At 60.2% G+C, this 230,686-nt stretch carries 187 protein-coding genes and 1 tRNA gene (2 of these 188 running past the window's edge); 111 read left to right on the forward strand and 77 right to left on the reverse strand.

Annotation, left to right across the window (positions count from 1 at the left end):
• From AC1DON_RS03050 to AC1DON_RS03085, 8 genes are all read left to right on the forward strand, one after another.
• Positions 1-807: the final stretch of a BPTD_3080 family restriction endonuclease gene (locus AC1DON_RS03050; protein WP_476933252.1), read on the forward strand. It extends 2,247 nt beyond the left edge of the window; 807 of the gene's 3,054 nt are visible here — the last part of the coding sequence; its start codon lies beyond the left edge, outside the window; its stop codon occupies positions 805-807.
• 3 nt (positions 808-810) lie between these two features.
• Complete coding sequence (locus AC1DON_RS03055; RefSeq protein ID WP_476933253.1) at positions 811-3,732, forward strand: site-specific DNA-methyltransferase; 2,922 nt, start codon at positions 811-813, stop codon at positions 3,730-3,732.
• Positions 3,733-3,736: 4 nt separating this feature from the next.
• The gene (locus tag AC1DON_RS03060) at positions 3,737-4,138 is read left to right on the forward strand and encodes a hypothetical protein (protein ID WP_476933254.1); all 402 of its coding nucleotides are present in this window, start codon (positions 3,737-3,739) and stop codon (positions 4,136-4,138) included.
• Between the two features lie 50 nt (positions 4,139-4,188).
• On the forward strand, positions 4,189-4,578 hold the full coding sequence (locus tag AC1DON_RS03065; RefSeq protein ID WP_476933255.1) for a hypothetical protein: 390 nt from the start codon (positions 4,189-4,191) through the stop codon (positions 4,576-4,578).
• Between the two features lie 182 nt (positions 4,579-4,760).
• Complete coding sequence (locus AC1DON_RS03070; protein WP_476933256.1) at positions 4,761-6,875, forward strand: 3'-5' exonuclease; 2,115 nt, start codon at positions 4,761-4,763, stop codon at positions 6,873-6,875.
• A gap of 75 nt (positions 6,876-6,950) precedes the next feature.
• Positions 6,951-8,018 carry a hypothetical protein gene (locus AC1DON_RS03075; RefSeq protein WP_476933257.1) on the forward strand — a complete coding sequence of 356 codons (1,068 nt, stop codon included), beginning with the start codon at positions 6,951-6,953 and terminating at the stop codon, positions 8,016-8,018.
• Between the two features lie 351 nt (positions 8,019-8,369).
• Positions 8,370-9,938, forward strand: a complete 1,569-nt coding sequence (locus tag AC1DON_RS03080; RefSeq protein WP_476933258.1) for a hypothetical protein — start codon at positions 8,370-8,372, stop codon at positions 9,936-9,938.
• Positions 9,935-12,385 carry a hypothetical protein gene (locus AC1DON_RS03085; RefSeq protein ID WP_476933259.1) on the forward strand — a complete coding sequence of 817 codons (2,451 nt, stop codon included), beginning with the start codon at positions 9,935-9,937 and terminating at the stop codon, positions 12,383-12,385. Before AC1DON_RS03080 ends, AC1DON_RS03085 begins: the two co-directional genes overlap by 4 nt.
• A gap of 187 nt (positions 12,386-12,572) precedes the next feature.
• On the opposite strand, the gene AC1DON_RS03090 is transcribed toward AC1DON_RS03085, so the two are convergent.
• From AC1DON_RS03090 to AC1DON_RS03100, 3 genes are read right to left on the reverse strand one after another with little or no spacing between them, the layout of a single operon-like run.
• Positions 12,573-12,821, reverse strand: a complete 249-nt coding sequence (locus tag AC1DON_RS03090; RefSeq protein WP_476933260.1) for a hypothetical protein — start codon at positions 12,819-12,821, stop codon at positions 12,573-12,575.
• Positions 12,822-12,873: 52 nt separating this feature from the next.
• A complete protein-coding gene (locus AC1DON_RS03095; RefSeq protein WP_476933261.1) occupies positions 12,874-13,155 on the reverse strand; it encodes a hypothetical protein in 282 nt (93 codons plus the stop codon).
• 10 nt (positions 13,156-13,165) lie between these two features.
• Complete coding sequence (locus AC1DON_RS03100) at positions 13,166-13,396, reverse strand: hypothetical protein (protein WP_476933262.1); 231 nt, start codon at positions 13,394-13,396, stop codon at positions 13,166-13,168.
• 440 nt (positions 13,397-13,836) lie between these two features.
• On the opposite strand from AC1DON_RS03100, the gene AC1DON_RS03105 reads away from it, so the two are divergent.
• Positions 13,837-14,214, forward strand: coding sequence for a hypothetical protein (locus AC1DON_RS03105; protein ID WP_476933263.1), 378 nt, complete (start codon positions 13,837-13,839; stop codon positions 14,212-14,214).
• Positions 14,215-14,368: 154 nt separating this feature from the next.
• On the forward strand, positions 14,369-14,752 hold the full coding sequence (locus AC1DON_RS03110; RefSeq protein WP_476933264.1) for a hypothetical protein: 384 nt from the start codon (positions 14,369-14,371) through the stop codon (positions 14,750-14,752).
• A gap of 515 nt (positions 14,753-15,267) precedes the next feature.
• On the opposite strand, the gene AC1DON_RS03115 is transcribed toward AC1DON_RS03110, so the two are convergent.
• The 5 genes from AC1DON_RS03115 to AC1DON_RS03135 form a co-directional block, all read right to left on the reverse strand.
• Entirely contained in the window at positions 15,268-16,239 is a 972-nt protein-coding gene (locus AC1DON_RS03115; protein ID WP_476933265.1) for an AAA family ATPase, read from the reverse strand.
• On the reverse strand, positions 16,239-17,138 hold the full coding sequence (locus AC1DON_RS03120; RefSeq protein WP_476933266.1) for a bifunctional DNA primase/polymerase: 900 nt from the start codon (positions 17,136-17,138) through the stop codon (positions 16,239-16,241). The genes AC1DON_RS03115 and AC1DON_RS03120 overlap by 1 nt, the downstream gene beginning before the upstream one ends.
• Positions 17,135-17,410 (reverse strand): helix-turn-helix transcriptional regulator, encoded by a 276-nt coding sequence (locus AC1DON_RS03125; protein WP_476933267.1) that lies wholly within the window; start codon positions 17,408-17,410, stop codon positions 17,135-17,137. The genes AC1DON_RS03120 and AC1DON_RS03125 overlap by 4 nt, the downstream gene beginning before the upstream one ends.
• 106 nt (positions 17,411-17,516) lie before the next feature.
• Positions 17,517-18,098, reverse strand: coding sequence for a hypothetical protein (locus AC1DON_RS03130; RefSeq protein WP_476933268.1), 582 nt, complete (start codon positions 18,096-18,098; stop codon positions 17,517-17,519).
• Positions 18,052-19,269 (reverse strand): tyrosine-type recombinase/integrase, encoded by a 1,218-nt coding sequence (locus tag AC1DON_RS03135; protein ID WP_476933269.1) that lies wholly within the window; start codon positions 19,267-19,269, stop codon positions 18,052-18,054. Before AC1DON_RS03135 ends, AC1DON_RS03130 begins: the two co-directional genes overlap by 47 nt.
• An 874-nt stretch (positions 19,270-20,143) precedes the next feature.
• Between AC1DON_RS03135 and AC1DON_RS03140 the strand changes: the two genes are divergently transcribed.
• From AC1DON_RS03140 to AC1DON_RS03185, 10 genes are all read left to right on the forward strand, one after another.
• Positions 20,144-21,988, forward strand: a complete 1,845-nt coding sequence (locus AC1DON_RS03140) for a TonB-dependent receptor plug domain-containing protein (RefSeq protein ID WP_476933270.1) — start codon at positions 20,144-20,146, stop codon at positions 21,986-21,988.
• Positions 21,989-22,057: 69 nt separating this feature from the next.
• Positions 22,058-24,484, forward strand: coding sequence for a ThuA domain-containing protein (locus AC1DON_RS03145; RefSeq protein ID WP_476933271.1), 2,427 nt, complete (start codon positions 22,058-22,060; stop codon positions 24,482-24,484).
• Between the two features lie 932 nt (positions 24,485-25,416).
• Positions 25,417-28,764, forward strand: a complete 3,348-nt coding sequence (locus AC1DON_RS03150) for a TonB-dependent receptor (RefSeq protein WP_476933272.1) — start codon at positions 25,417-25,419, stop codon at positions 28,762-28,764.
• 212 nt (positions 28,765-28,976) lie between these two features.
• A complete protein-coding gene (locus AC1DON_RS03155) occupies positions 28,977-29,594 on the forward strand; it encodes a CC0125/CC1285 family lipoprotein (protein WP_476933273.1) in 618 nt (205 codons plus the stop codon).
• A 384-nt stretch (positions 29,595-29,978) separates the two neighbouring features.
• The gene (locus tag AC1DON_RS03160; protein ID WP_476933274.1) at positions 29,979-30,668 is read left to right on the forward strand and encodes a DUF6445 family protein; all 690 of its coding nucleotides are present in this window, start codon (positions 29,979-29,981) and stop codon (positions 30,666-30,668) included.
• A gap of 84 nt (positions 30,669-30,752) precedes the next feature.
• On the forward strand, positions 30,753-32,294 hold the full coding sequence (locus AC1DON_RS03165) for a tryptophan halogenase family protein (protein ID WP_476933478.1): 1,542 nt from the start codon (positions 30,753-30,755) through the stop codon (positions 32,292-32,294).
• A gap of 4 nt (positions 32,295-32,298) precedes the next feature.
• On the forward strand, positions 32,299-33,789 hold the full coding sequence (locus AC1DON_RS03170; protein ID WP_476933275.1) for a tryptophan 7-halogenase: 1,491 nt from the start codon (positions 32,299-32,301) through the stop codon (positions 33,787-33,789).
• Positions 33,786-35,294 carry a tryptophan halogenase family protein gene (locus AC1DON_RS03175; RefSeq protein ID WP_476933276.1) on the forward strand — a complete coding sequence of 503 codons (1,509 nt, stop codon included), beginning with the start codon at positions 33,786-33,788 and terminating at the stop codon, positions 35,292-35,294. Before AC1DON_RS03170 ends, AC1DON_RS03175 begins: the two co-directional genes overlap by 4 nt.
• A gap of 20 nt (positions 35,295-35,314) precedes the next feature.
• On the forward strand, positions 35,315-36,829 hold the full coding sequence (locus AC1DON_RS03180; RefSeq protein ID WP_476933277.1) for a tryptophan halogenase family protein: 1,515 nt from the start codon (positions 35,315-35,317) through the stop codon (positions 36,827-36,829).
• Positions 36,830-37,084: 255 nt separating this feature from the next.
• Positions 37,085-38,344, forward strand: coding sequence for an ROK family transcriptional regulator (locus tag AC1DON_RS03185; RefSeq protein WP_476933278.1), 1,260 nt, complete (start codon positions 37,085-37,087; stop codon positions 38,342-38,344).
• Positions 38,345-38,438: 94 nt separating this feature from the next.
• Here the strand turns inward: AC1DON_RS03185 and AC1DON_RS03190 are convergent, their stop codons facing one another.
• Positions 38,439-40,691, reverse strand: coding sequence for an alpha/beta hydrolase family protein (locus AC1DON_RS03190; RefSeq protein ID WP_476933279.1), 2,253 nt, complete (start codon positions 40,689-40,691; stop codon positions 38,439-38,441).
• Between the two features lie 237 nt (positions 40,692-40,928).
• Here AC1DON_RS03190 and AC1DON_RS03195 point away from each other — a divergent pair, with 237 nt between their 5' ends.
• Positions 40,929-41,876 (forward strand): LysR family transcriptional regulator, encoded by a 948-nt coding sequence (locus AC1DON_RS03195; protein WP_476933479.1) that lies wholly within the window; start codon positions 40,929-40,931, stop codon positions 41,874-41,876.
• On the opposite strand, the gene AC1DON_RS03200 is transcribed toward AC1DON_RS03195, so the two are convergent.
• The 7 genes from AC1DON_RS03200 to AC1DON_RS03230 form a co-directional block, all read right to left on the reverse strand.
• Positions 41,856-43,370, reverse strand: a complete 1,515-nt coding sequence (locus AC1DON_RS03200) for a tannase/feruloyl esterase family alpha/beta hydrolase (protein ID WP_476933280.1) — start codon at positions 43,368-43,370, stop codon at positions 41,856-41,858. The genes AC1DON_RS03195 and AC1DON_RS03200 overlap by 21 nt on opposite strands.
• A complete protein-coding gene (locus tag AC1DON_RS03205; protein ID WP_476933281.1) occupies positions 43,367-45,388 on the reverse strand; it encodes an alpha/beta hydrolase domain-containing protein in 2,022 nt (673 codons plus the stop codon). The genes AC1DON_RS03200 and AC1DON_RS03205 overlap by 4 nt, the downstream gene beginning before the upstream one ends.
• Positions 45,389-45,392: 4 nt before the next feature.
• Positions 45,393-45,704 carry an AtuA-related protein gene (locus AC1DON_RS03210; RefSeq protein ID WP_476933282.1) on the reverse strand — a complete coding sequence of 104 codons (312 nt, stop codon included), beginning with the start codon at positions 45,702-45,704 and terminating at the stop codon, positions 45,393-45,395.
• Between the two features lies 1 nt (position 45,705).
• Positions 45,706-47,034, reverse strand: coding sequence for an acyclic terpene utilization AtuA family protein (locus AC1DON_RS03215; RefSeq protein ID WP_476933283.1), 1,329 nt, complete (start codon positions 47,032-47,034; stop codon positions 45,706-45,708).
• Complete coding sequence (locus AC1DON_RS03220) at positions 47,031-48,326, reverse strand: CitMHS family transporter (RefSeq protein WP_476933284.1); 1,296 nt, start codon at positions 48,324-48,326, stop codon at positions 47,031-47,033. Before AC1DON_RS03220 ends, AC1DON_RS03215 begins: the two co-directional genes overlap by 4 nt.
• A gap of 162 nt (positions 48,327-48,488) precedes the next feature.
• The gene (locus AC1DON_RS03225) at positions 48,489-49,508 is read right to left on the reverse strand and encodes a LacI family DNA-binding transcriptional regulator (protein ID WP_476933285.1); all 1,020 of its coding nucleotides are present in this window, start codon (positions 49,506-49,508) and stop codon (positions 48,489-48,491) included.
• Between the two features lie 175 nt (positions 49,509-49,683).
• Positions 49,684-51,903: a beta-glucosidase gene (locus tag AC1DON_RS03230; RefSeq protein ID WP_476933286.1), complete on the reverse strand. Its 2,220-nt coding sequence runs from the start codon at positions 51,901-51,903 to the stop codon at positions 49,684-49,686.
• A gap of 967 nt (positions 51,904-52,870) precedes the next feature.
• On the opposite strand from AC1DON_RS03230, the gene AC1DON_RS03235 reads away from it, so the two are divergent.
• Both AC1DON_RS03235 and AC1DON_RS03240 read left to right on the forward strand, forming a co-directional pair.
• A complete protein-coding gene (locus AC1DON_RS03235; RefSeq protein ID WP_476933287.1) occupies positions 52,871-54,733 on the forward strand; it encodes a carboxylesterase/lipase family protein in 1,863 nt (620 codons plus the stop codon).
• 204 nt (positions 54,734-54,937) lie between these two features.
• Complete coding sequence (locus AC1DON_RS03240) at positions 54,938-57,238, forward strand: glycoside hydrolase family 3 C-terminal domain-containing protein (protein ID WP_476933288.1); 2,301 nt, start codon at positions 54,938-54,940, stop codon at positions 57,236-57,238.
• Positions 57,239-57,419: 181 nt separating this feature from the next.
• Here the strand turns inward: AC1DON_RS03240 and AC1DON_RS03245 are convergent, their stop codons facing one another.
• Positions 57,420-60,176 carry a family 78 glycoside hydrolase catalytic domain gene (locus AC1DON_RS03245; RefSeq protein WP_476933289.1) on the reverse strand — a complete coding sequence of 919 codons (2,757 nt, stop codon included), beginning with the start codon at positions 60,174-60,176 and terminating at the stop codon, positions 57,420-57,422.
• 210 nt (positions 60,177-60,386) lie between these two features.
• On the opposite strand from AC1DON_RS03245, the gene AC1DON_RS03250 reads away from it, so the two are divergent.
• The gene (locus AC1DON_RS03250) at positions 60,387-61,724 is read left to right on the forward strand and encodes an alpha-L-fucosidase (RefSeq protein WP_476933290.1); all 1,338 of its coding nucleotides are present in this window, start codon (positions 60,387-60,389) and stop codon (positions 61,722-61,724) included.
• Positions 61,725-61,816: 92 nt separating this feature from the next.
• On the opposite strand, the gene AC1DON_RS03255 is transcribed toward AC1DON_RS03250, so the two are convergent.
• The 4 genes from AC1DON_RS03255 to AC1DON_RS03270 all read right to left on the reverse strand — a co-directional run bounded on the left by AC1DON_RS03255 (position 61,817) and on the right by AC1DON_RS03270 (position 68,134).
• Entirely contained in the window at positions 61,817-64,081 is a 2,265-nt protein-coding gene (locus AC1DON_RS03255; protein ID WP_476933291.1) for a beta-glucosidase, read from the reverse strand.
• Between the two features lie 33 nt (positions 64,082-64,114).
• Positions 64,115-66,490 carry an ABC transporter permease gene (locus AC1DON_RS03260; RefSeq protein WP_476933292.1) on the reverse strand — a complete coding sequence of 792 codons (2,376 nt, stop codon included), beginning with the start codon at positions 66,488-66,490 and terminating at the stop codon, positions 64,115-64,117.
• Positions 66,487-67,173, reverse strand: a complete 687-nt coding sequence (locus AC1DON_RS03265; RefSeq protein ID WP_476933293.1) for an ABC transporter ATP-binding protein — start codon at positions 67,171-67,173, stop codon at positions 66,487-66,489. The genes AC1DON_RS03260 and AC1DON_RS03265 overlap by 4 nt, the downstream gene beginning before the upstream one ends.
• A 133-nt stretch (positions 67,174-67,306) precedes the next feature.
• A complete protein-coding gene (locus tag AC1DON_RS03270) occupies positions 67,307-68,134 on the reverse strand; it encodes an IclR family transcriptional regulator (RefSeq protein ID WP_476933294.1) in 828 nt (275 codons plus the stop codon).
• 131 nt (positions 68,135-68,265) lie between these two features.
• On the opposite strand from AC1DON_RS03270, the gene AC1DON_RS03275 reads away from it, so the two are divergent.
• The gene (locus AC1DON_RS03275; protein ID WP_476933295.1) at positions 68,266-69,489 is read left to right on the forward strand and encodes a sigma-54-dependent transcriptional regulator; all 1,224 of its coding nucleotides are present in this window, start codon (positions 68,266-68,268) and stop codon (positions 69,487-69,489) included.
• On the forward strand, positions 69,479-70,687 hold the full coding sequence (locus AC1DON_RS03280; RefSeq protein ID WP_476933296.1) for a sensor histidine kinase: 1,209 nt from the start codon (positions 69,479-69,481) through the stop codon (positions 70,685-70,687). The genes AC1DON_RS03275 and AC1DON_RS03280 overlap by 11 nt, the downstream gene beginning before the upstream one ends.
• Here the strand turns inward: AC1DON_RS03280 and AC1DON_RS03285 are convergent.
• Positions 70,664-71,479 (reverse strand): IclR family transcriptional regulator, encoded by an 816-nt coding sequence (locus AC1DON_RS03285; RefSeq protein WP_476933297.1) that lies wholly within the window; start codon positions 71,477-71,479, stop codon positions 70,664-70,666. The genes AC1DON_RS03280 and AC1DON_RS03285 overlap by 24 nt on opposite strands.
• A gap of 792 nt (positions 71,480-72,271) precedes the next feature.
• Here AC1DON_RS03285 and AC1DON_RS03290 point away from each other — a divergent pair.
• From AC1DON_RS03290 to AC1DON_RS03355, 14 genes are all read left to right on the forward strand, one after another.
• A complete protein-coding gene (locus tag AC1DON_RS03290; RefSeq protein WP_476933298.1) occupies positions 72,272-75,727 on the forward strand; it encodes a TonB-dependent receptor in 3,456 nt (1,151 codons plus the stop codon).
• 286 nt (positions 75,728-76,013) lie between these two features.
• Entirely contained in the window at positions 76,014-77,504 is a 1,491-nt protein-coding gene (locus AC1DON_RS03295; protein ID WP_476933299.1) for a tryptophan halogenase family protein, read from the forward strand.
• 181 nt (positions 77,505-77,685) lie between these two features.
• Positions 77,686-79,914, forward strand: a complete 2,229-nt coding sequence (locus AC1DON_RS03300) for an exo-alpha-sialidase (RefSeq protein WP_476933300.1) — start codon at positions 77,686-77,688, stop codon at positions 79,912-79,914.
• Between the two features lie 14 nt (positions 79,915-79,928).
• Entirely contained in the window at positions 79,929-82,382 is a 2,454-nt protein-coding gene (locus AC1DON_RS03305; RefSeq protein ID WP_476933301.1) for a glycoside hydrolase family 2 TIM barrel-domain containing protein, read from the forward strand.
• A gap of 27 nt (positions 82,383-82,409) precedes the next feature.
• On the forward strand, positions 82,410-84,386 hold the full coding sequence (locus AC1DON_RS03310) for a sialate O-acetylesterase (RefSeq protein WP_476933302.1): 1,977 nt from the start codon (positions 82,410-82,412) through the stop codon (positions 84,384-84,386).
• 73 nt (positions 84,387-84,459) lie between these two features.
• Positions 84,460-86,382, forward strand: coding sequence for an NPCBM/NEW2 domain-containing protein (locus tag AC1DON_RS03315; protein ID WP_476933303.1), 1,923 nt, complete (start codon positions 84,460-84,462; stop codon positions 86,380-86,382).
• Between the two features lie 500 nt (positions 86,383-86,882).
• Positions 86,883-87,926 carry a glycoside hydrolase family 5 protein gene (locus AC1DON_RS03320; RefSeq protein WP_476933304.1) on the forward strand — a complete coding sequence of 348 codons (1,044 nt, stop codon included), beginning with the start codon at positions 86,883-86,885 and terminating at the stop codon, positions 87,924-87,926.
• Positions 87,927-88,215: 289 nt separating this feature from the next.
• On the forward strand, positions 88,216-90,264 hold the full coding sequence (locus AC1DON_RS03325; protein ID WP_476933305.1) for a glycoside hydrolase family 9 protein: 2,049 nt from the start codon (positions 88,216-88,218) through the stop codon (positions 90,262-90,264).
• Positions 90,265-90,386: 122 nt separating this feature from the next.
• Entirely contained in the window at positions 90,387-91,964 is a 1,578-nt protein-coding gene (locus tag AC1DON_RS03330; RefSeq protein WP_476933306.1) for an alpha-L-fucosidase, read from the forward strand.
• A 66-nt stretch (positions 91,965-92,030) separates the two neighbouring features.
• Positions 92,031-92,921, forward strand: coding sequence for a polysaccharide deacetylase family protein (locus AC1DON_RS03335; RefSeq protein WP_476933307.1), 891 nt, complete (start codon positions 92,031-92,033; stop codon positions 92,919-92,921).
• A 154-nt stretch (positions 92,922-93,075) separates the two neighbouring features.
• Positions 93,076-94,653 (forward strand): alpha-L-fucosidase, encoded by a 1,578-nt coding sequence (locus tag AC1DON_RS03340; protein ID WP_476933308.1) that lies wholly within the window; start codon positions 93,076-93,078, stop codon positions 94,651-94,653.
• Positions 94,654-94,658: 5 nt separating this feature from the next.
• Entirely contained in the window at positions 94,659-96,707 is a 2,049-nt protein-coding gene (locus tag AC1DON_RS03345; protein WP_476933309.1) for a beta-galactosidase, read from the forward strand.
• Between the two features lie 63 nt (positions 96,708-96,770).
• Positions 96,771-98,660, forward strand: a complete 1,890-nt coding sequence (locus tag AC1DON_RS03350) for a glycoside hydrolase family 97 protein (RefSeq protein ID WP_476933310.1) — start codon at positions 96,771-96,773, stop codon at positions 98,658-98,660.
• Positions 98,661-98,673: 13 nt separating this feature from the next.
• The gene (locus AC1DON_RS03355) at positions 98,674-99,726 is read left to right on the forward strand and encodes a glycoside hydrolase family 62 protein (RefSeq protein ID WP_476933311.1); all 1,053 of its coding nucleotides are present in this window, start codon (positions 98,674-98,676) and stop codon (positions 99,724-99,726) included.
• A gap of 35 nt (positions 99,727-99,761) precedes the next feature.
• On the opposite strand, the gene AC1DON_RS03360 is transcribed toward AC1DON_RS03355, so the two are convergent.
• The 4 genes from AC1DON_RS03360 to AC1DON_RS03375 are packed head-to-tail and all read right to left on the reverse strand — an operon-like array spanning position 99,762 to position 106,101.
• A complete protein-coding gene (locus AC1DON_RS03360; protein WP_476933312.1) occupies positions 99,762-100,571 on the reverse strand; it encodes an oxidoreductase in 810 nt (269 codons plus the stop codon).
• Between the two features lie 37 nt (positions 100,572-100,608).
• Positions 100,609-101,949 carry a TolC family protein gene (locus tag AC1DON_RS03365; RefSeq protein ID WP_476933313.1) on the reverse strand — a complete coding sequence of 447 codons (1,341 nt, stop codon included), beginning with the start codon at positions 101,947-101,949 and terminating at the stop codon, positions 100,609-100,611.
• Entirely contained in the window at positions 101,942-105,010 is a 3,069-nt protein-coding gene (locus AC1DON_RS03370) for an efflux RND transporter permease subunit (protein WP_476933314.1), read from the reverse strand. Before AC1DON_RS03370 ends, AC1DON_RS03365 begins: the two co-directional genes overlap by 8 nt.
• Positions 105,007-106,101 carry an efflux RND transporter periplasmic adaptor subunit gene (locus tag AC1DON_RS03375; RefSeq protein WP_476933315.1) on the reverse strand — a complete coding sequence of 365 codons (1,095 nt, stop codon included), beginning with the start codon at positions 106,099-106,101 and terminating at the stop codon, positions 105,007-105,009. Before AC1DON_RS03375 ends, AC1DON_RS03370 begins: the two co-directional genes overlap by 4 nt.
• Positions 106,102-106,190: 89 nt before the next feature.
• Here AC1DON_RS03375 and AC1DON_RS03380 point away from each other — a divergent pair, with 89 nt between their 5' ends.
• Positions 106,191-106,835, forward strand: a complete 645-nt coding sequence (locus AC1DON_RS03380) for a TetR/AcrR family transcriptional regulator (protein WP_476933316.1) — start codon at positions 106,191-106,193, stop codon at positions 106,833-106,835.
• A gap of 45 nt (positions 106,836-106,880) precedes the next feature.
• Here the strand turns inward: AC1DON_RS03380 and AC1DON_RS03385 are convergent, their stop codons facing one another.
• From AC1DON_RS03385 to AC1DON_RS03415, 7 genes are read right to left on the reverse strand one after another with little or no spacing between them, the layout of a single operon-like run.
• Entirely contained in the window at positions 106,881-107,882 is a 1,002-nt protein-coding gene (locus AC1DON_RS03385; RefSeq protein WP_476933317.1) for a Rieske 2Fe-2S domain-containing protein, read from the reverse strand.
• Positions 107,879-108,874: a GNAT family protein gene (locus tag AC1DON_RS03390; protein WP_476933318.1), complete on the reverse strand. Its 996-nt coding sequence runs from the start codon at positions 108,872-108,874 to the stop codon at positions 107,879-107,881. Before AC1DON_RS03390 ends, AC1DON_RS03385 begins: the two co-directional genes overlap by 4 nt.
• A complete protein-coding gene (locus AC1DON_RS03395) occupies positions 108,865-109,968 on the reverse strand; it encodes an ATP-grasp domain-containing protein (protein ID WP_476933319.1) in 1,104 nt (367 codons plus the stop codon). The genes AC1DON_RS03390 and AC1DON_RS03395 overlap by 10 nt, the downstream gene beginning before the upstream one ends.
• Positions 109,965-111,149, reverse strand: a complete 1,185-nt coding sequence (locus AC1DON_RS03400; protein WP_476933320.1) for a cell division protein FtsA — start codon at positions 111,147-111,149, stop codon at positions 109,965-109,967. The genes AC1DON_RS03395 and AC1DON_RS03400 overlap by 4 nt, the downstream gene beginning before the upstream one ends.
• Complete coding sequence (locus AC1DON_RS03405) at positions 111,139-111,960, reverse strand: MBL fold metallo-hydrolase (protein WP_476933321.1); 822 nt, start codon at positions 111,958-111,960, stop codon at positions 111,139-111,141. The genes AC1DON_RS03400 and AC1DON_RS03405 overlap by 11 nt, the downstream gene beginning before the upstream one ends.
• The gene (locus AC1DON_RS03410) at positions 111,957-112,934 is read right to left on the reverse strand and encodes an NAD-dependent epimerase/dehydratase family protein (RefSeq protein WP_476933322.1); all 978 of its coding nucleotides are present in this window, start codon (positions 112,932-112,934) and stop codon (positions 111,957-111,959) included. The genes AC1DON_RS03405 and AC1DON_RS03410 overlap by 4 nt, the downstream gene beginning before the upstream one ends.
• Complete coding sequence (locus AC1DON_RS03415) at positions 112,931-113,929, reverse strand: 3-oxoacyl-[acyl-carrier-protein] synthase III C-terminal domain-containing protein (protein WP_476933323.1); 999 nt, start codon at positions 113,927-113,929, stop codon at positions 112,931-112,933. The genes AC1DON_RS03410 and AC1DON_RS03415 overlap by 4 nt, the downstream gene beginning before the upstream one ends.
• A gap of 243 nt (positions 113,930-114,172) precedes the next feature.
• On the opposite strand from AC1DON_RS03415, the gene AC1DON_RS03420 reads away from it, so the two are divergent.
• The gene (locus AC1DON_RS03420) at positions 114,173-114,361 is read left to right on the forward strand and encodes a hypothetical protein (protein WP_476933324.1); all 189 of its coding nucleotides are present in this window, start codon (positions 114,173-114,175) and stop codon (positions 114,359-114,361) included.
• A 55-nt stretch (positions 114,362-114,416) separates the two neighbouring features.
• On the opposite strand, the gene AC1DON_RS03425 is transcribed toward AC1DON_RS03420, so the two are convergent.
• From AC1DON_RS03425 to AC1DON_RS03445, 5 genes are all read right to left on the reverse strand, one after another.
• Positions 114,417-114,854, reverse strand: coding sequence for a helix-turn-helix domain-containing protein (locus AC1DON_RS03425; RefSeq protein WP_476933325.1), 438 nt, complete (start codon positions 114,852-114,854; stop codon positions 114,417-114,419).
• Between the two features lie 134 nt (positions 114,855-114,988).
• Positions 114,989-115,339 (reverse strand): hypothetical protein, encoded by a 351-nt coding sequence (locus AC1DON_RS03430; RefSeq protein ID WP_476933326.1) that lies wholly within the window; start codon positions 115,337-115,339, stop codon positions 114,989-114,991.
• A 43-nt stretch (positions 115,340-115,382) separates the two neighbouring features.
• The gene (fixJ, locus tag AC1DON_RS03435) at positions 115,383-115,997 is read right to left on the reverse strand and encodes a response regulator FixJ (RefSeq protein WP_476933327.1); all 615 of its coding nucleotides are present in this window, start codon (positions 115,995-115,997) and stop codon (positions 115,383-115,385) included.
• Positions 115,994-117,505, reverse strand: a complete 1,512-nt coding sequence (locus tag AC1DON_RS03440; RefSeq protein ID WP_476933328.1) for a PAS domain S-box protein — start codon at positions 117,503-117,505, stop codon at positions 115,994-115,996. Before AC1DON_RS03440 ends, fixJ begins: the two co-directional genes overlap by 4 nt.
• Positions 117,506-117,594: 89 nt before the next feature.
• Positions 117,595-120,666, reverse strand: a complete 3,072-nt coding sequence (locus AC1DON_RS03445) for a glycoside hydrolase family 2 protein (RefSeq protein WP_476933329.1) — start codon at positions 120,664-120,666, stop codon at positions 117,595-117,597.
• 178 nt (positions 120,667-120,844) lie between these two features.
• Here AC1DON_RS03445 and AC1DON_RS03450 point away from each other — a divergent pair, with 178 nt between their 5' ends.
• The 8 genes from AC1DON_RS03450 to AC1DON_RS03485 all read left to right on the forward strand — a co-directional run bounded on the left by AC1DON_RS03450 (position 120,845) and on the right by AC1DON_RS03485 (position 132,314).
• Positions 120,845-121,900 (forward strand): LacI family DNA-binding transcriptional regulator, encoded by a 1,056-nt coding sequence (locus tag AC1DON_RS03450; protein ID WP_476933330.1) that lies wholly within the window; start codon positions 120,845-120,847, stop codon positions 121,898-121,900.
• A gap of 641 nt (positions 121,901-122,541) precedes the next feature.
• Entirely contained in the window at positions 122,542-123,636 is a 1,095-nt protein-coding gene (locus tag AC1DON_RS03455; protein ID WP_476933331.1) for an ABC transporter ATP-binding protein, read from the forward strand.
• Positions 123,636-124,508: a carbohydrate ABC transporter permease gene (locus tag AC1DON_RS03460; protein ID WP_476933332.1), complete on the forward strand. Its 873-nt coding sequence runs from the start codon at positions 123,636-123,638 to the stop codon at positions 124,506-124,508. Before AC1DON_RS03455 ends, AC1DON_RS03460 begins: the two co-directional genes overlap by 1 nt.
• Complete coding sequence (locus AC1DON_RS03465) at positions 124,508-125,356, forward strand: carbohydrate ABC transporter permease (protein WP_476933333.1); 849 nt, start codon at positions 124,508-124,510, stop codon at positions 125,354-125,356. Before AC1DON_RS03460 ends, AC1DON_RS03465 begins: the two co-directional genes overlap by 1 nt.
• Positions 125,353-126,660, forward strand: a complete 1,308-nt coding sequence (locus AC1DON_RS03470) for an ABC transporter substrate-binding protein (RefSeq protein WP_476933334.1) — start codon at positions 125,353-125,355, stop codon at positions 126,658-126,660. Before AC1DON_RS03465 ends, AC1DON_RS03470 begins: the two co-directional genes overlap by 4 nt.
• A 12-nt stretch (positions 126,661-126,672) precedes the next feature.
• A complete protein-coding gene (gene arfA / locus AC1DON_RS03475) occupies positions 126,673-128,181 on the forward strand; it encodes an arabinosylfuranosidase ArfA (RefSeq protein WP_476933335.1) in 1,509 nt (502 codons plus the stop codon).
• Positions 128,182-128,504: 323 nt separating this feature from the next.
• Positions 128,505-131,228 (forward strand): TonB-dependent receptor, encoded by a 2,724-nt coding sequence (locus AC1DON_RS03480; RefSeq protein ID WP_476933336.1) that lies wholly within the window; start codon positions 128,505-128,507, stop codon positions 131,226-131,228.
• An 81-nt stretch (positions 131,229-131,309) separates the two neighbouring features.
• Positions 131,310-132,314 (forward strand): arabinan endo-1,5-alpha-L-arabinosidase, encoded by a 1,005-nt coding sequence (locus tag AC1DON_RS03485; protein WP_476933337.1) that lies wholly within the window; start codon positions 131,310-131,312, stop codon positions 132,312-132,314.
• A 112-nt stretch (positions 132,315-132,426) separates the two neighbouring features.
• Here AC1DON_RS03485 and AC1DON_RS03490 read toward each other — a convergent pair whose 3' ends face one another.
• Positions 132,427-134,013, reverse strand: a complete 1,587-nt coding sequence (locus tag AC1DON_RS03490; protein WP_476933338.1) for an alpha-N-arabinofuranosidase — start codon at positions 134,011-134,013, stop codon at positions 132,427-132,429.
• Positions 134,014-134,352: 339 nt separating this feature from the next.
• On the opposite strand from AC1DON_RS03490, the gene AC1DON_RS03495 reads away from it, so the two are divergent.
• Both AC1DON_RS03495 and AC1DON_RS03500 read left to right on the forward strand, forming a co-directional pair.
• The gene (locus AC1DON_RS03495; protein ID WP_476933480.1) at positions 134,353-135,051 is read left to right on the forward strand and encodes a FadR/GntR family transcriptional regulator; all 699 of its coding nucleotides are present in this window, start codon (positions 134,353-134,355) and stop codon (positions 135,049-135,051) included.
• A 140-nt stretch (positions 135,052-135,191) separates the two neighbouring features.
• Positions 135,192-135,641, forward strand: a complete 450-nt coding sequence (locus AC1DON_RS03500) for an NUDIX domain-containing protein (protein WP_476933339.1) — start codon at positions 135,192-135,194, stop codon at positions 135,639-135,641.
• Here the strand turns inward: AC1DON_RS03500 and AC1DON_RS03505 are convergent.
• The 7 genes from AC1DON_RS03505 to AC1DON_RS03535 form a co-directional block, all read right to left on the reverse strand.
• On the reverse strand, positions 135,638-136,162 hold the full coding sequence (locus tag AC1DON_RS03505) for a GNAT family N-acetyltransferase (protein WP_476933340.1): 525 nt from the start codon (positions 136,160-136,162) through the stop codon (positions 135,638-135,640). The two genes, AC1DON_RS03500 and AC1DON_RS03505, sit on opposite strands and share 4 nt — an antisense overlap.
• Positions 136,159-136,644: a hypothetical protein gene (locus AC1DON_RS03510; RefSeq protein ID WP_476933341.1), complete on the reverse strand. Its 486-nt coding sequence runs from the start codon at positions 136,642-136,644 to the stop codon at positions 136,159-136,161. Before AC1DON_RS03510 ends, AC1DON_RS03505 begins: the two co-directional genes overlap by 4 nt.
• The gene (locus AC1DON_RS03515; protein ID WP_476933342.1) at positions 136,641-138,635 is read right to left on the reverse strand and encodes a hypothetical protein; all 1,995 of its coding nucleotides are present in this window, start codon (positions 138,633-138,635) and stop codon (positions 136,641-136,643) included. Before AC1DON_RS03515 ends, AC1DON_RS03510 begins: the two co-directional genes overlap by 4 nt.
• A 2-nt stretch (positions 138,636-138,637) precedes the next feature.
• Positions 138,638-139,015: a hypothetical protein gene (locus tag AC1DON_RS03520; protein ID WP_476933343.1), complete on the reverse strand. Its 378-nt coding sequence runs from the start codon at positions 139,013-139,015 to the stop codon at positions 138,638-138,640.
• A 70-nt stretch (positions 139,016-139,085) separates the two neighbouring features.
• On the reverse strand, positions 139,086-139,727 hold the full coding sequence (locus AC1DON_RS03525) for a 2-dehydro-3-deoxy-6-phosphogalactonate aldolase (RefSeq protein ID WP_476933344.1): 642 nt from the start codon (positions 139,725-139,727) through the stop codon (positions 139,086-139,088).
• The gene (locus tag AC1DON_RS03530) at positions 139,727-140,638 is read right to left on the reverse strand and encodes a 2-dehydro-3-deoxygalactonokinase (RefSeq protein WP_476933345.1); all 912 of its coding nucleotides are present in this window, start codon (positions 140,636-140,638) and stop codon (positions 139,727-139,729) included. The genes AC1DON_RS03525 and AC1DON_RS03530 overlap by 1 nt, the downstream gene beginning before the upstream one ends.
• Positions 140,639-140,676: 38 nt before the next feature.
• Positions 140,677-141,540 carry an SMP-30/gluconolactonase/LRE family protein gene (locus AC1DON_RS03535; RefSeq protein WP_476933346.1) on the reverse strand — a complete coding sequence of 288 codons (864 nt, stop codon included), beginning with the start codon at positions 141,538-141,540 and terminating at the stop codon, positions 140,677-140,679.
• A gap of 287 nt (positions 141,541-141,827) precedes the next feature.
• On the opposite strand from AC1DON_RS03535, the gene AC1DON_RS03540 reads away from it, so the two are divergent.
• From AC1DON_RS03540 to metC, 4 genes are all read left to right on the forward strand, one after another.
• On the forward strand, positions 141,828-143,045 hold the full coding sequence (locus AC1DON_RS03540) for an acetyl-CoA C-acetyltransferase (protein WP_476933347.1): 1,218 nt from the start codon (positions 141,828-141,830) through the stop codon (positions 143,043-143,045).
• A 16-nt stretch (positions 143,046-143,061) separates the two neighbouring features.
• Complete coding sequence (locus AC1DON_RS03545; protein ID WP_476933348.1) at positions 143,062-145,284, forward strand: 3-hydroxyacyl-CoA dehydrogenase NAD-binding domain-containing protein; 2,223 nt, start codon at positions 143,062-143,064, stop codon at positions 145,282-145,284.
• 68 nt (positions 145,285-145,352) lie between these two features.
• On the forward strand, positions 145,353-146,366 hold the full coding sequence (locus AC1DON_RS03550) for an alpha/beta hydrolase (protein ID WP_476933349.1): 1,014 nt from the start codon (positions 145,353-145,355) through the stop codon (positions 146,364-146,366).
• A 74-nt stretch (positions 146,367-146,440) separates the two neighbouring features.
• The gene (gene metC / locus AC1DON_RS03555) at positions 146,441-147,604 is read left to right on the forward strand and encodes a cystathionine beta-lyase (protein ID WP_476933350.1); all 1,164 of its coding nucleotides are present in this window, start codon (positions 146,441-146,443) and stop codon (positions 147,602-147,604) included.
• On the opposite strand, the gene AC1DON_RS03560 is transcribed toward metC, so the two are convergent.
• Positions 147,601-148,554, reverse strand: coding sequence for an NAD(P)H-dependent flavin oxidoreductase (locus AC1DON_RS03560; RefSeq protein ID WP_476933351.1), 954 nt, complete (start codon positions 148,552-148,554; stop codon positions 147,601-147,603). The genes metC and AC1DON_RS03560 overlap by 4 nt on opposite strands.
• A gap of 331 nt (positions 148,555-148,885) precedes the next feature.
• Between AC1DON_RS03560 and queF the strand changes: the two genes are divergently transcribed.
• On the forward strand, positions 148,886-149,347 hold the full coding sequence (gene queF / locus AC1DON_RS03565) for a preQ(1) synthase (protein ID WP_476933352.1): 462 nt from the start codon (positions 148,886-148,888) through the stop codon (positions 149,345-149,347).
• On the opposite strand, the gene AC1DON_RS03570 is transcribed toward queF, so the two are convergent.
• The gene (locus AC1DON_RS03570; RefSeq protein WP_476933353.1) at positions 149,344-149,973 is read right to left on the reverse strand and encodes a nitroreductase family protein; all 630 of its coding nucleotides are present in this window, start codon (positions 149,971-149,973) and stop codon (positions 149,344-149,346) included. The two genes, queF and AC1DON_RS03570, sit on opposite strands and share 4 nt — an antisense overlap.
• Positions 149,974-150,029: 56 nt before the next feature.
• Here AC1DON_RS03570 and AC1DON_RS03575 point away from each other — a divergent pair, with 56 nt between their 5' ends.
• The 3 genes from AC1DON_RS03575 (at position 150,030) to AC1DON_RS03585 (ending at position 151,918) form a co-directional block, all read left to right on the forward strand.
• Positions 150,030-150,659, forward strand: coding sequence for an NUDIX domain-containing protein (locus tag AC1DON_RS03575; RefSeq protein WP_476933354.1), 630 nt, complete (start codon positions 150,030-150,032; stop codon positions 150,657-150,659).
• A 59-nt stretch (positions 150,660-150,718) separates the two neighbouring features.
• The gene (cysE, locus tag AC1DON_RS03580; RefSeq protein WP_476933355.1) at positions 150,719-151,546 is read left to right on the forward strand and encodes a serine O-acetyltransferase; all 828 of its coding nucleotides are present in this window, start codon (positions 150,719-150,721) and stop codon (positions 151,544-151,546) included.
• Between the two features lie 171 nt (positions 151,547-151,717).
• Positions 151,718-151,918, forward strand: a complete 201-nt coding sequence (locus AC1DON_RS03585; protein WP_476933356.1) for a DUF3126 family protein — start codon at positions 151,718-151,720, stop codon at positions 151,916-151,918.
• A 41-nt stretch (positions 151,919-151,959) separates the two neighbouring features.
• Here the strand turns inward: AC1DON_RS03585 and AC1DON_RS03590 are convergent, their stop codons facing one another.
• Positions 151,960-152,514 (reverse strand): hypothetical protein, encoded by a 555-nt coding sequence (locus tag AC1DON_RS03590; RefSeq protein WP_476933357.1) that lies wholly within the window; start codon positions 152,512-152,514, stop codon positions 151,960-151,962.
• 119 nt (positions 152,515-152,633) lie between these two features.
• On the opposite strand from AC1DON_RS03590, the gene AC1DON_RS03595 reads away from it, so the two are divergent.
• Positions 152,634-152,909, forward strand: coding sequence for a hypothetical protein (locus tag AC1DON_RS03595; protein WP_476933358.1), 276 nt, complete (start codon positions 152,634-152,636; stop codon positions 152,907-152,909).
• A 26-nt stretch (positions 152,910-152,935) separates the two neighbouring features.
• Here AC1DON_RS03595 and aptA read toward each other — a convergent pair whose 3' ends face one another.
• Entirely contained in the window at positions 152,936-154,270 is a 1,335-nt protein-coding gene (gene aptA, locus AC1DON_RS03600) for an omega-aminotransferase AptA (protein WP_476933359.1), read from the reverse strand.
• A gap of 115 nt (positions 154,271-154,385) precedes the next feature.
• Here aptA and AC1DON_RS03605 point away from each other — a divergent pair, with 115 nt between their 5' ends.
• The 14 genes from AC1DON_RS03605 to AC1DON_RS03670 all read left to right on the forward strand — a co-directional run bounded on the left by AC1DON_RS03605 (position 154,386) and on the right by AC1DON_RS03670 (position 169,800).
• Positions 154,386-155,096, forward strand: coding sequence for a GntR family transcriptional regulator (locus tag AC1DON_RS03605; RefSeq protein WP_476933360.1), 711 nt, complete (start codon positions 154,386-154,388; stop codon positions 155,094-155,096).
• A gap of 84 nt (positions 155,097-155,180) precedes the next feature.
• The gene (locus AC1DON_RS03610) at positions 155,181-156,701 is read left to right on the forward strand and encodes an aldehyde dehydrogenase (protein ID WP_476933361.1); all 1,521 of its coding nucleotides are present in this window, start codon (positions 155,181-155,183) and stop codon (positions 156,699-156,701) included.
• 1 nt (position 156,702) lies between these two features.
• Complete coding sequence (locus AC1DON_RS03615) at positions 156,703-158,145, forward strand: NAD-dependent succinate-semialdehyde dehydrogenase (RefSeq protein ID WP_476933362.1); 1,443 nt, start codon at positions 156,703-156,705, stop codon at positions 158,143-158,145.
• 2 nt (positions 158,146-158,147) lie between these two features.
• Complete coding sequence (locus tag AC1DON_RS03620) at positions 158,148-158,564, forward strand: hypothetical protein (protein ID WP_476933363.1); 417 nt, start codon at positions 158,148-158,150, stop codon at positions 158,562-158,564.
• Complete coding sequence (locus tag AC1DON_RS03625) at positions 158,561-159,901, forward strand: aspartate aminotransferase family protein (protein WP_476933364.1); 1,341 nt, start codon at positions 158,561-158,563, stop codon at positions 159,899-159,901. Before AC1DON_RS03620 ends, AC1DON_RS03625 begins: the two co-directional genes overlap by 4 nt.
• Positions 159,902-159,918: 17 nt before the next feature.
• Positions 159,919-161,292 (forward strand): glutamine synthetase family protein, encoded by a 1,374-nt coding sequence (locus tag AC1DON_RS03630; protein ID WP_476933481.1) that lies wholly within the window; start codon positions 159,919-159,921, stop codon positions 161,290-161,292.
• Between the two features lie 28 nt (positions 161,293-161,320).
• Positions 161,321-162,358 carry an ABC transporter substrate-binding protein gene (locus AC1DON_RS03635; protein ID WP_476933365.1) on the forward strand — a complete coding sequence of 346 codons (1,038 nt, stop codon included), beginning with the start codon at positions 161,321-161,323 and terminating at the stop codon, positions 162,356-162,358.
• Between the two features lie 164 nt (positions 162,359-162,522).
• Entirely contained in the window at positions 162,523-163,602 is a 1,080-nt protein-coding gene (locus tag AC1DON_RS03640) for an ABC transporter substrate-binding protein (protein ID WP_476933366.1), read from the forward strand.
• 174 nt (positions 163,603-163,776) lie between these two features.
• Positions 163,777-164,673 carry an ABC transporter permease gene (locus tag AC1DON_RS03645; RefSeq protein WP_476933367.1) on the forward strand — a complete coding sequence of 299 codons (897 nt, stop codon included), beginning with the start codon at positions 163,777-163,779 and terminating at the stop codon, positions 164,671-164,673.
• Positions 164,670-165,548, forward strand: coding sequence for an ABC transporter permease (locus AC1DON_RS03650; RefSeq protein WP_476933368.1), 879 nt, complete (start codon positions 164,670-164,672; stop codon positions 165,546-165,548). The genes AC1DON_RS03645 and AC1DON_RS03650 overlap by 4 nt, the downstream gene beginning before the upstream one ends.
• Complete coding sequence (locus AC1DON_RS03655; RefSeq protein WP_476933369.1) at positions 165,545-166,657, forward strand: ABC transporter ATP-binding protein; 1,113 nt, start codon at positions 165,545-165,547, stop codon at positions 166,655-166,657. The genes AC1DON_RS03650 and AC1DON_RS03655 overlap by 4 nt, the downstream gene beginning before the upstream one ends.
• 89 nt (positions 166,658-166,746) lie before the next feature.
• Entirely contained in the window at positions 166,747-167,520 is a 774-nt protein-coding gene (locus AC1DON_RS03660; protein WP_476933370.1) for a gamma-glutamyl-gamma-aminobutyrate hydrolase family protein, read from the forward strand.
• Positions 167,521-167,628: 108 nt separating this feature from the next.
• Positions 167,629-169,029 carry an aspartate aminotransferase family protein gene (locus AC1DON_RS03665; protein ID WP_476933371.1) on the forward strand — a complete coding sequence of 467 codons (1,401 nt, stop codon included), beginning with the start codon at positions 167,629-167,631 and terminating at the stop codon, positions 169,027-169,029.
• Between the two features lie 30 nt (positions 169,030-169,059).
• Positions 169,060-169,800: a site-2 protease family protein gene (locus tag AC1DON_RS03670; protein WP_476933372.1), complete on the forward strand. Its 741-nt coding sequence runs from the start codon at positions 169,060-169,062 to the stop codon at positions 169,798-169,800.
• A 53-nt stretch (positions 169,801-169,853) separates the two neighbouring features.
• Here AC1DON_RS03670 and AC1DON_RS03675 read toward each other — a convergent pair whose 3' ends face one another.
• From AC1DON_RS03675 to AC1DON_RS03685, 3 genes are all read right to left on the reverse strand, one after another.
• Positions 169,854-170,873, reverse strand: coding sequence for a methyl-accepting chemotaxis protein (locus AC1DON_RS03675; RefSeq protein WP_476933373.1), 1,020 nt, complete (start codon positions 170,871-170,873; stop codon positions 169,854-169,856).
• Between the two features lie 152 nt (positions 170,874-171,025).
• Positions 171,026-172,300: an NAD(P)/FAD-dependent oxidoreductase gene (locus AC1DON_RS03680; protein WP_476933374.1), complete on the reverse strand. Its 1,275-nt coding sequence runs from the start codon at positions 172,298-172,300 to the stop codon at positions 171,026-171,028.
• A 54-nt stretch (positions 172,301-172,354) separates the two neighbouring features.
• Complete coding sequence (locus AC1DON_RS03685; RefSeq protein WP_476933482.1) at positions 172,355-173,755, reverse strand: glutamine synthetase family protein; 1,401 nt, start codon at positions 173,753-173,755, stop codon at positions 172,355-172,357.
• Positions 173,756-174,015: 260 nt separating this feature from the next.
• On the opposite strand from AC1DON_RS03685, the gene AC1DON_RS03690 reads away from it, so the two are divergent.
• The 4 genes from AC1DON_RS03690 (at position 174,016) to AC1DON_RS03705 (ending at position 176,336) form a co-directional block, all read left to right on the forward strand.
• Positions 174,016-175,089 (forward strand): mechanosensitive ion channel family protein, encoded by a 1,074-nt coding sequence (locus AC1DON_RS03690; protein ID WP_476933375.1) that lies wholly within the window; start codon positions 174,016-174,018, stop codon positions 175,087-175,089.
• Positions 175,073-175,843, forward strand: coding sequence for a TrmH family RNA methyltransferase (locus AC1DON_RS03695; protein ID WP_476933376.1), 771 nt, complete (start codon positions 175,073-175,075; stop codon positions 175,841-175,843). Before AC1DON_RS03690 ends, AC1DON_RS03695 begins: the two co-directional genes overlap by 17 nt.
• An 80-nt stretch (positions 175,844-175,923) precedes the next feature.
• Entirely contained in the window at positions 175,924-176,103 is a 180-nt protein-coding gene (locus AC1DON_RS03700; protein WP_476933377.1) for a hypothetical protein, read from the forward strand.
• Between the two features lie 2 nt (positions 176,104-176,105).
• Entirely contained in the window at positions 176,106-176,336 is a 231-nt protein-coding gene (locus AC1DON_RS03705) for a hypothetical protein (RefSeq protein WP_476933378.1), read from the forward strand.
• Positions 176,337-176,467: 131 nt separating this feature from the next.
• Here AC1DON_RS03705 and AC1DON_RS03710 read toward each other — a convergent pair whose 3' ends face one another.
• A complete protein-coding gene (locus AC1DON_RS03710; protein WP_476933379.1) occupies positions 176,468-177,970 on the reverse strand; it encodes a phosphomannomutase/phosphoglucomutase in 1,503 nt (500 codons plus the stop codon).
• A gap of 9 nt (positions 177,971-177,979) precedes the next feature.
• Complete coding sequence (locus tag AC1DON_RS03715) at positions 177,980-178,858, reverse strand: UTP--glucose-1-phosphate uridylyltransferase (RefSeq protein ID WP_476933380.1); 879 nt, start codon at positions 178,856-178,858, stop codon at positions 177,980-177,982.
• A gap of 287 nt (positions 178,859-179,145) precedes the next feature.
• Here AC1DON_RS03715 and AC1DON_RS03720 point away from each other — a divergent pair, with 287 nt between their 5' ends.
• Positions 179,146-180,354: a glycoside hydrolase family 27 protein gene (locus tag AC1DON_RS03720; RefSeq protein ID WP_476933381.1), complete on the forward strand. Its 1,209-nt coding sequence runs from the start codon at positions 179,146-179,148 to the stop codon at positions 180,352-180,354.
• Positions 180,355-180,425: 71 nt separating this feature from the next.
• Here the strand turns inward: AC1DON_RS03720 and AC1DON_RS03725 are convergent, their stop codons facing one another.
• Entirely contained in the window at positions 180,426-181,136 is a 711-nt protein-coding gene (locus tag AC1DON_RS03725) for a FadR/GntR family transcriptional regulator (RefSeq protein ID WP_476933382.1), read from the reverse strand.
• Positions 181,137-181,326: 190 nt separating this feature from the next.
• On the opposite strand from AC1DON_RS03725, the gene AC1DON_RS03730 reads away from it, so the two are divergent.
• From AC1DON_RS03730 to AC1DON_RS03765, 8 genes are all read left to right on the forward strand, one after another.
• Positions 181,327-183,006 (forward strand): DUF5597 domain-containing protein, encoded by a 1,680-nt coding sequence (locus AC1DON_RS03730; protein WP_476933383.1) that lies wholly within the window; start codon positions 181,327-181,329, stop codon positions 183,004-183,006.
• A 58-nt stretch (positions 183,007-183,064) separates the two neighbouring features.
• Complete coding sequence (locus tag AC1DON_RS03735; protein ID WP_476933384.1) at positions 183,065-185,944, forward strand: glycoside hydrolase family 31 protein; 2,880 nt, start codon at positions 183,065-183,067, stop codon at positions 185,942-185,944.
• 212 nt (positions 185,945-186,156) lie between these two features.
• On the forward strand, positions 186,157-187,398 hold the full coding sequence (locus AC1DON_RS03740; RefSeq protein WP_476933385.1) for a class I SAM-dependent methyltransferase: 1,242 nt from the start codon (positions 186,157-186,159) through the stop codon (positions 187,396-187,398).
• Between the two features lie 141 nt (positions 187,399-187,539).
• Positions 187,540-188,175: a histidine phosphatase family protein gene (locus AC1DON_RS03745; RefSeq protein WP_476933386.1), complete on the forward strand. Its 636-nt coding sequence runs from the start codon at positions 187,540-187,542 to the stop codon at positions 188,173-188,175.
• Positions 188,176-188,412 carry an exodeoxyribonuclease VII small subunit gene (locus tag AC1DON_RS03750; protein WP_192621222.1) on the forward strand — a complete coding sequence of 79 codons (237 nt, stop codon included), beginning with the start codon at positions 188,176-188,178 and terminating at the stop codon, positions 188,410-188,412.
• A gap of 2 nt (positions 188,413-188,414) precedes the next feature.
• On the forward strand, positions 188,415-189,326 hold the full coding sequence (locus AC1DON_RS03755) for a polyprenyl synthetase family protein (protein WP_476933483.1): 912 nt from the start codon (positions 188,415-188,417) through the stop codon (positions 189,324-189,326).
• A 54-nt stretch (positions 189,327-189,380) separates the two neighbouring features.
• Positions 189,381-191,309 (forward strand): 1-deoxy-D-xylulose-5-phosphate synthase, encoded by a 1,929-nt coding sequence (dxs, locus tag AC1DON_RS03760; RefSeq protein WP_476933387.1) that lies wholly within the window; start codon positions 189,381-189,383, stop codon positions 191,307-191,309.
• A gap of 158 nt (positions 191,310-191,467) precedes the next feature.
• The gene (locus tag AC1DON_RS03765; RefSeq protein WP_476933388.1) at positions 191,468-193,087 is read left to right on the forward strand and encodes an AbgT family transporter; all 1,620 of its coding nucleotides are present in this window, start codon (positions 191,468-191,470) and stop codon (positions 193,085-193,087) included.
• 35 nt (positions 193,088-193,122) lie between these two features.
• Here AC1DON_RS03765 and AC1DON_RS03770 read toward each other — a convergent pair whose 3' ends face one another.
• The 3 genes from AC1DON_RS03770 to AC1DON_RS03780 all read right to left on the reverse strand — a co-directional run bounded on the left by AC1DON_RS03770 (position 193,123) and on the right by AC1DON_RS03780 (position 195,285).
• The gene (locus AC1DON_RS03770; protein ID WP_476933389.1) at positions 193,123-193,578 is read right to left on the reverse strand and encodes an RcnB family protein; all 456 of its coding nucleotides are present in this window, start codon (positions 193,576-193,578) and stop codon (positions 193,123-193,125) included.
• Between the two features lie 94 nt (positions 193,579-193,672).
• The gene (locus AC1DON_RS03775; protein WP_476933390.1) at positions 193,673-194,200 is read right to left on the reverse strand and encodes a DUF1285 domain-containing protein; all 528 of its coding nucleotides are present in this window, start codon (positions 194,198-194,200) and stop codon (positions 193,673-193,675) included.
• Complete coding sequence (locus AC1DON_RS03780; RefSeq protein WP_476933391.1) at positions 194,197-195,285, reverse strand: alpha/beta hydrolase fold domain-containing protein; 1,089 nt, start codon at positions 195,283-195,285, stop codon at positions 194,197-194,199. Before AC1DON_RS03780 ends, AC1DON_RS03775 begins: the two co-directional genes overlap by 4 nt.
• A gap of 451 nt (positions 195,286-195,736) precedes the next feature.
• On the opposite strand from AC1DON_RS03780, the gene AC1DON_RS03785 reads away from it, so the two are divergent.
• Entirely contained in the window at positions 195,737-195,940 is a 204-nt protein-coding gene (locus AC1DON_RS03785; protein WP_476933392.1) for a cold-shock protein, read from the forward strand.
• A 50-nt stretch (positions 195,941-195,990) separates the two neighbouring features.
• Here AC1DON_RS03785 and gluQRS read toward each other — a convergent pair whose 3' ends face one another.
• A complete protein-coding gene (gene gluQRS / locus AC1DON_RS03790; protein WP_476933393.1) occupies positions 195,991-196,803 on the reverse strand; it encodes a tRNA glutamyl-Q(34) synthetase GluQRS in 813 nt (270 codons plus the stop codon).
• A 144-nt stretch (positions 196,804-196,947) separates the two neighbouring features.
• Here gluQRS and AC1DON_RS03795 point away from each other — a divergent pair, with 144 nt between their 5' ends.
• Positions 196,948-197,508, forward strand: coding sequence for an HNH endonuclease (locus tag AC1DON_RS03795; RefSeq protein ID WP_476933394.1), 561 nt, complete (start codon positions 196,948-196,950; stop codon positions 197,506-197,508).
• A gap of 137 nt (positions 197,509-197,645) precedes the next feature.
• Positions 197,646-197,960 carry a hypothetical protein gene (locus tag AC1DON_RS03800; RefSeq protein WP_476933395.1) on the forward strand — a complete coding sequence of 105 codons (315 nt, stop codon included), beginning with the start codon at positions 197,646-197,648 and terminating at the stop codon, positions 197,958-197,960.
• Positions 197,961-198,058: 98 nt separating this feature from the next.
• On the opposite strand, the gene AC1DON_RS03805 is transcribed toward AC1DON_RS03800, so the two are convergent.
• The 4 genes from AC1DON_RS03805 to AC1DON_RS03820 are packed head-to-tail and all read right to left on the reverse strand — an operon-like array spanning position 198,059 to position 200,202.
• Positions 198,059-198,496 (reverse strand): DUF1003 domain-containing protein, encoded by a 438-nt coding sequence (locus tag AC1DON_RS03805; protein WP_476933396.1) that lies wholly within the window; start codon positions 198,494-198,496, stop codon positions 198,059-198,061.
• Positions 198,496-199,056: a demethoxyubiquinone hydroxylase family protein gene (locus tag AC1DON_RS03810; protein ID WP_476933397.1), complete on the reverse strand. Its 561-nt coding sequence runs from the start codon at positions 199,054-199,056 to the stop codon at positions 198,496-198,498. Before AC1DON_RS03810 ends, AC1DON_RS03805 begins: the two co-directional genes overlap by 1 nt.
• Before the next feature lie 3 nt (positions 199,057-199,059).
• A complete protein-coding gene (locus AC1DON_RS03815) occupies positions 199,060-199,620 on the reverse strand; it encodes a disulfide bond formation protein B (protein WP_476933398.1) in 561 nt (186 codons plus the stop codon).
• A gap of 24 nt (positions 199,621-199,644) precedes the next feature.
• Positions 199,645-200,202: a YqaA family protein gene (locus AC1DON_RS03820; RefSeq protein WP_476933484.1), complete on the reverse strand. Its 558-nt coding sequence runs from the start codon at positions 200,200-200,202 to the stop codon at positions 199,645-199,647.
• A 335-nt stretch (positions 200,203-200,537) separates the two neighbouring features.
• On the opposite strand from AC1DON_RS03820, the gene AC1DON_RS03825 reads away from it, so the two are divergent.
• The 3 genes from AC1DON_RS03825 (at position 200,538) to AC1DON_RS03835 (ending at position 202,686) form a co-directional block, all read left to right on the forward strand.
• Positions 200,538-200,993 carry a MarR family winged helix-turn-helix transcriptional regulator gene (locus AC1DON_RS03825; RefSeq protein ID WP_476933399.1) on the forward strand — a complete coding sequence of 152 codons (456 nt, stop codon included), beginning with the start codon at positions 200,538-200,540 and terminating at the stop codon, positions 200,991-200,993.
• 209 nt (positions 200,994-201,202) lie between these two features.
• On the forward strand, positions 201,203-201,883 hold the full coding sequence (locus AC1DON_RS03830) for a hypothetical protein (RefSeq protein WP_476933400.1): 681 nt from the start codon (positions 201,203-201,205) through the stop codon (positions 201,881-201,883).
• Positions 201,884-201,885: 2 nt separating this feature from the next.
• A complete protein-coding gene (locus AC1DON_RS03835) occupies positions 201,886-202,686 on the forward strand; it encodes a hypothetical protein (RefSeq protein ID WP_476933401.1) in 801 nt (266 codons plus the stop codon).
• A 126-nt stretch (positions 202,687-202,812) separates the two neighbouring features.
• On the opposite strand, the gene AC1DON_RS03840 is transcribed toward AC1DON_RS03835, so the two are convergent.
• From AC1DON_RS03840 to AC1DON_RS03850, 3 genes are all read right to left on the reverse strand, one after another.
• Positions 202,813-202,897: transfer RNA gene (locus AC1DON_RS03840), tRNA-Leu, on the reverse strand.
• A 54-nt stretch (positions 202,898-202,951) separates the two neighbouring features.
• Complete coding sequence (locus AC1DON_RS03845) at positions 202,952-203,386, reverse strand: GNAT family N-acetyltransferase (RefSeq protein WP_476933402.1); 435 nt, start codon at positions 203,384-203,386, stop codon at positions 202,952-202,954.
• Positions 203,383-203,727, reverse strand: coding sequence for an MmcQ/YjbR family DNA-binding protein (locus AC1DON_RS03850; protein ID WP_476933403.1), 345 nt, complete (start codon positions 203,725-203,727; stop codon positions 203,383-203,385). The genes AC1DON_RS03845 and AC1DON_RS03850 overlap by 4 nt, the downstream gene beginning before the upstream one ends.
• Before the next feature lie 60 nt (positions 203,728-203,787).
• Here AC1DON_RS03850 and AC1DON_RS03855 point away from each other — a divergent pair, with 60 nt between their 5' ends.
• The 6 genes from AC1DON_RS03855 to AC1DON_RS03880 all read left to right on the forward strand — a co-directional run bounded on the left by AC1DON_RS03855 (position 203,788) and on the right by AC1DON_RS03880 (position 207,495).
• Complete coding sequence (locus AC1DON_RS03855) at positions 203,788-204,402, forward strand: VanW family protein (RefSeq protein WP_476933404.1); 615 nt, start codon at positions 203,788-203,790, stop codon at positions 204,400-204,402.
• A complete protein-coding gene (locus AC1DON_RS03860) occupies positions 204,399-205,421 on the forward strand; it encodes a hypothetical protein (RefSeq protein WP_476933405.1) in 1,023 nt (340 codons plus the stop codon). Before AC1DON_RS03855 ends, AC1DON_RS03860 begins: the two co-directional genes overlap by 4 nt.
• Positions 205,422-205,648: 227 nt before the next feature.
• Entirely contained in the window at positions 205,649-206,077 is a 429-nt protein-coding gene (locus tag AC1DON_RS03865) for a hypothetical protein (RefSeq protein WP_476933406.1), read from the forward strand.
• A gap of 79 nt (positions 206,078-206,156) precedes the next feature.
• The gene (locus AC1DON_RS03870; protein ID WP_476933407.1) at positions 206,157-206,627 is read left to right on the forward strand and encodes a hypothetical protein; all 471 of its coding nucleotides are present in this window, start codon (positions 206,157-206,159) and stop codon (positions 206,625-206,627) included.
• Positions 206,628-206,679: 52 nt separating this feature from the next.
• A complete protein-coding gene (locus tag AC1DON_RS03875) occupies positions 206,680-206,916 on the forward strand; it encodes an alkylphosphonate utilization protein (protein ID WP_476933408.1) in 237 nt (78 codons plus the stop codon).
• Positions 206,917-207,051: 135 nt separating this feature from the next.
• Positions 207,052-207,495 (forward strand): GNAT family N-acetyltransferase, encoded by a 444-nt coding sequence (locus AC1DON_RS03880; protein ID WP_476933409.1) that lies wholly within the window; start codon positions 207,052-207,054, stop codon positions 207,493-207,495.
• A gap of 2 nt (positions 207,496-207,497) precedes the next feature.
• On the opposite strand, the gene AC1DON_RS03885 is transcribed toward AC1DON_RS03880, so the two are convergent.
• The 3 genes from AC1DON_RS03885 to AC1DON_RS03895 all read right to left on the reverse strand — a co-directional run bounded on the left by AC1DON_RS03885 (position 207,498) and on the right by AC1DON_RS03895 (position 209,110).
• Entirely contained in the window at positions 207,498-208,430 is a 933-nt protein-coding gene (locus AC1DON_RS03885) for an alpha/beta fold hydrolase (RefSeq protein WP_476933410.1), read from the reverse strand.
• An 84-nt stretch (positions 208,431-208,514) separates the two neighbouring features.
• Positions 208,515-208,724, reverse strand: a complete 210-nt coding sequence (locus tag AC1DON_RS03890) for a helix-turn-helix transcriptional regulator (RefSeq protein ID WP_476933411.1) — start codon at positions 208,722-208,724, stop codon at positions 208,515-208,517.
• The gene (locus AC1DON_RS03895; protein ID WP_476933412.1) at positions 208,721-209,110 is read right to left on the reverse strand and encodes a hypothetical protein; all 390 of its coding nucleotides are present in this window, start codon (positions 209,108-209,110) and stop codon (positions 208,721-208,723) included. The genes AC1DON_RS03890 and AC1DON_RS03895 overlap by 4 nt, the downstream gene beginning before the upstream one ends.
• 184 nt (positions 209,111-209,294) lie before the next feature.
• Here AC1DON_RS03895 and AC1DON_RS03900 point away from each other — a divergent pair, with 184 nt between their 5' ends.
• Together AC1DON_RS03900 and AC1DON_RS03905 are read left to right on the forward strand one after the other, a co-directional pair.
• Entirely contained in the window at positions 209,295-209,720 is a 426-nt protein-coding gene (locus tag AC1DON_RS03900; RefSeq protein WP_476933413.1) for a hypothetical protein, read from the forward strand.
• 18 nt (positions 209,721-209,738) lie between these two features.
• Positions 209,739-210,932: an acyltransferase family protein gene (locus AC1DON_RS03905; protein ID WP_476933414.1), complete on the forward strand. Its 1,194-nt coding sequence runs from the start codon at positions 209,739-209,741 to the stop codon at positions 210,930-210,932.
• A 56-nt stretch (positions 210,933-210,988) separates the two neighbouring features.
• On the opposite strand, the gene AC1DON_RS03910 is transcribed toward AC1DON_RS03905, so the two are convergent.
• On the reverse strand, positions 210,989-211,666 hold the full coding sequence (locus AC1DON_RS03910; protein WP_476933415.1) for a hypothetical protein: 678 nt from the start codon (positions 211,664-211,666) through the stop codon (positions 210,989-210,991).
• A 10-nt stretch (positions 211,667-211,676) separates the two neighbouring features.
• Positions 211,677-212,426: a hypothetical protein gene (locus tag AC1DON_RS03915; RefSeq protein WP_476933416.1), complete on the reverse strand. Its 750-nt coding sequence runs from the start codon at positions 212,424-212,426 to the stop codon at positions 211,677-211,679.
• Positions 212,427-212,766: 340 nt separating this feature from the next.
• Between AC1DON_RS03915 and AC1DON_RS03920 the strand changes: the two genes are divergently transcribed.
• The 4 genes from AC1DON_RS03920 to AC1DON_RS03935 all read left to right on the forward strand — a co-directional run bounded on the left by AC1DON_RS03920 (position 212,767) and on the right by AC1DON_RS03935 (position 216,623).
• Positions 212,767-213,417 (forward strand): TetR/AcrR family transcriptional regulator, encoded by a 651-nt coding sequence (locus AC1DON_RS03920; RefSeq protein WP_476933417.1) that lies wholly within the window; start codon positions 212,767-212,769, stop codon positions 213,415-213,417.
• Positions 213,410-214,342, forward strand: coding sequence for an HlyD family secretion protein (locus tag AC1DON_RS03925; protein WP_476933418.1), 933 nt, complete (start codon positions 213,410-213,412; stop codon positions 214,340-214,342). The genes AC1DON_RS03920 and AC1DON_RS03925 overlap by 8 nt, the downstream gene beginning before the upstream one ends.
• A 209-nt stretch (positions 214,343-214,551) precedes the next feature.
• Positions 214,552-215,493, forward strand: a complete 942-nt coding sequence (locus AC1DON_RS03930) for an ABC transporter ATP-binding protein (RefSeq protein ID WP_476933419.1) — start codon at positions 214,552-214,554, stop codon at positions 215,491-215,493.
• Positions 215,493-216,623, forward strand: a complete 1,131-nt coding sequence (locus AC1DON_RS03935) for an ABC transporter permease (RefSeq protein ID WP_476933420.1) — start codon at positions 215,493-215,495, stop codon at positions 216,621-216,623. Before AC1DON_RS03930 ends, AC1DON_RS03935 begins: the two co-directional genes overlap by 1 nt.
• 64 nt (positions 216,624-216,687) lie before the next feature.
• Here the strand turns inward: AC1DON_RS03935 and AC1DON_RS03940 are convergent, their stop codons facing one another.
• Positions 216,688-217,866 (reverse strand): glycoside hydrolase family 5 protein, encoded by a 1,179-nt coding sequence (locus tag AC1DON_RS03940; protein WP_476933421.1) that lies wholly within the window; start codon positions 217,864-217,866, stop codon positions 216,688-216,690.
• A 58-nt stretch (positions 217,867-217,924) separates the two neighbouring features.
• A complete protein-coding gene (locus tag AC1DON_RS03945) occupies positions 217,925-218,242 on the reverse strand; it encodes a rhodanese-like domain-containing protein (protein WP_476933422.1) in 318 nt (105 codons plus the stop codon).
• 155 nt (positions 218,243-218,397) lie between these two features.
• Between AC1DON_RS03945 and AC1DON_RS03950 the strand changes: the two genes are divergently transcribed.
• A complete protein-coding gene (locus AC1DON_RS03950) occupies positions 218,398-220,572 on the forward strand; it encodes a WD40/YVTN/BNR-like repeat-containing protein (protein ID WP_476933423.1) in 2,175 nt (724 codons plus the stop codon).
• Between the two features lie 34 nt (positions 220,573-220,606).
• Here the strand turns inward: AC1DON_RS03950 and AC1DON_RS03955 are convergent, their stop codons facing one another.
• Genes AC1DON_RS03955 through AC1DON_RS03965 form a run of 3 tightly spaced genes read right to left on the reverse strand, consistent with a single transcriptional unit; the run spans position 220,607 to position 223,971 of the window.
• Positions 220,607-221,143, reverse strand: coding sequence for a carbohydrate binding domain-containing protein (locus AC1DON_RS03955; protein WP_476933424.1), 537 nt, complete (start codon positions 221,141-221,143; stop codon positions 220,607-220,609).
• 57 nt (positions 221,144-221,200) lie between these two features.
• Complete coding sequence (locus tag AC1DON_RS03960; protein WP_476933425.1) at positions 221,201-222,850, reverse strand: glycoside hydrolase family 43 protein; 1,650 nt, start codon at positions 222,848-222,850, stop codon at positions 221,201-221,203.
• 2 nt (positions 222,851-222,852) lie between these two features.
• Complete coding sequence (locus tag AC1DON_RS03965; protein ID WP_476933426.1) at positions 222,853-223,971, reverse strand: endo-1,4-beta-xylanase; 1,119 nt, start codon at positions 223,969-223,971, stop codon at positions 222,853-222,855.
• A gap of 168 nt (positions 223,972-224,139) precedes the next feature.
• Here AC1DON_RS03965 and AC1DON_RS03970 point away from each other — a divergent pair, with 168 nt between their 5' ends.
• The 4 genes in view from AC1DON_RS03970 to manD are tightly spaced (at most 41 nt apart) and all read left to right on the forward strand, a layout consistent with a single transcriptional unit that may run on beyond the window.
• Positions 224,140-226,554, forward strand: a complete 2,415-nt coding sequence (locus AC1DON_RS03970) for a glycoside hydrolase family 3 N-terminal domain-containing protein (protein ID WP_476933427.1) — start codon at positions 224,140-224,142, stop codon at positions 226,552-226,554.
• A 13-nt stretch (positions 226,555-226,567) separates the two neighbouring features.
• The gene (locus tag AC1DON_RS03975; protein ID WP_476933428.1) at positions 226,568-227,392 is read left to right on the forward strand and encodes a GDSL-type esterase/lipase family protein; all 825 of its coding nucleotides are present in this window, start codon (positions 226,568-226,570) and stop codon (positions 227,390-227,392) included.
• Positions 227,393-227,400: 8 nt separating this feature from the next.
• Positions 227,401-230,022, forward strand: coding sequence for a glycosyl hydrolase 115 family protein (locus tag AC1DON_RS03980; protein ID WP_476933429.1), 2,622 nt, complete (start codon positions 227,401-227,403; stop codon positions 230,020-230,022).
• A gap of 41 nt (positions 230,023-230,063) precedes the next feature.
• On the forward strand, positions 230,064-230,686 hold the 5' portion of the coding sequence (gene manD / locus AC1DON_RS03985) for a D-mannonate dehydratase ManD (RefSeq protein WP_476933485.1). The gene runs 586 nt beyond the window's last position; only the first 623 of its 1,209 coding nucleotides appear in the window; the start codon lies at positions 230,064-230,066; the stop codon falls past the right edge of the window.

The following is a 230,686-nucleotide window of genomic DNA, read 5'->3' on the forward strand; positions in this document are numbered from 1 at the left end:
GGTATAGTCGGCGAAGGTGTCGAGCTAACGCCGGAAATTTTGGCTGACATACGGCCCAGCACAATCACCATGCACCTCGCCAAATATTTGCTCTTTAAGCGGTTCCGTGAGCATGGCGAAGATGCCCCGATGCACTTGTACGGTGACATTCAGCGTGTTGTGCGCCGTTGGATCGGTGAGGGCTACTTGACGGCAAAGGGTGTGCCTGTCGGAGCAATCACTTATGCTGAATTGGTCGAGAAAGCCTGCCAACTCATCTATTTGGCCTGCCAGCGCGCAGTGCCGGGCGAGAAGCGTATCAAAGCCATTCTGGACGCCTATAATCCATCAGGATCGTCGCGGCATGTCGCCTTCAACACGACTAAGGATGTCTATGTAACATCGGCCAAACGTTGCCACGTCAGCCATGTGGTTATGGACAGCGATTGGGAGGCCGAACTGGCACGCGTTGTCGAGCGCAATCCGCACGTCTTGTCCTATGTGAAGAACCAAGGGATGCAGTTCGAAGTGCCCTACCTCGATGGGGGCGTTCCACGCAAATACATCCCGGACTTCATCATCCGCATAGACGATGGACAGTCGGAACCGCTGAACCTGATTTTGGAAACCAAGGGCTTCCGAGGCGTGAACGCGCAACTTAAAGCCGAAACCATGAAGGTGCAGTGGGTGCCGGGCGTGAACAACCTCGGCACCTTTGGCCGCTGGGCATTTGAAGAGTTCCGCGATGTCTACGCCATTCAAGAAACTTTCGACCGATTAGTAGAAGACTTGAGAGCGCAGACAGCGACCTCAAAAGAGGAGGCATAATCTATGGCCAAACTTCCCAAAGGCCCTAAGTCGGTCGAGACCATTGTCCACGACGATGCCACCCGTAAGAACATCCCAACGGCGGAACTTCAATCGACCGCAGAATATTTGGAAGAAATGCGCCCGCCGGAGCCTGCGCATTATCCGCGCGCCCGCCCTTTGGCCGAAGGCGAACGTCGTGAGCGCAATGAAGACCTTGATCCGCAAATCATCTGGAATGGCGCACGCATTAGCCTGACCCCGGCGCAGATTGCGCAACTGGTTGAAACCGGAAAGGTCGAACTTGGCGACGCGCAACTCGTCTGGCGCGGCAAGGATACGCAAGACTGGTCGGATTTGGTGGTCGCCACGCCGCCGCTCTATATCCAAGAAAAAATCCACCCTAAGGCGATCATCGATGACTTGAAGCGTCAATCTGATAGGCCGGACGCCGGGGCCGATAACTTAGACCTGTTTGCCGATTTCAACGGCATCCCCGAAGACGCACGCACGGATTTTTATCAGCATGATCAGCACTGGTCGAACCGTCTGATCTTGGGCGACAGTCTTCAAGTTATGGCGTCCTTGGCCGAACGCGAAGCATTAGCAGGCAAAGTGCAGTGCATCTATTTTGACCCGCCCTACGGCATCAAGTTCAATTCAAACTGGCAGGTCTCGACCCAAAGCCGGGATGTGAAGGACGGTAAGCAAACCGATATTTCGCGCGAGCCGGAGCAGGTTAAGGCGTTTCGAGACACTTGGAAGGACGGCATTCATTCCTACCTTACCTATCTGCGTGACCGGCTTACGGTTATGCGCGATTTGCTGACCGAAAGTGGATCAGTTTTCGTCCAAATCGGGGATGAGAATGTTCACCGTGTTAGGGCGGTTTTGGATGAAGTCTTCGGTGAAGAAAACTGTGTGACTCAGATAGCTTTTCGGACGACCACAGGCCGAGGCGGCTCTGCACTTTCAGAAGCTCTGAATTATATAGTTTGGTTCTGCAAAAAATCGGAGAGCCTAAAATATCGACAACTGACATACGATAAATCCGAGGGTTCATCCACAGACGCTGTCTATACGCTTCTTAGATTTGAAGACGGAACAGACCGAAGGATGTCGGTTGCTGAACGGAGCGGGGAAGCAAAATTACCTACTGGTGCACGCATCTTTCGACCGGGTGATCTAACCAGTGCAAGACCTGCGGGCGATCAGGATGTTAAAGAGTTCTCCTTCCAAGGGAGGAAATATACACCGGGGCGACGCACATTCGCCACCGAGTCTGTGGGGCTCACGCGCTTAGGTAAAGCTAATCGCCTTTGGCCTACAAATGCTGGTACTGTGCAATATATTCGGTATTTGGACGATTACCCTCGAATTCCGTTTACTAACGTATGGACTGATACCGGCACCGGGTCTTTTACGGACGAGAAAGTTTACGTTGTTCAAACTGGGGTTAAGGTCGTTGAACGGTGCATTCTTATGGCTACCGATCCCGGCGATCTGGTACTCGATCCGACGTGCGGTTCCGGCACTACTGCTTATGTCGCGGAACAATGGGGGCGTCGCTGGATTACTATAGATACAAGCCGGGTAGCTTTGGCTTTAGCGCGAACACGCATCATGAGCGCGCGTTATCCTTATTATCTTCTCGCTGATAGCCCGGAGGGGCGTCGTAAAGAGCAAGACGTCTCCGGCCTATCGCAGCCCCAATCTCCAACTAACGGTGATATCCGTCAGGGCTTTGTTTATGAGCGCGCTCCGCATATTGGCTTAAAATCCATCGCTAATAATGCTGAAATAGACATTGTTTGGGATACTTGGCAGTCGAAACTTGAGCCGCTTCGTGATGAACTTAATAGGCTTTTGGACAAGACGTGGGAAGAATGGGATATTCCACGCGAAATGGCGGCAAGTTGGCCTGAAGACGCCAAGTCCATTCACATGGCTTGGTGGCAAGCCCGAATTTCGCGACAGAAAGAAATCGATGCTTCGATTGCCAAGCGCGCGGAGGTCGAGCTTTTGTATGATCGCCCCTATCAGGACAACAATCGCGTTCGTGTCGCAGGTCCATTCACAGTCGAAAGCCTCTCGCCGCATCGTGTCGTGCCTGCCGACGCCGAAGAACTCCAAGCCGAACGCCCCGGCAAGAAGAAGCGCAATCTCGCCTCGGCACCGCCCGCCGATTTCGCCGCGATCGTTATCGAAAACCTGAAAAGCTCCGGCGTTCAGCAATCAACCAAAGCGGAAAAGATCGCCTTCACGTCACTGACGCCTTGGCCGGGAGAATATATTGCGGCTGAGGGTCGTTTTATGGAGGGCGATGTTGAACGCCGCGCCGCCATCTTCATTGGCCCGGAATTTGGCACGACTTCACGTCCCGACCTGACGGCCGCTGCGCGCGAAGCCACGGAATCGCGCTTTGATGTTCTGATCGCCGCCGCCTTCAACTTCGAAGCTCACGCCTCGGAACTGGTCAAGCTGGGGCCGTTGCCGATCCTGAAAGCCAAGATCAATCCCGACCTACACATGGCCGGGGAACTGAAAAACACCGGCAAAGGCAATCTATTCATTGTCTTCGGTGAACCCGATGTCGATATTGAAAACCTGCCTGATGACACGATCAAGGTGCGTGTCAAAGGCGTTGATGTCTTCGATCCCAATACTGGCGACATCCGTTCGGGCGATACCAAATCCATCGCGGCTTGGTTTATCGACACCGATTATAACGAAGAAAGCTTCTTCGTCCGCCACGCCTATTTCCTCGGCGCGAACGATCCCTACAAGAGCCTCAAAACGGCTCTGCGTGCAGAGATCGATGAAGCCGCTTGGTCAACGCTTTACCGCGAAGTCTCGCGGCCATTCGCCCGCCCGCAAAGCGGCCGTATCGCCGTCAAAGTCATCAACCACTTCGGCGACGAAGTGATGAAAGTTTTCAGGGTGTAGGGCTATGATTGACGATGATTTCCAGGAAAGGTTTCTAAAAGCCAACGCACGGCCCGAATATATTGCCGGCGAGGTGACGGAAATCATACGGAACCTCATGCGCGCTGTAGCTGACAGCGATCCATCCAATGCAACTTGGAAAGCTGCCCAGCTATTAAACAATGTTGTGGAACTCATTAAACGCTGTGACGAACCGCTTACATTTTATGGAATATTGCTAGAGGCAGTTGAAGATCTTCAGAAAAACCTTCCTGAGCAAGCGTGGGACCGAGACTACGTCCATGCGGCTCAACGGGGAATGAAGTATCTTGCTGAGGTTTCAGCGACAGACAATGCTGCTCGGGGCAGAGCTTCGAAAAGGCTGAGTGAGTTTCGGTCCGCGGCCGACTGGGGAAAACGTAAGTAGCGGTCGAAGATAAAACAGGGCAGGATTATGATACTGCGAGGGGCGAGGACGTGAGCAAGGGGAGCTATTTGGGAGGTTCTACGGTCATCAAGACATTTGGTGTCGGTAGCAGACCTAAAAGTACCCGATTGAAGACGCCTACGCATATCGAGGTGAAGCAAGTCAGTAAAACTGGAGAGAGGGTGCCGTCTCAAGCCGAGATTGAGGCTGAGAAAAGCCGTCGGCGTCAGCCAAAACCAAAGGTGATGGCGATTTCTAAGAAGATTAAAAATTTACCTAAAGCGCCGGGCTTAAAAGAACCTAGTGGTGACGTGCAGTTGGCTGATACCTATACGAACCAACAAATCACCGCATATATTCTCAAACATTTTCCTCATTGCCCAAGACGGCCAGGAAGGCAGTGGCTAAGCGCGCCTCAGCTACGCTATGGACGGGAATGACGCTTCATCAGTGTGTAGTCAACAGCTTGGAAAACTACGTAGTCTTTGAAATCTGCGGCTACTCACGATTAGTCGAAAGCGGCATACCAAGGCAATCCGTCTCGGCTCTAATCAAGCCGGTTGCTGAGGCCGTTGCAAAGCAATGGAATTTTACTCCGACCTCTGGCAGCTAGGATACGGCGATGGATTTTATAATTGCTGACACTTTCACGGCAGCGCTCGCTAAGCTTCCTGCTCAGGATCAGAAGGCAGTGAAGATCAGCGTTTTTGACCTGCAACTTGATCCCAGTAGTCCCGGCCTTCAGATGCATCGCATTGATAGGGCAAAGGATGAAAATTTCTGGTCAGCACGCGTCAATCGCGACATCCGTCTTATATTACACAGAACTGCCTCGACATTGCTTTTGGCGTATGTCGATCATCATGACGCTGCCTATGAATGGGCTATGCGTAGGCGTATCGAAACGCATCCGACTACCGGGGCAGTTCAAATTGTCCAGGTTCGCGAACGTATTGAAGAAGCAGAGCCCGAACTGGCAAGATTCTGGCTTTCACCGCCGCCGCCTGTTCCTCTTTTCTCAAAATTGAATGAGAGCGATCTGCTGTCTGTTGGTGTCCCTGAAGATTGGATTTATCCAGTACAGACGGCGACCGAAGAGGGCTTTTACCAGCTATCTGAGCGATTACCTTCAGAAGCTTCGGAGGCGCTGCTGGAGTTTGCAGCAACTGGCATCCTAGCTATGCCGCAGTCTGAAACAGCGATCGGGTATGGGACAGCATATCAGCATCCCGATGCACTACGCCGCTTCCTTACCGTTGAGAACTTAGATGAATTGACGGCTGCACTCGATGCGCCTTGGGATAAGTGGTCCGTCTTTCTCCATCCCTCCCAGAGAGCAGTTGTCGAACGCAATTTCAATGGACCAAGTCGTGTTTCTGGCTCAGCGGGAACCGGTAAAACAGTTGTTGCTCTCCATAGAGCGGTAAGACTGATCCGGTCGGAGCAAAAAAGCTTGGTGCTGTTGGCGACGTTCTCCGAACCTCTAGCAAACAATCTAAAGGCCAAACTCCGTATTCTCGCCGGGCCAGATACATCGGTGGTGCCGCGCATCACAGTTGCGTCTTTTCAAGAACTGGGGTCAGAGCTATTCCAGCTTTTGTTTGCTCGGAAGCCGAGGCTTGCCTCTGATCAGCAAGTCGGTGATCTGCTCATCGAGGCAGCTAAAGAAAAAGGCTTGAGCGGCTTTTCTCGCCGATTTTTGTTTTCCGAGTGGACTAACGTCATCGATGCGTGGCGCGTAATCAATCCAGATGGATATAGAGAGGTTCCGAGGCTCGGGCGAAAGAATAGGCTTGGTGCAAAGCAGCGCGAGGCGCTTTGGCCTGTCTTCGACGCAGTACGCGGCCGTTTGCAGTCAATGGCTCTGCTGACGTGGGCAGAAGTGTTTCACCGGTTGTACGACCATTACAGCGTAACGTCGGAAAAGCCGTTCTCATATATAGTGGTCGATGAGGCGCAGGACTTGGGCGTTCCCGAGTTGAGGTTGCTTTCGGTTATAGTCCCGGATACGGGGCAGAACCGGTTGTTTTTTGCTGGCGATTTAGGACAGCGTATATTCCAGCAACCGTTCTCGTGGAAAGCTTTGAACATCGACGTTCGAGGTAGGTCTTCGACACTTAAGGTCAATTACCGCACGTCGCAGCAAATAAGGGCTATGGCCGACGGCCTTTTGCCCGATCTGGTGCGCGATGTTGATGGTCTAGAAGAAAGCCGTAAAGGCACGATCTCTGTTTTTGACGGACCACCGCCGATTGTCAAAATTGTTGCCAACGAGTCAGCGGAAATTGACCTAATTTCGAACTTCATCAGCAATGCGTTAGCTGATGGCATTGCGCCGAATGAAATTGGTGTCTTCGTTCGGTCACGAGCGGAACTGGGACGAGCGCGCAAAGCGGTTGAGAAGGCGGAAGGGCAGGCGATTGAACTGTCAGAACGTGTTGTTGACGCTCCTGAACGTGTCGCCATAGGCGTAATGCACCTAGCTAAGGGCCTTGAGTTCAAAGCCGTGGCGATCATGGCCTGTGATGAAGATGTTCTGCCATTGGCAGAACGTATAGATGCCATTGTCGATGAGACTGATCTAGATGATGTGTTCGAGACCGAACGGCACTTGCTTTACGTCGCCTGTACGCGGGCGCGAGATCGGCTTCTGGTAACAGGGGTTTCACCTGGCTCTGAGTTTTTGTCGGATGTTATTTCAACTGCGGTTAATCGCACTGATGTTCGCGGGCTGTGAGATTCACACGATTTCAGGCAGTTAGGTCGTATGTCATCTATCATCAGCTTTGTGCGGTAAGGGGGCGTCAAGACTATGTTAGACGAGTTTTTTCCGGATTCGGAAATCACCAACCGTGAGGTGTTCCTTGCCCTTGATGAATCAGAACAGTTTTTAGCGTCGCGGGAAAATCAGGCAGCCGCAAAAATTGTCGCAACCATTGCGCCTCAAATTAATTGTCAAAACTATGTACGCATCAAGTCGCTTCGACGAGAAATCCTGTCGGATTTTGGGTACGGAGCCGATATGGCTCTTGCTATTATGTCGCCGGATATGATGGCGGACATCGCCGGCTTCGAGAAGCATATTCTACGCATGCCGGTGTGCTTTCGGCACTTGGCGACGTGGGCTCTTTATTTTGCAGCACGCAAGGTCTCGAATGCGATGCAGGTAAAACATTGCAAGAGCCCAACGAGTGAAAGTCATTTAAGCGGTATGTTGATTGGGGCATTGGGGGAGGCTTGTGAGACTTGGACTAGGCCTGTTGAGAGTGCACTTAAGCGGTTCGGGCAAGCATTGGTTATTCATCGAGTCGACCTGTCAATTCTTGGGGGCGAGCAAGCCACCGGTGGTGATTTCGCCATTATTCTAGATTTCGAACCTGGTAGCGTCGCTAAGCACCAGCGCATTGTGCCGATAATATTTCAAGCTAAGCGCTATAACCGGCCTCACGTCGATATTTCACAGCACCATCATGCGCGCGGTTATCAACGCCACGTTTTGTCACACAACAAATGTGACGCTGCTTTCATCTTTTATGAGAATGATGCAAAGGGGTTGTTACCGCAGCCGCTACCGCCTCTAGTCAAATCGATCAAAGCGATTCGCGATGCCAATAGGACAAATGCACTAGAAGAATCTGTCGATTTCGCCACGTACCTTACAGCGGCGCTTTATGACCCAGAAGTTAGCAGCGCGGCTTCCGCCAACGAGGCTTTGCGGATGATTTATTCAAATGCTTCTCATGACCAGTTAGCGTTTGTTGCTGTGATTTCTGGTAGTCGAGGCGACGCTGTAATGTATGACTATACATTGCAAAGTTTAGCACCAGAAATACTAGGGCAGGGCGGCGAGGAGCAACACATAGACAACAGCATCTTTTGACCGATGTCGGAGGAGTTCACCACTTTTGCTAGTTTGCGCGTCAGCAAGTTTGACTGACCCGCCTCTACTAATCCTCATCCAAGAACAGACTGAACGCCCTGATTTTGAACACCAATTGTCATTTATCCATGTAGTTGACGAGGTGAATTTAAGATGTCGTTCACAGCATTTGATACCCCTTATGCCCGCGAGGGACAGATTATGCGCTCAGCTAATCTCGCGCGCTTCGGCGCTAGATGACGCGGGCGTATACAATCGAGGGGCGGCGGCGCCAAGTTAGCGCATTCGGGAAATTCCCTTAAATTGTCGATAGCGGAATTAGGGAGGTAATCAATCGTACACGCTCTCAATATGCCCGAATGGACCTACTATGCTGAAAAAGGGGGGCTCGACCCCCTCGGCATGCAGAACAGCAGTGTGGCCCTCTATCAGCGCCTTATTCCTGGCATCGGAAATGTTACGTTCCGCATGCGTTATTATGGTTTTTATCCTTGGCTCGTGCGCCACTATCTGCAAACGAATGGCCGCACCGATCCAGAAATCTGGCGTGATTTTCTGCGCCGTGCAGAAGCCCTGTACGCCTTAATCGCGAACCAAGCTGGCGGTGAGTGGGGAGTTGCGGGAGCGGTATGGGCCAACCGCGCAGTGGCCGCCGCGAAGGCGGACGGTGGATCGGCCCAGATCGACTTCGCCGCGTCCGCCGCGCTGGGATCTGATGACCACTATTTCGCCCCGAGTTGGGGTGTTTTTGGGCTGGCTTACCAGAGCCAACTATATGAGATCGGCGTTCTTTCGCGTGGTGTTGGCCACGGTATCCCGCTGCCCAGTAAGGAGTTGGGTATGAAGCTTGCGGAGGGCTTTGATTCTGCAACGGGCGAAGCGGCCCAACTTTTCAAAGACGTACATACACGTGGCGTTGTGACGCTCACCGAACTACATGCACTAAGACCGTTTGCGCCGTCGCAAATTGCTATTGGCAGTGCGGAGCGGGATATATATCAACGCGTTCTGTTTAGAAAATCTGCGGATGAACACGCACCAGGGGCATTTCGGACGCAGACGCTGCTCCTTGTGCTTAAGGTTGCGGAGATACTCGGAAGTCCCCCAGATACCGAGGAACTCCGTTGGGCACTTTATGCGGGACAGACTCATGATGGAGATCGTCTCGAACTTGCCGATACGGCTTTGGTTGCGCACTGCGAACGCTGGCGCATTTATCAGGCCAATGATCTTTGCCATGTGGCGCTCGAAACGCTTTTGCGATTTGCCCTGGATACGCTGGGCACGGAACCTGCGGGTATTCCTCCGCGGCAACTGGTGGAGCAACTTGTTGGTGATATGCGAGTAGCTTCCGGTACAGACCCGCAGAGCTGGCGAGCGTTTCTTGACGGAATCGAGCTTGAAGAAAATGCAAGCGACCGAGCCCGGCCGGACAGCGAGTGGTCGTTGGCTGACGATATTATGCGAACGGCCCGTCGCGCCAACGGCTTTGTAGACGGTGAAACGGCATTCAAGGCCGTTCGGCTCCTGGCGGCCTTGCACAAGCGCAGTCTCAAGGAGGCGTGGCCGCTCGAAACGGAATTAGGGCCGCTTACCAATGACGGGTTCCACTCTTTACTGAGCGAACGTGCATTCCTGCAACAATATGAGAACCAAGGTTTCTGGGAGTTAGTCGCCCGGCTTGTCGAGGAGCGTGTCGTCCGGCGCCATCTTGCCGTCGCGATGCGTAAGCTGCGTCATCAGAAAGACTACACATTCCTCATCGAATCGCAGAATGGCCGGTTGCGACGGCGGAAGCAGGATGGTCCCGTCTACACCAACCCACGCCTTCAGCCGGCGATAACATTCCTAAAGGACATCCACGTCCTCGGAGGGCAAGGCCTTACGTCCTACGGTGTTGAGGTGTTAGCCGTCGCATGAAGCTTTACGAAAAATATTCAGAAGAAGGTTATCACTCCAGCATCGCTTCGAGCTTCAACGTCGATTTCGACGCCTACGAAACGATCGTCCTTTCTAGACTTCGCGGTGCAGGATGCCGCAACAATCTCCTGCTCTGCGACAGTCGGATGGTGACAGCCTCGCTCGACGGACCCTTCAGGCTGCCGCGCTACGCTGGCCGTCTCTATTCAGTTTCCGGCGCGCAGGGGGAACGAGTTGGCGGTGTCTTCCATCCGAAACTGTTTGTTCAGCTTGGGCGTCAGAAGGGACGGTTGCTTATAGGGTCGGCCAACCTGACCGCCAGTGGAATTGCAGGAAACCTCGAAATCGTCAGCGAGCTCCGAGCAACGGCTGAACCGAGCGGCGAGCAAAGGATTCTGCGCCAGGCATTTGACCATCTGCTACGGCATCTCGACCGAAACGATCCAGCGGTAGAGGCGCAACTGGAGTTTCTGCAGCGGCGCACTTCTTGGCTCTTCGAAACGGAGCCCGCCTCCGGAGGCATCTCACTGGCCGACGGAACTCTGGCTGCTTTACTCGCCAGCGGCACGCGAGAAACTATTGCCGATCGCTTTATCGGTTTGGTCGATGAACCTATCCATCGACTGATTGTCATAAGTCCATACTGGGACGACGAACTTGCCGCGCTTCAGTATCTGACGTCAGCGTGGGAGCCCGAGGAGGTCTCCGTGCTGATCGACAAGGAAGTAACCGCATTCCCTTCAGTACCAGGGGCGCTTTCGTCTGTGTTACGCATCTTTGATCGCGGCAAGGCATTCAAATCGCGCTTTATCCACGCCAAAGTGATCATTGCCCAAGGCGCAAACTCTGACCACGTCCTGTTTGGTAGCGCTAATTGCACGCTGGCGGCGCTCGGTGCCGGCTCCATACCCGGTGTTAATTCCGAGGCGTCGCTCTATCGCCGACTCCCGCCGGGCTCGGCGCTGACAGAGCTTGATTTAGCCGAATTGTTTTCCAGCGAACCGCTTTCGATTGCAGATATCCCTTCCCGTGAGCTTCCCGAATATGAGATCGAACTTGATCGGCTAGCCTCAGAAAATCCTGGCGAGTTCCGAATCCTCAGTGATCAGCTCAGTTGGCATCCGTCGCCCAGCTACGCCAGTGTTGCTTGTGACCTTGCCCTGAAAGATCAGAGAGGCGAGGAAGTCGATGTCAAATTTGTGCCGCTTCAGAATGATGGCGCTGTGCGGAGATACCGCTTGAGCGCGCCGGTCAGGGATGCTGCGCCGGTTTTCGCCATAGCAAAGCGGCCGGACAAGCCATGGTCTTCGCCCGCCGTAATTACTTATCCGCAAGAGATTCAGATCGCATCGCGTGAGCGAGGACTTCGCCAACTGGAGCAGGCACTAACGGGTTTGGAGGACACCTCCGTCGTTTCCTTGCAGACGTTGGAAATCTTTGACCTCCTTCATCGGCTCGATCAGGCCGACCAAGGCGGGGAGGGAGCCATGTATGTGTCCCGCACGCGCCATAAGACAAGGGATACTACGGGAACATACCACGTCTTGACCTATGAAGAGTTCTTGAATTCCCGGCGGGCTGCTGGTGCAGACCAGGAAATGAGCCTCCACAACACGCTGGCTGGCAGTTCCCATTTCAGCGTCCGCAGCGTTCTGAACCGCCTGCTGGGGACGTCGGAGAAACTTTTGGAAGTGGAGGATGAAGACGCGGGTGTTCGCGATGTCACTCAAGATGATGAAGCGTCTGACCCGGCCGTTCCGGATTTTGGCGCGATCACATTATACGCGGACGTCGCGCCGGCTGAGTTCGTCGAATCAATGCCTTCTTTGAAGAAAATCGGCCTGACATATAGTCGCGACCGCCGAACGGAGAGCGATCGCCTACTCAAAGCAGTTTCCCAATTCCAAGTGCGCCTCAAAGAGAAGCAGAATGCTGGAAACATTGATACGATCGAAATGCTGCGTGTCCGCCTTATGATGATGATCATCTGCCAGGCAGCCTACTCGGCAGACGGCGAAGCGGTGAACCGGCTTCCGCTGGACAAAGTTCTGGCGGCTGAGGACAATCGAAACGGCTGGACTGATATTGTCGGTCGTCTCATCTTCGCGCTGATCAACGGGACGAACTCGCCACTACGGCAACTCTATTTTCAAAACATCAACAACCAAGTACCAATCGATCTGCTGGAATGCTGGGCAACGTGTTATTGGTGTGCGCAGGCCTGCTTCGCCGCTCCTGTGTCGGTTGCGCAGAGGCAGTATATGGAGAAATACCTACGGCCGCACTTACTCACGCTATATCAGCTGACGCTACCGTCCCACGCGGACCTTCTCAGCGAAACAGTGCTCGACATCCTGGATCGGATGAGTGCCGTTTATGGTCCGATTATGGGAGTCGGGTCTGTTGTCGAAGCACATAGAGTGTCTGTGAAAGCTGCGATTTCCTAATCGATGTTCAACATATGATCTATCCGTTCGCCGTCTTGCCGTCGCACGCGCCTCCGAACATCAAAACCATGCTTGGCGGCTAATGGTTTTCCCTGAATCGCAAATCATATCCGCTTCTGGACGGGAAATTGGTAGCCGTCGTCTAAACGGCACTATTTCCGATTACGGCGCTCTAATCCGTGGTGCATTAATATGGTAGCGCCTCTATCACCAAGTAATCAGATGGGGTGAGGTCATTGACGAAAACGTATGCGTCGTCGTCAGATGAGGCTGAGAAGGTGTACCTACGTTTTTTGTTCCCAGCCTCTACCTTAACTGCCACTTTAATTTTTTCAGATGTCCGCAGATAGGTAATCTGCATATCCAGTGCATCTGGAATTTGTTTGAGAAACGCGAGCGTGAGATGTGCTCGCTCAAGGTCGGCAAAGTTCATCATCAGTTGTGATTCCTGGAGTTGGCCGGGCGGCGCAACGACCGCCCTGGCTTGATCATTTCATTTCGACGGCTCGTTGGATGTCGATCAGGCGCAGTTCGATCTTGCGCACGTAGTTGTTGATCGTCGCCCAAAGCAGGAATGTGGCAGCGAGCGCAGCGCAGACCGTCGTAAAGGTACCCGCACCGTCAGAGCCGCCGGCAGTGGCGAGGCAGCCGAATGCTGCGAGTAGAGCGAGAACGCCTGCGATCACATAGTTGATACGAGATGAGCCGATACGCGGTTCGTGTCGATCAGAGCGCTGATCGGTGCCGAGTGCATTTTTATCCTTCGTCATCGCGTAATCCTCACGCCAGCAGAACAGCACGGGCTTCTTTTTCGAGGAGAGAGCCTTTCGGCCATTCCCAAGAAGTGCGCGGCTTATGCGTCTTTGCGAGTTCGGGGTATTTCTTGGCGTCACGGACGGCGATGCGGAGCTTCTCGCGAGCTAAACGCGGATCGATGTTCAGTTCGTTGCAGAGAGCCTTGAGGGGTAAAACTTCGGGCTCGGTGGTTTTGGACTTAGGTTCAGTAGTCATGATCGTCCCTCCTTTTCCTGGACGATCAAACCAATAAGACGTCGGATTCCGGCCTGTCAGGAGAAACCCCAGGTCCGCACGAAGAAATCTTGAAATTCTAGAAAATGTCGAACCGGCTCTGAAGCGTTACACGCACCCGGAGCGTCTAAATTTAACACGTAGGTGGGGGCGGACATATTTAGACTGTCGGGTCTTCCTGCGTCGTTACGTTGCTGCTATCTCTCACCGTGACATGGCAGACGCGGCCATGTTGGGGCGTGGAAACCCCTTCACAGAAACTTCGGCAACTCTGATGAGTAGCCAACCTTGACCTATGGTCGGGGTGCCTGTCGTTATACAACAGGCCCTTGGCTGAAGGCGCAGGGACCGTCTCTGTGCGGTTTTCCAACACCCCGATCTCCAGTCATGGAACGCGAGGGCGCTCGCGGTTCGGGGTGAGCATGATCAGCATCCATTTTACCGAACGGACGCCGTGGACCGAAAGGATGGCACTGCCGGCAGAACCGGGTGTGTACTGCATAAGCGAAGCCGATCAGGTCATCTACTTCGGAAAGACATGGGGAAGCGGCGGATTGCGAGATCGCGTGGGAGATTTTCACCGATCAGCGATCACAGGTAAGAAGGGACACGCGGGCGGCGTGACATACCACGCCAAGTTTGGGGCTGATGTCTCCGACTTGAGTGTCGAGGTTCATGTGCCTTACACAGTGAGCCGTTCGACCGAAATTCTTTGTCCGTACATCCAATACGCTGAGCGTCGCATGATCTGGGAGTACGTCGAGCGTTATGGCGCGATGCCGGTATGTAATTCGGAATGAGCGCTTAGCGCTTAGGGGCGCTGGTTTTTCAAATTGTGGCGCGCTGGGCGTCGTCGCTCAAATAATTCAACGAACACGCCCCGAGGGCTTCCTGAGGGCGATTTAGCATACGTCAGGCGCGTCATAGCGCCGTCGAAATCGCCGGAGGGCAATAATGGACTATCAAAAACGTGGCTCATGGCTGTGGGAACAGCGAGCCGTGATTGATCCCGAACCGGGCGTATACGCGATCATGCGCGGGGAGGAGGCCGTATTCATCGCACAAGCAGAAACTGGTGTCCGAAATCGGATCAGGGAGTTTGAGAAATCCGCCACCACCGGTGACAAGGGCAATTCAGGCGGCAGAACCTTCTATAGGAAGGGGCTGACCTTTGACGGGCTTCAGATTGATATTTTCGATTATGTGCATGGGATCACAGGCGAGGCGAGCGACCTTAAGGACCGTCTTATAACTGAGTATGCACAACGGACCGGTCAGAAACCTCTCTGCAATACGAGGCTCCCATCTCAAGCCAAGGCCTACATTCGCTCGTCATGACTCATATCGAAGAGGACGGGGGAAATGGGCACGGTCGCGTCGTCGGATGACTTCTGGCGGCTTGTTAGAGTGGATTTTGTTACCCGCACTTCCTGCAAGTATGGAAGTTTCGAGGCAGATTGAATCCAGATTGGCTTCCTACCTGATCCGATAGTGTGATTGATAATCAGCGGGTCCAATTCGCACTTGATTAAGACAGGTGCAAAAGCTGATGAAGCGCGCGACCGCAGTTTGTATGTCGCTTCGTCGGAGATTTTGAGCCAGATGACTTACGTGTACGCGCGCGGGCTCTCCCGCAGGAACACAAAAAACAGCATTTTTTATATACATTTTGGAAGTTTGCTGGAAATGAAAGGTTCTATGCGGCCACTGTTGTTCTTCAAGGTCGCCAAGCACGCCAGATTTGCGTGAACATATTTTGGCGATCATATCGTCATCATCGCCAAGTCTCAGAACAAAAAATTGGCGCCCTTGGCGGTCTTGCCGCAGGCGCCAGCCTTGTGATTTTAAAACTGCTAGCCGGTATTGAGCGGCAAACTCCAGAAAAACCCTTCTTTCTTTTTGATACTTCTTACGCCTAAGTCTCTTTTAGCACGTTCCAGCGTTCTTTTAGAAATGCTCCGGCGGTCAGCTTGCTCTAGGATTTTAAGGGCTGCGATTGGCCCACTTCGCAGTAGGTGCTGAAGGAAGTCTTCTGCCGAGTCGATTGCCTTTCCTGGCGTGGATACTGCGCCTTCCAGATCGTCGGCTGTCAGTTCTGTGATTCCTTTCCATTTCAAAACCGGCAGCTTGTCTCCTTTGCATTCTAGCTGGAAAATCAGGCTGTCCGCTTTCCGGCCAATGTTGTTCTTAACCTGTGCCAGAACGCGCTGGTCGGGGTTTTCAGGGTGCTTAGCAACGGCCATCGCAGTTCGGGCAACACCGATGAAATCGATCAACCCTCCGCCGCGATAGATCGCCTTTCCTTTGCTTCCCTTGGTCCAGTGCCTAATCAACATTACCGCGCAATTGTACGCCTTGAAGACCTGTTCAAGCGCGTGCAATTGCGCCCGAACAGCGCTGGGCTTGCCGAGATCAACCCCATCAGGAAGAAATGAAAACAAGGTGTCGAAGATCACCAAGTCCGCCGTAAAGCGTTCCATTTCTTCTTCGAGCAATGCCAGGCCATCCTCATCGAACGTGAGCAACCCTTGCAGGACTCTCACTCGACGTAAGTCGCCGCCCATCGCCTCGATACGAGGGCGAACGGTCAGTCCGGGATCGTCCTCGGCCGTGACGTAGAGTACACGGCCGGGCTTGAGCAATTCTTCACCTGGCACATCACCGCCTGTAGTGACCTGCGCCGCAAGGTGCATCGCCAAGTACGATTTGCCCACGTCAGGATCGCCCTCAAAGATCGACAGACAGCCGCGCGGAATGTAGGGCTTCCAGAGCCACTCCACCTGCCGCGATTCAATTTTGTGCAGAGATTTAAAGCTGGCTTCCATCAGTTGCGTCCCCGTTCCACGGCATCCTTAATTCGCGTCAGTTCTTCATTTAGCCTCTGATAATCCTCTCCCCACTTGTCGAGGAAATATGGGCTGCGCCAAACCACTGCCGCAACTTCATCGTCGGACGCGCCGGCTTCGAACAACGACTTGGCGATTAGAAAAATTTGCTTCGACCTGTTAGGGCTTAGCATCCTATCGCGCATCATCAGTCGGCCAACATTGTGCGAATAGTGACGCTGGTATTTTTTAACCACTGCCACAGCTTCGTGTTCGTCTGGATCGAAGTAACCCGTCGTTTCGCTGATCGCGGCATTTCCCTTACCTGACCAGCAAGTAGTTGTGAAAAATGACGGTGGTATGGTCGCCACCTCGCTAGGACCGCACCACCGATACTGAGTACCGGACGCGTGGCGGCTGGGCGGTGCAACGACGTAGCCCTTCTCACTGTGGCGATAGTCGACTTTCTTGATCCTTGGTGGACGGCCTTCACCCTGCCACATGTAATACAAGTGCTTTCCTCTTGAGGTGCGCACGGTTGCAGTAAGCGGCAGATGGTAGGAAGCCAGTTCGCGCCCTGCCTGGGTGTTGCCCTTGGCATCGAGATCGATGACGAATAGATTTTTATCGATAACCAAGCCGATGTTTGCCTCAGGGTACGCCTTCCACACTCGCCCAATACCAGCAAGTTCGGTGCTGGCATTTTTGAACCCGAACGGATACATTTGAGCAATCGGGTGCTTACCCGCAGACGTGCAATTCGGTTTTCTGCAAAGGCAGGCACCATCCGCATCCACGCCCCAAAGCGCGAGCACAGGGATACCTGCTTTGGCGTAGGCCTTGGCGGCGGTCAGCAGGTTTTTCGAACGCATGCCGGGAGTAATCAAGAGGGGCGTCATTGGTGCACCTCCTGCGGCATCGGACGAGACGCTATGCGATTGTCGAGCCAGGCATCGACCTCGGCTTCGATCCATGCGACTTTTGCAGGGCTCAGAGTGACACGACGGGGGAAAAAACCGCGCTGCTCGAGTGATATCTGATGCACGTTGGAGAACGTGATTCCTCTTCCTCGCAGATCAGCGCGAGTTAACAGGACAGTTTTTTTCGACAGCGATGCGTTGTCAGTAGGCGTTTGGAAAAACGTCGTTGGTTCTAAAATAGGTGATTGCACAAGTGCCTCCTTTTCTTCCCCAAAGCGGGGTGGAGACAGCTAGATATTCTTAGTTTTAACGAGGAAAAATAAGAGATAATCGACGATTATTTTGATGATTAAAGCTTTATGTGCCGACTGGGCGTCCTGGGGCGCTCCATTTTTTATAACGCGGGTCTTCTGTCACCACTTTCCAGTTCTTTAGTATTTGATTTTTCCGAAGCTGAAGGGGGCCTTGGTTGTTGAAATAGTTTCGAGCCAAGACGAAAAAATGATCACGATCTGGCTTCACGCCTGCGGCGTCCGCCTTATCCAGGGCGTCTCTTAAGAAAGCTTCGATGGAAGTAAATCTCGTCACCTCCTCCTCGTTGTGTCCATGGAGATACAAGGTGAAATCAGCTCTATTGAATTTTCCATGGTGCCATCGTCCTTCGCCGCCTAATGAAAAGGCGTTATTCATCAATGCAATCGAGAACGTGCCCACTGTCGCAACGGCAGGCGTAACTTCCTGAGGCTGGTCGCGCTCATCGACGTACCAGCAAGCTACTTTTCCCGATAGGATAATTTCTATCAGTTTAAGGTTGATACCATTTCGAATGTATTTGTTTTTCAAGGAGTTGGCGCCTTGCCACTCGTCGGAGTAGAGATGCCGCCCAACAATATCAATCGCTTCCGACAGCCAAAGATCTGATGTCTTGCTTTCGTACATAGCCTCGCCCCGTCACAGCATTGGAAGCTACTAAGCCACGGACGTGCTTCGTCCATTTTTCCAATGCCTCTCGCTTTTCCATATCGTAACCGTGCCGATTGTAAACGGCGGCGATGCCAGAGATTACTCCCGTTTTATGGTTCAGCACTTTTTCAACGACCTGTTGCTGAACCTTTAGGCGTGACATGCCTGTCGCGGCTGTCCGACGTAGATCATGATTTCTCCAATCAGAAACACCCATGGATGTCTGAATTTGTTTCAGTACCTTCGAAAAGCCGGAAATTGGCGTAGTGCCCGTCGTAGTGAACACAAGGTCTGATCCGAGAAAGCGCGGCATCCCTTTTAGGATTTCAACGACCAGCGACGACAACGGCACCTCATGTGCCGATCCATTCTTTGCTCGGTCGCCTGAAATCGTCCAGCTGTGACGCTCGAAGTCGATTGACGACCAAGTCATGCACGCGGTTTCCTCGCGGCGCTGGCCGGTTAATAGGAGGATGCGGTAGTAGCCAGCGAAAATAGGATGCAAATCGTCGCACGCAGTCCAAAACGCCGCGATCTCTGCGTCCGATAGGAACCTCTCGCGCGATACTTCTTTGGCCGGTGGTTTCAAGCGAGCAATCGGATTTTTGTCGGTCAGCTCTCGGTCGATAGCCCAATTGAACATTGCCTTGATAGCGGCGACGGCTCGATTAGCGCTGGTAGGGTTGCCCTTGGCAATTATTCCGTCGAGAACGCGCACGACTTCGCCGCGCCTGACCTCAGCGAGGGGGCGGGCATCAAAGGTAGCGAACTTACCGAGCGCGCGTTCGGTATCTCGCCAACTCCGTGTGTTGGGCTTGGCATACCTGTCGATGTACTCGCATCGGGCTTCGCCGTAGGTGATGGGTTTTTCCACTTCAGGCTCGGTCGCTTGGTACGTCCCGAGTTGCATCTGGCTAAGAATGTCGCGGGCTTTGTCCCTTGCGTCCGCTAAGCCAATCTTAGGGTAGGTACCGATCGTATGCCGCTTCTGTTCGCCATCAACGCGACCCATTGCGAACCACGTTTTACGGCCCGTGTGGGAAACACGAACCCCGAAGCCGGACAGAAGTTCATCCCAATAATCAACCCGTCGCGCGGGTGGCGTTGGGAGGCTTTCAACAAGTCGAGCGGACAGTTTCTTACGCATGCCTATGGTATGTCATAGACAGCCTGATCCGTCAGGCCTGTCGATCTCATTCAAATCAAAGAGATTTTACAGAATTATAGGGAGGCTAATGAAACTGAAGACCAACAAAACAGCCTCTATCACACAGTGGACCTGATTTTTTGTGGGTAACACATGGGTCACGAAGACGGGCTTATTAGCGCTTTCTGGGATCTAACGGAGTCTAACAGAATCAAACAGTTAAATTTTTCGCGGCGACAGCCCGGGCAAGGATTTCGGTGTTAAATCTAGCAAAATCTAACTAACTCATTGAATTGAAAGTAAAACTCTTAATCAGCGGGTCCACGGTTCGAGTCCGTGCCCACCCACCATTTTCTCCTTTTTATTCAACATGCTTCGAAAGCTGGGCGCACCAGATTGCGTGCTTGATGTCCCGTGAGTAACGACCTAGGTGCAAGCAATGCGGTGCTGCCCTAAGCTCGGTACAGGGCCGCAATTGGCCCAGTGCGGCCACGGGCGGCTATTCAAAGCTGGCAAATGCGGAAGTGCAAGTATACCTCCAAAACAGCTGGAAGCTTCGCCGGAAGTCTGCCACTGACCAACCTGTTGCATGATTTAGCGACCGACGGCGGCTGCAGATTCCCTTTGATCTGGCGCGAACGTAAACATGACGGACGAGATGAAGGTTGTCGGCATGTTGACGCCCATTATTCGCGCCGCGCTTAGGTGCGCTTCGCGCCCACGGAGGACCATACCCGCATTGGTGTCTCGTCACTGTCCGGTGTCCGCCGCAGGGGCGGCGAGCGCGTGGCAGTGTAGTGTGGTCACCAGTTACATGTTGAGCGTCAGATGAAATCGTGCTGCAACACAGGCCGAACAGTTGAGGGAGTCGCACGTGAACTGGAATCTGGTCGGCTGCGGCCTTACCGTTGTGGGGGCGCTGGCATTTCCTGCCTTCGGTCAGGGGACCGAGGTTGTCATCGTCAGTACGCGTTTGAAGCCGGCCCTGCCGTGGTCTGAGTGGCGTGCGGTGAAGGACGGCCAGTCCGTCAGCGATGTCCTGGAAGGTGTGCCTGGCCTGACCATATTGGACGGCGGCGTTGCCGGTTCGCGCGTGGAGCTGTTTGTGCGCGGCGCCGATGCCAACTTTACCCCTGTGCTCATCGAAGGCGTCCCGGTTCATGATCTCAGCGACGCGCGCGGTGGGGCGTACGATTTTTCCACCCTGGCCGGCGACGAAATTTCCGCCGTCACTGTGGGGCAGGGGCCGTTGTCGGCGCTCTATGGGTCGGGTGCCCTGGCTGGTGTAGTGACGACGGAGCTCGACTTGTCGTTGCCGCCGCGGCTGCGCGTGTCGGCATCAGGCGATGAGGAGTACGCCGTTCGCCTGGCCGGCGGGCCGGAACTGAGCCCGGGGTGGGACCTGGCCGGGGCGATCCGCCACGGTGAGGACGGTGACAAGGATCTGGGCCAATGGCGCACATTGTCGTCGGTGACGGCCAAGCTGACGGGCCAGACCGCGCACGATGGTCATCTCAGCCTGTTTGTTCGCGCGGCTGACAGTGACCGCGAGGGCTTCGATGTGGCCAGCGGCGGTGTCCTCTATTCTGTAACCGGAGAGCGTCAACGTATCCAGGACAAGGACCGCATGGCAGGCCTGTCCTTTCGCCAGCCAGCCGGCGATGGGCGAAGCCTGAGCCTTAACCTGGCCGCCTTCCGCCGCGACCAGGACCAGTTTACGCCTGCCAACCCGGACCCGGTGACCGGCGGCACGCCAGCGACCATACAAACCAGCCGTTTCGATCGCATACAGGCAACGGCCACCTATCGGGCCACTGGCGCCACGCTGGACTATGCCGCAGGCGTCGAACTGATGCGTGAAAGCGGCGAGGTCGAGGGTGTACTCGATTTCGGTGGCGGCTTTATGCTTCCGGCCGGTTTTGAACAGGCGCGCGAAAGCGCCGGCGTTTTCGGCGAGGGCCTGGTCCGTCTGGGTCGGGGCTTTGCCGTGCGTGGTGGCGCGCGCGTCGATGCCCGTGATAACGATAAAGCTGCCTGGAGCCACCGCGCCAGCCTGGAATGGCAGTCGGCTGATGACCGTCTGGGCGTGGCCGCGACCTGGGGACGGTCATTGAAAGTGCCGAGCTTTTACGCCCTTGGGGACCCGTTGGTCGGCTCTGCGGACCTGCGCCCGGAGGAAAGCGAGGGCGGTGATATCCGCCTTGCCTACCGCGTGGGCAGCACGCGTTTCACGATGGCGGCGCATAGCACCGTCTATCGTAACCTGATCGATTTCGACTTCGCGACGTTCAAACTGGTCAACCGCGACAAGGTTGACATTCAAGGTATCGACCTGGCGCTCGACGGACCTATAACGTCGCGCCTGACGTACGAGGCCCGGGTATCGACCCTGAAAAATGAGGTCAATGGCAGCGAGGATGGCCTGCTGCACCGGCCGGATCTGACCGGGGCTGTCGATCTCACCTGGACGCCAACCGACGCCGTGACGGTGCGCTTGGATAACCGCTATGTCGGCGAACGGGCATCGAATTCAATTCCAACCGGCGACGTCACGCTCGACGCCTATGTACGCAGCGATTTGACCGTGATCTATGGCTTCAACAGCGGTCTGGCCCTGTCGGCGCGCATCGGCAATCTGTGGGACGAAACCTACGAGACCATAGCGGGCTTCCGGGCGCGCGGGCGCAATGTCACGGTAAGCATCGATAAACGCTGGTAGGAGATCACCGTCCAGGTTAAGTATGGTAGCGCTATAATAAGTCCCGAACGGGACAATTGGGAGGAAACAATGGCAATGATCCAAAGAATAGGTCCCACGCCGACAAGAATGCTGTTCGGACTGGTCTTGATGCTGACGGCGCTGGCAGTCGCTTTTGCCGCCTGGGCGGCGACCGTCCCGGCCAAGCCCCTGATGGGTAAGCAGGTGCTGGTCTTTTCCAAGACCGCCGGCTTCCGCCATGACGCGATTCCGACCGGCCAGGCAGCGTTCAAGGCCCTGGCGCAGAAGCAGGGTTTCAGCGTTACCATCACGGAGGATGCTGCGATCTTTTCAGACGCCACTCTGAAAACCTATGACGCCGTTGTTTTCCTCAACACCACGGGCGACATTCTCGACGAAGACCAGCAGGCAGCTTTCGAGCGCTTCATCCAGTCGGGTGGTGGCCTGTTGGGTGTCCACTCTGCGACCGACACAGAGAGCGACGGTAAATGGCCGTGGTATACCAAGCTGATCGGTGGCCATTTCAAGAGCCATCCTGCCATTCAGGAAGCGCGCCTGATTGTCGCCGATCCCCATCATCCGGCGATCGCCGCCGATCCTGCGCTGGTCAAGAAGGGCGAGATGCGCCTTACCGACGAATGGTACGACTACCGCGACGTAAGCCCCTTCCTGCACCACATCCTGCAGATCGACAGCCAGAGCTATAAGGGATCGAAGTCCCAGGGTATCCGCAACATGGTGTGGTCGAATGACTTCGACGGCGGTCGTGCCTTCTACATTGGCTTCGGGCACCGCAACGAAGTCTATGCCGAACCGATCATGCAGCGCCTGATGCTTGAAGGCCTGATCTATGCCGTCGGTAAGAAGGACAAAGACTACAGCAAGGTCCGGCCGGTGGCGGACCGCATGGCGCGTGAAACCGTCGTGTCCAATATGAACGAACCGATCGCCTTCGACTTCCTGCCCGACCGCACGGTTCTGATCATCCAACGCGGCGGCGACCTGATCCATGTTGATCCGACCTGGGGTTCGCGCAGGACCGTGGGTACGGTGGCATTCGACACGTCCAACGGTGAGCACGGCGCTTACGCACTGGCCGTCGATCCCGGGTTTGCGTCGAACCGCATCGTCTATATCCAGCATTCCAAACGCGGCAAGGGCGGCAAGATGATGAACCGCGTCGGCCGTTTCCGCCTTGACGTCAAGGCGGGGCGCCTGACGCTCGTCGATACCGTCATTGACATCCCGATCGAAGATACCTGCTGCCATACGGGCAGTGGCCTGTTGTTCAATAAGGCAGGTGAACTGTTCATCACGACGGGTGACAACACCAATCCGTGGAACAAGGACGTCAACGGCTTCTCGCCGCTCGACAACCGCCCCGCCGGCACCGATATCGACGCCGGCCGCTCGTCTGGCAATACCCAGGACCTGCGCGGCAAGATACTGCGAATCAAACCGAAGCCCGGCGGTGGATATACGGTGCCTAAGGGCAACCTGTTCGCCAACCCCAAGCAGGGACGTCCGGAAATCTACGCCATGGGCTTCCGTAACCCCTATTCACTGGCGCAGGATCCGAAGACCGGCTTCCTGTATCTTGGGGACGTCGGGCCGGACTCCAGCGTCGATGATCCCAACCGGGGTGTCCGTGGCCACGACGAGATCAATGAGATCAAGAGCCCGGGCAACTACGGCTGGCCTCTCTTCATCGGTAACAACTTCCCGTATCACAAGCACGACTTCGTCACAGGCGGAAACGGCCCGGCCTTCGATCCGGCCCGCCCGGTCAATCCGTCGGCGCGCAATACGGGCATGAAGGTATTGCCGGCAGCACGTCCGGCCTTGATCTACTATCCGTACAACCAGTCTGAAGTCTTCCCGGAGCTCGGCACCGGCGGCCGCTCGGCCACGGCCGGGGGCGTCTATCGTCGCGTCAAAACACCGGCGACGACCAACCTGCCGGCCTGGTACGAAGGTAAGCTGTTTATCTCCGACTTCGTTCGCAGCTACGTCAAGGTTGTCGATTTCGACACCCAGGGCCACGTCCGCCAGATCGTCGACCTGGCGCCGAACGTGAAGATCGATAACCCGATCGACATGATGTTCGGGCCGGATGGCAATCTGTACGTCCTCGCTTATGGACCAAAGTGGAATGCGGCCAACCCGACCTCGGGCCTCTACCGCATCGTCTTCCGGCCAGGCGAAGTGGAACCTGCCACCCCACCAGTTGCGCAGGTCGAAATATCGCCCGCCATGGCATTGATCGAAGACAATGCCTGCCTGTCGTGCCACCAAATCGATGAAGATTCGGTTGGGCCGTCGTACAAGAAGGTTGCGGAAAAGTACCGCAGCCGCGCCGATGCGGTGGATTATGTCGCCGGCCGGATTGAAAAGGGCAGCCAGGGTGTATGGGGTAGCCCCCACGCCATGCCGGCCTTTGCGGGCATAACTGCGGCCGATCGCAAGGTCTTGGCTACCTATATTCTGGCGCAGTAGATCGGCGGAGGGCGCTGATTTTGGCAGCTAGGTCGGGGCAAGGCTCTCTCGTGTGAGCGCAAGGTTTGTGCGACAGGTGCTATTGATCCTGATCGGCGCGGCCTTGCCCTCTCACCGGCAGCAGCTAAGCGCCATTGTGCGTGATGATCGTCCCGGCTCACGGTCCAAAGGTAATTGCTTAGCCACCCTACGCCTTGGGCAAGCCGCCGAAGACTGTCTCTCGATGGCGGATTTCCCGACCGGCCTCATTTATTGCCCCGTGCATTTACAGTCATTTGTCGTACCCCTTGGGACAGGAAGGGGAGGTCGATGTCACCGGAATGATTCGCGTACTGGTGCAGGGTTACCAGTTATGTGGTAATTTTATCAATGGTATTATTTATAATAATTAATTGCACGGAGTTTTTTCATTTAAGGCAATGGATTTCACATACGGAAAATTGTCTCACGGCTTTCGGGGTCTATTTTTTCGCATTTGCGCGCTTGGTTAAGATATAATCAAAAAACTTCAAATATTATAATACTATAATTACCATCACTTTCGGATTTCAGAAGTTACGGCGTTAGCGGAATTTTTGTTACATATGAAACGTAATGACGTGGGTGGCGCCTTATTTCTGACAAAACTGTAACAATCCCGCAACGGGTGCCGCATTTTCCACACTTGTCTGGCCAATGTTGGTTGAAATCGTGTGACCGGTATCATAGCCTTGGTATGTCACAGCGCGCCGGGCGATGCAGAAATTGCTGAAAGTGTGGAAACGCATGAAGGCCGGCGTGTGATTGATATAAAATTGTATCGCCTAATAGGGCGTCTCTTCGCTTAATGCCGAGAGAAAACGAAATCCTCGGGCCATAGAAGCCAAGAGGCAAGGGAGACTTAACGTATGAAATCCGTACAGGATAATTGTAACCAAAATCGCCGATCCGGAATGTCCCGGTCCCGCTTAAGCCAGGTTCTGCTCGGCTCGACGGCGTTGGCCGTTGCCCTTTTGTCAACTTCGGCACTTGCTCAGGATGCTGCGCCAGCTTCCACGGAAGCCGCGCCTCCGGCTGATGACACTGTTGTCGTGGTTACCGGCATCCGTGGTGCACTCCAGTCCGCGGCAACCACCAAGCGTAAGGCCTCAACCTTCGTTGACTCCATTACGGCGTCGGACGTTGCGGCGTTGCCGGACCTTTCGGTCGCTGAAGCCCTGCAGCGCGTCCCCGGCGTTACCGTTACGCGCTTTACCCTCGGCGGCAGCCCGGACTTTCCGTCGCCTGAAGGCCGCGGCAACCTGATTCGTGGCCTCGGTTTCGTGCGTTCGGAATTCAACGGCCGTGACGCCTTCTCGGCCAACGGTGGCCGTGCGCTGGACTGGTCCAGCATTCCGCCGCAGCTGGTTGGCGGCGTTGACGTTTACAAGAACTCTTCGGCTGACCTGATCGAAGGCGGTATCGGCGGTACGATCAATCTGCGTACGCTCGAGCCGTTTGACCGCAAGGGCTATTTTGCATCGGTTTCGGCCGACTTCAACTATGGTGACCTGGCCAAGAAGTGGTCGCCTTCGTACAATGCCGTGATCAGCAATCGCTGGCAGACCTCCATGGGCGAATTCGGCCTGATGGGTGGTTATTCGACTTCGAACCTGAAGTCGATGATCCATGGCTGGCAGCAGCCTGCACCGATTCCGCGTGGTCCGACGACCGGCAACCCGCTTGAGAGCAACGAGCCGGCCAGCACGACGACGATCGTTCCGGGCAAGACGGTTGGTGCTATCCTGGGCTTCCAGATGCGCACCAACGAAGTCGACCGCGACCGCGACAGCACCTATCTCGCGGCTCAGTGGAAAAACGACAATATGCGACTGACCGGAAAGTATGTCCGGGTGGTCAACGAAAGCTCGGGCGTCGAATACACGCTTGAATCTTTCCCCGCCGGCGGTAACAACCAACGCTATTCGGTCTCGAACGCGACGTTCGACAACACGACGCTGTCGGGCATCAACCGTTGTAACGTTCCCGAAGTTAGCGCCACGCGTCCGGTCGATTATTGCGAAACGCAGTTCCCGATCGATGGCGGCCTGATGACCTCCGGCCTGGTGACGAACGATTTCGATAGCTGGGTTGGAACCTATGGTCTTGGCGTTGCGGTTCTGGGTATCGGCCGGACCGAACGTACCACGACCGACGACCTGAGCCTGAACTTCAAGTGGCGTCCGAGCGATCGTCTGTTTGTCGAAATGGATGTCCACAAGACCACGGCTTCGGCGACGTCCAACGAAATGTGGGGCGGTTCGCAAACCTACGCCAACGCGTTCATCGTGCCTGGCCTAGACAATCCGGAAGTCACTCTGACGGCCGATCCGCGCACCAAGGTCAATCCCGGCAATATTGCCGGTAACACGGTTGTCGGTACGGATGGCAGCGGCAACTCGATCTATCGAATTATGCCTGGGCCTCAGCAGGGCATGAACGATCCGAACGCAGCCTTCTGGCTGTATGCCGGTGAAGGTCACCGCGACGGTAAGGGCCAGTTGACCGCCGCCAAGATCGACGTTCAGTACGATTTTGAAGGCGATTCCTGGTTCAAGTCGGTGAAGTTCGGCGCACGTCGCTCCGAGCGTTCGCAGGTCAACAAGGAAATGGACGTCAACTGGGGCAGCATCGCGCCAGCATGGGAAGGTACCGGACTGGGTATTTTCTCGTCGCAGGCAACGCCGGCTTACTCGGAAGTTGACTTCAAGGACTTCTATCGTGGTGGCGTCCTTCAGGGCGATAACACCGAGCTTCTGGTTATCCGCCGCGACCTGCTCCTCGATCCTGTTGCAATGCGCGACTACGTCTATCACGAGCCAACCTTCATCAATCCGGACGGCAGCCGCAGGTCTGGTTGGAGAACGCAACTCGGAACGGACGGCAAGCCGAACTATGATCCGGCTCGTATTTCCGAAATCGTCGAAACCACGACCAATGCATACCTGATGATGAATTTCGGTAAGGAATTCGACAATGGTATGTCGATCGACGGTAACTTCGGGGTGCGTTACACCACGACAGATCTCAACTCGGCTGGTTTCATGGCCTACCGAGCGTTCGACCAAGACCAGCAAACTGCTTCGACAACGGCTGCCCCTCGTACGCCTGACGCCGAATCGCATGACGCGCCTCAGGACTACCTGCCGGAAACGACGCGTTGGCTGTGTCCGGCCCTCCCGGCCCCGCCGGCTGCTGGCTATTATGCGGCCTGTTCACCCAATGGGATTGGCAAGTCGGAAGCCAGAACGGTTTCGGTTGAGGACGACGCCTACTGGCTGCCATCGTTTAACGTGAAGTGGAACCTCAATCAGGACATGCTGATCCGCTTTGGTTACAGCAAGAACCTGAGCCGTCCGAACGTTCAGGACATGCGTGCCGGTCAGCAGACCTCGGCCATCACGACCAGAACGTCGTACCCGTCGATCCCGGCGTGTACTCCGGTGGGCAGCTGTACGCAGGATCCTCTGTACGGTGTGGATCGCGGTGCTCAGAATATCGCGCTCGACCAGATCCGGGTTACCGGCGGCAATCCGTTCCTGAAGCCTACCACGGCCTCTAACTATGACCTGTCGTGGGAATGGTACTTCCAGGGCGGTACGCTTTCGACTGCCGTCTTCCAAAAGGATCTGCAGAATATCATCCAGGGCGGTGACATAACGCTTGGCTCCCAGACGCTTGACGGCAAGACCGTGAACGTCGTCTATGGCGGTCCGGTGAATGCTGATGAAGCCAACCTTCAGGGTATCGAACTGGCCTATCAGCAGTTCTACGACTTCCTGCCTGGCTGGATGTCGCACCTTGGCCTGCAGTCGAACTTCACCTACATCGAATCCAGCGCAACACCGCCGCCCGCGTTCATCGACGCGAACGGTGACGGAACGCCGGACGACTTCGGTACGATCTACCGCTTTGGGGTGAACGACCTTCTCGGTCAGTCCAAGTACATTTTCAACGTTGTCGGTATCTACCAGGACGACAAGTGGGAAGCGCGCCTGGCATACAACTGGCGGTCGGAAAACCTAACGTCGTACCGTGACTACATCACCGGTGACCCCATCTATAACTCGGATGTCGGTTTCCTTGATGGCTCGTTGAAGTACAACATCAACCGTCAGGTCCAAATCAGCCTGAACGCTTCCAACCTGTTGGATACCAAGAACAAGGCTGAGGCGCAGATTAACGCCAATGGCGATCGTGTCGATCGCTTCAGCTTCCTGAACGACCGCCGCTTCGTGTTCAGCGTGCGTTACCAGCACTAAGTCAAGTGTTGTGATATGATCTGGCAAGGGGCGGATTTTCCGCCCCTTGTTCGGATTCTTAGGATGCAGTCTTAGGGCTGCGGCGTGTTCGCACGTGTGATATTGTCGATTTCCGGCGTTCCCGTTGGTTGCTTTTCAGGTCGCTGCCAACGCCAAGTTTAAGCGCCGTTGTTTGCGCGTCGGCCCGAGCCGAGCAAAAAAGGAATTCCGTCATGAAGAAATTACTAACGAAACTGGCTATCGTTCTGGCAGTTGGCACAGCTGTGGTGGCGCCGGGTGTTGTTGTTGCCAAGGCGCCGGCTTACAAGGCGGCCGGCCCAAAGGGGGGTGTCGGCTATACGACAGCAGCCACCGGTGAAAACCGGTATGCGGTCGTTTACACAGGCGATTCGCGTATGAAGCGCGATGTCGTTGCGAACTATGCCTTGCTTCGTGCTGCCGAACTGACCTCGGAGGCGGGGTTCGAATGGTTCGCGGTGCTCAGTACAACCGTCAAAGACGTCGAAGTGGGCAGTGCCGATGATATGTCCTCGCGCACAGGGCAGTTTATGGGCAATGTCACTGCGGGCAGCGGTGCAGGTTCTGATCAGTCGGCTGGGCGCGGAGGCGGCGACAGCAGTGTCGCCATGGGGCCATCCACGGGAGGCTTCGGCGGGGGCGACGTTCCTCCTGCGGTACTTGAGCGCTGGAAACCGAAAAAAGTTGTCCAGGCACTTCTGATGATACAGGTGGGAAAGGGTGACAACGCCACCTTCCCCGACGTTACGTCGCAGCCGGAAATCTTCGATGCCAAGGCAACGATCGAGGAAATTCGCGCCACAATGAAATAGGTGGGCAGCCAGAGTGCGACACATGAAGTGCATACGCACCATTGAGTCGCACTCATGAGTAATTTCTGACATGCAAGTCGACATCTGCAATGATGTGAGTTGGCAAAGTAATGCGGTGTTGGGAATTCGTCTTATTTCTGGTTGCGCGCCTTGGGCATCAGTGTGAAGGCTTGTAGAAATCGCCATATACTTGTTATTTATTTGACGAGTGGTGGTTTTTACTTTAAAAAAACTACATGGCTTCGATTTTTTCTCCCGAAAAATTGTCCGCCTTGACAGGGTGTCGCACCTAAAACGCGGCACCCTTTTTTTCATGTTTCGCTCCCCCGGCTATTCAGTCAAACAGGGGAGCCGTTTCTTGAGGGTAGAAAAGGCGGCTGAGGGATGGACGTGAAGGTGCATGAAATCGGTCAGTCCAGATCACGCGTCGTTGTGATCGATGATTTTCTGTCAGAGGCCGGACGCGTCGTCGACCTCGCAGCGGCCATGACGCCCTTTCCCCCAGAAGGTGAAACCGCATATCCCGGCAGGCGCAGGCAAATTTATCCAAACGATGCCGCCGCTGCTTATGTGATGTCGTCGTTGAAAGCGGCGGCGCCTTTGATCGCAGAAGCGTTTCCATCTGCGGGTTTTCGCCTGCTCGAGGCCAGCTTTTCCCTGGTAACCACGCCGCCTGAAGCGCTCAGCGCCGTGCAGCGCCTTCCGCATTTCGATTGGGCCGATCCCAGCATTCTCGCGGTCCTGCATCACCTTCATAATGTGCAGGGTACCGGAACGTCGTTCTACCGTCATATTGCCTCTGGGGTGGAGCGCGTCGATTCCGAGGCTGCGCCACGGTTGCGCCAGGCGATGCGGGACGAAGACGCGCGCCTCGGCTTGGCGGAAGGATTCGCAGCCGAAACCAGCGATCGCTATGAAAAGATTTTCCATGTCGAGGGCCGGTTCAACCGGTTGGTGATCTACCAAGGGGCCTTGCTTCACTCCGGAGACATTCCTCCGGACTTTACCTTCAGTAGTGACCCGCGGGTGGGGCGGCTGACGGCAAATCTTTTTATCCAGGTGAATGCGGCTTAGCGGGACTGTGTGCTTTGATAGAGTTACACATAGCCATCCCCAATACGACCGCAGATGGAAATGCGCAAAACAGGATATCTGAAAATGAGTGAAAAACCGGAGGCGATAAAAAGCATATGCATCCTGGGCGGCGGTACGGCTGGCTGGATGACCGCCTCGGCTCTCGCGCACAAGCTTCAAGGGCTGCCCATTTCCATCACCCTGGTCGAATCGGACGAAATCGGAACGGTCGGGGTAGGGGAGGCGACCCTGCCTCATATCCGCAGCTTCAACACGGCGCTTAATATTGACGAGGTTGCTTTCATGAAAGCAACCGAAGCCACGTTCAAGCTCGGCATCGAATTCTGCAACTGGGGCCGTGTCGGCGACCGCTATATCCATCCGTTCGGGGATTACGGCGAAAAGATCGACGGCGTGCCCTTCTACCAGTACTGGCTGCGCCTGAAGGCATTGGGACAGGCTTCGCGCCTGGACGACTATGCCTACCCGATCGCCATCTCCGAGGCGAACAAATTTCGCCATCCGTCGACGGATATGGAGCAGATTGAGTCGACCTTCGGCTACGCTTATCAGTTCGACGCCACGCGGTACGCGGCCTTCCTGCGCCAGTTCGCCGAAGGCCGCGGCGTGTCCAGGCGGCAGGGGAAGGTTGTCGACACGCGGCTGAATGCGGAAAACGGGCATGTCGCGTCGTTGACGCTGGATAGTGGCGAAGTCGTCGAGGCCGATCTGTACGTCGACTGTTCCGGCTTTCGCGGTATCCTGATCGAGCAGGCGCTGAAAACGGGATATGACGACTGGAGCCAATGGCTGCCGTGCAATCGCGCCTTGGCAGTTCCAACGGAATCGCGTGGCGCCCTTACCCCTTTTACACGCGCCACGGCGTTGGAGGCGGGATGGCAGTGGCGGATACCGCTTCAGCACCGTACGGGCAACGGCCACGTCTATTGCAGCAGCTTTATCAGCGACGAAGACGCAGCCCGTCGCCTCCTTGGCAATCTGGATGCGCCTACCCTCGCGGATCCGCGTCAGCTCTATTTTACCACGGGCCGTCGCCGCCGGTTCTGGAACCGCAATGTCGTCGCTATCGGACTTGCCGCCGGTTTCCTGGAGCCGCTCGAATCCACCTCGATCCATCTGATCCAGGAAGGCATCACCGAACTGTTGCAGATCTTCCCCGATAAGCGGTTTCTCGAGTCCGACATGGATGAGTATAACCGGCGGATGGGCCTGCAATTTGAGCGGGTCCGCGACTTCCTTCTGCTTCATTATGTGGCAACGCAACGCGATGACAGCGAGATGTGGCGTCACTTCCGCAATTTGACCCTGCCCGACAGCCTGGACGAAAAGATTCAGGCCTGGCTCACCCGTGGGCATCTTATCCGTTACGAGTTTGGTGTCTTCCTGCCGCCCAGCTGGGTCGCCGTTATGCTGGGACAAAACCTGATGCCAGGTAATTATGATCCGCGTGTAAGCCGGTTGCCTGAGAATGCCTTGCTGCAGGCTGGCAGTCGCCTGAAACAACGGGTGCATGACGCCGCCGCCGCAACGCCGGACCATGCCACCTACATCCGGAATATGGGGGCGGCCTCCGACACCGGCCCGCTTATGGCGGGAAGAGGTTAGCGCTATGAATTCGACAAATGCATCATCTGGCCAGCCGGCAGGACGTAAAATCGTAATCTGCGGGGGAGGGCTGGCGGGCCGCATGACCGCCGCGGCTCTTGCCGCGTACACCTGCGAAGCACTGGACATTACGTGGCTTGCCTGTGAGCCGGCGGCAGATGCCGATATATTCTACGGCAATCTGGCGCCGCCCAGCGCCTACGCGTTCAATCTCGCGCTCGGCGTTACCGAGCCGGACCTGATACTGGATGGCGATACGACCTTTTCCTACGGTACGCATTACAAGTCCTGGGGCGGGCGTCAGCTGGACTGGGTTCAGGCCTTCCACCTGCCTCTGCCAGTCCTTGAAGGGGTGCAGTTTCACCAATACCTGACCCAGCAAGGCGTCGAAGAGCTTGAGCCGTTCCTGGTGTCGGCTCTGGCCGCCCGGCGTGGCGCCTTCGCCCATCCTCCGGAAGACAGCAATAGTCCTTTATCGCGCGCCGAATACGGCTACCATTTTGACGTGGCGGATTACGGACGCTTGTTCGAAATTGCCGCTGCGCGGGGTGGCATTTCGCGGATCGACGCCGAGATTGCCAGTCTGGATCTCGTCGATGGCACTGTCCGGGCTGTTCACCTGAGCGACGGACAGTCCCTGACAGCGGACCTGTGGGTCGATGCCACCGGGCCGCAGGCCCTTCTGTTGTCACAGGCCGGCGCAAAGACACTCGGCAACCGGCGTCTGGCAGCACAGCTTGTCCGCACGCCTGCAGATGGTGCACTGGGCGGAGCCACGATCGTGACGGGTGATGTCGACGGATGGCGCGCCCAGACTCCTCTGCGGTCTGCGATTCTGTCGCTGACTATGGCCGGCGCGGAGAAAGCCTCTGATCTTGAGTCTCACGACGCGGCTGCCGCCATGACGTCCGCGACGGCAACTATCGGCCGGCGAGAGGCTGCCTGGGTGGGCAACTGCGTTGGCATTGGACAAGCGGCGTGTGTGGTCGAACCGCTAACGCCTGCACCCATGATTTTGCTGCAGCGTGATATAGAGAGGCTTCTGACCCTGTTGCCTGTATCGAACGATATGGCAGTCGAGCGCAGGGAATATAACCGTCAGGCAGAAGCTGACTATGTCCATGCCGACCTGTTCATGCGGGCGCTGTTTGAGACGCCGCCCGTTGAAGGGGCTTCCTACTGGAGCGCCGTCACAGGCATGCCGGCGGACGAACGCCTGCTGCGGAAGATCGAACAGTTTGAGAGCCGCGGACTGCCTGTCGCTTTTGATCTCGAGCCGTTCAGTCCCGAAGACTGGCTCATCCTGCATTACGGCATGAAGCGCAAACCCGCCCGCTACGACCACACCGCCGACCGCGCTGACCGGGCAGGCGTGAAGAATTACCTGTCCAACCTGCGCCGGGAGATCGCCGGCGTCGTCCGTTCCATGCCGCCGCATGGCGCGTACCTGAATGGCCTGACCGACTATCTGCGGCAAACAAGGAATAAACCGTGACGTCTTACTTGAAGGAAATCGTTATCCTGGGTGGCGGTTCGGCCGGCTGGATGACGGCTGCGGCCCTTTCCAGTCTGGTTGATCCGCAAAAGGTCTCCATTACCCTCGTTGAGTCCGACCAGATCGGCACCATCGGGGTCGGTGAAGCGACGATACCGGATATCATCAACTTCAATCGTCTTTTGGGGCTTAAGGAAGACGAGTTCATGAAGGCGACCCACGCGACCTTCAAGCTGGGCATCGAATTCGTCGACTGGGGACGCAAGGGCGATACCTATATTCACCCGTTCGGCACGCATGGCGTCGACATGAACGGTTTCGACTTCCACCAGTATTGGTTACGCGCCCGCGCCGCTGGCAATCCGCACCCGATCGAAGACTACTGTATGAGTGCCGTCGCCGCACAACAGAGAAAGTTCGACCTGCCGGGCGCCAATCTGAATTCTCCGCGCGCGCATATCCGTTACGCCTACCACTTCGACGCGACCCTGTACGCGCGCTACCTGCGCAACTATGCCGAAGACCGTGGCGTGCGCCGCATCGAGGGCAAGGTCGAGGAGGTTGTCCTTGCGCCTGAGTCTGGCAATATCGCGTCGCTTCGGCTCGATAATGGCATTACGGTCAATGGCGATCTCTTCTTTGACTGCACGGGCTTCAGTGCCCTGCTGATCGGAAAAACCCTGGGTGTGGGCTATAACGACTGGAGCCATTGGTTGCCGTGCGACGCGGCGCAAGCCGTGGCGTGCAAGCACGCAGGTCCCCTTTTACCCTACACAAGATCAACGGCCAGGCCCGCGGGCTGGCAGTGGCGAATTCCGACGCAATCACGCACTGGCAACGGCCATATCTACAGTCAGGCCTTCATGAAGGATGACGAGGCCACCGAGATCCTGCTGGCGAACCTCGATGGCGAAGTGATGGGGACGCCACGACAGATACGCTTCAAGGCCGGGCACAGGCAAACCTTCTGGAAGAACAACTGCATCGCGATCGGGCTTTCCGCCGGCTTCCTGGAGCCATTGGAATCGACCTCGATCTATCTCATACAGGAAGGCATCAGCCGGTTTATCGCGCTTTTCCCGGACGCGTCGCTGCCTGCCGTCATCCGGGAGGAATACAACCGGCATATGCGGACCGAGTTCGAACAGGTGCGTGACTTCATCATCCTGCACTATTGCGCCACTGAACGCGATGATACGCCGTTCTGGAACTACTGCCGCAATATGAGTATCCCCGACAGTTTACAGCACAAGATCGACCTGTTCAGGACGGCTGGCCGGTCTTTCCGTTACGAGGAGGAGTTGTTTTCGCGCACCAGCTGGGTGGCTGTATTCCTCGGCCAGGGCATCGTGCCGCAAACCTGTGATCCGGTGATTGCAGCGCTGCCATACGACCAGGTGGCCGGCAGCCTTGGCTCCATGCGTGCGGCGATGGCCGCAGAGGCGGGGCGAATGCCCACACATTCCGCCTTCATCCAGAACTACTGCCCGGCCGAACGGGCCTGACATTCAGCAGAATCGAAGCCATGCAAGACTTGAGAATTCGTAACATCGTCATCGTTGGCGGCGGCACCGCCGGTTGGATGACTGCGGCCGGCATGTCGAAGCTTATGCCGGCCGGCGAGGTGGCTATCCGTGTTGTCGAGTCCGAAGCCATTGGCACGGTCGGCGTCGGTGAAGCGACCATCCCCCACATTCTCTATTTTAATCGCCTGCTGGGACTGGACGAAAACGACTTCATCCGGAAGACCAATGCAACTTTCAAGACGGGTATCGAGTTCGTCAACTGGGGACGGCTGGGGCAGAGCTATATCCATCCCTTCGGCCCCTATGGCGCCAATATGGACGGCATCCATTTTCACCATTTCTGGCTGCGTTATGCCCAGCTGGGCAAAGCGCCCTCTCTGGACCAGTACAATCTCATGGTGCGTGCCGCACGCGCCGAAAAATTTCAACGTCCGGATCCGGGCCGGATAAATACGGCGCTGACCTCCATTTCCTACGCGTTTCATTTCGACGCCAGCCTGTATGCGCGTCTGATGCGCGAACACGCGGAAAAGCGCGGCGTGAAGCGGACGGAAGGCCGCATTACCCAGGTCGTTCAGGATCCGGAATCCGGCAACATCCAAAGCGTTGTCCTGGAAAGCGGCGAAGCCGTCGAGGGGGATCTCTTTATCGATTGCTCCGGCTTCCGTGGACTGCTGATCGAACAGACGCTCAAGGCGGGGTACGATGACTGGAGTCATTATCTGCCTTGCGACCGCGCCGTTGCACGGGCTTGCGAGAAGGTCGGTGATCCCTTGCCCTATACCCGCGCAACCGCAAAGGCCTCTGGATGGCAATGGCGCATACCGCTTCAGTCGAGAACCGGCAATGGTCACGTCTACAGCAGTGCCTACATATCCGACGAAGACGCGCTGGAAAGCCTGAACAGCGATCTCGACGGCGCACCTCTGTCGGAGCCCAATTTCCTGCGGTTCACGGCTGGCATCCGCAAGACGCCGTGGAAGAAGAATGTCATTTCACTGGGCCTGGCTTCCGGCTTCCTTGAACCCCTCGAGTCGACGTCGATACACCTGATCCAGACGGCCATTGCCCGCCTGATGGCAAACTTTCCGGACAAGGCCTTCAATCAGCCTGACATCGACTACTACAACGCCCGAACCCGGCTTGAGTACGAACAGGTCCGCGATTTTATCATCCTGCACTATTACGCCACGGAGCGTGACGACAGCCCGTTCTGGAATTATTGCCGCACCATGGCCGTTCCGCAAACCTTGACGGATCGGCTGGCGATATACAAGGAGAACGCCCGGCAATACCGTCACGACAATGAGCTGTTCAGCGAAGTAAGCTGGCTGGCGGTTATGCACGGGCAGAACATAGAGCCGAAGCGATACCATCCGATCGCCGACATGATCCCGGAAGAAGAACTGGTGCGGCGTATGACGCGCATCGAGGACGATATTACACGGTCGTTAGGGCTCATGCCTGGCCATCAGGATTTCATCGACAGGCATTGCCGCAGCACATTTACCTAAAGACACGGCATCCTTCTAATATGTGCCGCGCGTCCGGATCGAGGGCGCATGTGAAGCCGCTGCGAGTTCTAGCAAGTGCGCTCGCATCTGCACGATTGTGCATGTAATTGCTGGCAACGCCATGGTGTAGCCTCTATTGAATATTGGTATTATATTAAGTAAAATGATTTAATATATAAACATTCTACTTTATAACTAATTTTCTTGACAAGTCCGCGGGTCTGGTGACGGTATAATTTGCAGGGAGGGCACATTATGACTGCATGGTCCGGTGATTTCAAACGACAAGCGACGATGCGATCGAAGCAGTTCAAAAACTTGCCCGAGGACGCACTTTCGCCGCGGAGAGGGGCAACGCAATTTCGCGGCGCCAATATAGTTCATGCTGGACAACATAACCGCGGACTTGTCCTTCAGACTATTCGTGCGCGCGGTCGTGTTGCCCGGTCGGAAATCGCACGACTTACAGGCCTGTCCGTACCGTCCGTCTTCAAAATTACCAAGCAGTTGTGTGACGAAGGTCTGACTGTTGCTGATGGTCGCAAGAACGGTCCACGCGGACAGCCCGCAACGGAATTGGTTATCAATCCCGATGGGGCCTTTGCCCTTGGCCTGAACGTTGATCGCGATCATCTCAGTTTAGTCGTCATAGATTTCGCTGGCCGGGTCCGCGCGCATTTCAATAACGAAACCGCTTTTTCAACACCGGACGAGGTCCGTGCCTTCCTGCGCTGTCATATCCTTGAGGCCTTAGCTTCGGTATCGGGGGATTGGTCGCGCATTTCCGGAATAGGCGTGGCGATTCCGGACGATCTGGGCGACCTTACCCTGCCTGGACAGCCAGATTCTTACCGTCAATGGCGGGGTTATGGCGCTGATCAACTTCTCGACGGGATTATTGATCTTCCTGTATTCCAGGAGAACGATGCCGCTGCTGCTGCCGTGGGCGAAATGGTTTTCGGCGGCGGCCTGGTAGCGGACTCGTTTTTCTATGTGTTTTTAAGCGCCGGGCTTGGCGGCGGTCTGGTGGTCAATCGGCAATATTACCGGGGGGCGCGTGGCCGCAGCGGAGAGATAGGCTTTCTACCCCAATTCAATCCTTTCCGACCGCGCTTGACGCGTCTCGATAAGACTTTGGGCGATGCACTGCTGATCTCACGGCTTTATGATCTTTTAGCCGCCTCCGGCGTGAGCGCATCTTCGCCCGGTGACCTGGACGTTCCGGAACTCGATAAGTTGCCGTGTGTCCAGGGCTGGATCGCCGAAATTGCCGACTACCTGTATCCAACGCTTGTCACCCTGATGTATGCCATCGACCCGAACGCCATCTATGTCGGAGGCAGGTTGCCCGCCGTATTGTCACGTAGTTTGTGCTTTGAGCTCAACCGTCGTCTGTCTCTGAATTTGGGCGCCCTGTGGGACGAACAAATTGTCCGTCATTCAGAAGTCGGCAGTTATGCAGCCGCGGTTGGCGCGGCTGCCTTGATGTTCGACAGCGTGACCAGCGCGGAGTGAGCAGCGCTTAAACCGATCCGAGAGCGATATGGCGAAAAGTGTGGAGCGGTTTTCACCATAAATATCGCGAAAGAACAAAGATCTAGACGATCGACTACCTGGACGGATTATATTTGGCCAGGAAGTCGACCATGGCCTGGGCGACATCCAGCCGGCAGGTCGGCGCACTCAGGTCGTGGACGCAATCCTCCGGTTCGACATAGGTGTTGGCCTTGCCCGCCGACTGCAGCTTGTCGCGCAAGGCACGGCTCTGGCTGGCAGGGATGTTCTTGTCGTACTTTGCCGTGACCAGCAGGACCGGAACGTCGACCGAAGCCGCCGATATGGCCGGCGGGGTCTGGCTGCCGAAATAGCGCAGCGCCAGGCTGGGTGATGCCGCATCGGCGCGGAAGGCTCGGGGATGCTCCGGATCGGCCTTCAGGGCCGCCATGGCGTCCGTTTCATTGCCGTCCGTCAAATGGGCGGCATAGTCCTGCGGATCGACAATGCCATTGATGGCGGCGGCGCAGCGATAGGGCGATCCACTGTTCGCTCCGGCAAGCGCGGCGTAACCGCCATAGCCCTGTCCAGCGATGCAGACGCGTTTGTCGTCGATAATGCCCTGGCCCGCCAGATAGCGCACGCCATCAGCCATGTCGGAGGTCATGCGGCCTGACCATTGACCGTAACCGGCGCGTGTATAGGCCATGTCATAGCCGTCCGATCCACGGTAGTTCGGTTGCAGGACAACATAACCGCGCGAGGCCAGGATCTGCGCCAGCCAGTTATAGCTGCGGCGRTCRTGSSCCAGCGGGCCGTCGTGCGGCAGGACGACSAGCGCGCGMTTCYTSGCCTCGCCCTGGGGCGGCAGGGTCAGGATGGCGCGGATCTCCATGCCGTCGCTTGCCTTGTATTTCACCTGCCGCTGGGAGGCGATCCATTCRGCSGGCAGCGCCGGATAGTCGTCGCCGATATCGACGCGCTGGCTGGTGGCGAAGTTGTARTAGTGCCACGAGCCGGCATCGTCGCCGCCTTGCGTGAACAGGATCATCTGATCCATGTCCTTTGAGAGCGCGGCGACCCGGACGGTCTTGTCGGGCGTCATCTCGAGCGCCACCTTGTAATATTCGGCCAGGTCAGGATCGAAGAAGGTGTAGGTCTTGACCTCGCCATCGTGCTCGAAGCCGGCCAGCACGCCGGTCTGCGGGTGGAAGATCGGCCGGTCGCGCGTCGCGTCGCGCTTGTCGAGCGCCTCGGACAGCTTTCCGTCGGCTGAGAGTTCGTAATAGTGGAAGTTGCGCGCACCATCCGGAGCATCGACCGCATCGAGGATCAGCAGCGACTGGCCGTCGCGTCCCAAGCCCGCCAGGGCCGGCACGAAGGTGTTCTTGGCCAGGCGGTCGATCTTGCGTTTCAGGATAGGCGTCCATTTACCGCCTTTAAGCGTCTCGATGGCAAATGTCGTGTCGAAATAGCTGTAGGTCGCCCGCACCACGGGCTTGCCGGCGTCGTCCAGCATCCAGTCATCGACATAGCTGCCGGTGCGGTCGATATCACCGCCGCGATCATCGACGATACGGCCACGGCCGGTATCGGGATCGACGCGCCACAGATAGACGCGCTGCGCCACCTGGCCGCCGATGGATTTGTCGCGCAGTTCCAGAAAGGCGCCCGTCAGCTGCGCCTTGCCGTCGATCGTGACCAGCTTCGGCAAGCCCAGAGCCATGTGGTCGTAATCGCCGGTCAACCGGCTGCCGAGCGTTATGTTTGTCTTGTCTCGCAGATTGACGATCGTCGCAGCGTCGTGCGACCGCACGCCATAACTGGCACAGGGCGGAGGGGTGAGGGCTATCGCCCTGGCTTGGGCGATCATGCGCTCATCGGCCCCGGCATCCATCTTAAGCCTGTCATCTTGCATCTCAAGAGCCGTCTTAATCATGAGGTAGCTATAGTCGGACGAAGCCTGTGCCGCCTTCAACGAGCTATCCAGGCCAGAAGGACATGTGCCGCGAAGGCCGCTCTGGGTGTTTGACAACAGGATATGGTCATTGTCGAGCCAGGTGATGGCCGACAACGAGTCGTCACTCAGCCGTATGACCTGATTGCTATTATCTGCGATGACATAGGTCGTCAGGAGGCGCAGACCGCCCTTGTGCGTCACGAAGGCAAAGCGACTACCATCTGGCGACAGACCAATTTGCTCAACGCGCGGCGGGGCGACGAACAGGTCAAGCGGCGGCGGCGCGATCTCGGGCGCCGGCTTGGGCCGAATCGTCCCCCGCACGATGACGGCGTCGCCGTCCTGCGCAGCCGTCTGAGAGGCTGCAAGCAACAGAAGGCTTGCGAGTAAGGTGTAGAGCCTGGTCATTTATTCCCCCCGCTTTTAATTGTTATGACAGATCACCATATTACCGGTGGAATGACAACCCAGAGTCGTTCGCGGTGATGACACTATGACGGCTGCTGAGCTTGTCATTCTGAAGATCCCCAACCAGCAACTGCGCGAAATATAGCGACGTGCTCTTTGCCATAATAGGTATTCTGCCATAATACCTTTCGAGAAGACCGCGACACGCGGACAGGTAACAAGGGGAAGCTTGCCTTGATGGACGTCAACCTGCGGCAAATCAGGGCATTTCTCGCCGTCGTCAGCGCAGGCAGTTTTACGCGGGCGGCCGAACTGCTTTCCCTTTCCCAACCGGCCCTGACCGTCCGGGTGCGCCAGCTCGAAGAACAGGTCGGCGTCAGACTGATCGATCGTGGCGTCCGTGTACTGGAACTGACTCGCGAAGGGCGCGAACTCCATCCGGTGTTTCAGCGCATGATCCGGGATTTCGATGCCGCGATCGCCGATGTGACCGAGTTTACCGAGGCAGAGCGCGGTGTTGTCCGTATCGCCGCCTTGCCGAGCTTTTGCACCGGGGCTCTGGCCTCGCTGTTTGTCGATTTCAAAGCCGTCAATCCAGGCCTGTCCTTCATTCTGCGCGACGCTGTCGGCAAGAAGATTGCCGGCATGGTCCGCGCCGAAGAGGTCGATTTCGGCATTGGGGTGGAAGGCGAGCGCGAAACCGACCTCGAATATGTAGACCTGTGCCAGGATCGATTGATGCTGGTCATGCCCGCGGGCCACAGCCTTTCAGAACGCGATACTGTGACGCTTGCCGACGTGGCTATCCATCCTTTCATCATGATGGACCGGGAAACGAGTGTGCGCCGCATGGTGGACCTGGCCTTTGCGGCCAGCGGCCTGCCCCTGAAGCCTGCCTGCGAAGCGACCTATATGGCGACCGCCGTCAGCATGGTGCGGGCAGGCCTGGGAGTCACCATGCTGCCGTCGTCAGCCGTCGAGATCAACATCTACCCGGACGTCGTCGCGCGAGCGGTAACCGGGGACGGGATGACCCGGAAAATCGTCATCATTAAACGTCCGGGCGCGCGCCTGCGCGCAACAGCGGACGCACTTTATTCGGCCTTGCTGGCGGCTGAACTGCCGGACGCGTTCACATCGGCCGAAGCGCTGGGATACGCCGCCTTACCGCAAAAGCCCGTTTGACCGTCGGGACTTCGGCGCCTTACAGGTAAAGCTGGACGCCATCATTCGGTCGCCCTTGCCATCGTAGGTGGCCTGGGCTGGATAGGGGCAGGCAGGACGCGTGAAGGACGCGCCGTCCGCCGGGTTCATCGACTTGAAACGCGTGGCCAGCAGCGTGGTCGGGGCTTCATTGTCTTCCACCCAGCGCTCCAAGGCCTCCTGGGTCGCCACGTAGGTCAGTCCCGGGCCGCCCTGGCAGTGCCCGAGGCCCGGCACCATGAACAGGCGGAAAAAGTCCCAGGGATCGCCAGCCTTTGCCGAGACCTGTTCGTAGTAGGTGATGGACTCGTCGGGCGGGACCACAGGGTCGGCCATTCCATGAAACTGGATCAGTTTTCCGCCCGCTTTTGCAAAGGCGGAGAGATCGGGATTGACGGCATCTATCGAACGGCCTGCCGGGTCAAGACGCGCGATATCCTGATCGAAGTCAAAAAGGGCGGCGGTCCATTCCGGGTCATCAAAGATCCAATGCTGCCAGAAGCTCAGGCGCGCCGGCTCACCGGGCTTGGCAGGGTTGGCCCAATAGCCCGGCCAGCCCATTTCAGTTCCCTTGGCCCAGCCGTAGTATAGCCGCGCACGCGTGCGCGGATTGTGCGCGCCACGATAGATTGACTGGACGCTCCTGACCTCTTCGGGCGTCAGGCATTGGCTTTGGTCCGATACATTCCGCTTGCACTGGAGGCTTTCCGGCCTGAAGCGGCAACGACCAGGCGCAGAGAGAAAGCGGTCGTCCGGCAGTCCGCCGTCCTTGCCCGCACAGGCGTCCAGCACGGCTGCGTTCAACAGGGGGAGTTTGGCGGGCGGAAGTATCAGGCTGCCGTCGGCCCGGTGGCTGACGCGATAGAGCCAGAGAAAGCCAAGGTTCAGCCGCGTGCGGTTATTGCCGGGGGCGCCGGCGATGATCCCGTCGAAATCCGTCGGGTAGCGTTGCGCTTCCATCAGCGCCTGCTGGCCGCCGGTCGAGCATCCGGAAAAATAGCTGTAGCGAGGGGCGCGTCCGTAGAAGCTGGCAACGAGCGCCTTGGCGGCGACCGCCGTTTCATGGACCGAACGATGCCCCCAGTCGGCCAGGGCTTCGGGATGGCCGACGACGAAATCCGGATCGTCGCCCGTATGACCGGTGTCTGTCGCGGCAACGGCATAGCCCCGGTTGATCAGCACCGTCATGGCGCGCGTGTCCAGGGCCGAGCTGTACCCGCCATTCCCGACCATCTGGAACTTGCCGTTCCAGTTGCTGGTAGGCAGCCACAGCTCAAACCCGATCTGGGAGCCCGGAACTGACGACACACGCCCCTGAACACGGCACACCGTCGGCGTGCCCGGCAAGGCCGATTGGCTGGCAGTAATGCGCAAGCCAGAAGGTGGGCGGACCGCCAGGTCATCGCATGCCGTGGCACGGCTCTCGCTCGCAAGGAGGGCCAGGCCGATTGTCATCAGAGCCAGGCGTGTTTTCACTTCAGGACTCCGCTGGCTTCGGCAGCTGCAACAATGGATCGGGCGTTTGCCGGCAGTAGGTGTCGTTGCGCGACCAGGTCGGCCGTTGCCGATCGGACGCGGGTGACAAAGCCGTCGTGCGTGCCGTAGCGCTCTTCCAGGGAGGGGCGCGGATCGTTGTTTTTGATGCGCTCGGCTTTTGTTTGCGCGAACGGTATGAAGCCGCCGAGGAAGAGGCAGTACTTCCCCTTGTCGTAGCCGGAAGCGTGGGCGTTCCAGCCCGTATAGGTGCCAAGCGGCACGCGCATCTGAACGCTGAGGACGCCGGACGTCTCATTACCGTCGGGATCGACGCGCGGCACAAGCGTCGGCAGAATGCGTACTTGGCGCGGAGGCATGCGGGACGGGACGCCGCTCAGGTCCGCCGCCACGAAGCCGCTGCCGGCGTCCTGCTGAACGAGCGGGTTGACAAGGCCGTCCGGTTTTACAGCACCCGGCAGACGGGGCATGCCCATGGCCACGGCGGTCGGCGCGACCAGATCGCCACGCGCCAATGTCGGATAGGCATTCGGCGGGGGCAGGGTGCCATCCTTGACCCAGTCGACGAGATTGGCGACGGCGGCGCGCCAGAGCGGCAATGACGGATTTGGATTGTCAGGCAGGGTGCAGGCAATGGCCGGATTGTGCTGTGCGATTGTCACAAAGCCGCCATTACGGCTTTCTGGCGCCCCGCCGTGGGTGACGCCAGGAAAGTAATAGCGCCGGACGGTCTCCGGCAGGGGAATATCCGCCTTTGCATCGGTGCCCACCAGGTTGGGGGACATCCGTAAATTCCAGATTTCCGCCGCGCCGAAGGTCTCGATGATCTTGGGACAGGTGCGGCTTTCCATGCAGCGGTCCAGGAGGCTGGCGGTTTTCAGGCCGCGCGCTGTGTCGGTGTATCGTCCCCACCACAGGACGCCCTCACTGCCGAGTTCGTAGAGGTTGGCCGCGCCACCCGGGACGCCGAAGCGGAAGTTCAACGGCACCTGCCGGGCAGCGATGTTCGGATTGGCGCCGTCGAAGACGATCCGGTCGTGTTCGTCAGAGTTGAAGCCAAGATGAATGAATGACCGGACATAATTGCCGGACTGCGAGGTGCCCGTGGTGATGGCCCATTTGATCTGACCCGCCAGTGGATTGTCGGTACCCTGGTCATAACGCAGGAAGCTGGCGAAATCGCGCGTGGTGGTGAAGCCTATCCCAAGGACCAATGGATCCTTCCCCGTATAGGTCAGGCCGTAGCTGAGCCGGTTATCGAAGCCGCGCCTGAGGCAGATTTTTGTTGGATCGGGAATGCCGGGGAATGGGGCCTGGGTGCAGTCCGCGAACGCCCAGTCCGCAGCCGGGATGTTGATTTGCGGACCGGTGTCGGAAGCCTGGGAAAACAGCCTGGCCTTACTTGTCTTCAGCGATACCGGTAAAGGACGCGAGACGCCGGCGCCCAGGCCCCCCACGAGCGGAAGCGTATTCGTACCCGCCTTCATATCGACAAAGCGAACGAAGACCGGGCCCGTCAGGGCCGCGCCATTCGCCTGTCTGGCTACCGGCACCTGGGCGGTGTAGAGCCCCGGTTTCGCGGCGATATCGCCCTGCCAGCCGACGATCACATGCACATGGCCAAACGGATCGGGCACAAGGGCCTCGCCATTTCCACGGTTGGGGATCATGTCGTAAAGGACGCCGGTCGAACGCGACATATCCACGGGCTTGATCACCGTGAAATTGGCGCCGTACGCGACCTTGCCGGTGGGCGTACGTGGCGCGTAGGCAAGATCAGTAATGATCTGGTTGTGTGCGTCCGCTGGATCCAACGCCCCTTCAAAGTGGCCGTTCAGCACCTCATAGGCGATGTCACCGTTCGGACCGCCCCTCGCTTCGAGTAGCGTTCGGCTGTCTATCACGACGCGGGTGACATGGGCGTGCGCGGGTGGGGCGTGCACAGCCGTGGTTGCGGCGAGCGTCCCAAGAGCGGTCGCAGTGAGCCAGTGCCTGTTCATAAGGTCAGTCCTCCCCGTGCAGGTCGATATCGAGCAGCAAGGCGCCGAGAGTCTTGCCGTGGGGGTCGAGGGCTGAGGAGCGCGTGACGCCGCCTTTCAGCGCGCCTTCGAGTGTAAAAATCAAAGCCCCAAGCGCCGGCAGCTCGTGCCGCCTGACCGTCCGGCTGGCCAGGCCCGCATAAAAGTCGCGAACCCGGCTGGTGGTGAGATGACGCTTGAGATCGGTAAAGTGTTCCGGCAAGTAGGCAATTACCGAAATCTGACAGGTGTCGCCCTTGTCGCCGGTGCGGATATGAGCCAGGTCGCGCAACTTCATCCTAGGACACCTTCACATGGACGGCCGGGATGACACGTTTCCGGTCAATCAGCGTCGACGCCACGGCCATCACGGGTCTGATGGCGGAAAATGCGCCACCGCCGCCCGAAGGGCCGTTTGTGTAGAGCGCCTCGACTTCACGGCCAATCCGTGCGGCATGGAATTGATCGCCGTGGCGGCCCGCCACACGCACCCGGACCTCATGGGGCTCGGGCGACGGCAGTGACCGGGTAGCGGCCGTTATGGCGTCGACGCCGATCAGGTCGAATTGCAGATCCTCATACTGGTCTCCCAGGCGCTGGCGCAGGATGTCCTGCGCCAGCCGTCCCCGCGCAACGGCGCCGGGACCGGCATAGGATATTTGCCCTTCCCCCATGAAACCATCCAGATAACCCAGCGTCACTTTCAGGCTTTCCGGTCGCGGTCGCCCTTTGGCGCCTTTCACCTGGATGAGATTCGGCGCGAGTTGTTGAAAAGAGACATTGCGTATGTCGGTGACTGTATCCGCCTGAAGGTAAGCCTCCGGATCCAAGATTTCATAGAGCAACTGCTCCTTGCAGGTCGCCGGCGTGATCATGCCGCCAGACCCGGTCACCTTGGTAATGACGGCGGTTCCGTCGGCGGCGACTTCCGCAATCGGGAAACCGAGGCGGGCCAGGTCCGGCACATCCTTAAGCCCAGGATCGGCAAAGTACCCACCGGTGATCTGTCCGGCGCATTCCAGAAGGTGACCTATGACCGTGCCTTGCGCCAGCCGGTCCCAGTCGTCGGCCGCCCAGCCAAACCTGTGGACCATGGGGGCGAGGAATAGCGCCGGATCGCCAACCCGGCCCGTGAGGACAATATCGGCGCCGGCCGCCAGGGCGGCTACAATCCCGTCGGCGCCGGTATAGGCGTTGGCCGACACAAGCGCGCTGCGCAAATCCCGCACCTGGCCTGGCCGATCCAGCAATGTGGCGTCGAAATCCAGTTGATCGAGGACATCGTCTCCGGTGACGGCCGCCACCTTGAGGCCCTTGATACCGAGGCGGCGTGCGACATCGATCACCGCGTCGGCCGCGCTTAGAGGATTGGCCGCGCCCATATTGGAAATGATGCGCACGCCCCGTTCGCGACAGGGGTTGAGAACCGCCTCCATCCGCTCCACGAGGTATGGATCGAACCCCGCCTTCGGATTGGCACGCCGAGCGATCTGCGCCAGGGCAATGGTACGTTCGGCCAGGCACTCGAAGACAAGGTAGTCGAGGTCACCGTGCTCGGCCAGTTCCACGGCAGGGTCGATGCGGTCGCCGGAAAAGCCGGCGCCGCAGCCAATACGCAAGGAACTCATATCGGGAACAATCCAAAAAGTACCGCGGCAAAGGTCATCAATACGGATGCCGCGAACAGCCAGGGAATAGTGAAGCGCTGATGCGCGCCCAGGTCGATGCCGCTCAGGCCCGCCACCAGGAACGTCGCAGGCGTGAGCGGGCTGACCGGGAAGCCGGTGGTCATCTGGCCGAGAAGGGCAGCCTGGGCGACCTGAATCGGCGGAACGCCAAACGGTTTGGCAACCTCAGCCACAACCGGCAGCACCCCGAAGTAAAACGAATCTGGGTCGAACATCAGGCTGAGCGGCATCGACACCAGGCCAAGGCCGAAGGGAATGTGAGACCCGGCGCCGGCTGGAACCAGGGCAACCGCTTCTGTCGCCAGCGCCTTTATCACGCCCGTTCCATTCATAACGCCGGTAAAGGCGCCAGCGGCGAACAGGACGCCGGCCATAAGCAGGGCGGCGCGCGCATGCGCTTCGATCCGCACCCGTTGATCATTGGCGTTGGGGTAATTGATCAGCAGGGCCAGCACCAGGCCGGTCATGAAGACAACGACCGGCTCGACGAGGCCGCTGACCATCACGGCCATGACGATCAAGGCCAGGACCAGATTGACCCAAAAGAGGTGGGGGCGACGGATCAGCGGATCGCCTGGTGGCAGTTGCGGCGTGGACGCGATCTCCGCGCCAGCCAGATGGAGGCCCAAGCGTCGTTCTTCGCGCTTGCCCAGCCACCAGGCCGCGGCAAACACGAAGATCAGGCCGACAGCCTGAACAGGAACCATGGGATTGAAGATGTCGCCGACCGGCAGCCCGAGTGCGGCGGAGGCGCGTATCGTTGGGCCGGTCCACGGCAGGAAGTTGACGCCGGCGGCGAGCGATGCGCAGCACGCCAGTACCCGCCGGTCCATGCGCAGCGCATCGTAGAGCGGAAGCATCGCGGGAATGGTGATGAGAAAACAGACGGCGCCCGATCCATCGAGGTGAATCAACAGGGCCAACGCCGCGGTCCCTACAGTAATCCGGGCGGGCTTATTGCCGACAATACCGATGATCCGCCGAATGATGGGATCAAGCAGGCCAGCATCGCTCATGACACCGAAGAACAGGATGGCAAAGATGAACATGCCGGCGACCGGGGCGATTTTTTCTATGCCGGCAAGGATCAGCTTGCCGGTGCCCAGCCCGTAGCCGCACGCCAGCGCCACGCCGACGGCTACAATCACCAGGGCCACCAGTGACGATACACGTTGCGTCATTACCATGAGAAGAAGCGCCACTATCGCGACGAGACCAATGACGGCCAGCATGGGCTTTGTTGTCCCTGTTTGTATTGTTAAACAGAGATAAATATTTAAATATGCTTTGTGTCAATGCGTGTCGTGCATTTTATATTTTAAGTACTTAAATGAATACTTATTATAATTTTTTATAGATCCATAACGATAACAAATCGGGTCGTCGGAATTGGTTTACCTCGGCGCTGCTGTAGTGCCCCGAATGACCAGGCTGAAGTCCAGTTTCTGAACTTCCTTCGTCTTCACGGCCAGGTCACCCCCCAGTCCCTTGACGACGGAATCCATCGCGGTTTCGCCCATGTCCGCGATTGGCTGGCGAATGGTAGTTAGCGGCGGCCAGACGGTTTCGGCGCCGGGGCTGTCGTCGAAGCCTACAATGGAAATATCATTGGGTATGTTGAGTCCGTACTTCGCCGCAGCGGTCATCAGGCCGAAGGCGATCATGTCGTTTCCGGCGAATATGGCGGTCGGGCGGATATTGGAGGACATGATGGCTTCGCCGGCCGCGATCGCCCCCTTGGCGGTGGCTGAATCCACCTCCTTCAAGGGGTAGGGCGGCACCAGACTCTTGTCGCGGAAATAGCGCGTGTAGCCCTGGTAGCGATCCTCGCTCGCCCCGGTTTCGCGGAACCCGACATACAGAATATCCCGGTGGCCCAGTTGCCACAGATGGTCGACGGCTTCGTAGGCTGCCTGACTGTCGTTCATGAAAACGTAGGAGGACCGCTCCAGTTGCAGCCGAGGCGCAACCCGGACATAGGGGATTTTTAGCTCTTCCAGCATGTCGAGGATGACCGGATCATCGCACATCGGCGGCGGCACGATTATGGCGTCGAAGCGCGAAGTGCTCAGGCGCTTCAGGACCGTGAGGCGATCTTCGCGCTCATAACCTAGCATGGGTTCCATGATCATATGGTAGCCGTGACGGCGCGCAGCCCGCATGACGCCGGTTTGCAGAGCGCTATAGTAGTAGTGGATCTCGTCACCGTAGATCATGAGGCCGACCAGATAGCTGCGCGAACCGGGCAGGGACCGGGCAGCAGCGTTCGGCTTGAAGCCATGAGCGTCGATGATCGCCTGAATGCGGGCCCTTGTTGCGGGGCTTACGCCATGTTCGTGATTGAGAACGCGCGAAACGCTCTTGATGGAAACTCCCGCTTCGCGCGCAATATCAACAATCGTCAGGTTTTTCATGGGTCTCGGAGGGCTTTCGGAAGTCGCCCCCGAGACTTAATCCGTTTGTGGTCAGAGTAAATGGTTTTCAGAACCAAAAGGACACTCGCAACTTTTAGATTCTAGTGTCGTTCTCGATTTCGAAATTCGTTTCGGAGGTCGATATCAAAATCGTACGAACTTCGAAATCACGACACTAGGGTTTGCGGCTGGCCGCAGCAAGGACGGCTGAGCCTTTGACGCCGTCATCCTCGGCATCGTGGGCCACGGCTATGCCATATTGGCCGGCAGGCTGTACCCACTTGCGGGTTGTCTCATCGAACCGCGACAGCAGGCGCTGATCGGCAGTCACTGTTACGGTGGTGCTTTCGCCCGGCGCCAGCGATACCTTGGAGAAGCCGATCAAACGCTTGGTTGCTCCGGCCGGCGCCTGGTCCAGATAAACCTGCGGCGCGTCCTTACCCGCGACCTTGCCGGTATTGGTCACCTTGAAGGTGACCGTCAGGGTCTTGCCACCGGTCACCTTCACATCGGAATAAGCGAATTGCGTATAGGACAGGCCGCGACCGAACGGGAAAAGCGCCTTCTGCTTGAGGGTGGCGAACCGGCGGTATCCGATATCGGCGCCCTCATCATAACGGACGTCGAACACCTGGCCATCGGGGAGGCCGAGGCCAGGCATGACGCTGCGCGGATATTGATCGATGGACTGCGGGAAGGTAACGGGCAGACGGCCCGACGGATTGACCGCGCCGGTCAGCACGTCGGCAATCGCTTCGCCCCCCTTCTCTCCGGAATACCAGGCTTCGATCACAGCCGGTGTCTTTGCAAGCCAGGGCATGGTAACGGCGCCGCCTGTTTGAAGGACCACGACCGTGCGGGCATTCGCTTCCGCCAGAGTGCTGATAAGCGCGTCCTGCCCATCCGGCAGGCTCAAGTCGGCTGCGTCATCGCCTTCGGCCATCCATTGATTGCCGAACACGATCACCAGGTCCGCTTCCTTGGCCTTGCGTGCGGCCTCGGCCGGATACCGGCCCGTGTCAAACCGGATGTTCGCGTTTGGCAGGCGATCCTTCAGGGCTTTCACGGGAGACGACGAGTGAAAGTTCATGCGATTGAAGGCCGCCATCATGCCTTCGCCGCCAACCGGGATAGCCAGTTGGTTGACGTCGGACGTGACCTGGGAGGAGCCGCCGCCCGAGAGCACGCCGGCATCGGCATGGCCGCCGACAATGAGAATAGTCTTGGCGGTCGAAGCCAGGGGCAGCAAATTGCCTTCATTCTTGAGCAGGACAATGCCCTCGGCCGCCGCCTGACGCGACACCTCGGCATTGGCCGCGCGGTCAACCGTGACGGGCGCCGGCGAATCGAACAGGCCGGCGGCGAACATCGAGCGCAGGATCCGGCGCGACATGTCGGACAGGCGGGCTGCCGGCACGGTGCCGTTGGCGATAGCGGCCTTTAGCGGCTCACCGAACCAGACCTGCTTGTCCAACTGTTCGCCCGACTGCTGGTCGAGCCCCTTCATGGCGAAGTCGGTAGATTTCACCGCTCCCCAGTCGGACATGACGTAGCCCTTGTAACCCCAATCCCCTTTCAGGACCGTGTTCAAAAGGTGGTCGTTGCCGCAGGCATAGGCGCCATTGACCAGGTTATACGCACACATCACCGAGCCTGGCTGGCCGACTTCGAGCGCAATCTGAAAGGCGAGCAGATCCGACTCGCGCATGGCGGATTCGGAAATGACGCTGTTGGCGAAATTCCGTCCTGTTTCCTGGTCGTTGATCGCGAAATGCTTCATCGTCGAGATGACATTCTGGCTCTCAATGCCCTTGATCGCCGACCCGGCAATCATGCCCGCCAGCAGGGGGTCTTCGCCGGCATATTCAAAATTGCGGCCGCCGCGTGGATCACGCGCGAGGTTGACGCCGCCGGCCAGCTGGACATTGATGCCGCGTGAACGGGCTTCCTTGCCGACCACGACCCCGCCCTTCAAGGCCAGCTCGGGGTTGAAGGTTGCCGCCAGCGACAGGCTCGATGGCAGGGCTGTGGCGGTATCGCCCGGGCGCACATTGCCCGGATTGGTGATGCCCAGGGAGGCATCGCTTTCCTGCTGCGCAGGTATGCCCAGGCGCGGAATGCCCGGAATGAAACCGGCCGACCCGATCGCGCCCTCCGGCAACTTCATGCCCGGGAAGAAGATCATGGCCATCGGACCATGCACCAGGCTCAAGCGCTCATCCGGCGTCAACGCCTTTTCCAGCAGCGCCGCGCGCTGATCCGCGCTCAGGGATTTGTCTTGCCACGGAGCTGTCTCGGCTGCACCGGCGCCCAGGGGCAGGGCGAGGGCAATGAGCAGGGCGGTGGTTGAGGCGGCTCTCGATAGTTTGGCGGCGATAGAAGAGGTCGGTTTCATGGATCGTCCCTGGGTATTATGCCGTTCGACGATCAAGCCGTGCGCCGACATTTATGGATTGAAAAGGTGCGCGCCCCAAGGGGAGGGGCGCGCAAAAGCGCGAACCGGAAGAGAGCCGGCCGCGATCGATTGCCAACGGGGTTGGGAAAACGCTTGAGAAGTCCCCCGTTAGACAACGTTGTCGTAGTATTGGCGATTTTCTACGCGAGTCAAGGCGGTTTTGCGCACAGTATTAAGAGGGGATGACGATTTGCGTGAGCGTTGCCCAATCGTACGATAATCGCGGCCAATATGTTGCCCCGTCGCAACAGTTCAGCGCTGAAACGATCTGGCGGAATGGGCCTGTTCGGCGGTTTACTATTACGTTTTTTTATAAGATGATTTGAAGAAGCTATAATTTACAACGGGTTTATGGTGGTGTGTATTCGTTTTGTGTATTGATTATATTGGATAACTGTCCGCATCCGTCTGCTAAAGGGACGTCGTTGGCCTTCATTGTAAGCGCTGTAATCGCGTTATTGCGTCAGATTGTCTTGCCCGTCGGATCATCTAGGCTCGGGATTTAAAGACGGAGATTGCGTTGACAACGTTTTCTCAATTCGTCAGGTTGGGTGGGTGGGAGACAGCCATGGGTGAACGCCGTCAGGCCGTCCTGGTGCAAAAAAAGAAACGACAGATGGCTTAATGCCACGGGAAGGAAAACATGCACGTCAACAAAATCCCGAGTCGAACTCTATCGTCGCTGATCCGGAGGTGCTGAGCACGGTCGCCTTCCGTCAAGACAGTCAGGCAAGTTGGGATACAATCGTGACTGCCAGGCGTCCGATGCCGGTGAATCGATTGGGACGCCCTGCCAATTCCAGCGTAACCGCCCGTGTTTTCAGTCTGAAACTGATCAAAGCCTTCTAAACCGGACGAATATCAACAGTTTATAATGAGATCCGCAAAAGGATCAGAAGAGGAAACCATGCGTTTGAAATCCATTTCGTCCGTAAGCCGTCAGGCTTTGACTGCTGTTGCCGCTGCCGGTCTGTCGGTGTTTGCCTTGTCGGCCGCAGCCGCACCACAGCCGGTCAAGACCGTAGCCGGCCCGGTCCAGGGCGTTGTGGCCGATGGCGTTGAATCCTTTAAGGGCGTTCCGTTTGCTGCGCCTCCCATCGGTGATCTGCGCTGGCGCGCGCCACAGCCGGCCGCCAAATGGTCGGGTGTAAAAGTCGCCGACGAGTACGGGCATGACTGCATGCAGACTCCGTTCGGCGGCGACGCTGCCCCCCTGGGCACCACGCCGGCGGAAGACTGTCTGGTGGTCAATGTCTGGCGCCCGGAAGGGGTGGCGAAGGACGCCAAGCTCCCCGTCATCTTCTGGATTTACGGCGGCGGCTTCGTCAACGGCGGGTCTTCGCCTTCGGTCTATGACGGCTCGTCCTTCGCCAGGAAGGGCGTCATCATGGTCAGTGCGAACTATCGCCTGGGCCGCTTCGGCTTTTTCGGCTTCCCGGAGCTGACCAAGCAAAACAAGGACAACGGCCTGCTGGGCAATTACGGTTACATGGACCAGATTGCCGCCCTGAAGTGGGTCCAGGCCAATATTGCGGCCTTCGGTGGCGATCCGGCCAATGTGACGATTTTCGGTGAATCCGCAGGCGGTGGCTCAGTCCACATGCTTATGACCAGCACACAGGCGAAGGGCCTGTTCGCCAAGGCGATCGTGCAATCGGGCGGTGGCCGTGGCAATCTGATGGGCAATCGGGAGCTGAAGACGGATAAGCCGAATATGCCGTCGTCGGAAACCCTGGGCGCCAATCTCGCCAAAAAGAACGGCATTTCCGGCACGGGGGCTGAAGCCCTGGCCGCTTTGCGCAAACTTTCGGCCGAGCAGATTAATGACGGTCTCGGCATGATGACCATGCAAGGCGCCGCAGAGACTTATGGCGGTCCGATGGTTGACGGCGTCATCGTCGCCGAAGCCCCGCAAAGCGTCTACGAAGCCGCGCGTCAGGCCAAGGTGCCGTTCATGATCGGTGCGGATACAGCGGACATCGGGTTTGGGTTCGCGCCAAGCAAGGAAGCCGCCTTCGCAGCCTTCGGCAAGTTTGCTGGGCAGGCCAAGGCCGCCTACGATCCGGACGGCTCCAAATCGCTTCAGGAAATCAATACCCAGATTGCCATGGACAAGATGATGGTCGAGCCATCGCGTTTCGTCGCGGCCACGATCGCCAAGCAGGGCATTCCGGCCTACGAATTCCGTTTCGGCTACGTTGCGGATTCGATGAAGAATGAGTGGAAGACGGGCACGCCCCACGCGACGGAAATCCCCTATGTCATGAACACGGTCAAGGCCAAGTACGGTGACAAGCTGACGGCGACGGACGCCAGGATCGCCGATCAGACCAACAGCTATTGGGCCAATTTTGCCAAGACCGGCAATCCGAACGGCGCGGGCCTGCCCAACTGGCCGCAATATGATCCCAAGGCCGATGTGCTGATGATCTTTACCCCGGAAGGCGTTCCTGTCGCGCAGGTTGACCCCTGGAAGGCTCGCATGGATGTGACGGCTGCGGCCGCTGATCTGCCGCCCGCGCCGCCGCCCGCCACGAAAACGGCTGACGGACATTATGCCAGCAAGATCACGCCGCTTGGCGACATGCTTGATGACCCCGCCGCCAAGGCAGTGTTGAACAAGTACATTCCGGACGTGATCAATAGCCCCCAGATCGGCATGGGCCGTGGGCTGACTCTCTCCGGACTCCAGCAGTACATCCCGACGCTGACGGACGACCTGCTGGCCAGGATCGATGCCGATCTGGCCGCCTTGCCGGCCAAGAAGTAATCCTGTCGGCTCCCTGGCGCCTGAGCCAGGGAGCCGCCGGCCTCATATCTTGAAGGTAAAGCGATCGGCTGCCCCGGCCGACGTCGAGGCGATGCGTTCTGTCTTACACACTCGCAGGGGCGAGTGCTTGTGGACTGACGGACATCTTTGGCGATCCGCCCTGGAAGATCTTGATCAGATCCATTTCGACTTGCAGGAAATCAAATGTCATTTTTGAAGCGCTCACTCATCGCGACGGCCGCCATTGGCGCCGTCCTCTTCGTCTCCAATCCGGCTGCCGCTCAGTTCGCGCCGCCCGCTCCACCGCCACCACCCAAAGAAACGCCGTGGAAAAACACCAGCCTGGACGCCGCTACGCGGGCCGACCTGTTGTTGAAGGAAATGCTGCCGAACGAAAAGCTGCTCCTGCTCATGGGCCATTTCGGCACAAATGCCGAGTGGATGAACTTCCGTGGCGACATTCCGGGGCTGGCCTGGAAGATGCCGGCAGAGGCCCGGCCGCAATCGGCCGGATTTGTCTTCGGCGTGCCACGCCTCGGCATTCCCAACCAATGGCAGGCCGATGCCGGTATCGGTGTCGCTTCGCAAGCCGGGCCGAACCCACGCCTGCGTACAGCCTTGCCGTCGGGCATGGCCACCGCGGCGACTTGGGATCGCGGCATGGCCTTTGCCGGCGGCGCGATGATCGGCCGCGAGGCGCGCCTGTCAGGCTTCAATGTCCAATTGGCCGGCGGCGTGAACCTGGCGCGTGAACCGCGCAACGGCCGCAATTTTGAATATGCCGGTGAAGATCCTCTGTTGGCCGGCGTCATGGTGGGCGAGCAGATACGCGGTATTCAGTCCAACCACATTATCTCCACCGTGAAGCACTATGCGTTCAATGACCAGGAAACCCACCGCAACTCGGCGTCTGCCAACATATCGGACAAGAACGGACGTGAATCCGACTTGCTGGCCTTCCAGTACGCTATCGAGGTTGGCAAGCCCGGCGCGGTGATGTGCAGCTACAACCGCGTCAATGGCGTCTATGCTTGCGAAGACAACTATTTGCTGAACGAGGTCCTGAAAGCCGACTGGGGTTTCAAAGGCTTTGTCATGTCGGACTGGGGTGCGACCCATTCGACCATCCCTGCCGCCAATGCGGGGCTCGATCAGCAATCGGGCTATCCATTCGACAAGTCCGCATACTTCGCCGGCGCGTTAGGCGATGCCGTCGCCTCAGGGCAGGTGACGGAGGCCAGGCTGGACGATATGGTCCGCCGCGTCCTGTGGGCCCTGTTCTCGACTGGCACCTTCGACAATGCCGTTGATGTCAACGACAATCAGATCGATTACACAGCCAACGGCAAGGTCTCCCAGGCCGATGCCGAGGCCGGCATGGTGCTTCTGAAAAATGAAGGCGCTCTGCCCCTGGCCGCCAGCGCCAGGAAGATTGTTGTGCTGGGCGGGCACGCCGACCGTGGCGTCATCTCGGGCGGCGGATCATCGCAGGTCTATGGCCGTGGCGGTAACCCGGTGGCAGATCTTGATCTCGGACCCAAATTCTTCCCGGGGCCTGTGAGCTATTACCCGGACTCACCGGTGGCCGCACTCAAACGCCTGACCAAGGCCGAAGTCGTCTATAACGATGGAAAAGATCCTAAAGCAGCGGCGGAACTGGCGAAATCAGCCGATGTCGTCATCGTCTTCGGAACCCAATGGACCGCTGAGGCCTTGGACGCGGCCCTGTCCCTCGACCAGAACGGCGACGCATTGATCGAAGCCGTAGCCTCGGCAAACAAGAATACGATCGTCGTCCTGGAGACGGGTGGTCCGGTCCTTATGCCGTGGCTCTCCAAGACCCGCGCTGTACTGGAGGCCTGGTATCCCGGTAGCCAGGGCGGCACCGCCATCGCGCGCGTGCTGACCGGCGCGGTTTCGCCTTCGGGCCGCCTTCCCGTGACCTTCCCGGCATCGCTTGATCAACTGCCGCGGCCGATACTGGATGGTCTTGGCAAGCCCGACAGGCCGATCACGCAAATCAATTATGACATCGAGGGCTCAGCCGTCGGCTACAAGTGGTTCGACAAGCAGAAACAGCAACCGCTATTCGCATTCGGCCACGGACTGACCTATTCCAGCTTCGCTTACAAAGACCTGAAGGCTGACGTGCGCGACGGCAGTGTTTCGCTCAGCCTTGTCGTATCCAATACCGGCAAGCGCGAGGCGGCAGATGTCCCGCAACTTTATGTCACTGCGTCCCAGGGCGCGGGTTGGGAGGCTCCGAAACGCCTGGTTGGCTGGGACAAGGTCTCGCTGAAGCCGGGTCAGTCGAAGGTCGTCACGGTGTCCGTAGATCCGCGAAGCCTGTCGACCTATGATCCGGCAACAAAAACATGGCAGTTGAAAGCGGGAACCTATCGCGTGGCCGCCGGGGCAGCGGCGGATAACCTTGGCAAGGGTATCGATATTGCGCTTCCAGGCGCGACTTTCGATATTCACGGCCGAAAGGTGGACGGCAAATAGAGCACGGTTCCGAGAAGGAACAAGTTCGTAAATAGGCAATTGTCGCCCACCTTTTAGGCCCTCGATATTCACTTGTGCGTGGATGTCGAGGGCCGTTGCTGAAAGCTTATCGTCGTTGCCCGAGCGAACCTTGTCGGATCGAAATCGTCGCAGGTCTAATTCCGTCAATGGTGGCGTGTAGCTAGGTCCGCCAACTGAAGTCGTAGGTACCTGACTCGGCGATCAGGCTTGTGGCCGCGCCGGTCGTCTGGACCGAGCTTACCCCTTTTGCTGCTGCCAAAGGCGTCCTGCCTTCACGTACTGCTGTTGTCGTCGGCAATATGATCTTGGCCGAGATGCCCGGCGGCACCTCTGCGTTCAACGACCACCTCGAGCCGGTGCGGCGGAGGCGGCAGGCGATCAGGCCCAGATGGCACTGGTAGGCCGCGGCCTGATCGTCAATACCGGCGACGGGTTGCGGCGCCAGGATGACCGGATCAGAGTCGCGGCCAAAATCGATATTGAGCCCGCCCAGGCCCTGATAGAACCAGATTTCGGCGTGCCCCAGCATGAAGTGGTTTTGCGAGCCTTCCCGCCACGCATCCCAGCCTTCGGTCAGTGCAGTGGCGCCCTTGGCGATCTGGTCCAGATAGGACGGCTTGTCTGTCCGGGTCAGCATGTTATGCAGAACGTCTGATCGGCCGCCATCGGTCAGGGCGCGCACGAGGTAGTGGAAGCCGATATCGCCGGCGCTGACATGATTGTTGCGGGCGCGGATATCATCGGTCAGCACCTGCATTGCCGTCTGGCGGTGCGCCTCCGGAAACAGTCCCAGCACCAGCGCCATGGATTGCGCCGTCTGCGAGCCCGTGTCGAATGTTGATCCGACGGGATCGAACAATGCACGTTGCATCGTCGTTTTCAGCGCATCGGCGCGCGCCGCGAAGCGCACGTCGTCAGGCATTCCAATCTTGCGTGCGATACGGGCCAGCGTCGCAAGCTCGGCATAAAAGGTTGCCGAGCCGGTCATCCTGCGGCTGGTCAACTGGGCGGCGCCGGGATTTTCCGGCCCGATATCGTACCAGTCCCCCAAGCCGTAGTCCAAAAGCCCGTCCACACCCAGCCGCGTTTCCAGATACGCCATTCGCCGGATCATGGCCGGGTAATTGCGGCTCAGAATTTCGGCGTCGCCGTGCAGTGAATAGGCTGCCCAGCTGCCGAGGATCAGCGCTGCGCCCCATTCGGGTGAATCGCGGAAGCGCGTGTCCTTGCCGGCCTTGTCGATAAACCTGGTGAACTCCGGGGCGATGGTCGGGACCATGCCGCTGGGTTCCTGGGCGTCGCGAATGTCGGTCATCATTTTTTCGTAGACGCCGATCATGTCGCGATTCATCATCGCGGTCGCGCCGTTGAGATAGATCTGTTCGAGCCAGCCAAGCTTTTCGCGATGCGGGCAGTCGGTGAGAACGCTGGCGCTGTTGCTGAGCAGGGCCTGGTCGATCAGGCCGTGGACCAGTTCGATGCGTTTATCTGAACACGAAAAGGCCCCGACCTTGGCAACATCATTGCTGAGAAAGTGGCTTTCGAGGCGCTCTATATGGGCGGCATCGACGCCTTCGATCTGGAGGTAACGGTAGCCGGTATAAGTGAACTGCGGCGTCCATTCCTCGCTCTTGCCGCCGCGCGCCGTATAGGTAAATGCGATGCCGCGATAGCCGCGTTCCTTGCCGCCGACCATGCTCTGCTGATCCGCCAGCCCCGTATCCCCCAGCAGTTCCGCAGGCAGAAGGCGGATTACGGTGCCGGGCGCCACGTTTCTCAGGCGCAGGCTTGGGCGGCCGGAATGGTTGAGGCCAAAATCATAGACGATGGCGCGGCCGCGCGTTGTGATGGACGTCGGTTTCAGGCTGGATTGCAGGACCATTGGGCGAAACGTGCTGCCCTCCAGCCCGCCCGCCGGCCCCTTGACCAGGGTCGCCTGTGTCCAGTCGCCGCTATCGAACCGGCCGTCGTCAAGGCGGGCGTCGAAGTCCTCTCCGCCATAGAGGGACGAATAGACCGTACCACTGTCACGCACCTGCCAGGTGGCGTCCGAGGCGATGATCTCTTCGCTGCCGTCACTGTAGCGGACGCGCAATTGGGCCCACATCTGCGGCCGGCCAAATGTGCCGTCGAACTTGGAATATCGTCCGTCGATGGTCTCGACGTTAAAAAAGCCATTGCCCAGGGCCAGGCCAAGCCAGTGATCGCCAGCCGTCAGCCGGTCGGTGACGTCGTAGGCATCGTACAGAACGCGCTTGTCATAGCTGGTCCAGCTGCCATTGAGACCGTCCGGAGACACCTTGCCGCCGTCGATCCACAACTGGTACTGCCCCAGCCCGGCGACGCAGAGATGCGCCTGACGCACCGGCTTTTGAATGCGCAACGCCTTACGGAACAGGGGCAGGGGCTGCGGTTTGTCGACGTGGTACCAGTGGCCTTCGATACCGTGCCGCGGGGTGATATCCGGCTTCGCCGCCAGCCATTGCCCCTGAGCGTTGGCGGTGCCGAGAATTCCCGTGGCGAAGGGCCGGCCGATCGCGCTCAAGGATTGTCCGTCCTGGTCCCAGACTTTCAGCCTGTAGCGATAGCGGGTCTGAGGTTTGAGCGGCAGGTCAGAATCTGGATGCCAGGCCATGGTGGAAGAGTTCAAACGCCCGGTGTCGAATAACGGTGCATTGTCCTCGTCCGTAAGGGTCAGCCGAAACGCAGATTGACGGAGGCCCCGTGTGCGGCGTGGCGCAATCAAAGTCCATTTGAACCGTGGCCGCAGGGTGTCTAGCGCCAGCGGTGCGGTCTGCCATTCGACTGTGACCTGACCCAGGCTGGCCGCGGCTTTGGCATGCGCCTTACCTGCCAGCGTTCCAGCCGCCCCGGCAGCGAGCATCAGCTTTGCCGCATCGCGCTTGGTGAAGTTCACGGCCTTTTCCTGCCTTTTCGCATTTCATGGCGTTTGCCTAGTCCCGAGATACAATGCCAGGCATGACACTTATGATCGCTCATTTTCGAGCATTTTAAATCATTTGTCGAGCGCTTCAATTATGAGGTGAATTCATATTTAAAATTATATTTGTCTATTGAAAATTCGCTGTGCGAAGCATAGCCTGCGGTCAAAATGTAAGGGAAATTTATGCCGGATCGCCGCCATCTCTTGCTTGGAGCTGCAGCCGCAGCGTTCCTGCCGTCCGTGTCGTTTGCCCAGACCTTGAGCGACGAGCAAAAATCGGCGCTGAAGACCGCCAATGCCGATCCAACCCTGGCACCCGATCTGCTTCTGTCCGAAAAGGATATGGCCTGGTGGCGCGACGCCAAGTTCGGTGTCTTCGTCCACTGGGGGCTCTATGCGATCCCGGCCCGGGGCGAGTGGTACATGTTCAACGAGAAGGTTTCGCCGGAAACCTATGCCGAACTCGCCAGGGAATTTAACCCCCGGCACTATGATCCCGACAGTTGGGCTGCGTTGGCGAAGACAGCCGGTGCCCGTTACATGGTCATGACGGCGCGGCACCACGATGGCTTCGCCTTGTGGGACAGCCCGGCCAGCTATGGACATTTTGACGCCCCACATTCGGCGGCGCGGCGTGACCTTGTCGCCCCCTTCGTAAACGCCGTCCGCCGGCAGGGGCTTCGCGTCGGGCTGTACTATTCACCGCTTGACTGGCGTTTCCCCGGCTACTTCCATCCGAAGGAACTTCCCGACAATGCGGCGATGTTCAAGCGCCAGACCTACGGCCAGGTCGAGGAGCTAGTCCGGCGTTACGGCCGCATCGACATCCTGTGGTACGATGGCGGCTGGCTGGCGCACAAGGGTACGGACGCCGACGCTGCCTGGTTCTGGGAACCGGACAAGCTGAACCGCATGGTGCGCAAATATCAACCCGCGGCCGTCATCAATCCGCGTTCGGGTTGGCAGGGTGATTTCGACCTGCAGGAAGGTGGTGCGCCGATCAAAGGGCCGATCCGCGCTCGTCCATGGGAAAAGACGTTCAGCATCAATAACGGCGCCTGGGGCTACACGCCAGAAGACAGCGTCCTGAGCACGGATCAGGTCGTACGCCTTCTGAGTGATGCCATAGTGCGCAACGGCAACGTGCTGGCCAATGTCGGCCCGGACAGGGAAGGGGTCATTCCGCCGAAGCAAACCGAGACGCTGAAAGGCGTCGGCCGCTGGTTGGAGCGCCATGGTCACGCCGTTTACGGCACGCGCCCTGGGCCGCTTCAGCCCGTCGACGATTGCTACGGTACAACCACGGCTGGAAACAGCGTATTTGTCCATATCGTCGGCTGGCCGGCGGACGAACTGTCGTTGCCACCCCTGCCTGGAAAGGTCGTGGCCGCCCGGAACCTGTCAGGCGATACCGTCAAATGGATGGCCACGCCTGACGGGCACACCTTGTCGGTGCCGCCTTCGTCTCGGGGCGCAGCCGTCACGATCATCGAGCTGCAAATGGAACCTGCGGCCAGGTAAGTCCCGCAGGAGCCGGCGACCCTTACAAAGTCGCTTCGCAGACTGAAAGTATCCCGGGCCGGTCCTGATTTACAGGGCCGGCCCGGTCCGTTTTATCGTCCGCTGACGTCCAGGACTTGCTGATCCAGCGTCACTATCGACGTCGCGAGGACGGCGGTGGCCGACGCCTGGGCGGTAACGCGGTAGGCGCCCGGCTTGACCGTCCAGCGCCTGGCGACCGAATCGAAGGTCGCCAGAAGACGCGGATCGACCTGAAGTGACACGGATTTGCGTTCACCCGGGCGCAATTCAGTGCGGACAAAGGCGCCGAGGCGTTTCGGGCTCTCCCAACCCGCGTCTCCGACCGGCGAAACATATATCTGGGTCACAGTCGCGCCAGCGGTCTTGCCGGTATTGCTCACGGTTAGCGACACCTGGACACCCTTGCTTTCGGGTGTCGCGGCCAGATCCGAGGTGGCGAAAGTGGTATAGCTGAGACCATGCCCGAACGGGAAAAGGGGTTTCAGGCTCTTCCGGTCGAACCATTTGTAGCCAACGGCTGCCCCCTCGATATCGTAGTCCGTATGCGGGTGGGGATCGTCGGCCTTGTCGAGCTTGGGATCGCCATCTATCACCGGACGCGGCAATTGATCGACGCCGGCCGGGAAGGTAACGGGAAGCCTTCCGGACGGATTGACCTCGCCGGCAAAAACCCGCGCAATCGCCTCACCGCCGGACGTTCCGGGATACCAGGCCGCGATGGCGGCGCCGACCTGGTTCAGCCACGGCATGGCCACCGGGCCACCGGTCTCCAGGACGACGACGGTCTTTCGGTTCGCCTTGGCCACTGTCCGGATCAGCTCGTCCTGGTTGCCAGGCAGGTTGAGGTCAGGCGTGTCCATGCCTTCCGCCGTCCACTGGGTCGCAAAGACGATGACGATATCGGCGTCGCGTGCAGCCTTCGCGGCCGCCTTGGCGTCCTTGCCATCGTGATAGGAGACAACTGCCTGCGTGCGCGACGCAAGGGCCTTGAGCGGCGACGAAGGGTAGAATACGGCCTTGCCAAGTGGCTCGTCAAAACGCTGGGAGCCCGCGGTGAACACCTGCGATGACCCACCGCCCGACAAAACGCCAAAGTCGGCGTGTCCGCCGATAATCACGATGCGCCTGGCCTTGGTGGAAAGCGGCAGCAGCCCGTTATTCTTGAGCAGAACGAGGCTTTTCTCCGCTGCGGCCTGGCTGGTACGAGCGTGGGCGGCCTGGTCGATTGATGCCGAATGATCGCCGGCAACGGGATTGTCTATAACGCCGTTGGCAAACATGGCCCAAAGGACCCTGTGCGCCATGTCGTCCAGCCGCGACCGGGGGACGTGGCCATTGTTGACCGCTTCGCCCAGGGCTGCATGGAAATAGGGAGACTTGTCGAACGCCCAGCCGGACTGCTGGTCGAGACCGTTGTTTGCGGCCGGAATAGTCGAGTGGGTCCCGCCCCAGTCCGACATGACATAACCCTTGAAGTTCCAGTCTTGTTTCAGGACCTGATTGAGCAGCCAGTCGTTTTCGCACGAGTATGCGCCATTGATGCGATTGTAGGCGCACATGACCGAGCCGGGCTTTCCGGTTTCGAGCGCGATCTGGAAGGCCAGCAAATCCGACTGGCGCGCCGCCTGGTCGGAGATCTTGACATCAAGCGCGTTGCGATTGGTTTCCTGCGCATTGAACGCAAAATGCTTCATCGTCGAAATAATGTTGTTGGACTGTATGCCCTTGATGGCATTGCCGGTAATGACGCCGGCAAGCAGGGGGTCTTCGCCGCTGTATTCAAAGTTGCGGCCGTTGCGCGGCTCACGGATGAGGTTCATCCCACCCGCCAGCTGGACATTGAAGCCTGACAGGCGCGCTTCGTTTCCGATCATGGCGCCACCGGAGAACGCGGCTTCGGAATCCCATGTCGCGGCGGTTGCGAGACCTGAGGGCAGGGCGGTGCGCAGCCGGGGCGTGTCGCTGACCTGGCTTGCCACGCCTATGCCGGCGTCGGTCTCCCATTGGGCGGGTATGCCCAGGCGAGGAACGCCGGGAACATAGCCGGCGGCGAAGGGCAGGGCCTCCTTGGGCAACTGGAAGCGTTTGACCTCGTTGTCCATCCACGTCGCTTCGGTGGAAAAGAACCCGAACACCAGGCGCAACTTTTCGGGCTGGGTCATCGCCGCAACAGCAGCATCCGCACGGACCTCAGGTGCCAGCGTTTTATTGGTCCATGGCCCTTGTGCGGGCGCTTCCGGTTCCGCCGCCTGAGCGGGAAGCGCCAGGATGGGCGCCGCCAGCGCGAGGGCAGCGAGCGAAGACGCGCAGGCGAGCCTGCGAAGTGAAAGGGTCACAGCAAAATCTCCATATTTTTTGGGAAGAAGAGCTCAGTCGGCGCGAAGCGGCTGGCTTGAACGCGCCGGAGGTGACAGAATAACGTGCAGGGTGAGAGTAAGAAGCGTGATCAGTACTGTCAGAACACCTGCGCCGATGAATGACAGAGGACTAAGATCGACGTGAGCCTCGAATGAACCCAGCCACCAGGACATCAGAAACCATGAGACGGTTGCCGCCGCGAGGTTGGCAACAATCAGCGGTTTCACAAAGGGCTGTACCCGCAGACGGAAAATGTCGAGGAGGCGAGCGCCGAGCGCGTTACGGATGGCCATCTCGCGCAGCCGGGCCCGCGCCACATAGATCAACAAACCGCTGAGGCCCAGGACGTTGAGGTATATTCCAACAATTGAAAGCATGCCGAATACCCGCCATTGCTGCAGCATGTCATGGTATTGCTCGCGCAGGTAAGCCGAGAAGAACTGCCGTTCAATTGGACCGGCTTGGGGGTAGTCCCGGCGCCACTGCGCATCGATGGCTGCCAAGGTGCGTTCCTGACCGGCTTTGGCGATCCGTACACTCAGGACGGTGAAGTATTTGGCCTGGCTGTCGAACACCATGGGGGCCAGGGCGTCACGCACGGTTGCGGTGCGCATGTCGCTTACCACGCCGATGATTGACGAGGTCATGGGTTTGCCGTCGGCGGTATAGACAAGGGATCGGCCGATGGCGTCCTGGGGGTTTTTGTAACCGAAAGCTTTGACGGCCGTCTGATTGATGACGACTTCCCTCGGGGGGGGCTCCACCTTGTAGACATCGGGCAGCCCATGACCTGCCAGCAGGGGCACGTCAAACAACCTGAAAAAGTCTGTGTCGATGGACTCCCGCGTGAACTGTACGACCTGTCCTGACGGCGCCTTGAGCCAGCCGGGACGGATATTCTGGTATACCGGCACGTACCGGGAATAGGCGGCGCCTTGGACGCCGGGGGTGGCGAGGATATGGTCCTTGAAGCTGGCTTCCTGTCCCTTTCCATCGGAGACAGTTATGAGCACCACGTCGTCCGCGTTGAAATTCAAAGCCTTATCCATGGCGAACAGCCATTGGCGATGCACCGTATGCGCGCCTATGAGCAGGATGATAAGCAAGGCGAACTGGACGGTGATCCATCCCATCCGTCCTAGATAAGACAGCCGTTTTGTCGTCCGATCCGCATCTGCCTCTCGTCGGGGGCCGGCCGCCAATCTTACGGCGGCATAAAGCGTGCTTGCTATTCCGATGGCGGTGACAGCGATTGCAACCGGCACAATGGCGCCGAGCGACGACCACAGGGCGAGCTTGAGGCCCAACTGCGCGTTGACATAAGGAAGCAGCCGTTCCGCGAGCGTGAGGCCGGTCACAAGTGCAAGAAGATTGATCACCACGGCTTCGCCGATGATCTGGAGAATGAGATGCCCCCTTTGCGCGCCCAATGCCCTGCGCACGGTCATCTCATCCCTTCGTTCCTCGATCTGCGCAGACATCAAGCTGGCTACATTGGCAGCCGCCAGGGTGAGTATGAGACAGGCGACTCCGATCATGCCGATGACCGTGTCCAGATGCCCGCGCGGCTTCATCTGGCCATCGGCCTGGGGGCGGAAGTGCAGGTCGGGAAGGGCGATCAGTTGCCAGGCGGCGGGCCGATTGAATTCGCCTTTCCAGTTGCGCCGCGCCAGGCCTTCGAGCGCATTCGGGCCAAGGAAGGCGCCCGGCTTCAGACGTACATAGGTGTAGCTGCTGTCCCATAACCAATCGGGATTGAAGTCCAGAGTGGTCAGCATGGAATAGCCGCTCCTGTTCGAAACGAAGATCTCGCGCTCCAGATGGATATTCGGCGGATAGTCGGCGAGGACGGCGGTCACTTTCAGCTGGATATCGTCCATAACGAGCGTCTGGCCGACGACATCATCCCGCCCGAAATAGCGTAAAGCCTTGTTCCTCGTAATAACGACATCGCTATAGCCGCTGAGGGCCGTTGTAAGGTCGCCATGGATGGCCTTGAGGCGGAGGACTGAAAATATGTTTTTATCTGCAAAGTAATAGTGCTCGAGCGCTTCGTGGCGATCGGACCGCAGCGGCGATTCCGCGTCATGCAGGCGGGCAACGACTTCGACCGCCGGGTTTGCCCCCAGCCAATGCGCCATGCCGGCGGGCGACTTGTCGCTGCTTACGAGGGGTTTACCGGGCGCGCCATAGGCCACGGTCAAAAGGAACGTACGGTTTGCGTCGGGTAGAAAGCGGTCGTAGGACAGTTCGTCCCCGGCGTACAACGCGATAATGAATGTCGCCGCGAAGGCGATCGCCAGCCCCGTGATATTAAGCAGGCTCAAACCCCAGTATCGCGTCAGCGAACCGAAGACATGCCTTAGTTCCGTCAGCCGCCGGCTCATGAGAGACGGCGGCGTGTAAACTGTATGCGTCCGTCTAGCATTTCGACCACCCGTTCGGCCTGGTCGGCCTGGCTGGGGGAGTGGGTGACGACCACCAGTGTGCTTCCGTCCTGGTGCAGTGCCTTGAGAATCCCGAAGATATGCGCGGCCGTCTCGGAATCGAGATTGCCGGTGGGCTCGTCGGCGAGGATGACCGCCGGCCGTCCCACAATGGCGCGGGCGATGGCGCATCTTTGTTGCTGGCCGCCGGACAGCTGGCGCGGCAGGTGATTGGCGCGATGCGCGATGCCGACGCGGTCCATAGCCTCCATCACACGACCACGCAGGTTCCTTACGTCGTCGCGCCGGTAGAGCAGTGCCAGCTCGATATTGTCGTAAACGGTGAGGCTCTCGATAAGATTGAAGCTTTGGAAGACAAACCCGACGTCGCGTGCCCGTAATTCCGCCAATTGCCCCGCTGTCCGGTTGCCAAGGTCCTCGCCCTCGTAAACGTAGTTGCCCGAAGTGGGACGATCCAGCGTGCCCATGAGATTAAGAAGCGTCGACTTTCCGCAGCCCGAAGGTCCGCAGATGGCTACGAACTCACCGGACTCAATATCGAGGGAGACGCCGCGCAGTGCCTCGACCCGTCTCTCCGGCGTTTCGTAATCAAAGTGCACATTTTGCAAGCGGATCAAAGGCATGATTGCGCTATACTCTTTGCCGGGCAGCTTTAGACGAGATTTATCGCAAGAATCTAGCACATCAAAAGCCGATCATTTCAGTAAATTTGCTGGATACGTAAGTGTGCTGTGCGTTCGACTGATCGCTATAGCGTCAGGCCACGAGACTGTTGCCTTGCAAGGACTGGCTCAGGCGCTCGGCTGCCATCTGAAGGGCTGCTATCGACCATCCCAGGTTGGCGCTGCCGCTTGTCTGCATAAACGGAACCGTCAGGACCGCTACGAAACGACCATCCTGATAGACCGGACAGGACAGATCCGTGATGTCCGGGAAGAATGGGTTTTCAACCTGGGCAAATCCCCGCTCGGCGGCGGCCTGGACGGCATTCCGGAGCGACGACCATGCCTGTGCATCCACGATGGCGGATGTCTGCTCGGGCCAGCGGCCTGGGGTAGCATGGCCGCCAAATGCGACGAATGCCAGTCCGGCTGCTGTATCGGGGATGTCGTAGCGATACCCGATGGGCACACTTATGCTGAATGCGGCAGGCGATTCCTGATAGGCGATCACCTGGAGGTCGGTCTCGGATGGCAATGCGATATTGCACGACTGAGAGATATGTTCGCACAGGTCACGCATGATTGGCTGAGCGTGCGTCAGGAGCTGGAGGGATACGGCAGGCAACGACCGCGGTTCCGGCAACTTGCCGGTCCTTTCGTACGATTGCGCGGCGTTGCGAACGACGTAGCCCCGGTCCTCAAGCAGCGCTATCGAACGATTAACCACCGCGTCGGTAACCTGCAGCTCTTTCGAAATCGCGGCAAGCGTTGCCGGATGTTGGCAATTGGCAAGATATTCGAGTATATCCAGTCCGGTAGCGAGGGCGTGTCCTAAGGTTTTATCCGACGAATTCCGCTTTGCGGCTTCAGGTGCAGACGAACGGAGATGCCGGGCTTGCCCCGTAGTCTTGTCGTTATTCATGGCGCGTTTCCCTTGTTGTACGGACATAGTACCGCATATGTCCGTTAGAGCTAACACGCTGTATATATTTGGTTTTCTTTCCTTTTCTGAGTCGTTGCGTTGCGTTTTGTCCAAACTGTCCGAATCCGTACATGCCCTTCCGCAAGATATTATTTGTCGACGACAACCTCGGGGTCCTGAAGACCGCCGAGCTGCTTCTGCGCAAGGCGGGCTATGACTTCCGGGCGGCTACGAGTCCTGCGGAAGCCTACAGCCTGCTTGCAGCCGAACGGGTCGACGCGATTTTCCTGGATCTGAATTTTTCGCGCGCTCAGATGTCCGGCGAAGAAGGTTTGGCGTGTTTGAAGGAGATCCGCCGGACCGACCCCGACGCTGTCGTTATCGTGGTGACCGGGCATAGCGGCCTGACCGTGGCCGTCCAGGCGCTTCGGGCCGGCGCCCACGACTTCATCATGAAGCCCTGGAATGACGACCGTCTCCTGGAGGCCCTCGAAGATGGCTTGCGGAGCCCTAAGAAGCCGGAAGTAAAGTCGGGCAGCGGAGAGATTCAAACCGAATTGGACACGGGGTTGATCGTCGGCGATTGTGATGCCCTGGTACGGGTCAAGGAACTGATCGCACGTTACGCCCCGCTTACCGCCAATATCCTGATCCTGGGGGAAAGCGGCAGTGGGAAAACCCTGGTGGCGCACGCTCTGCACCGCCAGTCCCGCCGGACGGCCCTCAAAATCGTGGAGACCGACAGACTTGTGATCGCCGATCTAGCCGACGTGGAAGATTCGACATTGGTGCTCGAGAACGTCGACGAACTGGACCCTGACAATGTCGGCCCCCTGACGGCGTGGCTTCAGCAGGCCGGGCGGCGCAATAACAGGGTGGTTGCCACGACCTGCCGCCCGCATCCGTCGATAGGGTTGCAGCGGTCCTTGCTCTACGCGCTGAGTACGCTTGAAATGATACTGCCGCCGCTGCGTGACCGGGGCAATGATATCGAGGTGCTGGCCAATCATTTCGCCCGCGTTTTCGCCCTGCGGCAGGGCATGGTGTTCTCGGAGTTTTCACCCGAAGCCGTCGCGGCTTTGCGTGGAAACACCTGGCCGGATAACATTCACGCCATGAGGCGCGCCGTCGAACGTGCCGTTGTCGCCGCCGCAGGTGCAGTGGTCACGGCCGGCGACCTCGACCTCCCGGAGGGACCGTCAGCGGCAGATCTCGGTCTTAACCTGGAACGCACCGAAAAGTACGTGATTGAGGAAGCGCTGAGCCGGCACAATTTCAATATTTCAAAGGCCGCGACGGAGCTTGGCGTAACGCGTCAAACATTGTATCGCCGGATGGGCCGGCATGGTCTTTAATGCCCGGTTGCAAGTTGTGTTTGCGCTGGCGGGGCTGGTTTCGGCTTCGCTGTTTGCGGCTGATGCTGTCCATAACCGGCTCTGGGCCAGCCTGGCGTTTGGATTGCTCGTCCTGGCAGGTTGCCTGATCTATCTCTTCCGTCTTGAAGCGCCCGTCGTCCGGGACCCACCCGTTCTCACGCTGCCGCCCGGCACGGAACCCGGGACTGTGGCCTTTCTCGCCGATCATGTCCCAATCCCCTTGCTGGAATTCCAGGAAGCAAAGGGTTTGATGGCAGTCAATCGCGCGGCGCGGAGCCTGTTTCAGACCGATGACCTCATTGTTCAGCCGCCGGAAGGGCTTGTGGAGGCTATTCGTGGCCGGGAGCCGGGCCCTCCGGGCCCGGTAAAGGTATTCGGCCGGACATACGCGGTCGGCATAAATGAAGTCGTGACCGCGAACGCCAGCACGCGGCTTGTCAGCCTGACGGACATTCAGTCCGAGGTCCGGGTGGCCGAGGCAACGGCGCTGCGCGACCTCCTGCGCGTGCTTAGCCATGAAATCATGAACTCCCTGACGCCGGTCGCCTCTCTGGCGCACATCGCCCATGGCTATCTGGCCAATGAAACAACTGAAGCGGCGCAGGCAGCCCGTGAGGCTCTGGATGTTTTGGCGCAGAGGGCCAGTGGCCTTGCGCGGTTCGTGGAATCCTACCGCTCCATGGCCAGGCTGCCCGAACCGCAGATCCAACTTGTCGAGATGAGAGCGCTCCTGACCGATATCGTTCGGGTGTTCGAACGCAGCATTGCGGCCGCCGAGGTCGAGATCGAACTGGAGTTACCGGCCGAATGCCCGGCACTTGAGATTGACGATACCCTTCTTACGCAGGCGCTTCTGAATGTACTCAAAAACGCCGCGGAAGCGACGGCCGGCAGATCCGTACCCGGCCGGGTTCGGCTCTCGCTTGACCATGACCGGGACGAGGTGCGGATATTCGTGTCAGACAATGGTTGCGGGGTTCCACATCAACTGGCTGAACAAATATTCCACGCCTTCGTCACCACCAAGGCCGAGGGATCGGGAACGGGCTTAAACCTCGCGCGCCAGATCGCTCTCGCGCACGGTGGCGATCTGGTGTTCATGGGACCGTCCGACGTCTGGAATGCGGTCTTCTGCCTTATTCTTCGGAATTCACTAAGAAGTCCTGGCGCCGATTAAAGGTTCGGTGGCGCCCATGGCCTTTGACAGGTTCGATGCCGCCGCCTGCAGCGACTCGGTACAGGCTTCAATGCTGACGCTCAGACGACTTTTGATGTACGGGATCGTTATCGCGGCCATCACGCCCCGGTCGGTGAAGACGGGGCAGGAGATGTCGGTGATACTGTCGGCATACTGGCTTTTTAATGTGAGATACCCTTTGGCGCGGGCGCGATCGGCCTGATCTTCGAAGGCCTCCCATTCCGCTTCGGACACTGTCGGTTGAAGCGCGGCGCGCCAGGCGTCACGAATCTTGGGCCGTTGAAAAGCGTACAGCACAATACCTGATGCGGTCTCGATGATGTCTTGTCGAAAGCCCACCCGGATATGAAAACTGGGTATGGCCGGGGCGTCCATCTGCCCGATGACAACCGTCTGGTCATCGGCGGAGACAACGAGATGGCAGGCCTGCAGGACATTTTCCGTCAGCGATCTCATGACCGGGACGGCGTGGTCGAGCAGGTTCTTGCTGATTCCGCGCGCCATACCCAGGGCAAAGAGCTTGTTGGTGACTTCGTAACCGCTTTGATTTTCGGCCATTTCGACATAGCCGCGGTTCTCCAGGACCTGAAGCATGCGAAAGAGTTCGCTTACCGATTTGTCGAGTTGCTCGGAAATTTGCTTGGGCGGCATCGGGCGCGGAGACGATGCGAGGAGTTCGATAATATCGAGTCCCTTCTCCAGCGCCGGTGCACGATAGCGCAAGTCACCTGTGTCATCGTCTTCTGTCGTTTCGGATCGCCGTCGGCCCATGGTCAATCTTTGCATCGTCTGGTTGGAAAGCCTTCGGGTATCGAACCCGCGCTTGATACAGTGCTTACCTTTGGATGCATGAGACGTCAAACAGTCAACATCATATATGAAAAACGGGCAGCGAGAATGTCGGGATGAAACCGTTGAATTCTAAGGTAAGCGAGGCGACCGTTTTACAAAAGAAAGTGAATTTTATATTTGATTTCTTCGTCGTGCTGTCATAGGCTGTATGGGCTTCTCTTGCCAACGAAGCGACAACTTTTCTACTCGTCTGGTTCGTCTTCCCTGACAGTTCTGGCGAGAAAACCCTCTTGTTGTCTGACAAGAGGGTTTTTCTTTACACGAATCCTGGCCGGGTGTCGCCTGTTTGCGGTATTATAAGATCACATATAAAATAGTATTTTATATTTGACGTTTTGTTGTTCAGGGTTTAATAAGATAGCAAGCGGCTCATCGGGGCATGGTCCCTACTGTGTTCGAGCAGGCTTATCTAAGCCACCTCTTCGTCTCCCTCGTCTCAGGTGGTCTCTTCACTTCCTCCCTTGCCTTGTAGGCAAGGGATTTTTTTTAAGTGAGCGGGCTGACTGCGTTACACGTGCGTCCAGATTAGCCGTCGACACGTGAAATTTGTGACAAGGGCGCAACATCTCGTTACATTTATATATGAATGTAAAATTCATACTTGAAGTTTTTTGCATCTGGCGCAATGGTCCGACAAATGGCCGGGGCCGGATCTGTCCATAATCAATAAAGAAACGGCCACGGGCGAGAATCAAAGCGAGGAAACGGGAAATGAAATTATCTACGCGTAAATTAATGCTGGGTGGCACTGTGTCGGCTCTGGCCGTCATGACGATCGCCATGTCCGCGCAGGCTCAGGACACTACATCCACTACGACTGACGCGACTGACGGCGATAATGTCGTTGTCGTCACGACGCGCCGCAAAGCGCTTCAGAGCGCAATCGATATCAAGAGGAAGTCCGACACAATCGTCGATTCGGTTGTCGCGGACGAGGCTGGCAAGCTGCCAGACAATTCGATCACCGAAGTTCTTCAACGCGTGTCGGGCGTGACTATATCCCGTTTCACCGGGGCCAACGGAGGCAACACCGCGTTCCAGATCGAAGGTACGGGCGTCACCGTGCGTGGTCTTCCTTTCAATTCGAGCACGCTCAACGGCCAGCAGTTGTTCAGCGCCAACGGCGCGAGCGCCATCAGCTGGAACGAAGTCACGCCCGAATTGATGGCCGGTGTCGATGTCTACAAGGCGTCGCGCGCAGACCTGATTGAAGGCGGGACGTCGTTGATCAATCTTCGCACCCATCTGCCGTTCGATTTCAAGACCCCCCAGCTCAACCTCACGGTTGGCGCCAGCTACGGCACTCAGGTGAAAAAGGCTTCGCCTCGCGTTTCCGCCATGTTCTCAAAGCGTTTCGACACCAAGATTGGTGAAATTGGCGTGTTGTGGGATTTGGCCTACAGCGGTCTGCACCAGCAGAGCAGCAACTTGCAGGTCGGCGCCATGTTTGGCGGGTATTCGCCGACTTCCACGCGTAGCGATCACATGGCTTTTGTTCCCAGCTCGTTCAACTGGAGCAACAACATTAGTCAGCGCGAGCGGTACGGCGCCTATCAGGCCCTCCAGTGGAAGCCGTCGGACAACCTGACGCTGACCAATACCGTGTTCTACTCGCAATATGTCGACGATGGTTGGTCGAACAGCGGTGGCGTGGGGTCGAGCCCAACCGCCTCGTCCGCCGTTATGCCCAAGGTCGGCAGCCAGGTTGACTATGATTCCAATGGCGCCTTCCAGAAGGGTAGCCTTACCGTCGGGTCCACCGGCAATTCGGTGGATTGGCAGAACACGACCGCGAGCCCCAGTTTTATAGCGGCGAACGGCTGGTTCCCCGCCCACTACAGGATCGATTGCGGCGGCGTCTTCGGCAGTCCCGCGTCGTCGCTTCAGTGGGACTGGTCGGCCAATGGCGGTGTCGATCCGTCGAATCCCCCTGCAGATTGGGATGGCAAGCGTCTGGTGCAGTGTGGCCCAGCAGGCACGTTTAACCCGAGCGGCGGAGCGTCGGCGTCGCGCGGCGAAAGTTCCACACTGGATATTTCGCAGAGCTTCGTCTGGACGCCTGGAGAGCGCATAGCGTTGCGTGGTGGCGTGCAATATGTCAGTTCCCGCGCGACCGGGGAAAACATGTTTGTGGGCCTCGCTCAGACCAGCCCGCTGGTGACGTCGATGGACGCCGACCTGACGGGGGCGCTGCCAATGTTGTCAGGCCTTTCCACCGCCGGTCTGCTCGACAAGAGTAAGGCGTATCTCAGCAGTTTCGGCTATCATAAACCCAATAACAAGGGGACGATGGTCTCTGCCCACTTCGATGTTCAATACCAGGTCAGCGATGATGGCTTCCTGCGTAGCATCAGTTTTGGCGGTCGCTCCGCCACCCGCTCCGAAAACGACGACAATGTGGGGACCTATTGGGCGCCACTTAGCCAGTCCTGGCTGGGGAATCCGTGGGGGTCGCATCCCGGAGACCCGAGCTATGGCGCGGGAAATATTCTGTATCTGACGAATCCGAACGTCCGGTCGTCCGATTATGAAGTCGCCACCTTCCCGAATTTCTTCGGCGGCCAGGCGGCTGTTCCCGCGCAGCTTTTCGTCCCCAGCCAATCGCTCATGCAGAGCTATGACTGGTACCATTTGCTCAATACCTATAACGGCCAGCTGATCGAAGATGAAGTCACCAAGCAGATGCGGCCTCGGACCAGGGAAGAGTATTGGCGGGACAATATCGATCAGGGGCTGAACAGGACCGAAAGCCGCATCGCCACGAATGCCGTCTATGTCCAGGCCAAGTTCGCGCACAATGGTTTCGGATTCATTCCGGCGTTCTCCGGTAATATCGGCGTTCGTGCGTTCACCGAAACTCTGACGGCGAGCGGTCTTCTGTCAACGCCGGACGCTCAGAACCTTGCTCTGACCGTAAAGGACAGCATTGATTACTACAACGCGCAGCAGCAGCAGAAAAATGATCCGAATTCATCGCCGGTGTTCCCGACGCTGTATGGGTTTGTCAAGGCTTATAGTACACAGACCCGGCACTACAAATACAATCGCGTTCTGCCTTCGTTCAACATCAAGTTCGACGTAACCGACAAGTTCATCATTCGCGCTGCGGCGTCGACGGCGTCGGCTCCGCCGAATCTCAACGACATCCGCGCGGGTGGTTCGATTGGCCCGAGATCGGTTTCTGCCGGGAATCCACAGGCGCCCGGGGTTCTCACAGGCGTTTCCGTCAACGGTGGCGGTGCGGACCTGAAGCCGACCATGATCAACAGCCAGGATATCACGTTCGAATACTATCCGTCGTCGTCCAGCTTCTTCTATGTCGATCTGTTCGCCAAGCAGATCGATGATCTCCCGGTGTTCCATTCGTTCATCGCCAACAATCTTCCTATTCCGGCTCTGGCCTTTGACGGTGGTGCGCCTCTCCCGCCCAACCCAACCGACCCAAACAGCGTCGCCCCGCCGTGGGTCGGGACGCCGACAACACTCGATCTTCCGTGGCTCTATCTGCAGAACAAGACGTCGGAGCAGAAGGCTTATATCCAAGGCTTTGAGATCGGTGGCCGCAAGTTCTTCGATCAACTGCCAGGATGGCTCCGCGGGTTTGGCCTTGATGGCAACCTGACCTATATCGACAGCAGAAACCCTGCCCAGCAGGCCAACAGCGTGTTGACCACGCCTCCGGTCGGTGGTTCGCTGCCGGGCCTCAACCCGGATGGCACGGTGCCGCAGACCTACCCCGACCTCCCCTATGCCGGGTTGTCGAAGTGGTCCTACAATATCCAGTTGTTGTACAGCCGCGACAAGGTCAATTTCCGTCTGGCATACAACTGGCGCGACAAGGCGTTGCTGTCGACCAACGTCAATCCGCTGTCCTATGCGACGAGCGGCGGCAACCCCTACATCCTCAACACCAGCCCGACCAACTTTGACAGCGCTCATTCCTATCCAGTGTACAACATGGTTCCGGCCTACATGGCCGAAGCTGGTTATCTGGACCTGGGCTTTGACTACACCTTGAGCAGCAAGGTTTCCGTGTCCTTCAACGCGAACAACCTTCTCAACACCAAGTCAAGAACGCTTCAGGAGCCAGTGCCTGGCGTGTTCGAGCCGTACGACTTCAACGTCAGCGATCAGCGCTACGAGGTCACCGTACGGGCGCGCTTCTAGCGGTCTGAACGGGGAAGGGCGCTTCATCAGGAAGCGCCCTTCCTTTTATAAGTACAGTCTAGAGCATGATGCATTTAGGTTGAACGCATCATGCTCTAGGTTTTTGTTTTGTCGCGATATTTGGCCAAAAAACGCTGCACACTTTTTGGTATATCGCTCTAGCTGCCGGGCCTTCTCGATCGCTTATCGCCGGCGGCTTACGCGACTTGACCGACATCCAACCCCCGCATAGCCTGAACCCATTCGCCAGACATGGCGTCGGATGCGTTCATGGCGAGGTATGTTTATGAATAGCGTACAGCAACAGGAAATCGTCATATTGGGTGGTGGCGCGGCGGGATGGATCGCGGCTGCGCTGCTGGCCAGGAAGACGGATCGCAGTCAAGTCCGCATAACTCTGGTTGAATCCGAGGAAATCGGCATCATAGGCGTCGGGGAGGCGACGGTCCCGGTGCTGGCGCTCTGCAACGCGTTGCTCGGCATTGAGGAACATGACTTTATTCGCAGCACCCAGGGCACGTTTAAGCTGGGCATTGAATTTTGCGACTGGGGCGTGGCCGGAAACCGGCATTTCCACGCGTTCAGCGATTATGGTCGCCAAGTTGACGCGGTATCGACCCACCACTACTGGCTGAGATTGCGGCAATCCGGCGATGAGCATCCGATCGATGACTATTCGTTCGCCTACGCCGTGGCCAAGAACAACAATTTTGCGCCTATGGATCCGCAGAATTCGCGCTATCACTATGCCTATCATTTTGACGCCACATTGTACGCCCGCTATCTGCGGGACGTGGCGACCGGGCTGGGCGTGCAGCGTATCGAAGGCAAGATGACGCACGTCGATCTGGATAGCGCCTCTGGCAATATCACCGCCATCCATCTTGCCAATGGCACTAAGGTTTCCGGCGACCTGTTCCTGGATTGCACGGGTTTCGCGTCCGAACTGCTGGGAAAGGCGTTGGACACGCCATTCGTTGACTGGTCGCGCTGGTTGCTTTGCAACAGCGCCATGGCAGTCCCATCGAAACGTACCGGCACGCCCATGCCGTTTACGCGATCCACTGCCCACGCCGGGGGCTGGCAATGGTCTATTCCACTGCAACATCGCAGCGGCAATGGCATGGTCTATAATTCGGATCTCTGGGGCGACGATGCGGCGCGTGACGCCTTGCTAAGCAATATCGACGGCGAACTGCTGGCTGAGCCGAGGGTGTTCCGCTTTACATCCGGGCATCGCAAGCAGTTCTGGAACCGCAACTGTATAGGGATCGGTTTTGCCTCCAGCTTTCTCGAACCGCTGGAGTCGACCGGCCTGCAGTTGATTATCCAGGGGGTCTTGAAGTTGCTGCAATTCTTCCCCCACGGGACCATCAACCCCGTTTTGCGCGACGAATATAATCGCATGTCCACCCGCGAGATCGAGCGCATACGCGACTTCATCATTGCGCACTATTACCTCTCACGCCGCCCCGAGCCATTGTGGGCGGCGTGCCGTAACATCGAGATACCTGACAGCCTTCGGCACAAGCTTGAGGTCTGGAACGCCAGCGGGCAAATCGCGCTGGGTGATCTCGAGTCCTATATGGAGCCGAGTTGGCTCGCAATCCTGCTGGGCAACGGCGCCATTCCAGCGCGCTACGCCGTAGCGGCTGATCTCCATCCGTTGGAGCAGGTCCGCAAGGGTATGGAATCGCGCCGTGAAGAGATCATACGTTCGGCGCAGGCCGTCACTTCGCATCAGGATTTCATCAATCAGTACTGCAAGGCCCCCTGAACGGTGCAGTTTATCCGGGGCCAGAGCAAAAGGACGTGACAGCGATTGCACTAGGAAGCGACCGAACACCTTACCCCGTCATGATAAATTCCTACGCGGATGAGGTACGGCATCATGTTGCTGACTGTCCGTACTCCGGTGATTAAACAGCCAGATCAAATAAAAACAAAAGGTGAGGATCATGAAAACGCCAAAGGATGCCAAGGCCTTACTTTGCGTCGGCTTCATAGCTTTTCTGGGTGGCGCCTCAGGACATGCGCAGGAAGCGAAGATCAAATCAGAGCCCTACATATGGGCGACCGCACCGATGGGGGCGGGCGGGTTCGTCGACGGCTTCGTGTATCATCCGACCGAAAAGGGCTTGATGTACGCCCGCACCGATATCGGTGGGGCCTATCGCTGGGAGCCGGCGACCAAGTCCTGGCTTCCACTTCAGGACGGCATGGTTCGGGGTGACGACTTCGGCGTCCTCAGCCTGGCGCTTGATCCGCGTGATCCGAACAAGGTGTATCTGGCCACGGGTCTTTATACAGGTCAATGGGCCGGCAACGGCACGGTGTGGCGATCCAATGATCGCGGCCTGACCTGGGAATCCTCAGAGCTTGCGGTCAAGTTGGGCGGAAACGAGAATGGCCGGGGCGCCGGCGAGCGCATGCAGGTCGACCCCAACCTGGGCAGCATTCTCTTGCTGGGGACAACCAAGGACGGACTGCTGAAAAGCAGGGACGGGGCGAAAACCTGGACGAAGGTGACGTCCTTCCCTGAAACAGCCGTGACATTTGTCCAGTTCGATTCGAAATCCGCTGAAAAGGGTTCAGCCACGCCGACGATATATGCCGGGACGGAGAACAAGGATCGCAACCTCTATGTCAGCAACGACGGCGGTGACACCTGGACGGTTTTGGCCGGCACACCCAAGGGCTTTGTCGCGCATCACGCGGCTTTTGACGCGTCAGGAAAGGCGCTTTACGTCACCTTTGCCGACCATCCCGGGCCTAATGATTGTCGTGACGGCGCCGTCTACGCCTACAGTCTGGCGGACAAGAAATGGAGCGACATCACACCGCAAAAGCCGGGCAATGGCGGTCCGACCTTCTGCTATGCCGGCGTGAGCGCAGCTGCCACCGCCCCGGGGACAGTAGTCGTTTCGGCAGCCAATCGCTGGTGGGGAGGCGGCGACACCATCTTCCGCAGCACCGACGGCGGCAAGCATTGGACCGACATAGCCCCGCTGTCAAAACACTCCGCTGAGCATTTCCCCTGGATACTGGCCGACAACAAGGGCGAGGAAAGGATGGGGAGCTGGATCTGGGACGTGGAGATCAATCCATTCAATCCGGACGAGGCAATTTACGGCACAGGCGCCGGGCTTTGGATGACCGGTAACTTGACCGCCGCGGATCGCAAGGAGACCGTCAACTGGTCCTTCGACGTCGAGAATTTCGAGGAGATGGCGGTTCTGGACATGGTCAGCCCACCTGCCGGCGCGCACCTGATCGTTTCGGTCGGCGATGTGGGCGGCTTCCGCCACCTCGATTTCGAAAACTCGCCGGGTCTGGATGGCGGCTATTACCAGCCTGCGGCTGGATCCAACCGCACGGTTGACTTCGCTGAACTCAATCCGGGTTTTGTGGTGCGAACGGCAGACGGCGACAGCGCCAAGACCAATGCGTTTTACTCGCTTGATAACGGCAAGACCTGGCGCGATGTGCCATCGAAGCCGCCCCTGGTTCTGCATGACGACAAAGGCTGGTATGCGCCCGGCAGGATTGCCGTTTCGGCCAGGGGGACCTCCATGGTCTGGGCCACCGGAAAGGGCGATGTCTACTATTCGATCGATCGTGGCCAGACGTGGAAACCGACCACCGGCGCGCCTCGCCTCAACCGTGCCCTGCGCCCATTCTCGGACCGGGCGGTGGATGGCGTTTATTACATCTACAATCGGGACACCGGCGACATGTCGGCAAGTGCCGATAACGGCGCGACCTTCCAGGTCTTTGCCGCAGGACTGCCGAAACTCGACGGCTGGCAGCAAGATGTGCAGGCGAGCGCCGTGCCGGGCCGTCTACGGGATATCTGGCTGCCGGGCCCCTGGGGAATTTTCCACGCGCGCGACGCAAAATCAAAATTCAAGCAGATCGACGGGTTCACCGAGGTTTCGGGCGTCGGTTTCGGGAAGGCAGCCGATGGTGCAGACTATCCGACGGTGTTCGCCTGGGGGCATTACAAGGGAAAACTCGGCATCTACCGTTCGACGGATGAAGGCAAGTCCTGGCTTCGGATCAATGACGACGCCCATCAGTATGGCAGTGGCGCTATGCTGATCGGCGACCCACGGGTTTTCGGACTCGTCTATATTGCGGGACGCGGAGTCGTTGTCGGCGTGCCCGACCAGGCGCCAGGACAATGAGCAGGAAAGTGAACATGATGACGGGATATTGGAAACGGCCGGGTTGCTCCGCGGCGCGCGGCTTGATGCTGACGGTGGCCATGGCCTGTCTGGCGCTTCCGGCCATGGCGGACACGCGCAGTTTGTCGCAGGATTGGCGGGTTCATCGCGGCGAGGCTGCGGGCGCCGAACGGCCGGCATTCAATGATCAGGGCTGGCAACGCGTTTCCACGCCACACGACCTGTCCATCATGGATAAACCCGATGGCTCGGCGCCTTTCGATGCAAAGGCTGAGGCCGGTCAGGATTCCGGCTATCTGCCCGGCGGCATCGGCTGGTACCGGCGTAACCTGACTCTGACCGCCGATGAAGCCGCCCGTATCGTTCGGTTGAATTTCGAAGCCGTCTATATGGATGCCGATATCTGGCTGAACGGGCAAAAGGTGGCGGCGCATAAGTACGGCTATACAGCCTTCACGGTTGACCTGACCGGAAAAGTTCGTGCCGGCGAGAATGTTATCGCTGTCCGGGTCAATCATCCCGATCCGTCGTCACGCTGGTACGCAGGCACAGGCATCATCCGGCCGGTGACTCTGGACGTGCTGAACTGTGTGCATATCGCGCCTGACAGCGTATCCGTGACAACGCCTGTCGCCACCGGCGAGGCTGGTGTCGTGGCCGTCGACACCTCCGCCAGCAACTGCGCCGCCAAGCCGGCCAAGGTCGAACTGGTAGCGAAGGTGGTTTCGCACACAGGCGAAACGGTCGCGCAGACCTCGCAAAAGCAGACGGTCGGCGCCAAGGCCAGGATTGAACTGAATAGCCGCCTCAATGTCGTCCGTCCGGCGCTTTGGTCACCGGATGCGCCGAATCTCTACACCCTTGTTCAGGAATTGCGCGTCGATGGCGTGATCGTCGATGAACGCCGGACGCGGTTTGGCATGCGCACGGTCACGATCGATGCCGTCAACGGCCTGCGGCTTAACGGCAAGCCCGTGGAACTGCGCGGGGGCAATATCCACCACGACAACTACATGCTGGGCGCGGCCGGTGTTCCAGACGCCGATCGCCGCAAGGTCGCGCTGATGAAGTCTGCGGGCTATAATGCCATCCGCAACGCCCACAATCCGGCCAGCCAGGCAACGCTGGAAGCCGCCGATGAGTTGGGGATGCTGGTTATCGATGAGGCGTTTGACAGTTGGGGCAAATCCAAGCGCGCCCAGGATTACACCCGGTTCTTCGCCGACAACTGGGCGCAGGATATCGACAGTCTCGTCACCAGCGGTCGCAACCACCCCAGTGTTATCTTCTGGAGTATCGGCAACGAAATCCCCGAGGACGGAACGCCGGAAGGCGTTGCGACCGCGCGGAGACTGGCCGGCCGCGTGCATCTTGGTGACCCCACGCGGCCGGTCACCCAAGGCGTGAATGCCGATCCGCCGAAGAGTTCATTGCAGTTCGATCAGCTCGACGTCGCCGGTTATAATTACAAGGCGCATCAGTTCGATGATGAGCACAAGAATTTCCCCAACCGGGTCATCTACACCTCTGAGTCGGTTTCGAAGGACGCGTTTTCCTACTGGCGTGCCGTTGAGACCAAGCCCTGGGTCATCGGAGACTTTGTCTGGACAGCCGTCGACTATCTTGGCGAGGCCGGCATAGGATGGATGGGCTATAGCCAGGACTGGCAAAAGCTGGGGCCTTACCCGTGGAACCTGGCCTATTGCGGTGAAATCGACGCCACCGGCCGCAAACGACCCGCGGCCTATTACCGGGAAGTCCTGTGGAAGACCGGCATCAATCCGGTATCGGCCTTCGTCAAGCAACCCAAGGGCACCGAGGACCTGCCCGACCGGGATCATTTCCCGACAACGCCGCCGCACCTCGACTGGTCGCTGGACGATGTGCACCCCAACTGGACCTGGCCCGGACAGGAAGGTAAACCGCAGGAGGTGGTGGTCTATTCCGAATATCCGGAAGTCGAACTGTTCCTGAACGGGAAGAGTCTTGGCCGCAAGGCGACCAGCGTGGCAACGGAATATAAGGCGGTCTATTCGGTGCCATACCAGGCCGGCCAATTGCTGGCTGTCGGCTATAGCGGCGGCAAGGAAGCCGGGCGTTGGGAGCTTAAGACGGCGGGCGCGCCCGCCACTGCGAAAGTCACGGCTGATCGCACGCAACTGACAGCCAACGGCCAGGACCTTGCCTACGTGGCAATCGAACTGTTCGACGCCAATGGCACGCCGGTCTATGCGCGTGGCGACGAACGCCGGGTGAAGGTCCGCGTGCTGGGGGCCGGACATCTGGCGGGACTTGGCAACGGCGATCCCCAGGACGTGTCCAGCCTCAAGTCCGGCGATCGCATGACTTTCCATGGCCGGGTCGTGGCGGCTATCCAGGCCGGCACAAGCGCCGGACAGGTTAAAGTCGAAATCGAGGTCGAAGGGCTGCCACTGCAAACCTTGCGGCTGGAAGCGATCTCGTTTTAAACATTTTCGATTCAAGGAATGAGTGCAATGAAATACCGGGTCACCGCAGGATTAATCGCAAGCGCGCTCGCGCTGGCTGCAGCCGCAGGCGCTCAGGCGCAGGCGGCTTTCGGGCTGGCGCCGATTTTCACCGACCACGGCGTATTGCAGCGGGATAAGCCTGTAGCGGTCTGGGGACGGGCCGAGCCCAACGCGACGGTGAGCCTGAAGCTGTCGAGCGGCAGCCAGGTCCTGGCAAATGTCAGCGGACGTGCGGATGCATCGGGTGTGTTTTCGCTGGCGCTGCCGCAACAGAAGACGGGCGGCCCTTATGTGCTGACGCTTACGGACACAGGTGGCCATACACAGACCTTGCAGGACATTCTGATCGGAGACGTCTGGCTCTGTTCCGGCCAGTCGAACATGGAGTTTGCGCTCAAAGACGCAAACAACGGGGACGGGGAGGCCGCCGGCGCGACCAACCCCTCGCTGCGCATTTTCGACGTGCCGCGGAACTCACAGCCGGTGCCGGTTACCGGTTTCGCCAGACCGACGCAGTGGCAGGTATCGTCGCCGGCGTCGGCCGCCAATACCTCCGCCGTATGTTATTTCATGGCGCGGCAACTCGCTGAAACCTACCACGTACCGCAGGGAATGATCCACGCGTCCTGGGGAGGAACGGCATCGCAATTGTGGACAAGCCCGGAGGGGCTGGCATCGATTGACGAGATGCGCGAAAACCTCAAGGTCATGGATCTGTACCGCACCGATCCCAAAAGCGCGCTTGCAAACTGGAAGACTTATACCGACGCCTGGTGGCGCACCCGCGATCCCGATTTCGCGCAGGTCGGCCAGTGGTCGAGCCAGAAATTTCCAGATACGACGTGGCCAACCCTGGTTGCGGCGGGCGCGTGGGAAAACAGCGGGGTTGACGCTTTAAAAGCATTCGACGGCATCGTCTGGTATCGTCAGACCGTCACGTTGACGGCTGAGCAGGCCGCGCACGCAGTCGCGATCGACCTAGGCCCGGTGGACGATTCCGACACGACTTGGGTGAATGGCAAATGGGTCGGCGCGACAGATGGCTGGGACCGGCCACGTCATTACGTCCTTCCCAAAGGTGTGCTGAAGGCCGGCGCCAACGTCATCGCCATCCGGGTTCTGGATACCGGCGGCGGCGGCGGCCTTCATGGCGCACCGTCCGATCGCGCACTGATGCTCGATAATGGCGCGCGTGTCGTCCTGTCTTCGGAGTGGCGATACCATATCGGCGCCGATATCAGAACCGTTGGCGCCGCACCGACCGCGCCGTGGGCGGAAGCCGGCGGGTCGTCCGTGCTTTATAACGGGATGATTGCGCCACTGGTGCCCTACACCCTGAAAGGCATTGCCTGGTATCAGGGTGAGGCAAACGCGGGTAACGGGGCGCTATACGCCAAGCTTCTGCCGGCCCTGGTGAAGGACTGGCGCGCGCAATTCCATGCGCCGGATCTGCCGTTTCTTCCGGTTCAGCTAAGCGCGTTTGGTTCGTCTCAGGATGTGCCCTACGCGTCGGGCTGGGGCGAGGTGCGGGATATCCAGCGCCGCCTCGAGCGCGATGACAAGCGCGTAGGCATGGCCGTCAGCTATGACGTCGGCGACCGCTTCGACATTCATCCGACGCAGAAGCGCCAGGTCGGTCTGAGACTGGCGTTGGCCGCGCGCAAGGTGGCCTATGGCGAAGCATTGAAACTGGGGCCACGCCCGGAACGCGCCTATCGCCGCGGCAACGATCTGGTTGTCGACTTTTCCGATGTCAACGGCACCCTCAAGGCCTACGGAGGCAAGGATCTGCTGGGCTTCGAGGTCTGCGCGGCATCTTGCCATTTCGCCAGCGCCCATATCGAAGCGGGTTCGGTCGTCCTCCCGGGCGAAGGCAGCCAAGACGCGAAATCCGTCCGCTTCGGGTGGTCGGACGCGCCTATTCTCAACCTCTTCGACGCTGGCGATCTTCCGGCTTCGACCTTCGCTATCGACATAAAATAGGCGCATGGGGGCGCGTGAGATTGCCTTTCACACGCGCCCATGCCCAAGATGGACAAAACTTTTGGAAAACGTCATGACACGATTTGGTCGCGGGCTGGTGAGTGGCCTCGTACTCGCACTCATTTGCAGCAGCGCGGCCTATGCCGCTACAGATCCGTTGGCGGCAACGGGACGCTGGAGCGCGGTGACAACGGGACAGGCCGCGACACCGCCCATGGGCTGGAATTCGTGGAACGCCTTCCATACAGATATCACCGAAGCCAAGGTTCTCGATTCCGCCAAGGTCATCGTCGCCAGCGGCCTGGCGGCTAAAGGCTACCGCTATATCAATATCGATGACGGCTGGTGGCTGAAGCGACGCACGACCGACGGACGGATGATCGTGCGAACTTCCCTCTTTCCTTCGGCCGCCGTCGGCGGGGCGGAAGAGACCAGCTTCAAGCCGTTCACCGACAGCATCCACGCCATGGGTCTGAAGGCCGGCATTTATTCGGATATCGGCGCCAATAACTGTTCCCAGGCTTTTGGCGGCCCAAATACGCCAAACCTGCCCGAGGGCACGGTCGCCGAGCGCGAGGTGGGACTATACGGCCACGTCGATCAGGACATTAAGCTGTATTTCGGCGAATGGGTGTTCGACTATATCAAGGTCGACGCCTGCGGCATCCGGGCTTTCGGCCCGGACAATGGACGCGTCAAGGCCGGCCAATACCGGGCATTGGGGCCGCTGATCGACTTCAGCGAAATCCGCCGCACCGACATCCCTGCGGTCCGCAAGCTTTACCAGCAGGTTGCCGATGCGATGCGCCGGGAAAACCCGGACGGCGACTATATCTTTTCCATTTGCGCCTGGGGTTCGGCGGATGTCCGCGCCTGGGCGAAGGACGTCGGCAACCTGTCACGCACCAGCGACGACATCACACCGAACTGGACGCGGATGCTGGCCAATTTCGACAGCGCGGCCAATCGCGCGCTGTACGCCCATCCGGGCTCATGGAATGACCCCGACATGCTGTTCATCGGTCATGGCGACTTCGATGAGCACCATCTGACCGAGGCGAAGTCGCACTTTGCGCTGTGGTCGATGCTGTCGGCGCCGCTGTTGATCGGCTACGATCTGCGTAATGCGCCGCAATCGCTCATGAATATCCTGGGCAACAGCGACATCATTGCCGTCAACCAGGATCCGGCCGGCAACCAGGCCGTGCTGGCCTATGACAGCGACGACGTCCAGATTCTGGTCAAAACGCTCAGCAACGGTCACAAGGCTGTGGCGATCTTTAATCGTGGCCTTGAGGCAACTGACGTCACCCTGACGGCCCGTCACCTGAAACTCGCAGGAAACGCACCGGTTGCGCTCAAGGACCTGTGGAGCGGCAGCAGCCTGCCTGCCTTTACCGGCGAAACGAAGCTGCATCTTGACCCGCGGCAGACCCTTATCTTCGACGCCACCGGCGCACGGGCGCTGACGGATGGTCTTTATCTGTCGGAAATGCCCGGCCGTGTGAATCCTGCCGTTGACGGTGTGAACCTGCCACAGCCGGATCCCACCATCCATCGGATGAAAAATCCCTGGGCAGGCACGACCGACACGGGGGAACCGCCCGCCTATACCGGCTGGGGCGGCGCCCAGGCGGACGCCACGCCGTACCGTCAGGCGCTGCGCGTCAACGGCCGCATGTACGAGACGGGTTTGGGCGTTCTGGCCAATTCGCGGTTCGAAGTCCGGGCCGATGGCGGCTTCCGCCGCTTCGTCGCTGAGGTCGGGGTTGACGATTCGACCTTTGATACGGATGATGCCGTGACCTTCTCCGTCTATGGCGACGGCAAGCTTCTGGCAACGTCCAGGCCGGCGCGCTTCGGCCAGCCGGTGCAGACCTTGCAGGCCAATATTGCCGGTGTAAAAATTGTCGAGTTGGTGGCGCGTGGCGCAACTGGCAAGACCAAGGTCCCGACTGTGGTTACATGGGGCAACGCTGCCTTCTTCAAGGATTAGCCCCATCCCTGGCAGGGCTTTGCGGCACTCGCCGCAGAGTCCCTCCCAAGGGGATATTTGTGACAACGGCACAACACTGCTGAACAATTCACGACTAAAAGCATATTTTATATTTGAATGGATCGAGCTGCGGCGGCTTTATAGCATCCCACGTTCGGCTTCCGCATGGGAGTCGTGCGCCAACAGGTCGCCGCATCAGGCGCCGATGACAAAAAAATGCAGTTTTTCGGGGAATAATAGTTATGACGTCGTCAACCGGATATAATCGCCGCAAGTTACTGGCTGCAGCCGGCAGCAGCCTTCTGCCTATCGCACTTATTGCCTGCGGCGGCGGCGGCGGAGGTGGCGGCAGCTCAGGTGGCGGCGGGGGAGGTGGCTCGAGTTCATCATCCTCGTCGTCCTCATCGTCCTCCTCCTCTTCTTCCTCTTCCTCTTCCTCTTCTTCAAGTGGACTTTACCCCAGCTACAATACCAGCCCGATCACGGCCAACTCGGCCGGCATGACCAGCACGGCGGCGCAGATTTCCGCCAAGATCAAGCTGGGCATCAACATCGGGAATACGATGGAGGCCATCGGCGGCGAAACAGTCTGGGGTAATCCGCTTATCACCCAGGCGCTGGTGGATAAGTACAAGGCATTGGGCTTCGACGCCATCCGCCTGCCTTGCGCATGGGACGGGTACGCGAACCAGACCACAGCTCAGATTTCAGCCACCTGGCTCGACCGCGTGAAAACCGTCGTGCAGTATTGCATCAACGCCGACCTGTACGTCGTGCTCAACATCCACTGGGACGGCGGATGGCTGGAAAAGCATATCGATGCCGCCAGCAAGGACGCGGTCAACGCAAAGCAGAAAGCCTTCTGGGAGCAGATCGCCACCCACCTGCGCGACTTCGATGAGCGCCTGATCTTCGCCAGCGCGAACGAGCCTGACGCCAGTACGGCGCCGAACACGACCGTCCTGGTCAGCTATCACCAGACGTTTATCGATGCCGTGCGGTCGACCGGCGGCAGAAATGCCTACCGCACGCTCATTGTCCAGTCGCCGCAAACCAACACCGAATTAGCCGTGTCGATATGGCCGGGTATGCCCACCGACACAGCGGCGAACCGCCTGATGTTCGAAGTCCACTACTATGCCCCGTCGCAGTTCATGATCATCAACAAGGACGAGTCCTGGGGCAAGATGTTCTACTACTGGGGCAGCGGCAATCATTCCACCATCGAGCCGGACCGCAACTCGACACATAGCGAAGAGCCCTATGTCGACCAGCAGATGCTGGCGATGAAGACAAACTTTGTCGACAAGGGCGTCCCGGTCATCATCGGCGAGTACGGCGCGTGGCGCAAAACGCAGCCGCTGGACATGGCCAAGCACAACGCCTCTGTGGACTTCTGGAACAAGTATGTCACCCAGAAGGCGCTCGCCAACGGCGCCGCGCCCTTCTTCTGGGACACCGGCGGCCTCATCGACCGCACGACGCTTGCCGTCAAGGATCAGGCGATGCTGGATGCCCTGCTCATCGGCGCCGGCAAGAAATAAGCCAATCGCAACAGGTGAAGTACGGACTTGCTGTCAGGTCCGTACATTCCCGGCATGCCATAGCCATCCCGACCGGCGCCACAAATGCGCTTTCACACTTGAAACTATATTTTATATGTGATAATATTGTGCCCGGGCCACGTGACGTCGCGGGCAGAGATGTAACCTGTCTCTTTGCTGCCATCATCCGGAAAGCCGCTCGGATGTTGTGACGACTGGCCGTTGAGACCGAAATAAAAAAGTGGCGACGACAGACCGCTCAGACAACGCGAACAGGATGGAACGACAGATGAAGCAGGGTTTTGACAGCAATCGCCGCAAACTTCTACTGGCAGCCGGCGTGGCTCTGGTGCCGATGGGGCTCATGAGCTGCGGCGGCGGAGGTGGCGGCAGCTCAGGTGGTGGCGGCGGTGGCGGTTCCTCGTCCTCCTCTTCGTCGTCCTCATCGTCTTCGGCATCAGTGAAGCCCGCCACCATGCAATTCGGTATTCCGATCGTGGTGGATCAGTTCGGCTACCTGCCGTCGCAAACCAAGATCGCCATCGTTCGCGATCCCCAGGGTGACACCGTGGGGACTCTGTCCGACGGCACGCCGATCATCAGCTTCGATGCGTCCGATTCGTTTATGCCGGGCACGGTCTATGAGGTGGTCAACGCAGCGACGAACGCAGCGATCTACAGCGCCGCCCCAGTGGCCTGGAACGGTGGCGCGACCGATACCAGTTCCGGCGACAAGGCCTGGCATTTCGATTTCAGCAGCGTCACTACGCCGGGCGAGTATTTTGTCCGCGATGCCCAGCGCAACGTGAAGTCCTACACCTTCAAAATCGCCGCGGACGTCTATCTGCCAGTGCTCAAAGCTGCCGTGCGCTGTTTCTACTATCAACGCGCCGGACAGGAAAAGCTGGCCGTGCATGCTGGCGCCGGTTGGGCTGACGGCGCATCGCACGTCGGGCCGGGGCAGGACAGGAATGCCCGCCTGTACAGCGCCAAGACCGATGCCTCGACCGAACGTGACGTGTCCGGCGGCTGGTACGATGCCGGCGATTTTAACAAGTACACAAGCTGGACGGCTGGCTACATTGCCTTCCTGCTTTTTGCCTACAAGGAAAACCCCGGCGTCTGGAGTGACGATTACAATATCCCGGAATCGGGCAATGGCATCCCGGACATTCTCGATGAGGCGAAGTGGGGCCTGGACTGGCTCAGCCGTATGCAGGAGTCGAACGGTTCAGTCCTGTCGATCGTCGGCATGAGCCATGCCTCTCCGCCCTCGGCGGCCACGGGGGCAAGCTATTATGGTCCGGCCAGTACTTCCGCCACCCTCAATGCCGCTGCGGCCTATGCTTTGGGCGCCAGGGTCCTGGGCGCGATTCCGGCGCTGGCCACTTATGCTTCAGGCCTGCGGACACGGGCAGAAAATGCCTGGAACTGGGCCGTCGCCAATCCGAATGTCATCTTCCAGAACAACGATGCGTCCAACGGGTCGCAGGGGCTTGGAGCTGGCGGGCAGGAAACGGACGATCGCGGACGCCTGATGGCCAAGCTGATGGCGGCGGTCTACCTTTACGACGCGACGGGCAACACCGCCTACCGCAGCTTCGTCGATGCCAACTATACCGAAGCCAATCTGATCCGGTTCGGCAACTACGCTTCGCCTTACGAGGTCACCCTGCAGGACGCCCTTCTGCATTACGCCGACCTGGCCGGCGCAACCTCATCGGTCGCCGCGGCGATCCGCAGCAACTACCTCAACGGCGTGAATTCCGAGTGGACCCGCGGCAAGATCACAACCAAGGCCGATCCGTATATGGCCTTCCTCAACGACTATGTCTGGGGCAGCAATGCCATCAAGAGCAGTGTCGGCCTGTTGTTTACCGCGCTGAACGCTCACAATCTCGGTACGGTGCATACCACGGCCGACAACCTCAATGCGGCGTCGCACTACATCCACTACCTTCATGGCGTGAACCCGCTGGGGCTGTGCTACCTGACCAATATGTCCAGCCTGGGGGCGGAAAACTCGGCCAACCAGATATTCCATTCCTGGTTCTCCGATGGCTCGGCCAAGTGGGACAGTGCCGCTACATCGACCTACGGCCCGCCGCCGGGCTTCATCCCGGGCGGCCCGAACCAGACCCAGTGGGACTGGGACAGCCGTTGCCCGTCGATCAGTTCGGCGTGCGGGACGACCCGGCCGAAGCCGCCGTACGCGCAGCCCAAGCAGAAGTCGTACAAGGATTTCAATGATGGCTGGCCGTTGAATTCCTGGCCGATCACTGAGGTCTCCAACGGCTATCAGGTGGCCTATATCCGCCTGCTGTCGAAGTTCGTCTAGGCAGGAGGAGCGTCCGAAAACCGTAGGCGATCAACCAAATTAATGGCGGTGTCCCGAGCTGCCTACATACGCGTTCCAGTGCCGACCGGGAGGGACAGAAACGCACATTATCAGGAAAGACTATGGCCCATCTGACAAAACGCGCACTCCTGGGTGCACCTCTCCTGGCGGCGCTTGGTACGGCGGCAGCGACGACCGTGCAGGCTGAAACCGTAGCGGAAGCCTGCAAGACGGAAACGCCCGTCCAGTACGACCTGCCGATGGCGGCTGGGCCGTTCAAGCCGACCGTGGAGTCGCTCAAGACCTACCAGACGCCCGGCTGGTTCCGCGACGCCAAGCTCGGCATCTGGTCGCATTGGGGCCCACAGGCCGTGCCGCGTCTTGGGGATTGGTACGCGCGGAACATGTATTCACCGGGGCATCCGCAAAATACGCATCATGTGAAAACCTACGGTGAGCCGTCGAAGTTCGGCTACAAGGACATCATTCCCCTTTGGAAGGCCGAGAAGTTCGATCCTGAAGGCCTGATGGACCAGTACGTTGCCGCGGGCGCCAAGTACTTCGTCAGCATGGGCGTGCACCATGACAATTTCGACCTGTGGAATTCGAAGCACCACAGGTGGAACGCCGTCGCCATGGGACCGAAGCGGGATATAGTGGGCGCTTGGGCGGCGGCCGCCCGTAAGCGCGGCCTGCGGTTCGGTGTCTCCGAACACCTCGGCGCCAGCCACAACTGGTTCTACACCAGCCATCTGTTCAACCAGTACTGGCCTGAGCTTGGTGCCAATTACGACGGCGCCGATCCCAAGAACGCCGATCTGTATCACCCTGCGCACAACGAACCCTACCGCGGTCACGCCGACACCTGGTACACCACCAATCCGAAGTTTCATCAGATCTGGTACAACCGGATGCGGGATCTGATCGACAGCTACGAACCGGACCTGCTCTATTCGGATGGTGGACTGCCGTTCGGAGTCGTCGGCCGCAGCCTTATCGCGCACATGTATAACAAAAGCATTGCCCACGCGGGCCGCAACGAAGCTGTCTATAACTGCAAGGACGGAGGCTCCGGCGAATTCGACAGGGAAGCCTGCGTTCAGGATGTCGAGCGCGGTGTTCTGAAAGGGATCAGTCCATTCCCGTGGCAGACCGATACGTCTAATGGCGACTGGTTCTACAACGACGGTTATAATTATAAAACCGGCGCGGAAGTCATTCACATGCTGAGCGACATCGTCAGCAAGAACGGCAACCTTCTGCTCAATATCGCCCAGTATCCCGACGGCAGCCTGCCGCCGGAGTCTCAACAGATGCTGGTAGACCTTGCGGCGTGGATGAAAGTCAACAGCGAAGCCATCCATGGCACCCGCCCATGGAAAATCTTCGGGGAGGGGCCGACGGAAGGCGCCGCCGGAGCTTTCCAGGAAGGCACGCTTTATACGCCGCAGGATATCCGTTTCACCACGAAGGGCGAGACGCTTTACGCCATAACGCTCGGCGTGCCGCAGGGCAGCGTTGCCATCAAATCGCTGGCGCAGCAAGGCGGACAGGACATGCGCAAGGTGAAGAGCGTGAACCTGCTGGGCGTGAAGCGTCCGTGCGCCTTCCGCCAGGAGGCAAACGCTCTGGTGATCGATCTACCGATGGCTCCGCCGAACGCACACGCTCCGGCTTTCAAAATAACCTTCCGCGGCTGATCCATCAGGTCCCGAAAACAGGAGATATCATTGAAATTATCCCCTTTTCTGGCTGTTGGTTTAGCCATGATGTTCACGTGCGGAGCGGCCGTCGCGGCTGACAAGGAAAAGTTCCAGGTGGCCGTCACGGTGGACGATCTGGCGGTACACGGCGCCTTGCCGCCGGGGGTGACGCGTCAGCAGGTCGCCGACAATTTTCTGGCGGCATTCAAGGCGCATGGTGTCAAGGAAGCCTGGGGCTTTGTCAACGGCATGAGCCTGACCTGGGACCCGTCGTCCATCAGTGTCCTGGAAGCGTGGCGCGCGGCGGGATATCCCTTGGGCAACCACGGCTTTACACATATGAATGCGTCGCAGAATTCGATCGACGCCTTCAAGGCCGATATCGACGCCAATGAACCCCTCCTGGCTTCGCTGATGGGCCAGGAGGACTGGCGCTGGCTGCGCTTTCCCAACCTCAGCGCCGGTACGGACGCCACGCATGGCGAGATTATGCAGTACGTGAAGACCAAGGGCTACAAGGTCGCTGATGTGACCATCGCCCTTAACGACTGGGCCTATGCCGATGCCTATGCCCGTTGCATCGCCAAGGGCGACGCGACGGCGGTGGCGACCTTGCGCAAGGACTACATGCGTGACGTAACCGCCGCGATCAAGCGGGCACGTGTCTTGTCACAGAAGATCTATGGTCGCGACATTCCGCATGTGCTGCTGGTCCACATCGGCGCCCTCACGGGGGAGATGATGCCGCAGATCCTGGGCGTCCTGGACGCCGAAGGTGCGGAATATATTCGTCTGAAAGAGGCCCAAAGCGATCCTGCCTACGACTTCAGCGGCCCAGGAGCCGCACAAGGTGTCATGCTGGATCGCGTGGCGCAGGAACAGGGTATCGACATCCGCGACGGTTCTATCGCGTCCCTGAACGATGTCGGCCCGATCATGAGTATGTGCCAGTGATCCGTCAGGCGACAACTTCGATGCTTACACCAGGACTAGGACTGGCTCAGGCCCGATAATCGGGCGTCACTAAAGCGGCTTCCGACAGCCGCTTATACCCTTGCTCTCGTCCGTGCAAAGGCACGTTGGGCGCATCTTTATCAGGAAAGAACCCATGGTAAATCTGACAAAACGCACACTGCTCGGCGCGCCTCTCCTGGCGGCGCTCGGCACCGCTGCGGCAACGACCGTGCAGGCCGGAAGCGAAGCGGCGGCGTGTAAGACGGAAACACCCGTCCAGTACGACCTGCCCATGGCCGGCGGGGCGTTCAAGCCGACCGCAGAATCGCTCAAGACTTACCAGGCGCCCGATTGGTTCCGGGACGCCAAGTTCGGCATCTGGTCGCACTGGGGACCTCAGGCCGTGCCGCGCGTCGGCGACTGGTACGCGCGGAATATGTATGTCCCAGGGCATCCCCATTACGATCACCATGTAAAGACCTACGGCCAGCCGTCGAAGTCCGGCTATAAGGACATTATTCCTTTGTGGAAGGCTGAGAAATTCGATCCCGAAAGCCTGATGGACAGGTATGTTGCTGCCGGAGCCAAATACTTTGTCAGCATGGGCGTGCACCACGACAATTTCGACCTGTGGAACTCAAAGCACCACAGATGGAACGCCGTCGCCATGGGACCGAAGCGGGACATTGTGGGCGCTTGGGCAGCAGCGGCCCGCAAGCGCGGCCTGCGGTTCGGCGTGTCCGAACATCTCGGCGCCAGCCACAACTGGTACCATCCCAGCCATTTGTACAACCAGACGTGGCCGGAAAACGGCGTAGCCTACGATGGCGCCGATCCGAAGTACGCCGACCTCTATCATCCCCAACACAACGAACCATATCGTGGAACGGCGGACACCTGGTACACCAAGGATCCCAAATTTCACCAGATCTGGTACAACCGTATCAAGGATCTGGTCGACAGCTACGAGCCGGACCTGCTCTATTCCGACGGCGGTCTGCCGTTCGGTGTCGTCGGCCGCAGCCTGGTCGCCCACATGTATAACAAGAGCATCGCCAGGTCGGGCCGCAATGAAATTGTCTACAACGGCAAGGATTTTGGCTCCGGCGAATTTTACAAGGAAGCCTTTATCCAGACGGTCGAGCGCGGCGTTCTGGAAGGCATCAATCCACTGCCCTGGCAGACCGACACGTCCATGGGCGACTGGTATTACAGCGAGGGCTTTAATTACAAAACCACGACGAGTGTCATCCATATGCTGGCTGATATCGTCAGCAAGAATGGCAATATGCTGCTCAACGTCGTGCAGTATCCGGAAGGCGATTTGCCGCCGGAAACCCTGACCTTCCTCGACGAAATGGCCGCGTGGATGAAGGTCAACGGCGAAGCCATTCATGGCACCCGGCCGTGGACAGTTTTTGGAGAGGGGCCGACCGCAGGAACGCATGGCGCCTTCCAGGAAAGCGCCAACTACACGCCGCAGGATATCCGGTTCACCACGAAGGGCCAGTCGCTCTATGCCATAACGCTGGGCGTGCCGCAGGGCAGCGTAGCCGTCAAGTCGCTGGCGCAGCAAGGCGGACAGGAAACACGCAAGGTGAAGAGCGTGCAATTGCTGGGGGTGAAGCGTCCGTGCACCTTCCGTCAGGAGGCAAACGCCCTGGTAATCGACCTGCCGGCATCGCCGCCATCCGCGCACGCCGCCGCCTTCAAGATAACGTTCCGGGGATAATCGTCATGACCATGAAAGCTTTCGTCGCGAGTGCCGCAGCACTCCTCATTGCTGTCTCTGGGACGGCGCAGGCGCAGCCGGCGAAACTGCCGTCGGTTCCGCCGGCCGCGGGACTGTTCGTCGGGGCCAATTACCAGCCTGTCGACCGAACGCCGAAGCAAATTCACTACGATATCGCCCTTATGAAAAAGGCCGGGTTCAATGTGGTCCGCGTCGGCGACCTGTCGTGGGACTATTTCCAGCCCGCTGAAGGCGTTTTCACCTTCGACAAGTTCGACGCGGTCCTGAACGAGATGCAGGCCAACGGCATCAAGGTCATCCTCGATATTCCAGGCCAGCCGGCACCACTGTGGCTGCACCAAAAATACCCGGCCGTGGATCTGGTCACGCAGAACGGTACCCGGCTGTATCCGGCCGAACGCTACATGCAGAATATCAGCGATCCGGACTATCTGCGGCTGCTTGGCGACCTGGCCGAGACCATGACAAAACGCTATGGCAAGCATCCGGCGGTCATCGCCTTTGGCTACAACAATGAACTCGGCAACGGCTTCATGTCGTATTCACCGGCGGATCGCACCCGGTTCGTTGCCTGGCTGAAAAAGAAATACGGCACGCTGGATGCGCTGAACCAGGCGTGGGCGACGCAACGCTGGTCGCGTACCCTGACGTCGTGGGAGCAGGTGGAACTGCCGTACGGTGACGGTCCGGGGCCGTTTGAGCGCTATCTCGACCTGCATCGCTACTGGTCCGACGCCAGCGTCGACGTGCTCATGACCCTTGAGAATGCCCGGCGTAGAAACGCGCCGGACAAGCCGGCCATATCGAACCTGTGGGATTCGTCCGGACGCCGGGGCTTTGACTATCTCTCGACCTACAAGGACTATGTCAGTCACGGATCGCACGGCTACTACAATGGCGATGCGATCAGCGGCGGTTTCGAAACTATGATGATGCGTGGCGCACTGCCTACGCCCAGTTGGTTTGTCGAGTTCCAGGCCGGCGGTGGCGGCTATTACGGCCTGAAGGGCCGGTCGCGCATGTGGGGCTATTTCGGCCTGCTCAACGGCGCCCAGGGCATGCTTGCCTGGACCTTCAACACCCATCGGGGCGGCGAGGAACAGGCCCTGTTCGGCCTGGTCGACCACGACGACACCCCGTCGTGGAAGCTGGACGAATGGGGCCGGATGGCGTCCGAGTTCCGGACCCTGCAAAAGCTGGGCTTTCCGCGCAAGCTGGAGCCGCAGGCGGCCATCGCCTATTCCTTTGAGGCAAAGGTCGCATCCGAACCCGAAAGCTGGTCGAACACGGTCAAGCAGTATCTGACGACGTCGTACATGGACCAGAAGCACAACGCCTTCGCGCCCCTGTTCAACGACAATATCGACGTGGCGGTTATCAATATCGCTCATGAAGATCTGAGCCGGTACAAAATGGTCGTCGTGCCGGGTGAATACCTGATGAACCAGGCCGCTGCCGACAATCTGCGCCGGTACGTCAAGGGCGGCGGCACGGTTATCATGACCGCCATGTCCGACAAGGTGGACGAGACCAACCAGTGGTTCGGCACGCCTCTGCCTGGGCGTCTGACGGATGTCTTCGGCCTGAAAACCCGTGAGTTCTACCGCCATTACGCGCCGCTGACCGGTAAAATCGGCGACCAGGAATTCAAAAGCACAATCACCTTCTATGAAGTGCTGGAACCCACCACAGCCGAGGTGATCGGACGTATCTCCAACGTTCCGGACGCGCCTCCGATTGCGACCGTCAACAAGTTCGGCAAGGGCCAGGCCATCTATGTCGCCACGCCGGCACAGCCTGCCGTGATGCAGCCCTTGTATCGCAGCCTCTATACCCAGCTGGGTATCGTGCCCGGGCCCAAAACGCCGGAAGGCGTCTATGCCCGTGTCGTCGACGGCCGCACGCTCTATGTCAATGCGTCGTACGGGCCAAAGGACATCACCATTGACGGCAAAAAGACCAGTCCCCTTACGAAGAACAGTTATGACGGCACGCTGCACCTCGAAGCCGATGGTGTTGAACTGCTCGAATAATGTTCGCGTGTAACGCCAACAGTTGCCCGTTGCTTCCCATCCTCCCGACCCCGAGAAATATCCATGTTTGAACTCCTTGCCGCCGCCGCGGCAGCCCATATTGCCGTGTCATCGCCGGACGGAAGTCTGGAAATCCGGATCGCGCCGGACGCTTCCGGATACACTGTTTCGCGAAAGCAGGAGGAAATCGTCTCCACCTCCGCGCTTGGCCTGCAGATGGACGGCGCCCCGGATTTTCAGGACCTTCAACTGGTCAAGGCCAGGAAGAGGGACCGCAACCAGACCTATCGCCTGACGGCGACCAAGGCGGCCACGGCGAAAGACCATTACCGGTCGCAGGTGCTGACCTTCCGGGAAGCTTCCGGCCAGCACCACGAATTGTCGATCGAAGTCAGGGCCTATAATAACGGCGTTGCGTGGCGGTACCTCACGCCTGTGGGCCAGGCGGTCACTGTCGTGGACGAAAAGACAGGTTTCCGCCTGGCCGGAGATCCGACCTGTATCGTCTCGGAATACAAGACGTCACACGAAGACTACTGGAACCCCATCAAGGTCTCGCAACTCGATCCGTCGAAACTGTACGATTATCCGGTCGTGTGCGCGTCGCCCAGCGGCCGCACGCACTACGCCGTCGTCCAGTCGGATATTTCAGGCTATGCCGGCTCGGCGCTGAAGCCAGGCCCGGACGGCCTTCAGGTCGAGCTGTTCAGCCGCCTCGACCGCAAGGACATTTCGGTCGTCTCCGAAAACGGGCTGCAAAGCGGCTGGCGCGTGATCATGACGGCTGACCGCGCGGGCGATCTGATCGAGTCGCCGCTGATCGGCAACCTGGCGGCCCAGGCAAAGGGCGATTACAGTTGGGTGAAGCCCGGCAAGGCGGCATGGGACTGGTGGTCGGGCCCGACCGCCGGGGAGAAGCCGACGATGGAACGTTTCAAGCGCTTTATCGACTTCGCCGCAGAGTCCGGCTTGCCCTACTTCCTGATCGACGCCGGCTGGCCCTTGAACGCGACCCCCTGTTGCGATGCGGACCCGAAGACCGACATTACCCACGCGAACCTGGTGATCGATATGCCTGCCCTTGTCGATTACGCCGGCAAGAAAGGGGTAGGGCTCATGCTTTGGGCGCACTGGAAGCACGTCGAGCCCCGGATGGACGAAGTCCTGGATACCTATCAGCGCTGGGGGATCAAGGGCATCAAGGTCGATTTCATGGAGCGTGACGACCAGGAAATGGTCCAGTTCTATGGGCGGCTGGCGGCGGCCACGGCCAAACGCCATCTGCTGCTGGACATGCATGGGGCCTTTCCGCCAACGGGCCTGAACCGGACCTATCCGAACTATATTACGCAGGAAGGCGTAATGGGGGCCGAGTACAACAAGTTCGAGTGGGCGCAGATCACGCCGTCCCACAATGTCAAACTGGCCTATACGCGCATGTTGCTGGGGCCGATGGACTATACGCCCGGCGGTTTCCGCAACTCCTATCCCGAGACCTATAAGCAGAGCGAAATCATGCCGAGCGTCCGCTATACCCGTGGGCAGGCTCTGGCGCAGTATGTGGTGTACGAAAGCCCGTTGCAAATGGTCGCAGACGACCCGGTCGCTTACAAGGATGCGTCCGGCTTCGACTTCATCAAAGCCGTTCCTACCGCCTGGGATGAGACCCGGTTTGTCGACGGCACGCCCGAAAGCCATGTCGTCGTCGCCCGACGCAGCGGCGACCGGTGGTATGTCGGCGCCATGAATAACGAACAGGCGCGGACGGTCGACATAGCCCTGAACTTCCTGGCGCCTGGACAGTACGATGTTGTATTGTGGCAGGATGGCGCAACAGCCAATGATGTCGAACGTACAACCATAACGGCGTCGAACCTGGATAAACTCAAGGTCACGATGGCGCGCGGCGGTGGCGCTGCGATCGTGCTTACCAAGCACAGCTTGTCGCGCTAAGACGGGGACAGCCATGACAAATGACTTTTTCAAGCGAGCGCTGCCGATAATTTGCACGGCGCTCATCGCTGTCCCAGTACTGGCGCACTCCGCCGAATTGAGCGGCTTCAGCTGGAAATCCAGTCCTCCGCTGATCACGACGCCCAAGGACAGCGCCATAAAGCATTACGGTGTCAAGGACCCGTCGGTCGTCTATCACGACGGGCGGTATCATGTGTTCATGACGACCGCCGCCGAGAACGGCTGGGCATTGGCCTATTCCAGCTTCTCTGACTGGAAGGATGCCCCCAAAGCACCGATCGTCCCTCTCGATAAGTCTCCGATGGGGCCCGGCTACCGCGCGGCGCCTCAGGTCTTCTATTTTGCCCCGCAGAAGCTCTGGTACCTGGTGTACCAGGGGGGCGACCCGATGTACTCGACCAGCACGGACATCTCCGATCCCCTGTCATGGAGCGCGCCGAAGCCGTTCTTCAATGTGGTTCCGGACGTGGTCAAGCAACCCGACGGCAACCCGGCCTGGCTGGACTTCTGGGTCATCTGCGACGACCAGACCTGCTACCTGTTCTTTACCAACGACAACGGCTCATTCTTTCGTGCGGAGACGCCTCTGAAGCAATTCCCGGAGGGTTTCCACAATACGACCGTGGCGATCAAAGGTACGCGCGACGACGTCTTCGAGGCCAGCAATACCTACAGGGTCAAGGGAACAAACACCTTCCTGACGCTGGTCGAGGCTATTAGCCCGAAGGGACGTTATTTCCGCGCCTGGACAAGCGACAAACTGAACGGCGAATGGACGCCGCTGGGTGAAGATATGAACGTGTTCGCCAGCGCCGATAATGTGAAATTCAAGGGAAAGGCCTGGGCCGAAGGCGTGTCCCATGGCGAACTCATTCGCGCAGGTGAGGATCAGACGCTCACTATTGATGCCTGCACGCCCCTGGAATTCCTTTATCAGGGCCTCGATCCTGCGGGAAAGAACAGGGAGTACATGCAGCTTCCCTATAGCCTCGGCCTGATTAAAGCCGAAGGACCGAACATGATCAGCCGTTTGTGCAAGAAGTAGGTCGGGCGGGGCTTGCGTGACGGCAGTCGGCGGCGCTACGTTTTGAAGCCAAAGCTTTTGCGAAGACTGCTGTCGACGGCGCTGGCCGGCATGAACCGGCGCAGGCGGCTCAAGAGGCTGGCCTTGCCATCGGCTGGCTGGCGCATGCGATAGGGGCCGTCGATCACCGCCAGGATTTTCCTGGCAACGGATAGGGGCTTTGGCGCGGATTTGATCTGGGCGACGACGGCCTTGGTCGTTGCATCGACCTGGCTGGCGTAGGTGCCAAGCGCCGCGCTCACCTGGGCAGAGTTCGTGTCAAGGTTCGTGTTGGTAAAGGACGGCTGGACAAGGACGACCCTGACGTTGAATTCACGGACCTCATGGTCCAGGGACTCCGACATGCCCTCCAGTGCGTGCTTGCTGCTGGCGTAAAGCCCCATGAATGGCGCCGGCAGAAAGCCCAGGACCGAACTGAGGTTGATGATCAGGCCCTGCCTAGCCTGACGCATGGACGGCAGAACGGCGCGCATCATCCGCAGGGGACCAAAGACGTTCACATCGAACAGGGCCTGCGCCTCATGGATGGACGTGTTTTCGACCGGGCCGAGCAGGGAGACACCGGCATTGTTGATCAGCACGTCGATCCTGCCGGCTTCGGACAGCACCCAGTCGATAAAAGCGGTGACCGAGGCCTCACTGGTGACGTCGAGGGCGCCGAATTCCAGATTAGGGGGCAAGGGCTCCTGAGGTACGCGGCGCGCCCCGGCAAATACCCGATATCCCTTTTGAGCCAGGAGACGGGCCGTCGCCTCGCCGATGCCTGAAGAGGCGCCCGTTATGACGATAACTCTGTCGTTGGACATAATATATTCCTTGTTTGACGGTATGTTGGTCGAAAGGTCAGAGGCCCTGAGCCCGGTAAAGCGCGGCGGCAGTCATCGACCGGTCCGCCTCGGCATCGATAAGCGTGCGGCGCGATGCCTCAAGGTGGAGGATGGAGGCAAGCCATGCGACTTTCGGGATCAGGCCCGCGCCATACTGACGGTCCGCTTCGGCATGGCGGCGGGACGATGCCTGCATATCTTCCGTGGCCAATCGGGCCCTGAGTTCCGCCTGTTCGGCTGCGACCCATTTTGTCCGCACATCGGCAAGCACGGAGATGGCGGTGAGGCGGTAGGCTTCATAGGCCTGGATCTCTCGGGCCGAGGCCGCGTCGATCTGGCCTCTGACGCGGCCGAAATTGAGCAGTGGCAGGTAAATGGTTGCGGCCGTGTTCCATACATCGACCCTGGGTCCGGCACTGGTATCCTGACTGCCGAAAAAGGCGCCCAGCGAAAGGTTGGGAAACAGCGATGCCTGGGCGGAGCGCGTCGATGCCCGCGCAGCCGTCAGGTTGGACTCAGCCATCTTCATGTCGGGCCGATCGCGCAGAATGGCCGTGGGCGCCGCAATCGCATCCGAGGGCCGGAAGTTCGGAACGTCCGCGGCGGTCGTCAGCGATGCCCGCAAGGCCATCTCATCGTCGCCGGTCAGGATGCTGAGCACATTCAGATACTGCTCGCACGCATCAGTCAGGCGGCTGACGCTGGCCTCGGCCGTCCGGGCATCGCTGTCCGCTGCTCGCCATTGCCCTTCGGTGATCAGCCCCTTCTGCCACTGCTCGCGCAGGCTGGCAGAAATGTCGCGGGCCGACGACGCCGTCGTCCGGAGGCTGGCCAGGGTCTGCTGGCTCTGTCGCAGACCGATATAGGCAGCGATGATCTCCAGCCGGACCGCGCCCCTGACGTCCTGAAGCGAGGCTTCGGCGGTCGCGGCGCTTGCCTTCGCTGCCTTTGATCGTGCTTTCAAGCCGCCAAAGAGATCGAGGTCGTAGCTGGCGTTCAACTGGCCCTGGGCGATGTTGAGCGTCCGGTTTCCATAGGTCAGGCCGATATCACCGCGTTGTGCCACGCCGGCGGCAGCAATGTCTGGAAACAGGAAAGACCTGACCGTGACGTGGGCCGCACGTGCCTCGCGAAGGCGGGCGGCAGCAATCCTGATCTCGTGACTGTTGTGGTCGGCTGTCGCCAGCAGGCTTAGGAGCGTCTCGTCGCTGCCCTCTGTCCACCACTCGGTGTTGCCATGAGAGGTGGCAGGGGCATGCCACGTCGCCGGCGCCGGTGCTGAAGGGAGGTTGGCCGTGGGTGTCGTGCATGCGCTGAGCACGCCCAATACCGGCAAAAGCATGAGGAGTTTATGCATGTGTCGTCTCGCTTTGCGGCTTGCGGACATTGAACCAGAACGCATAGAGCGCCGGCAGGAAGACTAGTGTGAGAACGGTTCCGACGCCGACACCGCCGATGAGCACGAAGGCCAGGGCGCCCCAGAATACCGAATGGGTCAGGGGAATGAAGGCCAGCATCGCCGCCGCCGCCGTCAGTATGACCGGGCGTGCGCGGCGGACGGTGGCCTCGATGATCGCTTCATAGTCCGTCGCGCCGTGCGCCTTGTTGTCGCTGATTTGCTGCACCAGGATCAGCGTGTTGCGCATCAGGATACCCGACAGCCCTACCAGTGCCAGGATCGCATTGAAGCCAAAAGGCTGGTTGAACAGCAGCATGGTAGGCACGGCGCCGACCAGGCCGAGCGGAGCGGTCGCGAACACCATCCACATGGTCGAGAAGGTCCGCACCTGGATCATCAGCACGACGAGGGTCAGCAGGATCATCACCGGGACGACCGCGACCAGGGCGACATTGGCCTTGGCGCTTTCTTCAACGGCGCCGCCGGTCTCAATCCGGTACCCGGCAGGCAGGCTGGCCTTGATGGTCTCAAGCTTCGGCAACAGTTCCGCCGTTACGTCGGGTGGCTGAAGGCCTTCGCGGACATCGCCCTGGACGCTGACGAACAGGTCGCGGTCATAACGCTTGATCTGCTGGCTCTCTGTGTCGGCAACCTGATGCACGACCGCGCTTAACGGGATTGCCTGGCCCAGTGTATTGACGACCGTCATTCCGGCCAGGTCCGACGGGGAGCGCCGCTCATTGGCCGGCGTTTTCAACACGATATCGACCGTGCGTGTCCCGTCGCGCATCTGGGTCGCCGCAGCTCCCGAAACGAGCCCTTGCAGTTGGAAGTCCACGGCCTGGCGGGTCAGGTTGAGTTGGGCCAGGCGGGCGTCGTCGATGACGTAGCGCATGATCGGCGTCCTTTCACCCCAGTCGAGATGCGGATTGATGACATTGGGATTGTGGTCGAGGACGGCGCGCACCTCTTCCGCGACCTTCATGATGCCGGCTTCATCCGGGCCGATGACACGGAAGAGTACTGGGTAGGGCACGGGCGGGCCAAACAGGAACTGTGTCACCCGCACGCGGGCCTGCGGATAGCGGCCTTCCTTCGTCCACGTCTCCAGGCGCTCTTTCAGCTTTGCGCGCGCCTTGACGTCCTTTGTCTGGATGACGACCTGGGCATAGGCGGGGTTGGGCAGTTCGGGGTTGAGCGAGAAGAAGAAGCGTGGGGCTCCGCGTCCCAGATAGGCGGAGACGTCGGTCGCTTCGGGTTGCTTCATAACGTCCGCTTCGATGCGTGCCGTGACGGCTTTCGTCGCCTCAAACGCGCTGCCGACAGGCATCTTGACCTCGATGGTCAGTTCGGTCCGGTCGGAGTTGGGGAAGAACTGCTTCTTCACCAGGATCATTCCAGCACCGGACAGAAGAAACAGACCCACGGTGATCGCGATCGTCAGCAAGCGGTGATCTACGGTGAGCCTGACCAGCTTGCGGAAAGTCGCATAGCCCTTGCTGTCGTACATCGAATGATGGCCGGGTTTCGGCTTGATGTCCGGCAGCATGACCACGCCCAGGTAGGGTGTGAAGGTGACTGCGACGACCCACGACGCAATCAGGGCAAAACCCACCACCCAGAAGATGTTGCCGGCATATTCCCCGGCCGAGGACTGGGCAAAGCCGACAGGAATAAAGCCAAGGATGGTAACCAGCGTGCCCGACAGCATAGGCGCCGCGGTCGTGGTCCAGGCGTAGGTCGCGGCCTTGACCCGATCGAAGCCTTCTTCCAGCTTCACGACCATCATCTCGATGGCGATGATGGCGTCGTCGACGAGCAGCCCCAGCGATATGATCAGCGCGCCGAGCGTGATCCGGTCGAAGTCGCGACCGGTGAGCAGCATGACGACGAAAACGATGGCCAGGGTCAGGGGAACGGCGGCGGCGACGACGAGGCCGACGCGGAAGCCGAGCGCCACCAGCGACACCAGCATCACGACGCCCAGGGCGACGATGAACTTCACCATGAACTCATCGACCGAATGGTGGATCACCTTTGCCTGGTCCGAAATCTTGGCGAAGCTGACGCCCAGTGGAAGCTGCGCCCGCATGCCCGCCTCTTCCTTTTCCAGTGCCTTGCCAAGAGTCAGGCCGTTATAGCGCGGCGCCATGACGACGCCGAGGACGACCGCCGGTTGGCCGGCATGATTGATTTCATAGGTGGCCGGATCTTCGTAGCCGCGGCGGACCTCAGCAAAGTCACCAATCCTGAGCAACTGTCCGCGCACGCTGAACGTCACATTCCGCACGTCGTCAAGCGAGGTGAGACCGGAATCGAGCCGGATCTGTATCCTGGGACCGACGGTGCCGACGGCCCCCGAAGGCGTGACGTCATTGCGGCCACGCAGCGCGGCCATGATGTCCTGCGCGTTGATGCCCAGGGTCGCCAGTCTGGCCTGTGGTATTTCGACGAAGATCGCCTGGGGCCGCTCACCCAGTATCCTGACCTTCTGGACGCCCGGAACCTGAAGCAGTTGCTGGCGCAGGGTTTCCGCCTGTTTCACCAGGTCGCGGTTCGGCAGGCCTTTCGCCTGGATGGCATAGAGCGAGAAATAGACGTCGCTGAATTCGTCGTCGAAGAAGGGACCGTAGACGCCCTTGGGGAGGTTGCGGGCTTCGTCGGACAGTTTCTTGCGCACCTGGTAGAATTGGTCCGGCACGGCTGACGGTGGCGTCGAGTCCTTCAGGATGACCTTGGCCTGCAACACACCTGGCTGCGCCGTGGTCTCGACGCGGTCGTAATATTGCAGTTCCTGGAGGCGCTTCTCGAGGAGATCGCCGACGTTTTCGTCCATCTCCTTTGCTGTCGCTCCGGGCCACACGGCAGTCACGGTCATGATCTTGACGGTAAAGCGCGGGTCTTCAGCCCGGCCCAGTTTTATGAAAGCGAATGTCCCGGCGGCCAGGACCGCGAGAATGAGAAACAAGGTGACGGCGCGTTCACGCACCGCCAGGGCAGACAGGTTGGGAAAGCTCACAACGTGCCTCCCCGGATGGCACGCACGACCTGGCCTTCATTGAGCAGTTGCGCGCCCGCTGCGACGACGACTTCGCCTTGCGAGAGGCCGGACGACAGGGTTGCGGTTTCCTCATTGAAGCGCGCGACCTTCACCGGTCTTGCCCGCACGCTCCCCTTGGCGTCGATGACCCAGACCCTAGTGCCGCTGCCCTTGTCGACCAGCGCCGACAAGGGCACGTCCAGCGAAGACGATGCCGCCTTCACGCCGTCCGGGGAAACCTGAACGGTTGAGCCCAAAGGCGCGTCGGTAAGGCTGGCGTCGAGCACGTAGCGCGCTTCGAAAAGGCGTGTGGACGGATCGGCGGCTGCAGACACCTGACGCAGACGGCCGTTATAGACGGCGCCCGTCGCGCCAAAAACGGTGATTTGCGCTGCCTCGCCGATGATGTGGCCGGCTTCCGGCAGGCCGACAACCGCTTCGGGTGCGCCGGCCTGGGCGATCTTGATCACCGGCTGTCCGGCCGTCACGACCTGTCCGGCCTCGCCCGGCAGTTCGGTGACCACGCCCGCGACATCGGCGCGCAGTTCCGTGTACGCGCGCTGGTTTTTGACGGTCGCCAACTGCGCCTCGGCTGCTTTCAGATTGGCATCGGCTGAGTCTTTGGCTGCCCTCGCCTGTTCGATCATGTCGACAGAGGTCGATCCGCTGGCAGCCAAGCTGTTCACCCGCTCATAGTTGGCATTGGCCCGGACAGCGACGCTGCGCGCTGCCGCAACCGCTGCCGTTGCGGCATCGACGCCGTCGCTGTAATCGGTCGGATCAAGCCGCATCAGCAACTGCCCGGGAGATACGCGGTCGCCGAGATTGACCTTACGCTCAATAATCTTGCCGCCCACCCGGAAGGCCAGGGTTTGTTCGACCCTTGAGTGGATCGTGCCGGCATAGGCCGTTTCTGTTCCGGCGGCGGCACCCACTTGGTAAGTCAGAACGCGCGGACGGCTATTGGTTTCGGGCTTTGCCGGCGCGTGACAGGCGACCAGAGTGGTCATGACCGTCGCCAGGAACACCAGGGCCGGGCCATTTTTTACAAGAGGGGATGGGAAGGACATGTTGACTTTGATCCATGGGGTGGCGTATTTGATACTCATGAGTATCGTAAAGCGCCCAAATTTGGATACTGTCAAGTATCATTATTTCCATGCCTGAAAACAGTCATGAAAATAGCCCTGCCCGTCGCGGCCGGCCTGTCGATCCGGCCCTGTCGGAAAAAATCGTCGATGCCGCCTGCAACCTGTTCGGTGAGCTCGGCTTCCAGGCGACGACCATGGACAAGGTCGCTCGCGAAGCTAAGATTTCCAAGCTCAGCATTTACAAGCACTTCGAAAACAAGGAAGCCTTGTTCAGCGCCGCCATCGCTGCACGGTGCCAGGCTTTCGCACCCCAGTCCCTGTTCGAAGGCGTCGAAGGAACGGCCGAGGATCAGTTGCTGGCGGTCGGCACCAGCCTTCTTCGACTTTTACTGAGTCCGGACGTACGAAGCGTCGAGGAGATGATTGCGTCGGACAAGACCAACCAGGCCCGCTTGACACGGTTATATTTCGAAGCGGGTCCGGTAAGATTCCTCAGCCAAATCGAGAAGCTGCTGCGGCGTCTGCGCGACAGCAACGCCCTTTCGGTGCCAAATCCCGGGCAGTCTGCGCGTCTGTTCGCTGCGCTGTTCAAGGGGGCGGACCTTCTGATCGTTGCGGATTTCGACGCAGAGCGTGCGACGAGCGAGGGCGAGATATCGGCTTACTGTCAGGCTGCTGTGGCCATGTTCATCGCTGCGCACGGATCGCGTTAGAGGGCAGTTCCGGCGCGTCGCGCAGGCTGGCTAACCCCGTTCCCGCTACAGCCACATCTCGAACGGACCAAGGGTTTCGGGCGTGAGTGTGCCGCCATTGTAGAGCCGCGCCAGCTTGTCGCTTAACCGGTCGCCAGGGCCGGAGCGGAAGGCGGGGCCGCCGAAGCGCGCAATGTTGTCGTGAAGCGCTGTCAGCGCCTTTGCATCTTGATCGATGACACGGAACAGGAAGAGCCGGATCAAGGCCTCTTTCAGCCAGGCTGGGCCACGGGCCTTGCGCGTCGTGAAGCGGGCGAACGGCCGGATGGTGTGTTCGTCCTCCGGTACGAACCAGATAGTGACGCACAGGCTCAAACCCTCAGGCCCTTCCCATATACCCTGGAAGGCAACCGGCGGCAGGTAACGGCCGCGGCTGGCCTTGCGTGGGCCTTCGAGCGCACGCGACATCCAGCCGTAGTCGGTGTCCTGCGTATAGACCGCCTCGAAACTGGTCTCGGACGTATGGATTGTCTGGATGACGCGCTGGCGGCGGTGGCTGACGCGGATATAGCCGTTATGAATGAAGTTGGTGTGGAAGGGATCGAGCACATTGTCGAGCGCATCGAAGACCCTGGCGCGCTGGGGCTCCATGGCCCACCAGAAGTGATCGTGATCAGGGCCGTCCGGCATATCGGGAAGGCTTGTGGCTAAGTCGTCTTCGGGTTTGAGGCAGGCGAAGATGACGCCATGCTGTTCGGCGACGCCGACAGTCTCGGCGGTCACGCGTTTCAGCTCGCCCGCCGCGCAGCCGGGGACATCAACGCAGGCGCCGTCGCCGGAAAAGGCCCAGCCATGATAGGGGCAGACCAGCCGGCCGTTTTCGACCTGGCCCTGCGAAAGCGGATAGTTGCGGTGGGGGCAGCGGTCGCGAAAGGCGTGCAGGCCTTGCGGGCTGCGCCACAGGACGATCGGCACGCCGGCGATCTTTACCGGCACGGGGCGCGCTCCGACGCGGTGCGACAAGGCCACGGGTAACCAGGCCTTTTCGATGCCGGCGGGCAGGTTCACGCCCCGGCGGCCCTGGCTATCCGGGGTTCCAGTGTCCGTAACACGCGTGCGATCAGGCGATAACCCAGCCTCCGCCAGATCGGCAAGTGATGGTCGACGATCAGCAGATACTCCATCCATGGTTTGGCTCCCCGATGGCGTTTGAAATGCGGCGCACCGGCCGACAGGTTGAGCTTCAGACCCTGGTGCGAAGCCTGAAGCGCCATATGCGCCATGATGGCGCGGTAGAGGCCGTCGGCTTGCGGCCGCGTCCGGTTGTAACCGACAAGCGGTAAGGTCAGGGTCTCATTGTTGCGGTGGGCGGCGCAAAAGGCTTCGATATCGCCGTCTTCGGTTTCCAGCGTGTATAGCACCAGCCGCCCGGCCTGCATCAGTTGCGCGATGCCGATGGCTGTGTAGTCCGGATTATAGGCGGAATAGGTGTCGATATAGAGGCCGCGATAGAGGTCGAGACAGCGGTTCAGGCGGGCCTCATCGACCGTGTCCGCGAAGTGATGGGGCTGGAGACGCATGGCTTCCAGGGTTACCAGATCGCGGCGGCTGTCGCGGCGCGGCGCCCATTCGTGCGCGACGTCCTCGATGATCCAGACGACGCGGAATGGCCAGGCGACATGGCCGGCCGGCGGGGTAGTCAGTGAGCGTACGACGATGGCGTGACCGGGATAGGCCTTCGTCAGGCCTTCTGCGATGGTGACCATCCGTTCAGGCGAAGGCGCGTAGAGGCTGGTCGACAAAAGGTAATGTTCGGGGAAGACGACGTGATCGACGCGCAACATCGCTGCGACGGCTTGCATGAGGTGACTTAGGAGCAATGCGCCCCAAAGTTCGGGACCGCGCATCGCCCGGCGGGCCTCTTCGCGCGCCATGGGGCCGATGGCTGTGGTGAGTGAGGTCAGCCAGCAGCGATTACGGCCATACGGTACGGCGGCGGAGACCGCTTCGCCGGCGATCGTGATTGTGTCGAAGCGGACCTCGGCATTGTTCAGTTGCATGTCAGGTCTCGATCGCAAGCGATGTCCGCCGTCATGGCCGCCTGAAGACTTCGACCTTGAAACACTGCGCGCACAGTGAAGGCCATCGCATCGGTCGCCGCCGCCCAGCCGCGTCCCGCCAGGACATTGCGGCTACATTCGAAGTCATGACACCATTGGTCGAGCCGGCCCGTCGCGGTCGCCTGCGGCAGGCCGTAGAGCCACATGGCGGGACCGAGGCAAGCCGGTGTGCGGGCGCGCAAGACCCCGGCGCCGCTGCCGGTAAAGGCCGCGCTCAGACCTTCCGGGTCGTGTGCCAGCAGATGCAGCCCACTGGTTGCGCGCGGATTGCACTCGATCAGCCACAACTGGCCGTGACGGTCGCGGCGCAGGTCGCAGCCGAACTGTCCGGTGAGGTTAAGCGCCGAAGCCAGAGCCGCCATCATGGCTTCGACGGCTGGCGCAATTTCGGGTTCGACCGGATCGAAGTGATAGCTGGCACCGCCCTTGGCGCGCCACGCCGAGCGATAGATGGCAACTGCACGCAACTGGCCGTCTCGGGTAATGGCGTGCGCGCTCAGGTCTTCGCCGTCGATCCAGTCCTGGCGCAGCCACGGGTTTGCGGTCGGAGCCGCCTGTGGCGCCTGGCTGGGTTTTATCCGGACGCTGACGCCGAAACGCGAAAACTCCGGTTTGAAGACGCAGGCTTCCGGCCGTTCCGTTGGGCCGTCCAGGCGCTGCGTCTTGGGGGCAGGGAGGCCCAGAGACTGCGCCAGTGCGATAAAGGCGAATTTGGAATGGAGTTGCATCAGCACGCCCATATCCGGCGTGAACAGCGGCCAGTCTGGCATGGATGCGCACCGCCAGTAAAAGATGTCCTCGCACAAGGAAATGATCAGGTCGGGCTTGAGGCGATCGACGACGGTGCGGGCATCCTCAGCGAAACGATCGAACTGTTGCACCGGAGCGGCGCAGCGCGTGAAGCTGTCGAGCACCGGCCGCGCCACCGATCCATCGACGCTGTCGATGCCGTGGACCTGATGTCCGCAGGCGGCAAAGGCCAGGGCCAGATCGCGCGTGACGGGCGACCGCGTGCCGGTCAGCAGGATATTCATGGCTGCCACCTGACGTGTCGGCGCTTGGGGAAGTCGAGCGCGCGGTCATAAGGGATGCGCACCAAGGCTTGACCGAACGGGGCAAGCGCCTTGGCCATCGCTCTGGCATCGCCATCGTGCTCGCAGGCATAGGCGATACCGGACGCGCTGCCTGTCGCGCACCAGCGATGATGCGCCGGAATGACCTGGCTGACGGCGGTTTCGACCTCGGCCGGAAAGACGGTTTGGCCGCCCCAGCGCCAGATGTCCTGGATACGACCTTCGACCGGTTCAACGGCGGACAGTGCCGAGCCGCAGGGGCAGGTGCACGGTTTCAAAATGTCGTCGAGCCTTAGCCGCACGACCAGTTGTGTATGGCGCAGCAGGTCGGTGACGATCGGCCGAAAGCGCCCGCCGCCGACGTCCTCGCGTTCGATGATGAGACCATCTTCGTTTAGGTGCAGGGTTCCGTGCGCACACGGCGCCCCTAGAAAGCCTTCGGTCGCCTGGTAAATGGGGGCGGGGCGGCGGCCCAACCCTTCGGTGACAAAGGCGCGTTCACAGGCATTGAGTGTCTCAGCGCCGTAGTAGAGGTGCCGCAATGACGGCAGGCGATGCCCGGACGCGGCAAGATCAATCAGGACCTGCGGCGGCGCGATCAGCATGTGTGGATCAAAGCGGGCGATGGCGTCATCGCGATCGGTCTCGCCAAGCGCGAAGAAGCGCATACCGCCGCGATCATAGAGCCGGCTGCGAGCGCGCAGGCAAACGGCGATGCGGCGCAACTGTATTAAGGGCCATGGCGCCAGAAGCTTGCCCGCCAACCGCCCGGAATAGGTCGCGCGCTCGGCAGGCGAGGTGACGAACAGGCCGCGCGTACCCCCGCCTGTGCCGGTCGAAAAGCCGGCGTTTAATGCACCGGGCAGGTCGCCCACACCACCGGCCTCGGCGCGCGAAGCTGCGGCCATCGCCTCATCTGTGCTCAGGCCCGCCGTGTTATAGTCGGTAAAGCGCGCGCGAAAGACGTCGGTGCTGACAATGGGCAGGTCATCCAGGGGCGTGTTGGCGAATGCCTTCAGCGCCGGACTGGCCACGAACTGCGTCCGCAATTGCCGCCATAGACGGTCCTGGCGTTGCTTCAGGCTGGCGGGTGTCCAGGTTTTGCGGGCATCGCTATAGGCGGTGATGGCCTCAAACGCCATGGCTCGCCCATTTGCTTGCCGTCTCCTCGCAATGGGAGGGGATGATCTCGACCTTGCCCTGCAGCGCCTGGATTTTTTTGAGCGTGTCGCGATAGACGCCGGTGTCGCCGAGCAGTCCGGTCGTCAGGGCCGGCGGCGGTGCGCCGTCGCGGATGGCGGCCATGGTCCAGGCGGCGTCGCCGATAAAGAAGGCTTCGGGATGGGCATTGACCCACAGTCCCCAGTGACCGGGGCAGTGGCCGGGCAACTCGACAGCGATCAGACTGCCGTCCTTGAACAGGTCGATGCCTTCGGCAAACGGCGCGAGCTGATCGGGGAGGGGAATGCGCGGCAGGTCCTCGAAGCAGGTGGCGTCGAGCGCGCGCGGCACCAGCGTGCTCAGCAACCCCTGACGGACACGCGTGAAGCGGCCCCCGCGGCTTAAGAGTTCAAGGCCGGCCCGGGCGCAGAAGACCCGTGCCTGGGGAAACTCCGTCAGACCGGCGACGTGGTCGCCGTGGAAGTGCGAGACGAAGATCGCGCGGATATCGGCGGGTTCCAGGCCGAAGCGGCGAAGCTGCGCCGTCAGGCTGTCGGCTTCGCTGTATTGGACCGGCGTGACCCAGCGATAGAAACGTTCAGGGAAGGTCTCGGTCGCCGCGAAGAAGCGGGCGTGATAGCCGGTGTCGAACAGGACCGGCCCGTCACGGTGCAGGATCAGGCCCACGAGCGCCGGGAAGTTGACGGGGCACAGGTGGCCACCGCGTCGTGTCATGATTTCCGGGTGGCGGCAGGCGCCGACCTTCAGGATATGCCAACTGGCGACAGTCATGGCGTTCGGCTCCCTGCGACGTCGCGCGCCGTGGAAAAGGCGTCGTATTGCGGGGTGTAGCCTAGCACATCGCGCGCCTTGGTCAGGTCGAAGGTCTGCGAAAAGGCCAGGACGGCCAATCCGTAGGGCGTGACGAACGGCTCAGGCCGGCCGGGCAGACGGGCACACAGCCATTCGCCTGCGCGGGCCATGGCTTCGGCCAAAGGATAGGGCAGGGGGACGAAGCGGACGGGTTTGTTTAGGCGTTCCGCCAGGGCCTCGATCATGGCGCGCATGGTCATGGCGCGGCCGCCGGAAATATTGAAGACCTGACCTGCCGTCTCCGGGCGGTCCTTGAGCGCCAGCAAGGAGGCATGGGCTACGTCGCGGGCATCGGTCAGTTCGACCAGCGCATGCCCGTCGCGCAGCAGCGGAAAGCGGCCCTTGTTTACCAGCCGCAGGATGCGCGGCAACAAGACGCTGTCGTCAGGCCCGACAATGGCGCGTGGACGTAAACTCACGCAGGCCATTGCGTCATCGGACGCAGCCATGACCTCGTGCTCGGCGATGGCCTTGGTGGCGGCGTAGGCGTTGAGCGGCTTTTCAGCGATCGGGTCGTTTTCGTTCAGAGCCAGTTGATCGCTCGTTCGGGCATAGACTGATGGTGACGATATAAAGATGAAGCGGCGCACGCCGGCCTGACGCGCCGCTGCCAGCAGCCGGCGCGTCACCATGACATTGGCGGCGTAGAAATCATCGTAAGCGCCCCAGGGGCTCGACAAGGCCGCGCAATGGATGATGGCGTCGATGCCATCGACAAGGAGGGGCGGTGCCTCGGCATCGAGAAGATCGGCGCGGACAAACTCAGCGCCCTTGAAACGGTCCCCGGCATCCCGGCGTCCGGTGGCGCGAACGGCGTGTCCCTCGGCAAGCAGCGACTGGACGACCGCAATGCCCAACCCGCCGGTGGCGCCGGTGACAAGCACACGGCTCACAGGCGTAACACCATGGCGCCCATGCTGATGCCCGCCGAGGTGCCAAGCAGGAGGGCGTGTGCGCCGGAATGAAGCCGGCCTTCCGCGCGCGCCTGGCACAAGGCGGTCGGCAGCGAGGCGGCGATCTGGTTGCCGTGGGTGGCGAAGATGTCAACGACGCGTTCCGGCCGGTTGCCGAGGATATGGCGGACATATTCGAGCGCAGGATGGCTGGCCTGATGGCAGATGAGATGGTCGATCCCATCGAGGCTCAAGCCGGCGGCGGCAACCGTCTCATCGATCATCTTCGGCAGGTGGCGACCGGCGGCCTTGAAGATGGCGAAGGCGTCCATGTGGAAGCGCGCACCGTCGCGGATGGCGTCGAATCCGTCTTCGACGCGCACGCGCGTCCCGCCTGAGCGCAAATGGGCGTGGTCCTTGCCGCTGCTGAGTGTGGCAAAGCGCGCCGACAGGATGGCCGGACCATCGCCGTTACCGGCTTCGACGCAGACGGCGGCGGCGCCGTCGCCGAAAATGGCTGACATTTCGGGGTTTTTGAAGTCGAGGCCTGCCGAGGCGATGTCGCTGGAAAAGATCAATGCCCGGCGCCACCGCCCGGCGGCGAAGCCCAGGCTGACCACGTCCAGCGCATTGAGAAAGGACAGGCAGGTCATGTTGACGTCGAAGCAGGGGATCCCGGATTTGGCCAGGCCCAGTTCATGCTGGACCAGGACGGAAGTGCCGGGAATGGGCTGCTCCATCACCCCGCAGCTACCGACGATGATGTCGAATTCGTCGCCCCAGCCGGCCTCATCCAGCGCGATACGGCACGCGCGCGCTGCCATGACCGAGCTGGTTTCCTCGGCCGCCGCGACGCCGCGCTCCGAAATACCGAAACGGGCCTGCGTCCAGCCGGCGGGCTGGCGGTAAATGGCATCAAGCTCGGTAGACGGCCGCCGGTTGCGCGGGGCGTAAACGCCGCTGCTGCAAATCCTCATGCCGATCGGATAGGTCACGGAAGACATCCTGCCTTGGATCAATTAAAAATTGAACATTGTTCATATATTGATTGCGCCCAAATGTCAACGCGCAAAGCTATCCCGATGTCAGGTGACCTGAGGGGTAGCAACATGACGCTGATCCACCAATTGTTCGCCCATTTGACTGAGATCAAATCCGCAAGCGGCGTGCCGTGTCATTGAAACAGGATTGCGAAGCCAAGCCGGCTTCCTCCGGGCGGCGACAGTGACAGACTTGCGTTGGGTAATGACTGCGGAACGTTGCTGGCTTCGGCCAGCCTGCCATTGACCGTGGCCCTGTTTCTGGCGGCCTTGAGTGGCAGCCTGACGCACTGCGCCGTCCTGGGCGCGGTGACAGCCCTGATCGCCATGTCGTCGTCGTCGCTGGTGGTGGTTCTTAATTCACTGCGCCTGAAGGGGCTGAGATAGAGTTTGTTTTCGCATTTCCTGGCGACGAACCGCTATCCACTTGGCCGGGAAATGCTTAGGCAGCCAGACGTTCCAGCGCGTCCCAGCGTACGACGTCGATCTGACGCTGGGAGATTAGACGGATAATGCGTTCGCTCTTCAGCCTGGTAAGAGCGCGCGAGACGGTCTCAATGGTCAGGCCCAGATAGTCGGCAATATTGGTGCGCGACATCGGCAGGTCGATCTCGCCGTGACCGCGCACGTCCTGGCTGTCCGCCAATTCCAGCAGGAAGCCGGCGAAGCGGCCTACGGCGGTAACGGCGTCGGCGAAGAAGTGGCGTTCACGACCGGCTTCAAAGCCGAAGACTTCGCCGGCCATATGGAAGGCGCAGATCTGGCGGCGGCCATCAGACAAAAGGCGGTAGATCCGCACGGCGCCGAACGCCACGTGATAGAGCTGGCCGGCGGCATCGCTCTCGGCATAGATCTCGGCGCCCGGCGTGAAGCTGATCACAGGTTCGCGCAGGCAATGATCGAATCCAGCGGCAGAAAAGGCGACGGGGCAGCGTCGAACATGGTGGGCTCCGAAAGAAGCGGTGTTGTCCTCTTTTGCCGCGAAGCTGCCACCGGCGATATTCGATTATGTTCCTACGTACATCTAAGTAGAGCTGATTTAAGCGCGTCGATCAGGGTATGATCATGCAGCGGTTTGCGCACCATAGTTGCATCGTTGAGCCCAGCCGGCGGCCCCAACTGGCTGGCTAGCAGGATCAGCCGCACTCCCAACGCCTTCAGCACGCCATTGTCGCGGAAACCCTTGACCAGGCTGGCATGGTCCATGACCAGGGCGGCGTTGGCGCCGACCGTATCACCGGGTAGCCAGGTCGCGCGCGTTTCGACTGCGAACCCCTCAGCGCCCAGCAGAAAGGCCAGCGAGTCCCGCAGGTCGGTATTGGGGGCGATCACCAGGATTTGGGCGCTGGGGGCGGCTGTCGACATGGCCCCTGTTTATCAGTTGGGCCGCTCGCCGCTTTGATCTGCGTCAAATTGTCTTGTTTTCGACCGCCAGAGTCATCCGCACCAGTTCGGGCAGGTTCTTGGCCTGCATTTTGTTCATAATGCTGGCGCGATGGACCTCGACCGTACGCGGGCTGATCTGCAGATCATAGGCGATGGTCTTGTTCGGCAGGCCGGCGACGATCCCGGTGAGGATCTCGGCTTCGCGCTCGGTCAGTTGCGACAGCCTGTGCCGGATATCGCCGTCCGACACCGAGGCCACACCGCGTGCATCGGCCTGCGCGCTGGCGCGGTGGATGGCGTCGATCAGCACGACGTCTTCGAATGGCTTCTCGATAAAGTCCGTGGCGCCGGCCTTCATTGCGGCGACCGCCATCGGCACGTCGCCGTGGCCGGTAATGACGATGGCCGGCACATAAAGGCCGCGTGCCGACAGCGCCTCCAGCAGTTCGACACCGTTCATGTCGGGCATGCGCAGGTCGGTGACCAGGCACGCCGTGGCAGGCTCGGTCAGGGCATCCAGAAAGGCTGGGCCGCTTTCGTGCATCTTGACCGCAAAGCCCGAACTCATCAGCAGGAAGGCGAGAGAGGACCGCACAGCCGCTTCATCGTCAACGATATGAATGATGCGCTCGCTCATGCCTGGTCCTCGTCTTCTTTATATACCGGCAAGGTGAACCGGAAGGTGGCGCCGCCATTGTCATTGCGTCGGACATCGATCGTGCCGTCGTGCGCTTCGATGATGCGCTTGGAGATGGCGAGGCCGATACCCATCCCGCCCGGCTTGCTGGTGACGAAGGGCTGGAACAGCTGCTGAGCGATATCGTCGGCGATGCCGGGGCCGGTATCGGCGACCTCGACTAAGACCGTCTCTGGATCGCTCATCTGCGTGGTGATGGTCAGTTGGCGCGCGTCCGACTGACGCATGGCCTCGCTGGCATTACGGATGAGATTGATCAGCACCTGCTGGATCTGGACGCGGTCGACCAGGACAGTATCGATCTCGGCATGATAGGCAAAAAGCGGCTTGATGCCTTTTTCCTTTGAGCCGGCCAGGGCCAAAGCGGCAGCTTCCTCGATGATCGCGCGCAGGCTGTCCTGCTTCATCTCGGTCGTGCCGTGGGTCGCCGACTGACGCAGGTGATGAATGATCTTGCCGGCGCGCAAGGACTGCTTGGCGGCTTCCTCCAGGGCGGAACGGATGACCGGCGCTGGCTCGGCCTCCATGTCCTTCAGCAGGCGGATACTGCCCTGGACGTAGTTGGCGACCGCAGACAACGGCTGGTTCAGTTCGTGCGCCAGGGTCGAGGCCATTTCGCCCAGTTCATTGAGCCGCGACAAGCGCGCCAGTTCACCGTGCAGCTGTTCCAGCCGGGCCTCGGCGTCGGCGCGTTCGGTCAGGTCGCGGATAAAGCCGGTGAAATAGACCTTGCCGGCTGAACGGAACTCGCCGACCGACAACATGATCGGAAAGGTTGATCCGTCGGCGCGCTGGGCAGCGACCACGCGGCCCTTGCCGATGATGCGCTTTTCGCCGGTGTCGTGATAGCGATGCATGTAGCCGTCGTGCTCGCCGCGATAGGGCTGGGGCATCAGCATATTGACATTGCGGCCGCGCACCTCGGCTTCAGAATAGCCGAACTGGCGCTCGGCGGCGCTGTTGAACGAGATGATGCGGCCGTGGGCGTCGATAACGACGCCGGCGTCCGGGATGGTTTGCAGAATAGAGCGGACCTGCTCCTCGCTCTGGTCCATGCGTTCCCTGGCTTCGGCGGTCTGCCGGCGCATGCCCTGCAAGGCCTCGCCGGTCAGGGCCAGGAAGGCGCCGATGACAGCATAAACGACGACGACGGCAAAGCCGTGGACCGAAGTTGGCATCTCTATGGCCAGGGACAGCACAATTGACAGCACGGTCGCCGTCAGGCCTGCGCCGAGCCCGCCAAGCATGGCGGTCATCAGGATCGCCGGCACATAGATGGCGAAGGCCGCGTAGGTGCCTATGAAAGGTGTCAGGGCCTCGCGCAGCAGGAAGGTCACGATGGTCGAGACGACCGCGAAGACATAGGCGGGCCAGCCGGCGTACCTGCCGTTCAGCATATCGTCATAGAAGGCCCTGTGCCTTGTCTTCAAAACGCTGAAACGGTCCAAAGCGAATCCATCCCTGTTTTCCCCGAAAGGCTGCAATAGACGCAAATGGACTGGTGGCGGGCAATGGTCAAGAGCGACAAAACCGCCCGCTATTTGTCCAATATGGTGAAGACCAGACTGCCGGAGTAGGTGCCGTTCGCGTTGGCTGGCTGGCTGGCCGGACCGGTGTTTTCCGGCGTCACGAACTTCGAACCCATCGCCGGAATCGCCTGCATGAAGGAAATGTCGCCGGCTGGAAACTCCGCAGAGGTGTTGATGTGTCCCAGTTGCGGCGTACCGATCCTTAAATAGGTTTGGTCCGAGGCGCTCGACGCCAGCCACGGCACTGTATCGGTGTTGAACCGCGCCCAGCGCAGGCCGGCGAAATAGCCCTGGAACTCGGGGTAGGCGGTGACGCCCGGGCGATCGACACTGTAGCTTGCCTCACGGACGCCGAGTTCCGGACCACGCAGGCGGTTTTGCCAGACGCGGTATGGACCTTTGCCCAGGCTGCGGATCGACTTGAGGTGCGCTTCCGGGTGGTCGAAGGTGATGCCGTGATAGATATATTTGCCGGAGAGCGTGTAGCTGTAGTCGAGTTTCAGCGATCCATCGCTACGCATGGTCCAGCGGAAGCGATCGAGGCCGGACGGTGAGGTCGCCTCGAGCCAGGCTTCGTTACCCGCCGTGCCCGTGGTGACGATCGCCGGGCCGGCAGGCGAAGCGAAGCGGTCGGCTTCAAACCCGATGCGCACGGTCTTTGGCGTGACAGCGCGGCCGGACTCGCTTTGCGGCGTCGAGTAGCGCACGGCCGCCACGATCTGCGGCGGGAAGGTGTAGCGAATGCCGTCATTGGTGCGGCGCGTGCTGTCGTAGATCGTCGTCCAAGCCTTGCCGTCGCTGATGTCCAGCTTGAAGCCGGCATAGGCGTCGGTCTTTTCAAGCGGCAGGTCGATCTCGATGACGTTGGCCATCTGCGGCGCGATCTGTCCGCCGCCTGCGACGGGGAGGTCTGTCCAGACAGGCTGCGCCTCGCGCGGCCTGGCAAAGACGAGCCGCGGACCGTTGGTGAGGGCGATCGTCTTGCGGCCCTTGCGGACCTCACGCAGCAGGCCGGTTTTCGCATCGAAGGTCGCGCTGGCCTTACCCGCGCCAAGGCGGATGTCGCTGCTCCCGGCGACAAGCGAAGGCTTGCCGCCCGAGGCCACGGCGGGAAGTGCCGGCGCGGACACCGGCCACACCCAGGTCCAGACATCCTGGCCGTCTGGTCCGGTCGCCGTCAGCGTAATGGCGTCGGCTTTTTGCCAGTCCTTGGGGAGGTTGATCTTCAGCGTGCCGCTGGCGTGGGGGCCGACATCCGGGCCGCTCAAGGCGCCGCTGGCCAGGGCGACAGGCGCTATGGTCCTGGCTGCCGGACTGGCGAAGCGAATGGTCTGCCAGGTGAAACGCACATCGCGCAGTGAGGTGAAGTCGTAGAGGTTGTTGACCTTTAGTGTGCCGTCAAACCCGTCCGAAAGTGCCGGGGCCGTGATCTGGACCGGCGACCAGATGTTGCGGATGGTGAAGTAGCTGCCTTCCTTTTCGTGGTTGGGACCAACCAGTCCGTCGGGGGCATAGGTGCTGAACGGATCGATGGCGCCGTCGCGGTCGGTGCGGGCAATAGCTTCGTCGACCAGCGCCCAGTGGAACAGGCCGGCGCCGCGCGGCGAGGTGGCGATGGCGTTCCAGTAGTCCTCGAGCCCCGCGCCCGCACCGCCGTCATACAGCGCGTGCAGGACCTCGGTCGGCATCAAAAGGTGCTTATCCCCCAGGCGCTTGGTCAGGTCCGCCCAGTTGGAATAGTGCTTGGTGTCTACGTCGTCATGCAGTTCCCAGGGATGCAGGACGCGGCGGTTTTGTGGGTCGTAAAGCGCGAACTCGCCGTCGAGCTCGCGGTTCCAACCGCCTTCATTACCATTATCCCAGAACAGGATGCTGGGGTGGTTGACGTCGCGCTCGACCATTTCGCGGATCAGCAGCCGGCCATTGACCGTGTCGTGCGCGTGTTGCCACCCGCTCAGCTCATTCAGTACATAGAGGCCAAGCTCATCGGCGGCTTCCAGCAGAGCCGGATCGGGCGGGTAGTGCGACATGCGGATGGCGTTCATGTTCATCGACTTGACCAACCGGACGTCGTCATAGCTGTCCTTGGCGTCGAGCGCACGGGCGGTTTGCGGGCGAAAGCTGTGCCGGTTTGCGCCCTTCAACAGAATGCGCTGCCCGTTGAGATACAGACCCTGGCCCGCCCGGACTTCGAATGTGCGAAAGCCGAAACGCTGGGTGACGGTGTGAATCGCCTCTTCGCCTCTGTAGAGCACCAGTTTCAGCGCGTAGAGGCTGGGTGTTTCGGCCGTCCACAGGGCGGGTGTGTCGATGCGCGTAGCTATGCGAACCTTGCCGGCGCCACCGCCGGGCAGGGTGAGCGTGAAGGGCGCGCCGACCGGCTTGCCGTCGCGCGTGACGACCTGGCCTTCAACGCGCGTCGCCTCGCGATCGCCGTCGAACTGGAGATCGGCGGTCAGGTTGCCATCGGCACGCGCATCGATGGCGACGTGGCGGATGGCTTCGATGGGCGAGACCTCAAGCCATACCGGCCGGAAGATGCCGCCGAACACCCAGTAGTCGCCATCGCGCTCGGCAATATTGGTATCACGGTTGTTCGATTCCTTGGCGACATCGACTTCGAGCAGGTTATCCTCGCCGAGTTTGAGCTTGCCGGTAATGTCGTAGGAAAAGCGCGTGAAAGCGCCCTGGTGAGTCGGTCCTGCCAGTTGCCCGTTCACCTTGACTGTCGCATCGGTCATGACGCCTTCGAAGACCAGCCGCACGCGCTTGCCTTTCCAGTCGGCCGACGGCGTGAAGTGCAGGCGGTAAAGTCCGTGCTCCTGGCTGCGCGTCAGGCGTTGTTCGCCGTAATTATAACTGCCGAAGCCATGCTGCTCCCAGTTGGACGGTACGGGGATGGTGGTGGTTTGGCCCGCCCGGCGGCCGCCGGTTACGGAAAACTCCCACGGCACGGCATCCTTGGGTCCCTGTCCGGACAGGTAGATTCGCTCGGTTTGGGGTGCCGCGATACATGGCGACAAGCCAAGACAAAGAAGCGAAAGGGCGACGAAAAGCGCACGCGTGAAACCTGTGATCATTCGCAACCTGCCTGTGTGTCCGGATCGGAGAGCTTCGACGTCTCTGTATTGGTCACAGGTATAGACGTAATTGTATGATCATAGAAAGAGGCTTTGACGGCGCCGCGAACACGGAAGATGGACAAGCCTGGCAAAACACGAAATGATCACAGTGATTTACCAGAGATCGGAACTACCCTTGCCTGCTCGTAAACCGACTATCGATGACGTCGCCGCGCTCAGTGGCGTCGGCCGCGCCACGGTCTCCCGCGTTCTGAACAGTGGCCCAAATGTCCGCGATGAGGTGCGCGCGCGTGTCCTCGAAGCCGTCGAGAAGCTGCAATACAAGGTCAATATGCAGGCGCGCTTTCTGGCCGGCGGCCGCACACAGGTGCTGGGACTGATCTATGCCTCGGACCTCGATAGCGAGCCCAACTCCTTTTATCATTCCGGTCTTGAACTGGGGGCGTTGCGCGCCTGTACCGAAATCGGCTTTCAGCTGGTCATGCATTCGGTCAATCAGCACTCGCTGACGCGGGCCACGCGGATTATCGACTTCGTCGATCACCATCGCTGCGACGGCCTGATCCTGACCCCGCCTTTTTCCGATGATATTGAGATGCTGCAGCAACTGCAGAGCCGCAACCTTGCCGTCGTCTGCATTTCACCCGGCGAGGCGGCGCAGAAACTGGCCTCAGGTGTTGGTATCGACGACGAGGTCGCCGCCTATGAACTGGCGCGGCACCTGGTCGGGCTGGGGCATCGCCGCTTTGGTTTCCTCAAGGGCTTGCAGGGCCACGTCTCGGCTGAGCAGCGCTATTCCGGCTTCCTGCGCGCTCTGGCCCAGGCTGGCCTCGCGGAGGATACGGTTGTGGTGGCGCGTGGCAATTTTACCTTCAAGTCTGGGATCGAGCTGACCCCAGGACTGCTGAAAGACGGGCAGGGGATCACCGCGCTCGTCTGCGCCAATGACGACATGGCTGTCGGCGCCCTTTTCAGCATCCACAAGATGGGATTGAACGTGCCGCGAGACCTTTCTGTCGTCGGCTTCGATGACACACCGGTGTCCGAAATCATCTGGCCGCCGCTGACAACCGTCCATCAGCCCCTTAAAACCATGGGTTATCGCGCCGTTCAGATGATCGTCGAGCGCGTCAAGGCCGGTGGCAGCGCCCAGCCGCCGCGCTTCGAAGCCATCGCTCACAAGGTGGTCATCCGCGAATCTGCCGCCGCGACGCAACCTGCTCACGCATAGCCTGCCAGGCAAAAATTGGGCGATGGTGTGGCGAAAAAATAAGGATGCGATAAATGTACATTGACCAAAAGCAAAAAAGATGAGACTTATGCACAGGCCCTGAATTTGGAGCCGCAAAATTTGGATAGCCTGCGGTTTCTGCGGGCTTGGGGCGACAAAGGCCTTGGCAGGGATTGCCGAGGCCTTTTTGCTGTCTGCTATTTGGGAAAAATGGCATGAAAAAACCGGCTTTTCAGCCGGTTCGGGGAAGACCAACTAGACGGGCCGGGCTTTGGCTAGGGGGGGCGATGAAGACCGGCCCGTCTATTTGCGTGCTCTTAAGCACGTCCTTCATATGCCAGAACGAATATAAAAAAGTGATGCGTTTTGCCCGCCTAACGCGAGGTAAACCATGCCATGGGAGCGAATTGGTCCGACAAATATTTTCCAATTAAAAGAGTACGGCCGTCCTTTCCGCGGCGCATGCCCTTTCAGAACAGCGATAAGCGGCTATGGGTGACAACCCATTTTGTCATGCGTTTGCCACTTGCTGGCTCCTATCTTCGGTGTTACATCCATTTTGTCTGAGTAAAGCGCAAAAATAAGCCGCAGCCAGACGGGATGATGCGGCGCAATGCGTCGGCCAGGAGTAGGGAGCAGCCGTGAGCGGTATCGACATCAAGAATGTCTCGAAGGCGTTCGGCGCGACACAGGTCTTGGAAGACGTGTCCCTGCGCATAGCGTCCAATGAATTCATTGCGTTTTTGGGGCCGTCCGGCTGCGGCAAGACCACGCTGTTGCGCATGATCGCCGGCCTGGAAACGGTCGATAGCGGCGAAATCCATATCGGTGAGCGCCGCGTCGATGATTTGCCGCCGGGACAGCGGGGCGTCGCCCTGGTCTTTCAGAACTACGCGCTTTATCCGCATATGTCGGTCGCCGACAATATGGCGTTCGGCCTCAAGAATATCGGCATGGCGAAGGACGAGATTCGCCGCCGCGTCGAAGACGCCGCGCGTATCCTCGAACTCGACGGCCTGCTGGCGCGCAAGCCTGGCGAACTGTCGGGCGGCCAGAAGCAGCGCGTTGCCATTGGCCGCGCCATCGTCAAGAATCCCGATCTGTTCCTGTTCGACGAGCCTTTGTCGAACCTCGATGCGGCGCTTCGGATGCGCACCCGGCTGGAGCTGGCGCAATTGCGCAGGCGTCTGAAGGCGACGATGATTCTGGTGACGCACGATCAGGTCGAAGCCATGACCCTGGCTGATCGCATCGTCGTCATGAAGGATCGCAAGGTCCAGCAGGTCGGCACGCCGATGGATATCTATCTGCGTCCCGCCAATGTCTTTGTCGCCGGCTTTGTCGGTTCGCCGTCGATGAATATCCTGAAGGCCACGATTCATAGCGAGAGCGGTTTCGCTGTCGCCATGGTCGCCGGCGCCAAGATCACGACGCGCGTCGCGATGGCGTCGTTGCCGGCCTCGGATCATTGGCGTCTGGGCCTGCGTCCCGAGTGCGTGAAGGTGTCGCCAGAGGGTGAAAAAGGCGGCCTGAATGCGACGGTCGAGTTTGTTGAGCGCCTGGGCGAACGCACCCTGGTCTATGCCAAGCTGTCGGACGGCACGCCGGTGACTGCTGATGATGCCGGCACCAGCCGCATTGCCATGGGCGACGCCGTCCACCTCACGATCGACGGTGCGCGCGCACACCTGTTCTCAGGCGCCGGCGACGGCTATCACGCCGACGAGGCTGTCTGATGGGCGCCCGTGCTTCACGGCAATGGTCGAACGCCCTGTTCGTGGCGCCGTACCTGATTGCCTATCTCTGTTTGCTGATCTTCCCGCTGATCTCCGGCATGGGGTTGAGCCTGTTCAAGGCCGACCTGTTCGGCGGGCGTGAATTTGTCGGCTTCGAGAACTTTATGCGCCTGTTCAAGGACGCGGTCTTTTTGCAGTCGGTCGCCAACACCTTCTATTTTGTGCTGCTGACCGTGCCGCCGCTGACGGTCATTCCGCTCTTTCTGGCCCTATTGCTCAATCGCAGCGACCGTACCGCAGCCATCTTCCGCGGTGTTTTCTTTTCATCGTCGGTCCTGTCGGTGACCATCGTCACCCTGATCTGGCGCATGATCCTGATGACCGAAGGTGGGCTGGCGGCCAATATCCGCCACGCCATGAGCCTCGACGCCATTCCGTTCCTGAGCGACCCGAACCTGGTCATGGCGTCCATGGCGATCATCACCGTCTGGTGGTGCCTGGGCCTGCCGATGATGCTCTACTTGTCGGCGTTGCAGCAGGTGCCGCAGGACATCTATGAGGCTGCAGAACTCGACAATAGCGGCTGGTTCCAGACGCTGTGGTCGATCACCCTGCCGGCGCTCAGCCGCACGGTCATTCTGGTCGCCATCTTCCAGTGCGTCCTGCAATTCCAGCTCTTCGGCCAGCCGCAATTGATCACCCAGGGCGGACCGAACGGCGCATCGCGGCCGATCGTGTTGTTCATCTTCGAAGTCGGTTTCCGCCGCTGGGACATCGGCTATGCCGCCGCCGCATCGCAGATCCTGTTCGCCATCATCCTGCTGGCGACACTGATCCAGTACTTCGTCACCAGTCGCAAGCAGGTGTCGTGATGAGCCCAAAAAACAAACAGACGAACCACAAATCGCTGCGCAACGCCCTGATATTGGCGACCCTGATCGTGCTCGGCGTCATTATGCTGATTCCGCTGATCTGGACGGAGCTGCTGTCGCTCAAGGCCAATGGCGAACTGATGCGCTCGACGGCCAATGCCTTTCACGGGCCCTATACGCTCGAGAATTATCGCGACATCCTCAACAATTCGTCGGTCTTCCGCTGGCTGATGAATTCGGTTCTGGTGTCGGGCCTGACGACGCTGGGCGTGCTGGTCCTGTCGTCGCTGGCCGGTTATGGTTTTGCCCGGCTCGACTTCCCCGGCCGTGACAAGCTGTTCCTGTTCGTCCTGTTCGGCCTGGCTATCCCGGAGCAGGCGGTCATCATCACCCGCCATCAGTTGTTCACGGCGCTGCATCTGCATAACTCGTATCCCGGGCTGATCCTGCCGGGGCTGGCGGCGCCGTTCGGTGTCTTCCTCATGACCCAGTATTTTCGCGCCATCCCCAAGGAACTGGATGAAGCCGCACTGCTCGACAATGCCTCACGTTTCCAGGTTTTCTGGAAGGTTCTTTTGCCGCTGACCCTGCCGGCGCAAGCCACGCTTGGGATTTTCACATTTCTGGCTTCCTGGAATGAATACTGGTGGCCGCTGATTTCAGCGACGCGATCGGAGATGTTCACCCTGACCGTCGGACTTGCTGCGTCGCAGATCAACTTCGCCCAGACCAGCGGCCTTGGCTATCTGATGACCCAGGCGGTGTTTGCCGCCGCGCCCATCCTTGTCGTCTACATCATCTTCCAGAAGTACATCGTCAAGGCGGTGTCGGGAGCGGCGGTACGATGAAACGCCTCATCCTTATTGGCCTGCTCTTGCTCGGCGCGTGCTCCGAGAAGAGCAACGTCACCGAAATCAGCGTCCAGCGCATCTTCGGCGAATGCCGCGCCAATGTGCCCAAAGGCCAGCCTCCGCTGCGCAATCCCGACGGCGAATGCGAGATCGTCACGCAGATCCTCGATGATTTTGAGAAGCAGAACCCGGACATCCGGCTTAAGGTCAATATAGCGCCGTGGCCGGGCTACGACCAGCTGTCGGCGCAATACGCCGCCGGCGATCCGCCCGACGTCGTCACCATGCACATGTCGGTCATGCCGGACTTCGTGTCGCGCGGCCTGATCGAGCCTCTCGACAACGACTTCGCCAGGGTTGGCCTTGACGTCGAGAACTTCACGCCGGCGGCGCGCAATGGCGTGACGATCCAAGGTCACGTCTACGGCATGCCGTTCGACAACTGGACGCAGCTCTGGCACATCAATATGGGCCTGTTCAAAAAGGCCGGCTTGGTCCGCGATGGTCAGCCCATCCTGCCGCGCAGCCCGGAAGAGCTTCTGGCTCAGGCGCGCCAGTTCAAGCAGGCGACTGGCCTGCCGTACCTGTTGCAGCCGACCGACAACGAACGTGCCGCCTTTACGCGCAACATCTATACCTATCTGCTCGACCAGAACGCTGTGTTCTTCCCGGACCACAAGCATATCCGCCTTGATACGCCGGAAGCGCGGCGCGTGGTTGAACTGTTCCGCCAGATCTATGCCGAGGGCCTGATGGCGCCGGCGCAGGACTATCCGGCGACCATGGCGGCGTTCCTGAACGGCCAAGGCGGCGTGTGCCTGGTCGGCACGTGGATGATCGGCGCCTTCGAGGCCGAAGCCAAAACGCCCGGCCGTCCCTTGGCCGCAGGCTATACCGTCCGGCCATACCCAATGCTCTATGGCGGCAAGCAGACGGCCTATGTCGACGGCCACGCCTGGGTGATGCCCAAGCGCGAGCGTACGCCCGCACAGCGCGAAGCCGTCATCCGGCTGATGAAGTTCCTGCAGCAGCGCGACTATGACTGGTCGCGCACCGGCCACCTGCCGACTCAGGCCGACATCGCCCGCAGCCCGCAATATCTCGACCTGCCGCACCGTGACGGCATCGTTGCGCTGGCCACCGTCGGCCAGACCCTGCCGGCCGGTGTCGAGCGCCAGATCGCCATCCAGGACATTATCGGCGACGAAATGGCCTCGGCCATTACTGGCCACAAGCCGGTCGCCCAGGCGCTCAAGGACGCAGAACACCGCGTCAACGACCTTCTTTTCCACGTTCTCTAGAGACTAAAGTCTATGACTCTCAAAGCCTCAGTCGTCGCCGACCGCGATTTCGTCGTCGCTCCGCTGGACCGCCGTGTATTCGGCACCTTCGTCGAGCACCTGGGCCGCTGCGTCTATGGCGGCATCTATGAGCCCGGCCACCCGACGGCCGACGAGCACGGCTTTCGCGGCGATGTCCTGGCTTTGACGCGGGAACTGGGACCGACAATTGTGCGCTATCCGGGCGGCAACTTCCTGTCGGGTTATGACTGGGAAGACGGGGTAGGGCCGAAGGACCAGCGCCCCGTGCGCCTGGACCTGGCCTGGGCCTCTACCGAGACCAACCAGTTCGGCACTAACGAGTTCATCAACTGGTGTCGCAAGGCCGATATCGAGCCGATGTTTGCCGTCAATCTGGGCACGCGTGGCCCGGCCGAGGCGCGCGATTTCATCGAATACTGCAACCACCCGGGCGGTACCAAGTTCTCCGACCTGCGCCGATCACACGGTCATAATGAGCCGCACGACGTCAAGTTCTGGTGCCTGGGCAATGAGATGGACGGGCCGTGGCAGACCTGCGCCAAGACGGCCACGGAATACGGCGCTGTCGCGCGCGAAACCGCCAAGATCATGCGCTGGATCAGCCCCGACCTGGTGCTGGCGGCGTGCGGATCGTCGCAGCGGGCCATGCCGACCTACGCCAAGTGGGAATACGAGGTGCTGGACGAGTGCTTCGAGCAGGTCGACATGATCAGCCTGCACGCCTACTTCCGCAACGATGACGACGACATCAACGAGTTCTTCGGCGAGATCGACAACCTCGACTTCTACATCAAGGAAATTACCGCCGTCGCCGATGCTGTCGCCGCCAAGCGCCGCTCAAAGAAGCGCATCATGCTCAGCTTCGACGAATGGAATGTCTGGTACCGCACCCACCATCCGCAATTCACCAGGAAGCCGGGCTGGCCGCAGGCGCCGGAACTGCTGGAAGAAGTCTACAATTTCGAAGATGCCCTGGTCGTCGGCGGCGCGCTGATCGTCATGATGAACAATGCCGACCGGGTCAAGGCGGCGTGCTTCGCGCAACTCGTCAACGTCATTGGTCCAATCTTCACCGAAACGGGCGGGCCGGCGTGGCGCCAGACTATCTTCCATCCAATCGCCGCCGCTTCACGATTCGGGCGCGGTGAGGTCCTGCGCCTGAAGGTCAATACGACGACGTTCGACACCAAGGCGCATGGTGCGGTGCCGCACCTGCTGGCGACCGGCATCCACAATCCGGAAACGGGCGAAGTGACGATCTTCGCGCTCAACCGTTCGACCACGGACGACATGGACCTGTCGGTCGATCTGCGCGGTCTCAGCGGGCTGAAGGTCGCCGAGGCGACCGAGCTTCATGACGCGGACCGCAAAAAGATCAACAGCAAGGATGACCCCGACGCGGTGTCGCCAAAGCCCAACGATTCTGCCAGCGTTGATGGCAGCATGTTTACGGCGCGTCTCAAGCCGCAATCCTGGAATGTGTTCTGTCTGAAGGGCTGAAACACTCCAGGTGAGCGGCCTTTTAAGCCTCTACGTGATTCCATGAACCTTGATGAATTGCTCCGAATTTTTTGTCGGACTTTGCTGCCGTGTATTTCTGGTGGAATGACCGGGAAATAATTCTTGCATAAATGAAAATCTGAAAAATTACATTATAGATCAATGTTATAGATGAATGTTGCGCATTTGCGACACGCGTGGTTAAATCAGACAAAATATGTCTTCTTGCCTCTTCGTCTATTGACTTGCTCTTTTTGTCGGACAAATATTGCGCCTAGAGAGTTCGCATAATTGAACCGTCTACAAAGCAGGGAGCTACCAATATGTCTGTCAAGAAGCCCGGACTCTGTTCCGGCCATGCAACACGTCTCGGCCTGACCGCCGCCGCCTCCGTCCTGGCTATTGTCATTGCGACACCGGTGGCTTTCGCCCAGGACGCAGCGCCCGCCAATGACGAGGTTGTCGTCGTTACCGGCCAGCGCAGTGCGGCCCGCAGCGCCCAGGACATCAAGAAGCGCAACGCGCTTATCGTGGATTCGATCGTTTCCGAAGATGTCGGCAAGCTGCCCGACAACAACGTTGCCGATGCTCTGGCGCGTGTGCCGGGCATCCAGGTTCGCCGCGATTCGGGTGAAGCCAATTCGGTATTGATCCGCGGTTTGCCCAACGTGGTGACGCTGCTCAACGGCCGCGAAATGTTCACGACGACCGGCCGCTTCGTGGCTTTGGCCGATATTCCGGCCAACATGGTTCAGCGCGTCGATGTCTTCAAGTCGAACGGCCCGGACCAGATTGAAGGCGGTATCGCCGGTACGATCGATGTGCGCCTGCGCCGCCCCTTCGACGCCAAGGGGATGCAGCTCAATGCCAGCGGCCGCGTCAGCTATAACGACAAGTCCGGCAAATACGATCCGAACGTCGGCGCAACCATTTCCAACCGTTGGGACACCAGCAATGGTGAGTTCGGCGCTTTGGGCGGTATCTCATACGTCCGCAGCCATGCGCATGAAGAACGCGCCTTCAACGTGGAATTTGTCGATCAGACAGGCTTCTTCGGACCTTGCGGGCCACCAGCCTGTACGACGGCGCGGACAACATCGTTGCCGTCCGGCGTAACCAGCATCAAGGCGCCGTTCGTCATGGGCTATATCCCCATCAAGAGTGATCGCGAACGGACCTCGGCCAATATTGCTCTGCAATGGCGTCCGAATGCTGACACTGAGCTCTATTTCGACGGCTTTGCGACGGAATACCGCAATAATTTCGAACTCGATTTCTTCGTTGGCCTGCCGCTGCTCGGCAACGGCAATATCTCCGCGACCGTCTACCCAGGTACGAACATCCTGAAGACGCTGACGAACCACGACGTTTTCACGATCACCTCGACCCAGGCCAACAAGCAAAAGTCGTTCACCACGCAGTTTGCCGTCGGTGGCTCGCACCGTGTCGGCGACCTGCTGTTCTCGACCGACTTGTCGGTGACCGACTCGACGTTTGATTATGAAAACCCGATTCTCGACGTGTCGGTCGTCGTGCCGCTGGTCAATGTCGATACCAATGCTGACGGCACGGCTCAGCTGAACTACGGCGGCCCTGGCTTCGATATCAAGAGCGGCAACGGCTTCAAGCTCGAAAACTGGTTCGACAACTACGGCCATGACAAAGGATCCAGCATCGACTGGCGCGGCGATATGGTATGGACGCCGAACGATCCGGCTCTGCGCGAAGTGTCGATGGGTGTTCGCTTTGCCGATCGCAAGGCCTCGCACATCAATAACTTCATCGGCGGTTCGGGCCCGCCCCCGGGCGCGGCCATCATGGCCAATTCGATCAGCGGCCTGGGCGGTCTGTCCGACCCGATGGCCGATGGTGGCCCTGACTACGTCATGACGCAATGGTATACGCCTTCGGCCGACTTCCTGCTGAACAATACAGGCGTCATCCGTAAGGCATTCACTGGCACCGAAGCCGCCAAGCCTTTGGATCCGGGCTCCTATTTCTCGGATAATGAACAGACCGCTGCTATCTACGTGCAGGCGAAGATCGGTGGCGATCTGGGCAGCGTACCGTGGTCGGCAGTCCTCGGCGGTCGTATCGTCAACACCAAGGAAGAACTGAAGGGCAATCTGGCCCAGGACACCAACCCGGCCAATCCGGGGCTGGAATATACGCCGATCGATCGCAACTCGAACGACACCACCTTCCTGCCCAGCGCCAACATCAAGTTCGAGATTCGTCCCGACCTGATCGGTCGCCTGACCGCTGGCAAGACCCTGACCCGTCCGAACTTTGCCGATATGAACCCCGGTGTCTCGCTCTCGACAGTCGTTTCCAACACGACCGGCCTGACCGGTGGCGGTGGTAACCCGAACCTCAAGCCCTATACTTCGGATAACTTCGACGCCTCGCTCGAATGGTACTTCGAAGCCGATGGCTTCCTGACGGTCACGGCCTTCAGCCGCAAGTTCAAAGGCTATATCCAGCCTTACTTTGGCACTGAGACCTTCGGTGGCCTGCAATACCGCGTAACGCGTCCGGAAAACACGGGCGACGGTGGTATCGACGGTATCGAAATCGGCTATCAGCAGTTCTATGACTTCCTGCCGGGTATCCTGAGCGGCTTCGGCCTGCAGGCCAACTACACCTACATGACCGGTGATACGACGGCCTTCTCGTCCGTGCAGAACAAGTTCATCCAGCGTCCGATCGCGGGCCTGTCCGAACATACCTACAATATTGCGCTGCTGTACGAAAAGGGCCCGTGGTCTGGCCGTCTGGCCTACAACTGGCGCGACAAGTTCCAGGACACGCGTGAATTTACCCCGACCTATGACCTCTGGGTCGATACGACGGCACAAATGGACGGTCAGTTGTCTTACCGTGTAAACGACCAGCTCGTCCTGACCCTGGAAGGCGTGAACCTGCTGGATACGCACTTTAAGGACTACTTCGTTGATCCTTTGAATCCACAGCTGACCGGCTTCTTCCCGCGTGACACCCGCCGTTACGACCGCACGATCCTGTTCGGCGCACGCTTCAAAATGTAAGCCGCTTACCCATCTTTCCTACCCAGACTCATGGCGCCGGCATATTCTCCATGCCGGCGCCTTTTTCCTCGTGAGAGCCTCATGATCAGCAGACGAAAGGTATTGGCAGGGGGAGCGGCGATCGCAGCCGGGGCAGGGGCGGTTGTTCAGGCGCAGACGCTGAATGACCGATTGGCCGGCGACATCTCGCCGGTGCATGATCCGTGCATCATCAAGGAAAAGGAGACCTACCACCTGTTCTGCACCAGCCAACTGCGTGAAGGTAAGGGGCTGATCCACTGGCGAACCTCGCCGGACCTGGTCACCTGGACGTTCAAAGGCTCGGTCCTGCCGGTCATCCCGGAATGGGTCGAAATGGCGGTTCCGGGCGTCCGGGGCATCTGGGCGCCGGATGTGGCTTATTTCAACGGCCGCTTTCACATCTACTATTCGGCCTCGACCTTCGGTTTGAACCAGTCCGTTATCGGTCTGGTGACGTCGACCACGCTCGACGCGTCCGATCCAGCGTTTGGCTGGACCGACCAGTGCAAGGTGATCGGCTCAGTTAAGGCCGATACCTATAATGCGATCGATCCCAACCATGTCATCGCCGCAGATGGCCGGCACTGGCTTAGCTTCGGCAGCTTCTGGTCGGGGCTGAAGCTCATTGAGCTCGATCCGGCGACCGGCAAGCTGAAGAAGGCCAACGCCTTGCCGCGATCGATCGCCGGGCGCAAGGACCCAAGCGCCATCGAAGCGCCCGTTATCATCCGCAGGGGCGAGTACTACTACCTCTTTGCGTCGTTCGACTTCTGCTGCCGTGGCGCCAACAGCACCTATTACACGGTGGTGGGCCGGTCGAAATCGGTCGAAGGGCCTTACCTCGATCGCGACGGCCGCAAGATGAAGGACGGCGGCGGAACGGTTGTTCTGCACGCTGATCAGGACAAGACGGGACGCTTCAAGGGGCCGGGCCACGTCGATATCCTGCAGGAGGACGATGGCGAGCATATCGTCTACCACGCCTATGACAGCCAGAATGGCGGCCGCCCGACTCTGCGCATACAGACACTGAGCTGGCAGGACGGATGGCCGGTCGTTGTTTAAGGTGCAGGAGGCACAGCCTCCTGCACCTCGGAACTTGTCAGAATAACTTATGGGGTGCAGGGGACCCATGGCGGGCGATCGCTATACGTCCGCCTCGGCATACCCCTTTGCCTTAATCCAACGCCACGACCGTCACCGACTGCCGCGCCAGCTTCAGCACCAGCTTCCCGCCGCTTGCCCTGGCGCTGATCGCCTTGGGTGCGACGACATTCGGGTTGTCGAAGGTGTTGATGCTGTCGATCTTGGGTGCCGCGAGCGTTTCACCCTTGGCGGATTTGGCCTTCAGTCCAAGGGCGGCCAGGTCGATTTCGACCGACGCCTTCGGGTTGATATTGGTCAGCGAGACATAGACCTTGCCGTCCTTGCCCTTGGCGGCGGTGACATCGAGCGCCGGCACGGTCACGCCGTTGAAGGTGTAGGTGCCGGCGTCATACTGGACCGGCAGGACGGTCGCGTCCTGAAAAGGCACGTACAGCCTGAAGACGTGATAGGTCGGCGTCAGCACCATCTTGTCGCCTTCGGTCAGGATCATCGACTGAAGCACATTGATCATCTGGGCGATATTGGCCATGCGAACGCGATCGGCGTGACGCGTGAAGATGTTGATCGTCACGGACGCCACAATGGCGTCGCGTTGCGAATTCTGCTGTTGCAGGGAGCGCGGATTGGAGCCCTTTGCGGCGGAATACCAGGTGCCCCATTCGTCGACCGCCAGGATGACCTTCTTCTGCGGATCATACTTGTCCATGATGGCCGAGTGCTTCGTCACCAGTTCGTCCATCTTGTAGGCCGACTTGATGACGTGCGCGTATTCGTCCTCGCCGAAGCCTTCGCCGGAATAGTGCGGCGGCCACTGGTTAAAGCCGGAATAGTAGTGCATGGACAGGCCGTCGAGCGACCAGCTGAAGATCTGTTTGGTCGAAGCCTCCATCAGGACTTCGGTCCATTTGTAGTCATCGACATTGGCGCCAGAGGCGATGCGCTTCATGCCGTTTGGATCGAAGTCGCCATTGGGCAGTTGCTGTGCGTTGTCGTAGTTGCGCGCGAAGGTCGCGAAGTTGCGATAGAGATTGGCGTAGTGCTCCGGCGTCATCGAGCCACCGCAGCCCCAGCTTTCGTTGCCGATGCCGAAGATCGGCACCTTGAACGGTTCCTTGCGCCCATTGCCGACGCGCTCACGGGCCAGCGACGAAATGGCCGGATCGGCGGTCATGTATTCCAGCCAGTCCGACATTTCCTGAGGTGTGCCCGAGCCGACATTGCCCGAAACATAGGCCTCGGAGTCGATCATCTCGATGAAGTCCATGAATTCGTGGGTGCCGAAATGATTCGACTCCGCCGTGCGGCCCCACAGGTAGTTGACCGTCGAGGGGCGCTTGTCCTGTGGGCCTATGCCGTTGCGCCAGTGATAGTCGTCGGCATAGCAGCCCCCTGGCCAGCGGACGTTCGGCACCTTGACGGCCTTGAGCGCGGCGACGACGTCGTTGCGGATGCCGCGCGTATTGGGAATCTTCGAATCCGTGCCGACCCAGATTCCGGGATAGATGCCGGTCCCCAGGTGCTCGGCGAACTGGCCAAAGATGTGACGGCTGATCTGTGCGCCCGGCTTGGTGGTGTCGACCGTAACCGGCGTGCCGGCCAGTGCGGGCGCGGCGGCGAGGAGCAGGGCGGCCAAGGCCCCGGCAAGATGTCGTTTCATGTCCTGTTCCTGTGTCTTCGGTCCGCAGTCTCTCTGGACGGCTGGATCTTTGCGTCACCTCGGCAGCACCTTTGGGGCGCGGTCCGTCTTACGTTCGTTTGTCAGTCCATCCTTAGGATACAAGCTTTCCTGCGCCGGTGACGTTAATTAGTCCGACAAATAAAAGGTGTAGTGGCCGGGATCGCGATTGTCAATTGTCTGATGAAATGGCATAGTCCAATCTGTACTCGGCAAAAACAATAACCGGGAGGTTGCGCTTTGACGCCATTGGACGACGACGGTGAGGTCGAGGACTACGCGCTCGATACGGGGCCGCTGATCACCTCTTTCAAGAATACAATGCCGCAGGGCCGGTTGCACGGCGCGCTGGCACACCGTCTGGGCGTGGACATCCTGAGCGGCGTCTATGCGCCGGGTGAGACCCTGCCGAACGAAATCGATTCGTCGAGCACGCTGGAGATTTCGCGTTCGGCCTATCGCGAAGCCATCCGCATCCTGGCTGCCAAGGGCATGGTCGAAAGCCGGCCGAAGACCGGCACACGCGTGACCGAACGTGTCCGCTGGAATATCCTCGACCCCGAGGTCCTGCGCTGGATGTTCGAAACGGAGCCGAGCGAAAGCTTTATAATGGGTCTGTTCGAGTTGCGCCTGATCACCGAACCGGCGGCGGCAGCCCTGGCGGCGCAACGACGCGAGGACAGCCACCTGGAAATCATGGACAATGCGCTCAAGGTCATGGCGCAGGAAACCCTGGCGACCGAAGCCGGGCGGCAGGCGGACCTGGATTTCCACGATGCCCTGATGAATGCAACGGGCAATGAAGCTCTGGCGTCGCTAAGTTCATCGATCAGCGCGGCCGTAGCATGGTCCACACGGTACAAGCAGCGCGTCAAGGCGCTGGAGCGTGATCCGGTGCCTGAGCATCGCGCGGTCTATGAGGCCATCCTGCGGAGTGACCCCTCGGATGCCCGGTGGTGCATGGAATCACTCGTCAGACTGGCGCTCCACGACACCCAGCGCAGCATGAGTATCAAATAACCTGCCTAGAGACTTTGTGAAATAACTGCGCGCCGGTTAAATTGTCTGATTATTGCCGCATGGATTTTTACGGTAAAGGGTGGCGAGCGGAACGCTTTGCGGGTAAGCCCTCGGGCAAATCCGTTCTATAAGGCCTGTCCGTGACTGAACTGTTGCAATTTGGAAAACGCGTCGACGGGCTGGACTATTTCCCCCGTGAAGGCTCCTATGGCATTCTGCTGCTCGACGGCCGGATTGCCTGTGCCCAGATTGGCTACAGCAAGTTCACCTACGACCTGCCGGGCGGCGCCGTTGACCCGGGTGAAACACCTGAACAGGCCTTGAAGCGCGAGTTTCTCGAAGAGACGGGACTTGAGGTGCGCGTCGGTCGCCCGGTCACTGAAATCCTGCATTATTTCGTTCATGCCGACGGTACCGGATACAATAATCTGTGCCGGTTCTATGAGGTCGAACGGGTGGCCGAACGGCCAAACGCCAAGACCGAAGACGACCATGAACTGATCTGGCTGCCGCCGCTTGAGGTGATCAAACGCCTGAAGAACGAAGGCTATGCCTGGGCGATGACCCTTTGGTTGCGTCGGCCGGTCTAGGCGTTTGGGACGCGACGCAGGATAAATTCGTCGTCCAGCGTTTGTCCGACAGCAAACTGGTATTCGCCGACGCGGTGAAAGCCGAAACTGCCGTAAAGCGCCTGCGCCTTGGTGTTTTCGCTCCAGACGCCGATCCATTGCGGCGCGTCGCCGAAGCGTTCCGTCATATAGTCGATTGCCGCTGAAAGCAGTGTCTTGCCCAGGCCCTTGCCTTGCTGGCTGGAATGGACATAGAGGCGCTTGAGTTCACCCTCAAAGTCCGGCCGGGCGTCGGGATGCGGCAGGCCGACCTTTCCGCATTGCATGTAGGCCACGGCTGCGCCGCTGTCGTCCAGAACGACGCGCCAGTACTGGGCCGGATCGCGCACCTCCAGCGCCAGGGCGTCCGGCGTATAGAACTTGCTCAGGAAGGCGTCCAGATCCTCCGGCGGGTAGAGATGGCCGAAGGTTTCCGTGAAGGTTTCGATCGCCAGCGCGGACAGCGCGGGCACGAGGTCAGGGGTAACTTTTGTCAGTGTCATGCGGGGAGATTGGGTCGCCATTCGACGGTCATGATCGCGGAGGCCTGCTGGCGGATGACCAGGGTGAACTGGATGCGCGCCGGGTGTGGCGGCAAGCGGAGGTGCGGCGCCAGGTCGAAGCAGAAATAGCCGCCGTCGGACACGCCTTCCAGGTCTTCAGGAGAGGCGGGCGGCGGCATGGGCGGGGCTTCTTCGGCTTCCGGATCTTCAAGGCCCAGTTCGAACGGTGGAAGCGGCGGCAGGTCGTCGGTCCGGATGTGCAGCGTCCCGGACAAGGGCGCAGGGACGCGCAGGGCGGGCAGCATGAAGCGGCCGCAGACCGGAATGATCGTCGTGTGCTGCCGCGTGGGCGCCACCCATTGCGGCGCATTCAGAACGACCCCCTTCCAGCCAATCGGCTGTTGCGGTGGCGAGAGGCGTTGGGGATTACGGCTGCCGATGACGGCGCCGGCGAATTCAGGCGGATGAATGAATGGGGTCATAGGCTGGTCCACCCGGTTTCAAGGTCGCCTTTTTTCACACGCTCGGCGCAGGTCGCACAGAAGGCGATCGCGCGGCGGCTGTTCCCGGCGCCGAACATGACGCACTTGCCGGAATACAGGCTGAAGCTGGCGACGAGCGCCGTAGCCGCGACGCCTCCCGCATTGGGTGTCGCATCGTAATAGCAGTGCCCGCCCTGGTGGCCGCGTGCGACATAGTGGAAGGGAGAGGCGTCGAGATAAAGGTATTTCGACAGATTGGCCGGCGCAGCGGTCCCGGTGGGCGGAGGTGTGTCCGGCGGTTCAGGGCCAGTCGTGTAGTTTGTCTTGTGGCCCAGTTCGTGGACGATGGTCTGGTTCATTTCCGCGGCGTCACGGATCATGTGGAAATGGCTGCGGGCGATTGCCACAAGGGCGCCCTGTCCCTGGTTACCGGAGCTAAAGCCATTGATACCGCCGGCATAGGTCAGGACCTCGACCTCGATCGTCAGTTCGGCCGCTTTCAGCATTTCGGTATTGGGCTTGAAGCGCACCGTGCTGGTGGGCTCCACGCCCGTTTCGAAATCGGCAGCCGTCGGCGCCGGCCAGTCGGACTTGACCTCTCCGGTTGCGCTCTTCGTCTGGACCCGGGCGGACACCAGCCAGGAATTGTCCGGATCGTCCTTTGTCCAGAGATAGTAGGACAAGGGCAGGGTCATCTTGGCCGTCGGCGCGCCGGTCTTGCTTGAGGGTGTCGTGGCGTAGGACGGCGACTTGTTGTAGAAGACCGACAGGATGAGATAGGGGGCCAGCGTCGCCACCGCTTCACCCCGGAAGGTGCTGTCGTCGAAGACCGGGCGGGCGGCGTCCTTCAAATTCTGGATCTGGGTGTTGATCCGGCCGGAATCGGCGAACATGAACTTGCTGAACGGCAGTTTTCCGGCGGTGCCGTAGGTAAGCTCATCCGTTTCCAAGTAGATTTCCTGTTTGACGAACTCGGCCTTGGCGTCGGCCAGCGCCACGGGCGTGACCGTATTCATGGTCATGGTCGTGACGAACAGTCCACGACGCGTCTTGAGTGAGCCGGCCGCCGTAATGACCGTGCCATAATCGTCGCGGCCCTTGACCTTCCAGGTTTCGCCACCGGCGGCACGTAAGGAAAGGGTGACGACCGCCTTGCCGTCATCATCCGTCGTTCCGTAGGCCCAGATGGGCGCATAGGTCGTCGAATCCGACGGGTTGACGCGGTAGGCCGAATGCGCCGCGGCTTCGGTGGCCGTATAGCCCGCATCCCCGCCCGTGCAGACCAGCAGGACTTCGAAGCGTTCGGCGCCGGGATTGGCAAAGGTCAGGCGGATGCGGATGCTGCGCGACAGCCGGTCGAAATTATCGACGGCCTTGCCGCCGAAGCCGGGCGTCAGCCAGGCCGGCAGGGCCTTGCGTTCGAAGCGCGTCCGGTATTCGGCCAGGTTGACCCACTGGGTTGCCTCTGCGCCCAGGACAGGATCTGTCTTGCCCGTGTCATCACCGGCCGTGAAACCATGCAGAAGCTCGACCTTGGTCAGCTTGTTGACGCGCTTGATTTCGTTCTCGATCGCCTGGGTGTGGCACTTGATGCACGGATTGGCGATGTCGGTCTTGGGATAGCTTTTCGGATACTTGTTGGGCAGGTCCTCGATCTTCGCTGCCAGCGCCTTGCGGTCATCGGCGCGCTTCTTTTCGCGGTCCTTCCAGGCTTGCTTGGTGCTGGACTTCGAGAAAAAGCCCGGGTCCTTGTCCTTGGCGCTATCCTCGCTCAGCTTCAGGTACTGTTCGCGTAACGACTTTTCGTACTGAACGACCCGGAGTTCGAAGTCGATCTGCTCGACCAGCTTGTCCATGCGCTTCTTGGCGTCGCCGCTAATGGCGGGCAGGGCCTTGGCTTTTTTCAGCGCGCGTTCAAGGCGCCGTTCCCTTTGGGCCAGGAGGGCGATCTTGCCGGGGGCTTCGGTGACGAGGGGATCGGGCTTGGGCACGGTCAGTCGAACTCGGACGGTTCAAATTCAGGATCGACCTCAAGGTCGTTCAGCGGCGCGCGCAACATGGTAATCTTGCGCGCAGCGTCGCGGCTGGAATGCAGGACATCATAGGCCCAGTGATCCTCAGCAAGCTTGGTGAAGTCGTCGTCGGTCGTGGCCTCGATTATGGCCAGTTCGGCGATATGGTCCTGGCGGGTGATGTCGCAGGCGATGGCGAAGTCGATGCGGCGCTGGACGTATTCGACGACCTCGACCGGTTCCATGAAGCCAAAGATTTCGGGGAAGCGGTTGCTGAGGTCGTCCGACAGCTTAAGCGTCAGCTCACGCCGGGCCTCGGCATTGAAGGCCGATGTCTGGGTCTCGGATATTTTCAGCATCTGCAGCTCCCCGTCGCGCGAACCTTACGCCACGGAGCCGCCCGGTGCAACTTTGCCGTCAAATCAATAGTTAATAGTGCCGGACCTTGGTCCAGGCATCAACCAGGGTCTTGGCCTTGTTGTAGACGATTTCGGCCGTGTCGCCGGGCTTGAAGACGCTGGTGCCGATGCCGAAGCCGGCGGCGCCAACGTCCAGATAATCCTTCATATTGTCGGCCGAGACGCCGCCGACCGGGAAGACCGGCACGTGGCGCGGCAGGACCGCTTTCATCGCCTTGAGGCCTTGCGTCCCCGCCAGTTCGGCAGGGAAGAGCTTGAGCGCATCGGCGCCGGCGTCGACGGCTGCAAAGGCCTCGGTCGGCGTGAAAAAGGCCGGGAAGGAGATCATCTCCAGCGCCTTGGCGCGGCGAATCACGTCCGGATTGGTGTTGGGCGAGATACAGATTTCGCCGCCGACCGCCTTTAGCGTCTCAACGTCGGCGACGGTCAGAACCGTGCCGGCGCCGACAATGGCGCGCGTGCCGAAAGCACTTGCCATCGACTTGATGCTGTCGAACGGATCGGGCGAGTTCAGCGGGACTTCCAGGATCTTGAAGCCGGCGCGGATCAGGCATTCGCCGACGCCCAGGGCTTCGCTGGGGCGAAGGCCGCGCAGGATGGCAACCAGAGGCATGGTGTCGAGGGCGTCGCGCCAGCGTGCGTCGAGGGACATCAGATAAGCTTTCCTTGCTGGGCCAGGGCCCACAGGCCGGCGGACGAGGCTTCGTCACCGTCGATTTCGGTGACGTCGGTGAAGCCGGTATGGTTGAGTGCACGCTTGTAGAGGGTAATGAGCGAACCGGCGCCGATCAGGGTGACCGGGCGGATGCCGTGACGGATCGATTCGGCGCGGATTTCCGAGCCGATGAGCAGGCCTGACAGGTAGGAGGACAGGCTTTCCGGCTTGATATTGCCGAACAGACCCTCAGTGCGCGCCGAGAAGACGAGCGACAGGAAGGACTTGTCGGCCATGGCGCGATCGACACCCAGCGTGAAGGCGGCTTCGTCGTCGATGTCGCTTTCCATCAGGTCGCCCAGGATGGAGTGGCGCTTGAGGACCTGGAACATTTCGCCGGTCATGTAGGACGAGAAGCCGGTGATCGTGCCGTTATCGACGACCGCCCACTTGCAGTGTGTGCCCGGCAGGACAAAGACGCCGTCGCCGTGCTTCTGGCTGAGGCCGAAGATCTGGGTTTCCTCGCCGCGCATGACGTTCTTGATGCCCGGGTGATCGGCATCGGCCGACAGGCCCGGAACAATCTTGACTTTGAGCTTGTCGGACGGAGCATCGACGATACCGGCGACGATTTCCTTGGCGCCGGCCGGGCAGGGGACATAGGGCGCCTCTTTCCAGCCGGTGCGCGAACCGACCATGCCTGACAAAAGGATCGGCAGGTCCGGACGGGCGAAGTCTTCCTTCATGACCGACGACAGGGCTTGTTCGAAAGTCAGGACGCCGAGGTTCTTGAGGCCGATATTGGCGTTGTGGCGGGCGATGATCTCGCCGTCGGCGCTGAACAGGAACAGGCGGAAATTGGTCGTGCCCCAGTCGGCGGCGATCAGGGCGGGCGGTTCAGTCGACATAAGTATAAAGCTCAGTCCTGGTTAAATGCGGCTTCCGATTAGCCCTTAAACTTCTGCGGTTCAAGGCCGGTGTGGCCACGCAGCAATTCACTTGGGATTTCGAAGAATGTCCCGCCCTCACGATCCTCCGGCAGGTCGACGGCGGCCGACGTCACAAAGACGCGGTCGAGGCGTTCGCCGGCAAAGCACAGCGACGTCGTTTGCTTCGCTGGCAGGTCGATATGGAAGTCTTCGCGGCCGTCGGCAAGGAAGCGCGTGACACGGCCGATGCCCCAGTGCGAAATCCACAATCCGCCTTGCGCATCACAGGTCATGCCGTCCGGTCCGCCCATCTCGTCGCTGAATTGCAGGAACAGGCGCTTGTTGCGTATCTCGCCGGCGTCGTCGATGTCGAAGACGAAGACCGAGCCGTGGCCGGTGTCGGTATGATAGACAGTGCGGAAGTCGCCGGAAAAGGCCGGGCCGTTGGCAATCTTGTACGGCCCATCGACCTCCTGGACGCTTAAGTCGGTATTCAGGCGATACCAGGCGCCGGAGGTCTTCTCGATCGGCTTGTGCATCGAGCCCGCCCAGATGCGGCCGCGGTCGTCGGCCTTGGCGTCGTTCATCCGGTTCATTGGCTCGTGCGGATACGGATTGTGGATGTGGCGGATGGTCAGCGGCTCAAGCGTCACCTCGGCGAAGCCGCTCATCAGGCCGGCGATGAAGCCGCCCTTTTCGCGCTCGATAACCCAGCTGATGTGCTCGGGGAAGTGCCAGGTCCTGCTTTCACCGTTGAGATAATAGGCATGCAGGTTGTTCGACAGGATATCGACCCAGTAGACGCAGTTATCGCGCCGCGACCAGGTAGGGCCTTCGCCGAGGACGGCGCCGGGAGCAGAGCGGCGGATGATATCGGGCATGGGCTTCCTCTTTGTGTTTTGTCCGTTTTAACCGGCGGTGGCCCGCGTTTTCCAGCGATTATTTTGCCCAAAGCATTGCGTCAAGAAAATTGTATGACAATTTGAATGGCCTTCCGTTAGGGCGCAGAAAATTTTGCACCATATCTTGACGTGCGCGTAAAGTAAGCGCACCTATACGGCTACATGCAAAGCGGCGCGTTATCACGCGAAAGTGGCTGTTGGTCCAATGGCGCTTTTGGCGAACACGCCTATAAAACGGGCCTAAAAGCCGGAGGATGTTCTCGCTCATGCCGACCCCAGAAAATTCCGCCTATATCTATGACCACGTGCGCACGCCGCGCGGCAAGGGCAAGAAGGATGGCAGCCTGCATCAGTTCACGGCGCTGGACCTTTCGGCGCAGGTGCTGAGCAATCTGCGTGACCGCAGCAACCTGGATACGACGCTTGTTGACGACGTGTCGTGGGGCTGCGTGACGCCGGTCGGTGAGCAGGGCGGGGACATCGCCCGCGCGGCCGTTCTGGCAGCCAATTACGACCAGTATACCGCTGGCGCACAGGTCAACCGCTTCTGTGCCTCGGGCTTGGAAGCCGTCAATATCGCCGCCGCCAAGGTGGTGTCGGGCGAAGCGACCATGGCCATCGGCGGTGGCGTCGAAAGCATGAGCCGTGTGCCCATGGGCTCGGACGGCGGCGCCTGGGCCATCGATGTCCGCGGCGCCTTTCCGAATTACTTTGTGCCTCAGGGCGTGTCGGCCGACATGATCGCCTCGAAGTGGGGCTTTTCGCGCACCGACTGTGACGCCTATGCCGTCGAAAGCCACAAGCGCGCGGCGCAGTCGTGGGCCGAAGGGCGCTTCAACAACGCCGTCATCAAGGTCAAGGACCAGATGGGTGTCACCGCCCTGGCGCACGATGAAAGCATCCGCGCCGGCACCGACATGCAGACGCTTGGCGGCCTCAATCCATCCTTCGCCATGATGGGCGAGATGGCTTTCGATGGCGTCATCAACCAGCGCTATCCCGAAGTCGAACGCGTCAATCACGTCCATACGCCGGGCAATTCGTCTTCGATCGTCGATGGCGCCGCCGCCGTCCTGGTGGGCAGCAAGGAAGCCGGCGTCATCTCCGGCATGAAGGCCAAGGCGCGCATCGTCGGCACGGCCTCGATCGGTTCGGAACCGTCGATCATGCTGACAGGACCGTCCTACGTTACCGAAAAGCTGCTGAAAAAGCTCGGCATGAAGGTGTCGGACATCGATCTTTATGAGTTGAACGAAGCCTTTGCGGCCGTCGTCCTGCGCTACATGCAGGCGCTCGATATCCCGCACGACAAGATCAATGTCTGCGGCGGCGCCATCGCCATGGGCCACCCACTGGGGGCTACCGGCGCCATGATCCTCGGCACGCTGGTCGATGAACTGGAGCGCACGGGCAAGTCGACGGGGCTGGCCGTCCTGTGTGTCGGCGGCGGCATGGCCACCGCCACCGTGGTCGAACGCGTCTAAGGCAGGGAAAAGAACAATGGAAAACTTCAAGACCGAACTCGACGCCGACGGCATCCTGCTCTGCACCTTCGATGTGCCGGGAAAGACGATGAACACCTTTACCAAGGCCGCCCTGAGCGACTTAGAGGCCATCGCCAATCGCGCCAAAGCCGAGGTCGGAATCAAGGGCGTTGTCCTGACGTCTGGCAAGACGACCGGCTTCTGCGCCGGAGCCGATCTCGAAGAAATGCTGGGCGGCGCCTGGGAAACCGGCGCGGACCTCGAAGGCGAGGCCAAGCTCAAGGCCAGCTTCGATGCGGCGTTCGAAATGAACCGCGTGTACCGCCTGCTGGAAACCTGTGGCAAGCCGGTGGCCGTCGCCATCAATGGCGTTGCTTTAGGCGGCGGCCTCGAAGTCTCGCTGGCCTGCCATTACCGCGTCATGGGCAATGGCCCGAAGACCCAGGTCGGCCTGCCCGAAGTCAAGATCGGCCTCTTCCCGGGCGGTGGCGGCTCTCAGCGCCTGCCGCGCCTGATCGGCGTGCAGAATGCGCTTCTGGCCATGTCGGAAGGCAAGTCATTCCGACCGAAGGAAGCCCTGTCGCAGGGCATCGTCCATGAGGTCGTCGACGAGGGCAAAGAGGTCGAAGCCGCCAAGACCTGGATCAAGACCAAGGGCGATCCGGTTGCACCATGGGACAAGAAGGATTTCAAGATCCCCGGCGGCGGTCCCTACCATCCGGCGGGCGCCCAGATTTTTATCATGGGCAATGCCATGCTGCGCAAGCAGTCCTACGGCAACTACCCGGCTGTGCTCAACCTCATGCACTCGGTCTATGAGGGCCTGCAGGTGCCGTTCGACACCGCCATCAAGATCGAGTCGCGCTTCTTCTGCAATACGCTGGCGACGCCGCAAGCCAAGGCGATGATCCGCACCTTCTTCTTCTCGATGCAGGCACTGGGCAAGGGCTCCGGCCGTCCGGCGGGCGTGGCGAAGACCGAGTTTTCCCAGGTTGCCGTGCTCGGCGCCGGCATGATGGGCGCGGGCATAGCCTATGTCACTGCCATGGCCGGCATCAAGGTCGTGCTGGTCGACCGCGACCAGGCGTCTGCCGACAAGGGCAAGGCGCACTGCGAAGACCTGCTGAAAAAGGCCGTGTCGCGTGGCAAGATGACCCAGGACAAGGCGCAAGGCGTGCTCGACCTGATCACGGCGACGCCCGACTATGCCGCCATCGAAGGTTCGGACCTGGTTGTCGAAGCCGTGTTCGAGAATACCGAGCTGAAGGACCAGGTGACCAAGCAGGCCGAAGCCCCGCTCTATGCCGGCGCCAAGGCGGAGACGGCGATCTTCGGCACCAACACCTCGACGATTCCGATATCGCTGCTGGCCAAGGCGTCGTCGAAGCCTGAAAACTATATCGGCATCCACTTCTTCTCGCCGGTCGACAAGATGCTGCTGGTCGAAATCATCCTTGGCGAAAAGACCTCGGACGAGACGCTCGCCAAGGCCATCGACTACGTCATCAAGATCAAGAAGACGCCGATCGTCGTCAATGACTCGCGCTTCTTCTTCGCCAACCGCTGCTTCATTCCGTTCACCGCCGAAGGCATGACCATGTGGTCGGAAGGTATCACGCCGGCCCTGATCGACAATGCCGGCCGTGCGACCGGCATGCCGCGCGGTCCGCTGGAGATGATGGATGATGTCGCGCTTGATCTCTTGACCAAGATCACCTCGGAAACCGCCAAGGCCATGGGCGATGCCTATCAGCCGATCCCGGGTGAAAAGCAGGTGGCGCAGATGGTCGCCGACGGGCGTCTGGGCCGCAAGAACGGCAAGGGCTTCTACGACTACCCGGTCGACAAGAATACGCCCAAGACCCTGTGGCAGGGGACGAAAGACATGTTCCCTGTGACGCAAGCCGAAGCCAATCCAGCCGAGGTCGAAGAACTCAAGAAGCGCCTGCTGTATGTGCAGGCGGTGACGGCGGCGCGCTGCTTCGAAGAGGGGGTGATCACCGATCCGCGCGAAGCCGATGTTGGCTCGATCCTGGGCTGGGGCTTCGCGCCGTGGTCAGGCGGGATCGTTTCGCTGATCGATTCCATCGGTATTCCCAAGTTCGTCGAAGAGCTTGACCGCATGGAAAAGGCCTACGGCGAGCGCTTCAAGGCGCCGCAGTTGCTGCGCGATATGGCGGCGAAGGGCGAGACCTTCTATAGCCGCTTCGGCAAGACCGAGAAGTCCAAGGCCGCTTAAATTGGCTATTGCTCTTAGCGTTCAAATTTGATCATTAATGGTCAAGTTTGAACGTAAGGACGACCGTCATGTTTAACCGCCGCATGCTGCTGGGATTGGGACTGGCTACGGCCTTGCCCAAGGTCGCTTCCGCGCAATCGAATGCCCAGGCGAGCGGGCAGGAGGGCCTGCCGCAATCCGGCAGTACCAAGGCGCTGAAACCGCCCCTGCCGATGCAGGAAATCTGGCCGGCGGGCGCGCCGGGCGGCGAAAAGGTGACGGTCGAGCAACGCGTCGTCCTGCGCAAGCCCGACGGTGATCCCAACGACACGGCCTTTTACAATATCCGCAAACCGTGGCTGAGCCACCGCGCGCCCGCAAAGCCCAATGGCGGCGCCGTTCTGATCGCGCCGGGCGGCGGCTATGTCCGCATCGCCGGCAGTCTGGCAGGTGGCGATCTCGACCAGTGGCTGGCCGATGAGGGCTACCACGTCTTCACCCTGTTCTACCGTCTGCCCGCCGATGGCTGGGCGGCCGGTCCCGACGTCGCCTTGCAGGATGTGCAGCGTTCGATCCGCCTGATCCGTTCGCGCGCCGGCGAACTGAAGCTTGATCCGGAACGCCTTGCGGTCATGGGCTTTTCCGCCGGTGGTCATGTGGCGGGACTGGCGGCAACGCGTTTTGCCGAACCGTCCTATGCGCCCGTCGATGCCGCCGATGCCTTGTCCGCCAAGCCGGCGGTGGTGGCGCTGTGCTATCCGGTCATCACCATGACCGATCCTTACGCGCACAAAGGTTCGCTGAAGGAGATGCTGGGCGCAAATCCCACCGAAGCGGCACGGTTAAAGTCCTCCGTTGAAAAGCACGTCCCGGCCGATGCCGCGCCGGCCTATGTCTGCGGCACGACCGACGATCCCGCCGTGCCGATGCAGAACGCGATCCTCGCCTATGAAGCCTTCAAGGCCCAGAAGATCGCGTCCGAACTGCATCTGTATGAAGGCGCAACGCACGGCTTCCCCTTGCGTGCCAAGGGCGGCGCACTCCAGCCCTGGGCCGTTGGCGCTTTGGTCTTCATGGAACGCCACGGGCTTAAGACAGCCTGATCATTCCGGTTAGGTCATATCGCTTGCAACGGTCGTCGTTTCACGGTTCAAGGCGGGACGATCCGGAGCCTGAAATGAAAGAAACGACCCGCCTGACGTCCGCCACCTATGGCCGCGCCAACAGCCGCCGCCCGGTCAATGTCGCGCCGGAGCGCGGTTCGACCGTGCTGATGGAAAGCGCTGAAGTCCTCTATAATGACGACATCAAGCCAACCTATGGCACCGATGGGCTGGCGGCGCAGAACGAACTGTGCCGGCTGATCGCTGATCTCGAAGGCGGGTGCCAGGCCTTTATCCTGCCGACGGGTCTGGCCGCGCTGACCGTGCCGTTCTTTGCCTTCTTGCAGGCGGGGGACGATATTCTGGTCGTCAATTCCTGTTACGCGCCGGTCCGCCGTTTCCTCGAGACGCAACTGAAGCGCTATGGCGTGACGACGCGTTATTACGATCCGCGCCTGAGCGCCGAAGAGGTCGTGGCACTGGCGACGCCTGCGACCAAGCTGATCTATATCGAAAGTCCGGGCTCGCTGACCTTCGATATCCAGGACATTCCGGGCCTTGCAAAACTGGCCAAGGAAAAGGGCATCCTGACCCTGTGTGACAATACCTACGGCGCGGGCGTGCTGTTCAAGCCATTGGCGCACGGCATCGACATGTCCATGCAGGCCCTGACCAAATATGTCGGCGGCCATAGCGATATACTGATCGGTTCGGTCACCGTCTCGGATGAGACGCTGGCAAAAAAAATCTATGCGACCATCAAGGCTTGGGGCTTCTTCACCTCGGCCGATGAAAGCTATCTCGCCATTCGCGGCCTGCGCACACTGCATCCGCGCCTGAAACAATCCGGTGAGTCGGCGCTGAAAATTGCCAAATGGCTCGAAGACCGGCCGGAAGTGGCGCATGTCGTCCATCCGGGCCTAGCCAGCCATCGCGGGCACGAGACGTTCGCACGCGATTTCACGGCAGCGAACGGCCTGTTCATGGTCATCTTCAAAGGCGGCAACGAGACCAAGTCGCAGGCCTTCCTCAACCGCCTGAAGCTGTTCGGTTTGGGCTTTAGCTGGGGCGGGTTCGAGAGCCTGGCCGTCTATTGCGAGCCGCAGATCAGAGGCCGTGCCAAACTGTCGGATGACGATGACTGGCTGCTGTCGGGATCGGCGATCCGCTTCTATGTTGGCCTGGAAGACGTTGATGATCTGATCAACGACATCGAACAGGCGCTCGACGTCTTCTAGAGGTCAAAACCCGCCGAGGTCTTGAAGAAGCGGTCGGTGGCGGCGGCGAACTCGTCCGACAGCTGCTCGACCAACTCGGCGACCGGCATGACCTCATGGATCGAGCCGACGCCCTGGCCGGCTGACCAGATGGTCTTCCACGCCTTGGCGTCGGGGTTGAGTTCGTGCGCCATGTCGATCTTGTGCTTCGGGTCCTTGGCGGCATTGGGATCGAGGCCGTTGCTGACCAGAGACGGGGTCAGGAAGTTGGCATTGATGCCCGAAATCGCATCCGTATAGGTGATGTCCTTGGCGGTGGTGTCGATCAGCATCTGCTTATAGTCAGCGTCGGCGCGCGCCTCAGTCGTAGCGATAAAGCGCGTGCCCATATAGCCGAGGTCGGCGCCGGCCATCAGGGCTGCGGCCACGTCCTGGCCGGTGGACAAAGCGCCTGACAGGATCAGCGTGCCTTTGAAGAAGCTGCGGATTTCGTTGATCAGGGCGAATGGGTGCTGGTTGCCGGCATGGCCGCCAGCGCCGGCCGAGACCAGGATCAGGCCATCGACGCCGGCCTCTGCGGCCTTCTGGGCGTGCCGGGCATTGATGATGTCGTGAAAGACAATGCCGCCGTAGGAATGAACCGCATCGACCACGTCCTTGACGGCGCCGAGGCTGGTGATGACCAGGGGGACCTTGTGCGCCACGGTGGCCTTCAGGTCGTCCATCAGCCGCGTATTGGTGCCGTGGACGATCAGGTTGACGCCGTAGGCTGCATCATCTGGCCCGAGTGCCGCTTCGATCTGCTTCAGCCACTCGACATAGGCGTCGGTGGTGCGCTGGTTAAGGGCAGGGAAGGTGCCGATCATCCCGGCCTTGCACGTCGCGATGACCAGCTCCGGCCCGGACACCAGGAACATGGGCGCCGCAATGGCGGGAAAACGCAGGTTCCTGCGGAGTGTGGCGGGTATCATGGCGCGTCCCTGTGGCCCTTATGTTTATACAGGCACCTTGCCCGAAATTGACCTAAACGTAAAGCGCTCGTTTCTTCTGAAGCATGGCCCCGCCCACCACTCGCTCCGCTCGCGGTCCCCCCTCCCCATGAATGGGGTAGGCGAAGAATATATGTTTATCAGAAGCTTAGTTCTTCAATTGGAACTGAAACACTACGCCCTCCCCATTCATGGGGAGGGGGGACCGCGGTCAGGCGGTGGGCGGGGCCAGCTCTTGAGAAGATACGCACTCAGGCGGATCAATTTGCACCTGCGTTCTTGTCTTCCAGGCATGGGCGTTTAAATAGGAGCCATGAGCCATTATACAGACAACCTGACCCAGTTGGGCGGCGATGCCCGGCCGGCGGCTTCGCCCGAACAGGCGACGCTGGAACGCGTCCCCAACCCGCACCCCGATATCGACTATGTTGCGCGCTTCACTGTCCCTGAGTTCACTTCGCTGTGCCCGGTAACGGGCCAGCCTGACTTCGCCCACCTGGTCATCGACTATGTGCCGGGCGACTGGCTGGTCGAATCGAAGTCGCTGAAGCTGTTCCTGACGGCGTTCCGAAATCATGGTGCTTTCCACGAGGACTGCACGATCCATATCGCCAAGCGACTCAAGGACCTGCTTGATCCACGCTGGCTGCGGATCGGTGGTTTCTGGTATCCCCGCGGCGGTATTCCGATCGACGTCTTCTGGCAGACCAATGAGCCGCCCAAGGGCGTGCTGATCCCTGAGTTCGGCGTCCAGACCTATCGCGGAAGGGGCTAACCCTTCGGCTGCCACCAGCTGATGCGTTCGTCGTAGTTTGGACGATCGCGTTCCAGCGGCGCTTCGTTGGGCGTGCCAAGGTAGATAAAGCCGGCGACGTTTTCATCGGGGCTCAAACCCATCAATGCTTTGGCTTCGGCATCGTAAGAATACCAGTCGGTAATCCAGTTGGCGCCATAGCCCATGGCGCCGGCCGCGATCAGCAGGTTCTGGCAGACGGCCGCGGCCGACAACTGCTGTTCCCACAACGGAATCTTGTGCGGCTGGATCGGCGAAGAAACGACCAACAGCATTTCCGGCGGCGTAGACATCTTGAGCAGCGCCACCTCTGCCTTTTTCGCTTCAGTCTGCGACTGGGCCAGCGTGACCAACGTCTCGACCAGCTTCGCCTTGGCTTCGGTGGTGAAGCGGACGATCCGCCAGGGGCCGATCTTGCCATGGTCCGGGACGCGCAGACCGATCTTGATCAGCAGCTCGATCTCGTCGCCTGATGGTCCTGGCGCGGTCAGGGTGGGGGCAGGAGCACTGCGGCGATGGAACAAACGGTCGAGCACTTCGGCCGACGGCTTTTGCTCCAGTGGCTGGCCGAATTCTATGGCGGTCGGGTTGAGGTCAAAATCGGCCATGCGTGCTCCTTGAATCGCTTTGACTATATAGGCTGCGTCGTGCGATTGCACAGCCTATGAGCAACACAAATATTCCGCCCTGGGACACGGCTAAAGCCACGGCCGCGCGCGCCGACTGGACGCAGCACACCTGCGAGATCGTCTTCCAGAACCCGTGGATACGAGTCGAAGCCAGTCAGGTGACGGCGCCGACAGGCAATCCGGCACAATATGGCGTGGTGCGCTTTATGAACCGCGCCATTGCCGTTTTTGCTCTGCACGACGACGGCACAGTGCCGCTTGTTGGGCAGCAACGGTTTGCCATGAACGCCTATAGCTGGGAGATTCCCGAAGGCGGCGGACCGCTGGACGAAGATCCCGAAGACGCCGCGCGCCGTGAACTGCACGAAGAGGCGGGGCTCATCTCGTCCGATATGCGCAAGATTTTAGAGTTCGACATGTCGAATTCGGTGACCGACGAAGTCGCGGTCTGTTTCCTCGCCCTGGGGCTGACCGCGGCTGAAACCGAGCCTGATGAGACCGAACGCTTCGAATATGCCCGCGTTCCCTTTTCGCAGCTACTAAAAGCTGTTATAAATGGTCAGGTTCGCGACGGTTTAACCGTTGCTTGTACACTCAGGGTGCACCATATGGCCGTAAGCGGCGAACTGCCATCGCATCTGACGGCAGCGGTTCTGGCGCGCTGACGAGAACTTGGAACTCCAACCGCGCTCAAGCAGCGAAGCGGTAGCGCAAGGAAAGAAGTATGGCTCAGGTTTTTGAGGTCATCACGCCGGACGACAAGCCGATCTGGCTGTGCCTGCGTCAGGAGGCTGGCGACGCTATTGCGGCGGAACCGGGCCTGGCCTCGATGCTGCATTCGACCATCCTGTCGCACGACGACCTGGCCTCGGCCCTGTCCTATCACATCGCGCGCAAGCTGGGCGACGACTCGCTTCGCGGCATGACCCTGCGTGAGCTGGTCCAGAAGGTTTATGCTTCGGATTCCTCGCTTGTTGAAGCCGCCCAGGCCGATCTTCAGGCCGTCTATGAGCGTGACCCGGCCGCCAAGGGCTACCTCCAGGCCTTCATGTTCTTCAAGGGCTTTCTCAGCCTGCAAATTTACCGCGTGGCCCACAAGGTCTGGCAGGATGGCCGCTATACCATGGCGCACTTCCTGCAAAGCCGCGTGTCGGAACTCTTCCAGATCGACATCAACCCGGCCGCGCGCATCGGCAAAGGGGTCTTCCTCGACCACGGCACCGGCATCGTTATCGGTGAAACGGCGGTTGTGGGCGACGACTGTTCGATCCTGCAGGGCGTGACGCTGGGCGGGACGGGCGCTGAGCGCGGTGATCGACATCCCAAGGTCGGCAAGGGCGTGCTTTTGGGCGCCGGCGCCAAGGTGCTGGGCAATATCCAGATCGGCGACTACGCCAAGATCGCTTCGGGCTCGGTGGTTCTCAAGCCCGTGCCCGCGCACTGCACGGCCGCAGGCGTCCCGGCCAAGCTGGTCAACTGCAAGACCTGTGAGGACCCGGCGCGCCAGATGGACCACACCATGCCGGATATCGATTTCGACTATTCGATTTAGGTAAAACGCGGGGATAAGCGGCGTATCTATTTGCGCCTGCGCGCCTTATCGCCTAAAGCCTCGCCACACACAAAGTTTATCCCTGTCCGCGGTGATCTGTGCTTTGATGCGCTCATAAATGGGGCGTGAGCATGAACGACGCCTGGACGACCAACTTAAAAGAGGCTGCCTATGAACCCGTCCGAAATCAACAAGGTGCAGGATTATCTGTTCAAGACCTTCAAGACCAAGGGGCTTGAGGTCAAGGCGCGCAAGCAGAAGGATTCGGCCGAAGTGTTCGTCGGCGAAGAGTTCATCGGCGTCGTCTATGTCGACGAGGACGAGGAGGGCTCCTACATGTTCGAAATGGCCATCCTCAAGGAAGACCTCTAGAAAAATTAGAAAGGCGCCGGATGAACCCGGCGCCTTTGTTCTTAGTAGACATCTGCTTTCGAGCGACGACGGCGCGATACCGGCTCGACGTCGGGCGGCGGTGGGGTAGCGCCGCTGCGCTCTTCTTCTTTGCGGACCTTTTCCTCTGACTTGCGCACGCGGCGGCGATCGAGTTCGTCCCCTAAAGCCACAACTAATTCGGAGAACATGGTGAGAAACTGCGGGAAACGCGACGCCAGGAAGCCACCCATGACGGCGACCAAAGCGGCCAGGAAGGGTGAGTGCGGCGACATGGTTTCGATCATGCGCGACAGGCTGCCGACCGACGTGCCGGCAAAAGCTTCGTCGAACATCCGCTCCTGTTTGCTGCGCTTGTCGGTCTTGCTGACGGCTTTATAGATGCCGTAGCCGATCAGCGGCACGAACAGGGCAGCCCCCAGCACCGCCGGTCCGGCGATTTCGCCCATGGCGACCTTGAGATAGTTGTAAAGCGCGATGCTCAGCCACACGATCCCAGCGATAGCGCAGGCCACACACAGGACCACGGCGATAACCGTCGACTTGATGACTTCGATCTTGTGCGAAACATTGAACATATTGGACAAACCCCGTCACGCTTGAGCATTTCTTGAACCCGCGTTGTCATAGACCGCAATAACAAATAAAGGAACAATGTGATTGAGCCTATGACGTTTTTCCTGACGGAGTCCGGGTTGTGATGTTTGTTGAAGGCTTGTGGCACGCGCTGAAAGTGGTCTGCGCCGGGCTCTATTGGCTGCTGTTCATCTGCCTGATTTGGGCCGGTTTCGCGCTGATGGGACCTGCGCCGCAATGGGGCTGGGGCAACCTGGCTTTCGTGTTGGCGCTGTTTGCCGCGCGGGGATACGGCAAGCGCTGGCTGAACGGCGGCGCGTCTTATGTCGCTGGCTGCGGCGTGATAGCGGCCTATCTGGCTTTTGCCGCCGTTGCGACGGGGTGGCAGAACGTCTAAGCACTTTCCGAAAAGCGCGACCGGTATCAAGCCGTCTCTGACAAGGCCTCGCGAATCGTCTCGACGATCCGGTCGATCTGCGGCTTTTCGATAATCAGCGGCGGCGACAGAGCGATGATGTCGCCGGTTACCCGAATCAGCACGCCCTTGTCGTAGCAGCGGTCGAAGACCTCCATGGCGCGCGCCGTCGCAGCACCTGGACGTGGCTCCAACTCGATGCCGCCGATCAGGCCGAGATTGCGGATATCGATGACGTGCTTCGCATCGCGCAGGGAATGGACCGCCTCCTGCCAGTAGGGCGCAAGGTCCGTCGCGCGTTGGAACAAGCCGTCTTCGGCGTAGGTGTCGAGGGTGGCGATGCCGGCGGCGCAAGCCAGGGGATGGCCGCTGTAGGTATAGCCGTGAAACAGCTCGATCGGTGTTTCCGATGTCTGCATGAAGGTGTCGTAGATGCGCGTCGAACAGGCAACCGCGCCCATGGGCACGGTGGCATTAGTTATACCCTTGGCCATGCAGATCATGTCCGGCCGCACGCCGAAATAATCGGCGCCAAATGCTGCGCCCAGCCGGCCAAAGCCGGTAATGACTTCATCGAAGATCAGCAGGATATCGTGCTTGTCGCACAGGGCGCGCAGGCGTTGCAGATAGCCCTTGGGCGGGATGAGGACGCCGGTCGATCCGGCCACGGGCTCAACAATGACGGCGGCGATGGTCGAGGCATCGTGCAGCGCCACAATCCGTTCCAGCGCATCGGCCAAGTCGGCGCCCTGCTCGGGCTCGCCTTTGCTAAACAGGTTGCCGGCCACGCCATGCGTGTGGGGCAGGTGATCGACGCCCGTCAGCATGGAGCCAAACGTCATGCGATTACGGACGATGCCGCCGACACTGATGCCGCCAAAGCCCGTGCCGTGATAGGCGCGTTCACGGCCGATCAGCCGGGTCTTCGTCCCAAGGCCGCGCGCCCGTTGATAAGCGAGGGCGATCTTCAACGCCGTGTCTGCGGCTTCGGAGCCCGAATTGGTGTAGAAGATGCGCTTCAGGTCATAAGGCATCAGCCCCGACAGCTTGTGGGCAAATTCGAAGGCCAAGGGATGCGCCATGTTGAAGGTCGGCGCGAAGTCCATGACGCCGGCCTGGTGCCGGATCGCCTCGGTGATCTTGTCGCGGCCGTGGCCGGCATTCACACACCACAGACCCGCCGTGCCGTCCAGGATCTCACGTCCGTCGTGCGATGTGTAATACATCCCCTTTGCCGTCGCCAACAGCTTGGGCTTGGCCTTGAAGGCGCGGTTGGGCGTGAACGGCATCCAGAAGTTGTCAAGCGCTTCCGCTGAAGGGGTATCCACCCGGGGGGCATCCATAATCGGCTCTTTTTCAATGAAACGCAGCGGAACTGTGGTAAGCTCTACCATGAAGTCCGGCGATATTGTGATCACAACGCGGGGCGAACTGCAAGGGCGAGGCAAGTAACCGCGTATGAAAGTCGTCAATCTCGAACCGTCGGCCGCCGACGCACGCACCCACAGTCAAGTGTATGATGCCCTGAGCGAAGACCTGATCCAGGGTCAGATCCCCCCTTTGATGTCGGTGTCGCTGCGTACCCTGGCGCAACGTTATGGCGTGTCGCCCATGCCGGTACGCGAAGCCGTCCGCCGGCTGATCGCCGAAAAAGCGCTGGAGCTTCAACCCGAGAACAAGCGCCTGCGCGTGCCGCACCTGACCGAGCACCGGCTGCTGCAATTGATGAAGGCGCGGCAATGGGTCGAATCCGAGTTGGCCTTTCAGGCGACGCCGTTTGTCGACGCCGACCTGATCACCCGTCTGAAGACCGACGATGACACGCTGATGAAGGCGCTGGCGACCGGTGATGTAACGGCCTACATGCAGGCTAATCACGACTTCCATTTCTGCATCTATGCCCGTGCTGATGCCGATCTGCTGTACGATATGGCGCGAACCCTGTGGCTGCAGGCCGGGCCGTTCATGCGCGTGGTCTTCGCCCGTATGGGGACGGTGCACCTGCCCAAGGATCATCACCAGGACATGATCGCGGCCTTTGAACGTGGCGATGCCGAAGCCGTGCGTGCTTCGATGGCGGCCGACGTGCGTGAGGGCATGGAACTTATGCTGGATGCCCTGCGCAGCCAGGCCCAGCCGGATAAAAAGCGCCGCGGGGCAGGGAAGTAACCTAAACTTCCTGTGAGCATGCTTGACTCGACCTTTAGCAGCGGTGTCTAATTGTGATCACAATCCGTTAGCTAAGGTGTCCGCATGCCCGTATCCGCGCCCCAAAGTCCCGCCGATACGCTGGAAGGCGTGCTGAAATCCGTCAAGGGCTTGAGCCTGCCGTCGAAGGCCATCATCGAGGGGCAGGAAGTCGGCGCGCGTTCGGGGCGGACGTTCGACAATATGTCGTCGCGCGACGGCACGAAGATCAACGATATCGCTGCCTTGGACATGACGGATATTGACCTTGCTGTCGTCTCGGCGCGAACAGCGTTCGAGGACGGCCGCTGGCGCAACCTGGCGCCCAAGGCCAAGAAGAAGATCCTGCACCGGCTGGCCGACCTGATGACCGAGCACGCCGAAAACCTGGCCCTGCTGGAGAGCCTCGATACGGGCAAGCCGATCAGCGATGCGCGCAATGTCGACATCCCCTTGGCGATCAATTCGACGCGCTACTACGCCGAAGCGCTCGACAAGGTATATGGCGAGGTCGCGCCGACGCCGGAAGACCGCCTGTCCTATGTGATCCATGAACCGCTGGGCGTTATCGGCGCCATCGTGCCGTGGAACTTCCCGCTGCACATGGCGATGTGGAAGGTTGCGCCGGCCCTGGCCATGGGCAATTCGGTCGTTCTCAAGCCCGCCGAGAACTCGAGTATGACCGCGCTCTATACCGCGCAACTGGCGCTGGAAGCCGGTGTGCCGCCAGGCGTGTGGAATGTCGTCACCGGGCTTGGCACCGAAGCGGGCGATGCCCTGGCCAAACACATGGATGTCGACATGATCGCCTTCACCGGATCAGGGCCGGTCGGGCGGATGCTGATGCGCGCCTCGGCCGACTCGAATCTCAAACGCGTGTCGCTGGAGCTGGGCGGCAAGAGCCCGCAGATTGTCTTTGCCGACAGCGACGACCTGGATACCGCCGCGACCAACGCAGCGTGGGGCGTCTTCTATAATCAGGGCCAGGTGTGCACTGCCGCGTCGCGACTGCTGGTCGAGGAAACGATCAAGGACGAATTCGTCAAAAAGGTCGCTGCTGTCGTCAGGACGATAAAGGTCGGCGATCCGTTCGATCCGGCCACACAGTTCGGCGCTATGATCTCATCGCGTCAGATGCATACGGCGCTAGAATATATCGAACGCGGCCAGGCGGAAGGCGGCCGGCTGGTGCTGGGTGGCAAGCAGGTGCGCGCCGAGACCGGCGGCTACTATGTCGAGCCGTCTCTGCTCGACAATATCGCCCCCGCAAACATCCTGGCCAAGGAGGAAGTCTTTGGGCCGGTCCTTTCGGTCATGACCTTCAAGGACGAAGCCGAGGCGTACCGCATCGCCAACGACACTATCTACGGCCTGGCGTCGGGGGTGTGGACGTCGAACATCAACAAGGCGATGCGTGCCGCCAAAGCGCTGAAGGCCGGCCTGGTCTGGGTCAATGGCTGGGACGCTTGCGACATTACCTCGCCGTTTGGCGGCGTGAAGCAGTCGGGCTTCGGTCGCGATCGTTCGCTGCACGCCCTATATAAGTATGCCGACCTCAAGGCCGTTTCGATCAGCTTCAAGGCATAACATGAAACTCACCTCCGCACAGGTTTCGCTGCTCGGCGACACCATCTCGCTTGAACCGAAATCCGGCTGGTTCGCCGTTACCAATCCTGCCGACGGCGATGTCCTGGCCTACGTCAAGGACGGCTCGGCCGCTGACACCACGGCCGCCATTGGTGCCGCCGACGCAGCCTTTGCCAGCTGGTCCGGCATGACGGCCAAGGCGCGCTCGATCCTCCTGAAGAAGTGGAACGATCTGGTCCTAAGTCATCTAGAAGACCTGGCCCTGCTGGTGACGCTGGAGCAGGGGCGGCCGATCAAGGAGACGCGCGGCGAGGTGACCTATGGCGCCTCGTTTATCGAATGGTTTGCCGAAGAGGCCAAGCGCGCCTATGGCCGCACCATTCCGGCGACGGCGCCCAGCAAGCACTTGCAGACCATCAAACAACCGGTTGGCGTCTGCGCGGCGATCACACCGTGGAACTTTCCGATTTCGATGATCACGCGGAAAGTCTCGCCGGCCCTGGCGGCGGGCTGCACCGTCGTCATCAAGCCGTCGGAAGAGACGCCGCTGTCGGCCCTGGCGCTTTATGTGCTGGCGCGCAAGGCCGGTCTGCCCGACGGCGTCATCTCCATCGTCAATTCGACGACGGCCAAGGCAATCGGCGAGGCCATGACCTCTGACCCGCGCGTCAAGAAGCTGAGCTTTACCGGATCGACCCCGGTCGGCAAGCTGCTCTATGCCCAGTGCGCGCCCACCATGAAGAAGATCTCGATGGAGCTGGGCGGTAACGCGCCGTTCCTTGTCTTTGACGATGCCGATATCGACGAGGCCGTCGAAGGCGCCCTGGCGTCGAAATACCGCAATTCCGGCCAGACCTGTGTGTGTGCCAACCGCCTGCTGGTCCAGTCTGGCATCTATGATAGCTTTGCCGCCCGCCTGACCGAGCGCGTCAAGGAGATGAAGCTGGAAGCGGGCTGGAAAGAGAGCTCCCAACTGGGGCCGCTGATCAACCAGAAGGCCATCGACAAGGTCAAGGGCCTGGTTGATGACGCCGTCAGCAAGGGCGCCCAGGTCGAGGTCGGTGGTCACGTCTCTGGCCTGTTCTATGAAGGCACCGTGCTGACCGGCGTGACCCACGACATGGAGATTTTCGACACGGAAATCTTCGGGCCGGTGGCGCCGCTTTTCCGCTTTGAGACCGAAGAAGAGGGGATTGCGCTGGCGAACGATACGCCGTTTGGCTTGGCGGCCTATGCCTATACGCGCGATATCGGCCGGTCGATGCGCGTGGCGGCGAAGCTGGAGTACGGCATGGTCGGCATGAATGATGGACTCATCTCGACCGAGGTGACGCCGTTCGGTGGTATCAAGGAATCGGGTCTCGGCCGCGAAGGCGCTGCCGAAGGTCTGGATGAGTATCTGAACATCAAATACATCTCCTATGGCGGGCTGGGGGTGATTTGATCGTGGATGAGGTTTCGGAACGCGTCACTGATCAGCGCTTGCGAAACCGCATCATGGAGTCCGTTGCATGGCTTGAGAATGGATTAGATGATTGGGGGGCTCATGAGTACCTCGAGCAGTTTTACGACTGGGTGGACCCCGACGGAAAACCTTTCCCAAACGCGGCAATGTCGGAAGACGAATTCTCAGCCTTGGCCAGGTTCGCTATCCTCATGAATGAGGTTTGTGACCATACGCCAAGTCTAATCACGGATGGGGACCTGATTGTGCCGGAATGGCTGGAACGCATACGATCTGAGGCTTCGACTGTCCTGGCGGTCTTTCTGCAACGTGGACGTTTCGGGGAAGAGTTTGAAGAAGCCGAGCCTGGCTTAGAGGCCGGTCGTGCTTGGTATCGTGCTGTAAAGACAGCGCCATGACCAAGCTCCAAGTCTTCATTTCCGAACAACGCGAAATATTTGCATCCGCCAATACCGATTCTAAAGCCTTGTCTCAAAAGGCTTCAGCGTGGCGCGGTGGCGTGCCCATGCACTGGATGCGAGACTGGGCGACACCATTTCCGATATATGTGAATAATGCGAAGGCCGCGACGCTGACCGATGTCGATGGCCACGTCTATGATGATTTCTGCCTTGGCGACACGCCGTCCATGTTCGGCCATGCGCGCCCTGAACTGCAAGCCGCCATCGCCAAGCAGGCAGGTGATGGCGTTGGCTTCATGCTGCCCACCCAGCTTGCCAATGAAGTTGGCGATCTCCTGCGTGCGCGTTTCGGTCTTCCGCAATGGCAGGTGGCGACAACGGCTTCAGATGCCAATCGCGCCGCCATCCGCTGGGCGCGGGGGATCACCAAACGCGACAAGATCCTGATCTTTGACGGCTGCTATCACGGCATGGTCGATGACTGTTTCGTCGCCCTCTATGACGGCCGGCCTGCCAACAAAAAGGGGCTGATCGGCCAGATCCGTGACCAGACGGAAACCACGGTCGTTATCCCTTTCAACGACATCGCAGCCCTCGAAGCCGCTTTGTCCAAGGGCGATGTTGCTGCCGTCCTGGCCGAGCCGGTGATGACCAATTTCGGCATGATCCCGCCGGAGCCGGGTTTCCACAAGGCCCTGCGTGACCTGACGAAGCAATACGGCACGCTGCTGATCTTTGATGAGACCCACACCCTGTCCTCCGGTCCGGCGGGCTATGTCGGCCTACATGGTTTGCAACCGGATATTTTCACCTGCGGCAAGGCGATCGCCGGGGGCATTCCAGCCGCTGTCTGGGGCGTCACGGCAGACGTCGCCGCGCGCATGGACGGCACCCAAGCCGAGATCGGCGCCGGACAGTCAGGTATCGGCACGACCCTGTCGGGCAATGCGCTGGTCATGGCTGCGACCAAATGTATGCTGACCGAGGTCATGACCGAAGCCGCCTACGCCCACATGCTGGCGGGAACCGACCAACTGGTGCGGGCCTTACGCGACCTGATCGACCGTCACGCCCTGCCGTGGAGCGTCGTCCATGTCGGTGCGCGCGCCGAGCTGATCTTCGCGCCACAGCCGCCGCGTGATGCCGCCGGCATGCGCCCTTACCTCGACCACGACCTGCTGGAAGCCTTTCACATCTTCCTGATCAACCGGGGCGTCCTGATTGCGCCGTTCCACAATATGATGCTTATCTCGCCGCAAACCGAGTCAGATGCGATCTCACGTCTGGTCGCTGCGGTCGAGGCGTTCGTGCCCTACTATAAGGACTTCCAATGAGCCTGCCCCCGCACCCCATGGTCGCCACGCCTGACGAGGCCAAGGCCTTTCTCGACGCCCATCCGCACATTAATTATTTCGAGATCCTGTTCACCTCGATGACCGGAGTGCCGCGCGGCAAACGCCTGCGCCGCCACGAATTGCTGCCGATTTTTGAGTATGGCCGTTTCCTGCCGGGCTCGATCCTGGTCGTCGATACGCTGGGCGCCGATTGTGAAGAGACGGGGCTTGTCTGGGAAGACGGCGATGCCGATCGTGTGGCGCGGCCGGTGCCGGGGACGCTCGTGCCCGCGCCGTGGCTGGGTGATGATGTCGGCCAGGTCATGCTGTCGATCTATGAACTCGACGGCACGCCGAACGATCTCGACCCGCGCCATGTGCTGCAACGCGTGCTCGACCGCTACAAGGCCGATGGCCTGACGCCGGTCGTGGCCTGCGAACTGGAATATTACCTGGTCGATATCGAACGCGGCGAGGGCGGCGAACTGAAGCCTGCCCGGACCTTTAATACCGATGAAACACCGCGTGGCATCCAGGTCTACGGCCTGCCGGAAATCGAAGCCCATGGTGCCTTCTTCCGCCAATTGTGGGAAACGGCCGACGAACAGAATATCCCGCTGGAAGGCGCGATTTCCGAATTCGCCCCAGGGCAGGTCGAACTGACGCTGAAGCACAAGCCCGATGCCCTGCGCGCCGCCGATGACGCGGTGATGTACAAGCGCCTGGCCAAGGGCGTGGCCTTAAGCCTGGGCATCGAGGCGACCTTCATGGCCAAGCCGTGGCCCGATCGCGCCGGGTCGGGTTTCCACGTCCACATCTCGGTGGCGGACAAGGACGGCAAGAACCTGTGCGCGGCCGAAGACCCGTCTGGCTCGCCCCTGCTGCACAACATGATCGGCGGCATGAAGGATCACCTGGCCGACTGCATGGGGATTCTTGCCCCCGGCGCCAATTCGTTCAAGCGCTTCAAGGCCAACTCCTATGCACCGGTTGGCCTGACCTGGGGCGTCAATAACCGCACAGTCTCCCTGCGCGTGACGGCGGGTCCGGCCCATACACGCCACGTCGAACACCGCGTCGCCGGCGCCGATGGTAATCCGTACTTGGTGCTGGCGGCCATTCTGGCGTGTGCACACCACGGTATCAGCCAGAAAACCGATCCTGGCCCGGCCGTCGTTGGCAACGGCTATGCAGCCGCAGCCGAAAGCGGTGCTATTCTGCCGACAAACTGGTTCGCGGCAGTGGATTACCTCGACAAGTCCGCTGTTCTGCGCGACTATCTGGGCGAGCGCTTCATAGACATGTATGTCAAGGTCAAGCGGACCGAGCAGGCGCGTTTCTATGAAGAAGTGACGTCGCTTGACTACGACTGGTACTTGCGCAACGCCTGAGGTTAAAATGGTATCGCGGCGATCTTTCTTGGCAGGTACGGGAGCGGTCGCGGCGGGTATCGTTCTGGGGCAGGAGGCGCGCGCGGCTGGCAGCAGTCTGCGCTTCTACAACTGGGACACCTATGTCGGCGATAACACCTTGTCGGGCTTCAAGGCGGCGTCGGGCATCGACGTCCAGATGACCCTGTTTGCCAGCAATGATGAACTTTATGCCCGTACCGCAGGCGGTGGTGAAGCCTATGACGTGATCGTGCCGTCGTGCGACTTCGTCACCCGCATGGCCGAGGAGGGCTTGCTGGCGAAGCTCGACCACAGTCGTTTGCCGAACCTCAGGAATATCGCTGAGCCCTTCCGCGACCCGCCCTACGACCCCAATTGCGCCTACAGCGTACCGTTTGCCTGGCTTGTCCTGGGGCTCGGTTATCGCCGCTCGGCCATGAAGGGCAAGAAGCCGCCCAAATCGTGGGAAGACGTTTTTGACTCCAAGCGATACCGCATCGGCTGGCTGACCGAACCGTCCGACATGATCCGCCTGTGCGCCAGCTATATCGGTGAGGACCCGAACGCCATCACGGCCAAGGGGCTGAAAAAGATCGAGAAAATCCTGAGCAAGCAGGCTAAACGCGGCGTCATCTTCCACCACGACGACGGTCAGGACATGCTGCGCGCCGGCGACCTCGATATCGTCATCGAATACAATGGCGATATTGCCCAGGTCATGGGGGAGGCGCCGGACCTGGGCTTTGTCGTGCCCAGGGAAGGCAGCACGCGCTGGGTCGATTGCTGGGCCATCCCGAAGAACGCGCCCAATCCCGATTCTGCCCACCAGTTCCTCAACTACATGCTGAGCGCAGAGGCGGGCGTCGATATTTCAAGCACCATCATGTACCCGACGCCCAATGCCGCGGCGCGCGCCCTGATGCCTTCGGAATACCGCGACAATCCGGTGATCTTTCCGTCTGACGCGCAACTGGAAAAGTGCCCGTTCGGACGTCGCGCTGCCGCATCGCAGCAGCAGGCCTTTGAGGAAATATTTGCACGCGTACGGATGATCGCGGGGCATTGATCGCGCGCATTGGGGTGTTTTTGTTACGCGCTTGCGAATAGTGCCGGATAAGACGGCTTGTGATCACGTTTTGCGATTGACAAGCCGTCAAAGCCGTATTCCTCTTCGTTAACGAAAATTCAGCCGGACAGAGCCGGTCGGACCCCAGCTTTAGGAGATACCTCATGAGCAAGTTTGGACGTCGTTCGCTTCTGGCTGGCCTTGGCGCCGCTGCCGTGGGTATCAGCTTCGCCGGACTGTCCGGCTGCACCAAGCCGGCCGGCAAGGGCGGGAAGACGATCAACTTCTATAACTGGGACACCTATATCGGCGATACGACCCTGGCAGATTTCCAGATAGCGTCGGGCATCAAGGTCAATATGTCGATCTTTGCCACCAACGACGAACTGTTCGCCAAAATCAAGACCGGCAATTCCGGTTTCGACGTCATCGTGCCGTCCAACGACTTCGTCACCTACATGTCCCAGGCCGGCCTTCTGCTGCCGCTCGACCACGCCAAGATCCCGAACCTGAAGAATGTCGATCCGGCCTTCATGGACCCGATCTACGATCCGGGCCGCAAGTTCTCCGTGCCCTACACCTGGCTGGTGCTCGGTATCGGCTATCGCAAGTCGGCCATGAAGGGCGGCGTCGTGCCGGATTCGTGGAAGTACCTGCTCGACTCGAGTGAATACAAGGGCCGCATCGCGCTTCTGTCGGAATCGGGCGATCTGATGCGTCTCGGCGCCAAGTATCTCGGCCACAGCGTCAACGGCATTTCCGATGACGTGCTGAAGCAGGTCGAGGCCATGCTGATCAAGCAGAAGCCGAACGTGAAGGCTTTCCACAGTGACGATGGCCAGGACATGCTGATGTCCAAGGAGGTCGATATCGTCATGGAATATAATGGCGACATCGCCCAGGCCATGAAAGAAGACCCGGACCTGGCCTTCGTTGTGCCCAAGGAAGGGTCGCAGCTCAATTCGGACTGTCTGGCGATCCCGAAGGACTCGAAGAACCCGGAAGAGGCACACGCCTTCATCAACTACATCCTCGATGCGCAAGCCGGCGCCAAGATCTACGAGCAGATCCTGTATCCGACGCCGAACGCGGCCGCCAAGGCGCTGATGCCTGACGATTACAAGAACAACACGGTCATCTTCCCGCCGGCGGACGTCATGGCCAAGTGCGAGTACGCGGCCTTCGAAGGGCCTGAGCGCGCGCAGGTCTACGATGCGGCGATGACGCGCATCAAGGCTTCCTAAGACAATACAGAACGCGTCGGATCACACCGGCGCGTTCTTTCGTTTCTACCCCAGCCCTCCAGCGCGCAGCGCTGGCAAGGCCGACCGGCCGCCCGAGTTTTGCGCTCAAAGAGCGAAGCGTTAGCGCTTCGAATAATGTGCGAGGAGCCCCGCGGCGCTTGAGCGGAGAAAAAGATGGAGCAAAGCTGGCGTCAGGCCAAAAGCATGTTCGGGGCGATGCTCAGCGCGCCCCTGTTCTGGCTGGTTGTCTTCTTCTTCGTCCCTCTGGCGATCGTCTTTGCCTACAGCTTCGGACAGAATGTCGGCCTGATCGACATCTCGGTCTTCACGACGTTCGATAACTACAAGCGCGCCTTCGAGCCGCTGTATCTGGCGATTTTCGTCAAGTCGATCTGGATCGCGGCGATCACGACCTTCATTTGCCTGGTGCTGGGCTTTCCGGTGGCGCTGGCCATCACCTTCGCGCCCCCCAAGGCCAAGGCGTGGTTACTCCTGCTGATCATGCTGCCCTTCTGGACCAACCTTTTGATCCGCACATACGCCCTGATGGCCTTCTTGCGGACGGAGGGCTATATCAATGTGACCTGGCACAAGATTTTCGACGGCATCAATGCTGTTTCCGGCGGTATGCTGGGGCAGTTCCATGCCATGGAATTGATGAACACCAACTTTGCCGTGGTGCTGGGCCTGGTCTTCGTCAATCTGCCCTTCATGATCCTGCCTCTCTATTCGACGCTGGATCGCATGGATCGGTCGCTGCTTGAGGCATCGCTCGACCTCGGCGCAGGCCATATCTCGACCCTGTTCAATGTCGTGGTGCCGATGGCCGGCGCAGGGATCGCGTCGGGCATCCTGATCACCTTTATCCCGGCGCTTGGGTCCTATCTGACGCCGGACATGCTGGGCGGGCCGGATTCGCAGATGATCGCCAACGTCATCGAGAGCCAGTTCAAACGCGCCAACAACTGGCCGTTTGGTGCGGCGCTCAGCTTCCTGCTGGTCTACATGACCTTTATCGGCATCGCCATCCAGGGCCTGATCGAGCGCAAGAATACGGGTAGGGCGGCATGAGCGAAGCTGTGAAAACCCGTAAAAGCCCACCGGGCCCGCTGGAATATCTGCGCCGCTGGCCGCTACAGGCCTGGCTGGCCCTGGTCGCCGTCTTTCTCTACGCGCCGCTGATTTCGCTGATGGTCTTCAGCTTCAACGACTCACGGTTCACGACCGTGTGGCGCGGCTTTACCCTGCGCTGGTACGAAAAGGCGTTCAAGAATGCCAGCCTGATTGAGGCATTTGGCAACTCCCTGACCATAGCGCTGCTGTCGACCGTCATCTCGGTCGTCGTCGGCGCCATGGCGGCGATTGTCCTGTGGCGGTTCCGCTTCCCGGGCAAGACGGCTTTCAATGCCGGCCTGGCCATCCCCATCGTCGTGCCGGAAATCTGTATGGGCGTCGGCATGCTGGTCTTCTTCGCCAAGGTGCTGCCGTGGCCGCAGGACCTGATCTGGCCGCTCAACCTCGGCGCCATCATCATCGCCCACGTCTCCTTCTCCTTCCCGTTTGTAGCGGTAGTTGTGCGGGCAAGGCTGGCCAGCTTCAACCGTGAACAGGAAGAGGCCGCGCGCGATCTTGGCGCCTCGGAATTCCGCACATTGATGGACATCATCGTCCCGCATATCGCACCGTCATTGGTGGCCGGTGCGCTGCTGGCCTTCACGCTCAGCCTCGACGACTTCGTCATCACCTTCTTTACGGCCGGCCCGGATACGGTAACCTTCCCGGTCAAGGTCTATTCGATGGTGCGGTTCTCGGTCACGCCCGAAGTCAATGCCGCCTCGACCATACTGATCGTCGTCACCGTGCTCCTGACCTTCCTCGCCCTCAGATTCCAGGGCTCCGACGCCCTGACCGCCGGCCATGACGGCGGCGCCGGAGAAAAGAAATGACTAAGCCAATTATACAATTCGAGAATGTTTCGAAGCGCTTCGGCAAGGTCGCGGCCGTGGACAATGTCTCGCTGACCATCAATGAGGGCGAGTTCTTCTCGCTGCTCGGGCCATCGGGGTGCGGCAAGACCACGCTCTTGCGCATGCTGGCTGGCTTCGAGATGCCGACGGAAGGCCGGGTACTGATCGATGGCCAGGACATGTCGATGACGGCGCCCAACAAGCGCCCGGTCAATATGGTCTTCCAGTCCTACGCCGTCTTCCCGCACATGACAGTGCTGGATAATGTCGCCTATGGCCTGAAGATGGACGGTGTCCTCGGCGATGAGCGCCGCCGCCGCGCCGAAGAAGCCTTGGAACTCGTCAAGCTCGGCGGCTTCGGCACGCGCAAGCCCGACCAGATGTCGGGCGGCCAGCGTCAGCGCGTCGCTCTCGCCCGCGCTCTGGTCAAGAAGCCGCGCGTCCTGCTGCTCGATGAACCGCTGTCGGCACTTGATGCCAAGCTGCGTGACCAGATGCGCACCGAACTGGCCATTCTGCAGGAGAAGGTCGGTATCACCTTTATCATGGTCACCCACGACCAGGACGAAGCTCTGGCCATGGCAACGCGCTGCGCCGTCATGAACAAGGGGTTGTTGCAGCAGGTGGCGACGCCGTCGGACCTGTACGAATTCCCCAATTCGCGCTTCGTCGCCGACTTCATCGGCAGTGTGAACATGTTCGAGGGCACGCTGGACGTCGATGCCAAGGACCACGCTGTAATCAACACGGCCGATATCGGTCCGGTCTATCTTGACCATGGCGTCACCGGCCCGGAAAAGGGCACGGTATGGGCCGCTGTCCGTCCGGAAAAGATCGAGTTGAACAAGCGTACGGACACGCCGCCCAAGGTTGATGACGCGCCCGAAGGCTATAATATCGTCGCCGGCCTTATCAAGCACATGGTATATCTTGGCTCGGAAACCATCTACGAGGTCGAGATCGCCAGCGGCCGCCTGATCAAGGTCGTGCGGCCCAACCTGACGCGCTGGGATCAGGAAGACTTCACGTGGGATGAGAAGGTCTGGCTCAGCTTCCACGCCTGTTCGCCGGCGGTTCTGCTGAACTGATATTCAGCCATCGGACGAATTTACACTTCCAATTTTCCCGAAATGGGTTAGTTTGGCGGGGGAACGGAAAGTAATAACGGACGAGCATAATGGCGGATAAGCCTGTCGTCGGCATCATGGCCTGCAACCGCACGGTCGGTGTGGAAAATGCCCATGCGGTGATGGAACGCTATGTTCGCGCCGCGATCCGTTATGGCGATTGCCACGCACTTTTGATTCCGCCCATAGCCGATGGGTTTTCGTCAGGGACGGTAACACGACATCTTGACGGGCTGATGCTGACCGGCTCGCCCTCGAACATTGGCGCGCGCCGTTACGGCCAGGACGGCGGCGAAGGTCCGTACGATAAGGGGCGGGACGATGTGTCCTTGGCGATGATCGAATGCATGATCACCATGGGCAAGCCGGTCTTCGGTATCTGTCGTGGTTTCCAGGAGATCAACGTCCTGTTGGGCGGGTCTTTGCGGCGGGACATCGGTTCTGCCGTCGGCAGCCGGCTCGGCCATCACGCGCCGGAGACAACTGGTTTTATGGAGATGTTCGACCACATGCATCCGGTTACTTTGGCACCGGGGGGCGTGCTGCGCGACGTCTATGGCCGCGATCAACTGATGGTCAATTCGGTCCATTTCCAGGGCGTCGATAAACTCGGCGATGGGTTGACGGTCGAGGCGGTGGCCCCGGATGGCCAGGTCGAGGCGTTCAGCGCCAATATCAGCGGCTCCCAGGTCCTAGGGGTGCAATGGCACCCGGAATGGCTGGTGGACACCTATCCCGATAGTCAGATATTCTTCCGGTTGATGGGGGCTGCGCTGCGTGGCGCACCGATCGCCAGTCTGGCCGAGAAACACGCAAAATTGTGATCACAATATTTGACTTTGGCGGCTGAATAACCGAACCTGTCTTCAGTTTCGCCACCTATTTTATGGGGAGGCGGGGGGCGACGCCACCTCGGCTCCTACGGATTATAAATGACCGCCGCTACGCCCATCCGCAATTACGACATGAACGAACTGCGCCAACTCGATATGGCGCACCATCTGCCGGCGCAGTCGGACTACAAGCTTCAGCACGAGCTGGGCGGATCGCGCATCATAACTCGCGCCGAGGGGTGCGTCATTACCGACGCCGAAGGCAAGTCACTGCTGGACGGCATGGCCGGCCTGTGGTGCGTCAATGTCGGCTATGGCCGCGAGGACCTGGCCCGCGTCGCCTATGAGCAGATGCTGGAGCTGCCCTACTACAACACCTTCTTCAAGACGGCGACGCCGCCGCCAGTGCGTCTGGCGGCACGCATCGCCGGCATCATGCAGCAGTCCAATTCCGACCTGAAGCACGTCTTCTTCAATTCTTCGGGCTCTGAGGCCAACGACACCATTTTCCGCCTGGTGCGCTACTACTGGGACCTGAAGGGCGAGCCGAAGCGCAAGATTTTCATCAGCCGTCGTAATGCCTATCACGGTTCGACCGTTGCGGGCGCAAGCCTTGGCGGCATGACTTTCATGCATGAACAGGGCGACCTTCCGATTGCTGGCATCGAACACGTCGACCAGCCCTACATGTTTGGCGAAGGCTTTGGCGAGGACGCGGATGCGTTCGCCACCCGCGTCGCGCAGTCGATCGAGGACCGTATCCTGAAGGTCGGCCCGGAAAACGTCGCGGCCTTTATCGGTGAGCCCGTCCAGGGCGCCGGCGGCGTCATCATCCCTCCCGACAGCTATTGGCCCAAGGTCGAAGCCATCTGCCGCAAGTACGGTATCCTGCTGATATGCGACGAAGTCATCTGCGGCTTCGGGCGCCTGGGGCACTGGTTCGGCCATCAGCACTGGGGCGTCAAGCCCGACCTGATCGCCATGGCCAAGGGGCTGTCGTCGGGCTATCTGCCGATCTCGGCGGTTGGCGTATCGACAAAAATCGTCGATGTCCTGATCGAAAAGGGCGGCGACTTCGTCCACGGCTATACCTATTCCGGCCACCCGGCCTGTGCCGCTGTAGCGCTGGCTAATATCGACATCCTGGAAAACGAGGGCCTGGTCGAGCGGACACGGACCGTCACCGGGCCGTATCTGGCCAAGGCGCTAAAACGTCTCGATGCCCATCCGCTGGTCGGCGAAGCGCGCTCGCTGGGCCTGATCGGGGCGGTCGAAATCGTCGCCGAAAAGGGCACGAACAAGCGCTTTACCGGCAAGGAGGGCACGGCCGGGCCGATCGTCCGCGACCTGTGCATCAAAAACGGCCTGATGGTCCGCGGTATCCGCGATAGCCTGGTCATGTGTCCGCCGCTGATCATCAGCGAGGCTGAGATCGACCGTATCGTCGATACGATTGAAAGATCGCTGAACGAGGCTGAACCGGTGCTCAGGGCGTTGTAATTGTCGTAAAGCCCGGCCATATCTGGTCATATGAAAACAGAAATCAGCTGGGCCTTTATCGGGCTTTTCGCCGCCTTCGGGCTTGCCGGGGCAGCGCTTGTCGCGGCGCCGCAAATTGCGCCACTCGCTACCTTCGCGTTTGTTCTGCTCGGCTGGGTGATCAGCCTGTGCTTTCACGAATACGGCCATGCCGCCACGGCGTCTGCCTTCGGTGACACGACCATTGTCGAGCGCGGTTATCTGACGCTCAATCCAGTCCATTATTTCAGCGGCGTCGGCAGCCTTATCCTGCCCGTCATCGCCCTGGTGCTGGGCGGCATTGCCCTGCCCGGCGGGGCGGTGATGATCCGCACGGACCTGATCCAGCGGAAATGGCAACAGTCATTGGTCGCGCTTGCAGGTCCGGCCATGAGTCTGATCAGCGCATTGGTTTGCTACTGGGTGGCGCAGGCCGTCAGCGGCACGCCGCTGCTCTATGACGGCCTGATGCTGCTGACCTTTTTCCTGATGATGGCCTTTGTGCTGAATATCCTGCCGATCCCCGGACTGGACGGCTTTGCGGCGTTGCGGCCCTACATGCCTGAAGCCCTGACCAAGACTGTACCGCCCAAGATCGGGGGACTGGTGATTATCGCGGCGCTGCTGGGCGTCTTCTTCTTCGGTTACCACATCATCATGCCGCTCGTCATGGGCGGGGCGGAACTGTTCGGCATGGATTTGGACTACAACCAGATCGGCGATGCGATGGATCGCTTCCAGTTCTGGCGATAAGCAATGTGCCCAAAAGTGTGCAGCGTTTTTGGGCTAAAACATTGCGACCCAAATCATATCTTTTGAATGATCACGCCATACCAACCCAGCCCGGCATAGGTCTCGTAGCCCGGCGTGCGGTGGAAGGCGATCAGATTGCCGCCGTCCTTGTAGGTGCCGAAGGCCTGGCCGCCGGTGCGTAGCGTTATGCGGTCGTGCAGGATGCCCTTGCCGTCCGACGATGCGATCACCCGGCCCGATGAATCGACCAGCAGGGCACGCGTCGTGTCGCGCTCGGCCTCGGTCAGGCGGATACCCTGCGTGATCGCGGCGGCTTGCGGCTGCCAGTCGAAATGGACGCCCAGCACGCCGATGGGTTTGCCATCCGCCATGCCATTTTCGCGCACGGCGGTGGCGTAGGTCGCGACCTGGGCGCTGCTCAGATGGCGTTCGGTACTGATGTCGGCGACAGCGAAATCGTCGCCACTGGTCAATGCGCGGGCGCGCTGGAACCACGCCTGATCCGAGACATTGGCGCCTTCGACGGCGTAGCGACCCGGGCGGCCATTGGCGATGACATTGCCGTTCAGGTCGCACAGCCAGAGATCAAGATAGACGGTGTAGGCGTCGAGGATGACGCCCAGGCGTTGTGAGGCGGTCGCACAGGCGGCGCTGTCGGATGCGGCGGACACCATGGCGGCATCGGTCGCCCACCAGCGCACATCGCAAGTCCGCTCATACAGGTTGCGGTCGATCAGCTCGATGGCATTGAGCGCCAGGTCAACCAGACGCGCGCCTTGATTCTGGGCCGCCATGCTTTCGGTCAGGGTTTCCAGGGCACCAATTTCGATGCTTAGCTCGTCGGCCATGCGTTTGGAGATTTCCTCAACGCGGCCGGAAATCTGACGCACTTCGTCGGCGACGATGGCAAAGCCGGCGCCCATGTCTCCGGCGCGCTTGGCCTCGATCAGCGCATTGAGCGCAAGAATGCGCAGGGTGTTGGTGACACCCGTTATGTCGCGCAGGCGGCCAGTCGTGACCGCCTTCGCCTTCGCTGTATGCTCGGCAATATCCTTGACGCTGACCGTCTGCATGTCGCCCCTCATGTATACGATGTGTCGTTAGACATGCGCTGATAGGCTTAACGATTCCTGAATGGCCATATCGTGCCGACGTGATGTTTCACTTTGTTTCAGGCATGTGAGATTGCGCTTTGGTACTAACGTTTTGTCGCAATGCGTTGTTTTTAAAGCCTGTCTCGCAGGGCGTAATAGCTGAGACCTGCAACCAGGGCGGGCCAGCGTAACGCGCGTCCGCCAAAGAAGGCGGGCGTCGGCAGGCGGCTCAGAAGATCGACATCACGGGCGTCGCCAGTGACTGCGCGCGCCAGCAGGCGGCCGAAATAGGGCGCGAGGACGACGCCCTGGCCGCTGTAACCGGCGCTGACGAAGGTGGACGGCGACAATTGGCGGACGAACGGCGCGCGGCTCATGGTAATGGCCAGGGTGCCGCCCCAGGCGTGGGTGATTTCCACTTCGGCAAGTTGCGGGTAGACTTTCAGCATGTTGCGGCGGACGAAGCCGGCAATGTCCTTGGGGAACCAAGGCGTGTAGTTTTCGCCGCCCCCGAACAGCAGGCGGTTGTCGGGCGTCTTGCGCCAGTAATTGACGACAAACCGCGAGTCGGCGGCAGCGAAATTGCCGGGCAGGATGGCGTTGTCCCTCAGCGGCGCGGTCGTGAGGATGAAGTTGTTGATCGGCATGACGTGGCTGTCGACGCGTTCACTCAGGCCTTCCATATAGCCATTGCCGCAGAGAAGGACGGTGTCGCAGGTGACGCGGCCGCGCGCTGTATGCAGGACCGGTGTCGGGCCGTCTTCGAGGCGCAGGACCTGGCTGTGTTCGAACAGATGGGCGCCTTTGTTGGCAGCGGCTTTCGCCATGCCGATCGCCAGTTTCAGCGGATGCAGATGCCCGCCACCGCCGTCAAACAGGCCGCCGTGATAGACTTCAGTGCCGAGCTCCGCGTTGACTTCATTACGGTTCCGCAAGGCCAGCTTGTCATAGCCATAACGGCTTTGGACAAAGTCAGCATAGGCGCGGTCATCGGCCTCAAAACGCGGCTTGTGCCAGGCGTGAAGCAAGCCGTTGCGGACATCGCAGTCAATGCCGTGTTCGGCCATGAGCGCATCGAGGCTCTGGCGCGCATCCATCGCCATGTCCCAGAACTGACGCGCAACGTCTTCGCCGAACATCTGCTCAAGCGTTTCGGGATCGAGGCGCTGGCCCATATGCATCTGCCCGCCATTGCGCCCGGAGGCGCCCGACCCGATCTCGGCGGCTTCCAGCACCGCAACACGAACGCCTTTTTGCGCCAGTTCCAGAGCCGCTCCCAGACCGGTGTACCCGCCGCCGAGGATAGCGACATCGACGCGCAAATCCCCTTCGAGCACCGCATAACGCGGCGGCGCTTCAATGGAGGCGCGATACCACGAACCTTCAGGGTGTCCGGTATTCAGCATGAATTTGCCTGGGAAGGGGGCACACGGGGGAAACGCCGTTTCCCCCGTGACTGGCTAGACGTTGAGCAACAGGAATTCGCGTTCCCACGGGCTGATCGTCTGCATGAAGGTCTCGTATTCATAAAGCTTCACGCGGCTGTAGGCGGTAACGAATTGCGGCCCCAGCATGTCGATAATCGGCTGGGCGCGCTCGAGCTTGATGATGGCCTGGACCAGCGAGTAAGGCAGGTCGCCCTGCGGCAGGGTAGCGGCGTCGATATCAACCGGATCGGCGGGCTTCAGCTTGTCGATCATGCCGAGATAGCCCGACGCCAGAACGGCGGCGATGGCCAGGTACGGGTTGGCGTCCGACGATGGGAGACGGTTTTCCAGGCGGCGGTTTTCGGCGTCGGATGGCGGCACGCGCAGGCCCGCCGTGCGGTTGTCGTAGCCCCACTGGGTATTGACCGGCGCGCCCGAGCCCTTGGCAAGGCGTCGGTACGAGTTGACATAGGGCGCCAGCAGCGAGGTGATGGCCGGCATATACTTCTGCTGGCCGGCAATGAAGGCGAAGAACAGCTCGGTCGGGGCGCCGGTCTCGGGGTGCGAAAACAGGTTTCGGCCGGTCTTGGCGTCGATGATCGACTGGTGGATGTGCATGGCCGAACCTGGCTCCTGCGCCATCGGCTTGGCCATGAAGGTGGCGTAGATGTCGTGCTCCAGCGCCGTTTCCTTGATGGTGCGCTTGAACATCAAAACCTGGTCGGCCAGTTCCAGTGGATCACCGTGACGCAGGTTGATTTCCATCTGGGCGACGCCGGATTCGTGGATCAGGGTGTCGATCTCCAGGCCCTGGCTTTCCGAATATTCGTACATGTCCTCGAACAAGGCGTCGAACTCATTGACAGCCGAGATCGAATAGCCCTGGCGGCCGGTTTCCGGACGGCCCGATCGGCCGATCGGCGGCTTCAGAGGATAGTCCGGATCGACATTCTTTTCGACCAGGTAGAATTCGAGTTCGGGCGCGATGATCGGCTTCCAGCCCTTGGCCTCATAGAAGCCGAGGACGCGGCGCAGGACCTGACGCGGGCTTTCCTCGACCGGACGGCCGTCGGGATGGTAGGCGTCGTGGATAACCTGGGCGGTCGGATCATGTGCCCACGGTACGGCGGCCAGGGTGCGGAAATCAGGTCTCAGGAAGACGTCGGTATCGGACTGAACCGTTCCGACGACGCCTTCAAGGTCAGGATAGTCGCCGGCGATGGTCTGGTAAAAGACCGCCAGGGGCAAGTTCATGTAAGGCGAGGTCAGGAATTTCTTGGCCGGCATGATCTTGCCGCGCGCCACCCCGGCGAGGTCGGGGATCAGGCATTCGATCTCCTCGATGTTCTGGCTGGCCAGCCATTCCTTGGCGTCTTCTACGCTGTCCACGCCGCGCTTGGAGAAGGTCTGCTTCTTGCGCTTCTTGGACTTCATCTGGTTCTTGGCGGAGTGGTCACTGGGCATGAGAATCGTCTTTTCGCTGTGATGTGACGGATCATGACACCGGCCGGAGCATTTGTATTGCTCCTTTGAGTCGACGGCCAGCCTGGGAGACCAGGCACCGGCAGGGCATCTTGACAGATTGTGATCACAATATTGCATATTCCGACTAAAGACAAGCCTTACGCCTTGCACCGGTTGGCCCGGGCGGGCATTTTAGGAGCGGGCAGGGCTTTACAAACCCATGAGGTCCCATGCCCCTGTCCATTCCAGGCGTGTCCGCGGAAGTTTTACTCGTTGGCCTGATCGTTACCGGTTTGGTGGTCGGTCTGGTCCTGGCGCGGATTGTCATGGGGCTGGCGCGCTGGGTGTTGAAGCAGACGCCGCAGATCGCCGCCTACTTCAACGTCAAGCGCCTGCGTCCGCCATTGTTCACCGCCTTGCCGGTGCTGACCGTCTTTGTGACCCTGCGGTTCTTCATGCCCGACAGTCTGGATGATCCGGCCTTTATCGGCCTGATCAAGGTGTCGAGCGTGGCCCTGATCTACTGGCTGGTCATCCGCATTATCGACATCACCAGCACGGCGATCACTCGGCGCTATGACATTACAGTGCGCGACAATCTGCGCGCCCGCCAGATCCATACGCGCATCTCGGTCATCCGGCGCATCCTGCTGTTTCTCGTCTTCGTGCTTGCGTTGGCAGCGGTCTTTTTGATGTTCGAACAGTTGCGCACGCTTGGGGTCAGCCTGCTGGCGTCGGCGGGGATTGCCGGTGTTGTCATCGGCTTCGCGGCGCAGAAGACGCTTGGCAATCTGCTGGCGGGCATTCAAATCGCGCTGACCCAACCGATCCGACTTGAGGACGCCATCGTCGTCGAAAACGAATGGGGCTGGGTCGAGGAAATCACCCTGACCTATGTCGTGCTCAGGCTATGGGACATGCGGCGTCTGGTCCTGCCGATCAGCTATTTTATCGAAAAGCCGTTCCAGAACTGGACGCGGACCTCGGCGGATATTATCGGCACTGTCGAGCTCTATGCCGACTATACCCTGCCAGTCGCGCCGTTGCGCACCAAGCTCAAGGCGATACTGGCGGGGACGACGTTGTGGGACGGCAAGACGCAAGTGGTGCAGGTGACGGAATGCGACAAGGCGGTCATGAAAATCCGGATATTGGTCAGCGCGGGCGACTCGCCGACCGCCTGGGACCTGCGCTGCCTGGTGCGCGAGCAGATGATCGCCTTTATCCATTCAGAGTATCCGCAGTGCCTGCCACGGACGCGCGCCGACATGGCCGGGGGCGTGCTGGGTGACGCCGTTCATTGAGATAACGCATACGGACGATCCGCGCCTTGAGCTGTACCGCGACGTCAAGGATCGTGATCTGACCGGGCGTGAAGGCCTGTTCATGGCCGAGGGCCAGGTCGTGCTGGAGCGGCTGTTTTCTTCGCCCATGTGCGAGACCGTCAGTGTGCTGACGACGCCTGAGCGGTTGCGCAACCTCGATGTGTCTACTGTCGGTGATGCGCCGGTCTATGTTGTCGCGCAGGGTTTGATGGATGAGATCACCGGCTTTCCCATCCATCGCGGGTATCTCGCCTTGGGACGCTACAGACCGCCCGAACTGGGAACTGTGCTGGCGAAACCGCGCGTGCGGATATTGGTTCTGTCCGCGATCGCCAATACGGACAATATGGGCGGATTACTGCGCAATGCAGCGGCTTTTGGCGTCGATGCCGTCCTGATCGATGCGCAGTGCTGCGACCCGCTTTACCGCAAGGCCATTCGCGTCAGCGTTGGCGGTGTCTTTCAGGTGCCGCACTATCGCGTCGATGACCTGGCGGCGGCTTTGAAAGCGCATGACCTCGCGCCTTACGGCCTCAGCCCTGCGGGTCGGGTACGGCTTGACGAAGTGCTGCCGCAGGCGCGCTCGGCCTTTCTGTTCGGCGCCGAAGGGCCAGGCCTGACGCGTGAACTGATGGACGCCTGCACGACCGTGCGCATCGACATGCACGGTGGCTTCGACAGCCTCAATGTTGCGACCACCAGCGGTATTGTCCTTTATCATATGTGCCGCTGACCGTTCTGAATTGTCCTCTTACTGGCTTTCAACGCATTCTGTGCGCGGAGGGGTTCAAATCTGAAAAGAGGAGAAACACCGTGAGCAAGCTTCCCCCGGTTCCGCACGATAATCTGAGCCACGCCGGTCCTGGCGAGACGGTAAGGGATCATACGGCGGAGCGCAACCACGCCCAGGGCGCGGTCAATCCCGACCAACGCGGCCAGCAGGCCAATACCAGGATCAACACGACCCACCAGGGCCATCAGCAGGACCGCTAATCATGTCGACCTCAACCAAGACGCCGGCCTCGATCCGGCAGGGTGGTCCGGGCGCTTCGCATGAGAACGCCAAGGCGCCGCTGGAAATCAAGAAGCCGTCGCCGGATACCGGGCGGCGCATGCACTCCAAGGTATCAGGCGGGGGCGGTGAAGCGGATTCGCACCACACCCACGATGCCGACCTCAAGGGCGGCAAGGGCCGTCATACGACGCTCGAGAACGCCAAACATTAAAGCGATATGCCGAAACGAAGTTCGGCGTAGCCAAAAGTGTAACGCGGTTTTCGGTTACATATCGCGGCAAAGCTTAAACGCAGAAAAGGCCGGAGTTTCCTCCGGCCTTTCGCTTATCTTTGCCATGCGGCCTAGATTTCCTGGTTATACGAACCGATCTCGCTGTACTTGGCCAGGCGCGGCTTCACTTCCTTGCGGAACAGGTCGCGCATGTCGTCTTCCGAGTTCAGGCTTTCAACCACGACGACCAGTTCCGGCTTGTTCGACGAGGCGCGGACCAGAACCCAAGAACCGTCTTCCAGGTGCACGCGGGCGCCGTTGACGGTAATGACTTCCTTGATCTTGCGGCCGAGGATTTCGCCGCCGGCAGCGCCGAGATCGACATATTCCTTCACGATGCGCTCGAGCACTTCGTACTTCACCAGGTCACCGCAATGAGGCGACATGGTCAGCGAGGTGTAGGCGACGGGCAGGGCGTCCTTCAGTTCCGACAGCTTCTTGTCCGGGTTGCGGTCCAGCATGGCCAGAATCCACGACGCGGCAACCAGGCCGTCGTCATAGCCGCGGCCAAGTGGGGAATTGAAGAAGAAGTGGCCCGACTTTTCAAAGCCGGCCAGTGCCTTCAGTTCAGCGGTCTTGCGCTTGATGTAGGAATGGCCGGTTTTCCAGTAGACGGTGGTGGCGCCGTTCTTTTTCAGGATTTCGTCGGTGGCGTAGAGGCCGGTCGACTTCACATCCACCACGAACGTCGCGTCCTTGTACTGTTCCGACAGGTCGCGGGCCAGCATCAGGCCGATCTTGTCGGCGAAGATTTCCTGGCCGGTATCGTCCACGACACCGCAGCGGTCGCCGTCGCCGTCGAAGCCGAGCGCCAGGTCGGCGCCGGTTTCCTTGACCACCTTGGCCATCTCGGACAGCATGTGGTGATCTTCCGGGTTCGGATTGTACTTCGGGAAGGTGTTGTCGAGGTCGCAGTCCATCTCTATGACTTCGACGCCCATGTCGCGCAGGGTCTGCGGGGCGAAGGCGCCGGCCGTGCCATTGCCGCAGGCGCAGACGACTTTCAGCGGACGCTTGATGTTCACCTTGGACGAGATGTCCTTCATGTAGCGATCGGCGACGCCGTCGATCATCTTGACCGAGCCGCCGGGACGCTCGACGCCCTGGCCGCCCAGGACGATTTCCTTCAGGCGGCCGATTTCCTCAGGGCCGAAGGTCAGGGGCGCATGCGTGCCCATCTTGACGCCGGTCCAGCCATTTTCGTTGTGAGAGGCGGTGACCATGGCCACGCACGGCGCGTCGAGGTCGAACTGGCCGAAATAGGCGATCGGCGACAGGGCCAGGCCGATGTCGAGCACTTCGCAGCCGGCCTGTTGCAGGCCCAGCATCAGGGCGTTTTTGATGTTGATCGAGTAGGACCGGAAGTCGTGACCGACAACGACGCGCGGCTTGACGCCGATTTCGTGGATGTAGGTGCCGAGGCCTAAGCCCAGCGCCTGGACGCCGAGATAGTTCAGGTCATCGCCGAAGAGCCAGCGCGCGTCGTATTCGCGGAAACCGGTGGGGGCGACGACGGCGTTGGTTTCGTAGTCGTAGGAGTTCGGCTTGACGCCGACCTTGGGCAGCAGGGACATCGGATTTCCTTAGGCTTGGAAGAAGGGCAGCAGGGCTTCACGCGCAGCCGCGCCCAGTTGGGGGTGTTTCAGCGCCAAGGCGACATTGGCGCGCAGTAGGCCGATCTTGTCGCCGCAGTCATAAGTGACGCCGTCATATTCGAGGGCGTGGAAGCTCTGGGTTTCCATGAGACGGAACATCGAATCCGTCAACTGGATTTCATTGCCGGCGCCGCGTTCCTGGTTGGCCAGCAGCTCGAAGATTTCCGGCTGCAGGATATAGCGGCCGGATACGATCAGGTTCGATGGCGCCGTGCCCTTGGCGGGCTTTTCGACCATGCCGGTCATCTTGTTCAGGCGCCCGTCTTGTTTTTCGAGCGCGACGACGCCGTACTGATGCGTCTGGTCGTGGGGAACGGGCTCGACGACGATGATATTGCCGCCGACTTCGTCATAGGCGTTGATCGCCTGTTTAAGCGCCGAAACCTCGGCGTCCATGACCATGTCTGGCAGGATGACGGCAAAGGGCTCGTCGCCTATGATGTCACGGGCGCACCAGACGGCGTGACCCAGACCGTTCGGCTGCATCTGGCGGACAAAACTCATCTCGCCAGCCTTTGGCAGTTCCGCCAGCAGTTCGTCGAGAATGGCCGTCTTGTTCTTGGCCCTGAGTTGCGATTCCAGTTCGAGCTGATGGTCGAAATAGTCTTCGATCGAGCCCTTGGCGCGGCCTGTTACAAAAACGAAGTGCTCGATGCCTGCTGCGCGGGCCTCGGCAACGACATAGGACAGGATGGGCCGGTCAACGACGACGAGAAGTTCCTTCGGCACGACCTTGGTGCCAGGAAGGACACGGGTTCCCAATCCGGCGACGGGGACAACAGCTTTGCGGACGCGCTTATTGGACAAGACAACCTCTTAAAAAAGCAAAAGTTTTGTGACGGCTACTGACTTGACGGGACCTTATGCGCGGCCCGAATGCACGATAGAATGCTGCACTGCAAACAGCAAATAAAGATTCAATAAGGAGCTGATAGAGATCAACCGTTACCAAACGGCAAATTCGGTGTCCTTTTTCCCCAGTCATCGGACATCGAACGAGATTTTGCTATCGCTTGCCACTTGCAATAAATAAATTTGTAATATTTATTTACCGCCAACGGCGCGCCTCAAGGCGTCTCAAGGGAGAAAAACCGATGAGCTTCATTCGATCCGTCGCACTGGGTGCGCTTCTTGCCGGCGCCTGCCTAGCGCCTGTGACCGTTTCGGCGCACGAATCGCTGGACCTGACCGCGCCCAAGCCCAACCTGGCGCCGACCCCGCCCATGGGCTGGAATTCGTGGAACAAGTTTGCCTGCAATATCGACGAAGCCAAGGTGCGCGCTGTGGCGGATGCGATGGCCTCGACGGGCATGAAGGACGCCGGCTATCAGTACATCGTCATCGACGATTGCTGGCAGAAGGACCGCGCCGCCGACGGCACCATCCAGGCCGATCCCGAAAAATTCCCGTCGGGCATCAAGTCGCTGGTCGACTATGTCCATTCCAAGGGCCTGAAGTTTGGGCTCTATTCCGATGCGGGCGTCAAGACCTGCGGCGGCCGTCCAGGCAGCGCCGGTTACGAGTTCCAGGACGCGCGCACCTATGCGTCGTGGGGCGTGGACTACCTGAAATACGACTGGTGCTACACCGGCACGCGCAATGCCGAAGCCGCCTATACGCTGATGGCCAAGGCTTTGCGGGCGTCGGGACGCGATATCGTCCTGTCGATCTGCGAGTGGGGTGACAACAAGCCGCGGGAATGGGCCGCCAAGGCCGGGCACATGTGGCGCACGACTGGCGACATCCGTGACTCCTGGGGCGAGAGCAAGGGCTACAGCCACTCGCTGTTGGCCATTCTCGACATGCAGGCCGATCTCTGGAAGGATTCCGGGCCGAACCAGTGGAACGATCCGGACATGCTGGAAGTCGGCAATGGCGGCATGACGGCGACGGAGTACAAGGCGCACTTTTCGCTGTGGGCCATCCTGGCCGCGCCGCTGATCGCCGGCAACGACCTGGCGACGATGACTGAGGAGACGCACGACATCCTCACCAATAAGGACGTCATCGCCGTCGATCAGGACGTCCTGGGTGTGCAGGGGCGCCGGATCGTCGATGACGGCGACTTTGAGGTCTGGGCGCGGCCGCTGAAGGGCGGTGACCGGGCTGTCGTGCTGTTCAACCGCTCGGGCGCTGCAAAGGAAATGTCGGTGCACTGGGACGCGCTGCAATTGCCGGCGGGGCTCAAGGCTGACGTCAAGGACCTGTGGACCAAGGAGGTCAAGAAGGGCGTGAAGGGTAAGTTCACCGCCACCGTGCCGTCGCATGGCGCGGTGATGATCCGCCTGACGCCGAAGGTCTAGCTGAGGAGGGGGCTGAACCTTGGTTTAGCCCCGCCCACCGCCGTAGGCGGTGGGCGGGGCTTCTTACTTACTCAAGCCGCCGCCGTGGCCGCTTCGGCGGCTTCGATCAGGTTGAGCGATTCGTGCAGGATTGATTCGGACGCTTTTTCTGCCTCGACCGCATCGCCCTTTTCGATGGCTATCAGGATGGCCTCGTGAGAAGCGATGCTGGCCGTATGGCCGGAAATCTTGTTGGTCAACTGGATCGACAGGCGCAGGGCGTTGTTGATCAGCGGTTTCAACCGCATGAAGAACGGATTACCCGAGGCCTTGAGAATAGACACGTGGAAGTCGATATCGGCCTGCAGCGCCGCGTCCTGGTCGCCCGCCGTGGTGATCATCGCTTCCAGCCCTTCGCGAATCGCCGCGATCGCCGCCTTGTCCTGGACCTCGGCAGCGAGCGCTGCCGCCGTCGGTTCTATCGCCAGGCGCATCTGGGTGAATTCGAGGAAGATCTTGTTCGAGAACGGTCGCTCCATCAGCCAGCGCAACACGTCGGGATCGAGCAGGTTCCAGTTTTCGACCGGCTCGACGCGCGTGCCCTGGCGCTGCCGAGACGACAGCAAACCCTTGGCGGACAACATCTTGACCGCCTCACGCATGACGGTGCGGCTGGCACCGAAGCGGACGCATAGCTCGGCTTCGGTCGGAAAACCGGTGGTTTCGAATTCGCCTCTGACGATGGACTGACCGAGTGACGCCAACAAGCCATAGGCGAGGCTGACGCCAAGTTCCGAACGCATTTGAATACCTTTATCTGTATCTGCCGACCGAGTCGCCTGGGACTGTGTAATGAACTTATAGACGACAAGCGCTTAAAAAACACAAACGTGATTTCAGGCTTGCCTGATAGCGCTATCAGATTATAGTACAATTTTACTGATAAAGAAACGCGTCACAGATAAACGCGGAACGAAGCGCACAGGGGATAGCATGGCTATTGGTAAATCGTGTCGGATGATTGCGTTCGGCTTGGCGGCGACAGCGCTGTCAATGACGCCCGCCTTTGCATGGGCCGCCGATAAGCCGATACCGCAGTTCGTGCAGAAAAACGGCAAGCACACCCTTATGGTCGATGGCGCGCCCTTCCTGATTCTGGGCGGGCAGGCCAACAATTCCAGCAACTATCCCGGCATGCTCGACAAGGTCTGGCCGGCGATTCGGGACGTCAATGCCAATACCCTGGTCATTCCGGTGGCGTGGGAACAGGTCGAGCCCGCCGAAGGCAGGTTCGATTTTTCGTACGTCGATACCCTGATCAAGGAAGCCCGCGCCAATAATGTCCGGCTGGGCCTGTTGTGGTTCGGCACCTGGAAGAATACCGGTCCCAGCTATACGCCGCCCTGGGTCAAGCTCGACAACAAGCGCTTTCCACGCCTGACCAACAAGGACGGCTCGCTGTCCTACGCGCTGTCGCCGCACTATAAGTCGACGCTGGACGCCGATAAGAGGGCGTACACGGCGCTGATGAACCACATCAAGGCGATCGACAGCGCGGATCGTACCGTCATCATCACGCAGGTCGAAAACGAGGTTGGCGTCTACGGCACCGAGCGCGACTATTCGCCGGTCGCCAACAAGCTGTTCGCACAAGCCGTGCCGCCTGCGCTGATCAAGCAGATGGGCGATCGCGCGTTGAAAAAGTCGGGCACCTGGTCCGAGGTCTTCGGCAAGCACGCCGACGAATACTTCCACGCCTGGTACATGGCGACCTTCTGCAACGACGTCGCTGCGGCCGGCAAGGCGGCCTATGCCCTGCCGGCCTATGTGAACGCCGCGCTCAAGGACCCCCTCAATCCGGAGCAGGCGGCGGGGTCTTACGCCTCGGGCGGGCCGACCTATAATGTCATCGATATCTACAAGGTGGCCGCGCCACAGATCGACTTCCTGGCGCCCGACCTCTATTCGCCGGGCTCAAAGTCGTATGAGGCGACGCTGAAGTGGTACAAGCGCCCGGACAATGCGCTCTATGTCGCGGAAAGCGGCAACACGCCGACCTATGCCCGCTTCATCTTCTCTGTCCTGGGCCAGCAGGGGATCGGTTTCGATCCGTTCGGCTTCGACTATACCGGCTACTCCAACTACCCGCTGGGCTCGATCGCGACCGACCGCAAGATCATCGAACCTTTCGCGCCACTGTACAAGCTGTTCGGCGGCATGAGCCGCGTCTGGGCCAGGCTGAGCTTCGAAGGCCAGGTCTGGGGCGTGTCCGAGCCCGATGATCATTCGGCGCAGACGCTTGACCTTGGTTCCAGGTGGAACGCCAAGGTGACCTATCGCCAGTGGCAATTCGGCATGCCCGAATGGGACCCGCAGAACAAGAACGGCTTCCCGGAGGGCTCAGACGTGCCGTCCGGTGGCGTTGCCGTCGCCAGGCTGTCGGACAACGAATTCCTGGTCGCCGGCCACAATGCCCGCATCAGCTTCGGTTCAGGTCCGGCCAACAAGGACAAGGGCATGCTGCTGGACCGCGTCGAGGAAGGTCATTACGATGCGACTGGCCAATGGGTGATGCAGCGTGTGTGGAATGGCGACCAGACCGACTACGGTCTGAACTTCAAGGATCAGCCGCGCCTGCTGAAGGTTCGGCTCGGCACCTACGAAAAGAAATAGCCCCTTCTCGGGACGGGGTTTTCAAGGCAACACAATACGGTCTTTCAGGGAGACTATAATGACATCTGCGATCAAATGGGTTTCGGTATCGGCGCTCGCGCTTTGCCTGTCGGCAGGCGCGGCCATGGCCGGAACGTACGAAAAGACAGCCACGGGCATCGTGGTCAAGCCGGACACCGGTAGCGCCAAGGAGGTGCGGCTGGAGGTCATGACGGATTCGATCATCCATGTCCTGGCGGTCGATGATCCCGCGCGCCAGCAGATCGAGTCGCTGATGACTGTCGCCAAACCGGGCGGCAGCTTTACCGTCAAGGATGGCAAGGACAGCGTCCTGATCGATGCCGGCAAGGCGTCGGCGCGCGTCTCTCTCAAGGACGGCCTGGTCACCTTCTATAATGACAAGGACCAGGCGGTGATGACTCCGGCCGCGGCCGCGATTACGCCGGTCACGGTCGAAGGCAAGTCGTATGTCGCCACCTCCGCCCAGTTCAATCGCGGTACGAAAGACAGCTTCTACGGCCTGGGCCAGCACCAGAATGCCCAGATGGACCTGAACGGCGAAGACGTCGAACTGCGCCAGCACAATATGGACATTGGTGTGCCGTTCGTTGTCTCTGACAAGAACTACGGCGTGCTGTGGGATAACAATTCGCCGACGCGCTGGGGCAATCCGGTTCGTTTCGGCCTGCTCAGCCGCGACCTGTCGCTCAAGGCCGAGGATGGCTCCGCCGGCCTGACGGCGAAGTACTATGTCGATGGCCAATTGATATTGACCCGCGTTGAGCCCGACATCCGCTATCAGTTCCTGAGCGATATCGACAAGTACTGGCCGACCGATCCGGCGCTGAGCAAGGCAGCGACGACGGGCAAGAAGGTCAAGGTCGTCTGGGAAGGCAGCCTGACGTCGAATGCCGCAGGCGTCCATAAGATGCGCATGTATTCGTCGGACTATGCGACGCTCAAGCTCGACGGCAAGACCATCTATAACCGCATCTGGCGCCAGAACTGGAACCCCTGGTACCACAACCTCGAACAAAAGTTTGATGCGGGCAAACCGGTTAAGCTCTACATCGAGTGGGAACCGGCCGGCGGCATGATCTCCATGCATCATTCAAATCCGGAAGCCGATGCCGACAAGCACTCGCTGCGCTTTACCTCCGAAGTCGGCACGGGCCTGAACTACTACTTCATCTCCTCGGACAGCATGGACGGGGTGATTGGCGGCTACCGCCACCTGACCGGCCAGGCGCCGATGATGCCGAAGTGGGCCTACGGCTTCTGGCAGTCGCGCCAGCGCTACGAGACCCAGGACCAACTTCTTGGTGTGCTTAAGACTTATCGCCAGAACAAGTGGCCGATCGACAATATTGTCCAGGACTGGTTCTACTGGCCGGAAGACCAGTGGGGCAGCCACGACTTTGATAAGAAGCGCTTCCCGAATGCGCAGGGCATGGTCGATGAGGTCCACAAGAACAATGCCCGCGTCATGTTCTCGATCTGGGGCAAGTTCTACGCCAACACCGACAACTATAAGGAGTTCGAGCGCAAGGGCTATATGTGGACGAAGAATGTCGAGGAGGGCGCTCGCGACTGGGTTGGTCCGGGTTACCTGAACTCACACTATTCGCCCTATAACCAGGAAGCGCGTGACATCTATTACCGCCAGTTGAAAGACAAGCTGATCGGCCTCGGCATCGACGCCTGGTGGATGGACAATACCGAGCCGGACGTCCGTTCGAACACCAGCCCCGAAGAGTTCGCCAAGTTGATCACGCCGACCCAGATGGGCCCTGGCGCGGTCGTCCACAACGCCTACGCGCTGATGAACACCAAGGCGATGTACGAAGGCCTTGAGAAGGACCAGCCGAACACGCGCCAGTTCATCCTGACGCGGTCGGGCTTTGCCGGCGTACAACGTAATGCCGCGGCCGTCTGGTCGGGCGACACCGTCGGCACCTGGGTCAATCTGCACGACCAGATTTCAGCGGGTATCCAGACCGGCATGTCGGGCATTCCCAACTGGACGCACGACATCGGCGGCTATGCCCAGGAAACGCGCTTCCAGGGTTCGGACGTGGGTGGCCTTCAGGAAAACCGCGGCGGCGGCGCCACAGGGACGGCCGAGGACCTGCGCGAATGGCGTGAGTTGAACCAGCGCTGGTTCCAGTTCGGCGCCTTCTCGCCGCTGATGCGCAGCCATGGCGAAGGCGTCAAGCGTGAAATCCATGAGATTTCGCCGCCGAACTCCGACATGCGCGCCAACATGGTGTGGTTCCTGGAACTGCGCTACCGCCTGATGCCCTACACCTACACGGCGGCGTCCGATATCTACTACCAGTCGGGCACGATCATGCGCGGCCTGGTCATGGACTTTGGCAGCGACGACAAGGTCAAGGACATCAACGACCAGTACATGTTCGGCAAATCGATCCTGGTCGCCCCGGTGACGGCGTTCAATGCCCGCTCGCGCGGCGTCTATCTGCCCAAGGGCGCCGACTGGTACGACTTCTACACCGGTCAGAAGCATAAGGGCGGGACCAGCATCACAGCCGACGCGCCGCTGTCGCAGATCCCGCTGTTCGTCAAGGCGGGCGCCATCGTGCCGATGGGCCCGGTACTCCAGTACGTCAACGAAAAGCCCGACGCACCGCTGACGCTCACCGTCTATACCGGCGCCAACGGCGACTACAGCCTCTATGAGGATGACGGCGTCTCCAACGGCTATGTGAAGGGCGAGGCCAGCCGCATTCCGATGCGCTATGACGACAAGACCGGTACGCTCAGCATTGGTGAGCGTTCGGGCAGCTTCAACGGCATGGTCGCCAATCGCACCTTCCGCGTCCGCTTCGTCACGCCGGGCACGGCGACGACGAAGTTCGACGAATACAGCAAGGAAGTGGCCTATTCGGGCAGCGCCATCACGGTGGCCAAGCCCTGATACTTGTCTGACGTCATTGCGGTATTTTCCGCACCTGACGATTTTAAAACCAAGCCTGTGCGCAACCGGTTCGACGTTGAGAAGCGTCGGCCGGTTGAGCCATATTGTTTTCTGATTTTTGTCCCTCATATTTAACCAAGCTGGTGACCAATCCGGCCCCGGCAGCGCGTCGTACAAGGTGTTGAAACACTTACACGAAAGGCTGTTCCCGCATGTCGTCTGCTTCTGCTGCGTCGCTTTCCGATAGCTTCCCCAAGGCCGCCCTTAACGATGTGCCGCTGATGGCGCGCAAGGGCGTGACCATGCTGCAAAAGGCCTGGGAGACCGGCAGCCTCGATGTGGTCTTTCCCAACGGCAAGCACCTGTTCCTGCACGGCCAGCGGCCCGGGCCGGCCGCAGTCTTGCTGGTCAAGGACTTCAACTTCATCAAGCGCGTCCTGGCGTCGGGCGATATCGGCTTTTGCGATGGGTACCGGGACAATGAGTGGGATACGCCGGACCTGGCGACGCTTCTGGAGGTGCTGACGCTCAACTCGCAGAAACTGGGCCAGCTATTTACCGGCAATATCGTTACCCGGACGATCAACCGGATTGTCCACGCCTTGCGCAAGAACACAAAGTCCGGGTCGAAGCGTAATATCTTCGCCCATTACGACCTTGGCAACGGCTTCTATGACAAGTGGCTGGACCGCAGCATGACCTATTCGGCGGCCCTGTTCGATGGCCGGCCCAAGGACGACCTGACCGCCGCCCAGACCGCAAAATATGCCCGCCTCGCCAAGCTTGTCGACCTCCAGCCCGGCCAGCACGTCCTCGAAATCGGTTGTGGCTGGGGCGGTTTTGCCCAGTACGCTGCGGAAACCATCGGAGCGCGCGTTACCGGCGTGACCATCAGCCAGGCGCAACTCGACTATGCGGTAGAGCGCATGGCCCGTCTGGGCTTGAGCGACAAGGTCGATATCCGTTTGATGGACTATCGCGATATCGAAGGCGAATACGACGCCGTCGTGTCGATCGAAATGTTCGAAGCCGTGGGTGAAACCTACTGGGGCGCCTATTTCGACAAGGTCCGTGACGTGCTGAAACCTGGCGGCAAGGCTGGCCTGCAGATCATCACCATCGCCGACGACATGTTCGAGGATTACCGTTCGCGCGCCGACTTCATCCAGAAGTATATCTTCCCGGGTGGCATGCTACCTTCGCTCTCCAAGCTGGCCGAACACTCGCGTGCGGCTGGATTAAAGCTGATGTCCGACTTCGCCTTCGGCAAGGACTACGCGGAAACCCTGAAACAGTGGGGGATACGGTTTGACAAGGCCTGGCACGAAGGCCGTATCCATGGCTTCGATGACGCGTTCCGCAAACTGTGGCTCTTTTACCTGGCCTATTGCGAAGCCGGTTTCCGGACGGCGCGGACCAGTGTCGTCCACCTGCAGTTGCAGCGGGCGGACTGAGCCGGTTTCGCCATAAAACACTTGTCTCGCCAAGGCACTGACGTTACGACGGTCGCTCGATTAACAACCAACTCCGAATCTCGGTGAGCCTGTCTCGCCTGGGCTTGGCGATTTGGGGGCGCGGTGCAGGATATAACACGAGTGGATGAGGGCGAGGGCGTCACGACGGGCGCAAGGCCGGTCGTCACAGCGCCACCGGGCGCCATCACTCTTGTCCGTCATGGCGAGCCGGATCTGTCGCGCCGCCTGCTGCTCGACTGGCGCGGTTACGAAGACTGGTGGGCCAAGTACGAAGAAGCCGGGTTGCTGGCCGGCCAGACCCCGCCGCATTGCCTCGAAATCTACGCGCGCGATGCCCGCTACATCTTTTCCTCGACCATCCGGCGCTCGATTGAAACCGCCCAGGCGGTCTGCGGCAAGCGGCCATTCGAGCAGCTGGACATGCTGGTCGAGGCGCCGCTGCCGCCGCCACGTCTGCCGACCTGGATCAAGCTGTCGCCGAAATCGTGGGGCTGGGGAACGGTGTCGCGCCTGTGGTGGTGGTACACGGACAATCACGGCGCGTTGGAGAGCCGCCGCCAGGCCGTGGAGCGGGCTCAAAAGGCCGCCAATTTTCTGGCCGAAAAGGCGCGCGAAGGCGGTGACGTCCTGGTCCTGGCGCACGGCTATTTCAACCTGATGATCAGCCTTGAACTGAAGAAAATGGGCTATATAAAGACGGTTGAGCAGGGGTTTCAATATTGGGGGTGCCGCCGCTACGAGTTGAAGGAGCGATAGATGAGTGAAGTGAATGGGCTGTCCTTCGAAGAAGCCCTGAAGGAACTCGAGAAGATCGTGTCCGAGCTCGAATCGGGCCAGGCTCCGCTGGAGAAGTCGCTGGACCTCTACAAGCGTGGCGCCGAGCTGAAGGCCCTGTGCGAAATGCGCCTCGAAGCCGCGCGTCTGCAGGTCGAAAAAATCTCCCTGTCGAAGACAGGCGCAGTTGAAGGTACGGCGCCGGCGAGCTTCGAGTAATGATCACACCGGTCGCTGCCAATTCTGATATGCCCCCCCTGCAGCAGCGTCTGGCCGAAACGGCGGACCTGGTAACTCTGGCGCTCGATCAGCTTCTGCCGCGCGGTGAGGGGGCGGAAAGCCGCCTGACCGAGGCAATGCGCTACGCGGCCTTGGGGCCTGGCAAACGCATCCGGCCATTTTTCGCGCTGGAGACGGCGCGGCTGTTTGACGCCGACGAGAATTCGGTGCTGCGTGCCGCCTGCGCGCTCGAATGCATTCACGCCTATAGCCTGGTTCATGACGACCTGCCGTGCATGGACGACGACGATATCCGCCGCGGGCAACTGACCGTCCACCGTGCCTATGACGAGGCGACGGCGGTTCTGGCCGGCGATGCCCTGCAAAGCGTCGCTTTTGAGATCCTGGCCAGTGAAGACACGCACGAGGATCCTGCGATACGCTGTGAACTGGTGCGCCTGCTGGCCCAGGCCTCAGGGGCTTTAGGCATGGCCGGTGGCCAGATGATCGACCTGATCGGCGTCCACGACGACCTGGGTGGCGTGGCGCGCATGCAACGCCTGAAGACCGGCGCCCTGATCGTCTATGCTTTTGAAATCCCGCTTGTGATCGCCGATGCGCCCGAGCGCGACGGCATGGCCCTGATGCACTTCGCCCAGGACTTGGGGCTGGCCTACCAGATTGCCGACGACGTGCTGGATGTCGAAGGCGATCCGGAGGAGATGGGCAAGGCTTCGGGTGGCAAGGACGCCGAGAAGGGCAAGACCAATTTCGTTACGCTACTGGGGCTGGATGAGGCCAAGGCCCGCGTCAAAATGCTCAGTGAACAGGCCAAATCCAGGCTTGATATTTTCGGCGGAAAAGCGCGATACTTGCGCGACAGTGTTGACTTCGTACTCAATCGGCGCAACTGAACCACCTATTTTTCATCTTTATTTGGTTCCGCCAGAAACCGGTTTGCGCACAGTATGCCTGAAACCCCGATCCTCGATACGTTGCACGGCAGCGAAGGGTTCAATCCAGCAAAAATCCATGAGTTGAATGGCACAGAGCTGAAAGCGCTGGCCGAGGAAGTGCGCGCGGAGACCATTGACGTCGTATCCAAGATCGGCGGCCACCTGGGCTCGGCGCTGGGCGTTGTCGAGTTGACGGTCGCCCTGCACCACGTCTTCGATACGCCTAAAGACATTCTGATCTGGGATGTCGGCCACCAGACCTATCCGCACAAGATCCTGACCGGCCGTCGCGACCGTATCCGCACCCTGCGCCAGGGCGGCGGGCTGTCGGGGTTCACCAAGCGGTCGGAAAGCGCCTATGATCCGTTTGGCGCCGCCCATGCCGCAACCTCGATCTCGGCGGCGCTCGGTTTCTGCGCCGCCCGCGACCTGAAGGGCGGGACGAACAAGGTGGTGGCGGTGATCGGCGACGGTTCGATGTCGGCCGGCATGGCCTATGAGGCGATGAACAATGCCGCCGAAACGACCAAGAACCTGACCGTCATCCTCAACGACAACGACATGTCGATTGCGCCGCCGGTCGGTGGCATGAGCGCTTACCTGGCCAACCTGGTCTCGGGCGGCACCTACCAGTCGATCCGCCGCTTTGGCCGCCAGATGGCCGAGCACCTGCCGCGCCCGCTGTACGAAATGGTGCGCAAGGGCGAGGAGTTTTCGCGGACCTATGTCACCGGCGGGACCTTTTTCGAAGAACTGGGTTTCTACTATGTCGGGCCGATCGACGGCCACAATATGGAGCACGTGCTGGCGGTCCTGAAGCGCGTGCGCGGCATCAACGACCGGCCGGTCCTGGTCCACGTCGTGACACAAAAGGGCAAGGGCTATGTCCACGCCGAAAGTGCGTCCGACAAGTATCATGGCGTCGCCAAGTTCGACGTCATTACCGGCGAACAGTCCAAGCCGAAGTCGAACGCGCCTAGCTATACCGAGGTTTTCGCCTCCGAACTGATCAAGCAGGCGCGCATCGACCCGAAGGTCGTGGCGATCACCGCCGCCATGCCGTCCGGTACGGGGCTCGATCGTTTTGCTGAGGTCTTCCCGGACCGCACCTATGATGTCGGCATCGCCGAACAGCACGCTGTCACGTTTGCGGCAGGGCTGGCCGCCGACGGCATGAAGCCGTTCTGCGCCCTCTATTCGACCTTCCTGCAACGCGGCTACGATCAGGTGGCGCACGACGTCGCGCTGCAGAACCTGCCGGTGCGCTTCGCCATCGACCGGGCGGGCCTGGTCGGGGCCGATGGCGCCACCCATGCCGGCACCTTCGATATCGGCTATCTCGGCACCTTGCCGAACATGATGATCATGGCGGCGGCCGACGAGGCCGAGCTGGCGGCGATGATCGCCACGGCGCGCGATTATGATGCCGGCCCCTCAGCCTTCCGTTATCCGCGCGGCGAAGGCGTCGGCGGGGACATTCCGGCGATGGCGCAGCCGCTGCAGATCGGCAAGGGCCGTATCGTCCGCGAAGGCTCAAAGGTTGCCATCCTGTCGCTGGGCACGCGCCTGGGTGATGCCTTGAAGGCCGCCGACCAGCTGGCGGCGCGCGGCCTGTCGACGACGGTCGCTGATGCGCGCTTCGCCAAGCCGGTCGATCGCGACCTGGTGTTGCGCCTGGCACGTGAACACGAATGCCTGATCACGGTTGAAGAGGGCGCCGAGGGCGGCTTCGGCGCGTTCGTCCTGCACCTGCTGGCCCGCGAAGGCGCGCTCGATGCCGGTCTGAAGATCCGCACCCTGACCCTGCCCGACACCTTCCAGGACCAGGACAGCATGGCGACTATGTACGCCGACGCGGGGCTGGATGCCGCCGGTATTACCTTGACCGCCTTGCAGGCTTTGGGCCTCGAAGTGGAAACAATCAAGGCACTCAAGCGCTAGAACGAGCTGCGTTTTAAAGGAAACGCAGCACGTTCTAGATTCCTTAGTGGTCGCATGCTTTCACGAAAAACCGGTTTCCACTTTTTCGAAGCATGCTCTAAGCGCTTTACAGTCCGTGCGTCTGGGGTAACTCTCGCCTTTTATTCTGAGAGGCCAGAGTGAACACACCTGTGACAGGGGATGCGGTACAGCGTCAGAAGGGTTTTCTGGGGCTGATCGAGCGCGCGGGCAATCTGCTGCCCGATCCGGTGATGATTTTCGTCTGGCTGATTCTGGCCCTGATGATCCTGTCGACCGTGGCGGCGTCCCTTGGATGGTCGGCCGCCATTCCCTATACGGGCGAAGAGGCGCCCCATTGGGGTAAGCTGGAAAACGGCGTCCTGACCTACACGGCCGAAAGCCTGTTCACCCAGGAAAACATCGCCCGGCTGTTAACCGAGATGCCCAAGACCCTGACGGGCTTTGCGCCTTTGGGCGTAGTGACCGTCATCATCTATGGCGCAGCGATTGCCGAACGCTCGGGCCTGTTCAGCGCGGTTATTCGCTCCTGGCTGCGCAACGCCCCTCGCGCGCTGATGACGCCATGCGTCATCCTGATCGGCATGGTGTCGCACCACGCCTCGGACGCCGCCTATGTCGTCTTCATCCCGTTGGCGGCGATCATCTACGCCTCAGTAGGTCGGCATCCGCTCGTCGGCGTCGCGGCGGCCTTTTCGGCCGTATCCGGAGGGTACGCCGGCAATATAACGCCGGGCCAGACAGATATTCTGTTGTTCGGCTTCACCCAGGAAGCGGCGCGGATCATAGAGCCCGGCTGGATGATGAACCCGGCCGGCAACTGGTTTTATATCCTGGCGATCGTCTGCCTGTTCACGCCTGTGGCGTGGTTCGTTACCGAACGGATCATCGAGCCGCGCCTGGGCAAGTGGGGCGGCCATGACCTGAAACTCGCCGACAGCGACCTGACGGCCGATCTCGCCAAGTCCGAGGTGACCGCCGCCGAACACAAGGGCATCGGTTACGCCGGACTGTGGGCGCTGGTGATCATCCTCGGTTTTGCCGCCCTGGCCCTGTGGCCGGGCTATACGCCGCTGATCGACGAGACCAGGACCGGACCGGCGCGGATGCAGCCCTTCTACGCTTCGCTTGTTGCGGGCTTCTTTCTGTTGTTCGCCGGTTGCGGTATTACCTTCGGCGTCGGAGCGGGCACGATCAAGTCCGACAATGACGTCGTGCGCATGATGGGCGATGGTATCCGATCGCTGGCGCCGTATCTCGTCTTCGTGTTTTTCGCGGCCCACTTCGTCGCCATGTTCAACTGGTCGCGGCTGGGGCCGATTACGGCCATCCATGGTGCTGAGGTGCTGAAGGGCTTGAACCTGCCCGCACCGCTGCTGCTGGTCAGCGTCCTGCTGTTCTCGTCGGTGCTCGATCTGTTTATCGGTTCGGCTTCGGCCAAATGGAGCGCCCTGGCGCCGGTCGTCGTGCCGATGTTTATGCTGGTTGGAATTTCGCCGGAGATGACGACGGCGGCCTATCGCATGGGCGACAGCTATACCAACATCATGACGCCGCTCATGTCCTACTTCCCGCTGATCCTCAGTTTCGTCAGGCGCTGGGACCGGACGATGGGCGTTGGCTCGCTGCTGGCCCTGATGTTGCCCTATGCGCTGTGCTTCATGGTAACGGGTATTGCGATGACGGCGGCGTGGGTATGGCTTGACCTGCCGTTGGGGCCGGATGCGCACGTTCATTACACGCCGCCTATGGCGCGATAAAAAAGCGCCCTCCCGAAGGAAGGCGCTTTGATGGTCTAGTAGTTACCGATAATCAGGCCGGCGATCAGGCCGGTCGCAACCGCAGCGAGGACGTAGTTGTTATCGACGCGGCGCCATTCATAGCCACGCGGCGGGGCATAGAGGTGGCGGTGGCGGCGGTAATCGACGGCGTAACCGCGATCCCAATCGCCGTATGAGACATAACCGCCCCGGCGCCAGTCCGACCGGTCACGCCAGCCTCTGTGATATCCACGGTCATAGCTGCGATGGTCGTAGCGGTCGTAACGATCACGGCGGTCATAGCGGTCATGACGATCGCGTCGGTCCCAGCGATCTCCACGGTCGTGGCGATCATTGCGGTCATAGCGGTCATGACGGTCATAGCGATCATGACGGTCGTAGCGGTCAAAGGCCAGGGCCGAAGCCGGGGCGCTCAGCGAACTGATGGCGACAACCAGGCCAAGGGCAGCGGCGCTAAAAATCTTTTTCATGGCGACACCTTTAGAAACGAGATTACTGAACAGGCCCATGTTTCAGAGAATACACAATCGAACCTGAACCCAGCCTGAACGGGTTAGTTATCTGTTAAGGTATTGGCGCAATGGCGAAAAATGTACCTTTCGAGGTAACGCCGAACCAGCCGTCGCGCGGCTTGGCCAGTGCCAGCAGATCGCGTGCCGAAGCCGGCGTTAGACGCGCGTCGAGGCCATTTCGAACCCTGATATAGGGACGGACGGCCCCATCCGCATCGGTCTCGAAACGCAAAGGATGGTCGGCATCCGCAGTGACCACATCGCCGACTTGGGTGTGGAATACCAGGGCGTCATCCTCTTCGGTCATGGCGACGGCCAGGAAGGGGACATCATCGACCACGAGCCCGACTTTCTCGACGGGCGTGATGAGAAAATAGCGGTCGTCTTCGCGGCGCAGGATGCGGGCGAACAGCCGGACCATGGCCGGGCGTTCAATTGGCGTACCGTTGTAGAGCCAGACGCCGTTGGCTTTGATCCGCATATCGATGTCGCCACAAAAGGGCGGGTCCCACTGATCGACGGGCAGGTCGCTCGCGGGGTGCTCACCGTGGTCGCGGTAGAAGTCTAGCAGACCGGTCACGCCGAACACTGGCGCATCGCTTCGGGCTCGGCGGTCTCCGGCTGGCCTGAACGCAGAAGTTCGACCCACAGGCGGGCAATATCCTGAACGGCGACATAGGCTTCATCGACGACGCCCGTCAGCAGGTCGAAACCGAGCGGCAGGGTATCGTAGCGGCGATAAACCACAGACGTACGCGCGGTAATCAGGCGCTTGACGAAGGCTTCGGTCTGCGTCGCAAGAGGATCCAGCCCGGCCGAGACCGCCATGGTGCGCGGCTGGCCGACCAGCAGGTTTTCCAGCGCGGGCGAGATACGCGGGTCGGTCAGGTCGGTGCCTGCGCCGGCATAGTGGCCGATCAGGGTCTGGATGTCGTCGCCGGCAAAGGGCCAACTGCCGGCTGCGTCATTGTCCTTCAGGCGTGGATCGCTGAGATCGACCAGCGGGGTGATCAGCAGTTGCGCCACAGGCAGGGGCTTGAATTCGCGTTTCAGATCGATGCACAGGCGTGCTGCCAGGTTAGCGCCGGTGAGGATGCCGCCGATCGCGACTGCGCCATCGCGCGCACCCAGCCGCCGGGCATTGGCCTGGGCCCAGGTCAGGGCATCGCGGGCGTCGTCAAAGGCAGCCGGGAAACGATGTACCGGCGCCATGCGCAGTTCCGGAATGAAGATCGGACAGCGGGCCTCAAACGCCAGCGCCGCACAAAAGGCACGCGACAGTCCTGGCCCACCCAGGACGCCGCCGCCTTGGGGGAAGAAGACAAGCAGGGGCGCATCGGCGGAAATAGCGGCCGGCCGGATCAAGAGGCCGCGTACAGTCTCGCTGGTGACGTCTTCAACCTTGACCCTGGCCTGCGACGGCAGGCCCAGAAGCGCCGCGGTTTCCGCCCATTCCTGCCGCGCCTGTTCCAGCGTCTTGCCGTGCAGGGTCAGGGGCATCGCATCGCCCTTGGCGAAATAGCCGCGCCACAGAAACTGGATCTGCGGGTCGAGCGTCCGGCCGTCCTTGTAGACAACACCGCCGCCCGCCAGAAAGCGCAGCATGGCCGGCGGCAGGGTCAGAACCGTTTTCAGCAGCCGCTGACGCAGCAGGGAAGAACGCATGGGAGGCTCGTAAAGTCTGGTCGGGAACATAATGCGGTTAGGTTGAACCGTAATCATGCTCCGGATTTTTGTGTTGTCGCGATATGCTAAAAACCGCTGCGCACTTTTTGGCATATCGCTCTGACGGCAGATTAGCACCTTCCGCTGCCGGACAAACACCTAACTGCACGCAATTATTTCCGACTGGAGTGGGCGAGGTGGGACATTTTCGCCATTTCCGCTGAAAAATTGCGGTAATTGGAGGCGTGCCCCCAGGGAATACGTTGACCGTTTTCAAAAGCACTGGCTTAATGATGCCACAATTCGTTACTCCGGCTGCCTGAGATTCAGGGGACAAAGGGATGGCGGAAACGCCCCTCAGAGGCTCCGACTGCTGCTACCGAGACCACGATTGTAAGCGGCAGGTCACTTCCGCGACTCGATAACAGCTCGATCATGAGGAGAGCAGCACATGGCCGAAGGTACGGTCAAATGGTTCAACAGCACCAAGGGCTTTGGTTTTATCCAGCCCTCCGATGGCGGCAATGACGTTTTCGTTCACATTTCGGCCGTTCAACGCGCCGGACTGCAAGGTTTGAACGACGGTCAGCGCGTCTCTTACGAACTTCAAAACGAGCGCGGCAAGACGGCTGCGGTCGATCTGAAGGCGCTTTAAGCCGTTTTGAGGTAAAGCTTTGAAAGCCGTCCGCCATGCGCGGGCGGCTTTTATGCTTTGGGCGTGTGCGCCAGCAGCGTCCTGACGTCGGCCGGCTTGAGATCATCCTCGCGATAGTCGCGCAGGGATTTCGAGCCCTTGCGCTTGGCCAGGCGCCGGCCTTCGTCGTCCAGCAGCAGGGCGTGATGGTGATAGACCGGCGTGGCTAAGCCCAGCAGGGCCTGCAGCAGGACCTGGGTGTGGGTGGCATCGAACAGGTCGTGGCCGCGGACAATGTGGGTGACGCCCTGGCGCGCATCGTCAACCACGACCGCCAGGTGGTAGGCAATGCCGATGTCCTTGCGGCCGAGGACGACGTCGCCATTGATCTCGGGCCGGGCAGGGTGCGTGCCGGGGGCGTGCGAGGTTTCGACAAAAGTCAGTTCATCGTAGCGGCTGCCAAGATGCTTGCGCGCCGCTTCCAGCGACAGACGCCAGGCCGTGTTTGTCGCCCCCTCGCCGGGCTCGGACGGCGCGGTTTCCTGCGGCGCGCTTAACGCGGCTTCGATTTGCTCCTTGCGGGTGCGATGATCGGCATAGACGACACCCAGCGCGATCAGCCGTTCCAAGGCGTCCTTATAGTCGGCAATATGATCGCTCTGGCGCAACACCGGCTCCGGCCAGGTCAGGCCCAGCCAAGCCAGATCTTCGTAAATGCCAGCCTCGAATTGCGGCCGGCAGCGCGTGTGATCGATGTCCTCGATGCGCAGGATGAACTGGCCGCCGTGCGTTTCCGCGACCTCATGAGCGGTCAGCGCGCTGTAGGCGTGGCCGAGGTGCAGATAGCCGGTCGGGGAGGGCGCAAAGCGCGTTCGCCAGGTCATGCGGCTGCGATGTCATAAAAAATTCGATTTGCAAAGGCGGGAATCGGGTTCACAGTCCTCCTGTGGATAATATGCGTGCAGAAGGAGCCTGGTCTTCAAACACTGCTTATCAAACGTCCCGATGAAACATGTCTGGAGGCTTCCATGCATGTTGTGAAAAGTCCGCCGCACGACTGGCGCGCCCTTGTGCTCAATGCCGATTTCCGGCCACTGTCCTACTATCCTCTGTCGACCAAGCCGTGGCAGGACGTCGTCAAGGCCGTCTTCGAAAACCGCGTCGATGTGGTCTCGACCTACGATATCGAAATCCGCTCGCCGTCGCTGAAGATGCGGCTGCCCAGCGTCGTGTCGCTGAAGACCTATATCGACCAGAACCGCCCGCCGGCCTTTACCCGCTACAATGTCTTCCTGCGCGACGGCTTCCGCTGCCAATATTGCGGATCGCCGCATGAGCTGACGTTTGACCACGTCGTGCCGGTCAGCCAGGGCGGCAAGTCGAGCTGGAACAATATCCTGACAGCCTGTGCCCCGTGTAACTTGCGCAAAGGGGGAAAAACACCCGTCCAGGCGCGCATGATGCCGACAAAAAATCCACACCGGCCGACAATGTTTCATCTGCAGGATTTAGGGCGTCGTTTTCCCCCTAACTATCTGCACGAAAGTTGGATAGACTACCTGTATTGGGATACGCCTCTGGAGGCGTAACCTCGCGCATTCCAAAAAATGCTTCAGTCTTTCTTTGGGCGGTTTTTGGGATAAAATGCGCGAAAAGGTATGACTTCGGGGGAAGGTGCCGGCGCTCCCACATCCGCTGGCGCTCAGAGACGAGCATGGCATAGAAGATGTCACCTGTACGGTTTGAGATGGACCGGCGCGCCTTTGGCGTCGTCAACTTTGCCCGGTCAAAAGGGCAGACAAAGTTCGCCATGGAGCCTTTGCAAAAGGCGATCGAGGCGACGCTTGGCGTTCGTGTCACTGCCAGGCGCGAAACGCTGTTTGGCCCCAAGATTTACAGCTTCACCTTCATGGGCGAGACAGTGAAGGTCCGCCCGACCGACAGCGGCGATGCGCGGCTGGATCTCGGCATGGTTGATGACGAAGTGCGCGAAACCCTGCTCGAGCACATCCGCCAGAGCTACGATTTCCAGGGCCGCTAGAGCATTATTCCAAAAAATGTGCAGCGGTTTTTGGCTAAATATCTCGACAAAACAAAAACCTAGAGCATGATGGCGGCTCGACCTAAACGCATCATGCTCTAATTCGATTTATCGGCGCGTTCGTCGATGACCTTTTCCAGCAGGCCGATCAGCCGCGTAATGTCTTCCTGGCGCATCAGGTCGATCTTGGCGTGCAGCGCCTCGATATCCATTTCCGCCTTGCAGTTGACCTTGTAGTCCAGTTCCGCCTTCTGCCGGTCAATGGTGGACTGCCGGTTCTGCGCCATCATGATGATGGGCGCGGTAAAGGCCGCCTGGAACGACAGGACCAGATTGAGCAGGATGAACGGATACGGATCCCAGTGATTGATCCAGGCCGTTACGTTAAGGACAATCCAGCCACACAGGATGAGCGACTGGATGATGATGAAATTCCACGATCCGACAACCGCCGCGATCCTGTCCGAGACGCGGTCGCCAAATGAGGTTTCCGACGGCGTGTGGCGGCGCAGGCTAAAGGCGCTGTGGTCGTGCATCAGATTTTCTCGCTGATCCGGATGGCCAGCCGGCAGCCGGTCTTGATAACGGCCGACAGCAGCGGATAGCCGGTGGCTTCGCGGGCGCCCTGGTCGACGGCGCGGTCGTGATGGCCCAGTTCATCGTCGCGGAACTGGCTGAGCCTGGCCGCAAGTTCCGGATCGGAGGCCTCGACGTCGCGGATCTGGTCGGCATAGTGCTCGCCAATGACGCTTTCGACGGCTTCGGTGCAGGCGTGTGCGGCCTTTTCACCGAGCAGCGCGGTGCCGACACCCAGGCCCAGGGCCGCCAGGCGCCAGACCGGCGTCATCAGGGTCGGGCGGACCTGCTTTTCGCGCATCAGCGCCTCAAAAGCGTCGAGGTGGACCTGCTCCTCGCCTTCCATATGCTTGAACTGCTGGGCCAGGGCGTCATTCCTGGTGCCGTTGAAGACCGCCGCCTGGCCGCGATAGATATGGACAGCAGCCAGTTCGCCGGCGTGATCGACCCTGAGGATTTCCGCCAGGCGATCTTGCGTTTCGCCGGAACCGGGACGGGGAGGTACTGGCGGACGGTCCATGGCTTAGTTCCTGTAGTAGGAGGGCCGTGCCTTGCGGAAACGCACCGAAGCGATGAGGCTTAAGATGGCAAGCACAGCCGAGAGGATGGCATTATATCCTGCCATACTCAGGCCGAACATACGCCATGCCGCGATGTCGCACTGAGGCGGTTTTGTTGTCGCACCCGCCAGGAAGGCGGCCATCTGGTCGATGCTGATTTCGGTGCCGTCGGACGTACAGGTCTGGGGGCCGCGCCACCAGTCCCATTCAACACCCGCATGGTATCCTGCCATCACGGCGCCAGTGGCGAAGATGGCAAACAGAACGAAGGAGAAGACGCGCGGCGGGCCCTTGGCGCCGGTAAACAGCGCCCAGACGCTGGCCACCAGCGACACACCGACCGCCATCCAGTAGATGTCGCGCTGCTTGAGGCACAGGTGGCAGGGGTGCAGGTGGCCGAACAGCTGGAACGACCAGGCGGTCGCCAGCATGGCCAGCGAGACGACCAGCGCGGTGATGCTCCACCAGCGGCTGAAGGCTAGGGCAAGCTTGGTGCCGCCGATCCGGGATCTCAGGGTCGTCATGTATCGCTTTGTTAAAGTGTCCCGCTAATGGGGAATGAACTTCAGTGCGATGATTCCTAGCACGATCAATGCCACGGCAATAGTACCGACAAGATAGAAACGTTTTTCAATCAGTTCGGTGATTTCCGCGCCATAGCGTTTGCATGCCCACGCCACCAGGAAGAAGCGTGCGCCGCGCGTCACCGCGCAACTGAAGAAGAACACCGCCAGGTTCATTTTCGCCAGGCCCGAGGCGATGGTCACAAGCTTGAACGGTATGGGCGTCAGTCCCTTGGCCAGAATAACCCACATGCCCCACTGTTCCATGAAGGCGTGGAAGCTGTCGAGTTTCTTGTCGTAACCAAAGACACCCAGGATAGCCATGCCCACTGGCTGCAGGAAGTAGCCGATGGCGTAACCGAACATGGCGCCGACGACCGAGGCGATGGTGCAGGTCAGGGCAAAACGATAGGCCTTGTCGCGCTGCGCCAGAATCATCGGGATCAGCATGACGTCGGGCGGAAGCGGGAAAAAGGAGCTTTCGGCGAACGAAACGACCGCCAGGCCCTTTTCGGCGTGCTTGCCGCCGGCCAGTTTGAGCATCCAGTTGTAGAGCTTGCGCGGCGATTCGAGCAGCCAGCGCAGCGGCCCCGGAAGGCCGGCAAATTGATCGGGATTATAGGGAGGCGGGGTGTGGGCCACGGTCACGTCTTTGATTTGTTGGGGTAAGCAAGTCTTAGCAGCAGTTACTGCGCTTGTCGCGATTGCGAAACGATGGCGAGTGAAATTTTTTCGCACTGCGGCATTGGTATACGATTGGCCAAGATATAGCGTGAATAGACAATGCCTTAACAATAACTCATTTGTCATTGCCCGCCATAAAGGCCATTGTGCAGGCTCAGGGAAATTATGACCCTACGCTGGGACATTTACAGATCATGACACACGGTACGCTTACGCTCGACGAATATATGCCTTACCGCCTGGCGGTGGCCTCTAACGCGGTGAGCACGCTGATTTCGGTTGCCTATGAAAGCCTGTACGGCCTCAAGATTCCAGAGTGGCGCCTGATCACCATCCTGCGCGAGGACGGCCCGTCGACGCAGCAGGCGCTGGTCAAGCGCGCCGGCATGGACAAGGTGACGATTTCGCGCGCTGCCCAGGCCCTGGCCAAGCGCCGATTGATCACGCGCGCCCCGCACGAGCACGACGGCCGGTCGCACCACCTGATCCTGACGGCCGAGGGCGAGCGCCTGTTCGCCGACGTCGCTCCGGCGGCCATCGAATACGAAAAAGTCATGCTGGCCGAGTTTTCGCCGGACGAAGTGTCTCAGTTCAAGACACTGCTGCGCCGCGTCGAAGAGGCCGCCATCAAGGCTCAGAACGGCAAATAGATATATAAGCGGCCAGCCTGAAAGCCACACTGACGGGGGAAAAGGTGGCCAAGGGCTCGGCATTTGCGCGAACCGGAGTAGCACAGGTCAAAGCAATCTGTTAACCTTCCTGATTGACAGGGGTTTTGCCTTCGTGGAACCTCTCACATCGTCAAACTGCGTCAGGTCCGGCCAAGCGCCGCGGCAAAGGGAAAGGAGGGGCTCCCGATATGGACGAAAGGTTCGATTCGCCGGCCTTGAGCGATTTCCCCGCCGATGCGCCCCCAAGCCATGATTGGGTAGTCTGGCTGCTGACCGTGCTGTTTGTCGTCGGTCTGACGGCTGTCCTGGTCATCGTATTCAAGCGCGCCGAGCGCCGTGCCGCCAGTGGCGCCGCCATCGATGAGCGAGCCAAGGCCGTCATGCACTTCCTGTCGCCCGGCGCCAAGGCGCCGATGAACAGCCAGATCGACATGGCGATCAAGAGCCGCGCCGCCATCGAATCGCAATTTGGCGAGACGCTGAAGCTCAGCAACGCCTTGTCGAAGATTACCGGCCAGCTGAACGGCGCCGTCGAAGGCACCGACAAGAAGCCCTATGTGCCGAAAGGCGCGGGCGGCCCTGCCCAGATCAATGGCGGCACCTATATCAATATCGCCATCGGCGCCGACGGCCAGCTTCAGCCTGCCGCCGCACCACCGGCTGCCGCCGCCAAGGCCGAGAAGGTGCCGATGACGCCGGAAGAACAGAGCACCGCCATCTGGTTCGCGGTGCAGAAGCTGTTCGACTACTGGAAAAACCTGATGGTCGTCACCGAATCCTATCGCGCCGCCTTGCGCCAGCTGACGGATTCGCCGCCTTGGGTGCCGCCGCAGGAAGGGCCTGTCGCGCCCGGCAAGAAGGCGCACTGATCATGCGGCACGGCGAAGGCTTTGACGAACCATTCAGCGACACACCGCCCGATGCTGCCTATGGCGGCGATTACGGCGCATCGTTCGACGCGCGCCTGCTGATCGGCCTTATCGTCCTGTTCCTGGTCGTGGTCGGGCTGTTCTTCCTGGCCGACTATTTCGGCCGCCGCCATGGTCGCCAGAAGCTGATCACCCAGCGCAAGGCTTCGGCTCGGGCCATCTATGAGAGCGTGCGCTGGTATCTCGACCGTGCCCTGAAATCGTCGGGCTCGGTGATCATCGAGCGCGGCCGCGAAGTCGCCGAAGTGCTCAATGCCCGCCTGGGTTACGTGACCGACCTGTCGTCAAAGCAGTACAAGCTGTTCGTCGATCTCAAGGGCGCGCTGGAAGGCATGAAGGACTCTGCGCCGGCCGATACGACGCCCAAGGTACCGGTGGCCCTGGCGACCGACCAGCACCAGTATCGCGTCTGGAAAGCCTTGCAGGCGCTCGACGATTTCTGGAAGGCCAAGGACGAGAAGGGCCATTTCGTTGTTGTCGGCATGATCGAGGCGGCACAGCGCGAACTGTCGACCGTTCCGCTGAAAGCCGCCGAGCCGAAGGCCTCTGCGGCCTCGCGCCCGATTGTCTGGCCGGTTAAGAAGGCCAAGGCCGCTGCCGTGGCGGCAACGCCTGCGCCCGCTCCGGCGCCAGAGCCCGCGACGGATGAAACACCGCCGGAGCCGACACCGCCTCCGCCGCCTCCACTACCGCCGAAAAAGACCAAGGTGCTGCCGGCGCATAAGCGGAATATGCTGGCGTAGTTAGGTGTAAGCTTACAAGGCCCTGAAGCCCAGACTTCACCCAAGACAGCATCTTCCACCAGCCGTCGAAAGGGGCTGGCGCTTTTACGGCGTCCAGATTTTGCAGCGACTACAATTTAGATGAGATGGTGCCCCCGGTCGGACTCGAACCGACACACCTTGCGGTACTCGATTTTGAGTCGAGCGCGTCTACCAATTCCACCACAGGGGCCTGAGGCGTCAGAGCGTGGTTTGATAATGAACTTCGCCGCCGCGTGCAAGCGCTTTACAGCGTCTTCCACATCTTCACATGCGGGATGGTCACTTCGGTGAAGACGACGCCATCAGTCACATAGCCCAGGCGCGCGTAGAAGGCCTGCGCTGTCTGGCGGGCGGCGAGGACGATTTCGCCAATGCCGTTGCGGCGGGCGTGGTCCTCAAAGAATGCCACCAGTTGCGCGCCGATATTACGGCCGCGCATGCCTTCAGAGACCGCCATCTGGCGCAGCTTTACCTTGCGAGATTCATAAGGTGTCATCACCACCGTGCCGACAAGGCGACCGCCGTCGAAGGCGGCCAGGTGGGTATCGGCGGCTTCGCGCGCCAGGTCTTCGGCCGAGAAATCGAGGCTCAGCGGCGTGCGCAGGATGGCGCGGCGTAAAGCGACGGCGGCCTCGTAGTCCGGCGTGCCGTAGCCAACGACGCGGATATCCAGGCTCATTCGAACGGCGCCAGTTCCGCCTGGACGCGCTTGGTCAGGGCTTTGCGAATAATGCGATAGGATTCGGCGATGCGGTGTCGAACTTCGGCTTCCGGCGCATCGGTCGGCAGACGGACCCACGACCTGTGCATGTAGGGCGCGCGTTCAGCCGTACCGCTTTCGACGAGTATTTCGGCGGTCTCAACGTCCGGTGTCTTGACGGACACGCCTTTGTCGATGGCGCCGGTGACGGCGAACATCTTGCCGCCGACCTTCCAGCAGTCGTGACCGCCGCCCCAGGGATCTGAGACCTCGGCGCCGGGCAGGGTCGCACAAAACGTGTTGACGAAATTCTGGCTCATGCTCATCCTCCGCTTGCAGAACTTGTAGGCGCAGCGACGATTGCGCGCAAGGAGGGGGAAATGGAGACAGGAGCCGAACACAGACATCCGGCGCGGCTGGATATGGCGGTATTTGCCGTGAAGGCGAGCCTGCTACGGATGCGGCGCGGCGTAATCGACTTGAGCAGCGGCGCGCGTCCTCTTAAGCGCGTGGACAATCCGTGCGGCGAGCTTTTGTCCGAGGTCGTCACCGCGCTTTATACTGATGACGATGTCAATGAACGTGCCCTGCAACTGGGCAAGGTGCAGAACCTGCGGGTCGCGGCCCAGAGGCTGAACGGCATAACCATTCCGGCCGGCAAGGTCTTCAGCTTCTGGGCGCATATCGGCCAGCCGACGCGCGCCAAGGGTTTTGTCGAAGGCCGCGAATTGCGCCAGGGCTGCATCATGCCGACCCTGGCTGGCGGCCTGTGCCAGATGTCGAACAGCCTCTATCGCGCGGCCCGGGAGGCCGGCTGCGAGATCGTCGAACGCCATGGTCATACGGCGGCGATTCCGGGCTCACCCTTTCCGCCGGGTGAGGACGCCACCGTCTTCTGGAACTATGTCGACCTGCGTTTCCGTGCCACCCGCGCCATGAGTTTAAGCGTCAAGCTCGATCGCGACAGCCTTATCGTCCGGCTGGTTGGCGCATGAATACGCATTCGCCGCAAAGCTGCGCCACCTGCGAGCGCCAGGATTGTCACCTGAGTTTCGTCAGCCGCGACATCGCGCCGGTGGCCGAGCGCGTGGCCTGGGTCGTCGATCGTTCGTGGCCGGAATATCGCCGCTTCGCCGCGGCGCAGATGAAGCCCGACGATCAGCTTCTGTCGCCCGGCCTGTTCGGACGACGCCTCGGCGCCTATGACTGGCAGGCCGGGGAGGTGCGGGCAGGCATGGCGACATTGCAACGTCACCTGATGCTGCGTCAGGTGGCGACGGCCCGTGGCGCGGTTCGTCAGGCGGCCTATCTCAAGGCCGACGAAGTCTTGGCGGCGGCACTGGTGCGCCATATCGACTATCGCGCCCAGCACCTGGTCATAAGCCAGGTCTTCCTGCCTTATCTGTGGCGCGATGGTGTGTTGGGCGGCCGCAGCTTCGATGTGCTGATGACGCGCTATCCGCTGGCGGAGCTGCACGCGCGGCTGGACGAGGTGGCGCTTGACCATGGTGACAGCCCGACGATTGCCGATTTCCGCGCGCCCGATGCCCTGGTTGAGCTTGAGGCCGAGGCGCTGGCGGCCGCTCGTCGTGTTATTACCCCGCATCACGATATCGCCGAGCGCTTCGGTGATCGCGCTGTCTGGCTCGACTGGGAACCGCCGGCGCCGCAGACGCGCCGCGAAGGCACGCGCACGGCTTTTCTCGGGCCGGTAATCACGCGCCAGGGCGCTCATGTCGTGCGCGACATGGCGAAGTCCCTGGCCCAGCCGCTGATCGTCTTCGGCACCGAGCTGGAAGGCGCAGGCTTCTGGGACGCGGTGCCGGTAGAACGGCGCAGCTTCGGGCCTAACTGGCTGGATGATATCGCAGCCATCCTGCATCCGGCGGCCGTAACGCACGAGCCGCGCCGGCTGGTTGAAGCCGTGGCGCATGGCGTCACCATCTACGCCGCGCCGTCGTGTGGTCTGGCGCCGGGACAATACCGGCCACTCGATCTGTTCGCGGTGGCCTGAATGCGCCGGGGGCCTTGGATATGGGTTGCCTTGATCCTCACGCTTCTGGTGGCCGTCTGGCGCTGGTTCTCCCACGCGCCGCCATGGCGCGAAGGCGACCTTGTTTTTCACACGTCGCGCAGCAGCCAGTCGACCGCCGTTGGCGTAGTGACGATCCGCTGTGACGCATATGGCGTCTTTATACCGACGCGCGTTATAGCAGCGGAAACGCCACGAGGAGCCAGCGCATGAAGTCCGTCGCCATCACCGTCTTGTCCCTGTCAGTCGCAATCGGGCTTTCGGCCTGTTCGCCAAAGGTGGCGACGGATCATTCGGCGAGTGCCGCGGCGGAATCGGCGGCTGTTTCCATGGCGACCGCGCCGGCTGTCTCTGTGGCGGCCATCGATCCCTCCGCCTTTACGGGCAAATGGACGGGCCCCGAGGGCACGGCGCTGACCATCACGCCACAGGGCGCCGATTATAAAGTGACGGTCCAGAACCTCGACGGGCCGCGCGACTTTGTCGGCACGGCGGCGGATGGCGGCATCCAGTTCATCCGCGACGGCCAGACCTTCGTCATTCGTCCCGGCAGCGGCGAGGAAACCGGTATGAAATGGCTGGCGGACAAGGATAACTGCCTGATCGTTGCGCCGGGCGAAGGCTTCTGCCGCAGCTGACCTGTGCGGTAATTTACGCCGGTTAGACGCCTGAAGCCGTGCGTGTTAGGCTCATCCCAGACAAGGGGAGGGGCAATTCATGCGCCAAATCAATACCGTCATATCCGCCGGCTTGCTGGCCGGGCTGTTAGACATCATCGACGCCTTCGTATTCTTCGGGGCGCGCGGCGCCAATCTGATGCGCATTCCGCAATCGATCGCCAGTGGCATCATGGGCGATGCGGCCTACAGCGGCGGCTGGATGACGTTTTCGATAGGGCTGGGCTTGCACTTCGCGATGGCGGTGGCCATGGCCTTTGTCTTTTACCTGATCGCGAAGATGGTGCCGGCCGTCCGGCAGGCCTTGACGGTGTCGGGGCTGGCCTATGGGCTGGGCGTATGGGCCGTTATGACCTATCTTGTCCTGCCGATGTCGCACTTCAAAGGTGGTCAGAACCCGCACTTTCCGCCGGACCTGGGCCCGCAACTCTATAACGCCCTGTTCGCGCACATGGTCCTGGTTGGGCTGACCATTGCCTGGGTCCTGCGCGGCGCGCTGAAAAAGGCTTGATCGGCTAAGCTTCGGCCTGTACGGCGGGTGATCTGATTGAAAGGGACCCGTCATGGCCGAGGATGAAGACGAAATCGTCGTAAAGGATTCGAACGGCACTCGCCTTCAGGACGGCGACAGCGTCACCCTGATCAAGGACCTTAAGGTCAAGGGCTCCGGCGGCGTAACGCTCAAGCGCGGCACCCTGATCAAGAATATCCGCCTGACGCATGACGAGGCCGAGATCGAGTGTAATGCCGACAAGGTCAAGGGCCTGGTCCTGCGCACCGAGTTCCTGAAAAAGGCCTGAGGCGAAGCCGGCGCGCGCATCTGCGGTTTTGGTGCGCCAGTTTTCCAATAAACTGATAATCTTGCGGCAGAATCGGTCCGAGAGAACGAGACCGATGCAGGCAATGTTTTGAAAGTTGAGTTTATGGAAAAGGCCGTGGCCATCGACGTTACCTACGCCCGGGCGCAGGACAAATCCGAATGGCTGCCGCTATGGCGCGCCTATCTCGACTTCTATAGCAATCCGCTGCCCCAGGAGGTGACGGACACGACCTTTGGCCGGTTCATGGATGCGCGTGAGCCCATGGTCCTGCTGCTGGCGCGCGAGGGCAAGGAGGTCCTGGGCTTCGTCACCCTGGTCATGCATCGCTCGACGTGGGCGCGGACCTACTACGTCTATCTCGAAGATCTGTTCGTCGCGGAAAGCGCACGCGGCAAGGGCGTGGGACGCCGGCTGATCGAGGCGGTGATTGAACACGCCAAGGGGCGCGATTGCGAGCGCGTTTACTGGGTCACCCACGCGCACAACGAGACCGCCCGCAAGCTCTATGACAAGCTGGCGAGCGATCCGGGATTTGTGACGTATTTCGCCAAGCTCTGAGTTTATTTCAGGGCTTCCCCCAGCCTGGCCAGGAAGGCTTCCGGCTGGTCAAGCATGACGAAGTGGCGGCTGGCGGCGACGCCGGTGAAGCTGACCGTGGTCATTCCCGTATATTGGGCCTTGTAGAAGGCGTCGGTCGATGCCGCCGTCTGGCCGACCGTTTCGTCGTAAGGATAGAGCATGACCGCCGAAGTCTGGATGGCTTTAAGGTCCGGACGCAGGTCGATGGTCATATCTTCGTAAAAGGCGCGGGCAAAGACGCTGCGATCCGAGGCGACACTCCAGCCGGCGACCAGTTGCTGGTTCTCGAATGAGGTTGTCAGGCGCACTACACCGGCATTCTGCTGTATGGCAAAGGCGTCGGCGGAGCCATTGATCATGTTGTCGCGCGCCATTGCGGCCATCGGCTTCATGTTTTCGACATTGGCCTGCGGGTTAAAGATGACGCCGGCAAAGGGCAGGGCATCGACGATGACGATCCTGGCGGTATCTTCGGGGTGCGCCTTGGCCAGCATCAGCGCCATCAGGCCGCCCATGGAGTGGCCGACGACGGTTGGGGCTTTCAGCTTTTTGGCCTTGATATAGGCGTCGAGTGCTTTGACCGACGGGGCAATGACGTCGCCCGTGGCATTGGCGCCGGCCGGTTCACCGGCAAAACCCGCGATGTTCAGGACGTGCAGACGGTACTGGCCCTTGTAGCGTTCTACGGTCGTGTTCCAGACGGCGCGGGAACTGCCGAGGCCGGGAATGAGGATGACGTCAGGGCCAGAGCCCGTGACCTCGACGCTGAAGCGCGCTTCGGCTGCGGTGGGGAAGGGGACGGTTTCAGCCTTTGCCTTGCCAAACCACCCGTTGGCAACGGCGATGGCGATGAAAATGCCCATCATAACGGCAATGGGCATGCCTTTGCGTGGGGCTTTGCGGGGCTCTGACATTTGGGTTTCTCCTGTGTTTGGATAAGGCAGCAGCGTTCGCGCGCTGCCGGGTGCGTTGGGATGCGGGACTGTGTTGAACTGAACTCAGGCCGGTTTCAGCCGGTAGGGATTCTCGAAGATCTCTTCGACGGGGCGGTCGAAGACGCCTGAGATCTTGTAGGCCAGGTCGAGCGAGGGGATGTGCTTGTCGGTTTCAAGCGCGATAACGGCTTGGCGCGACACCCCCAGCTGGCCGGCGAGGTCGGCCTGGGTCAGGCCTTTCTCGGTGCGGAATTCGCGAAGATACTGTTTCATTGCACGTTCCTGTAGACAAGGCTCGACAGGCCGAACAATCCCCACCACAGCGCGTAGACCAGGTAGAGCGAGAACTGGTGCGCCCCGGCATTGTCTTCCAGGAAGCCCCAGGCCGTGCAGATAAACAGGGTCAGGCCGGTGGCCAGGATGAAGCGCTTGGTAACGACGGCGCGAACGTATTCATCGACCTTGTCGATATAGCGCAGGAAGACCCAGATGGTGCCGCCGACCGGCAAGGCCGGCAGAACGGCAAGGGCGTAAAGCAGGGGGCCGGTTGGTTTTTGCGCCTGGATGGTCAGAATCGACAGGAAGAGGGCGGCGGCATAGAGCGCCATGAAGCCCATTATGCCGAAGGTGTATCGGGTATTGACGGACTGAGGGATCATTGGATGCGGCTGCTTTTGTAAGGGGCTGAGGAACCATCGATGTAAGGCTGACCTTACATGCAAGGTGATGTAATGTCAACCTTACATCTATAAAAATGTAAGGGAGACCTTACATCGTTGCCGTGCTTGGTTTTCCATAGTTTTGCGGCTAGGCTGCGGGCAACTGATGACGGAGGATGCGTGCATGTGGAAGGTGCTTGCGACCGGGATTGCGCTTATGGTCGTGCCCATGGCGGCTGCGGCGCAGTCCGATCCGGCCGATACCGCGCGAATCGCGGCGCTGGAAGGCCGGCTGGCGGCGCTTGAAGCACGATTGGCGGTCGACGCCGGTCGAAACGTTATACTGAGCGCGGACAAGGACCTGATCGTGCAGGGCCGGGCGCTGAAGGTCTCGGCCCAGGATGCGACATCCGTGACCTCCGGAAAGACTTTGGTATTGAGTTCCGGCGACGATATCATCATCCAGGCCGGCAAGGCGAAGCTGACCTTACGCAAGAACGGTGTCATCGAACTGAGCGGAAGCGATATCATCATCAGTGGCGAGCGGTCGGTGACGGCAAAGCAGGCCGGTGACGTCGTGCTCAAGGGCAGCAAGATCGGCCAGAACTGATCGAACAAGAGGGGCGGCATGTCGGCGAACGTCATTGCATTTAAAAAACGGGAAAAGCCAAAGGCGGCCGGCGGCGAAGGAAAGCGTCTTGAGGCGCTCGATATCCTGCGCGGCCTGTGCGTTATCGGCATGATCCTGGTCGCCTATGCCGGTGACTGGGCGAGCCGTTTTGGCGTGCTGAACCACGCCGATTGGCAAGGCCTTGTCCTGGCCGATATGATATTCCCGGGCTTCCTGTTCTGCGTCGGCGTGTCCCTGCCAATGTCATTCGCGGCGCGCTCTGCCCGCCAGACGAAAGCGCAGCTGTTCGTTCACGTCTTGTGGCGCGCGGCGGCGTTGATCGTACTGGGCATGGTGTTGAACTTCGTGGCCGATCCACATCCGGAGGGCTTCCGGCTGCCGGGCATCCTGCAACGTATCGGCCTGTGCTACGCCTTGGCGGGAGGCTTAAGTCTGGTCCTGGGGCGCAAGAGCGACCATGACTTTACTGTGCCCGGCTGGCCGGTGGCCGGCACGATCGCGGTGCTGGTGGCGGGTTATGGGGCGTTGCTCACTCTGTGGAGCGGATCGAATTGTGCCGGCGCCTGTTTCGACCCGGTGCATTCGCTGCCGGCGGTTGTCGATCGCGCCGTCTTTACCCCTGCCTATATGTGGAATTGGGGCCTCAGCGACGGCATTGTGACCTACGATCCGGAAGGCTTGGTGTCCACGCTCGGCGCGCTGGTCAATGTCCTGGCCGGTGTGCTGGTTGCCGGTTATGTCCGCAGCCATGGCATCAAGGCCAGCCTGGTCGGCCTGCTCCTGCTCGGCCTGTTGCTGGCCCTGGCCGGCCTGGGCATGAACGGCGAAATCCCGGTCATCAAGAAGATATGGACGCCAAGCTTTGCCCTGGTGTCGGCCGGGTTCAGCATTGTCATCTTCGTCGTGCTGGCCGTGTTGGCGGATGTGTTGAAAGCCGGGCGGTTCGCGACCTTCGCCAAGGTCTTCGGCGCCAACGCCACCCTGGCCTTCGTGCTGATTTGTCTGTTTGACGTTGTTCTGCAATTGCCGCTGCTGGCGGGCGTCAGCCTCCACGATGCAGCCGCGGCGCAACTTGGGGCGATCATTCCCGAAGCGCGTGTGGCGTCGCTGACCTATTCGGTCATACTGGTGCTTTTCATCGGCCTGATCCTGTGGCCGCTCTATCGCAAGCGCTGGTTCCTCAAGCTGTAAAAAAAAGCGCCCGGGGATTTCCGGGCGCTTTTCTAATTTGCAATGCCTGCCGAGGCTTATTTCTCGTAGGGCAGGCCGACCTTGCCGCTCGCCGCCTGGATGGTCACGACAACCGTTCCTTCGTGCGAAAAGACGCGGCTGTGTGTGCCTTCGACGCCGCGTTGCGTCGAGTAGCTGTAGCCGTAAGAATAGGCGGTCGCCGGCGAATAGCCTTGGGTGACGTTGATGCGAGTCTCAAGCGTGGAGACAGCCTTGCCGACCAGGCGGTGATTCGACTGCACCAGGATGTAGCGCTCGTCCACCATCGGCTTGAGCTGAACGCCCAGGAGGTTGCCCAGAATGACCAGGCGATCGTCGCCGAAGGTGCGGGTGACCTTTCCGTCAGCGTTGAGCACGCTGATGGTCGGCGCAAAGGTGCGGATGGCTTCCTGAGCGCCGCCGACGGTGACGGTGTGGTTTTCACCGTGGGCCGGAAGGGCGTAGACGACGTAGTTCGCCTTGGCAGCCTCGGCACCGACGCAGGGCTTGGCCGCGTCCACCTTTGTCGCCACGGTGTTGTATGCGGCCTTTTTGACCGGCATCAGCGAGATGGCATCCTTGGTCGACACGTCGCTCTGGCAGGTCTTGCCCGACAGGTCCGTGACGGCTTCAGGTGGCGGCGGTGGCGGCGTGGTCGCGCACGCCTGCAGGAGCAGGACGGGCGCAACCATCAGGGCAAGTCTGGACAGCTTCATGGCCTTGACCTTACTTCAGCAGTTGTGCGGTCGCGTAGGCCGAAGCGATCAGCGCCTTGCGCAGGCCTTCGGCGGCCTTGACCGGATTGGCTTCGATGGCTTCAACGCTTTCGAAGCCATAGGCTTCGTCGGCGGGGATGTTGACGGTCAGCTCGCCCGGTACGACGGCGTTATATTCGACGTGGTTGTCGAGCAGGATCTTGGTCGAGTCCTTGGCGTCGTACATCTTGACGGAAATGACAACGTAGGGGCGCCACATCTTCGTGCCGCCGACCTGCTGATAGCCGTAGCCGTGGCCGTTGACGTCCAGCAGGGCGGTGCCGTCCTTGGCGTCGGTCTGCTTGGTTGCGACGATCATGGCGCGGTTGGTCTCGCGCTTGATCTTGGCAGCCGAAACGTCATAGCTCTGGTTCTTCAGTTCGGCCTCGAAGGCCTCGTCGAAAATAGCTTCGCCGTCGAACTTTTGCGTGGCCAGCGCCGTGTTGATCTTCTTGTTCTGGCCAGCGGCGATACCGGCCTCTATGCTGGCGGCGGCAACGCCGACCACCAGGCCGGCTAGGCCCAGGCCGCTGGTGCTGGCGGAGATGTTCTGGCCATTGGTCGCCAGTTTGCGGACGGCGGGCGTTTCGGGGAAGGCGTCTTCGACGACCTGGATGGTCGAAATGCCCGAGGTGGCGTGGTCGAACGGCGTGGGACGGTACGGCGTTCCACACGCGCTCAACATGGCCATAAGTGCGACCGATACCAGAATCTTCTTCATGTGTGTTTCCCCTAAGTCGTTGGATGCTTCCAGGCGTATTGTCGCCTGAATTAAATCAATTGCGCTGAGCGGCCTATGGACGATCACGCCGCGGCATCATGCCGGCACCGCGAGGCCAGAAGCGTGGTCCAGACGCAAAAATGCGCCTGCGACAATGATGTGTGATATTCCCCCATTCGACCGTAACTAACTACGGTCGCTACGTTTTTCCGCCCCATGCAGCCATGAGTCATATCTCAGTGAGCGGTGTCTAACAAGATAGAAACAATTACCGGGGGAATGGGTTGCGCGAACCGTGATATGTAAATATAGTACTGACTGGTCAGTACGGAATTTAAACATGTCTGAAACTCCCAAATCTACACGTGCACGCCGCGCCGCCCCTGAGGTGCGCCAGGCGGATATACTCGACGCCGCCTTGGCGGAATTCGCCCGGCACGGGTTCGAAGGTGCGCGTATGGAGGATGTCGCCCGGCACGCCCATGTGTCGAAGGGCACGGTATATCTGTATTATCCGACCAAGCAGGCCCTGTTCGAAGCCCTGGTGCGTCGGGACATTGCGCCGCGCGTGGCGGCCGCCGTGGGCATACTTAAGGACTACGACGGTCCGCTGGAACCGGTGCTGATGGGCGTCGCACAGATGGCGTCGGTCGCAATCCGCGACGGCCGGTTGCCGATCTACCCCAAGCTGATCATCGCCGAAGCCGGGCGCTTTCCGGATCTGGCCGTCTTCTATCGCCGCGAGGTGGTGGGACAGATGCTGGAGGCGATGACAGCCTTGTTCGGCCGCGCCCTGGCACGCGGGGAAATCTCCGGGGTGACGGCGCAGATGGCGGCGCACCTCGCCATCGCCCCGGTCCTGAAGGCGGTCTTGTGGGACCTGGTGTTCGGCAAGATCGACGAAGAGCCGTTCCCGCCCGAACCCTATCTGAAGGCGCACGTCCAGGTTTTCCTGCGCGGCCTGAACCATAAGGACCCGTCCAATGCGTAAACTGGCCCTGATAAGTCTGCTGGCCCTGGCGGCTTGCACGGAAACGCCAGGTGACACCTACAGCGGCTATGTGGAAGCGCAAACCGTGACTGTCGCCGCGCCCCAGGCGGGGTGGCTGACGGCCGTGGCGGTCGATCGCGGCGATGCGGTGCGGCGCGATCAACCCTTGTTCAGCCTCGATGCCGCCCAGGCCGGGCACGCACTGGAAGGGGCGGCGCTTCGCGCTGAGGCTGCCGCTGCGACGGCGCAGGACCTGACGAAGGGGGCGCGTGAAGCTGAGATTGCGCCGCTGATCGAGCAGCGCAAACAGGCTGCGGCGCAACTGGAGCTGGCGCGGTCCAACCAGGCGCGTTACGCGCAACTGGAGCCCAAGGGCTTTGTGTCTGCGGCGCAGATGGACACGGTGCGCGCCGCGACGCGGTCAGCCGAGGCGGCGGTCGGTTCGCTCGACAAGCAGATCGCCGATCGGCGGCTGGCGGCGCGTGACGATCAGCGTCTGGCAGCCGAGGCCCAGGCTCGGGCGAGCCAGGCCGATGTCGCGCAAGCCGAATGGACGGTCGGTGACCGCGACGTGAAGGCACGGCTTGAAGGCCGTGTCGAGGAGCGTTTGCGCGAACCGGGTGAGTTCGTGGCGCAAGGCGCACCGGTTCTGACCGTGTTGCCCAAGGGGCGGCAGTTTGTGCGTTTTTATGTGCCGCAGGCGGACCTGGCCAGGTTCACGGTGGGTAAGGTGGTCAAGGTGACCTGCGATGGTTGCGCCGCCGGTTTGACCGCAAAGGTGCGCTATGTGTCGCGCGAGGCCGAGTTCACCCCGCCGATCATCTATAGTGTGCGCGAACGTCAGAAGCTGATGTTCCTGATCGAGGCAACGCCGGCCAAGCCTGAGGCATTGCATCCCGGCCAGCCGGTTGATGTGGCGCTGTGAGATGGAGAAGGCTGTACGCAATTTAGCTTTTCCTTCCCCGTTTACGGGGAAGGTGGATTTTGGCGGCGCTAAGCCGCCAAAAGACGGAAGGGGGATACGTCAGCGGCCGCAAGGTCCTGTCTGGCGTGAATGTGGCTTTCCCCCTTCCGTCACGCCGCTGACGCGTCGCGCCACCTTCCCCGTTCACGGGGAAGGAAGGAGTGGTTGTGATGTCTGAGCCCCAATCTGATCTTGCCATCGACGTTCGCGGGCTGACCAAGACCTTTGGCAAGCGCACCGCTGTCGATCATGTCGATATCGCCATGCCGCGCGGACAGGTCTGGGGCTTCCTGGGGCCCAACGGCTCGGGCAAGACAACGACCATCCGTATGCTGTGCGGGCTAATCAAGCCCGACGCGGGGCAAGGCACCTGTCTTGGCTACGACATCCTCAAACAATCGCGCGAGATCAAGCGTCAGGTCGGCTACATGACGCAGAAGTTTTCCTACTGGGAGGACTTGTCGATCCGCGAGAACCTGGAATTCGTCGCCAATCTCTACGGCATCAAAAACCGCCGCCAGGTTATCGACCAGGCGCTGGAGGACCTGGGGCTGACCACCCGCCAGAAACAACTGGCAGGGACTTTATCGGGCGGCTGGAAACAAAGGCTGGCGCTGGCCGCCTGCACGCTTCACGACCCGAAGATGCTGATGCTGGATGAGCCGACCGCCGGCGTCGATCCGCAGGCGCGGCGCGATTTCTGGGACCAGATCCACCGCCTCTCGGCCCGGGGTTTAACCGTGCTGGTTTCGACCCACTATATGGACGAAGCCGAGCGCTGCGACCAGATCGTCTATATCGCCTATGGCAAGCTGATGGCACAGGGGCGTGTCGAGGACATCATCGCAGACAGTGGGCTTTATACCTATGTTGCCGAAGGCGCAGGCGTGCGCGAACTGATGGAAAAGCTGCGCGGCAAACCCGGCGCCGACCATATCGCCTACTTCGGCAACGCCCTGCACGTTTCCGGCGGCGATGCCGTTGCCCTGCGCAAACTGGTTGCGGATCACTCTGGATTGCCCGGTATTTCCTGGCACGAAATGCGGCCAAGCCTGGAAGATGTTTTCATCCACCTAATGGGCCAATCCACCGATAATGGAGGAGGACGGTAATGTTCGCACCTTTGCGGCGCATCGGCGCCATCCTCAACAAGGAGTTCATCCAGATCGTCCGCGACCGGCTCACCTTCGCCATCATGCTGGTCCTGCCGATTCTGCAACTGGTGCTGTTTGGCTTTGCCATCAATTCCGATCCGCGCCACCTGCCGACCGTGCTCTATCTGGAGGACGATTCCGCTATCGTTCGTTCGCTGGCGTCGGGCCTGCAGAATTCGAGCTATTTCGATATCCGCGAGCGCGTGACCAGTGCCGATGCCGCCACCAAGAAGCTCCAGAACGGCGAGGCGGCCTTCGTCATCACCGTGCCGGCTGGCTTTACGCGCGACATGCTGCGCGGTGACCGGCCGCAATTGCTGATCGAGGCGGATGCATCCGACCCTTCGGCGGCGTCGAACGCGGTGGGCATGATCCAACTGATCGTCCAGTCATCGCTGAAGCGTGATCTGACCGGCCAATGGGCGTCGCTGGCGCAGGGGGCGCCGCCGGTCGATATCGTCGTCCACCGCAAATATAACCCCGAAGGCATATCGCAGTACAATATCGTGCCGGGCTTGTTGGGCGTCATCCTGACCATGACCATGGTGATGATCACCTCGATAGCCATGACGCGTGAGACTGAACGCGGCAATATGGAAAATCTGCTGGCCATGCCGGCGCGGCCATGGGAGGTCATGGCCGGCAAGATCTCGCCTTACGTCGTGGTCGGCGTCGTCCAGACCCTGATCGTGCTGCTTGCTGCGCACTATGTCTTCCACGTGCCGTTCATCGGCTCGCTGTGGCTGTTGAGCATCGGTGTCGGCCTGTTCATCATCGCCAACCTGGCCGTGGGCTTCACCTTCTCGACGGTGGCGCGAACTCAGATGCAGGCCATGCAGATGACCTTCTTCTTTTTCCTGCCGTCGCTCCTGCTGTCGGGCTTCATGTTCCCGTTTCGTGGCATGCCGGAGTGGGCGCAGGCGATCGGCCAGGTCTTTCCGCTCACCCATTTTCTGAGGATCGTACGCGGCGTCATGCTGAAAGGCGCCGACTGGGCCGCCATGTGGCCCAGCATCTGGCCGATCCTGGTCTTTATCGCCGGGGCGACCACCATCGCGATGATGCGCTACCGGTCCACTTTGGACTGAGATTTTTGCTTGGTCGTGATCTTCAAACCGAAAACCGCTGCACACTTTTCGGCAGATCACTTGGTTACTTGGCCATCTTGCTCTTGATAATGCCCATTAGCGGGCTGTCGAGCGGCACCTTGTCGCCCTTACCCTGTTCACGCAGGTAGTAGACCTGCCCGGCAGGGAAGGTGGGAGGGATCTCGTAGTCCATGGCCTCCCAGACGTCCTCGCGATAGCTGTAGAAGGCCCAGTGCGCGCCGTGGCCGTTCAGCGTGTCCATCACGTCGCCGAGATAGGCGCCACAGTCGGTCCATACTCGCACACAGCCGAACTCCCCCGCGACCATGCGGTTTTTGGGCACGCCGTAGACGTAAGCCCATTCGAACGGCACACTGAGAAAATCCTGCATCGCCGCCTTGTCGAAGGTCAGGGACTTGCCGCCCCATTCGGCGGTTGACCCCGGGTAGGGCAGTTGCGGCTTGCGCTTGATTTGCGGCGAACTGGTGATGTTCCAGGGCTCGTACATGTGGAAGGCGTAGAGCACCTTGTCGTCGCTCAACGGCGTCCAGTAGCTGAAGCTCCAGGCATTGGCGTACCAGCCGCCATCGACCATGACGGGCGTATTGCTATCGACTTCGCGAATCGCCTTGATCAGGTGTTCGTAGAATGCCGGCAGGTCGTGGGTCGTGCCCTTATGCTTGGTGTACCACGCCAGGCGCACCTCCGGGGCGGCGTGTTCGTCCAATCCCATGCCCTTTTCCGGCGTTGGTTCGTTGATGAGGTTATAGCCTGCAATCGCCGGATGGCCTTTCAGCGCTGTCGCCAGGTCGCGCCAGAAGGCAGCCGACTGGTCCCAGTATTTGCGGTCCTTCCACAACCTGTCGTCTTGTTTGTTATCGTTCTGCTGGACCCAGCGGTCGCCAGGCAGAGAGAGGGGTACGATGACGACCTTGACGCCGGCGGCATAGGCTGCGTCGAGCGTCTTTTTGAGCAGGGCCAGATCGGAGGCCGGAATGCTTTTATAGTCGTCGGCATCGCCGATCAGGAAGTCGTGGCCTTCGCCCTTCCACTTGGAGAAGGTTAGGCGGACCCAGGTCGCGCCGGTGGCCCTGAGCGCCCGGAAATAGGCTGCGTCGGGCGCTTTTTCGTTGAAACTGTTACCACCGTGACGCGGCGTGTCCCAGAAGGTGATGTCAGCAGCCGCCACCGGCGTGGCGATCAACAGCGCGGCCGCGCATAGGCCCGCAAAAAATGAACGCATGCCGTCTCTCCCGTGATGCTTTTTGCCATGATGACGCAAGCCGGCATGCCTGCCAAGGTCAGGACTGTACGGGCAGGCCCGCAGCCATCCACGCCCGGATGCCGCCCGCGAGGTGTTCGTGGATATCGACCCCGGCTGCCTGGGCCTGGTTGGCGGCCGTGACCGAGCGTACGCCACCGGCGCACGACAGAACCACGCGCTTGCCGGGTTCCGAAGGCAGGGCGGCGGGATCGAAAGTCGACAGCGGCAGGTTGATCGCGCCACCAATGCGGACAGAGTCGAACTCATGCGGTTCGCGCACGTCGACCAGCAAGATTTCACCGGCGTCGAGCGCGGCTTGGACGGTTTCGGGGCTGAGATCGATGACGCCGGCCATGCAGGCCTCCTGTGTGCAAAACGCGATGCATGCGTTTTCCGGCGCGGAACCGCCGATGTCAACCAGAATGCGGCGCACTTTTCTGCTGTTTTTGCAGCCGGATAGCGCTAACAGGTTCGTTCAACTGACGCGACCCGAAGCGTCCGGAGACAATCATGCTGAAACTGAAAGCCCTTGCGGCTGCTGCTTCTCTGTTTGCCATGGCGGGGAGTGCTCTGGCCGAACCGACGCTCTATGACTGGAGGACGATCCCCCTGGGCGGCGGTGGCTTTGTCGATGGCTTCCTTTACCATCCGACGGCTAAGGACATCCTCTATGTCCGCACCGATGTCGGCGGATCGTACCGCTTCGATTATGCCAGCAAACGCTGGGTGCCGCTGATGGACAGCTTCGGCAGGGATGACTGGGACTGCTTCGGCACACTGGCCCTGGCGGTCGATCCGCAGAATCCCGACCGGCTCTACGCCACCTGCGGCCTGTACCTGAACCCGCGCGCACCCGATGCCGACGTCATTCGCTCGGAAGATCGCGGCACGACCTGGCAGAAGACGGCCCTGCCGTTCAAGCTGGGCGGTAATGCATTGGGACGTGGCACCGGTGAGCGGCTAGTGGTCGACCCCAAGAATGGCGACCGCATCTTCCTGGGCACAAATCGCGATGGCCTGTGGGTGAGTAATGACCGCGCTAAGTCTTTCCAGAAGGCCGAGGGCTACCCTGGCGCCGGGGTGACGTTCGTGCTGTTCGGTGACGGCGTCATCTATGCCGGATCAGGCACCAATGCGGCGGATGGACAACGGTCCGAGGGAGGCGGCGTCTTCTGGTCGAAGGACGGCGGCAAGAGCTTCAGCCTGATCCCGGGATCGCCCACGCTCATCCCGCACCAGGCGGCGGTGGATAGTGATGGCACCTTGTATGTCACCTTCGCCGATGGCCTGGGGCCGCACGGCGTAACCAACGGCGCCGTCTATAAGCTGTCGTCGACAGGCGCATGGACGGATATCTCGCCGGCAACACCGACTAAAACGGTGACCTTCGGCTATTCCGGGCTGGACTTGCAGGGCGGCACGCTGGTGGTCTCGACCTCCAATCGCTATGCCTCATCGGACGATCTCTATGTCAGCCGCGACGGCGGCAAGACCTGGTCGGGCGTGGGTGCGCAGGCCAGGCACGACTACAGCCAGTATCCTTGGCTGATCAACTATATGAGCGGCGACGATGAGGACGCTGGCGCCCGCAACCATATGGGCCACTGGCTAGATGCGGTGAAGATCAATCCGCACAATCCGGACGAGTTGGTCTACGGCACAGGCTATGGCGTCTGGATGACCAAGAACCTGGGCCGCGTTGGCAAGGACGGCGAAGTCCGCTTTGACTTTGCCAATGATAATCTCGAAGAGACGGTCGTGCTTGGCCTCGAAAGCCCGCCTGAAGGCCCGCGTGTGCTGATGGCGGCCGGTGATATAGGCGGCACGGCGTTCGACGATATCTCGAAGACACCGTCGCACGGCCTGTTCACGCCGATGAACAAGACCAACCAGTCAGTGGCCTTCGCGGCGCTCAAGCCCAAGACGATCGTGCGCAGCGTCGATAACGAAACGGCGCGCGGCTATATCTCATTCGACGGCTCCGAAACCTGGCGGCCATTGCCGTCGGTACCGAAACCGCTCGACACGACCGACTGGCACGCCCACCGCGCCGGCAAGATCGTCATCTCGGCCAGGGCGACCTCGCTGGTCTGGGTGCCGGAGAATGAACCGGCATGGTTCTCGAAGGACCTCGGCAAGACCTGGGCGCCGTCGGCTGGTTGGATGGCGGCGGAGCGCGGCCAGGAAGCCATCGCCGACAAGGTGCTGGATGGTGTCTACTATGCCTATGACAAGAAGGCAGGAACGATCCTGATCAGCCGCGATCATGGCGCGACCTTTTCACCTTATGCGACAGATCTGCCGAAGCTCAGTGGTGGCGGGCAGTTGCGCGCCGTGCCGGGGAAAAAGAACGACCTGTTCCTGGCAGCTGGCGATGCCGGGCTGTTTCAGGTCCTGGATGGCCGGATCAAGATCAGGCTGGAAGCGGTAACCACCGCCTGGCAGGTGACCTTCGGCAAGGCGGCGCCGGGTAAAAAATATCCAACAGTCTTCCTTTGGGGAAAGGTCAATGGAGAGGAGGGGCTATGGCGTTCCATCGACGGCGGTCTGGCGTGGACGCGGATCAACACCGACGCCACGCGCTTCGGTCAGATGCGTGCGATTGCGGGTGACCCGAGGACCTTTGGCGTGCTGTATATTTCGCCCGATGGGCGCGGCACGATGGTGGGACGGCCGAAAAACTAAAGGTGTGGGGTCGTGAGCCCCACACCTTTTAATTTTAGTAGGTACGCGTCATATTCAGCACGAACGCAGGACCCAGGTGCACCACCTGCTTGCCGGTGTTCAGCTGTACCACGAACATCAGCTTGCCTTTTTCGTAGTCGGCATCGGCGATCGTCTCCAGCGTATACATCTTCCATTCCGAAGTCAGATCGAAGCTGCTTTCGCCGATGGCGCGGTAGGGCGCTTCATTGATCTGGATGCGGCTGGGGACGCGAACCGTGCCGCTGTCCGACGTCCCCTTGAGCCAGATCGCACAAACAAGCTTGTCGCCCTTGGTGATCTTCTGATTGACCTCGACCTGTGCCGCGCCGTCCCACGGATTGCCATTGCCGGTTGCCTTGATCTCGATGGCCTGGCCACCCTGGACCGAGGCGTCCTTGACCTTCTTGTTGGTCTGGCCCGAACCGTAGATCTGATACGATCCCACGTTCGGGTTGCTGACCAGACGCTTGGCGATATCGTCGTCGGCGTGGGCCGCGACGGGTGCCAGAATCAGCATGGCGGCAGCCGCCATGACGCTGAAAATCCTCATGTTTCCCTCCAGGTTTTTACGCAAACTTTTTTGGTTGGAGAGAAAAGCTACACCCGGTTAAGGATTTTGACCATAGGCATAGAGGCCGATCACCGTGCCGACAAAACCGCCAGCCTTGTTCGTTGACAAATTGGTCACATCGACGTCGCTGGCGACGTTTACCCCTTTACCGTAGCTGAAGGTCGCCTTGCCAGCCGTCACCTTGACGGTCAGGTTGAGGTCCTTGCCGGGCGAGGGGATCGACGCGACCGTCACGCCGTCGCGCGGCTCAGTCTTGCCGGCGCGCCGTGTGACTTCGAGCACATCCTTGCCATCGCGGCGGGTCAAACCGAAGAAGAGGTAAAAGTCGTCGTTCTGCAAGGCCAGGATACCAGCGCGGTCACCGTCCTTAAGCGGCTTGAAATCGACCTTGGCCGAGAAGGTCGCGTCCATGTGCTGCTGGCGCTGGCCGGTAAAGGCCGGGGCCGATTTGACATCGCCAAATGCTTCGGGCAACGCCTTCAATGTCACCGTCTTGCCGCCATTGCCGCTGGTCAGGAACGGCGTCTTTGGCGTCCGGACCTGCAGCCAGGTTTGGGGATTGTAGCCGGTCGTGCTGACGGTATTGCGGTGGCCTTTGGCCGCGCCTTTCGGCAGGTCCGCGACGTGCGGAATAGGCTTTCCGTGATCGAGAATGACTGGCCATTTGGCATCACCGTCCTTGACCCATTTCACGGGCAGCAGGAAGGTCTCGCGGCCGGTGTTGTAGAGGTCGCCTTCATAGGGCTGGGTGGCGAGGAATATCGAGTACCAGTCACCCGCCGGCGTCTGGACGAGGTCGGCGTGACCCGATGACGTCACCGGCGCGGGACGGTTCGGATCGAGATCACGCTGGGTCAGGATCGGATTTTTGCTCCACGGCTCATACGGTCCCCACACCGTTTTAGAACGCAGGATGACCTGAGAGTGGTTGACCGATGTGCCGCCTTCGGCAGCCATTATGTAATAGGCGCCATCGACCTTGTAGACGTGCGGGCCTTCGATCCAGACCGGCTTTTTCGAAATATCGACGCCGCCGTTAATGACCTGCTTTTTCGGGCCGGTCATGGTCTTGGTCTTGGGATCGAACTCTTGCATCCAGATCGCGCGGTGGCCCTGGTACAGCGTTTCGCCTTCGGGTGCGTCGTTCCAGACCATATAGGCCTTGCCGTCATCATCCCAGAAGATCGATGGATCGATACCACCGAAGGGCAGCCAGGTCGGATCGGACCACGGGCCTTTCGGGTCTTTTGCTGTAATGACGAACTGGCCTTTACAGTCGACGCAGGTGTTGACGATGTAGAAGGTGCCGTCGTGATGGCTGATCGCCGGCGCGAAGACGCCGCGCGACGTGGCCAGTCCCGAGAAGTCGAGCTGCCCCGGCCGGTCGATGGCATTGCCGATCTGCGTCCAGTTGATCAGGTCGGTCGAATGCCACACCGGGATACCGGGATAGTAGGCGAAGGTCGAATTCACCATGTAATAGTCATTGCCGACGCGCTCGATCGACGGATCCGGATAGTAGCCCGGAAGGATCGGATTTTCGTACGACTTGGACGGATCGAACGCCTTGCCATCGATGTGGCTCTGGCTATCGTAGCGGATATCGCTGAATACCGCCTGGCCCGCAGGGGCGGCGAGGGCGGGGGTGGCCGCGACCAGGGCGGCAAAGGCAATGGCGTATTTCATGATTATCTCGCGGGTGCTGCTTTGAAGGCCGCCGCAATGGCGTCGTAGATAGGCTTGGGTTTGCCGTCGGCATCGAAAGGTGTCGGCCGCAGCGGCAGTTTGTCGGCGCGCGGGGAGAAGCCCTGCAGCCAGGAATACCTGTCCGTGATCGTCCAGATCAGCACGTCCTTCACCTGCTTATAGCTGAGTGTCGCGTCGAGATATTCGCGTGCGACCTTGGCGGCCATGACATCGCGCGTTGCGATATCGGCCGGCAGGTAACGGTCATTGACGTCGAACTCGGTAATCAGCAGGTCGTAGCCAAGGCCAGTCACGCCATCGAGGAAGGCGCGCCACTCTGCGGCCTGTCCCAATGTCAGGTCGTGGTCGGTGCCGATGTGTCCCTGGACACCAAGCGCATCGACGGTAATCTTGTTGTCGTGGAACCAGCGCATCAGGGTCAGGACGCCCTGACGGTGCTTTTCACCGCCCTTTTCCCAGCCCATGTAGTCATTGTAGACGAGTTGCGTCTTTGGCAGGCGTTGGCGCGCCTCTTCGAAGGCTATGCGCAGGGCGTCCATGCCCAGGATGCGCGAAAAGACGTTGCTGCGCACCTCACCGGTTTCCGGATCGACCGTCTCGTTGACGACATCCCAAGACACCAGCGCGTCGCCATAATGGTCGGCCATTTTCGCGATATATTCGCGCAACATTTTTTCGGCGGCGGCCTTCGGATTTGGGCCGAAATCGTGCGACTTCAGCCATTGCGGAGTATATTCGTCGCGCGCCCAGAAAAGGGTGTGCCCGCGCATGGCGATGTTGTGAGATTTGGCGAAATCGTGGATGCGGTCCGCCGGCGCGAAGTTGTAATCCGTCGCATTCCTATTGTGCGTGACGTACATCTTCAGTTCGTTCTCGGGGACCATGATGTCGCATTCCCGCGCGATTAGTTCCTGCACCTGGGGGTCGTTCAGCGCCCCAAAACCTACAGCGGTCCCGAATCGGATGCCTTTGCTGCGCGCGATGGCGCCAAGTGAGCCGTCAGCGGCGCGTGCCTGACCGATGCCGGGGGCGGCTAAGGCCGCTGCGCCAAGCAGGCTCAAGGCATCACGGCGATTGACGGCGAATGGGGCGTAGGTCATGGCGATTTCCCTGTTGCGTTTTTTCTTGTTACCGCTAACACTTGCATCATCACGGCTTGACGTCAACACACCGGGCATGGACGTTAGGCCAAATCACGCAAATCTGTTTTACATCCCGGCAAGATCCCGTGCGAGGATCACCGAAAATAACCGTTCAGGGGAGACATCATGACCGAGTCCTTCAATCCGTCGCGCCGCGCCTTTGCTGCCGGCGTCAGCGCTTTCGCTCTGGCCATCAGCGCTGCCACGGCTGCCGGGGCCGCCGCCAGGAAAAAGGCGGCCAAGGGCGATACGCCGCTTTACAAGGACGCGTCAGCTTCAGTCGAGGCCCGCGTGGGCGACCTTCTGAAGCGCATGACTCTTGAGGAAAAAGTCGCCCAGTTGCTGTGTGTCTGGCAGAAGAAGGGTGACATCCAGACGGCCAAGGGCGATTTCGATCCGGTCAAGGCGTCAACCGTCTACCCGAACGGCCTGGGCATGATCGCGCGTCCGTCCGATCGCGTCGGTGTCAATGTGGCGACCGGTGCCGGCGACAACGGCGCCGTTCCCAATCGTGGCCCGGAAGAAACCGCAGTCTACGTCAATGCGGCGCAGAAGTGGGCTGTCGAAAAGACCCGCCTTGGCATTCCGATGTTCATGCATGAAGAGAGCCTGCACGGCTACGTCGCGCGCGAATCGACTTCGTTCCCGCAGGCGATTGCCCTGGCGTCGAGTTTCGATCCGGACATGGCCCAGCGGATTTTCAGCGTCTGTGCCCGTGAAATGCGCGCGCGCGGCGCCAACCTGGCGCTGGCGCCCGTCGTCGATGTGGCGCGCGATCCGCGCTGGGGCCGTATCGAAGAAACCTATGGCGAAGACCCGCATGTCTGCGGCGTGATGGGCAAGGCGGCCGTGCTCGGCTTCCAGGGCGACACCCTGCCGCTGGCAAAGGACAAGGTCTTCGCCACGCTCAAGCACATGACCGGCCACGGCGAGCCGCAGAATGGCACCAATATCGGCCCGGCACAGGTGTCCGAGCGCATCCTGCGTGAAGACTTCTTCCCGCCGTTCGAAAAGATCGTCAAGGAAACCAATATCGGGGCGGTCATGCCGTCCTATAACGAAATCGACGGTATCCCCTCGCACGCCAACAAATGGCTGCTCACTACCATTCTGCGTGGCGAATGGGGCTTCAAGGGCGTGACGGTCTCCGACTATTTCGCCATCAATGAAATGATCTCGCGCCACAAGCTGGTGGCCGACGTCACCGAGGCTGGCTATCGCGCCATCACCGCCGGTGTCGACATCGAGACCCCGGATGGCGCTGCCTACCCCAAGCTGGTGGACCTGGTGAAGGCGGGCCGGGTCAACGAGGCCGAAATCGACGCCGTCGTGCACCGTGTCCTGACGCTCAAGGTCGAGGGCGGCCTGTTCGAAACGCCGTATGTTGACGCCAAGAAGGCCGGCGCACTGACGGCCACGCCGGACGCCATAGCCCTGGCGCGCGAAGCGGCCTGCAAGTCGGTCGTCCTGCTCAAGAACAATGGCCTGCTGCCGCTCGACGGCAAGAAGGTCGGCAAGGTGCTGGTGCTTGGGACGCACGCCAAGGACACGCCGATCGGCGGTTATTCGGATGTGCCGCGCAAGGTCGTCTCAATCCTTGAAGGCGTCGAGGCCGAAGGCAAGAAGCAGGGCTTCGCTGTTGCCTATTCCGAAGCCGTGCGCATCACCGAACAGCGCATCTGGGGCCAAGACCAGGTCAATTTCACACCGGAAGCGGTCAATCAGAAGCTGATTGCCGATGCGGTCGAGGCGGCGAAATCGGCCGACACCATCATCCTGGTGCTGGGCGACAACGAAATGACCTCGCGCGAAGCCTGGGCCGACAACCACCTGGGCGACCGCGACTCGCTGGACCTGATGGGACAGCAGAACGACCTGGCCAAGGCGATCTTCGACCTGAAGAAGCCGACCGTCGTCTTCCTGCTCAATGGCCGCCCGCTGTCGGTCAATCTGCTCAACGAACGCGCCGACGCCCTGGTCGAAGGCTGGTATCTCGGCCAGGAAACCGGCTGGGCCGCCGCTGACATCCTGTTCGGCCGCGCCAATCCGGGCGGCAAGCTGCCGGTCACCGTTGCCCGCAGCGTCGGTCAGCTTCCGGTCTATTATAACCATAAGCCCACCGCGCGCCGTGGCTATCTGGCGGGTGAAACCAAGCCGCTCTATCCGTTTGGTTTCGGTCTCAGCTACACGACCTTCGACATCTCGGCACCGGCGCTCTCCGCTGCCACCATCGGAACGACGGGCACTGTCAATGTCTCGGTCGAGGTCACCAATACCGGCAAGGTGAAGGGCGATGAGGTCGTGCAGCTCTATATCCGCGACGACATTTCTTCGGTGACGCGTCCGGTCAAGGAACTGAAGGGCTTCAAACGCATCACGCTCGAACCTGGAAGCAAGCAGACCGTATCCTTTACCGTCACGCCGGCAGACCTGCAGTTCTACAATACGGACATGCAGCGCGTCGTCGAGCCTGGCACCTTTACGATCTCGGTCGGACCGAATAGCGTGGACCTGAAGACGGCGACCCTGACGGTCGCCTGACCGGAGGGGTATCATGGACAAGGAACGGCGGAACCTGCTCGCAGCGGCGCTGACGGGTGTGGCGGGCTTAGGCGTGGCAAGGGGGGCGGTGGCGCAGAGCCTGCCGCCGGCTCCGCCGTTGCCGACGATCAAGGGGGAAGCGCTGAACCTGGATACCATCAAGGCAGCTCTCAGCCGCGCCAGCGACAAGTCGCTGGGGCTCGAGCCTGTCGGCGAGGACTGGGCCAACCTGCATCGTTACCGCAAGGACAATGCGCGGGTGAAAGCCCTGCCAGCGTCGGCGCGTCAAGCGGTATTCATGGGGGACTCGATCACCGACGCCTGGCCCCGCAATGCGCCGGCCTTCTTCGAGAGCCACGGTTTTGTCGGGCGGGGGATCAGCGGCCAGGTCTCGGCCCAGATGGTGGTGCGTTTCGGCGCCGAAGTCATCGATTTCAAGCCGCGCGTTGTCCATATCCTGGCCGGGACTAATGATGTCGCCGAAAACCGCGACCCGTACGACCCCGACCAGACCGCGCGCAATCTGGCGGCCATGGGCGCCATGGCCAAAGCGAACAACATCCGCGTCGTCATGGGCTCGGTGCCGCCGGCGACCAGCTTTGCCTGGCGGCCGGAACGCGGCAATCGTGTCGCGGAGATCAAGGCGTTGAACGCCTGGATCAAAATGCACTGCCAGGCCAATGGCTTTGTCTATGCCGACTACTGGCCGGTGCTGGCCATGCCGGACGGCGCGCTGAAACCGCAGCTCGGCAGTGACAGCGTCCATCCGAATGCCGCCGGCTACGCCGCGATGGCGCCTGTTGCCACTGCCGCGATTACGGCATCTTTGAAAACCTGAGAGGCGAGATGATGTCGCGATCCCTGTTCATGATCCTGCGCGGTCTGGCGCTTGCCGCCGTAGTAACCATTGCGGGTATGTCAGAGAACGCTTTTGCTGCCTGTACGGGAACGGTGACGGTATGCCTTGAGGCTGTGCCGGGCGCGTTCCGGCTTGTCTCCGCCGGCAAGCCAGCCACCGTCTATGTTGATGCCGACGCAGCAGCGCCGGTCCTGCGCGTGGCTGCCGATTTCGCCGCTGACCTCGAGCGTGTGTCGGGCCAACAGGCAAAAGTCGTGAATTCGCTTGACGGCGTCAGCGGCGACGTGGTGATCGTTGGCCAGGCAGGGCAATCGGCCTTGGTCGATCGCCTCGTCAAGGGCAGTAACATTACCGGGCAATGGGAGGCCTATAGCCAGAGCGTGGTCAAGGCACCCGCCAAGGATATAGACCGCGCACTGGTTATCGCCGGCTCTGACCCGCGCGGCACGGTCTTTGGTGTCTATGATGTGTCGGCGAAGATGGGCGTGTCGCCGTGGTACTGGTGGGCCGACGTGCCGGTGAAGCGCCAGGCCGAGGTCTCGGTGACGGCGGGGGCGCGTTCCGACAAGCCGGTGGTGAAATATCGCGGCTTCTTTATCAACGACGAAGAGCCGGCCTTCGGCAACTGGGCGCGCGAAAAGTTCGGCGGCATTAATTCGAAACTCTACGCCAAGGTCTTCGAGTTGAACCTGCGCCTCAAGGGCAATTACCTGTGGCCGGCCATGTGGGGCAAGTCCATCGCTGATGACGATCCGGAAAGCCTGAATGTCGCAAGCGACTATGGCGTGATCCTTGGCACCTCGCATCATGAACCGATGACGCGCGCGCAGGTCGAATGGCATCGCCACACCGACGGCGGCGTCACGGGCGGCAAGTGGGACTATCGTACCAATGCCGAAAACCTGCGTAAGTTCTGGCGCGGCGGGATTGAGCGCGGCCTGGGCTCAAGCAGAGCTAGCGGTAGCTCAAACAAAAATGCCCACGAGAATCTTATCACGCTGGGTATGCGCGGCGATGGCGACGAGCCGATGACCGAGGGCACGGCGACCGCGCTGCTGGAGCAGATCGTTGCCGACCAGCGCACCATCATCGCCGATGTGACGGGGAAGCCGGCCGACCAGACGCCGCAAGTCTGGGCGCTCTATAAGGAAGTCCAGGATTACTACGATCACGGCATGCGCGCGCCGGACGATGTGACGCTTCTGTTCGCCGACGACAACTGGGGCCAGATCCGCCGTCTGCCCGATCCGAAGGCGCCGCCGCGCAAGGGCGGATACGGCATCTATTATCACTTCGACTATGTCGGTGGCCCGCGTAACTACAAGTGGCTGAACACCAACCAGATCGAGAAGACCTGGCAACAGATGGCCCTGGCGCGAGAGGCCGGTGCCGACCGCCTGTGGATCGTCAATGTCGGCGACATCAAGCCAATGGAATTTCCCTTGAGCTTCTTCATGGACATGGCGTGGAACCCCGACGCCATGACGCAGGAGGCGCTCAAGGCCTATCCGCAAAAGTGGGCGGCGCAGCAGTTCGGGCCTGAACAGGCCTGGGGCGTCGGCCAATTGCTGACGCGCTCAAACCAGTATGCCGCGCGCCGCAAGCCTGAATTGCTGAACCCGGACCTGTTCACGACGGATACCGATTTCCGCCGCATGACACAAAGCTATGCGAACCTGAAGCAGGGCGCCTATGAGATTGGCGCCAAGCTGCCGGACGACGCCCAGGACGCCTGGTTCCAACTGGTCCAGCATCCGGTCGAGGCCAATGCCAATCTATACGAACTTTACGATCGTGTGGCGCGCAATCACAGGCTGGCGGAGATCAATGACCCGGCTGCCAATGACGAGGCGACGGCGGCGCGATGGGCCTTTGCCCGAGACGGCCAGATTGCCGAACAGTACCACACGCTGCACGGCGGCAAGTGGAACCATATGATGTCCCAGACACATATCGGCTACACCTATTGGCAGCAGCCTGAAGCCGATGTGATGCCAGAATTGAAAGAAGTTCCGGCAGACGCCAAACCACCGGCCAGCATTAACGTGTCGCTGCCGGCAGCTGCGCCAGTTGTTGGCAAGGCCGGGCACTATGTCGAACAGAACGGCTTTGTCGCGATTGAAGCCCCGCACTACAGCCGCAAGTTCGATGGCGTCGCGAAGTGGACGACCATCCACAACCTCGGCCGCACGCTGGGCGCTATGCTGACCCTGCCGCAGACGGCGCCGGCCAGCGATCCGGTCAAGGACAAGGTACGGCTGGAATATGATATCCAAACCTCAAAAGACGCCGACGCGACCCTGCACGTCTATCTGACGCCAACGCTCGATACAGCAGGCAAGGGGGGGCTGAAGTTCGCCGTGTCGATCGACGACCAACTGCCGCAGGTCCAGAGTTTCAACCTGATCCCCGACAAGCCCGACTGGAATGCCGCTGTTTCTAACAACATCCATGTCGTCAAGGTGCCGCTCACAGGCCTGAAGGCCGGGCCACACACACTCAAATTCTACCGCATTGACGGCAATGTTGTGCTCCAGCGCCTCGTCCTGGATACCGGCGGCCTCAAGCCCACCTATCTCGGACCGCCGGAAAGCGCTGCTGCCAAATGAACTATCCCGTAAAGCCCGATCTTGAAACCGGCATCGCATCCATGAAGATCACCGGCGCGCGCGTTATCGTCACCTGCCCGGGACGCAACTTCGTTACGCTGAAGATCGAGACCGACCAGGGCGTCTACGGCATAGGCGACGGCACCATGAATGGCCGTGAGATGGCCGTCGTCGCCTATCTGGAAGAGCACGTCATCCCGCTTTTGATCGGCCGCGATCCGCGCCGCATCGAGGACATCTGGCAGTACCTCTACCGTGGAGCCTATTGGCGTCGGGGGCCGGTGACCATGCGCGCCATCGCCGCGGTCGACGTGGCGCTGTGGGACATCAAGGCCAAGATGGCCGGCATGCCGCTCTATGATCTTTTGGGGGGCCGGTCGCGCGACCGCGTCATGGTCTACGGCCACGCCAATGGTACCGATATTGCCCACACGGTCGACGAGGTCGGCCGCTATATAGCCGAGGGCTACAAGGCTATTCGCGCCCAGACCGGCATTCCCGGTCTCGACAAGGCATATGGTATCTCCAAGGATAAGAAGTTCTATGAGCCGGCCGAAGGTGAACTACCGCTGGAAACCGTCTGGGATACGCGCAAGTACCTCAACTACGTGCCGCAGCTATTCGACAAGCTGCGCGATACCTACGGCTTCGACCATCACCTGCT

It is taken from the genome of Asticcacaulis sp. P4_H10, assembly GCF_056400965.1.

Bases quoted from the DNA above. Each gene is read 5' to 3' on its own strand.
- AC1DON_RS03055 (WP_476933253.1), top strand. From the start codon at position 811: ATGGCCAAACTTCCCAAAGGCCCTAAGTCGGTCGAGACCATTGTCCAC.
- AC1DON_RS03060 (WP_476933254.1), top strand. From the start codon at position 3,737: ATGATTGACGATGATTTCCAGGAAAGGTTTCTAAAAGCCAACGCACGG.
- AC1DON_RS03070 (WP_476933256.1), top strand. From the start codon at position 4,761: ATGGATTTTATAATTGCTGACACTTTCACGGCAGCGCTCGCTAAGCTT.
- AC1DON_RS03075 (WP_476933257.1), top strand. From the start codon at position 6,951: ATGTTAGACGAGTTTTTTCCGGATTCGGAAATCACCAACCGTGAGGTG.
- AC1DON_RS03080 (WP_476933258.1), top strand. From the start codon at position 8,370: ATGCCCGAATGGACCTACTATGCTGAAAAAGGGGGGCTCGACCCCCTC.
- AC1DON_RS03085 (WP_476933259.1), top strand. From the start codon at position 9,935: ATGAAGCTTTACGAAAAATATTCAGAAGAAGGTTATCACTCCAGCATC.
- AC1DON_RS03090 (WP_476933260.1), bottom strand. From the start codon at position 12,821: ATGATGAACTTTGCCGACCTTGAGCGAGCACATCTCACGCTCGCGTTT.
- AC1DON_RS03095 (WP_476933261.1), bottom strand. From the start codon at position 13,155: ATGACGAAGGATAAAAATGCACTCGGCACCGATCAGCGCTCTGATCGA.
- AC1DON_RS03100 (WP_476933262.1), bottom strand. From the start codon at position 13,396: ATGACTACTGAACCTAAGTCCAAAACCACCGAGCCCGAAGTTTTACCC.
- AC1DON_RS03105 (WP_476933263.1), top strand. From the start codon at position 13,837: ATGATCAGCATCCATTTTACCGAACGGACGCCGTGGACCGAAAGGATG.
- AC1DON_RS03110 (WP_476933264.1), top strand. From the start codon at position 14,369: ATGGACTATCAAAAACGTGGCTCATGGCTGTGGGAACAGCGAGCCGTG.
- AC1DON_RS03115 (WP_476933265.1), bottom strand. From the start codon at position 16,239: ATGGAAGCCAGCTTTAAATCTCTGCACAAAATTGAATCGCGGCAGGTG.
- AC1DON_RS03120 (WP_476933266.1), bottom strand. From the start codon at position 17,138: ATGACGCCCCTCTTGATTACTCCCGGCATGCGTTCGAAAAACCTGCTG.
- AC1DON_RS03130 (WP_476933268.1), bottom strand. From the start codon at position 18,098: ATGTACGAAAGCAAGACATCAGATCTTTGGCTGTCGGAAGCGATTGAT.
- AC1DON_RS03135 (WP_476933269.1), bottom strand. From the start codon at position 19,269: ATGCGTAAGAAACTGTCCGCTCGACTTGTTGAAAGCCTCCCAACGCCA.
- AC1DON_RS03145 (WP_476933271.1), top strand. From the start codon at position 22,058: ATGGCAATGATCCAAAGAATAGGTCCCACGCCGACAAGAATGCTGTTC.
- AC1DON_RS03150 (WP_476933272.1), top strand. From the start codon at position 25,417: ATGTCCCGGTCCCGCTTAAGCCAGGTTCTGCTCGGCTCGACGGCGTTG.
- AC1DON_RS03155 (WP_476933273.1), top strand. From the start codon at position 28,977: ATGAAGAAATTACTAACGAAACTGGCTATCGTTCTGGCAGTTGGCACA.
- AC1DON_RS03160 (WP_476933274.1), top strand. From the start codon at position 29,979: ATGGACGTGAAGGTGCATGAAATCGGTCAGTCCAGATCACGCGTCGTT.
- AC1DON_RS03165 (WP_476933478.1), top strand. From the start codon at position 30,753: ATGAGTGAAAAACCGGAGGCGATAAAAAGCATATGCATCCTGGGCGGC.
- AC1DON_RS03170 (WP_476933275.1), top strand. From the start codon at position 32,299: ATGAATTCGACAAATGCATCATCTGGCCAGCCGGCAGGACGTAAAATC.
- AC1DON_RS03180 (WP_476933277.1), top strand. From the start codon at position 35,315: ATGCAAGACTTGAGAATTCGTAACATCGTCATCGTTGGCGGCGGCACC.
- AC1DON_RS03185 (WP_476933278.1), top strand. From the start codon at position 37,085: ATGACTGCATGGTCCGGTGATTTCAAACGACAAGCGACGATGCGATCG.
- AC1DON_RS03195 (WP_476933479.1), top strand. From the start codon at position 40,929: ATGGACGTCAACCTGCGGCAAATCAGGGCATTTCTCGCCGTCGTCAGC.
- AC1DON_RS03205 (WP_476933281.1), bottom strand. From the start codon at position 45,388: ATGAACAGGCACTGGCTCACTGCGACCGCTCTTGGGACGCTCGCCGCA.
- AC1DON_RS03210 (WP_476933282.1), bottom strand. From the start codon at position 45,704: ATGAAGTTGCGCGACCTGGCTCATATCCGCACCGGCGACAAGGGCGAC.
- AC1DON_RS03215 (WP_476933283.1), bottom strand. From the start codon at position 47,034: ATGAGTTCCTTGCGTATTGGCTGCGGCGCCGGCTTTTCCGGCGACCGC.
- AC1DON_RS03220 (WP_476933284.1), bottom strand. From the start codon at position 48,326: ATGCTGGCCGTCATTGGTCTCGTCGCGATAGTGGCGCTTCTTCTCATG.
- AC1DON_RS03225 (WP_476933285.1), bottom strand. From the start codon at position 49,508: ATGAAAAACCTGACGATTGTTGATATTGCGCGCGAAGCGGGAGTTTCC.
- AC1DON_RS03230 (WP_476933286.1), bottom strand. From the start codon at position 51,903: ATGAAACCGACCTCTTCTATCGCCGCCAAACTATCGAGAGCCGCCTCA.
- AC1DON_RS03235 (WP_476933287.1), top strand. From the start codon at position 52,871: ATGCGTTTGAAATCCATTTCGTCCGTAAGCCGTCAGGCTTTGACTGCT.
- AC1DON_RS03240 (WP_476933288.1), top strand. From the start codon at position 54,938: ATGTCATTTTTGAAGCGCTCACTCATCGCGACGGCCGCCATTGGCGCC.
- AC1DON_RS03250 (WP_476933290.1), top strand. From the start codon at position 60,387: ATGCCGGATCGCCGCCATCTCTTGCTTGGAGCTGCAGCCGCAGCGTTC.
- AC1DON_RS03260 (WP_476933292.1), bottom strand. From the start codon at position 66,490: ATGAGCCGGCGGCTGACGGAACTAAGGCATGTCTTCGGTTCGCTGACG.
- AC1DON_RS03265 (WP_476933293.1), bottom strand. From the start codon at position 67,173: ATGCCTTTGATCCGCTTGCAAAATGTGCACTTTGATTACGAAACGCCG.
- AC1DON_RS03270 (WP_476933294.1), bottom strand. From the start codon at position 68,134: ATGAATAACGACAAGACTACGGGGCAAGCCCGGCATCTCCGTTCGTCT.
- AC1DON_RS03275 (WP_476933295.1), top strand. From the start codon at position 68,266: ATGCCCTTCCGCAAGATATTATTTGTCGACGACAACCTCGGGGTCCTG.
- AC1DON_RS03280 (WP_476933296.1), top strand. From the start codon at position 69,479: ATGGTCTTTAATGCCCGGTTGCAAGTTGTGTTTGCGCTGGCGGGGCTG.
- AC1DON_RS03285 (WP_476933297.1), bottom strand. From the start codon at position 71,479: ATGGGCCGACGGCGATCCGAAACGACAGAAGACGATGACACAGGTGAC.
- AC1DON_RS03290 (WP_476933298.1), top strand. From the start codon at position 72,272: ATGAAATTATCTACGCGTAAATTAATGCTGGGTGGCACTGTGTCGGCT.
- AC1DON_RS03295 (WP_476933299.1), top strand. From the start codon at position 76,014: ATGAATAGCGTACAGCAACAGGAAATCGTCATATTGGGTGGTGGCGCG.
- AC1DON_RS03300 (WP_476933300.1), top strand. From the start codon at position 77,686: ATGAAAACGCCAAAGGATGCCAAGGCCTTACTTTGCGTCGGCTTCATA.
- AC1DON_RS03305 (WP_476933301.1), top strand. From the start codon at position 79,929: ATGATGACGGGATATTGGAAACGGCCGGGTTGCTCCGCGGCGCGCGGC.
- AC1DON_RS03310 (WP_476933302.1), top strand. From the start codon at position 82,410: ATGAAATACCGGGTCACCGCAGGATTAATCGCAAGCGCGCTCGCGCTG.
- AC1DON_RS03315 (WP_476933303.1), top strand. From the start codon at position 84,460: ATGACACGATTTGGTCGCGGGCTGGTGAGTGGCCTCGTACTCGCACTC.
- AC1DON_RS03320 (WP_476933304.1), top strand. From the start codon at position 86,883: ATGACCAGCACGGCGGCGCAGATTTCCGCCAAGATCAAGCTGGGCATC.
- AC1DON_RS03325 (WP_476933305.1), top strand. From the start codon at position 88,216: ATGAAGCAGGGTTTTGACAGCAATCGCCGCAAACTTCTACTGGCAGCC.
- AC1DON_RS03330 (WP_476933306.1), top strand. From the start codon at position 90,387: ATGGCCCATCTGACAAAACGCGCACTCCTGGGTGCACCTCTCCTGGCG.
- AC1DON_RS03335 (WP_476933307.1), top strand. From the start codon at position 92,031: ATGATGTTCACGTGCGGAGCGGCCGTCGCGGCTGACAAGGAAAAGTTC.
- AC1DON_RS03340 (WP_476933308.1), top strand. From the start codon at position 93,076: ATGGTAAATCTGACAAAACGCACACTGCTCGGCGCGCCTCTCCTGGCG.
- AC1DON_RS03345 (WP_476933309.1), top strand. From the start codon at position 94,659: ATGACCATGAAAGCTTTCGTCGCGAGTGCCGCAGCACTCCTCATTGCT.
- AC1DON_RS03350 (WP_476933310.1), top strand. From the start codon at position 96,771: ATGTTTGAACTCCTTGCCGCCGCCGCGGCAGCCCATATTGCCGTGTCA.
- AC1DON_RS03355 (WP_476933311.1), top strand. From the start codon at position 98,674: ATGACAAATGACTTTTTCAAGCGAGCGCTGCCGATAATTTGCACGGCG.
- AC1DON_RS03360 (WP_476933312.1), bottom strand. From the start codon at position 100,571: ATGTCCAACGACAGAGTTATCGTCATAACGGGCGCCTCTTCAGGCATC.
- AC1DON_RS03365 (WP_476933313.1), bottom strand. From the start codon at position 101,949: ATGCATAAACTCCTCATGCTTTTGCCGGTATTGGGCGTGCTCAGCGCA.
- AC1DON_RS03375 (WP_476933315.1), bottom strand. From the start codon at position 106,101: ATGTCCTTCCCATCCCCTCTTGTAAAAAATGGCCCGGCCCTGGTGTTC.
- AC1DON_RS03380 (WP_476933316.1), top strand. From the start codon at position 106,191: ATGCCTGAAAACAGTCATGAAAATAGCCCTGCCCGTCGCGGCCGGCCT.
- AC1DON_RS03390 (WP_476933318.1), bottom strand. From the start codon at position 108,874: ATGCAACTGAACAATGCCGAGGTCCGCTTCGACACAATCACGATCGCC.
- AC1DON_RS03395 (WP_476933319.1), bottom strand. From the start codon at position 109,968: ATGAATATCCTGCTGACCGGCACGCGGTCGCCCGTCACGCGCGATCTG.
- AC1DON_RS03400 (WP_476933320.1), bottom strand. From the start codon at position 111,149: ATGGCGTTTGAGGCCATCACCGCCTATAGCGATGCCCGCAAAACCTGG.
- AC1DON_RS03405 (WP_476933321.1), bottom strand. From the start codon at position 111,960: ATGACTGTCGCCAGTTGGCATATCCTGAAGGTCGGCGCCTGCCGCCAC.
- AC1DON_RS03430 (WP_476933326.1), bottom strand. From the start codon at position 115,339: ATGTCGACAGCCGCCCCCAGCGCCCAAATCCTGGTGATCGCCCCCAAT.
- fixJ (WP_476933327.1), bottom strand. From the start codon at position 115,997: ATGAGCGAGCGCATCATTCATATCGTTGACGATGAAGCGGCTGTGCGG.
- AC1DON_RS03445 (WP_476933329.1), bottom strand. From the start codon at position 120,666: ATGATCACAGGTTTCACGCGTGCGCTTTTCGTCGCCCTTTCGCTTCTT.
- AC1DON_RS03460 (WP_476933332.1), top strand. From the start codon at position 123,636: ATGGGCGCCCGTGCTTCACGGCAATGGTCGAACGCCCTGTTCGTGGCG.
- AC1DON_RS03465 (WP_476933333.1), top strand. From the start codon at position 124,508: ATGAGCCCAAAAAACAAACAGACGAACCACAAATCGCTGCGCAACGCC.
- AC1DON_RS03470 (WP_476933334.1), top strand. From the start codon at position 125,353: ATGAAACGCCTCATCCTTATTGGCCTGCTCTTGCTCGGCGCGTGCTCC.
- arfA (WP_476933335.1), top strand. From the start codon at position 126,673: ATGACTCTCAAAGCCTCAGTCGTCGCCGACCGCGATTTCGTCGTCGCT.
- AC1DON_RS03480 (WP_476933336.1), top strand. From the start codon at position 128,505: ATGTCTGTCAAGAAGCCCGGACTCTGTTCCGGCCATGCAACACGTCTC.
- AC1DON_RS03485 (WP_476933337.1), top strand. From the start codon at position 131,310: ATGATCAGCAGACGAAAGGTATTGGCAGGGGGAGCGGCGATCGCAGCC.
- AC1DON_RS03490 (WP_476933338.1), bottom strand. From the start codon at position 134,013: ATGAAACGACATCTTGCCGGGGCCTTGGCCGCCCTGCTCCTCGCCGCC.
- AC1DON_RS03495 (WP_476933480.1), top strand. From the start codon at position 134,353: ATGCCGCAGGGCCGGTTGCACGGCGCGCTGGCACACCGTCTGGGCGTG.
- AC1DON_RS03505 (WP_476933340.1), bottom strand. From the start codon at position 136,162: ATGACACTGACAAAAGTTACCCCTGACCTCGTGCCCGCGCTGTCCGCG.
- AC1DON_RS03510 (WP_476933341.1), bottom strand. From the start codon at position 136,644: ATGACCCCATTCATTCATCCGCCTGAATTCGCCGGCGCCGTCATCGGC.
- AC1DON_RS03520 (WP_476933343.1), bottom strand. From the start codon at position 139,015: ATGCTGAAAATATCCGAGACCCAGACATCGGCCTTCAATGCCGAGGCC.
- AC1DON_RS03525 (WP_476933344.1), bottom strand. From the start codon at position 139,727: ATGTCCCTCGACGCACGCTGGCGCGACGCCCTCGACACCATGCCTCTG.
- AC1DON_RS03530 (WP_476933345.1), bottom strand. From the start codon at position 140,638: ATGTCGACTGAACCGCCCGCCCTGATCGCCGCCGACTGGGGCACGACC.
- AC1DON_RS03535 (WP_476933346.1), bottom strand. From the start codon at position 141,540: ATGCCCGATATCATCCGCCGCTCTGCTCCCGGCGCCGTCCTCGGCGAA.
- AC1DON_RS03540 (WP_476933347.1), top strand. From the start codon at position 141,828: ATGCCGACCCCAGAAAATTCCGCCTATATCTATGACCACGTGCGCACG.
- AC1DON_RS03545 (WP_476933348.1), top strand. From the start codon at position 143,062: ATGGAAAACTTCAAGACCGAACTCGACGCCGACGGCATCCTGCTCTGC.
- AC1DON_RS03550 (WP_476933349.1), top strand. From the start codon at position 145,353: ATGTTTAACCGCCGCATGCTGCTGGGATTGGGACTGGCTACGGCCTTG.
- metC (WP_476933350.1), top strand. From the start codon at position 146,441: ATGAAAGAAACGACCCGCCTGACGTCCGCCACCTATGGCCGCGCCAAC.
- AC1DON_RS03560 (WP_476933351.1), bottom strand. From the start codon at position 148,554: ATGATACCCGCCACACTCCGCAGGAACCTGCGTTTTCCCGCCATTGCG.
- queF (WP_476933352.1), top strand. From the start codon at position 148,886: ATGAGCCATTATACAGACAACCTGACCCAGTTGGGCGGCGATGCCCGG.
- AC1DON_RS03570 (WP_476933353.1), bottom strand. From the start codon at position 149,973: ATGGCCGATTTTGACCTCAACCCGACCGCCATAGAATTCGGCCAGCCA.
- AC1DON_RS03575 (WP_476933354.1), top strand. From the start codon at position 150,030: ATGAGCAACACAAATATTCCGCCCTGGGACACGGCTAAAGCCACGGCC.
- cysE (WP_476933355.1), top strand. From the start codon at position 150,719: ATGGCTCAGGTTTTTGAGGTCATCACGCCGGACGACAAGCCGATCTGG.
- AC1DON_RS03585 (WP_476933356.1), top strand. From the start codon at position 151,718: ATGAACCCGTCCGAAATCAACAAGGTGCAGGATTATCTGTTCAAGACC.
- AC1DON_RS03590 (WP_476933357.1), bottom strand. From the start codon at position 152,514: ATGTTCAATGTTTCGCACAAGATCGAAGTCATCAAGTCGACGGTTATC.
- aptA (WP_476933359.1), bottom strand. From the start codon at position 154,270: ATGGATGCCCCCCGGGTGGATACCCCTTCAGCGGAAGCGCTTGACAAC.
- AC1DON_RS03605 (WP_476933360.1), top strand. From the start codon at position 154,386: ATGAAAGTCGTCAATCTCGAACCGTCGGCCGCCGACGCACGCACCCAC.
- AC1DON_RS03610 (WP_476933361.1), top strand. From the start codon at position 155,181: ATGCCCGTATCCGCGCCCCAAAGTCCCGCCGATACGCTGGAAGGCGTG.
- AC1DON_RS03615 (WP_476933362.1), top strand. From the start codon at position 156,703: ATGAAACTCACCTCCGCACAGGTTTCGCTGCTCGGCGACACCATCTCG.
- AC1DON_RS03625 (WP_476933364.1), top strand. From the start codon at position 158,561: ATGACCAAGCTCCAAGTCTTCATTTCCGAACAACGCGAAATATTTGCA.
- AC1DON_RS03630 (WP_476933481.1), top strand. From the start codon at position 159,919: ATGGTCGCCACGCCTGACGAGGCCAAGGCCTTTCTCGACGCCCATCCG.
- AC1DON_RS03640 (WP_476933366.1), top strand. From the start codon at position 162,523: ATGAGCAAGTTTGGACGTCGTTCGCTTCTGGCTGGCCTTGGCGCCGCT.
- AC1DON_RS03645 (WP_476933367.1), top strand. From the start codon at position 163,777: ATGGAGCAAAGCTGGCGTCAGGCCAAAAGCATGTTCGGGGCGATGCTC.
- AC1DON_RS03650 (WP_476933368.1), top strand. From the start codon at position 164,670: ATGAGCGAAGCTGTGAAAACCCGTAAAAGCCCACCGGGCCCGCTGGAA.
- AC1DON_RS03655 (WP_476933369.1), top strand. From the start codon at position 165,545: ATGACTAAGCCAATTATACAATTCGAGAATGTTTCGAAGCGCTTCGGC.
- AC1DON_RS03660 (WP_476933370.1), top strand. From the start codon at position 166,747: ATGGCGGATAAGCCTGTCGTCGGCATCATGGCCTGCAACCGCACGGTC.
- AC1DON_RS03665 (WP_476933371.1), top strand. From the start codon at position 167,629: ATGACCGCCGCTACGCCCATCCGCAATTACGACATGAACGAACTGCGC.
- AC1DON_RS03670 (WP_476933372.1), top strand. From the start codon at position 169,060: ATGAAAACAGAAATCAGCTGGGCCTTTATCGGGCTTTTCGCCGCCTTC.
- AC1DON_RS03675 (WP_476933373.1), bottom strand. From the start codon at position 170,873: ATGCAGACGGTCAGCGTCAAGGATATTGCCGAGCATACAGCGAAGGCG.
- AC1DON_RS03680 (WP_476933374.1), bottom strand. From the start codon at position 172,300: ATGCTGAATACCGGACACCCTGAAGGTTCGTGGTATCGCGCCTCCATT.
- AC1DON_RS03685 (WP_476933482.1), bottom strand. From the start codon at position 173,755: ATGAAGTCCAAGAAGCGCAAGAAGCAGACCTTCTCCAAGCGCGGCGTG.
- AC1DON_RS03690 (WP_476933375.1), top strand. From the start codon at position 174,016: ATGCCCCTGTCCATTCCAGGCGTGTCCGCGGAAGTTTTACTCGTTGGC.
- AC1DON_RS03705 (WP_476933378.1), top strand. From the start codon at position 176,106: ATGTCGACCTCAACCAAGACGCCGGCCTCGATCCGGCAGGGTGGTCCG.
- AC1DON_RS03710 (WP_476933379.1), bottom strand. From the start codon at position 177,970: ATGTCCCTGCTGCCCAAGGTCGGCGTCAAGCCGAACTCCTACGACTAC.
- AC1DON_RS03720 (WP_476933381.1), top strand. From the start codon at position 179,146: ATGAGCTTCATTCGATCCGTCGCACTGGGTGCGCTTCTTGCCGGCGCC.
- AC1DON_RS03725 (WP_476933382.1), bottom strand. From the start codon at position 181,136: ATGCGTTCGGAACTTGGCGTCAGCCTCGCCTATGGCTTGTTGGCGTCA.
- AC1DON_RS03730 (WP_476933383.1), top strand. From the start codon at position 181,327: ATGGCTATTGGTAAATCGTGTCGGATGATTGCGTTCGGCTTGGCGGCG.
- AC1DON_RS03735 (WP_476933384.1), top strand. From the start codon at position 183,065: ATGACATCTGCGATCAAATGGGTTTCGGTATCGGCGCTCGCGCTTTGC.
- AC1DON_RS03740 (WP_476933385.1), top strand. From the start codon at position 186,157: ATGTCGTCTGCTTCTGCTGCGTCGCTTTCCGATAGCTTCCCCAAGGCC.
- AC1DON_RS03750 (WP_192621222.1), top strand. From the start codon at position 188,176: ATGAGTGAAGTGAATGGGCTGTCCTTCGAAGAAGCCCTGAAGGAACTC.
- dxs (WP_476933387.1), top strand. From the start codon at position 189,381: ATGCCTGAAACCCCGATCCTCGATACGTTGCACGGCAGCGAAGGGTTC.
- AC1DON_RS03770 (WP_476933389.1), bottom strand. From the start codon at position 193,578: ATGAAAAAGATTTTTAGCGCCGCTGCCCTTGGCCTGGTTGTCGCCATC.
- AC1DON_RS03780 (WP_476933391.1), bottom strand. From the start codon at position 195,285: ATGCGTTCTTCCCTGCTGCGTCAGCGGCTGCTGAAAACGGTTCTGACC.
- AC1DON_RS03785 (WP_476933392.1), top strand. From the start codon at position 195,737: ATGGCCGAAGGTACGGTCAAATGGTTCAACAGCACCAAGGGCTTTGGT.
- gluQRS (WP_476933393.1), bottom strand. From the start codon at position 196,803: ATGACCTGGCGAACGCGCTTTGCGCCCTCCCCGACCGGCTATCTGCAC.
- AC1DON_RS03795 (WP_476933394.1), top strand. From the start codon at position 196,948: ATGCATGTTGTGAAAAGTCCGCCGCACGACTGGCGCGCCCTTGTGCTC.
- AC1DON_RS03800 (WP_476933395.1), top strand. From the start codon at position 197,646: ATGTCACCTGTACGGTTTGAGATGGACCGGCGCGCCTTTGGCGTCGTC.
- AC1DON_RS03805 (WP_476933396.1), bottom strand. From the start codon at position 198,496: ATGCACGACCACAGCGCCTTTAGCCTGCGCCGCCACACGCCGTCGGAA.
- AC1DON_RS03810 (WP_476933397.1), bottom strand. From the start codon at position 199,056: ATGGACCGTCCGCCAGTACCTCCCCGTCCCGGTTCCGGCGAAACGCAA.
- AC1DON_RS03815 (WP_476933398.1), bottom strand. From the start codon at position 199,620: ATGACGACCCTGAGATCCCGGATCGGCGGCACCAAGCTTGCCCTAGCC.
- AC1DON_RS03820 (WP_476933484.1), bottom strand. From the start codon at position 200,202: ATGCTCAAACTGGCCGGCGGCAAGCACGCCGAAAAGGGCCTGGCGGTC.
- AC1DON_RS03825 (WP_476933399.1), top strand. From the start codon at position 200,538: ATGACACACGGTACGCTTACGCTCGACGAATATATGCCTTACCGCCTG.
- AC1DON_RS03830 (WP_476933400.1), top strand. From the start codon at position 201,203: ATGGACGAAAGGTTCGATTCGCCGGCCTTGAGCGATTTCCCCGCCGAT.
- AC1DON_RS03835 (WP_476933401.1), top strand. From the start codon at position 201,886: ATGCGGCACGGCGAAGGCTTTGACGAACCATTCAGCGACACACCGCCC.
- AC1DON_RS03845 (WP_476933402.1), bottom strand. From the start codon at position 203,386: ATGAGCCTGGATATCCGCGTCGTTGGCTACGGCACGCCGGACTACGAG.
- AC1DON_RS03850 (WP_476933403.1), bottom strand. From the start codon at position 203,727: ATGAGCCAGAATTTCGTCAACACGTTTTGTGCGACCCTGCCCGGCGCC.
- AC1DON_RS03855 (WP_476933404.1), top strand. From the start codon at position 203,788: ATGGAGACAGGAGCCGAACACAGACATCCGGCGCGGCTGGATATGGCG.
- AC1DON_RS03860 (WP_476933405.1), top strand. From the start codon at position 204,399: ATGAATACGCATTCGCCGCAAAGCTGCGCCACCTGCGAGCGCCAGGAT.
- AC1DON_RS03865 (WP_476933406.1), top strand. From the start codon at position 205,649: ATGAAGTCCGTCGCCATCACCGTCTTGTCCCTGTCAGTCGCAATCGGG.
- AC1DON_RS03870 (WP_476933407.1), top strand. From the start codon at position 206,157: ATGCGCCAAATCAATACCGTCATATCCGCCGGCTTGCTGGCCGGGCTG.
- AC1DON_RS03875 (WP_476933408.1), top strand. From the start codon at position 206,680: ATGGCCGAGGATGAAGACGAAATCGTCGTAAAGGATTCGAACGGCACT.
- AC1DON_RS03885 (WP_476933410.1), bottom strand. From the start codon at position 208,430: ATGTCAGAGCCCCGCAAAGCCCCACGCAAAGGCATGCCCATTGCCGTT.
- AC1DON_RS03890 (WP_476933411.1), bottom strand. From the start codon at position 208,724: ATGAAACAGTATCTTCGCGAATTCCGCACCGAGAAAGGCCTGACCCAG.
- AC1DON_RS03895 (WP_476933412.1), bottom strand. From the start codon at position 209,110: ATGATCCCTCAGTCCGTCAATACCCGATACACCTTCGGCATAATGGGC.
- AC1DON_RS03900 (WP_476933413.1), top strand. From the start codon at position 209,295: ATGTGGAAGGTGCTTGCGACCGGGATTGCGCTTATGGTCGTGCCCATG.
- AC1DON_RS03905 (WP_476933414.1), top strand. From the start codon at position 209,739: ATGTCGGCGAACGTCATTGCATTTAAAAAACGGGAAAAGCCAAAGGCG.
- AC1DON_RS03910 (WP_476933415.1), bottom strand. From the start codon at position 211,666: ATGAAGCTGTCCAGACTTGCCCTGATGGTTGCGCCCGTCCTGCTCCTG.
- AC1DON_RS03915 (WP_476933416.1), bottom strand. From the start codon at position 212,426: ATGAAGAAGATTCTGGTATCGGTCGCACTTATGGCCATGTTGAGCGCG.
- AC1DON_RS03920 (WP_476933417.1), top strand. From the start codon at position 212,767: ATGTCTGAAACTCCCAAATCTACACGTGCACGCCGCGCCGCCCCTGAG.
- AC1DON_RS03925 (WP_476933418.1), top strand. From the start codon at position 213,410: ATGCGTAAACTGGCCCTGATAAGTCTGCTGGCCCTGGCGGCTTGCACG.
- AC1DON_RS03930 (WP_476933419.1), top strand. From the start codon at position 214,552: ATGTCTGAGCCCCAATCTGATCTTGCCATCGACGTTCGCGGGCTGACC.
- AC1DON_RS03935 (WP_476933420.1), top strand. From the start codon at position 215,493: ATGTTCGCACCTTTGCGGCGCATCGGCGCCATCCTCAACAAGGAGTTC.
- AC1DON_RS03940 (WP_476933421.1), bottom strand. From the start codon at position 217,866: ATGCGTTCATTTTTTGCGGGCCTATGCGCGGCCGCGCTGTTGATCGCC.
- AC1DON_RS03945 (WP_476933422.1), bottom strand. From the start codon at position 218,242: ATGGCCGGCGTCATCGATCTCAGCCCCGAAACCGTCCAAGCCGCGCTC.
- AC1DON_RS03950 (WP_476933423.1), top strand. From the start codon at position 218,398: ATGCTGAAACTGAAAGCCCTTGCGGCTGCTGCTTCTCTGTTTGCCATG.
- AC1DON_RS03955 (WP_476933424.1), bottom strand. From the start codon at position 221,143: ATGAGGATTTTCAGCGTCATGGCGGCTGCCGCCATGCTGATTCTGGCA.
- AC1DON_RS03960 (WP_476933425.1), bottom strand. From the start codon at position 222,850: ATGAAATACGCCATTGCCTTTGCCGCCCTGGTCGCGGCCACCCCCGCC.
- AC1DON_RS03965 (WP_476933426.1), bottom strand. From the start codon at position 223,971: ATGACCTACGCCCCATTCGCCGTCAATCGCCGTGATGCCTTGAGCCTG.
- AC1DON_RS03970 (WP_476933427.1), top strand. From the start codon at position 224,140: ATGACCGAGTCCTTCAATCCGTCGCGCCGCGCCTTTGCTGCCGGCGTC.
- AC1DON_RS03975 (WP_476933428.1), top strand. From the start codon at position 226,568: ATGGACAAGGAACGGCGGAACCTGCTCGCAGCGGCGCTGACGGGTGTG.
- AC1DON_RS03980 (WP_476933429.1), top strand. From the start codon at position 227,401: ATGATGTCGCGATCCCTGTTCATGATCCTGCGCGGTCTGGCGCTTGCC.